Source organism: Pseudophaeobacter sp. C1-32P7 (assembly GCF_041008775.1).
Classification (GTDB): domain Bacteria; phylum Pseudomonadota; class Alphaproteobacteria; order Rhodobacterales; family Rhodobacteraceae; genus Phycobacter; species Phycobacter gallaeciensis_A.
Genome location: NZ_JAXGFR010000009.1, coordinates 1 through 193,552, shown reverse-complemented (window position 1 = coordinate 193,552; position 193,552 = coordinate 1). Strand labels below are relative to the sequence as shown.

The 193,552-nt window shown below is 61.5% G+C and carries 195 protein-coding genes, 2 tRNA genes, 1 other RNA gene and 1 riboswitch; of the genes, 109 read left to right on the top strand and 89 right to left on the bottom strand.

Annotated features, from left to right (window positions below; translation table 11 throughout):
* The first annotated feature begins 160 nt into the window (after nt 1–160).
* The 5 genes from SM763_RS14800 to SM763_RS14780 all read left to right on the top strand — a co-directional run bounded on the left by SM763_RS14800 (nt 161) and on the right by SM763_RS14780 (nt 6,269).
* On the top strand, nt 161–1,108 hold the full coding sequence (locus tag SM763_RS14800) for a LysR family transcriptional regulator (protein ID WP_368998991.1): 948 nt from the start codon (nt 161–163) through the stop codon (nt 1,106–1,108).
* A 273-nt stretch (nt 1,109–1,381) separates the two neighbouring features.
* The gene (locus tag SM763_RS14795; RefSeq protein ID WP_368998990.1) at nt 1,382–2,029 is read left to right on the top strand and encodes a DsbA family oxidoreductase; all 648 of its coding nucleotides are present in this window, start codon (nt 1,382–1,384) and stop codon (nt 2,027–2,029) included.
* Nucleotides 2,030–2,117: 88 nt separating this feature from the next.
* Nucleotides 2,118–3,011, top strand: a complete 894-nt coding sequence (locus SM763_RS14790) for a LysR family transcriptional regulator (RefSeq protein WP_065271385.1) — start codon at nt 2,118–2,120, stop codon at nt 3,009–3,011.
* Nucleotides 3,012–3,499: 488 nt separating this feature from the next.
* On the top strand, nt 3,500–5,236 hold the full coding sequence (locus SM763_RS14785) for an ATP-binding protein (RefSeq protein WP_274837256.1): 1,737 nt from the start codon (nt 3,500–3,502) through the stop codon (nt 5,234–5,236).
* 427 nt (nt 5,237–5,663) lie between these two features.
* Nucleotides 5,664–6,269 (top strand): acyl-homoserine-lactone synthase, encoded by a 606-nt coding sequence (locus tag SM763_RS14780; RefSeq protein WP_065271384.1) that lies wholly within the window; start codon nt 5,664–5,666, stop codon nt 6,267–6,269.
* A gap of 143 nt (nt 6,270–6,412) precedes the next feature.
* On the opposite strand, the gene SM763_RS14775 is transcribed toward SM763_RS14780, so the two are convergent.
* The 4 genes from SM763_RS14775 to SM763_RS14760 form a co-directional block, all read right to left on the bottom strand.
* Nucleotides 6,413–8,053, bottom strand: a complete 1,641-nt coding sequence (locus tag SM763_RS14775; protein WP_368998989.1) for a BCCT family transporter — start codon at nt 8,051–8,053, stop codon at nt 6,413–6,415.
* Between the two features lie 52 nt (nt 8,054–8,105).
* Nucleotides 8,106–8,522, bottom strand: a complete 417-nt coding sequence (locus SM763_RS14770; protein WP_065271382.1) for a universal stress protein — start codon at nt 8,520–8,522, stop codon at nt 8,106–8,108.
* A 16-nt stretch (nt 8,523–8,538) separates the two neighbouring features.
* Nucleotides 8,539–8,793, bottom strand: coding sequence for a hypothetical protein (locus tag SM763_RS14765; protein WP_133245361.1), 255 nt, complete (start codon nt 8,791–8,793; stop codon nt 8,539–8,541).
* A gap of 209 nt (nt 8,794–9,002) precedes the next feature.
* On the bottom strand, nt 9,003–9,491 hold the full coding sequence (locus SM763_RS14760) for a peroxiredoxin (RefSeq protein WP_065271381.1): 489 nt from the start codon (nt 9,489–9,491) through the stop codon (nt 9,003–9,005).
* 98 nt (nt 9,492–9,589) lie between these two features.
* On the opposite strand from SM763_RS14760, the gene SM763_RS14755 reads away from it, so the two are divergent.
* The 3 genes from SM763_RS14755 to SM763_RS14745 all read left to right on the top strand — a co-directional run bounded on the left by SM763_RS14755 (nt 9,590) and on the right by SM763_RS14745 (nt 12,125).
* Nucleotides 9,590–10,801, top strand: a complete 1,212-nt coding sequence (locus SM763_RS14755) for an NAD(P)/FAD-dependent oxidoreductase (RefSeq protein ID WP_368998988.1) — start codon at nt 9,590–9,592, stop codon at nt 10,799–10,801.
* The gene (gene rsmD, locus SM763_RS14750) at nt 10,798–11,358 is read left to right on the top strand and encodes a 16S rRNA (guanine(966)-N(2))-methyltransferase RsmD (RefSeq protein WP_368998987.1); all 561 of its coding nucleotides are present in this window, start codon (nt 10,798–10,800) and stop codon (nt 11,356–11,358) included. The genes SM763_RS14755 and rsmD overlap by 4 nt, the downstream gene beginning before the upstream one ends.
* 101 nt (nt 11,359–11,459) lie before the next feature.
* Nucleotides 11,460–12,125, top strand: coding sequence for an HAD family hydrolase (locus SM763_RS14745; RefSeq protein WP_368998986.1), 666 nt, complete (start codon nt 11,460–11,462; stop codon nt 12,123–12,125).
* Here SM763_RS14745 and map read toward each other — a convergent pair whose 3' ends face one another.
* Nucleotides 12,126–12,935, bottom strand: a complete 810-nt coding sequence (gene map, locus SM763_RS14740) for a type I methionyl aminopeptidase (RefSeq protein ID WP_065271377.1) — start codon at nt 12,933–12,935, stop codon at nt 12,126–12,128. It abuts the gene before it with no gap.
* A gap of 213 nt (nt 12,936–13,148) precedes the next feature.
* On the opposite strand from map, the gene SM763_RS14735 reads away from it, so the two are divergent.
* Nucleotides 13,149–13,520: a VOC family protein gene (locus SM763_RS14735; RefSeq protein WP_274829791.1), complete on the top strand. Its 372-nt coding sequence runs from the start codon at nt 13,149–13,151 to the stop codon at nt 13,518–13,520.
* A gap of 20 nt (nt 13,521–13,540) precedes the next feature.
* On the opposite strand, the gene sfsA is transcribed toward SM763_RS14735, so the two are convergent.
* Nucleotides 13,541–14,245, bottom strand: a complete 705-nt coding sequence (gene sfsA, locus SM763_RS14730) for a DNA/RNA nuclease SfsA (protein WP_368998985.1) — start codon at nt 14,243–14,245, stop codon at nt 13,541–13,543.
* A 49-nt stretch (nt 14,246–14,294) separates the two neighbouring features.
* Here sfsA and SM763_RS14725 point away from each other — a divergent pair, with 49 nt between their 5' ends.
* From SM763_RS14725 to SM763_RS14700, 6 genes are all read left to right on the top strand, one after another.
* On the top strand, nt 14,295–15,017 hold the full coding sequence (locus tag SM763_RS14725; protein WP_065271374.1) for a competence/damage-inducible protein A: 723 nt from the start codon (nt 14,295–14,297) through the stop codon (nt 15,015–15,017).
* A complete protein-coding gene (locus SM763_RS14720; protein WP_274840164.1) occupies nt 15,014–15,730 on the top strand; it encodes a GNAT family N-acetyltransferase in 717 nt (238 codons plus the stop codon). The genes SM763_RS14725 and SM763_RS14720 overlap by 4 nt, the downstream gene beginning before the upstream one ends.
* Before the next feature lie 18 nt (nt 15,731–15,748).
* Nucleotides 15,749–16,321, top strand: coding sequence for a peroxidase-related enzyme (locus SM763_RS14715; protein ID WP_065271372.1), 573 nt, complete (start codon nt 15,749–15,751; stop codon nt 16,319–16,321).
* Nucleotides 16,322–16,404: 83 nt separating this feature from the next.
* Nucleotides 16,405–17,304: an OmpA family protein gene (locus SM763_RS14710; RefSeq protein WP_065273582.1), complete on the top strand. Its 900-nt coding sequence runs from the start codon at nt 16,405–16,407 to the stop codon at nt 17,302–17,304.
* 219 nt (nt 17,305–17,523) lie between these two features.
* Nucleotides 17,524–18,915, top strand: a complete 1,392-nt coding sequence (locus tag SM763_RS14705) for an MATE family efflux transporter (protein ID WP_368998984.1) — start codon at nt 17,524–17,526, stop codon at nt 18,913–18,915.
* The gene (locus SM763_RS14700) at nt 18,912–19,340 is read left to right on the top strand and encodes a glyoxalase superfamily protein (protein WP_368998983.1); all 429 of its coding nucleotides are present in this window, start codon (nt 18,912–18,914) and stop codon (nt 19,338–19,340) included. Before SM763_RS14705 ends, SM763_RS14700 begins: the two co-directional genes overlap by 4 nt.
* 83 nt (nt 19,341–19,423) lie before the next feature.
* Here the strand turns inward: SM763_RS14700 and SM763_RS14695 are convergent, their stop codons facing one another.
* Complete coding sequence (locus SM763_RS14695; protein WP_065271369.1) at nt 19,424–20,329, bottom strand: LysR family transcriptional regulator; 906 nt, start codon at nt 20,327–20,329, stop codon at nt 19,424–19,426.
* Between the two features lie 244 nt (nt 20,330–20,573).
* Between SM763_RS14695 and SM763_RS14690 the strand changes: the two genes are divergently transcribed.
* Together SM763_RS14690 and SM763_RS14685 are read left to right on the top strand one after the other, a co-directional pair.
* Nucleotides 20,574–20,897 (top strand): NIPSNAP family protein, encoded by a 324-nt coding sequence (locus tag SM763_RS14690; protein WP_368998982.1) that lies wholly within the window; start codon nt 20,574–20,576, stop codon nt 20,895–20,897.
* On the top strand, nt 20,894–21,238 hold the full coding sequence (locus SM763_RS14685; protein WP_368998981.1) for an antibiotic biosynthesis monooxygenase family protein: 345 nt from the start codon (nt 20,894–20,896) through the stop codon (nt 21,236–21,238). Before SM763_RS14690 ends, SM763_RS14685 begins: the two co-directional genes overlap by 4 nt.
* Before the next feature lie 251 nt (nt 21,239–21,489).
* Here SM763_RS14685 and SM763_RS14680 read toward each other — a convergent pair whose 3' ends face one another.
* Nucleotides 21,490–23,517: an FAD-dependent oxidoreductase gene (locus tag SM763_RS14680; protein WP_368998980.1), complete on the bottom strand. Its 2,028-nt coding sequence runs from the start codon at nt 23,515–23,517 to the stop codon at nt 21,490–21,492.
* Between the two features lie 133 nt (nt 23,518–23,650).
* Here SM763_RS14680 and SM763_RS14675 point away from each other — a divergent pair, with 133 nt between their 5' ends.
* Nucleotides 23,651–24,133 carry an RNA pyrophosphohydrolase gene (locus SM763_RS14675; RefSeq protein ID WP_368998979.1) on the top strand — a complete coding sequence of 161 codons (483 nt, stop codon included), beginning with the start codon at nt 23,651–23,653 and terminating at the stop codon, nt 24,131–24,133.
* Nucleotide 24,134: 1 nt separating this feature from the next.
* Nucleotides 24,135–24,656, top strand: coding sequence for a hypothetical protein (locus tag SM763_RS14670; RefSeq protein WP_368998978.1), 522 nt, complete (start codon nt 24,135–24,137; stop codon nt 24,654–24,656).
* Between the two features lie 9 nt (nt 24,657–24,665).
* Here the strand turns inward: SM763_RS14670 and SM763_RS14665 are convergent, their stop codons facing one another.
* Nucleotides 24,666–25,538: an EamA family transporter gene (locus tag SM763_RS14665; protein WP_368998977.1), complete on the bottom strand. Its 873-nt coding sequence runs from the start codon at nt 25,536–25,538 to the stop codon at nt 24,666–24,668.
* A gap of 83 nt (nt 25,539–25,621) precedes the next feature.
* Here SM763_RS14665 and SM763_RS14660 point away from each other — a divergent pair, with 83 nt between their 5' ends.
* Nucleotides 25,622–26,110, top strand: coding sequence for a MarR family winged helix-turn-helix transcriptional regulator (locus SM763_RS14660; RefSeq protein ID WP_368998996.1), 489 nt, complete (start codon nt 25,622–25,624; stop codon nt 26,108–26,110).
* Nucleotides 26,111–26,220: 110 nt separating this feature from the next.
* On the opposite strand, the gene SM763_RS14655 is transcribed toward SM763_RS14660, so the two are convergent.
* Nucleotides 26,221–27,210 (bottom strand): adenosine kinase, encoded by a 990-nt coding sequence (locus SM763_RS14655; RefSeq protein WP_368998976.1) that lies wholly within the window; start codon nt 27,208–27,210, stop codon nt 26,221–26,223.
* Nucleotides 27,207–27,851, bottom strand: a complete 645-nt coding sequence (nth, locus tag SM763_RS14650; RefSeq protein ID WP_368998975.1) for an endonuclease III — start codon at nt 27,849–27,851, stop codon at nt 27,207–27,209. The genes SM763_RS14655 and nth overlap by 4 nt, the downstream gene beginning before the upstream one ends.
* Before the next feature lie 187 nt (nt 27,852–28,038).
* Here nth and SM763_RS14645 point away from each other — a divergent pair, with 187 nt between their 5' ends.
* The 4 genes from SM763_RS14645 (at nt 28,039) to SM763_RS14630 (ending at nt 31,434) form a co-directional block, all read left to right on the top strand.
* Nucleotides 28,039–28,944 (top strand): methylated-DNA--[protein]-cysteine S-methyltransferase, encoded by a 906-nt coding sequence (locus tag SM763_RS14645; RefSeq protein WP_368998974.1) that lies wholly within the window; start codon nt 28,039–28,041, stop codon nt 28,942–28,944.
* Nucleotides 28,945–29,081: 137 nt separating this feature from the next.
* Nucleotides 29,082–29,747: a YiaD family glycine zipper/OmpA-like lipoprotein gene (locus SM763_RS14640; RefSeq protein WP_368998973.1), complete on the top strand. Its 666-nt coding sequence runs from the start codon at nt 29,082–29,084 to the stop codon at nt 29,745–29,747.
* A 200-nt stretch (nt 29,748–29,947) separates the two neighbouring features.
* Nucleotides 29,948–30,490: an NADPH-dependent FMN reductase gene (locus SM763_RS14635; protein WP_368998972.1), complete on the top strand. Its 543-nt coding sequence runs from the start codon at nt 29,948–29,950 to the stop codon at nt 30,488–30,490.
* A gap of 86 nt (nt 30,491–30,576) precedes the next feature.
* Nucleotides 30,577–31,434: an HTD2 family dehydratase gene (locus SM763_RS14630; protein WP_490363287.1), complete on the top strand. Its 858-nt coding sequence runs from the start codon at nt 30,577–30,579 to the stop codon at nt 31,432–31,434.
* A gap of 237 nt (nt 31,435–31,671) precedes the next feature.
* Here the strand turns inward: SM763_RS14630 and SM763_RS14625 are convergent, their stop codons facing one another.
* Nucleotides 31,672–32,736 (bottom strand): NAD(P)/FAD-dependent oxidoreductase, encoded by a 1,065-nt coding sequence (locus tag SM763_RS14625; protein ID WP_368998971.1) that lies wholly within the window; start codon nt 32,734–32,736, stop codon nt 31,672–31,674.
* Nucleotides 32,737–32,794: 58 nt separating this feature from the next.
* Between SM763_RS14625 and mnmC2 the strand changes: the two genes are divergently transcribed.
* Nucleotides 32,795–33,463, top strand: coding sequence for a tRNA (5-methylaminomethyl-2-thiouridine)(34)-methyltransferase MnmC2 (gene mnmC2 / locus SM763_RS14620; RefSeq protein ID WP_368998970.1), 669 nt, complete (start codon nt 32,795–32,797; stop codon nt 33,461–33,463).
* The gene (locus tag SM763_RS14615; RefSeq protein WP_368998969.1) at nt 33,460–34,347 is read left to right on the top strand and encodes a DMT family transporter; all 888 of its coding nucleotides are present in this window, start codon (nt 33,460–33,462) and stop codon (nt 34,345–34,347) included. Before mnmC2 ends, SM763_RS14615 begins: the two co-directional genes overlap by 4 nt.
* Here the strand turns inward: SM763_RS14615 and SM763_RS14610 are convergent.
* A complete protein-coding gene (locus SM763_RS14610) occupies nt 34,321–36,279 on the bottom strand; it encodes a lytic transglycosylase domain-containing protein (protein WP_368998968.1) in 1,959 nt (652 codons plus the stop codon). The genes SM763_RS14615 and SM763_RS14610 overlap by 27 nt on opposite strands.
* Nucleotides 36,280–36,419: 140 nt before the next feature.
* Here SM763_RS14610 and dapA point away from each other — a divergent pair, with 140 nt between their 5' ends.
* Nucleotides 36,420–37,292 carry a 4-hydroxy-tetrahydrodipicolinate synthase gene (gene dapA, locus SM763_RS14605; protein WP_368998967.1) on the top strand — a complete coding sequence of 291 codons (873 nt, stop codon included), beginning with the start codon at nt 36,420–36,422 and terminating at the stop codon, nt 37,290–37,292.
* A gap of 74 nt (nt 37,293–37,366) precedes the next feature.
* Here the strand turns inward: dapA and SM763_RS14600 are convergent, their stop codons facing one another.
* From SM763_RS14600 to SM763_RS14585, 4 genes are all read right to left on the bottom strand, one after another.
* Complete coding sequence (locus SM763_RS14600) at nt 37,367–38,254, bottom strand: dimethyl sulfoxide reductase anchor subunit family protein (protein ID WP_368998966.1); 888 nt, start codon at nt 38,252–38,254, stop codon at nt 37,367–37,369.
* The gene (locus SM763_RS14595) at nt 38,254–39,018 is read right to left on the bottom strand and encodes a 4Fe-4S dicluster domain-containing protein (RefSeq protein ID WP_368998965.1); all 765 of its coding nucleotides are present in this window, start codon (nt 39,016–39,018) and stop codon (nt 38,254–38,256) included. The genes SM763_RS14600 and SM763_RS14595 overlap by 1 nt, the downstream gene beginning before the upstream one ends.
* Nucleotides 39,015–41,849, bottom strand: coding sequence for a molybdopterin oxidoreductase family protein (locus SM763_RS14590; protein WP_368998964.1), 2,835 nt, complete (start codon nt 41,847–41,849; stop codon nt 39,015–39,017). The genes SM763_RS14595 and SM763_RS14590 overlap by 4 nt, the downstream gene beginning before the upstream one ends.
* A gap of 118 nt (nt 41,850–41,967) precedes the next feature.
* The gene (locus tag SM763_RS14585; protein ID WP_368998963.1) at nt 41,968–43,101 is read right to left on the bottom strand and encodes a citrate/2-methylcitrate synthase; all 1,134 of its coding nucleotides are present in this window, start codon (nt 43,099–43,101) and stop codon (nt 41,968–41,970) included.
* A 33-nt stretch (nt 43,102–43,134) separates the two neighbouring features.
* On the opposite strand from SM763_RS14585, the gene SM763_RS14580 reads away from it, so the two are divergent.
* Nucleotides 43,135–43,986 (top strand): phosphate acyltransferase, encoded by an 852-nt coding sequence (locus SM763_RS14580; protein WP_368998962.1) that lies wholly within the window; start codon nt 43,135–43,137, stop codon nt 43,984–43,986.
* 19 nt (nt 43,987–44,005) lie between these two features.
* Here SM763_RS14580 and SM763_RS14575 read toward each other — a convergent pair whose 3' ends face one another.
* The 4 genes from SM763_RS14575 to pdxR all read right to left on the bottom strand — a co-directional run bounded on the left by SM763_RS14575 (nt 44,006) and on the right by pdxR (nt 49,343).
* Complete coding sequence (locus SM763_RS14575; RefSeq protein WP_368998961.1) at nt 44,006–45,157, bottom strand: acetate/propionate family kinase; 1,152 nt, start codon at nt 45,155–45,157, stop codon at nt 44,006–44,008.
* Nucleotides 45,157–45,912 carry a TSUP family transporter gene (locus SM763_RS14570; protein ID WP_368998960.1) on the bottom strand — a complete coding sequence of 252 codons (756 nt, stop codon included), beginning with the start codon at nt 45,910–45,912 and terminating at the stop codon, nt 45,157–45,159. The genes SM763_RS14575 and SM763_RS14570 overlap by 1 nt, the downstream gene beginning before the upstream one ends.
* Before the next feature lie 5 nt (nt 45,913–45,917).
* The gene (gene xsc / locus SM763_RS14565; protein ID WP_368998959.1) at nt 45,918–47,696 is read right to left on the bottom strand and encodes a sulfoacetaldehyde acetyltransferase; all 1,779 of its coding nucleotides are present in this window, start codon (nt 47,694–47,696) and stop codon (nt 45,918–45,920) included.
* A gap of 186 nt (nt 47,697–47,882) precedes the next feature.
* Nucleotides 47,883–49,343, bottom strand: coding sequence for a MocR-like pyridoxine biosynthesis transcription factor PdxR (gene pdxR, locus SM763_RS14560; protein WP_347509367.1), 1,461 nt, complete (start codon nt 49,341–49,343; stop codon nt 47,883–47,885).
* Between the two features lie 124 nt (nt 49,344–49,467).
* On the opposite strand from pdxR, the gene SM763_RS14555 reads away from it, so the two are divergent.
* Entirely contained in the window at nt 49,468–49,779 is a 312-nt protein-coding gene (locus SM763_RS14555) for an ArsR/SmtB family transcription factor (RefSeq protein WP_274832649.1), read from the top strand.
* A complete protein-coding gene (locus SM763_RS14550; RefSeq protein WP_274840174.1) occupies nt 49,772–50,803 on the top strand; it encodes a permease in 1,032 nt (343 codons plus the stop codon). Before SM763_RS14555 ends, SM763_RS14550 begins: the two co-directional genes overlap by 8 nt.
* Before the next feature lie 224 nt (nt 50,804–51,027).
* On the opposite strand, the gene SM763_RS14545 is transcribed toward SM763_RS14550, so the two are convergent.
* Together SM763_RS14545 and SM763_RS14540 are read right to left on the bottom strand one after the other, a co-directional pair.
* A complete protein-coding gene (locus SM763_RS14545; RefSeq protein WP_368998958.1) occupies nt 51,028–51,621 on the bottom strand; it encodes a GNAT family N-acetyltransferase in 594 nt (197 codons plus the stop codon).
* 100 nt (nt 51,622–51,721) lie between these two features.
* Nucleotides 51,722–53,119, bottom strand: a complete 1,398-nt coding sequence (locus SM763_RS14540) for an aminotransferase family protein (RefSeq protein WP_368998957.1) — start codon at nt 53,117–53,119, stop codon at nt 51,722–51,724.
* A gap of 428 nt (nt 53,120–53,547) precedes the next feature.
* On the opposite strand from SM763_RS14540, the gene SM763_RS14535 reads away from it, so the two are divergent.
* The 3 genes from SM763_RS14535 (at nt 53,548) to SM763_RS14525 (ending at nt 56,078) form a co-directional block, all read left to right on the top strand.
* Nucleotides 53,548–54,324 carry a beta-keto acid cleavage family enzyme gene (locus SM763_RS14535; RefSeq protein WP_368998956.1) on the top strand — a complete coding sequence of 259 codons (777 nt, stop codon included), beginning with the start codon at nt 53,548–53,550 and terminating at the stop codon, nt 54,322–54,324.
* Nucleotides 54,325–54,326: 2 nt separating this feature from the next.
* Nucleotides 54,327–55,655 (top strand): aspartate aminotransferase family protein, encoded by a 1,329-nt coding sequence (locus SM763_RS14530; protein WP_368998955.1) that lies wholly within the window; start codon nt 54,327–54,329, stop codon nt 55,653–55,655.
* 78 nt (nt 55,656–55,733) lie between these two features.
* Nucleotides 55,734–56,078: a hypothetical protein gene (locus SM763_RS14525; RefSeq protein WP_368998954.1), complete on the top strand. Its 345-nt coding sequence runs from the start codon at nt 55,734–55,736 to the stop codon at nt 56,076–56,078.
* An 89-nt stretch (nt 56,079–56,167) separates the two neighbouring features.
* Here the strand turns inward: SM763_RS14525 and SM763_RS14520 are convergent.
* Nucleotides 56,168–56,243: transfer RNA gene (locus SM763_RS14520), tRNA-Ala, on the bottom strand.
* A 195-nt stretch (nt 56,244–56,438) separates the two neighbouring features.
* Nucleotides 56,439–56,765, bottom strand: coding sequence for a TIGR02300 family protein (locus SM763_RS14515; protein WP_065271339.1), 327 nt, complete (start codon nt 56,763–56,765; stop codon nt 56,439–56,441).
* 99 nt (nt 56,766–56,864) lie between these two features.
* On the opposite strand from SM763_RS14515, the gene SM763_RS14510 reads away from it, so the two are divergent.
* The gene (locus SM763_RS14510) at nt 56,865–57,551 is read left to right on the top strand and encodes a M48 family metallopeptidase (protein WP_368998953.1); all 687 of its coding nucleotides are present in this window, start codon (nt 56,865–56,867) and stop codon (nt 57,549–57,551) included.
* A gap of 71 nt (nt 57,552–57,622) precedes the next feature.
* Complete coding sequence (locus tag SM763_RS14505) at nt 57,623–58,276, top strand: GntR family transcriptional regulator (protein ID WP_274829754.1); 654 nt, start codon at nt 57,623–57,625, stop codon at nt 58,274–58,276.
* Between the two features lie 134 nt (nt 58,277–58,410).
* On the opposite strand, the gene SM763_RS14500 is transcribed toward SM763_RS14505, so the two are convergent.
* Nucleotides 58,411–59,373 (bottom strand): acetyl-CoA carboxylase carboxyltransferase subunit alpha, encoded by a 963-nt coding sequence (locus SM763_RS14500; RefSeq protein WP_274829753.1) that lies wholly within the window; start codon nt 59,371–59,373, stop codon nt 58,411–58,413.
* Nucleotides 59,374–59,499: 126 nt separating this feature from the next.
* Complete coding sequence (locus SM763_RS14495) at nt 59,500–60,096, bottom strand: LysE family translocator (protein WP_065271335.1); 597 nt, start codon at nt 60,094–60,096, stop codon at nt 59,500–59,502.
* A 72-nt stretch (nt 60,097–60,168) separates the two neighbouring features.
* Between SM763_RS14495 and SM763_RS14490 the strand changes: the two genes are divergently transcribed.
* Entirely contained in the window at nt 60,169–60,621 is a 453-nt protein-coding gene (locus SM763_RS14490) for an Lrp/AsnC family transcriptional regulator (protein WP_065271334.1), read from the top strand.
* Here SM763_RS14490 and SM763_RS14485 read toward each other — a convergent pair.
* The 3 genes from SM763_RS14485 to SM763_RS14475 all read right to left on the bottom strand — a co-directional run bounded on the left by SM763_RS14485 (nt 60,618) and on the right by SM763_RS14475 (nt 62,851).
* Nucleotides 60,618–61,223 carry a hypothetical protein gene (locus SM763_RS14485; protein ID WP_368998952.1) on the bottom strand — a complete coding sequence of 202 codons (606 nt, stop codon included), beginning with the start codon at nt 61,221–61,223 and terminating at the stop codon, nt 60,618–60,620. The genes SM763_RS14490 and SM763_RS14485 overlap by 4 nt on opposite strands.
* 79 nt (nt 61,224–61,302) lie before the next feature.
* Nucleotides 61,303–61,722 (bottom strand): Spy/CpxP family protein refolding chaperone, encoded by a 420-nt coding sequence (locus SM763_RS14480; RefSeq protein ID WP_274832660.1) that lies wholly within the window; start codon nt 61,720–61,722, stop codon nt 61,303–61,305.
* 169 nt (nt 61,723–61,891) lie between these two features.
* Nucleotides 61,892–62,851, bottom strand: coding sequence for an L-malyl-CoA/beta-methylmalyl-CoA lyase (locus SM763_RS14475; protein WP_274866786.1), 960 nt, complete (start codon nt 62,849–62,851; stop codon nt 61,892–61,894).
* A 305-nt stretch (nt 62,852–63,156) separates the two neighbouring features.
* On the opposite strand from SM763_RS14475, the gene dgcN reads away from it, so the two are divergent.
* The 3 genes from dgcN to SM763_RS14460 all read left to right on the top strand — a co-directional run bounded on the left by dgcN (nt 63,157) and on the right by SM763_RS14460 (nt 66,112).
* Nucleotides 63,157–64,158: an N-acetyltransferase DgcN gene (dgcN, locus tag SM763_RS14470; protein WP_368998951.1), complete on the top strand. Its 1,002-nt coding sequence runs from the start codon at nt 63,157–63,159 to the stop codon at nt 64,156–64,158.
* A 114-nt stretch (nt 64,159–64,272) separates the two neighbouring features.
* On the top strand, nt 64,273–65,238 hold the full coding sequence (dgcA, locus tag SM763_RS14465; RefSeq protein ID WP_065271329.1) for an N-acetyl-D-Glu racemase DgcA: 966 nt from the start codon (nt 64,273–64,275) through the stop codon (nt 65,236–65,238).
* Between the two features lie 10 nt (nt 65,239–65,248).
* Nucleotides 65,249–66,112 carry a D-amino-acid transaminase gene (locus tag SM763_RS14460; RefSeq protein WP_065271328.1) on the top strand — a complete coding sequence of 288 codons (864 nt, stop codon included), beginning with the start codon at nt 65,249–65,251 and terminating at the stop codon, nt 66,110–66,112.
* A 381-nt stretch (nt 66,113–66,493) separates the two neighbouring features.
* On the opposite strand, the gene SM763_RS14455 is transcribed toward SM763_RS14460, so the two are convergent.
* The 3 genes from SM763_RS14455 to SM763_RS14445 form a co-directional block, all read right to left on the bottom strand.
* A complete protein-coding gene (locus tag SM763_RS14455) occupies nt 66,494–67,291 on the bottom strand; it encodes a DODA-type extradiol aromatic ring-opening family dioxygenase (RefSeq protein WP_274837290.1) in 798 nt (265 codons plus the stop codon).
* Between the two features lie 120 nt (nt 67,292–67,411).
* Entirely contained in the window at nt 67,412–67,726 is a 315-nt protein-coding gene (locus tag SM763_RS14450) for a DUF1244 domain-containing protein (RefSeq protein WP_065271326.1), read from the bottom strand.
* Between the two features lie 65 nt (nt 67,727–67,791).
* Complete coding sequence (locus tag SM763_RS14445; RefSeq protein ID WP_368998950.1) at nt 67,792–68,529, bottom strand: N-formylglutamate amidohydrolase; 738 nt, start codon at nt 68,527–68,529, stop codon at nt 67,792–67,794.
* 131 nt (nt 68,530–68,660) lie between these two features.
* Here SM763_RS14445 and pyk point away from each other — a divergent pair, with 131 nt between their 5' ends.
* The 7 genes from pyk (at nt 68,661) to pheT (ending at nt 75,488) form a co-directional block, all read left to right on the top strand.
* Entirely contained in the window at nt 68,661–70,106 is a 1,446-nt protein-coding gene (gene pyk / locus SM763_RS14440) for a pyruvate kinase (protein ID WP_368998949.1), read from the top strand.
* A gap of 45 nt (nt 70,107–70,151) precedes the next feature.
* Nucleotides 70,152–70,373 carry a hypothetical protein gene (locus tag SM763_RS14435; RefSeq protein WP_368998948.1) on the top strand — a complete coding sequence of 74 codons (222 nt, stop codon included), beginning with the start codon at nt 70,152–70,154 and terminating at the stop codon, nt 70,371–70,373.
* Nucleotides 70,374–70,489: 116 nt separating this feature from the next.
* Complete coding sequence (gene rpmI, locus SM763_RS14430) at nt 70,490–70,690, top strand: 50S ribosomal protein L35 (protein WP_009178285.1); 201 nt, start codon at nt 70,490–70,492, stop codon at nt 70,688–70,690.
* Nucleotides 70,691–70,705: 15 nt separating this feature from the next.
* Nucleotides 70,706–71,071: a 50S ribosomal protein L20 gene (gene rplT, locus SM763_RS14425; RefSeq protein ID WP_065271322.1), complete on the top strand. Its 366-nt coding sequence runs from the start codon at nt 70,706–70,708 to the stop codon at nt 71,069–71,071.
* A gap of 244 nt (nt 71,072–71,315) precedes the next feature.
* Nucleotides 71,316–71,582, top strand: coding sequence for a 50S ribosomal protein L20 (locus tag SM763_RS14420; RefSeq protein ID WP_368998947.1), 267 nt, complete (start codon nt 71,316–71,318; stop codon nt 71,580–71,582).
* Nucleotides 71,583–71,871: 289 nt separating this feature from the next.
* The gene (gene pheS, locus SM763_RS14415; protein ID WP_368998946.1) at nt 71,872–72,945 is read left to right on the top strand and encodes a phenylalanine--tRNA ligase subunit alpha; all 1,074 of its coding nucleotides are present in this window, start codon (nt 71,872–71,874) and stop codon (nt 72,943–72,945) included.
* A gap of 146 nt (nt 72,946–73,091) precedes the next feature.
* Nucleotides 73,092–75,488 (top strand): phenylalanine--tRNA ligase subunit beta, encoded by a 2,397-nt coding sequence (gene pheT, locus SM763_RS14410; RefSeq protein WP_368998945.1) that lies wholly within the window; start codon nt 73,092–73,094, stop codon nt 75,486–75,488.
* 53 nt (nt 75,489–75,541) lie between these two features.
* On the opposite strand, the gene SM763_RS14405 is transcribed toward pheT, so the two are convergent.
* Nucleotides 75,542–76,432 carry a LysR family transcriptional regulator gene (locus tag SM763_RS14405; RefSeq protein WP_368998944.1) on the bottom strand — a complete coding sequence of 297 codons (891 nt, stop codon included), beginning with the start codon at nt 76,430–76,432 and terminating at the stop codon, nt 75,542–75,544.
* 85 nt (nt 76,433–76,517) lie between these two features.
* Between SM763_RS14405 and SM763_RS14400 the strand changes: the two genes are divergently transcribed.
* The 3 genes from SM763_RS14400 to SM763_RS14390 all read left to right on the top strand — a co-directional run bounded on the left by SM763_RS14400 (nt 76,518) and on the right by SM763_RS14390 (nt 78,205).
* Nucleotides 76,518–77,156: a class I SAM-dependent methyltransferase gene (locus SM763_RS14400; RefSeq protein WP_368998943.1), complete on the top strand. Its 639-nt coding sequence runs from the start codon at nt 76,518–76,520 to the stop codon at nt 77,154–77,156.
* A 72-nt stretch (nt 77,157–77,228) separates the two neighbouring features.
* Entirely contained in the window at nt 77,229–77,678 is a 450-nt protein-coding gene (locus SM763_RS14395; RefSeq protein WP_368998942.1) for a YtoQ family protein, read from the top strand.
* Complete coding sequence (locus tag SM763_RS14390; protein ID WP_368998941.1) at nt 77,675–78,205, top strand: GNAT family N-acetyltransferase; 531 nt, start codon at nt 77,675–77,677, stop codon at nt 78,203–78,205. Before SM763_RS14395 ends, SM763_RS14390 begins: the two co-directional genes overlap by 4 nt.
* A 114-nt stretch (nt 78,206–78,319) precedes the next feature.
* Here the strand turns inward: SM763_RS14390 and SM763_RS14385 are convergent, their stop codons facing one another.
* Both SM763_RS14385 and ald read right to left on the bottom strand, forming a co-directional pair.
* Nucleotides 78,320–79,129, bottom strand: coding sequence for a mechanosensitive ion channel family protein (locus tag SM763_RS14385; protein ID WP_368998940.1), 810 nt, complete (start codon nt 79,127–79,129; stop codon nt 78,320–78,322).
* 271 nt (nt 79,130–79,400) lie between these two features.
* Nucleotides 79,401–80,519, bottom strand: a complete 1,119-nt coding sequence (gene ald / locus SM763_RS14380; protein WP_065271315.1) for an alanine dehydrogenase — start codon at nt 80,517–80,519, stop codon at nt 79,401–79,403.
* 134 nt (nt 80,520–80,653) lie between these two features.
* Here ald and SM763_RS14375 point away from each other — a divergent pair, with 134 nt between their 5' ends.
* From SM763_RS14375 to ppk2, 3 genes are all read left to right on the top strand, one after another.
* Complete coding sequence (locus SM763_RS14375) at nt 80,654–81,112, top strand: Lrp/AsnC family transcriptional regulator (protein ID WP_065271314.1); 459 nt, start codon at nt 80,654–80,656, stop codon at nt 81,110–81,112.
* Between the two features lie 251 nt (nt 81,113–81,363).
* Nucleotides 81,364–82,953, top strand: coding sequence for a GMC family oxidoreductase (locus SM763_RS14370; protein WP_368998939.1), 1,590 nt, complete (start codon nt 81,364–81,366; stop codon nt 82,951–82,953).
* A gap of 226 nt (nt 82,954–83,179) precedes the next feature.
* Nucleotides 83,180–84,097, top strand: a complete 918-nt coding sequence (gene ppk2, locus SM763_RS14365) for a polyphosphate kinase 2 (protein ID WP_065271313.1) — start codon at nt 83,180–83,182, stop codon at nt 84,095–84,097.
* A gap of 135 nt (nt 84,098–84,232) precedes the next feature.
* On the opposite strand, the gene SM763_RS14360 is transcribed toward ppk2, so the two are convergent.
* Complete coding sequence (locus SM763_RS14360; RefSeq protein WP_274866778.1) at nt 84,233–84,748, bottom strand: MarR family winged helix-turn-helix transcriptional regulator; 516 nt, start codon at nt 84,746–84,748, stop codon at nt 84,233–84,235.
* 86 nt (nt 84,749–84,834) lie between these two features.
* Here SM763_RS14360 and SM763_RS14355 point away from each other — a divergent pair, with 86 nt between their 5' ends.
* Nucleotides 84,835–86,010: a cytochrome P450 gene (locus SM763_RS14355; RefSeq protein WP_368998938.1), complete on the top strand. Its 1,176-nt coding sequence runs from the start codon at nt 84,835–84,837 to the stop codon at nt 86,008–86,010.
* A gap of 369 nt (nt 86,011–86,379) precedes the next feature.
* On the opposite strand, the gene rpsU is transcribed toward SM763_RS14355, so the two are convergent.
* On the bottom strand, nt 86,380–86,586 hold the full coding sequence (rpsU, locus tag SM763_RS14350; RefSeq protein WP_005614280.1) for a 30S ribosomal protein S21: 207 nt from the start codon (nt 86,584–86,586) through the stop codon (nt 86,380–86,382).
* 154 nt (nt 86,587–86,740) lie between these two features.
* On the opposite strand from rpsU, the gene SM763_RS14345 reads away from it, so the two are divergent.
* Entirely contained in the window at nt 86,741–87,451 is a 711-nt protein-coding gene (locus SM763_RS14345) for a COQ9 family protein (RefSeq protein ID WP_368998937.1), read from the top strand.
* A gap of 143 nt (nt 87,452–87,594) precedes the next feature.
* On the top strand, nt 87,595–88,575 hold the full coding sequence (locus SM763_RS14340) for an NAD(P)H-quinone oxidoreductase (RefSeq protein ID WP_368998994.1): 981 nt from the start codon (nt 87,595–87,597) through the stop codon (nt 88,573–88,575).
* A gap of 63 nt (nt 88,576–88,638) precedes the next feature.
* On the opposite strand, the gene SM763_RS14335 is transcribed toward SM763_RS14340, so the two are convergent.
* Nucleotides 88,639–89,496, bottom strand: a complete 858-nt coding sequence (locus SM763_RS14335; RefSeq protein WP_368998936.1) for a DUF2189 domain-containing protein — start codon at nt 89,494–89,496, stop codon at nt 88,639–88,641.
* A gap of 247 nt (nt 89,497–89,743) precedes the next feature.
* Nucleotides 89,744–90,403 (bottom strand): ribonuclease T2 family protein, encoded by a 660-nt coding sequence (locus tag SM763_RS14330; protein WP_368998935.1) that lies wholly within the window; start codon nt 90,401–90,403, stop codon nt 89,744–89,746.
* Nucleotides 90,404–90,556: 153 nt separating this feature from the next.
* On the opposite strand from SM763_RS14330, the gene SM763_RS14325 reads away from it, so the two are divergent.
* Nucleotides 90,557–91,330: a DUF1013 domain-containing protein gene (locus SM763_RS14325; RefSeq protein WP_274829733.1), complete on the top strand. Its 774-nt coding sequence runs from the start codon at nt 90,557–90,559 to the stop codon at nt 91,328–91,330.
* Between the two features lie 84 nt (nt 91,331–91,414).
* Here the strand turns inward: SM763_RS14325 and SM763_RS14320 are convergent, their stop codons facing one another.
* Nucleotides 91,415–93,193, bottom strand: a complete 1,779-nt coding sequence (locus SM763_RS14320) for a carboxyl transferase domain-containing protein (protein WP_368998934.1) — start codon at nt 93,191–93,193, stop codon at nt 91,415–91,417.
* A 196-nt stretch (nt 93,194–93,389) separates the two neighbouring features.
* Here SM763_RS14320 and ltaE point away from each other — a divergent pair, with 196 nt between their 5' ends.
* Nucleotides 93,390–94,442: a low-specificity L-threonine aldolase gene (ltaE, locus tag SM763_RS14315; protein ID WP_368998933.1), complete on the top strand. Its 1,053-nt coding sequence runs from the start codon at nt 93,390–93,392 to the stop codon at nt 94,440–94,442.
* Here the strand turns inward: ltaE and SM763_RS14310 are convergent.
* The 5 genes from SM763_RS14310 to SM763_RS14290 form a co-directional block, all read right to left on the bottom strand.
* Nucleotides 94,439–94,861, bottom strand: a complete 423-nt coding sequence (locus SM763_RS14310) for a hypothetical protein (protein ID WP_368998932.1) — start codon at nt 94,859–94,861, stop codon at nt 94,439–94,441. The two genes, ltaE and SM763_RS14310, sit on opposite strands and share 4 nt — an antisense overlap.
* 22 nt (nt 94,862–94,883) lie before the next feature.
* Complete coding sequence (gene recR / locus SM763_RS14305; RefSeq protein WP_065271302.1) at nt 94,884–95,483, bottom strand: recombination mediator RecR; 600 nt, start codon at nt 95,481–95,483, stop codon at nt 94,884–94,886.
* Nucleotides 95,484–95,674: 191 nt separating this feature from the next.
* Nucleotides 95,675–96,019, bottom strand: a complete 345-nt coding sequence (locus SM763_RS14300) for a YbaB/EbfC family nucleoid-associated protein (RefSeq protein ID WP_065271301.1) — start codon at nt 96,017–96,019, stop codon at nt 95,675–95,677.
* Nucleotides 96,020–96,029: 10 nt separating this feature from the next.
* A complete protein-coding gene (locus tag SM763_RS14295; RefSeq protein WP_237028434.1) occupies nt 96,030–96,383 on the bottom strand; it encodes a hypothetical protein in 354 nt (117 codons plus the stop codon).
* 20 nt (nt 96,384–96,403) lie between these two features.
* Entirely contained in the window at nt 96,404–98,251 is a 1,848-nt protein-coding gene (locus SM763_RS14290) for a DNA polymerase III subunit gamma/tau (protein WP_065271299.1), read from the bottom strand.
* Between the two features lie 137 nt (nt 98,252–98,388).
* Between SM763_RS14290 and SM763_RS14285 the strand changes: the two genes are divergently transcribed.
* Nucleotides 98,389–98,910: a protein-tyrosine phosphatase family protein gene (locus SM763_RS14285; protein ID WP_065271298.1), complete on the top strand. Its 522-nt coding sequence runs from the start codon at nt 98,389–98,391 to the stop codon at nt 98,908–98,910.
* Between the two features lie 113 nt (nt 98,911–99,023).
* On the opposite strand, the gene SM763_RS14280 is transcribed toward SM763_RS14285, so the two are convergent.
* From SM763_RS14280 to nudC, 3 genes are all read right to left on the bottom strand, one after another.
* Entirely contained in the window at nt 99,024–99,398 is a 375-nt protein-coding gene (locus SM763_RS14280) for a hypothetical protein (RefSeq protein WP_065271297.1), read from the bottom strand.
* A gap of 119 nt (nt 99,399–99,517) precedes the next feature.
* Nucleotides 99,518–99,752, bottom strand: a riboswitch (cobalamin riboswitch).
* A gap of 108 nt (nt 99,753–99,860) precedes the next feature.
* Nucleotides 99,861–100,328, bottom strand: a complete 468-nt coding sequence (locus SM763_RS14275) for an SRPBCC family protein (RefSeq protein ID WP_274834876.1) — start codon at nt 100,326–100,328, stop codon at nt 99,861–99,863.
* Nucleotides 100,329–100,390: 62 nt separating this feature from the next.
* Complete coding sequence (gene nudC, locus SM763_RS14270; RefSeq protein WP_274834875.1) at nt 100,391–101,377, bottom strand: NAD(+) diphosphatase; 987 nt, start codon at nt 101,375–101,377, stop codon at nt 100,391–100,393.
* Nucleotides 101,378–101,714: 337 nt separating this feature from the next.
* Between nudC and SM763_RS14265 the strand changes: the two genes are divergently transcribed.
* Together SM763_RS14265 and ffs are read left to right on the top strand one after the other, a co-directional pair.
* Nucleotides 101,715–103,571, top strand: coding sequence for a 5'-nucleotidase C-terminal domain-containing protein (locus SM763_RS14265; protein WP_274834873.1), 1,857 nt, complete (start codon nt 101,715–101,717; stop codon nt 103,569–103,571).
* 65 nt (nt 103,572–103,636) lie between these two features.
* Nucleotides 103,637–103,735, top strand: an RNA gene (gene ffs / locus SM763_RS14260) — signal recognition particle sRNA small type.
* 66 nt (nt 103,736–103,801) lie between these two features.
* Here ffs and SM763_RS14255 read toward each other — a convergent pair.
* A complete protein-coding gene (locus tag SM763_RS14255; protein WP_065271293.1) occupies nt 103,802–104,635 on the bottom strand; it encodes a prephenate dehydratase in 834 nt (277 codons plus the stop codon).
* A gap of 119 nt (nt 104,636–104,754) precedes the next feature.
* Here SM763_RS14255 and SM763_RS14250 point away from each other — a divergent pair, with 119 nt between their 5' ends.
* From SM763_RS14250 to SM763_RS14230, 5 genes are all read left to right on the top strand, one after another.
* A complete protein-coding gene (locus SM763_RS14250) occupies nt 104,755–105,261 on the top strand; it encodes a c-type cytochrome (RefSeq protein WP_065271292.1) in 507 nt (168 codons plus the stop codon).
* 239 nt (nt 105,262–105,500) lie between these two features.
* Nucleotides 105,501–107,423 (top strand): extracellular solute-binding protein, encoded by a 1,923-nt coding sequence (locus SM763_RS14245; protein WP_490363285.1) that lies wholly within the window; start codon nt 105,501–105,503, stop codon nt 107,421–107,423.
* 9 nt (nt 107,424–107,432) lie between these two features.
* Entirely contained in the window at nt 107,433–108,521 is a 1,089-nt protein-coding gene (locus SM763_RS14240; RefSeq protein ID WP_065271290.1) for a microcin C ABC transporter permease YejB, read from the top strand.
* 3 nt (nt 108,522–108,524) lie between these two features.
* Nucleotides 108,525–109,631 carry an ABC transporter permease gene (locus SM763_RS14235; RefSeq protein WP_368998930.1) on the top strand — a complete coding sequence of 369 codons (1,107 nt, stop codon included), beginning with the start codon at nt 108,525–108,527 and terminating at the stop codon, nt 109,629–109,631.
* The gene (locus tag SM763_RS14230; RefSeq protein WP_368998929.1) at nt 109,628–111,208 is read left to right on the top strand and encodes an ABC transporter ATP-binding protein; all 1,581 of its coding nucleotides are present in this window, start codon (nt 109,628–109,630) and stop codon (nt 111,206–111,208) included. Before SM763_RS14235 ends, SM763_RS14230 begins: the two co-directional genes overlap by 4 nt.
* A 66-nt stretch (nt 111,209–111,274) precedes the next feature.
* On the opposite strand, the gene hemN is transcribed toward SM763_RS14230, so the two are convergent.
* On the bottom strand, nt 111,275–112,630 hold the full coding sequence (hemN, locus tag SM763_RS14225) for an oxygen-independent coproporphyrinogen III oxidase (RefSeq protein WP_368998928.1): 1,356 nt from the start codon (nt 112,628–112,630) through the stop codon (nt 111,275–111,277).
* Between the two features lie 61 nt (nt 112,631–112,691).
* Here hemN and fnrL point away from each other — a divergent pair, with 61 nt between their 5' ends.
* On the top strand, nt 112,692–113,432 hold the full coding sequence (gene fnrL / locus SM763_RS14220) for a transcriptional regulator FnrL (protein WP_065271286.1): 741 nt from the start codon (nt 112,692–112,694) through the stop codon (nt 113,430–113,432).
* 79 nt (nt 113,433–113,511) lie between these two features.
* On the opposite strand, the gene SM763_RS14215 is transcribed toward fnrL, so the two are convergent.
* Nucleotides 113,512–114,405: a LysR family transcriptional regulator gene (locus tag SM763_RS14215; protein ID WP_065271285.1), complete on the bottom strand. Its 894-nt coding sequence runs from the start codon at nt 114,403–114,405 to the stop codon at nt 113,512–113,514.
* 113 nt (nt 114,406–114,518) lie between these two features.
* Here SM763_RS14215 and glyA point away from each other — a divergent pair, with 113 nt between their 5' ends.
* Nucleotides 114,519–115,856, top strand: a complete 1,338-nt coding sequence (glyA, locus tag SM763_RS14210) for a serine hydroxymethyltransferase (RefSeq protein ID WP_368998927.1) — start codon at nt 114,519–114,521, stop codon at nt 115,854–115,856.
* Between the two features lie 48 nt (nt 115,857–115,904).
* Nucleotides 115,905–116,162, top strand: a complete 258-nt coding sequence (locus SM763_RS14205; RefSeq protein ID WP_274832689.1) for a GlsB/YeaQ/YmgE family stress response membrane protein — start codon at nt 115,905–115,907, stop codon at nt 116,160–116,162.
* A 96-nt stretch (nt 116,163–116,258) separates the two neighbouring features.
* On the opposite strand, the gene SM763_RS14200 is transcribed toward SM763_RS14205, so the two are convergent.
* A complete protein-coding gene (locus SM763_RS14200; RefSeq protein WP_368998926.1) occupies nt 116,259–117,098 on the bottom strand; it encodes a universal stress protein in 840 nt (279 codons plus the stop codon).
* A 204-nt stretch (nt 117,099–117,302) separates the two neighbouring features.
* Here SM763_RS14200 and ccoN point away from each other — a divergent pair, with 204 nt between their 5' ends.
* Genes ccoN through ccoP form a run of 4 tightly spaced genes read left to right on the top strand, consistent with a single transcriptional unit; the run spans nt 117,303 to nt 120,732 of the window.
* Nucleotides 117,303–118,913 (top strand): cytochrome-c oxidase, cbb3-type subunit I, encoded by a 1,611-nt coding sequence (ccoN, locus tag SM763_RS14195; RefSeq protein WP_065271283.1) that lies wholly within the window; start codon nt 117,303–117,305, stop codon nt 118,911–118,913.
* A 13-nt stretch (nt 118,914–118,926) separates the two neighbouring features.
* Nucleotides 118,927–119,655 carry a cytochrome-c oxidase, cbb3-type subunit II gene (gene ccoO, locus SM763_RS14190; RefSeq protein WP_065271282.1) on the top strand — a complete coding sequence of 243 codons (729 nt, stop codon included), beginning with the start codon at nt 118,927–118,929 and terminating at the stop codon, nt 119,653–119,655.
* 13 nt (nt 119,656–119,668) lie between these two features.
* Nucleotides 119,669–119,866, top strand: coding sequence for a CcoQ/FixQ family Cbb3-type cytochrome c oxidase assembly chaperone (locus tag SM763_RS14185; protein WP_065271281.1), 198 nt, complete (start codon nt 119,669–119,671; stop codon nt 119,864–119,866).
* Nucleotides 119,863–120,732: a cytochrome-c oxidase, cbb3-type subunit III gene (gene ccoP, locus SM763_RS14180; RefSeq protein ID WP_065271280.1), complete on the top strand. Its 870-nt coding sequence runs from the start codon at nt 119,863–119,865 to the stop codon at nt 120,730–120,732. The genes SM763_RS14185 and ccoP overlap by 4 nt, the downstream gene beginning before the upstream one ends.
* Before the next feature lie 98 nt (nt 120,733–120,830).
* On the opposite strand, the gene SM763_RS14175 is transcribed toward ccoP, so the two are convergent.
* Nucleotides 120,831–121,748, bottom strand: a complete 918-nt coding sequence (locus SM763_RS14175; RefSeq protein WP_065271279.1) for a DMT family transporter — start codon at nt 121,746–121,748, stop codon at nt 120,831–120,833.
* Nucleotides 121,749–122,368: 620 nt separating this feature from the next.
* Between SM763_RS14175 and SM763_RS14170 the strand changes: the two genes are divergently transcribed.
* From SM763_RS14170 to ccoS, 5 genes are all read left to right on the top strand, one after another.
* Nucleotides 122,369–123,277 (top strand): LysR family transcriptional regulator, encoded by a 909-nt coding sequence (locus SM763_RS14170; RefSeq protein ID WP_065271277.1) that lies wholly within the window; start codon nt 122,369–122,371, stop codon nt 123,275–123,277.
* A 332-nt stretch (nt 123,278–123,609) separates the two neighbouring features.
* Nucleotides 123,610–125,040, top strand: a complete 1,431-nt coding sequence (gene ccoG, locus SM763_RS14165) for a cytochrome c oxidase accessory protein CcoG (protein WP_274832692.1) — start codon at nt 123,610–123,612, stop codon at nt 125,038–125,040.
* A 3-nt stretch (nt 125,041–125,043) separates the two neighbouring features.
* Nucleotides 125,044–125,517, top strand: coding sequence for a FixH family protein (locus SM763_RS14160; protein ID WP_274834865.1), 474 nt, complete (start codon nt 125,044–125,046; stop codon nt 125,515–125,517).
* A 5-nt stretch (nt 125,518–125,522) separates the two neighbouring features.
* Entirely contained in the window at nt 125,523–127,703 is a 2,181-nt protein-coding gene (locus SM763_RS14155; protein WP_368998925.1) for a heavy metal translocating P-type ATPase, read from the top strand.
* Between the two features lie 18 nt (nt 127,704–127,721).
* Complete coding sequence (gene ccoS / locus SM763_RS14150) at nt 127,722–127,880, top strand: cbb3-type cytochrome oxidase assembly protein CcoS (RefSeq protein WP_065271273.1); 159 nt, start codon at nt 127,722–127,724, stop codon at nt 127,878–127,880.
* 104 nt (nt 127,881–127,984) lie between these two features.
* Here the strand turns inward: ccoS and SM763_RS14145 are convergent, their stop codons facing one another.
* Both SM763_RS14145 and SM763_RS14140 read right to left on the bottom strand, forming a co-directional pair.
* A complete protein-coding gene (locus SM763_RS14145) occupies nt 127,985–129,535 on the bottom strand; it encodes a serine hydrolase (RefSeq protein WP_368998924.1) in 1,551 nt (516 codons plus the stop codon).
* A gap of 306 nt (nt 129,536–129,841) precedes the next feature.
* Nucleotides 129,842–130,555 carry an HAD family hydrolase gene (locus SM763_RS14140; protein WP_368998993.1) on the bottom strand — a complete coding sequence of 238 codons (714 nt, stop codon included), beginning with the start codon at nt 130,553–130,555 and terminating at the stop codon, nt 129,842–129,844.
* A gap of 86 nt (nt 130,556–130,641) precedes the next feature.
* On the opposite strand from SM763_RS14140, the gene clpS reads away from it, so the two are divergent.
* From clpS to SM763_RS14115, 5 genes are all read left to right on the top strand, one after another.
* On the top strand, nt 130,642–130,983 hold the full coding sequence (gene clpS / locus SM763_RS14135; protein ID WP_065271271.1) for an ATP-dependent Clp protease adapter ClpS: 342 nt from the start codon (nt 130,642–130,644) through the stop codon (nt 130,981–130,983).
* A 12-nt stretch (nt 130,984–130,995) separates the two neighbouring features.
* The gene (locus SM763_RS14130; RefSeq protein WP_368998923.1) at nt 130,996–131,991 is read left to right on the top strand and encodes a class I SAM-dependent methyltransferase; all 996 of its coding nucleotides are present in this window, start codon (nt 130,996–130,998) and stop codon (nt 131,989–131,991) included.
* Between the two features lie 101 nt (nt 131,992–132,092).
* A complete protein-coding gene (locus SM763_RS14125; protein ID WP_368998922.1) occupies nt 132,093–132,896 on the top strand; it encodes an SDR family NAD(P)-dependent oxidoreductase in 804 nt (267 codons plus the stop codon).
* Between the two features lie 66 nt (nt 132,897–132,962).
* Nucleotides 132,963–133,856: an oxygen-dependent coproporphyrinogen oxidase gene (gene hemF / locus SM763_RS14120; protein ID WP_274829711.1), complete on the top strand. Its 894-nt coding sequence runs from the start codon at nt 132,963–132,965 to the stop codon at nt 133,854–133,856.
* A 115-nt stretch (nt 133,857–133,971) separates the two neighbouring features.
* Nucleotides 133,972–134,784 (top strand): glycoside hydrolase family 25 protein, encoded by an 813-nt coding sequence (locus SM763_RS14115; protein WP_368998921.1) that lies wholly within the window; start codon nt 133,972–133,974, stop codon nt 134,782–134,784.
* Between the two features lie 9 nt (nt 134,785–134,793).
* On the opposite strand, the gene SM763_RS14110 is transcribed toward SM763_RS14115, so the two are convergent.
* Nucleotides 134,794–135,738, bottom strand: coding sequence for a fatty acid desaturase family protein (locus SM763_RS14110; RefSeq protein ID WP_368998920.1), 945 nt, complete (start codon nt 135,736–135,738; stop codon nt 134,794–134,796).
* Nucleotides 135,739–135,823: 85 nt separating this feature from the next.
* Nucleotides 135,824–136,783 carry a hydroxymethylbilane synthase gene (hemC, locus tag SM763_RS14105; RefSeq protein ID WP_368998919.1) on the bottom strand — a complete coding sequence of 320 codons (960 nt, stop codon included), beginning with the start codon at nt 136,781–136,783 and terminating at the stop codon, nt 135,824–135,826.
* 111 nt (nt 136,784–136,894) lie between these two features.
* Between hemC and hemE the strand changes: the two genes are divergently transcribed.
* On the top strand, nt 136,895–137,929 hold the full coding sequence (hemE, locus tag SM763_RS14100) for a uroporphyrinogen decarboxylase (protein ID WP_368998918.1): 1,035 nt from the start codon (nt 136,895–136,897) through the stop codon (nt 137,927–137,929).
* Nucleotides 137,930–137,970: 41 nt separating this feature from the next.
* Nucleotides 137,971–138,135, top strand: a complete 165-nt coding sequence (locus tag SM763_RS14095; protein ID WP_165832675.1) for a hypothetical protein — start codon at nt 137,971–137,973, stop codon at nt 138,133–138,135.
* A gap of 19 nt (nt 138,136–138,154) precedes the next feature.
* Here the strand turns inward: SM763_RS14095 and SM763_RS14090 are convergent, their stop codons facing one another.
* The 6 genes from SM763_RS14090 to SM763_RS14065 all read right to left on the bottom strand — a co-directional run bounded on the left by SM763_RS14090 (nt 138,155) and on the right by SM763_RS14065 (nt 143,376).
* Complete coding sequence (locus SM763_RS14090) at nt 138,155–139,312, bottom strand: acyl-CoA dehydrogenase family protein (protein WP_368998917.1); 1,158 nt, start codon at nt 139,310–139,312, stop codon at nt 138,155–138,157.
* Between the two features lie 4 nt (nt 139,313–139,316).
* Nucleotides 139,317–140,408, bottom strand: coding sequence for a CaiB/BaiF CoA transferase family protein (locus tag SM763_RS14085; protein ID WP_368998916.1), 1,092 nt, complete (start codon nt 140,406–140,408; stop codon nt 139,317–139,319).
* A 74-nt stretch (nt 140,409–140,482) separates the two neighbouring features.
* On the bottom strand, nt 140,483–141,310 hold the full coding sequence (locus SM763_RS14080; protein WP_368998915.1) for an SDR family NAD(P)-dependent oxidoreductase: 828 nt from the start codon (nt 141,308–141,310) through the stop codon (nt 140,483–140,485).
* 20 nt (nt 141,311–141,330) lie between these two features.
* Nucleotides 141,331–141,741 carry a MaoC family dehydratase gene (locus SM763_RS14075; RefSeq protein ID WP_368998914.1) on the bottom strand — a complete coding sequence of 137 codons (411 nt, stop codon included), beginning with the start codon at nt 141,739–141,741 and terminating at the stop codon, nt 141,331–141,333.
* A complete protein-coding gene (locus SM763_RS14070; RefSeq protein WP_065271260.1) occupies nt 141,738–142,184 on the bottom strand; it encodes a MaoC family dehydratase N-terminal domain-containing protein in 447 nt (148 codons plus the stop codon). Before SM763_RS14070 ends, SM763_RS14075 begins: the two co-directional genes overlap by 4 nt.
* A 7-nt stretch (nt 142,185–142,191) precedes the next feature.
* Complete coding sequence (locus tag SM763_RS14065) at nt 142,192–143,376, bottom strand: lipid-transfer protein (RefSeq protein WP_368998913.1); 1,185 nt, start codon at nt 143,374–143,376, stop codon at nt 142,192–142,194.
* Nucleotides 143,377–143,528: 152 nt separating this feature from the next.
* Between SM763_RS14065 and SM763_RS14060 the strand changes: the two genes are divergently transcribed.
* Nucleotides 143,529–144,161 carry a TetR/AcrR family transcriptional regulator gene (locus SM763_RS14060; RefSeq protein WP_065271258.1) on the top strand — a complete coding sequence of 211 codons (633 nt, stop codon included), beginning with the start codon at nt 143,529–143,531 and terminating at the stop codon, nt 144,159–144,161.
* 6 nt (nt 144,162–144,167) lie between these two features.
* On the opposite strand, the gene SM763_RS14055 is transcribed toward SM763_RS14060, so the two are convergent.
* A complete protein-coding gene (locus tag SM763_RS14055) occupies nt 144,168–145,028 on the bottom strand; it encodes a helix-turn-helix domain-containing protein (RefSeq protein ID WP_368998912.1) in 861 nt (286 codons plus the stop codon).
* Between the two features lie 93 nt (nt 145,029–145,121).
* On the opposite strand from SM763_RS14055, the gene pobA reads away from it, so the two are divergent.
* The gene (pobA, locus tag SM763_RS14050; RefSeq protein WP_368998911.1) at nt 145,122–146,303 is read left to right on the top strand and encodes a 4-hydroxybenzoate 3-monooxygenase; all 1,182 of its coding nucleotides are present in this window, start codon (nt 145,122–145,124) and stop codon (nt 146,301–146,303) included.
* 56 nt (nt 146,304–146,359) lie between these two features.
* Entirely contained in the window at nt 146,360–147,235 is an 876-nt protein-coding gene (locus SM763_RS14045) for a crotonase/enoyl-CoA hydratase family protein (RefSeq protein WP_368998910.1), read from the top strand.
* Between the two features lie 109 nt (nt 147,236–147,344).
* Here the strand turns inward: SM763_RS14045 and SM763_RS14040 are convergent, their stop codons facing one another.
* Both SM763_RS14040 and SM763_RS14035 read right to left on the bottom strand, forming a co-directional pair.
* Entirely contained in the window at nt 147,345–148,019 is a 675-nt protein-coding gene (locus SM763_RS14040) for an NAD(P)-dependent oxidoreductase (protein WP_368998909.1), read from the bottom strand.
* 109 nt (nt 148,020–148,128) lie between these two features.
* Nucleotides 148,129–148,590 carry a winged helix-turn-helix transcriptional regulator gene (locus SM763_RS14035; protein WP_274829699.1) on the bottom strand — a complete coding sequence of 154 codons (462 nt, stop codon included), beginning with the start codon at nt 148,588–148,590 and terminating at the stop codon, nt 148,129–148,131.
* A gap of 144 nt (nt 148,591–148,734) precedes the next feature.
* On the opposite strand from SM763_RS14035, the gene SM763_RS14030 reads away from it, so the two are divergent.
* From SM763_RS14030 to SM763_RS13970, 13 genes are all read left to right on the top strand, one after another.
* Nucleotides 148,735–149,661, top strand: coding sequence for an alpha/beta hydrolase (locus tag SM763_RS14030; RefSeq protein WP_368998908.1), 927 nt, complete (start codon nt 148,735–148,737; stop codon nt 149,659–149,661).
* A 116-nt stretch (nt 149,662–149,777) separates the two neighbouring features.
* On the top strand, nt 149,778–150,308 hold the full coding sequence (locus tag SM763_RS14025) for an SRPBCC family protein (protein WP_065271252.1): 531 nt from the start codon (nt 149,778–149,780) through the stop codon (nt 150,306–150,308).
* 139 nt (nt 150,309–150,447) lie between these two features.
* Complete coding sequence (locus SM763_RS14020) at nt 150,448–151,377, top strand: ABC transporter ATP-binding protein (protein ID WP_368998907.1); 930 nt, start codon at nt 150,448–150,450, stop codon at nt 151,375–151,377.
* Nucleotides 151,374–152,135 carry an ABC transporter permease gene (locus SM763_RS14015; protein WP_274832710.1) on the top strand — a complete coding sequence of 254 codons (762 nt, stop codon included), beginning with the start codon at nt 151,374–151,376 and terminating at the stop codon, nt 152,133–152,135. The genes SM763_RS14020 and SM763_RS14015 overlap by 4 nt, the downstream gene beginning before the upstream one ends.
* Before the next feature lie 162 nt (nt 152,136–152,297).
* Nucleotides 152,298–153,095, top strand: coding sequence for a S49 family peptidase (locus tag SM763_RS14010; RefSeq protein WP_065271249.1), 798 nt, complete (start codon nt 152,298–152,300; stop codon nt 153,093–153,095).
* Between the two features lie 171 nt (nt 153,096–153,266).
* Nucleotides 153,267–154,226: a calcium/sodium antiporter gene (locus tag SM763_RS14005; protein ID WP_368998906.1), complete on the top strand. Its 960-nt coding sequence runs from the start codon at nt 153,267–153,269 to the stop codon at nt 154,224–154,226.
* Entirely contained in the window at nt 154,198–155,037 is an 840-nt protein-coding gene (locus SM763_RS14000) for an SDR family oxidoreductase (RefSeq protein ID WP_368998905.1), read from the top strand. The genes SM763_RS14005 and SM763_RS14000 overlap by 29 nt, the downstream gene beginning before the upstream one ends.
* Nucleotides 155,038–155,340: 303 nt before the next feature.
* The gene (gene uvrC, locus SM763_RS13995; protein ID WP_368998904.1) at nt 155,341–157,221 is read left to right on the top strand and encodes an excinuclease ABC subunit UvrC; all 1,881 of its coding nucleotides are present in this window, start codon (nt 155,341–155,343) and stop codon (nt 157,219–157,221) included.
* A 69-nt stretch (nt 157,222–157,290) separates the two neighbouring features.
* On the top strand, nt 157,291–157,902 hold the full coding sequence (locus SM763_RS13990) for a DUF922 domain-containing protein (RefSeq protein ID WP_368998903.1): 612 nt from the start codon (nt 157,291–157,293) through the stop codon (nt 157,900–157,902).
* A 127-nt stretch (nt 157,903–158,029) separates the two neighbouring features.
* A complete protein-coding gene (gene pgsA, locus SM763_RS13985) occupies nt 158,030–158,701 on the top strand; it encodes a CDP-diacylglycerol--glycerol-3-phosphate 3-phosphatidyltransferase (RefSeq protein WP_065271245.1) in 672 nt (223 codons plus the stop codon).
* Nucleotides 158,701–158,946 (top strand): molybdopterin converting factor subunit 1, encoded by a 246-nt coding sequence (gene moaD, locus SM763_RS13980; protein WP_274829691.1) that lies wholly within the window; start codon nt 158,701–158,703, stop codon nt 158,944–158,946. Before pgsA ends, moaD begins: the two co-directional genes overlap by 1 nt.
* Before the next feature lie 3 nt (nt 158,947–158,949).
* Entirely contained in the window at nt 158,950–159,396 is a 447-nt protein-coding gene (locus SM763_RS13975) for a molybdenum cofactor biosynthesis protein MoaE (RefSeq protein WP_065271243.1), read from the top strand.
* A gap of 192 nt (nt 159,397–159,588) precedes the next feature.
* Complete coding sequence (locus SM763_RS13970) at nt 159,589–161,511, top strand: FAD-binding monooxygenase (RefSeq protein WP_368998902.1); 1,923 nt, start codon at nt 159,589–159,591, stop codon at nt 161,509–161,511.
* 39 nt (nt 161,512–161,550) lie between these two features.
* Here the strand turns inward: SM763_RS13970 and SM763_RS13965 are convergent, their stop codons facing one another.
* The 6 genes from SM763_RS13965 to SM763_RS13940 form a co-directional block, all read right to left on the bottom strand.
* Nucleotides 161,551–162,525, bottom strand: a complete 975-nt coding sequence (locus SM763_RS13965; protein WP_368998901.1) for an ABC transporter ATP-binding protein — start codon at nt 162,523–162,525, stop codon at nt 161,551–161,553.
* Nucleotides 162,522–163,502 (bottom strand): ABC transporter ATP-binding protein, encoded by a 981-nt coding sequence (locus SM763_RS13960; protein WP_368998900.1) that lies wholly within the window; start codon nt 163,500–163,502, stop codon nt 162,522–162,524. Before SM763_RS13960 ends, SM763_RS13965 begins: the two co-directional genes overlap by 4 nt.
* Nucleotides 163,499–164,389, bottom strand: coding sequence for an ABC transporter permease (locus SM763_RS13955; protein ID WP_368998899.1), 891 nt, complete (start codon nt 164,387–164,389; stop codon nt 163,499–163,501). The genes SM763_RS13960 and SM763_RS13955 overlap by 4 nt, the downstream gene beginning before the upstream one ends.
* Nucleotides 164,389–165,366 carry an ABC transporter permease gene (locus SM763_RS13950; protein WP_065271238.1) on the bottom strand — a complete coding sequence of 326 codons (978 nt, stop codon included), beginning with the start codon at nt 165,364–165,366 and terminating at the stop codon, nt 164,389–164,391. The genes SM763_RS13955 and SM763_RS13950 overlap by 1 nt, the downstream gene beginning before the upstream one ends.
* Nucleotides 165,367–165,450: 84 nt before the next feature.
* Nucleotides 165,451–167,007 carry an ABC transporter substrate-binding protein gene (locus SM763_RS13945; protein ID WP_274866731.1) on the bottom strand — a complete coding sequence of 519 codons (1,557 nt, stop codon included), beginning with the start codon at nt 167,005–167,007 and terminating at the stop codon, nt 165,451–165,453.
* Between the two features lie 97 nt (nt 167,008–167,104).
* Entirely contained in the window at nt 167,105–168,064 is a 960-nt protein-coding gene (locus SM763_RS13940; RefSeq protein ID WP_274866730.1) for a LysR family transcriptional regulator, read from the bottom strand.
* A gap of 97 nt (nt 168,065–168,161) precedes the next feature.
* Here SM763_RS13940 and SM763_RS13935 point away from each other — a divergent pair, with 97 nt between their 5' ends.
* The 4 genes from SM763_RS13935 to SM763_RS13920 all read left to right on the top strand — a co-directional run bounded on the left by SM763_RS13935 (nt 168,162) and on the right by SM763_RS13920 (nt 174,065).
* A complete protein-coding gene (locus SM763_RS13935) occupies nt 168,162–169,790 on the top strand; it encodes an amidohydrolase (protein WP_368998898.1) in 1,629 nt (542 codons plus the stop codon).
* Nucleotides 169,791–169,796: 6 nt separating this feature from the next.
* On the top strand, nt 169,797–170,714 hold the full coding sequence (locus SM763_RS13930; protein WP_368998897.1) for a CobW family GTP-binding protein: 918 nt from the start codon (nt 169,797–169,799) through the stop codon (nt 170,712–170,714).
* Between the two features lie 102 nt (nt 170,715–170,816).
* Nucleotides 170,817–171,482 (top strand): phosphoribosyltransferase, encoded by a 666-nt coding sequence (locus SM763_RS13925; RefSeq protein ID WP_368998896.1) that lies wholly within the window; start codon nt 170,817–170,819, stop codon nt 171,480–171,482.
* A 147-nt stretch (nt 171,483–171,629) separates the two neighbouring features.
* On the top strand, nt 171,630–174,065 hold the full coding sequence (locus SM763_RS13920) for a Lon protease family protein (protein ID WP_368998895.1): 2,436 nt from the start codon (nt 171,630–171,632) through the stop codon (nt 174,063–174,065).
* Between the two features lie 27 nt (nt 174,066–174,092).
* Here the strand turns inward: SM763_RS13920 and SM763_RS13915 are convergent, their stop codons facing one another.
* Nucleotides 174,093–174,530 (bottom strand): hypothetical protein, encoded by a 438-nt coding sequence (locus SM763_RS13915; protein WP_368998894.1) that lies wholly within the window; start codon nt 174,528–174,530, stop codon nt 174,093–174,095.
* Between the two features lie 281 nt (nt 174,531–174,811).
* Here SM763_RS13915 and SM763_RS13910 point away from each other — a divergent pair, with 281 nt between their 5' ends.
* Complete coding sequence (locus SM763_RS13910) at nt 174,812–176,479, top strand: FAD-binding dehydrogenase (RefSeq protein ID WP_368998893.1); 1,668 nt, start codon at nt 174,812–174,814, stop codon at nt 176,477–176,479.
* Between the two features lie 9 nt (nt 176,480–176,488).
* Here SM763_RS13910 and SM763_RS13905 read toward each other — a convergent pair whose 3' ends face one another.
* The 11 genes from SM763_RS13905 to SM763_RS13855 all read right to left on the bottom strand — a co-directional run bounded on the left by SM763_RS13905 (nt 176,489) and on the right by SM763_RS13855 (nt 187,120).
* Nucleotides 176,489–177,139, bottom strand: a complete 651-nt coding sequence (locus tag SM763_RS13905) for a TetR/AcrR family transcriptional regulator (protein ID WP_368998892.1) — start codon at nt 177,137–177,139, stop codon at nt 176,489–176,491.
* 1 nt (nt 177,140) lies between these two features.
* Nucleotides 177,141–178,163 carry a 2-dehydropantoate 2-reductase gene (locus SM763_RS13900; RefSeq protein WP_368998992.1) on the bottom strand — a complete coding sequence of 341 codons (1,023 nt, stop codon included), beginning with the start codon at nt 178,161–178,163 and terminating at the stop codon, nt 177,141–177,143.
* 270 nt (nt 178,164–178,433) lie between these two features.
* Nucleotides 178,434–179,096: a GntR family transcriptional regulator gene (locus SM763_RS13895; RefSeq protein WP_065271228.1), complete on the bottom strand. Its 663-nt coding sequence runs from the start codon at nt 179,094–179,096 to the stop codon at nt 178,434–178,436.
* Nucleotides 179,097–179,252: 156 nt separating this feature from the next.
* The gene (locus SM763_RS13890; protein WP_368998891.1) at nt 179,253–180,416 is read right to left on the bottom strand and encodes a M56 family metallopeptidase; all 1,164 of its coding nucleotides are present in this window, start codon (nt 180,414–180,416) and stop codon (nt 179,253–179,255) included.
* On the bottom strand, nt 180,406–180,801 hold the full coding sequence (locus tag SM763_RS13885; RefSeq protein ID WP_274829675.1) for a BlaI/MecI/CopY family transcriptional regulator: 396 nt from the start codon (nt 180,799–180,801) through the stop codon (nt 180,406–180,408). The genes SM763_RS13890 and SM763_RS13885 overlap by 11 nt, the downstream gene beginning before the upstream one ends.
* A gap of 290 nt (nt 180,802–181,091) precedes the next feature.
* Nucleotides 181,092–181,370 carry a DUF2160 domain-containing protein gene (locus SM763_RS13880; protein WP_368998890.1) on the bottom strand — a complete coding sequence of 93 codons (279 nt, stop codon included), beginning with the start codon at nt 181,368–181,370 and terminating at the stop codon, nt 181,092–181,094.
* Between the two features lies 1 nt (nt 181,371).
* The gene (locus tag SM763_RS13875; RefSeq protein ID WP_065271225.1) at nt 181,372–182,169 is read right to left on the bottom strand and encodes a carbohydrate ABC transporter permease; all 798 of its coding nucleotides are present in this window, start codon (nt 182,167–182,169) and stop codon (nt 181,372–181,374) included.
* A gap of 12 nt (nt 182,170–182,181) precedes the next feature.
* Nucleotides 182,182–183,045 (bottom strand): carbohydrate ABC transporter permease, encoded by an 864-nt coding sequence (locus tag SM763_RS13870; protein WP_065271224.1) that lies wholly within the window; start codon nt 183,043–183,045, stop codon nt 182,182–182,184.
* 6 nt (nt 183,046–183,051) lie between these two features.
* Nucleotides 183,052–184,125, bottom strand: coding sequence for an ABC transporter ATP-binding protein (locus tag SM763_RS13865; RefSeq protein ID WP_368998889.1), 1,074 nt, complete (start codon nt 184,123–184,125; stop codon nt 183,052–183,054).
* A gap of 9 nt (nt 184,126–184,134) precedes the next feature.
* Nucleotides 184,135–185,211, bottom strand: a complete 1,077-nt coding sequence (locus tag SM763_RS13860; RefSeq protein ID WP_274829673.1) for an ABC transporter ATP-binding protein — start codon at nt 185,209–185,211, stop codon at nt 184,135–184,137.
* Nucleotides 185,212–185,386: 175 nt separating this feature from the next.
* The gene (locus tag SM763_RS13855) at nt 185,387–187,120 is read right to left on the bottom strand and encodes an ABC transporter substrate-binding protein (RefSeq protein ID WP_347510308.1); all 1,734 of its coding nucleotides are present in this window, start codon (nt 187,118–187,120) and stop codon (nt 185,387–185,389) included.
* A gap of 300 nt (nt 187,121–187,420) precedes the next feature.
* Here SM763_RS13855 and SM763_RS13850 point away from each other — a divergent pair, with 300 nt between their 5' ends.
* From SM763_RS13850 to SM763_RS13835, 4 genes are all read left to right on the top strand, one after another.
* On the top strand, nt 187,421–188,563 hold the full coding sequence (locus tag SM763_RS13850) for a THUMP domain-containing class I SAM-dependent RNA methyltransferase (protein ID WP_368998888.1): 1,143 nt from the start codon (nt 187,421–187,423) through the stop codon (nt 188,561–188,563).
* A 110-nt stretch (nt 188,564–188,673) separates the two neighbouring features.
* On the top strand, nt 188,674–189,066 hold the full coding sequence (locus SM763_RS13845; protein ID WP_368998887.1) for a carboxymuconolactone decarboxylase family protein: 393 nt from the start codon (nt 188,674–188,676) through the stop codon (nt 189,064–189,066).
* A 71-nt stretch (nt 189,067–189,137) separates the two neighbouring features.
* On the top strand, nt 189,138–190,379 hold the full coding sequence (locus SM763_RS13840) for a lytic murein transglycosylase (protein ID WP_368998886.1): 1,242 nt from the start codon (nt 189,138–189,140) through the stop codon (nt 190,377–190,379).
* 297 nt (nt 190,380–190,676) lie between these two features.
* Nucleotides 190,677–190,753, top strand: a tRNA-Met gene (locus SM763_RS13835).
* 212 nt (nt 190,754–190,965) lie between these two features.
* Here the strand turns inward: SM763_RS13835 and SM763_RS13830 are convergent.
* Genes SM763_RS13830 through SM763_RS13815 form a run of 4 tightly spaced genes read right to left on the bottom strand, consistent with a single transcriptional unit; the run spans nt 190,966 to nt 193,282 of the window.
* Complete coding sequence (locus tag SM763_RS13830) at nt 190,966–191,739, bottom strand: SH3 domain-containing protein (RefSeq protein WP_368998885.1); 774 nt, start codon at nt 191,737–191,739, stop codon at nt 190,966–190,968.
* A gap of 16 nt (nt 191,740–191,755) precedes the next feature.
* Nucleotides 191,756–192,127, bottom strand: coding sequence for a curli-like amyloid fiber formation chaperone CsgH (gene csgH, locus SM763_RS13825; protein ID WP_274832729.1), 372 nt, complete (start codon nt 192,125–192,127; stop codon nt 191,756–191,758).
* 12 nt (nt 192,128–192,139) lie between these two features.
* Nucleotides 192,140–192,748 (bottom strand): hypothetical protein, encoded by a 609-nt coding sequence (locus SM763_RS13820; protein WP_368998884.1) that lies wholly within the window; start codon nt 192,746–192,748, stop codon nt 192,140–192,142.
* 57 nt (nt 192,749–192,805) lie between these two features.
* Nucleotides 192,806–193,282: a hypothetical protein gene (locus SM763_RS13815; RefSeq protein WP_368998883.1), complete on the bottom strand. Its 477-nt coding sequence runs from the start codon at nt 193,280–193,282 to the stop codon at nt 192,806–192,808.
* Nucleotides 193,283–193,552: the final 270 nt, after the last annotated feature.

The window sequence follows — 193,552 nt, the reverse complement described above, 5'->3', positions numbered from 1 at the left end:
AGTTCGCATCGCCGTGCTGAACGGCTACACCGCGCTCGGCATACCCGTCACTGTGGCCGTAGGATAGGTCCGTCCGGGGAAAGGGGAACCACGCTCAGACCCCGATTTGTGCAACAGCGCCGCTTATAGATATAACGTTTTTGTATATGGGGCGCGGATCGTGGATCTGAGACAGCTGCGATACTTTCTGGCTATCGTCGAAGAGGGTTCTTTTACTCGGGCAGCGCAGCGGGTGAATGTGGCGCAACCTGCCTTGTCCCTGCATGTGCGCAATATGGAAGAAGCCCTTGGAACGCCGTTGTTGCTGCGCGCGCCACAGGGGGTTACCGCAACAGAGGCAGGAGAACTACTTGCCCGTCGCGCCCGAACGCTTCTGATGGATCTGGAGCGCACCGAAGAAGATCTGCGCAGTCTGGGCCGGGAGCCAACAGGAACGGTACGTCTGGGGCTGCCGGGGACCATCAGCGGTATTCTGTCGGTGCCGCTGATCGCGCGGTGCCGCGCGCGCTATCCGAAGATTAAGATCGTCATCGCCGAAGCGATGAGCGGCTTTGTCCGCGAATGGCTGCTGGATGGCGGTGTCGATCTGGCGGTTCTGTATGCTGAATTGCGGGAAGCCGGGGTGCGGTCAGAACCGCTGCTGGATGAAGAGCTGGTGATGCTGGCCTCGCCCGAGCAGGCAGGGGCAGGGCCGACCCCGCTTGACCACCTTGCGGATATTCCGCTGATCCTGCCTAGCGGCGCGCATGGGCTGCGCGCCATGCTGGAGGAAAAGCTGCGCGCGAAAGGTATCTCGGTCGCGCCCGATATCGAAGTCGACAGTTACAGCAATATCAAACGGTTGGTTGAGCAGGGCTATGGGTGTTCGGTGTTGCCGTTCCACGCGGTGGCACAGGAGGCCTCCGCCGGGCGCTTGTCGGTTAGCCCGTTCGACGCACCGGGGCTGTGGCGCCGAACTTACCTAGCCCACACTACCGCGCGGCCGCTGACCCGCGCGGCATCGGCTGTCAGTGAAATCCTGACAACCGTTTCCGCAGAATTGATTGCTGATGGAACCTGGGCCGGGGCGCAACCAATTGCGACAAAGGCTGCGGATACCAATTCCTGACCGGGCAAGACCTTTTGGCAACTGGGGTGCGCTTCCTGCCTGATGGGGAGACCTGTGGGCATTCTTGAAGCTGATGAGAGATTGTCTTTCGAATTTCCCGGTTAATCTTCCGGCGGGATCTGCGGATTGTCTTGCCTTCCCTTTGAAACCGTCAGCGAGGCCCGCGATGTTCGCTTCTCCCCCTGCCATTTTACTCCTCCAATCGAACGGCAACCGCGCGCTGTCGCAGATTCGTCCGGGCGCCGCTGATTGGCACATCGGGGGGATGTTCAAATGAGTAGACCGATCAAGATCGAATTCTTCCACGACACGGTGTGCGCCTGGTGTTTCAATCTTTCATCCCGCCTGCGCACGGTAGCACAGGAAATCAAACTCGATATTCGTCACCGGACCTTCGTGCTGCAGGCCAGCCGCCAGGAAATGGCACAGCGTTGGGGCAGCCCTGAGGCGGCGCGGAGTACCATTCTGGATCATTGGCGCCATTGCCGTGCGGCCAGCGATCAGCCGGAACACATCAATATTAACGCGATGCGGGCGGCCCGTTTCGATTATCCCCATGGCATGAACGCGGCGCTCGCGTGCAAGGCGGCGGAAACTTTTGGTGGTCAGGCACTGCACTGGGAGATGTTCGACCGGATCCAGCTGGCTCATCTGAGCGAAGCCCGCAATATCGCCGACCCGAAGGTGCTGGTGGATCTGGCGCAGGAACTGGGTTTGACCCCGGATCAGTTCAAGTGCCGCATGGAGGATCCGGCGGTGGCCCGGCAGGTCGACGCTGATCGGCATTTTGCCCGGGTGAACGGCGTGCAGGCCGTACCGACCCTGATCATCGCTGCAACGGGCACGCGGTTGCTGACTGGTTCTGTCGATGAGTTGCGGTCGCATCTGCGCGTTGTCGCGCGGCAAGTGGAACATCTCTGAGCAGGCTACGCCTGGAGCGGTACGCGGGCAAAGCGCTTTGCAGAGCTAGCCCATCGTGTTTTATTTCTGGGAAGCAACGGAGAGAGCCATGGACAAGTTTGGTGTCATGCGGGCCTTCTGCCGCATTGTCGACCGTGGCAGCATGGCGCGCGCGGCTGAGGATCTGGGCGTGTCGTCCAGCTTGCTCAGCCGCGATCTGAAGCTGCTAGAAGAAAGCCTCGGCTGCAGGCTGATCACGCGCACCACCCGCAGCATGTCCCTGACCGAACACGGTCGGCTATATTACGAGCAGGCCGACCGCATCCTGCAGGCCGTTGATCTGGCCGAGCAGCAGGTGCGGTCTGGGGCGCAGGTGATGCGGGGCGAGTTGCGGATCAATGCGCCGCATTCCTTTGGCACGACGGTTCTGGCTGATTTGTTGCCCCGGTTCGCCAGTCGCTATCCTGACGTGCAGCTGTCGCTTGTGTTTGACGACAACGTGCTGGATCTGGTTCAGGGCGGCTTTGATGTGGCGATCCGCATCCGTGCAAGTCTGCCGGATTCGGGGTTGATCGCGCGCAAAATTATGCCCGTGCATCAGGGTGTTTTCGCCAGCCCCGAATATCTTGCAGATTGCGGCCAGCCTGAGGCTCCGGAGGATCTGAAAAGACACAGAACACTGTCCTATAGCCTTGCTGAAACTCCGCTGACTTGGGAATTTAATGGGCCGCAAAGACGGGTTACGGTGCCGATTTCGCCCCAGCTGCGCCTTGGCAGCAGCATTGTCCTGCGTGACATGATCAAGGCCGACATGGGGATTGGCAGCTTGCCGAATTTCCTGTCAGCCCCGCTTGAGGCGACGGGCCGGATTGTCCGGGTTCTGCCAGACTGGCACCTGCCAGAACGCACGGTCTACACGCTTGCCGCGTCACGCCTAAGCGCGGATGCTAAGGTGATGGCGTTCAACGATTTCCTGGCTGCGGAATTGGCGGGTCGGCCCTGACAGCCAGCAGGGGTGCAGTTGCAGCGTTACCGGTCGGCGACCGGTCCAAACCCCTGATTTCCGAATTGACCGTCAAACTTCTCATCGTACCCAACGACAGGAGCGCCGCGTGACAGATAGCGGGGCTAAAGAGGGACTTGTGGCCCATAGAGTGACCTCTCGGCACTCGTTTCAAGTCCGATGCTCAAGACCCAGCACCCTACATCCGAAGCGAGACGTTCCGGTCACAATTTTCCCGGAAAAGGATGCGAGGGAGGCTTTGGAACATCGCTTGGCGTCGGGGTGCGCAGCCTGAGATTGCATCGATTGGCTGCAAATAGGCGATAATTCGCCGTATGCGCGAGTTATTTTGAACATTGGTCATCATTTGGCCGTAATCTCAACGTAGAGTTTTTCAGTTGCCCGTGGTCCGATGGGCGATTGAAGACCTTCGGCGTCCGTTAGCCATCACAAGGAACGAGGGAACGGGCAATGGAAGGAGGATGCGTATGTTTGCTTTGCCGCCAGACGTCAAAAGCGCCATAGCTACCCAGAACGATCTCGTCCGCGCGGATCTGCCATCCCGTTTCGCGTCGATTACGCTTGTCTCGCTCCTGTCCCTTTTCTTCGTGCCAATCCCAGTGGTGGCCACCATATATCTGGTCTATGGGCTGATCGAGATCATCGGGGTCTACGTCTACAAGAGGCTGAGTAAAGAGGTCACAATCGGTTCGGTCCTTCTGTTTGCCGGATCTGCCTTTGCTGGCGTCTGGGTCTTCAATGCGATCCCGCTGCTTCTGTTTCTTCAGTCAGAACCCTTTCCCAAGCTGATGGGCTCAATGCTGTTGATCATCGCGCTCAATCACAGTGTGGTGGCGCGCTCTGCCTGGATGTTCTTTGGCATTCTGACGGCGGTGCCAATCCTCTGCGTGTTTGGCTATATGATTGGTAGCTTCCTCTATAATTTCGCAAGCCCGGTGGAGATTGTGATCGCGACCATCGTGGTGGTTCTGGGGTCGGCCTATATGCTGCATGCCATGTGGGTGCAGCACCGGCTGACCGGCCGCCTGCGCGAGGCCTTGCGCGAAGCAGAGGCCGGAAGCCGTGCCAAGAGCCGGTTCCTTGCGGCGATGAGCCATGAGATCCGCACCCCTCTCAATGCCATTTGCGCCATGTCCGAACTGATCGAGGATGAACGCACCGACCGGCAGACGCTGCGTGAACGCACCCATCTGCTGCGTAAGTCTGCCCAGGCGCTGACCGGTATTCTGGACGATGTTCTGGATCATGCGAAAATCGAATCCGGACAGTTCGAGCTGAACCTGACAAATGCGGAGCCAAGATCCGAAATCTCCAGCGCGGTGGAAATGTTCCGGGCGCCCGCCGATGAAAAGGGGCTGCAACTGATCGTCGATATCGAAGACAACGTGCCTGCCTATGCGGAATTCGACGCGCTGCGTGTCCGCCAGATTATCGGAAACTTGGTGTCCAATGCGGTCAAATACACCGAGACGGGTCAGGTGTTGGTCGGGGCGCGCGGCGAACAGGTCGATGGTCAGACGGTTCTCACCGTTGAGGTGTCGGATACCGGACGCGGCATGACGCCGGATCAGACCGCACAACTGTTCACGGAGTTCTACCGGGCAGAGGACAAGAACGCCCTCAGCGTGCCGGGCACGGGTCTTGGTCTGTCGATTGCACGGCGTTTTGCACATATGATGGAGGGTGAAATCACAGTCAGGAGCAGCCCCGGCCGCGGAAGCTGTTTCACCTTTACATGCCCGGTCAGGGTTCTTGAGAATTCGGAGATCGAGGCCCTTTCGCCGCAAACTCCGGCTGAAGACCGAAGCGATCTTGGTGTTCGCTCGATCTTGCTGGTGGATGATACCGCGTCGAACCGGGTGGTGGTGCGTGCCTTCTTGAAAAACAGCGATGTTGAGATTGTCGAGGCAGGGAATGGTGTCGAAGCTCTGGCCTGTCTTGAGAAACGATCGGTGGATCTTGTGCTGCTCGACATGAAGATGCCGGTGATGGACGGGCGCGAAACCCTGGCGGAGCTGGCACGCCGTGGGGGTAGGATCGGCAATACGCCGGTGATCATGCTGACGGCCAACGCTGCGCCAGAGGACCAGGAATTGTTCCTCAAGCTAGGGGCGGCTGGATATCTGGCAAAACCGGTCAAGAAGTCCGTGCTGCTATCTGAAATCCGAAGGGTTGCAACCGAACGCTTCATACGCGCCGCCTGATGGCGCCCCGCCGACCATGGCGCGCCGGGCGTTGGTCAGAGGCTCGATCCTGAACGATGTCATGGGGAATGATCTGGTTCCGGTACTGAGCGTGCCTGCTGCCTGATCGTTCCGCCACGGTATACAGGCCTGCTGGTAAAGTCTGCCCGCGTCCGACGGCGCTTTCATATTCTCTGAAATACATCTGTCCGGTCGGACCTGTGCCGGTTTGTTACCTCGGCTTCGGCGGAACTGCGCCCATCCTTGAGCGGCCTTTAGAGAAAAGGCGCGTATAACGCGCACTTGCCTAAAAGTTGTGCGTGATGAGAGGGGTAACCCTCATCACGGTTAATTTAAAATTTACGATTTCTTGTGAAAGTTGATTCAAATTTGCTGAAAGTTTTCAGCACCACATTGAGATTATGGAAAAAGGCGGCGGGACAGCCCGATGCAGTCGACAGAAATATCGTTCGACAACTTAGGAGAGACCGGTGCTTTGTTCACCGAGCTCCTGCGCGCGCGTTATCATCATTTTATCGAGGCGCGCGGCTGGGACCTGCCCAACGTGCGCGGGCTTGAGTTTGATCAGTATGATACCCCGGAGAGCATCTATTGCGCGATTCATGATGGCATGACGATCCATGGCGGTTTCCGGGTGACGCCCACCACCGCAAAATGCGGCAGCGCCAGCTATATGCTGCGCGATGCGCAACTGGGCCTGTTGCCGGATCTTCCTGCGGACATTCTGGATGCGCCCGCGCCACAGGACCCGAAGATCTGGGAGGTCAGTAGGGTCTTCGTCGATGATACGCTCAGCAGCCGCGAACGCATGCGTGTGCGCGGACAGTTGGGGGTGAGCTTTGCCCGGCTGGCCAAGGACTGGAACATTGATGCGTTCCTTTGCCTGACCTCTGTTTCGGCTGCTTTGCTGACGCGTCAGGCGGGGATCAACATCACCCCGGCCGGATTGCGCTTCGAAATCGAAGGGGAAACCTGTCAGGCTTACCATCTTAAGGTCGACGCCAAGAGGCTGCGTCGCAGCCGAGCGGCGTGATTCACAGCGGCAGGACTATGCGTCAGGGGCAGGACACTCTGCGCTGACTGTCTGATGACAGGCCCGCAGGGCAAACGAGACGGCAACGCAAAAGGGAGCCCTGATACGGGCTCCCTTTCCTTTCTTTCACATGTGGGCGTTGTCTACGCCCGGGTTTCAGCGATCAGACCGCGCCAGATCGCCCAGCACATCAGAAGCAGCACCACGGTAAATGGCAGGCCTGTCGAGATGACCATCGCCTGCAGCGAAGCCAGTCCGCCGCCGATGAGAAGCGCAATCGCCACGGCGCCCTCGAAGACGCACCAGAACACACGCTGCGGGACCGGCGCATCGACCTTGCCGCCTGCGGTGATGGTATCGATCACCAGCGAACCGGAGTCCGAAGAGGTGACAAAGAATACGACCACCAGGATGATCCCAAGGAAGCTTGTGATCGAGGCCAGCGGCAGTTCGGCCAGCATCTTGAACAGTTTCAGCTCAAGCGGCGCTTCGGTCACTGTGGTGACGCCATCCTGAATGACCTGCTGGATGGCTGTGCCGCCAAAGACGCTCATCCACAGAACGCAGACCATCGAGGGGATCAGCAGTACGCAAATGATGAACTCACGCACGGTGCGGCCACGGCTGACGCGGGCGATGAACATGCCGACAAAGGGCGACCAGCTGATCCACCAGGCCCAGTAGAAGGCGGTCCAGCCTTGGCTGAAGTTGGTGTCTTCGCGGCCAATGGGGTTGGACAATGCGGGCAGATACTGGATGTAGGCAGCAAGGCTGTCCACGAAGCCGGTCAGGATCGCGATCGTGGGTCCGGCGATCAACACGAACAGCAACAGCAGGGCCGCAAGCCCCATGTTGATTTCGGACAGCACTTTCACCCCGCCGTCGAGGCCGCGGATCACGGAGATCAGTGCGATTGCTGTGATGCCAGTGATCAAAACAACCTCGGTCGTCGATCCCACGGGGATGTCGAACAGCTCATTCAGACCGGCATTCGCCTGTGTCGCGCCAAAACCAAGCGAGGTTGCAAGGCCAAACAGGGTGGCGAAAACCGCCAGCACGTCGATGGTGTGCCCCGGCCAGCCCCAGACACGTTCGCCCAGGATCGGGTAGAAAGCCGAGCGAATGGTGAGCGGCAACCCCTTGTTGTAGGAAAACAGCGCCAGTGCCAGAGCGACAACCGCGTAGATCGCCCAGGGGTGCAGTCCCCAGTGGAAGATCGTTGCTGCCATACCCAGGCGGACCGAAGCCGCCTGATCCCCGGCGGCTGCCCCCAGCGGTGCCCAATCGGTCCGCGCGCCATCCTCACCAGTGGCAATGCCACCCATTGAGGTCGAATAATGGCTCATCGGTTCGGAAACGCCATAGAACATCAGGCCGATGCCCATGCCGGCGGCGAACAGCATCGCGAACCAGCCGATATAGCTGTAATCCGGTGTCGCATCCGCACCGCCAAGCCGCACCTTGCCCAGAGGCAGCACGATCAGCAGCAGGCAGAATAGGACAAAAATGTTGGCAGCGCCCAGGAAGAACCAGTCAAAGGTGCTGGTCAGATAGGGGCGCAAGCTGCCGAAGATATCGGCGGATTGCTCTGGCAGGGCCAGCGCGTAGAAAACGAAGGCTACGATGGAAAGCCCGGAAATCAGGAAAACCGGGTTGTGAACATCGAGCCCGAACGGTCCAACTGTCGTTTCGATATTGTCCTGACCAATCGTGTAGTCGGTATCGATGATTTCGGCTGTCCCTTCGGGCTCGGGTATGCCCTGGTTGGTCGTTTCGTCGGCCATTTTGGAGGCCTCCCTTTATCAGATCTTACAAATGCTGTTCGCGGCTCTGTGGTCAGCCGCGCACGACAAACACCGAACATTTCGCATGCTCGGCAATTTTTCCGCCATTCGAGGGCCAGATATAGTCGAGCACATTGGGCAGATGGCTGGCCATCACTACCAGGTCTGCACCCGTGTCCTTGGTGGCTTTCAGCAGCGCATCGTCGACATCCGTGGTCGGATCGTGGCTGACCACCGGCACTGCCGATGCGGTGAACCCGTGCTCTGCCGCTTGTGCCTTGGCGAATTCATCGAGCTTGACGGCATATTCGGCCGGATTATGCGCAGTGGCGCTGGGCGTAGAGGCGGTCACCCCAACAAACACGACTTCTGCCCCGTAATGCTTTGCGAGATCTGACGTGCACTTTAGGGCCTTTTCAAGATGCCCTTGATGCGCCAAGTCCACCGGCGCCATGATTTTCTTGAACACTCGGTTGTCCTTTCTCTCAGTTTGAAAATTTCGGCGGCTCATGTGTCGCAGCCGACCCCGGCGGGGTTGAAAAACCGCCCATCACATATCGATCACTGGGGTGAAAGTGATTTTTGATCTGTCTCCTCCTTGAGGAGCGTAACATCAAATCTGAGCCGCAGACAAACGAGGCGTTGAACTTTTGGTAGGGAATGCGGACCTGACGCTTTGGAATTTGCGGACGTTTAACAAAAATATATTCTTGAAAAACAATGTTTTGTTCGAAGGTCACGGGCTGCTTCAGGGCAAGCCGGGCCGGTGAAACGATTTCCAGAGGCGCGCCATCAGGCGCCGCGATCTGACAAATGCAGCCCGTTCCAGTGGTCGAAATGAACGGGCTGCATTAGTTTTCTGCGGATGGGTTGGTCCGAAATTCGGGGTGGCGAAGAGCGCCATCCCCATCCTGATCTGGCGCATCCGTGCCGCGGAGAGACCGCCGCCTCAGCCCATCGCGTCGAGCAGGCCCTCACCGGCAGAGAGTTCGCACTGGCCGGGGTTTTCCTCGCGGTTGAGGATCGTCACCTTGCCATCCTCGACCAGCATCGCATAGCGCAGCGAGCGGCCGATCAGCCCGGCGGGCGGCGCATCAAAGCGCATGCCGATGGCATCGGTAAATTCGCTTTGGGCGTCGGCCAGCATGGTGATACCTGCTTTGTCCGCGCCGGTTGCTTCGCCCCAGGCCTTCATCACGAAGGGATCGTTCGCCGATATGCAGATGATCTCATCCACGCCCTTGGCATCGAACTGATCCTTGGTGCGGATAAAGCTGGGCACATGGGCGGAATGGCAGGTCGGGGTAAAGGCGCCCGGAACGGCAAAGATGGCAACCTTGCGGCCCTTGACCCTCTCGGCCATCTGCACCGGCTCGGGCCCTTCGGCCCCCATTTGCACCAGGGTGGCGTCCGGCAGGGTGTCTCCGACTGAAATCATCGCGCGTTCCTCTTCTGTCGTGATTGCGTTATCTATGGTCCCCCATATAGGGTCCGGTCAGACCGTGACCAGAACATGCGCAGGAGGCAAGAGGGGACATGAGCCACATCGTGGTAATCGGAGCAGGGCAGGCGGGATCGTCTCTTGTGGCCAAATTGCGCAAAGATGGATTTGACGGTGACATCACCCTGATCGGAGCCGAAACTGCGCTGCCTTACCAGCGGCCACCCCTGTCCAAGGCCTACCTGCTGGGTGAGATGGAGAAAGAGCGCCTGTTCCTGCGTCCCGAGAGTTTTTACGCCGACAATGACATCACCCTGAAACTGGGCGCCGCCGTCACAGGGATTGATCCGGCGGCAAAGACGGTCAGCCTTGGGGATGAGGTGATCTTCTATGATCAGCTGGCCCTGACCACCGGTTCCGATCCGCGTCGCCTTCCGGCTGCCATCGGCGGCGATCTTGATGGGGTATTCGTTGTCCGTGGCTTGTCCGATGTGGACGCCATGGCGCCGCATGTGACGACAGGCAAGCGGGTGCTGATCGTGGGTGGTGGCTATATCGGGCTGGAGGCCGCAGCCGTCTGCGCCAAGCGTGGCTTGTCGGTGACCCTGGTCGAGATGGCAGATCGCATCCTGCAACGGGTGGCAGCGCCCGAGACCTCCGATTATTTCCGCGCCCTGCACAAGGGGCACGGTGTCGACATCCGCGAAGGCACGGGGCTGGAGCGGCTGGAAGGCGAAGACGGAAAGGTCGCGCGGGCGGTTCTGGGCGATGGTAGCACGCTGGACGTGGGTTTCGTGGTGGTTGGTGTCGGTATCGCCCCGGCGACCACCCTGGCCGAGCAGGCCGGGCTGACGATTGAAAACGGCATCCGGGTCGATGCGCAGGGGCGGACCTCGGACCCTTCGATCTGGGCGGCGGGCGATTGCGCCTCGTTCCCTTACAAAGGGGAACGTATCCGGCTGGAAAGCGTGCCCAATGCCATCGACCAGTCCGAAATCGTGGCGCAGAACATGCTGGGCGCAGGCAAGGATTACGTGGCACAGCCTTGGTTCTGGTCCGACCAATATGATGTGAAATTGCAGATCGCGGGCCTCAACAGCGGCTATGACAACGTGGTCACCCGTCAGGGCGAGGGGAAAAGCGTGTCCTTCTGGTATTACAAGGGCGATCAACTGGTGGCGGTCGACGCGATGAACGATCCGCGCGCCTATATGGTCGGCAAACGGCTGATCGATGCGGGCAAGACGGCTGACAAATCCGTGGTCGCCGATCCTGAAGCAGACTTGAAACCGCTGCTGCGGGCATGAGGATCATCGCAGGTGAGTTTCGCGGCCGCGCGCTGGCGGCCGTGGGCAAGGGCGATGCGGGGGCGCATCTGCGCCCGACGACCGACCGGGTGCGCGAAAGCCTGTTCAACGTGCTGATGCACACCGGTGCCATCGACGGCGCCCGGGTGCTGGATCTCTTTGCCGGAACTGGCGCGCTGGGGCTTGAGGCGCTGTCGCGCGGCGCGGCTTTGGTCACATTTGTCGATGACGGACGCGTGGCGCAGGGGCTGATCCGCAAGAATGTCGGTATTTGCCGGGCCGAGGATCGCACGGCCCTGATCCGCCGCAGCGCGTTGAAGGTGGGGCAAAACCCCGATGCCCCCTATGACGTGATCTTCCTCGATCCGCCCTATGGCAAAGATCTGGGTCAAAAGGCGCTTGCCGTAGCCGATGCTGGCGGCTGGATCGCGCCTGGCGCCCTGATCGTGTGGGAGGAAAATGCTCCGATGACGCCGCCCGAGGGGTATGAGGCGCAGGACAGCCGCAAATACGGCGATACCCATATCTCCCTGATGTGGCGAAGTGTTTCAGGTTGAAATGGGGTGGGCAGGAAATGGCCTGCGTTAGATTTGCTATGTGACGGTTCAGGCAGTAGCGCTTAGCGGTATTTGTTCAGGTTGCATTGAAGGAGCCTCAGATGCCCAAGACATTTCCCACGCCGCAATTGGTGATCTTTGACTGCGACGGGGTGCTGGTGGACAGCGAAACCGTGTCCAATCAGGCCATGGTGGACAATTTGGCGCGCCACGGCCTGTCGCTGACCCTGCCAGAGGCCATGGGGCATTTTGTCGGCGGCACCATGATGGGGGTGATGGACAAGGCGCGAAAGCTTGGCGCGGATCTGCCACAGGACTGGGTCGAGGAAATCTACGCCGAAACCTATTCGCGGCTGCGTGCAGGCGTTGGGCTTGTGCCGGGGATCCTGGATCTATTGGCGCGGCTCGATCAGCATAGCATTCCCACTTGCGTTGCCTCCAACGGCAGCGAAGAGAAGATGCGCATCACGCTCGGACAGAACGGGCTGTGGGAGCGGTTCCATCCGCAAGCGATGTTCTCGGCCCATGCGCTGGGCGTTGCGAAACCGGAACCAGGATTGTTTCTGGCCGCGGCCAGCCATTTCGGGGTAGAGGCGCGCTCCTGTCTGGTGATCGAGGACAGTGCGACCGGTGCGCAGGCCGCATCCCGGGCCGGGATGCGCTGCCTTGGCTTTGCGCCGCACGGGCAGGGCGCAAAGCTGGCCGGTCAGGGGGCAGAGGTGTTTACCGGCATGCAGGAGGTGCCAGCCCTGATTGGGCTAACCTGATCAGCCGTAGGTCGGGTGGAACTTGCCCGCAGGCGACAGGGTGAAGATATCGAACCCATCCGCGGTAACCCCGATCGAATGTTCGAACTGTGCTGACAGCGATTTGTCGCGGGTGACGGCGGTCCATTCATCGGCGAGGATCTTGGTCTCGGCGCGGCCCAGGTTCACCATGGGTTCGATGGTGAAGAACATGCCTTCCTCTAGAACCGGACCGGTGCCGGGACGGCCATAGTGCAGCACGTTCGGCGGCGCGTGAAACACCTGTCCCAGACCGTGACCGCAGAAATCGCGCACCACGCTCATGCGCTGGGCTTCTACATAGGCCTGAATGGTGTGACCGATATCGCCAAAGGTGTTTCCGGGTTTCACCGCTTCGATCCCCTTCATCAGGGCGTCATGGGTGACCTGGATCAGCCGCTCGGCCTTGCGGGACAGCTTGCCTGCCACATACATGCGGCTGGTGTCGCCAAACCAGCCATCGACGATCACCGTCACATCGATGTTGAGGATATCGCCGTCCTTGAGCTTCTTGTCACCGGGAATGCCGTGGCAGACCACGTGGTTCACCGAAATGCAGCTGGCGTGCTGGTAGCCCTTGTAGCCGATGGTGGCGGATTTCGCGCCTGCATCCTCGACCATCTGGGTGATGATGCGGTCAATTTCGCCAGTGGTCTGGCCGGGAAAGACATGGGGGGCAATATCATCCAGAATGCGTGCGGCCAGAGCGCCTGCCGTGTGCATGCCCGCAAAATCGGCGGGTTCGTGAATGCGGATGCCGTCCTTGGTGGTGCGGCCGTCTTTCGATCTCATCGGGCGGAGCTCCCTCGGGTGTTGTTGTCTTGCTATGTAAGCGGTCTTGGCCAAAAGGGCCAGAGGGGGCGGTGCAGTGACGACAAGGCCGCTGCATCCCCTGCATATCAGGCAGGCAGGGGCGGACCTGCAGGTGCCGGTTTCGTGATTTGAATACGCTACAGCTTTCCCCGAGCGTGCGACCGAATCTGAAATCAACGACAGGAAAACATAATGATCGGCTATGTCACGATTGGTGTCTCGGATATGGAGAACGCCAAAAATTTCTACACCGAACTCTTTGCGGCTGAAGAAGCCAAGGTTCTTATGGACGCAGGCCGCATCGCCTTTATCGGCAAGGACCGCGCGGCGCCGATGCTGGCCGTTTGCACGCCCCACAACGGCGAAGTCTGCACCAGCGGCAACGGCGGCATGCTGGCTTTCCCGGCCGGGAATAAGGACAATGTTCAGGTGATGTATGACAAGGCCATCAGCCTGGGCGCTACTGACGAAGGCGAACCGGGCCAGCGTGTGCCGGACTTCTTCTACGGCGCCTATGTGCGGGACCCCGACGGCAACAAGCTCTGCTTTTACGTCATGGGCTGAGGTTAGCCCGTCCCAAGAACTCAGGAGCGCAGCCTTTTGGCTGCCTCCACCCGGACGCCATCGGGCGAAATCCGCGTGGTGCAGACCAGCCGTTCGACACCAGCGGCCTGAGCCGCATCAAAGGCTGCGGCGTAGGCCGGGTCAATATCCGCAGCCAATTGGAAGTGGTCGCAATCGGTGCGCTGCACGAGGTAGAGCATCACCGCCCGGTGCCCTTCGGCCACCATATTGGCCAGCTCCCCCAGATGTTTGGTGCCACGCGCGGTAACGCTGTCGGGAAATTCCGCCAGACCTGACTGACGCGATAGCGTCACGCTTTTCACCTCGACATAGCAATCGGGCAGACCTGGCTGGCTCAGTAGGAAATCGATGCGGCTCTTCTCGCCGTATTTCACCTCGGCCCGCACGGTTTCATAGGCGGCAAGCTCGGCAATCTCGCGGGCCTCCAGCGCGGCTTTCAATGCGCGGTTCGGAACCGATGTGTCGACGCCGGTGAAATGGCCGTTTTCGTGATCGACCAGGCGCCAGCCGTATTTCAGTTTCTTCTTCGGATCGTCGTTCGGCTCCAGCCAGATTTTCATCCCAGGTTCAGCCAACCCCATCATCGATCCGGGGTTGGCGCAATGGGCAGTGATCTCGCGTCCATCCTCCAGCCGACAGTCGGCAAGGAAACGTTTGTAGCGGCGGATCAGCCGGGCGGGGATCAGAGGGGTTCCAAAGCGCATGTTCTTGGGCCTATACCTGCCTTAACACCGGATCAAGAGGAGAGGCGCCATGGGCAATCCAACCGCTGCAATGCTGGTTATCGGGGACGAAATCCTGTCGGGGCGCACGCGCGATTCGAACATGCATTTTCTGGCCGGAGAGTTGACCAAACACGGCATCGACCTGCGCGAAGTTCGCATGATCAGCGATGACGAGGTGGCGATTATCGCAGGTGTCACCGCGCTGTCAGAAACCCATGACCATGTCTTCACCAGTGGCGGTATCGGGCCAACCCATGATGACATCACCGCCGATTGCATCGCCAAGGCATTTGGCGCGCATCTGGATGTCCGGGATGACGCCCGCGCGATCCTGCAGGCCCATTACGACAAATCGGGAACCGAGCTGAACGAAGCACGCCTGCGCATGGCCCGCATCCCGGATGGCGCTGCGCTGATCGACAATCCGGTGTCGGCGGCGCCGGGCTTTACGCTCAAGAACGTGCATGTGATGGCCGGGGTCCCGTCTGTGTTCGAGGCGATGGTGGCCAGCGTCCTGCCCACCCTGACCGGTGGCAGCCCGCTGTTGTCACAGACCCTGCGCGTGATGCGCGGCGAGGGCGAGATCGCAGGCAATCTTTCGGCGCTTGCAGCGGATTTCTCTGATCTGTCGATCGGCTGCTACCCGTTTCAGAAGGACGGGGCTTTTGGGGCCAATGTGGTTGTGCGCGGCGCCGATGGCGCCCGCGTCGACGTGGCGGTCACGCGCCTTGCACGGGAGCTGGACCTGTGAGCACCGATCCCCTGTATTACGCTGTGGTTGATGGTACCTGGCCAGCGGCCTCAAAACGCGATCTTGGCCCAATCACCCTGCGCGAAGGGCAGGGTGGCGGCAGCCGGGTATCGGCGGCCACCACCAATGGTCCGGTCAACAAGGATCAGATTGCCGCTGCCGAAGAGGCCATGCGCGCCATGGGGCAGGAGCCCCTGTTCATGATCCGCGATGGCGATGATGTGCTGGATGCGCAGTTGGCGGCGCTGGAGTATGAGATCAAGGATCCGGTCAATATCTGGACCTGCCCACCGGCAAAGCTGACCGATGTGCCGATCCCGCGGGTCACCACCTTCTGCGTTTGGGAGCCGCTGGAAATCCAGCGCGAGATCTGGATCGCGGGTGGCATCGGGCCGGGGCGTATGGCGGTGATGGAGCGCGCACCGGGGCCGAAGACGGCACTGCTTGGGCGGTTCAACGACAAACCCGCCGGGGCGGGGTTCGTGGCTATCCACGATGAGGTTGCCATGGTGCACGCGCTGGAAATCCTGCCGCATCAGCGGCGCAAGGGGATGGGCGCATGGATGGTGCGGCAGGCGGCCTTTTGGGCGGCTGAACAGGGCGCGCGCGAGTTAGCGCTGGTCTGTACCAAGGCGAACGCCGGGGCAAATGGTCTTTATGCCTCACTTGGAATGACCTGCAGCGGGCAGTACCACTACAGGCACAAACCTTGAGGGAGGAGAAAGAAGACCATGACCGATCAGCAAAACCCAACAGCGCTTGACCTGCCGCAGGTGGATCCGCTGCCGCCTGCGACGCAGAAGTATTTCGATATCTGTCAGGACAAACTGGGCATGGTGCCCAATGTGCTGCGGGCGCATGCCTTTGACATCGAAAAGCTGAACACATTCACCGCGCTTTATAACGATCTGATGCTGGGCGACAGCAACCTGAGCAAGCTGGAGCGGGAGATGATCGCGGTGGTGGTGTCTTCCTACAACCGCTGTTTCTACTGCCTTGCGGCACATGGCGCGGCGGTGCGTCAGCTGTCGGGTGATCCCAAGCTGGGCGAGATGCTGGTGATGAACTACCGGGTCGCGCCGCTGGATGCGCGCCAGCGGGCGATGCTTGATTTTGCCCTGCAACTGACCCGCGCCAGCGCCGAGGTCGAAGAGGCCGACCGGCAGGCCCTGCGTGATGTTGGTTTCAGCGATCGTGACATCTGGGACATTGCCAATGTGGCAGCCTTCTTCAACATGACAAACCGGGTGGCCAGCGGCACCGCTATGGTCCCGAACGACGATTACCACGCCCAGTACCGGTGATTGGGCGGTTTTTCATATCATTGGCGGCGGCCCTGTTTGTCGGGGCCGCGCTTTTTGTCTCGGCACCTTTGGCCCAGGCTGAAATGTCCTTACCGGTCGGCGCCCAGGCGCTGGCGCTGCGGGAAACCCCACTGGGCACCTATGCCTTGCCAACCGGCCCTGTGGGCGCCGATGGGGTGCCGTCCCGCGCGATCGAAGGGCGGATTTTGCGCCGCACCTATCGGATCCGGGGCGAGGCGACCGTTTTGCAGGTTCTGGCGCCATTGCGGGAGCAGTTGCTGGAGACAGGATACGAGCTGCTCTTTCAATGCGAGGCGCGCCAGTGCGGCGGCTTTGATTTCCGATTCGGCATTGAGGTGGTTCCAGCCCCGGATATGGCCGTCAGCATTGGCGATTATCACTTCCTGTCCGCCGTGAAGGGGGAGAGCGCCGTGACTCTGCTGGCCTCGCGCAGTGGCACCTCGGCCTATCTTCAGATCATCGAGGTCTCACCGCCCGAAGCCGCGGCGCTGGAACTGGCCCCATCCATTCCAGCAGAGCAGGCCGAGACGGCAGAAGCTGTCGGAGCAGGCACCGAAAGCCTGCCAGATGCCGACCCTACCGATCTGGCGCAGGCATTGCTGGAGCAGGGCCGGGCGATCCTGCCGGGGCTTGATTTCGGGACCGGAGATGTGGCGCTGGGCCAGGGAAATTATGAAAGCCTGAAAGCACTTGCCGAATTCCTAGCCGAATTTCCCGACTATTCCGTGGTTGTGGTTGGTCACACCGATACGGTTGGCGGGCTGCAGGACAATACCGACCTGTCGCGGCGCCGGGCCGAGGCCGTGAAGACCCATCTTGTGGAGAAGTCCGGGGTGGATGAAACCCGGATTGAGGTGGCCGGTGTCGGCTATCTGGTGCCGGTCGCATCGAACCTCACGGCCGAAGGGCGGGAGGCAAACCGCCGGGTCGAGGCGGTGTTGCTGCCACGGCCAAAACCCTGAGGCAGGGCCATCACTGGCCACCGGAAAAGGGCTTGACCGGCGCAAAAGCCTGCTCTACCCCAAGGGCAGGCCGCAGACGCCCGCCCCCCGCAGACGTGTACTCGTCGAGGTGAAGTTCTGTTTATTGCTATTGTTTCTGTCACCTTCTCCGCGTCTCGCGCGGGTGGTAACGCGGGTCCCATCCATTGAGCGAGATCGACGCATGAGGGCTTCAGAGCGATGCAAGATCCGACTCCCAATACATTTCTGACCGGGCGATTGCCGGTCATTTTCGCGAAAACCGCGATACCCATCATATTCGTCATGAGCATGAACGGCCTTCTGACGGTCGCTGATGCCCTGTTTCTGGGGCATTTCGTCGGCCCGCAGGCGCTGGCGGCGGTCACCGTGGTGTTTCCGTTTTACATGCTGATCGTGGCCTGCGCCACGCTGGTCTCTGCCGGCATGTCGAGCCTTCTGGCCCGCCACCTTGGCGGCTCCCGCTTTGATGAGGCCGAGAGTATCTATGTCGCTGCGCATTGGCTGGCCCTAGTCGTGGGGGGCATACTGATCCTGCTTTACCTCGGCTTTGGTGGGCAGCTGATCTGGCTGGTCACCGGCGGCGACAGCGCGCTTGCCGAATTGTCGGCCAGCTATCTTGCCATCCTGATCTTTGCCACGCCGTTGACCTTTGTGCTGGCGGTCAACTCCGATGCCCTGCGCAACGAAGGCCACGTGGGCATGATGGCGGCGATGAGCCTGCTGGTGTCGATTGGCAATATCGGCTTCAACTACCTGATGATCGCGGTGCTGGATCTTGGCGTTGCCGGTTCGGCCTACGGCACGGTCGAGGCGCAGCTTTTGGCGCTGGGCGTGATCCTTGCCTATCGTCACAGCCGGGGCACCCTGCTGCATCCGGTCATGGTGCTGCGCAACGTGATCCTACAGGGCAGCGGGCGCATTCTGGCGCTGGGCGCCCCGCAAAGCCTTGGCTTTATTGGTATTGCGCTTGGCTCCTCGGCAATCCTGACGGCGCTGCAGATGGTCGGTAGCCCGGACTACGAGGTTACGGTCACAGCCTATGGGATCGTGACGCGGGTCGTCACCTTTGCCTTCCTGCCGCTCTTGGGGGTGTCGCAAGCGATGCAGACGATCACCGGCAACAACTTTGGCGCGGCGCTGTGGCAGCGCAGTGATAACAGTCTGCAGATCGCTGTTCTGGTGGCACTGGGGTTCTGCCTGTCTGTGCAGGCGGTGTTCAGCCTGTTTGCGCCGCAGATCGCAGCGGCCTTTGTGACCGACCCTGCCGTGGTGGCAAAGGTGGCCGTTATCATGCCGGTAATGCTGGCCTTGTTTGTCCTGTCGGGGCCTCTGATGATGCTGGCGGCCCATTTCCAGGCCATCGGAGACGCGCGCCGCGCCGCTGTGCTGAGCCTGTCAAAGCCATTCGCATTCGCCATTCCGCTGACCTTTGCCTTGCCGCTGTGGTTTGGTGAAATGGCGATATGGTGGGCGGGGCCAGCGGCTGAGGTTCTGCTGCTGCTGTTGGCGGTCTGGGTCCTGTGGGCTCGGGCGCGCCGCACCCGGCTCAGCTGGGGCGTATTTACGACAACCGAGGAGGCGCGGTCATGAGCGCAACACTTCCGACACTGGTTGAGGCCAAAGCACAGGCCAAACGTCTGCGCACGGGGCTGGAGGCCGAAGGGCGCGAGATCAGCCACAGTCAGAGCCTTGAGCTGGTGGCACGTCAGCATGGGGTTCGCGACTGGAATACCTTTCACGCCGCGATGGGCAACCGGCCGCCAGAGGGATTTACCCCCGGCGGGCGGATTGAGGGGACCTATCTGTCGCAGCCCTTTGCGGCGACGGTGCTGGCCGTTGAGATGCTGCGGCCCGGTTGGTTCCGGCTAGAACTGGATCTCGACGAGGCAGTCGACGTGGTCACATTCGACAGTTTCTCGAACTTCCGTAAACGGATCCGGGGCACCGTTGGTCCCTCCGGCACCTCGCGGGAGCGGACCTCGGACGGGACGCCGCATTTGGTGATCGAGATCTGAGATCTTGCTCCCAAGACAAAAAAGCCCCCCGCAGTGTGCGGGGGGCAGTTTCACGAGGGAGGGTCGTGTGTTTCAGGGGCCAGTCACCACTTCACCGGGTCGCGGTCGGCAAAGGCATGGACAAGGAAATCAATGAAGGCGCGCACCTTGGGCTGGGTGAATTTCCCAGGCGGGTAGACGGCATAGATGCCCAGAGTCTCGACCGGCAGGTTGGGCATCACGTCTTCGATCAACCCCTCTGACATGGCTTCCGAGTAGAGGTAGCTAGGCAGGTAGGCGATGCCGAGGCCGGAGATGGCCGCGTTCAGAAGCGATTGCCCGTCGTTCACCGACAGCCAGCCGGTGGTGCGAACCTGACGTTTCTCGCCAGAGGGGGCGGTGATCTTCCAGACATTGCCACTCGACTGGTTGGAATAATGCAGCAGCTTGTGGGTGTTCAGATCGTCGATCTTTTGCGGCCGCCCGTATTGCTCCAGATAGGCGGGCGAGGCGATCATACGTTTGGTGGTTTCGGTCAGCTTGCGGGCTCTGAGCGAGCTGTCTTCCAGCTCGCCGATCCGTAGCGCCATATCAAAACCTTCCGAGATCAGTTCGACATAGCGGTTGTTCAGCACCATGTTGACGGTGATCTCGGGGAAATCGCGCAGGAATTCGGACAGGACCGGCGACAGGTGATTGACGCCGAAATCGGTGGCAACCGAGATCCGCAGCAGGCCCGAGGGCGCGGATTGCATCGAGGTCACCAGCGCATCGGCTTCGCCAGCATCATTCAGGACGCGCCGCGCCCGGTCGTAATAGGCCAGCCCGATTTCGGTGGGCGACACCCGCCGGGTTGTGCGGTTCAGAAGACGTGCGCCAAGCCGGGCTTCGAGGCTGGAAACGTGTTTGGATACAGCGGATTTGGAGATCCCCATCTTGCGCGCCGCATCGGTGAACCCGCCTTGGTCCACAACGTTTGCGAAGGCCTCCATTTCGGTCAGTCGATCCATCGTTGCCCGTCCTCGTCCTGTTGTCTGACATCATGGTTTGCCGGGCAATTCGGGCAAGAACGGGGCAAGCTTGGGATAATTGCGGGGTTTTTACTGCATCGTTTACGCTTGCGAAACGAATTCCCAAGGTGTGGGGGAGGCCGGGGCTGGACAAAAGGCGATGCTTCGCTCTGCACCGAAGCCTTTGCCGGGCAAGGGGCGGTAATTCCCCGTCACCCAATCACGATCTCAAGAGGAGTTTCCAATGCTGACCTGCGTCATCCGCTATCACATCGACCCCACCCAGCACGATAATTTTGCGCAATACGCCCGCAACTGGGGGCAGGCGATCCCGCGCTGTGGCGCTGACCTGATCGGCTATTTCGCGCCGCACGAAGGGTCGTCGACGCTGGCCTACGGGATCTATAACGTGGACAGTCTTGCCGCCTATGAAGAGTACCGGGCCCGTCTGGCCGAGGATCCTCTGGGGCGGGAGAACTACGCATTTGCCCAGCGGGAGAAATTCCTTGTCCGCGAGGACAGGACGTGGCTCAAACGGGTTTCTGAACCACATGGAGACAGCGCATGATCGCGGTTATTTTCGAAGTCACACCGGCGCCAGGCAAGAAGGAACCTTATCTGCAGGTCGCAGCCCGGATGCGGGAGCTGTTGGAGGATATGGAGGGGTTCATCTCGGTCGAACGGTTTCAGAGCCTGACGAACCCCGAAAAGCTGCTGTCGCTGTCCTTCTGGGAGGATGAAGAGGCGGTGGCGCGCTGGCGCGCACTGTCTGAACATCGGGGCGCACAGAAACAGGGACGCGACAATCTCTTTGCCGGGTATCGCCTGCGCGTGGCCGGGGTGATCCGGGACTATGGTATGGAAGAGCGGGATCAGGCGCCTGAAGACAGCCTCGAGGTACACGGCTGAACAGGCCGTAGAATGCGCCTGTAGGGCAGGATTTCCGATCCGCTTGAGGCTTGGAGAGGTGAGCCATCATAGCGACAAAAAAGCGCGTTTCTCCCGCTCGTCGTCTGATCTTTTCAAAAAGACCAGCTCCCGTTGGGCGTGGCACCGCGCATCGCGCGGTGCCACGCCCAAGGCCGCCAAGTGGGGCGGTGCAATCGGGCTGCCAGCGGATGCGGGAGCGCGCCGCTGCTGATCGTGACCTGCCGGACCCGTCATAGGGTGGCGGCGAGGCGGGTGCCTTGGTTGATCGCCCGTTTGGCATCGAGTTCCGCTGCGACATCGGCGCCACCGATCACATGGGCGGTGATGTCTTTCGCCGCCAGCGCATCGGCCAGCGTGCGTTCCGAAAGCTGACCCGCGCAAAGCACGATGGTGTCGGCCGGGATCACGGTCGGGTTTTCCCGTGCCTCGCCAAAGCTGACGTGCAGGCCCGCATCGTCGATCCGCTCATAGTTCACGCCGCCGACGAATTCGACCTCCTTCATCTTCAGCGCAGCGCGGTGGATCCAGCCGGTGGTCTTGCCGAGCCTTTTGCCGTGACGCTCCGCTTTGCGCTGCAGCAGGGTGACGTGGCGTGCCGGTGCCTCGGGCTGCGGCCCTTCGGGGGCGAGGCCGGAGCGGTGCTCGGCGGGGTCGGTGACGCCCCATTCCTTCATCCAGAGCGGCAGGTCTTCGGTCGGGCTTGCGCCTTCGTGCAGCAGGTATTCGGAGACGTCAAAACCGATGCCGCCCGCGCCGATCACCGCGACGCGCTCGCCCACCGGGGCCTTGCCCCGCAGCACATCGATATAGCTCAGCACGTTGTCGCGGTCCTGCCCGGGTATACCCGGATCGCGCGGGATGACGCCGGTTGCGATCACCACCTCGTCAAACTCGGTCAGATCCTCGGCTTGGGCCTCGCGGCCCAGTTCCAGCGTGATGTCCGCATCGGCCACCATGCTGCGGTACCAGTCTACCAGCCCCCAGAATTCTTCCTTACCGGGCACCTGCTTGGCCATGTTGAGCTGGCCGCCGATTTCATCCGCCTTGTCAAACAGCGTCACCTTGTGTCCGCGCTCAGCAGCGGTGAGGGCGGTAGAGAGACCCGCAGGACCAGCGCCCACGATGGCGACAGTTTTGGGCGTAGCGGCCTTTTCGATCACCAGTTCGGTCTCGTGGCAGGCCTGCGGGTTCACCAGGCAGGACGTGAGCTTGCCCCCGAACGTGTGATCCAGACAGGCCTGATTGCAGGCGATGCAGGGCGCGATATGGCTGGCTTGCCCGGCTTCGGCCTTGGACACGAAATGCGCATCCGCAAGCAGCGGGCGGGCCATCGACACCATGTCGGCGCAGCCGGTTTCCAAAACATCCTCGGCGACCTCGGGCGTGTTGATCCGGTTCGAGGTGACGACGGGGATGGAAACCTTGCCCATCAGTTTCTTGGTGACCCAGGCAAAGGCCGCGCGCGGCACCGATGTGGCGATGGTGGGAATGCGGGCCTCGTGCCAGCCGATGCCAGTGTTGATGATCGTAGCGCCCGCCTGCTCAATCTCCTGCGCCAGCTGAACCACTTCATCATGAGTGGAGCCATCGGGCACCAGATCGATCATCGACAGGCGGTAGATGATGATGAACTCGCTGCCGACGGCCGCGCGGGTGCGGCGCACCACCTCGATCGGCAGGCGCATGCGGTTTTCATAGGATCCGCCCCAGCGGTCGGTGCGCTTGTTGGTATGGGTGACCAGGAACTGGTTCAGGAAATACCCTTCGGAGCCCATGATCTCGACCCCGTCATAGCCTGCTTCTTTTGCCAGCCGGGCCGCGTTCACGATGTCCGCGATCTGTTTTTCGATCCCGTCTTCGTCCAGTTCGTTGGGCGGGAAGGGGGAGATCGGCGATTTGATGGCGCTGGGCGCAACGCATTTCGGACCATAGGCATAGCGGCCTGCGTGCAGGATCTGCATGGCGATCTTGCCGCCTGCTTCGTGCACGCGATCCGTGACAATGCTGTGGTTCTTCACGTCCTCTTCGGTGGTCATCATCGCGGCCCCGGGCAGGACCGAGCCTTCGAGGTTCGGACCAATGCCACCGGTCACCATCAGGGCGACGCCGCCCCTTGCGCGTTCGGCGTAGAATTCCGCCACCCGGTTCCAGTCGCGGGTCTCCTCAAGGCCCGTATGCATGGACCCCATCAGCACGCGGTTTTTCAGCGTGGTAAAGCCAAGATCCAGCGGCGCCAGAAGGTTTGGGTACGCAGTCATGACACTCTCCCTATCGTTTGCCGGGCAGGATCGCGCCACGGCGGGCGTTTGTCACCTGTCAACGCGGCGTCACCCCCTTGCGTGCCCCGGCGGCAGCAGGTCTAATCGCCGGGAACAGACCCAGGGAATGCCTATGACACCGGAAGACATCTCCAAGCTGCCCTATCGCCGCAACGTCGGCGTAATGATGATAAACACCGACGGGGCGGTCTTTGTCGGACAGCGCGCAGACCGCTACAAGGATGCCTGGCAGATGCCGCAGGGCGGGATCGACGAGGGTGAGGACCCGCGCACCGCGGCCCTGCGGGAACTGGAGGAAGAAACCGGCGTTCTGCCCTCTCTGGTCGAGATCATCGCCGAATCGGAAGGCTGGTTGCCCTATGATCTGCCACATGACGTGGTGCCCAGCTTCTGGGGTGGGCGTTATCGCGGGCAAGAGCAGAAATGGTACCTGATGCGGTTTCTGGGCAGCGACGATCAGGTCAGAATCGACACCGAACATCCGGAATTTTCCGCCTGGTGCTGGCAGCCGGTAGAGCATCTGGTGGAGAAGATCGTCCCCTTCAAGCGCGAGGTCTATGCGCGGGTGGTCGAGGAATTCGAAAGGTACTTATAGAATGGTACGACTTCCCAAGTTGGTTTGCCGGGCGGCGTCGTTGTTTGTATCCTGTGTGGCGCTCGGCGCTGCCACCTCTGCTTCCGCGCTCAGCTGTGTGCCCTGGGGCGTTCCGGACGCCTATCTTGCGGCGGCGAATTCCAACCGCTCCTACGCAATCCTGCAGGGGCGCCTGTCTTTTGATGAACGTCGCCTGCCACGACCGCCTGCCGGAAACCCCAATGCGGCCCCGCCGGTGACGCAGTTTAGGGGCAGTTTCAACGGGGAGCTTCTGGGGGCGCGGGATTTCGACCAGGCCGTGCGCGCGGATGTGGTGATCGAGGTGCAATGCATGGGACCATGGTGCGGTAGCGCGAAATCCGGTGTCGAGTACCTGATCTTTGCCGAGCAGCGCGGCAGGGATCTGATCGTCCGTTTCGATCCCTGCGGCAGTTTTACCTTTGGCGGCAATAGCCACGCCTTTCGCAAACAGGTGCTGGACTGTCACCGCGGCAAGGCCTGTGTGCCTTTGGCGCCGCAGTAGCAGACGGGGTTACTCCGCAGGCGCGGGGCGCGGGCGTGCCGGTTTGGTTGCAGCCTGACCCAGCCAGACGCTGAACAGGGCGAAGATGGCGCCGGTCAGCTGGTAGATGCTGAGGGTTTCCTGCATCCAGAGCCAGCCCAGGATGACAGCCGTCAGCGGGCTGAGTACCCCCAGAAGCGATACGGCTGAGGGTTCGATGCGCGACAAGCCCCGGAACCACAGAATATAGGTCAGCGCGCCGCCGATCAGGCTCATATAGGCAAGGCCCAGGATGTTCTCTGCGGTGAAGACCGGCATCTCGGGCACTGCCCAAAGCGTGACGGGCATCAGCAGGATACCCCCTGCAGTCAGCTGCCAGGCGGTAAAGGTCAGTGGCGGCACCGGCGGCTGCCATTTGCGGGTCAGCACAACCCCGGCCGCCATAGACAGGGCGCCAGCAAGGCCTGCCAGAACTCCGATCATGTCCAGCTGTGCCGCGGGCGTCAGCACCAGCAGGGCAACCCCTGCGATGCTGAGCGCCGCGGCCAGGAGCGACGCAGGCCTGATGGGCGATTGCAGAACCAGCGCCGACAGGAAGACCACGACCAGCGGCTGTATCGCGCCCAGGGTCGCAGCCACCCCGCCAGGCAGGCGGTAGGCGGAGAGAAACAGGAAGCTCCAGAACAGAGAGAAATTCAGCGCGCCAAGCACCATGAGCTTTGGCACCCAGTTGAGCGGTGGCAGCCTGCGCACGAAGAGGAGCAGCAACAGCCCCGCCGGCAAGGCGCGCAGTAGCGCCACGACAAAGGGCGAATGACCGGGCAATAGGTTGGTCGTCACGATATAGCTGCTGCCCCAAATGGCAGGGGCCAGCGCGGTCAGAAAGAGGTCGCGGGACAGCATGGGGTCTTCTCCAAAATTATCTCGACATCGAAGTAACAATATTTAATCTTGACGTCAAGATGTCTCTCCGCAAAACAGGAAAGATGGATCATGTGGATTTTGTCACCCAGCAATGGGAACGGGAGCGGCCGGACCTTGATGTGTCCGCCATGGGAATAATCGGCCGGGTGGGGCGCCTTTATCTTGCCTATCAGGCAGAGATGCAGAGGACGTTTCAACGTTTTGGTCTCAACGCCGCCAAATTCGACGTGCTGGCGACGCTGCGCAGGGCGGGCGCGCCACATGAATTGTCTCCGGGGGATCTCTTGAAGGCGACGATGGTGGCTTCGGGCACGATGACCAACCGGATTGACCGGCTGGAGGCAGACGGGCTGGTGCGCCGCAAGGTGAACCCGGCGGACAGCCGCAGTTTCCTGATTGCCTTAACCGAAAAGGGCGGTGCGCTGATCGACGAGGCCCTGGAGGCGCATGTGGCCACCCAGTCGGGGCTGCTTAAAGGTCTGAAGGCAGAGGAACTGGACCAGTTCAAAGACTTGCTGTCCAAGGCATTGATCTCGGCCGGAAGCGATTGAGGCCCTGCGCGGGCTAATGCCCTTGCGTCCTACGCCCGACGAAAGGGAGTGCCCCTTGGGGCATCTTCGATGGGCGGGAGTTTTCCCGCCCACGGATTTGGCTCTGTGACTTAGAGCAGCCCTTCGGCCTGCAGCACCGCGCGCATGTCCTTTTCGGGACGCGGGCCGATATGGCTGATCACCTCGGCGGCGCAGACGTTGCCGATCTTGGCGCAGGTCTCCAGATCGCGGCCCGTTGCCAGACCGAAGAGGAACCCGGCCGCGAACTGATCGCCAGCACCGGTAGCATCGACGGGCACGACCTTGGTGACCGGAACATCGATGCGGGTCTCGCCCGCAATCACCGAAACCCCGTCGCCGGAGCGGGTGCAGACCACCAGCGGACAGATTGCGGCGGTCTTGGCCAGGGCCTCCTCCAGATCTTCGGTTTCAAACAGCGAGCGGATTTCGGCTTCGTTGCCGATCACGAATTCCAGTTCATTCTCGATAAGCGACAGGAAGTCGGCGCGGTGGCGTTCGACGCAAAACGGATCGGAAATCGCGATACCGGGCTTGCCGCCACCCTTGCGGCAATCGCGCGCAGCTTCCATGAAGGCGGTCTTGCCCTTGTCCTTGTCGAAGAGATAACCCTCAAGGAACATGATCTGGGTCTGCCCGGCCACCTCGTTCGGCACATCTGCAGAGCTGAGCTCGGAGGAAATGCCAAGATAGGTGTTCATCGACCGCTCCCCGTCCGGGGAGACGAAGATCATCGAGCGCGACGTCGGCAGCTCGCCCCCCGGGACCGGCGGGTTGACGAAATCGACGCCATCTTCGTTCATCGCGTCGGCGTAGAACCGGCCCAGAGCATCGTCATGCACGCGCCCGATAAAGGCCGCATCGATGCCAAGCGCACCTGCACCGGCAATGGTATTGGCGACCGAGCCACCGGGGGTTTGCACGCGGCCTTCCATCGCACCGTAAAGCACTTCGCCGCGATCCCGTTCGATCAGCTGCATGATGCCTTTCTCGATCCCCATGTGATCGAGAAAGCTGTCATCGCATTGGCTGATCACATCGACGACGGCATTGCCGATGCCGACAATCTGGTAGGTCTTCATAGATTCTTGTCCTCGTATTGGCACAGGTCGCGGATGAGGCAGGTGCCGCACATCGGCTTGCGTGCCTTGCAGTGATAGCGGCCGTGCAGGATCAGCCAGTGATGGGCATGCTGCTGGAAATCGACCGGAATATTGTCTTCGATGGCGCGTTCGACCGCGTCCACATCCTTGCCCGGGCAGATGCCCGAGCGGTTGCCAACCCGGAAAATATGCGTATCCACCGCTTGTGCCGGGTAATGCCACCACATGTTCAGAACCACATTGGCGGTCTTACGGCCGACACCGGGCAGGGATTGCAATGCGGCGCGGGAATTGGGCACCTCGCCGCCGTAGTCGTCGACCAGAATGCGGGCCATCTTGATGACGTTCTTGGCCTTGTTGCGGTAAAGGCCGATCGTCTTGATATGTTCAATCAGCCCCTCTTCGCCGAGGTCGAGCATCTTTTGCGGCGTATCGGCGATCTTGAACAGCTCATGCGTTGCCTTGTTGACGCCTGCATCCGTCGCCTGCGCCGACAGGGCGACGGCCACCACCAGCGTATAGGCGTTGACGTGATCCAATTCGCCCTTGGGTTCCGGCTCGGCGGCCTGAAAACGCGAAAAGATTTCGCGCAGTGTATGATAGTCGAGTTGCTTGGCCATGCTGCTCCTTTTGCCGGTCTGCGGCGAAGGGCGCAAATGAAAAAACACCAACGGTTTCACCGTGCCGCAGGCGCTGTTGTGCTTGCAACAGATCGCTCTGACACCCGCAATGCGCAAATTCCGGGTCGCCGGTCGCCGGTGTCCGCTCTACTGTGTGACCGGACCCTTTGCAGGAGAACAGGGAAAGATGCGCGAAGCGGGTGAACAGAGCTATCACTATGGCGTCATAGGCCGGGCCATTGAGCTGATCGATGCAGGCGGAGAGGGCCTGGGTCTTGCAGAGCTGGCCGCCCACATGAACATGAGCCCGGCGCATTTCCAGCGGGTGTTTTCGGCCTGGGTTGGTGTGTCGCCCAAACGCTATCAGCAGTATCTGCGGCTGGGCCACGCCAAGAGCCTGCTGCAAGAGCGGTTTTCAACCCTTGAAACGGCCCACGCGGTGGGGCTGTCCGGATCCGGTCGGCTGCACGATCTGTTTCTGCGCTGGGAGGCGATGAGCCCCGGCGAATACGCCCGCAAAGGCGCGGGGCTGACAATCCGTTGGGGTTGGTTCGACAGTCCATTCGGTTTGGCGCTTGTCATGGGCACCGAGAAGGGGATCTGTGGTCTCGCTTTTGCGGCCGAAACCGGGGCTGAGCCGACCCTGGCCGATATGCGCGCGCGCTGGCCAAATGCCGATTATGTCGAAGACCCGATGATGCTGCGCCCCTTGGCCGAGGCGATCTTTGCCCAAAAAGGCGAGGCTGCGCTGCACATGATGGGCGCGCCGCTGCAGATCAAGGTCTGGGAGGCGCTACTGCGGATCCCGTCGGGCCATGTCACCACATACTCCGAACTCGCCCGTGCCATTGATAACCCACGCGCGGTGCGGGCCGTGGGGACGGCTGTGGGCAAGAACCCTATGAGCTGGCTCATTCCCTGCCACCGGGTCCTGCGCAAGGGCGGCGATATCGGTGGCTATCACTGGGGAGTGCCGGTCAAACGCGCGATGCTGGCTTTTGAGGCCGCGCGTGATGACAGCGCGTCGGAGAAGGAAGCGGACTTTCCGGCTGTGGCAGGCGAAGCCGAAGGAACTGGGCGGCAAACCGCCTAGGTTTTGCACTCTGCGCTTGAGCAGCAGCGCCGCAGCGATGATATATCAAATAAAATCAGCGATGCGTGAGACCTAGCCGGGCAAGGACGAGCCAAGCCCGGACAGAGGCGCGCGAAACAGGCAAGAAGGTTGGCAAAATGACGATTTTGAAATTCTCGACGGTTGCGGCAGTGACGGTTGCGCTGGGCCTTGGCGCCTGCACCGATCCGGCACTGCTGAACAGCGATGGAACGCCCAGCAAGGAAAAGCAGGGCCTGATTGCAGGCGGTATTCTGGGTGCGGGTATCGGAGCCCTGTCGAATTCCAGCAACAAGACGGGCGCCGTTCTGGGCGGCGCTGCGGTCGGGGCGATTGCGGGCGGGCTGATCGGCAGCCAACTGGACAAGCAGGAAGCCGAGTTGCGTCAGTCGATTTCCAATGACGGCATCTCGATCGTGAACACCGGCGACCGGCTGGTGGTGTCGCTGCCTAACGATCTGACCTTTGCCACCGACAGTTCCGCAATCAGCCCGTCGGTTCGTTCTGACCTGTTGAAAGTGGCGGACAGTCTGGTGCGCTATCCCAACAGTACCGTGCAGGTCATCGGCCATACCGACAGTGACGGGGATGCGGCCTATAATCAGGGCCTGTCCGAGCGTCGCGCCAATGCCGTGGCCGATCAGATCCAGGCTGGCGGTGTGCCCTATAACCGGATCCGCACCATCGGGCGCGGCGAAGAGCAGCCCGTGGCCAGCAATCTGACCGAAGCTGGCAAGGCGCAGAACCGGCGGGTGGAAATCGTCGTCATCCCCACCGGCGGCTGAACCTAGCAGGCCGGGTGATCTGCGCCAAGACGCGCGCAGGCTGTGCATTTCCGCGCCCCCGGGCGCGGGCTTTGCCAGTTGATGCACAACACTTGCGCGGTCATTCGGGTATGAGGCATCCCGGTCTTTGCTTAAGCTATTGGTAAGTCAGGCCCATGACAGGGCCTTGCATGTCAATGTGTTAGTCGAGGAATGTTCTGATGTCCGATCCGCTACTTCTCACTCTCTCCGGATCCCTACGTGGGGCTGCAACCAATCGCATGCTGCTGAAAGAGGTGGTGCGTCTGTTCGGTGCCTGCTCCCACGTGGAGGGCGACCTGAACCTGCCGCTGTACGATGGCGATGACGAAGATCGCGATGGTGTGCCTGCCGGGGTGCAGCTCTTGGCTGATCAGATCGCTGCGGCGGATGCGGTGTTGATCTCGACCCCGGAGTATAACAAAGGCCCCTCTGGGGTTCTGAAGAACGCGCTGGATTGGGTCAGCCGTACCAAGGGCAAGCCCTGGGCGGGTAAACCCGTGGCAGTCATGTCGGCGGCGGGTGGCCGCTCGGGTGGTGAGCGGGCGCAGATGGTGCTGCGCGGTTTCATGGTGCCGTTTCAGCCGCGCCTTGTGTCCGGGCCCGAGGTGCATCTGGCCAATTCCTCCAAGGAGTTCGACGAAAGCGGCCAGCTGACAAGCGAGATCTATCGGGGCTCGCTGGAGGCGCTGATGCAGAACCTGCGCAGCGAAATCGAGCGCTGATCAAACCGTAAAGGGCAGGGGCGCGTCAGCGTCCCTCCCGGTCTTCGGCGGCTTGTCCTTTCCGAAGACGTGGCTAAGGTCACGGGATGAGCGAATTCAGTCCCAAAAATCCCGCCACCCGTACCGAACCTGGCCCCGATACCAGCTCTGAGGTCCGGCAAACCGATGTCATGGACCCGGCCCGCGCCGCAGCCTTTCAGGTGGCGCTGGGGCAGCAAGCGGAAGTCACCGAGGGCAGCGTTCTGCCGCCGTTCTTTCACCAACTGTATTTCTGGACCCCGCAGCCGCCCGAGGCACTGGGCCGCGATGGTCATCCGCGGGTCGGCGGCACAGGGGGGCTGATCCCGGATCTGGGTCTGCCCCGGCGCATGTGGGCTGGCGGGCAGCTGCAGTTCGACGCGCCCCTGCGGGCGGGCGGTCCGGCAGAAAAACGCTCAGTTCTGGAAAAGGCCGAACATAAAAACGGGCGCAGCGGGCCGTTGGCATTCGTGACCCTGCGCCATGAGATCTGGCAGGAGGGACAACTGTGCCTCACCGAATGGCAGGATCTTGTCTATCGCGAGGATCCGGACCCACAGGCGCCAAAACCGGTGCCGCCCGAGGCGCGGACGGATGAGCGTGATGCGCGGGAGGCGGCGTTTTCATCGACGCTGCTGTTCCGCTATTCGGCGCTGACCTTCAACGGGCACCGGATCCACTATGATCTCGACTATGCGCGCGATGTCGAAGGCTATGACGGTCTGGTGGTGCATGGTCCGCTTTTGGCGCAACACCTGATGTTGCTGGCCGAGGAGGTGGGGGGTGCCTTGCGCCGCTTTGCCTTCCGCGCGTCCTCGCCATTGATGAATTTTGAAACGGCTACGTTTTGCCGCAATGGCGCGGATCTGTGGGTCAGAGGCCCGGATGGACGACAATGCATGAGCGCCACGGCAGAGTTCGCATGAGGCGGAGGCTCCCGCCTGCCGGGCCATATTCTGCGAATAGGGCGCTGCCAGTTGGGCCCGGCGCCGCTGCGCGGCGTGAAAAGATCTGCTGAGAAGCGTTTTGAGGGGCAGATCTGCCCTCAAAAGCGCCTGTTCCAGTTTGGGATGTTCCGCCCCGCCTCAAGGGCAAGGCGCGCGATGCGCGCAGGCTGCGCCTCCCTTGACCCGGAGCGAAACGGTGGGGCAGAGGCGGCGGTGTCAGAGGTTGTCTTCGACGCGGAAGCCTGCAGGGATGGCATCGATCTGGTCCAGCAGCAGATCGGCCATGACCTCGGCGACCTTGGGGGCCATGCCGAAGCCGATCTTGAAGCCTCCGTTGGAGATGAAATGCCCGCTGCGGCCCGGCCAGGGGCCAAGCATTGGTGCCCGGGATCTTGCGCGCGGGCGCACCCCGGCCCAGCGTTCGATGACCTCGGCGCCTTGGAGAATGGGAACGGCGGCGCGTGCGCGTGCAAGGATGTCGTCGAGCTGAGCGTCCGTCTCTGTGCCGTTTTCGAACTCCCGCTCGCTGGTGGAGCCGATGGCCACTGTGCCATCCGCATGCGGGATGATGTGCAGGCTGTCGGCGTAAAGCTGGGGAACCTCTCCGGCATCATGGCGCAGCAGGGCGGCCTGTCCTTTGACACCGTTGCCGATGGTTTTGCCCACGGTTTTGCCGAGCGTTTGGTTCAGGTTCAGTAGCCCTGCATGGCCGGTGGCGTGAACAACCTGACCCTGATCGGTACCGTCTGCGCCTACAGCCACACCCTGTGCCTTCAACGCTGCGACGAGAGCACCACAGGCTCGGCGCGGATGCATGCGGGCGCTGAGCGTGTCGTGAATCACAAGGCCGGTGGCACTGGGTGGGGCCCACCCTCCAAACTCCTCTGTCGCGCAAATGCGCCATTCGGCCTGTTGCCCGGCATCGGTGCGCCAAAGCTGGGCAGCGGTGCTTTCGCGCTGGCGGGCCAAATCCAGCACTCGATCGTCATTGATGGGCTGCAGACGGCCGGTGCGGCCATAGCCGGGGGAGACGCCGCCCGCATGTTCCACATCGCGCCAGAAATCTTGTGCCATCAAAAGACTTTCGAACTGGAACTGTTTCTTGGCATTCCAGTTTTCCGGCACATGCGGGGCGAGGGCACCGACAAGGCCACCGCTGGAACCGGCGCCGGGGCCGAAGGGGTCGATCACCTGCACCCTTGCGCCGCGCCGGGCGCAGATCCAGGCGATCGAAAGACCAAAAATGCCCGCGCCGCGCACCGTGATATCTGCCATTGCCATTCGCCCGCCCTTTCGCCAGTGTCGCGCCGTTCCGTGACATCACTTAGGGGAAAATAGCATGGCAGACCAGCAGGCCCGGCTCAGTTGGCGTGATGGCATCATTCCGGTGTCCGATCAGTTCGATGATCCCTATTTTTCGATTCACGACGGGCTGGCGGAGACGGGCCACGTGTTCCTGGCCGGGAATGATCTGCCTGCGCGGTTCCGCCCCGGTTTCCATATTGCCGAGCTGGGGTTCGGGACCGGTCTGAACCTGCTCGCCGCCTGGAAGCTGTGGGAGGACAGCGGGCAGGACGGCGCATTGCAGTTTACAAGTTTCGAGGCCTTTCCAATGGTGCCTGGCGATATGGCCCGGGCGCTGGAGGCCTTTCCTGCGGTCGCGCCCTGGGCCGAAAGGTTCTTCGCGGTCTGGACGGGGCAGGGCAGCTGCGATCTGGGCACGCTTCGGTTCGAGATGATCACCGGCGACGCGCGCCTGTCGCTGCCAGAGTGGACGGGGCGTGCTGATGCCTGGTTTCTGGACGGGTTTTCCCCGGCCAAGAACCCGGAACTGTGGGGTGAGGATTTGATGGCCGAGGTGGCCTGGCACACCGCCGCGGGCGGCAGCGCCGCGACCTATACGGCGGCGGGCTTCGTGCGCCGGGGCCTGGAGGCGGCGGGCTTTGCTGTCACACGTATACCTGGCTATGGACGCAAACGACATATGACAAAGGCGGAGCTGGCATGAGCAGCGTAGAAGTCCACGAGGCAGGCAATAACACGCGGCTGGGCGTGATGCTGATGATTGGCGCCACCATCGTGTTTGCGCTTCAGGACGGGATCTCGCGACATCTGGCGGGGGAATACAACGTCTACATGGTGGTGATGATCCGCTATTGGTTCCTGTCTCTGTTTGTCGTCTCCATCGCTTTGCGGCAGCCGGGCGGTCTGAAAAAGGTGGCGCGGACCCGGCAGATCTGGCTACAGATCTTTCGCGGCTTTGTCTGCGCGGCGGAAATCTGTGTCATGGTTCTGGCCTTTACCCTCTTGGGGCTGGTGGAAAGCCACGCGGTCTTTGTGTCCTACCCCTTGATGATCGCGGCCCTGTCCGGGCCGATCCTGGGGGAGAAGGTCGGGATCTGGCGGTGGAGCGCCATTCTTATCGGTTTCCTTGGGGTGTTGATCATTCTGGAGCCGGGGATCGGCGTGTTCCAACCGTCTGCACTGGTACCGCTGCTGGCTGCACTGATGTTCGCTCTTTATGGGCTTCTGACGCGCTATGCCGCGCGCAAGGACAATTCGGCCACCAGTTTCTTTTACGTGGGCGTTGTCGGCGTTGTCTTCATGACGCCGATCGGCCTGTGGAACTGGGAGGCAATGAGCGCGCCGGACTGGGGTTGGATGGGGCTATTGTGCCTGACCGGCGCTCTGGGGCACTATCTGCTGATCCGTTGCTATGAGGCGGCAGAGGCAAGCGCGGTGCAGCCCTTTGCCTATCTGCAACTGCCCTGGGCGGCGATGCTGGGGCTTGTGATCTTTTCTGAAACCATCCGGTTTAACGTGGCGCTGGGCGCCGGGATCGTGGTGGCGGCGGGGCTGTTCACCCTATGGCGCGAACGCCGCCAGCGTTGATCCGGTCAACTCCCGCGAAAACGGCACCGGCAGCGGTGTCTGCCCCAGCCGTGCACGATAGACCGGCAGGCTTTCGGTGACGCGCATCACGTAGTTGCGGGTCTCGTTGAAGGGGATGTGCTCGATCCAGTCGATGATGTTCGGGGTGCCGTCGCGGGGGTCGCCATAGCGTTCCATCCAGGCCGCAGGGCGATGCGGGCCTGCGTTATAGCCAGCTGCCATCATCACCACGTTGCCACCGAACTCTTCGGCGAGACGGGCAAGATACTGCGCGCCAAGGGTTGCGTTATAGTCCCATTCAGCGGTCAGGCGGGCGGTCTCGTGCTCGGACAGGATGCCCAGTTCATTCGCCACCAGTTTTGCTGTGGCGGGCATCACCTGCATCAGCCCGCGTGCGCCTGCGTGGCTGATCACGCCGGGGTCGAATTCGCTTTCGCGCCGGGCGATGGCCAGGGTCATCTCGGGCGCCATCGGCAGGTCCTTTTTCGCCACCGGGTGCAGCGGGTAATAGGCGCCTTTCAGCTCGATCCCGGATTGTGCCGCGCGTTTGCCGATCATCACTGCCAGGTGTGGCCGGTCCATTTCCACCGCCATCTGACCCAGCTGAAAGGCCTGCTCGGACGGCAGGCTTTCGGTCAGATGGGTGAGGAACCGTTCGGCCAGCACATCCTCTCCGGCGCGCAGCAGCAGCAGACCCGCTTCGGTGACCGAGGAATTGAGGTAGGGGGCACTGCGCCAGTCCGGCAGCGCAGGCGGATTGGCAAGATCCGGATCGAAAGGTCGACCAAGCGCGTCGGCGGCGAGGATCCCATAAAAGGAGGTTTGATAGGCGGCAGCCCGGGAATAGGCATCATGCGCCTTGTTCACTTCTCCCATCTCGGCATAGGCACGGCCCAACCAGTAGCCGCCGCGCCCGACCGAGATCGGGGTTTCGACCGAGGCGAGGAAGCGCTCGAAATGCTTTGCGGCCAGACCGGGATCGTTCAGCTTGCGCAGGGCAATATAGCCAGCCAGCCATTCGCAGTCAGAATAGCCATAGCCTGCTTCGGGCGTGGAAAAATGATGGGCGGCCAGCTGGTAGGCGCGTTCGTGGTTGCCGTCCCGCATGTCCTGCCGGGCCAGATCGCGGCGGCGGCGCAGCCATTTTTCCGGCGCTCCCAGTTTGTCGGCGCTGGTGCTGCGATCCATTAGCATCTGGATGGCGTCCTCGCGGCGTCCTTTTTTGTCGCGCCAGTCGAACCGGTCGTAGGCCAGACCGGCATCATCCTGCAAATCCGCTGGGATCGCCGCGATCTTGGCATCGACGCCCGGGGTGCGCTGCTGCAGGGCCAGACGGGCCTCGGCCAGCTTGCGCGGACCGTCCGGCACCAGGTCCAGCATGCGCGGCGCACTGACATGGTGGCGGTCCCACAAGAGCCGGTTCAGCCGCGCCGCATGATGCGGTTGCAGCAGGGTGCTGAAATCGGCGAGATAGGCGTCCTGTACCTCGGACGTCATCGGCATGGTGCGCCAGGCCATGACGATTTCGGCCTCACCATCGCCCCGGCGCCCCGCCGCGATCAGCGCGCGGCCAAGGCTCAGCGCGCCTTCGGCTGTCTGGGGGCGGTTGCCAGAGTAGAATGACAGAATGGTCTCGCGGTCGGCCGTGGCCAGTGCCGCTTCGCTTTTTTCCCGCAGATAGGGCAGGCCGGGCCAGTCGGGGCGGCGTGCCAAAAAGGCCATGACATCGCGCGCCGAGCCTTCGCCCGCGCGCAGACGGTGCCATTCGATCACGTCGCGGGCGACGGTGGCTTCGGGGCCTGCCATCTCTCCGGCGGCGTCCCATTGCTGCCCCCGGATCAGCTCCAGAGCGTCAGCAAGCCTGTCTGCCCGGGCTATCTGCGGAGTAAGCAGGGGCAGGAGCAGCAGAATGAAGGCCAGAATGCGTGTCATGTCTTGCATTTTCTCGTGAACCGGGGATAGAGGCTGTGACGATAATCCGTGACGCGCCGGTATCAACTCAAAACCCGGTCAAGTCCACTATTCCGGCGGCGCTTTGCCTGCCGACCATTCGCAACTAAGGGAGCGTGCCCATGTTCAAAGGCTCTATGCCAGCCCTCGTCACCCCGTTTCGCAACGGCGAGCTGGATCTGGATACGCTCAAACACTTGGTAGAATGGCATATCGAGCAGGGCTCGACCGGTATTGTGCCCGTTGGCACCACTGGCGAAAGCCCGACGCTGAGCCATGAAGAGCACGAGACCGTGATCGCCGAGGTGGTCAAGGCGACTGCAGGCCGGGTGCCAGTCATCGCGGGCGCTGGCTCCAACAACACCGTCGAAGCGATTCGTTTTGTCGAGTTTGCGGCGCGTATCGGTGCTGATGCGGCGCTGGTGGTGACGCCCTATTACAATAAGCCGACCCAGCGCGGTATGGTGGCGCATTTTGAGGCCCTGCACGACTGCGCCGATATTCCGATCGTGATCTACAACATTCCGGGCCGCTCGGTCGTCGACATGACACCGGCGACCATGGGTGAGCTGGCCAAGCTGCCCCGTATCGTTGGCGTCAAGGATGCCACCGGCGATCTGGCCCGGGTCAGCCAGCAGCGCGGTTCGTGTGGTCCCGACTTCATCCAGCTGTCGGGTGAGGATGCAACCGCGCTTGGCTTCAATGCCCATGGCGGCGTTGGCTGCATCTCGGTCACCGCAAACGTGGCGCCGAAACTCTGCGCTGAGTTCCAGGCCGCGACCCTTGCAGGCGACTACAAGACCGCGCTGGACTATCAGGACCGCCTGATGCCCCTGCACGAGGCGGTCTTTATCGAGCCGGGCCTTGTGGGCGCGAAATACGGCCTGTCCAAGCTGGGCCTGTGCAGCGAAGAGGTCCGCTGCCCGCTGACCACGCTGGAGGACAGCACCAAGGCAGCGATCGACGCGGCCATGAAGCACGCAGGTCTGATCTAAGGCCAACCGGTTTTCCGATTTAAAAAGGCGGCTCCTTTCGGGGCCGCCTTTTTCGTTGTTCAAATCAGATGCGTTCAGCGTTTGCCGTAGTAGAGGCCGACGACATGTTCAGCCTGGGCAAAGAACAGCCAGCGCAGGCAGGCAATCCCTGCGATATGCAGCAGCACCGCGACGCCTGCCATCAGGTGTTTCATCATCACGCTGTCAAACGGCATCACCATCAGGGCAATCGGCAGCGCGAACCCCAGGCCAAAGCCGATGATGCGCAGCTTCAGCGCGTGTTTGCGGCCCACCACATAGACGAATTCCCGAAGTAGGTAATTGCTGCCCGTATGGGGCGGCTCGAATGCGCGCACGCTGCCGTGAGTGCCCAGCCCCGTGGCGGTGGCGATGTCGGTGCCGGAGTGCGCCAGCGCCTTGTCCGTCTTGGCCCAATAGATCAACTGGATTGCCCCGGCGAGCGCCAGAAGCCAGGGCGCAAGGCTCTCACGACCGGCCAGTAGAGCGCCACCCGCGACTGCGAAGCTGAGAAAGACCAGCGGCGTCAGCGGGCTGTGCCAGCGCGGGATTGTCTTTAGTTGCGTATAGATCATCGCGGTGGTGAAAACGGTGCCGATGCTGAGCGCAGCGCCCAGAAGGCCGAGGAGGCGCCAATCAGCGTCCCAGAAAACAGCCCAAGCCGCATACAGCCCCATGACCAGCAGCGCGGCGACGGCAGTGCAGCCTTCGCGGCTGAGCCAGCTTGTGCGCCACTGGCTGAAGGCTTTCCAGGCGCGTTCGGGATGACCAAGGTGAAAGGTTGAGGCCAGAAGCCCGCCCACGGCCAGCGCATAGGCGATGAGGTAGAAGACAAGGGCGACCCAGCCGGTGACAGAAGGCATGCCAAGGCCAAGAAAGGCCAGCAGGCCAAAGCCGAGGCCGGACAGGGTGGTGAAGATGATGACGGAAGGGGCCGGATGCATCAGCGATCTCCTCCGGGCAGTTTATCAAGCGCCTTGTCGAGCCAGCCAAGGAAACCGCTGGGTTCCTCTGCGATGGGGGCCAGAAGCGGCGCCAGAATGTCGATCTGGTCCTCGATGCGGTCCTTGGGGCGGGGCGGCAAGTATTTGTTCACAGGTTTGGTGCCCATTTCCGGCATCAGATCCATGCCGCCGCGCTCCGCAACCAGTTGAGAAACCTCGCTGTCCGGATCGCCAAGATCCCCGAAATGCCGTGCGCCCGCCGGGCAGGTGCGCACGCAGGACGGCACGCGATCCTCTTCGGGCAGGTTGTCGTTATAGATGCGGTCCACGCAAAGGGTGCATTTCTTCATCACCCCCTCGGCCAGATCCAATTCGCGCGCACCGTAAGGGCAGGACCAGGCGCAAAGCCCGCAGCCGATACAGTCGCTTTCATTGACCAGAACAATGCCATCCTCGACCCGCTTGTAGCTGGCGCCGGTGGGGCAGACGGTGACGCAGGGTGCATCTTCGCAATGCAGGCAGGATTTCGGGAAATGCACCAGCTGGGCATGTCCTTGCTCCGGCTGCACCTCATAGGAATGCACCCGGTTGAGGAAGGTACCCGAGGGATCGGCGCCATAGGGGTCCTGATCCGACAGCGGCGCGCCGTAGTTTTCGGTGTTCCAGCCTTTGCAGGAGATCACGCAGGCATGGCAGCCGACGCAGGTATCAAGGTCGATCACCAGCCCCATCTTGCGATTTGTCTGTGTGGGAAGCTCGGTCATTTGCCTACCTTCCATGTCAGTGTGTCCGGACCGGTGCCCACCGGAGATGCAATCGGATCAAGCGCGGGCTGGCTTTCTGCGATGCCATCCGGTGGGGCGACCTTTTCGATCTTCACCTTAAGGTCGAACCAGGCCGCCTGTCCGGTGATCGGGTCCGAGTTTGCCCAGCGAAGTCCATCGCCCTTTGGGGGTAAAAGCTCGTGGATCAGGTGATTGAGCAGGAAGCCCTTTGTCGCTTCCGGTGCGTTTTTATCGAGCGCCCAGGCGCCCTTACGCTTGCCGATGGCGTTCCAGGTCCACACCGTGTTTTCATTCAGCGCAGCCATCTCCATCACCGGCACGGTGATCTCTCCGTGCGGAGAGGTGACCCGCGCCCAGTCCCCATCCGACAGGCCGTTCTCACGCATCAGTTTCGTCGGCACGTAAAGGGGATTACGCCCATGGAGCTGCCGCAGCCAAGCGTTCTGGCTGCCCCAGGAATGATACATCGCCATCGGGCGCTGGGTGAGGGCGTTGACGGTGAACCCTTCGTTGCCCTGCTGGTCTGTTTCGTACCAGATCGGCAGCGGATCCATGGTGGCCTTGATCCGCTTGCGTAGATGGTCGGGGGGCTGGCGCTCCCCATATCCTTCGGCGGCCAGCTGGAATTTCCGCATCGGCTCCACATACAGCTGGAACAGATAGGGTTCGGGCTTGTCATAGATCCCCATGCCCACGGCCCAGTCCTGATAGGCGCAGTTCCAGGGTTTGTAGTAGAGCGCCGCATCGGGGATATGGCTGACGTGAAATCCGCCATTCTCGATATAGCGGTCGAGTTGTTCAGGGTTCACCGCGCCGCGCCCGGACTGTTCGCCATCGCCGCGCCATCCCGCCAGCGGGCCGATGCCGGGCTTACGCTCGTGGTTGACGATATAATCGGCGTAATCCTGATATTTCGCGCTGCCGTCCTGATTGGTGAAACCGGGCAGTTTCATCCGGTTCGCCAGCTGCACCAGCGCGGTCTGGAACCCGCGCACATCCCGGTCGGGTTCGACCACGGGCCAGCGGATGGCATCGGCAGCGGCATCCGCCTCGCAGATCGGGCGGTCGAGCAGCGAGATACAATCGTGCCGCTCCAGATAGGTGGTGTCGGGCAGGATCAGGTCGGCATAGGCCACCATTTCGGATGAATAGGCGTCCGAGTAGATGATGCGCGGAATGACATACTCGCCGTCCTCGTCCGTGTCGGTCAGCATCTCGATCACCCCGCGGGTGTTCATCGAGGAGTTCCACGACATATTCGCCATATACATGAACAGTGTGTCGATCTTGTATGGATCGCCTGCATGGGCGTTGGAGATCACCATATGCATGAGGCCATGGGCGCTCATCGGGTTTTCCCAGGTGAAAGCCTTGTCGATGCGGGCCGGGCTGCCGTCTTTGCAGAGGGCCAAGTCATCGGGGCCATGCACAAACCCCAGATGCGGGCCATCCAGCGCGCAGTCGGGTTTCACGCCGCAGTGCGGTTTGGGATGCGCGGTCGCGGGCTTGGGGTAGGGCGGTTTGAAGCGGAAACCACCGGGTACCTCGACCGTGCCCAGAAGGATCTGCAGGACGTGCAGCGCACGGCAGGTCTGGAACCCGTTGGCATGGGCCGAGACCCCGCGCATGGAGTGGAAGGATACCGGGCGCCCCACCATCGTCTTGTGCGTCTCGCCGCGGAAATCGGTCCACTCCTGATCAAGCTCGAACGTCTCGTCAAAGGCGACGCGGGCGATTTCGGCGGCAATGGCGCGAATGCGGCTGGCGGGGATGCCGCATTGCTCGGCCACGGTTTCAGGGGCGTAGTCATCAGACAGATACCGTTCAGCCATCAGGTGGAACACTTGCCGGTGGGTGACACCGGCATGGCGGTAGGTGGCATGCAGGTCCGGGCGCACGCCGGGCTGGTCAAAGGGGGTCAGCTTGCCGGTATTGCGGTCGATCACCAGCTCCTTGCCAGTCTCATCGCGCAGGAACAGGCCCTGTTCAGGTCCGTCGCTGGCGTTTACCAGCACCGGCGCATTGGTGTAGCGGCTGAGGTAATCTAGATCGATCTTACCGGCCTTCAGCAGCACGTGCACCATGGAGAGGATGAACAGCCCGTCGGTGCCCGGCGTGATGCCGACCCAGTCATCCGCCACCGCGTTATAGCCGGTGCGGATCGGGTTGACTCCGATCACCCGCGCGCCGCGCGCCTTGATCCGGCCAATGCCCATCTTGATCGGGTTGCTATCATGATCCTCGGCCACGCCGAACAGCATGAACAGCTTGGTGTGATCCCAGTCGGGCTGACCGAATTCCCAGAAGGCACCGCCCATTGTGTAGATGCCAGCCGTCGCCATATTGACCGAGCAAAAGCCGCCGTGCGCGGCATAGTTAGGAGTGCCGAAATTCTGCGCCCAGAAACTGGTGAAGCTCTGCGACTGATCGCGGCCGGTGAAAAACGCCAGCTTCTCTGGTGCATTCTTGCGCAGCGGTTGCATCCAGGAGGCCGCCAGATCCAGCGCCTCGTCCCAGGTGATTTCCTCGAACTGTCCTGACCCGCGCGGGCCGACCCGCTTCAGCGGCGCACGCAGCCGCGAGGGCGCGTTGTGCTGCATGATGCCAGCGCTGCCCTTGGCGCAAAGGACACCCTTGTTCACCGGGTGGTCGCGGTTGCCCTCGATATAGGCCACCTGTTTCTTGCCATCGCTGCCTGTCTTCATGTGCACGTTGATGCCGCAGCGGCAGGCGCACATGTAGCAGGTGGTCTGGCGGATCTCCTCGGAAACCGGGGGCGAGGTGTCGATCTGAGGCTGGTTGAAACCCATGGGTCATCCCTGTTCGTCGCGTCGGGGCAGGCTAGGTCGGATCAGTCTGCCGCGCGAGAGTTTTCTGTTTTTCCCGGCTTTTTCGGGAATCTGTTCTTTGAAATCGTATTGGTGGGGATCAGCGATCTGCGATCGGCACATAACCGCGTGGTTCCGGCCCGTTGTACAGCGTCAGCGGTCGGATCAGGATATTGCCGCGCTGTTGCTCGATGCATTGGATCACCCAGCCGGGCATGCGCCCGATGGCAAAGATCGGCACGTATAGGTCCATCGGGATGCCGTGCAGCTGGTAGATCACGCCGGAATAGAAGTCGACATTCACATTGAGCCCGTGGCGCGCATAGGGAGACATGGCCTCGACCACCGCCTGTAGGATTTCGTACCACTCGGGGGCGCCCATTTCCTCGCCCAGCTTGCGCAGGCCTTCGCGCATGTGGCGAGCGCGGGGATCTTCCTTGCGGTAGACCCGGTGGCCAAAGCCGGTGACGGCTTCTTTCGCCGCGCGCTTGGCCTTCACGTAGGCGGCGGCCTTGTCCGGGGTGCCGATCTCGTGGACCATTTTCATCACGTCCTCGGCGGCGCCGCCGTGGGCTGGACCCGCGAGGGTCGACAGCGCCGTGACGATGGCGCCATGAAGATTAGCCTCGGTCCCGACTGTGACGCGGGCAGCAAAGCTGGAGGCGTTGGAGCCGTGTTCGGCGTGCAGAATGAAATCCACATCCGCCAGGCGCGCGGCATCCGCGCTGGGTTTCTCTCCCTTCAGCATCCACAGCCAGTTGGCCGCATGGCCAAGGGTCATGTCGGGCGCCACCGGATCGCGGCCGTTGCGGATTGCTTCATGCGCGGCGATGATCATCGGCACCTGGCTGGTCAGACGCACGCCATTGGCGAGGAAGGCTTCCTCGCCGACCTGCTGGCTGGCAGGCTCTAACGCTGCAAGGGCCGACACACAGGTGCGCAGCACATCCATCGGGTGGCCGTCCTTGCAGCCGCGGATGATGGCGTGGATCTCATCCGGCAGCACCCGCGCCGCTTTCAGATCGGCATCGAAATCCGCCAGTTGCCCTGCGGTTGGCAGCTCGCCGTAGATCAGCAGGTAACAGACCTCTTCAAAGGTGGAATGGGTAGCCAGATCGTGGATGGAATAGCCGCGATAGCTCAACTCGCCCTTGGCCCCATCAATATCTGAAACGCCGGAGCGTTCAAAGTAGACGCCCTTCAGGCCGCGGTTGATCTTGACGTTTTCGCTCATTGCTGGCTCCTTCGTGGGGTAAGGGAGAATGATATGACTGTTCTGGAAAATGCATTTGAGGCGGCAAAGGCACGGCGGGCACGTGTGGTTTTCCCGGAGATGGAAGACGCGCGGGTGGCAGAGGCCACGCAGCGCCTGCGGGCCGAAGGCCTGTGCGAACCCTTGCCACTGGCGGAGCCGTCCGAGGCCCATGTGGAGGCGCTGGTCGCCGCGCGCGGCTTGAAAGAGGTGATCGCAAAACGCATGGTTTCCAAACCCTTGTACCGCGCTGCCGCGATGGTTGCGCTGGGCGAGGCAGATGCGATGGTCGCAGGCGCCGATGTTCCCACCCGCCGGGTGATCGAGGCCGCCAGCATCGGCATCGGGCTGGCCGACGGGGTGTCCTTGCCCTCGTCGTTCTTCCTGATGGTGTTCCCGGATGGGCGCGAACTGGTCTTTGCTGACTGCGCGGTGAATGTAGCACCCGATGCGGCGCAACTTGCCGATATCGCACGCGCTTCGGCGGCCTCCGCCAAGGCCCTGCTGGGCACGGCGCGGGTGGCGATGCTGTCCTTTTCCACCGGCACATCGGGTGACGGCGACAGCGTGGCGCGGGTGCGCGAAGCAGCCGAGCTTGCAGGCTTTGCTGGGCCGGTGCAGGCGGATGCGGCGCTGAACGGTGCCATCGCCGCCAAGAAGGGGATCGAGGCTCTGGATGCCAACGTGCTAATCTTCCCGTCCTTGGATGCGGGCAATATCGGGTACAAGCTGTGCCAGGAACTGGCAGGTGCGCAGGCGCTGGGGCCGTTCCTGCAGGGCTTTGCCCGCCCGGTCTGCGATCTTAGCCGGGGCGCCAGCGTTGACGACATCGTCGCGGCAACGGTGCTGACTGCCGCGCAGGTCTGAGGGATATGCCGGGCGCGGTTCATGCCGCCTCCGGCAGCAGGGCAAGGGCGTCCATTGCGATCTGCCGCTCTTCATCCGCCGGGATCACCCAGATTTTCACCGCCGAAGACTGGCAATGCAGCGCCATCTGACGGGCCTCATTGGCATCGGGGTCCATACGCACACCAATCCATTCAAGGCCCCGCAGAACTCGCGCGCGGATGGCGGTGGCGTTCTCTCCGATGCCGCCGGTGAATGCGATGGCGTCGAGCCCTTCGAGCGCGGCAATCAGGCTGCCCGCATGACGAAGGGTCCAGTAGCAGAAGTGATCGATGGCAAAGGCGCTGTCGGCGCTGGGGTCTAGCATCAGCTTGCGCATGTCGGATTTGCCACCCGATAGGCCCAGAAGCCCGCTTTCGTGATTGAGGATCGCCTTGGTGCGTTCCAGCCCGTTGTCTTCCACGAGGCGCAGAACTGCGTTGGCATCGATGCCGCCCGACCGGGTACCCATGGTCAGCCCGTCCAGCGGTGAATAGCCCATGGTGGTGGCGATGGATTGCCCGCCCCGGATAGCACAAAGCGAGGCGCCATTGCCCAGATGAAAGGCCAGCAGCCGGGCGGGTAGTTTATCACCAGAGAGGTCCGGCAGGCGCCGCACCAGTGCCGCGTAGGACAGCCCATGGAAGCCATAGCGGCGGATGCCCTTCGTTTCGATCATCCGCGGGATGGCATAGCGTGTCGCCACATCGGGATTGGTGGCGTGGAACGAGGTGTCGAAACTGGCGAACTGCGGCAGGTCCGGGGCGAGTTCCCCCATTGTGTCGATGGCGGCCAGGCTGTGCGGATTATGCAGCGGCGCCAGCGGCGTGCAATCAGCGATCTCGGCGCGGACCTCGGGCGTGATGCGAGTGGGGGCGGTCAGATTGCGCCCGCCATGCACCACCCGGTGACCCACCGCCGTCAGGCTACCTGCCGTGATCCCGCGATCCGCCAGCGCGTTCAGGATGGCCGAAAGCGCGGCCTTATGGTCGATAAAGGGGATTTCGGTCTCGGCGCCGTCCACGATCAGCCGCGAGGCACCGCCGATCCCGTCGGCAAGACCCTGCACGTGCTCTTCGAACGCGCTGTCGAAGACAGCGAATTTGATGGAAGAAGATCCGGCATTGAGGATCAGAACCCGTGCATCGGCCATCAGAGCACCCGCACGATGTTCAGCACCGAAAGCACGGTCAGCAACAGCACGATACCACGGCGGAAATTCTTCTGGTCGGCGCTGGCAAAGCGCTGGCTGCCGGTCCAGATCCCGGCCCCAAGGATGGGAAAGGCAAGCAGCACACCGAAAAGCGTGTCGACCCCGGTCAGCCCGTTTGCCGCCATCACCGGCAGGGCCATCATGTCGATGCCGGTCAGGAACACGATCATGGTGGCGCGGAATATGGCAGGGGGGATCGGCTGAGCGGTCAGAAACGCGGCAGCGGGCAGGCCGCCGACACCGGCGCTGTTGGCAATGCCGGCCACAAGACCGACGCCGAGGTTGCCTTTGCCCCCGATGGGGCGGCGCAGCTGCCAGCCGCTGAGCAGGATGAGGCTTAGCATCAGCACAAGTGCCGATATGGCAAGCCGGGCCTGATCTTCGCCCAGGCGGGACATGATTGCGATGGCGGGAACCGTGGCAATGGCGGCCCCGCCCAGCAGCAACAGTGCCCGCTGCCAGTCGATATGAGGCCGGATGCCGCGCGCCTGAAAGGCGGTCATCGTGATTTCACAAGCAAAGACCACCGGGATCAGCGGCAGTGGGTTGGTCACCAGCGCTGCCAGAATGATAAAGATCGCGGAGAATCCAAATCCCGAATAGCCACGGATAAAGGCCGCCACAAACAATGCGGCGGCCAGATAGGCGCCCTGACCTCCATTCAGATCAAATGGCAGATCAAAGGGCAGCATCATTGCGTTCAGCCGACCTGCTGCGGACGCATGTCGTCGGCAGAGATCCCGGCGACCTCGACCGGGTTCTTCATGGCGTCGCGGCGGAAGGGTTCACCCAGTTCCTGGTTGATCATCGCCTCGATGAGGGTAGTGATGCCGTTCTTCTGGTCCTCGACCGCCTGTGCCAACGCAGCGGTCAGCTCTTCCATGGTACGGGCGACGACGCCTTTCAGGCCGCAGGCATTGGCGATCCCGGCATAAGAGACCTGCTGATCCAGCTCGGTGCCGACAAAGTTGTCATCGAACCACAGGGTCGAGTTCCGTTTCTCTGCGCCCCACTGGTAGTTGCGGAATACCACCTGAGTGACAGCGGGCCATTCATCGCGGCCGATCGCGGTCAGCTCGTTCACGGCGATGCCAAAGGCACCGTCGCCGGAGAAGCCGACAACCGGCACGTCCGGGCAGCCGATCTTGGCGCCGACCACGGCAGGCAGACCGTATCCGCAGGGACCGAACAGTCCCGGCGCCAGATATTTGCGGCCCTCGTCAAAGGACGGATATGCGTTGCCGATGGCGCAGTTGTTACCGATGTCGGAAGAGATGATCGCCTCGCGGGGCAGCGCCGATTGGATCGCGCGCCAGGCCATGCGGGGGCTCATCCAATCCGGTTTGTCGGCGCGGGCGCGTTCATTCCAGGTGGTACCGGGATCGTCATCCTCGTGATCCATCGAGCTGAGCTGCTGCGCCCAGCGGGACTTGGCTTCGGCGATCCGCGCCTTGCGATCCGCGCGGCCTTCGTCGCCTGCGCTGTCGCTCAACTGGTTCAGGATCGTCGTTGCCACCTTGGCAGCATCGCCAACGATGCCGACCGTGACCGGTTTGGTCAGGCCGATGCGGTCCGGGTTGATGTCGACCTGAATGATCTTGGCTTCGGTGGGCCAATATTCCATCCCATAGCCGGGCAGGGTCGAGAAGGGGTTGAGCCGGGTGCCAAGGCAGAGCACCACATCGGCTTCCTTGATCAGTTCCATACCGGCCTTTGAGCCGTTGTAGCCAAGCGGACCTGCGAACAGCGGATGCGATCCGGGGAAGGCGTCATTGTGCTGGTAGCCGACGCAGACGGGGGCATCGAGACGTTCGGCCAGCGCCTTGGAGGCGGCGATGCCACCCTTGGACAGCACCACACCGGCACCGTTCAGGATCACAGGGTTCTTGGCGTTCGACAGCAGCTCAGCCGCCTGCGCTAGCGCGGTTTCGCCCCCGGTGGGGCGTTCGAATTCGACGATGGCGGGCAGAGCAACGTCGATGACCTGGGTCCACATATCGCGCGGGATGTTCAGTTGCGCCGGGGCCGAGGCGCGTTTGGCCTGCATGATGACCCGGTTCAGAACTTCGGCCACGCGGGAAGGATCGCGCACCTCTTCCTGATAGGCGACCATGTCCTCGAACAGTTTCATCTGCTCGACTTCCTGGAAACCGCCTTGACCGATGGTCTTGTTCGCTGCCTGCGGGGTGACCAGCAGCAGCGGGGTGTGGTTCCAGTAGGCGGTTTTGACGGCGGTGACAAAGTTGGTGATGCCAGGGCCGTTCTGGGCGATCATCATCGACATCTTGCCGGTGGCGCGGGTGTAGCCATCGGCCATCATGCCGGCGCTGCCTTCATGCGCGCAGTCCCAGAAGGTGATGCCTGCCTTGGGAAACAGGTCCGAAATCGGCATCATCGCCGAGCCGATAATCCCGAAAGCATGTTCAATCCCATGCATTTGCAGGGTTTTGACAAAGGCTTCCTCGGTGGTCATTTTCATGGTGTGTTCTCCTGATGAGACGCTGACAGGGCCGGGCCGGCGCCGGGCGTTACATCCGGTTTAGGCTGTCGGAAGGGGGGGGGTTAGGGCCAGATACCTGTCCGGATTAGGGCCAGATATGGCGCGGCCTGATGGGGGTGTATCGCGGTTGCAGAAAACGCATGCGCGCCTGTGGCCGCGGCAACCTCAGGACGGTTTCAGCGCCTCGGACAGCAGCGCCAGCCCCGGTTCGATACGGCTTGCCGGGATCGAGGAATAGCCCAGCCGGTAATAGTTCTGCTTGCGGTGTTGGGGCGCAAAGAAGGGCGCGCCGGGTTCGATGATGACGCTCTTTTCCCTCAGGCGTTCTGCTGCTGCGGCGGTATCGACGCCCTCCGGCGCGCGCATCCAGAGAGATGAGCCACCGTAGACGCCAACACCCGAGATCGACAGCCCATGCGCGGCGATGGCCTCTTCGATGACCAGGCGGCGGTTGTGCAGTTCCTTGGCGGTGCGACGGATCTGGGAATCGTAGTGACCGAGGGAGAGGAAATAGGCGACAGTGCGCTGAATGTGCCCAGGCGGGTGGCGCAGCACGCTGGCGCGCAGGGCGCGGGCCTGACGGATGAAGCTTTCGGAGCCTACCAGATAGCCCAGTCGCAGCCCCGGAAACAACGATTTGGAAAAGCTGCCGGCATAGACCACGCGCCCGTCGGTATCGAGGGATTTGAGCGCCGGGGAGGGGGCGCCGAGGAAGGACATCTCGAACTCGTAGTCGTCCTCGACAATCACCGCGTCGATCTCGCGGGCGCGCTCCAGCAGTTGCTTGCGCCGGGCCATGGGCATTGTGGCGGTGGTCGGGCTTTGGTGGCTCGGGGTGCAGAAGATCACGTCGGTGTCTTCCGCGATCTGCTCCGGCGGTAGGCCGTCGGCATCCACCGGAATGCAATCCATCTGGCAGCGCACATGGGTGAGCTGATCGCGCAGGGTGTAATAGGTCGGATCCTCGATCGCCGCTTTGCGCCCCCGGTTCAGCAAAAGCTGGATCACCAGCCACAGGGCATTCTGCGCCCCGAGGGTGATCAGGATCTGCTCGGGGCGGGCGGTGACACCACGGCGTGGCAGGGTGTGGCGGGCGATATATTCGATCAGCAGGGGATCATCCTGATCGAAATAGTCGTTGGTCAGCGCGGCAAAGTCTTTCTGCCCCAGCGCCCGCAGCGCGCAAAGCCGCCAGTTGGCATGATCAAACAGCGAGGCATCGGCCTGACCATAGATGAAAGGATAGCGGTAGTTGCGCCAGTCCCGCGGTTTGCGGGGCGTATCGCCACCGGTAAAGGTGCGGGCAATGGCCTGCGACCAGTCTACCGCGTCATCAGAGCGTTGCGGCGGCGTGTAACTGGGCGGCACCGGCGCGTTTTCCGAGACGTAATACCCAGACCGCCCGCGCGACGTCAGATAGTCATTGGCCAGAAGTTCCGTATAGGCCAGCGTCACGGTGATGCGGCTGATGCCAAGGTGGCTGGCCAGTTTGCGCGAGGATGGCAGCTTCTCTCCGACCCGGAAACGGCCCGACAGAACGCCTTCGGCGATCATCTCCTGGATCTGCGCCTGAAGCGTGCCCTGCGCATCCGGGTTGAGAAAGAATGTGTCGACGGAAATGGCCATTCCGGGACAGTAGGCTGGCCTTAGGGGGAGCGCAATCTGGACTTACCGTCCCAGATGATTTTTTGAGCTTGATTTTGAGCGTTGAATCGAAATAACTAGTTTTATGGTTTTAATGGGGCATGTCATGCAGTGGGAAGAAGCAGCAGGTGGTTTTGCGGCCATGGGGTCAGAGGCGCGTCTGAAGGTTCTGCGCTGTCTGGTTCGGGCAGGGCGCGATGGATTGCGGGTGCAGGACATTCAGACCCGCACGGGCATCGCGCCCTCGACGCTGGCGCATCATTTGAAATTTCTTTCGGGCGCCGGTGTCGTGGTGCAGGAGAAGGTGGGACGCGCGACGATTAGCCGGGCCGATTTCGACCGGCTGCGGGCGCTGGCGGACTTCATTCTCTGTGAATGCTGCTCGGATCAAATGCAGGAGGCTGCAAACGATGGCTGATCTCACTCAAAATCTTGGGGCCTCGCAGGCGCTGATGCGCTGGCTCAAAACGCCCTGGGCCGTGATCGTGGCGCTGCTGGTTTCTGTTGCGGTGCTGGATATGGGAAATTTCCAGACCATTGTGATCTTTGCGCTGAATGCGCTGGCCCATACCGGTCGTTACATCCTGTTTGCGGTGCTGCTGCTGGCGTATCTGAAGGCAACCGGCGCCGAAGCTCTGGTGGCGCGGGCCTTTGAGGGGCGCGAGGTGCGGATGATCTTTCTTGCGGCGGTGTTTGGCGGACTGGCGCCCTTCTGTTCCTGCGAGGTCATTCCCTTTATCGCCGGGCTGCTGGCTTTGGGCGCGCCGTTGTCGGCTGTCATGGCCTTCTGGCTGTCCTCGCCGCTGATCGATCCGCCGACGTTGCTGATCACTGCTGGGGCGCTGGGCTGGCCCTTTGCCATCGGCAAGGCGGTTGCTGCCGTGGCGCTGGGGTTGTTCGGGGGCTTTGCCATCAAGGCGCTGATGGGCCATGGTGTCTTTGCAAACCCGCTAAAACAGGTGCAGAAAACCAGCTGTTGCGGCTGCGGTGCGCCAAAGGCCGATGCAAAGCCGGTCTGGGCCTTCTGGTCCGAACCTGAGCGTCGGCAACGGTTCCGCAGCGAATTTGTCGCCAACGGTCTGTTCCTGCTGAAGTGGCTGGCGCTGGCCTATGTCCTGGAGGCGCTGCTTGTGTCCTATGTCCCGGCGGATGTCATTGCGGGTCTGGTCGGCGGTGAAGGCGTGGTGCCGATTGCCGTGGCCGCGCTGGTGGGCATGCCGGCCTACCTCAACTCCTACGTAGCGCCGCCGCTGCTGGCGGGGCTGATGGAGCAGGGGATGAGCGCTGGGGCGGCCATGGCCTTTATGATTGCCGGTGCGGTGAGTTCGATCCCGGCCATGGCTGCGGTCTGGTCGCTGGTGAAACCGCAGGTCTTTGCCGCCTATCTGGGGCTGGGTGTCAGTGGTGCAATCCTGTCCGGCATTCTGTTTCAGATGCTGTGAGAGCGCGCGGGCGGGGCGCTCCCGCCCGGATCGTGGCAATCGAAGATTGCCCCTCTCCCGTTGGGCCAGGCGCCGCGCTGACGCGCGGCGCTCTTTCTTGCTGAGATGGCCCTTACGGGGCAGACCTGCCCCGTAAGGGCCGTTTTCGAGTGTCTTAAGATTTGCGCGTCAAGGACAAGCCGTCTGACGGCGGGGCCTTGCGGCCTCCTTGACCCGCGGGGGGATCACCTTTGGGTCATGAATTCCAGGTTTGCGCGGACCGCGGGCCAATCGGCGGCGGTTATGGAGTAGACAGCGGAATCACGCAGGCTGCCGTCGGGCATGATCATGTGCGCCCGCAGGATACCGTCGAGCTGGGCGCCGAGCCGTTCGATTGCGGCGCGGCTTTGCCGGTTGAGGCGGTGGGTGCGGAATTCCACCGCGATGGCATCGCGGTCTTCGAATGCGTGGCGCAGCATCATGAGCTTGCAGGCGGTGTTGATCCCGGTGCGCTGTACCGATTTGCGGTACCAGGTGGAGCCGATTTCGACGCGGCGGTTGCCGTGGTCGATATTCATATAGGTAGTCATGCCCACGGCGCGGCCCTGTGGGTCGAGGATGGCGAAAGGCACCATGGATCCTGCCTCCTGAAGCGTGAGGCGGCGGTCAATCTCTGCCGGGACCCGGTCCGGCGCAGGAACGGCGGTATACCAGAGCCGGTGCAGGGTGCCATCGTCCGCAGCCTCTGCCAGATCCGGGGCGTGATCCTGTGTGAGCGGTGCCAGTGTCACCTTGTCCGAGGTCAGGGTGGATGCTGTCATCCAGAGAGGGCCGGGCATGGCGGGGTTCCTTGTGCTGTGTCGCCCCGCCAGAAAAAGCGAAAGGCGGCCCGGTGCAAAGAGCCGCCTTTCAAAAATCTAAGTAGTCCAATTGTCTTAATCAGCCAAAGACCTTGGTCAGGGCCACGTCCACCGCATCGGTGATGGCGTCGATATCCTCGGCCGTTGCGATCAGTGCCGGGCTGAAGCAGAGGGTGTTGTTCTTGCCGGGGATCGAACGGTTGGTGACGCCGATGATAACGCCCTGGGCGCCGACCTCGGCCACGACGGCCTGTGCCTGTTTCTCGTCCACCGGTTCCTTGCTTTCGCGGTCGGTGACCAGTTCGGTGCCGAGGAACAGACCCTTACCGCGCACATCGCCGATCACGGGGTGTTTTTCCTGCAGCGCCTTGAGGTTGTTCATCATCCGCTCGCCCATGGCGGTGCAGTTGTCGAGCAGGCCCTCGTCTTCGATGATCTGCATGTTGGCCAGGGCGGCAGCGGGACCAGCGGTGCAGCCGCCGAAGGTGGAGATATCGCGGAAATAGTTCATCGGATCGTCCGCGTCGTCCTTGAACATCTCGAAGATTTCTTCGGTGGTGACCATGCAGGCAATCGCGGCATAGCCCGAGGCAACGCCCTTGGCCATGGTGACGAAATCGGGCTGGATGCCGTAATGCTGGTATCCGAACCAGGTGCCGGTGCGGCCGATGCCGCAAACCACCTCGTCGATGTGCAGCAGGATGTCATATTTCTTGCAGATCTCCTGCACCCGCGGCCAATAGCCTTCGGGGGCCTCGATCACGCCGCCACCAGCAGTGACGGGTTCCAGGCAGAGGGCGCCGATGGTGTCGGGGCCTTCGCGCAGGATCACCTCTTCGATCAGGTTGGCGGCCGCGATGCCGAATTCCTCGCCCGAGAGATGCTCAAGACCCAGCTCGTGCTTGCGGTATTCCATGCAGTGGGGCACGCGCACGAAACCGGGGGCGAAGGGGCCGTATTGGGCGTTGCGCTCATCCTGGCCGCCCGCCGACATCGCCGCCAGGGTGGAGCCGTGGTAATCGCGGTCGCGGTAAAGGATCTTGTGCTTCTTGCCGCCGTATTTCTTGTGCGCGATCTGGCGCACCATCTTGAAGGCTTTCTCGTTCGCCTCGGAGCCGGAGTTGTTGTAGTAGACGCGGCTCATGCCGGGCATCTTCTCGATCAGCTTTTCGGCAAAGAGCGAACCGGGGATGGAACCTGCGGACTGCGCGAAATAGCAAAGCTTCATCAGCTGGTCATAGACCGCTTTGCAGATTTCCTCGCGGCCATAGCCGACGTTCACCGTCCAGACCCCACCGGAGACCGCGTCCAGCCATTCCTTGCCGTTCTGGTCCCAGACCCGCATGCCTTTGCCTTCGACGATGATCCGGGGATCGCTGGTCTCAAAAGGTTTGTGCTGGATCAGGTGGTGCCAGACATGCGCCTTGTCGGCGTCGATCACCCGGCTGAGGTCGTTTTCGTTGAACGTGCCGTCCATGACATGTCCTTCCCTAAATAGTGGTGTTCTGGTCCGGCGCGCAAAACACCCAGCCGGACTTTTCTGAGTTTGACGAAACGCCAAATCTGCCGCTTGCACTAGGTCCAGATGGTGATGAGCTTTGTGGCCAGTGCAGTGGGTTTCCTGCGCCGCCCGCATCAGGCCCCTGTTTTCAAGGGCAGAACTTACGTTCTTTGCCTTGGGTGCGCCGTTATGCTCCAGCGGTTTTCCGCATGTGGCCCGGCAGGTTGCCCGAAAATCGGGCGTGGCAGTGTTCCGGGGCGGGTGATCCTGGGATAAACGCGGGTTTTTCCAGTATATCGCGATCCGGTGCAGATCAAAAGAACGTGTGTTCTTTCGTGTGCTAATTGAGAGCGCGCATTTTTCCCATCATGGTCGGGCGCAGCATTGGCCAGCGGAGAATGGGCGTGACGGAGTTCACAGTGATGGTTGCCCCGAGTGGGGCACGGCGTGGCAAGCGGGATCATTTGAACCTGCCGGTGACACCTGAGGAAATCACGCAGACGGCCGCGGACTGTTATGTGGCCGGGGCAGGGGCGCTGCACCTGCATGTGCGGGATGAGGAGGGCCAGCATTCGCTGGACGCCGGGCGCTATCGCACGGTGATGGAAGCGGTGCAGGAGGCGGCGCCCGGCATGAAGGTGCAGATCACCACCGAAAGCGCGGGTCTCTTCTCTCCCAAGGACCAGTTACATTGCCTGATGCAGCTGCGCCCGGCGGCGGCCTCGGTCTCGGTCCGGGAAATGGCGCGGGATCTGGCAGTAGCCGCGCGGGCCTATGCATTTAGTGCTGAGGTCGGAACGCGGGTTCAGCACATCCTGTATGGGGCGTCCTGTATCGCGCAGCTGAAGGAATGGTACGGCGATGGCACGGTGCCGCCCTCGATGCGCGATGCGATCTTTGTCCTCGGAAGCTACGCACCGCCGGTGCTGGGGCAGCCGGAGGATATGGCCGGGTTTCTGTCGGCGGCAGCGGATCTGAGACTCAACTGGACCGCCTGCGCCTTTGGCCGCAACGAACGGGCCTGCCTGCTGGCGGCGATTGCTGCCGGAGGGGATGCGCGAATCGGATTTGAGAATAATATTGAAACGCCGGAGGGCGAGATGCTGCAGGACAATGCAGCCTCGGTAGCGGCGCTGGTCAGGGCCGCACAGGATGCCGGTCACAGCCTCAAGGAGGGCTGAAAATGTCTCATGTATTTCCCCGTCATACCAAGGCGAACCTGCCCACTGCCGTGGGGGGCGATGGCTGTTACCTCATTGATTCAACAGGAAAGCGGTATTTCGACGGATCGGGTGGCGCGGCGGTGTCCTGCCTTGGCCATTCCGATGCGGCGGTCATCGCGGCGGTGCAGCAGCAGGTGGGACAGCTGGCTTTTGCCCATACCGGGTTCATGACCTCGGAACCGGCCGAGGCGCTCGCCGATCTGCTGATAGCCAATGCGCCGGGCGATCTGGACCGGGTCTATTTTGTCTCTGGCGGATCCGAGGCGACCGAGGCGGCGATCAAGCTGGCACGCCAGTATTTCCTGGAAAACGGGGAGCCGGAGCGGCGGCACCTGATTGCCCGGCGGCAAAGCTATCACGGCAACACGCTTGGCGCCTTGGCGGCGGGGGGCAATGCCTGGCGGCGGCAGCAATTCGATCCGCTTCTGATCGGCGTGTCCCATATCGCGCCTTGTTATGAATATGTGGACCGGGCCGAGGGCGAGAGCAGTTTTGACTATGGCCAGCGCGCCGCGAACGAACTGGAGGCGGAGATCCTGCGTCTTGGCCCCGAAACCGTGATGGCCTTCATGGCCGAACCAGTAGTGGGCGCCACATCCGGGGCGGTACCTGCGGTCGAAGGCTATTTCAAACGCATCCGCGAGATCTGCGACAAATATGGCGTGCTGCTGATCCTGGATGAGGTCATGTGCGGCATGGGGCGCACCGGTCATCTGTTTGCCTGTGACGCCGACGGTGTCGCGCCCGACATCCTGTGTATCGCAAAGGGGTTGGGCGCCGGTTATCAGCCGATCGGGGCGATGCTGTGCTCCCGCCAGATCTACGAGTCCATTGAAGGCGGCAGCGGCTTTTTCCAACACGGGCATACTTATATCGGCCATCCGGTGGCCACAGCCGCCGGGCTGGCGGTGGTGAGCCAGATGCTGGAGCGGGATCTGGTGACTCGCTGCGCGGCAATGGGCGATCGCCTGCAATCTGCCCTGCAGGAGCGGTTCGGCCAGCATCCCAATGTCGGCGACATTCGCGGGCGTGGTCTGTTCCGGGGCATCGAGCTGGTCCGTGACCGCGACAGCAAGACGCCCTTTGACCCGTCACTTGGGCTGGCGGGGAAGATCAAGAAGGCCGCTTTTGAAGCCGGGCTGATCTGCTATCCGATGTCGGGCACCCGCGATGGCCGCAACGGCGATCACATCCTTCTGGCGCCGCCCTTTATCATTTCGGGGGATCAGATCACCGAGGTGGTCGACAAGCTGGACGTGGCGATAACACAGTCCCTGCCTCAAGGCTGACAGGGGTCATTGTCTTGAAACGGACGATGGCCCTAGACTTGTCTCGTGCCCATTAACTAGCAGGGGAGGGCCATCGTCATGATCATCGCCATCGTCAGAATTCCGCTGGAAGGACCGAAACGGGATGCGGATCTGGTTGTCCGCCAATCCGTTGAAGCGACAAAGATTTTCCACGACGTCAAGGGTTTGAGGCGTAAGTATTTCCTCAACAGCGACGCAGGTGGTGGTGGAATTTACGAGTTCGATACCCGTGCGGATGCCGAAGCCTGGTTCAATGAAGGATGGGCGGACTGGATGGAGGGGCGCTTTGGTGTGCGCCCGACGCTGGAGATCTACGACAATCCTGTCGTGCTCGACAATGAGCAGGATGAGGTGCGGGTGAACGGTGACCGGATTGAACCGCCTTGGATTGACGCAGGCTGAGCATCCCTGATTTGCCCATAGGTCGAAAGCGGGAGGCTCGCAAAATACACGTCCAGAAGGCTGAACAGTTTATAATGTCTTGGGGTGAATGGTGGAGCCTAGGGGAGTCGAACCCCTGACCTCTTGCATGCCATGCAAGCGCTCTCCCAACTGAGCTAAGGCCCCATTCACATCCGGCTTGGCTGTTGCTTCATCCGGTGTGAGTGGTCGTTTAAGGGACGATGGAGCAGGCTGCAAGTGCAAAATGCACCATCATTCAGAGTTTTTTTGTGGCCCATCCGGGCCCGGGTGAAGCGGGGCCGAAACCGCCCCGGTCAATCCGCCATTTGGCGGCATCCGGGCCCATACGCGGGCCTTGGATCAGGACTCGTCGTCCTCGGATGCGACGTCGGCGATCTCGTCGAGCGAGACGTTGTCGTCATCGTCATCATCGTCCAGAACGTCATCGCCCAGATCCAGATCGACGTCTTCGTCATCTTCCAGAACTGCGTCGTCCCCGTCCATATTCTCTTTGGCCTTCATCGACGCAGCGTCTTCCGAGTCGGCTTCGATCATGCGGCTCTTGCCGGTGTCGAGGGCAACGACCTCGCCCGTGTAGGGGCTGACGATCGGGTCCTTGTTCAGGTCATAAAAGCGTTTTCCGGTGGTCGGGCAAACGCGCTTTACACCCCATTCTTCCTTGGGCATGTGGATCCCCTTGATTTACTGGTGAGTCGTATCGACGATTCAGGTGCCTTGCCATATGAGGATGGTACTGTCAAAGCCTTTGCCTGCAAGGGAGAGCCGATGAGCGCCCATCATCTGCCGGGGGACCCTCCGGTGCCACTGCTTCTGCGTCGCTCCGCGCGTGCGCGTCGGATCAGCCTGCGGATTTCGGCGCTCGATGGCCGGGTCACGCTGACATTGCCGAAATCCCTGCCTGAACGCGCCGCCCTGGAATTTGCTGCCGAGAAAGAAGACTGGATCCGCGGGCATCTGGCGCGCCATCCCGGGCAGGTTGCGGTGACATTTGGAACGGTGCTGCCGGTGGCCGGGCGCGACTTGCGGGTCGTGCGGGGGCAGGCGCGGGGCGTGCGGGTGGCCGGGGATGAAATCGCGGTCTCTGGCGACAGGCCGGCCCGGTCGCTGGAACGCTACCTTCGGGAATTGGCCCGAGATCGGCTGGCCGCGGCGTCGGATGCCTATTCGGCCCAGCTGGGTCGTCCGTTTCACAAGCTGGTTCTGCGCGACACGCGTTCGCGCTGGGGGTCCTGTTCCTCGGCCGGGGCGCTGATGTATTCTTGGCGTCTGATCCTCGCGCCACCGGATGTTCTGCGGTATGTCGCAGCGCATGAGGTGGCGCATTTGCAGGAAATGAACCATTCGGCAGATTTCTGGGCCGTGGTTCAGGACCTTTTCGGTGATCATGAGGCGCCGCGCAGATGGCTGAGGGAGAATGGCAGCCAGTTGCACCGCTACCGGTTCACGGACTGAAAGTGCGGGCTCGTCAGGGCTGCGCGTGCGTGGCGCATTGACCTTGGTTTCATTTGTGATCACAACAGGCCATGACCTTGTCCACCCGCTCCACATCCGACGGGCTGTCGTCAGCCCATGATCGCGTCTACCGGGCGCTGCGCACGCGTATCATGCACGGAGAGATCGCGCCGGGCGAGGCGCTGACCCTGCGCGGGATTGGACGTGAGTTCGATGTTTCCATGACCCCGGCCCGGGAATCGGTGCGCCGTCTGGTGGCCGAGGGGGCCCTGTTCCTGTCCTCCTCGGGGCGGGTGTCGACACCCGAACTGAGCAACGAACGGATCGAGGAGCTTGCAGCGCTGCGGTCGCTGCTGGAGGTGGAATTGTCGAGCCGGGCGCTGCCGCGGGCTCATATGGCGCTGATCGACAGGCTGCAGGCGATCAATGTCACGGTGGCCGAAATGGTGTCGAAACGCGATGCGGTGGGATACATCCGCGCCAACCTGGAATTTCACCGCACGCTGTACCTGCGGGCGCAGGCGCCTGCGATGCTGGCGATGGCGGAAACGGTCTGGTTGCAGCTGGGGCCGACCATGCGGGCGCTTTATGGCCGTCTTCGCCGGACCGAACCGCCGCATAATCACAAGCTGATCATCGCGGCATTGAAGGCTGGGGATGAGCCGGGATTGCGGCTGGCGGTGCGGTCGGATGTGACCCAGGGTCTGCGCCTGCTGGCGGGCTAGGGCGCCGGAAAATCAATCCAGGTGTGATTGTGAATGGTGGGGAGGGGCGCTCCCGCCCGGCCTTGGTGTTTCTGCGAAACTCCGCGGCCCGTTCGGCCGGGCACCGCTGGCAGCGGCGCCGCGGTCAGGTCACATCAGGCCGCGAGGCCCTTGGAGCCGATATCGAGGAATTTCTGGCGGCGGTCCTTGATCAGGGCAGCGCCGTCCTTGTCCTTCAGCTCATCCAGCATCGCTGAGATTGCTGCGCCGACCGAGGCAATGGTGCCGGAGGCATCCCGATGGGCACCGCCCAGCGGTTCGGCGATGATCCGGTCGATGACGGCCAGTTCCAGAAGGTTCTGCGCGGTCAGGCGCAGCGCCTCGGCGGCTTCGCGCATCTTCTCGGCATCCTTCCACAGGATCGAGGCGCAGCCTTCGGGGCTGATCACCGAATAAACCGCATGTTCCAGCATGGCGACCCGGTTGGCGGTGGCAAAGGCGACGGCGCCGCCGGATCCACCTTCACCGATGATGACCGACACAACCGGCACGCCGATCTGCAGGCTCATTTCGGTGGAGCGGGCGATGGCTTCGGACTGGCCGCGTTCCTCGGCGCCTTTGCCGGGGTAGGCGCCGGTGGTGTCCACCAGGGTGATTACCGGCAGGCCGAACCGCCCGGCCATCTCCATCAGGCGCACGGCCTTGCGGTAGCCTTCGGGGCGGGCCATGCCAAAGTTATGCGCGATGCGGGTCTTGGTATCGGCGCCCTTTTCGTGGCCGATCACCATCACCGGCTGATCGTTGAAACGAGCAAGACCGCCCATGACCGCCAGATCATCGGCAAAGTTCCGGTCGCCGGCCAGCGGCGTGTATTCGGTGAAAAGCGCATCGATATAGTCGCGGCAATGCGGACGCTCGGGATGGCGCGCGACCTGGCATTTGCGCCAGGGCGTCAGGTCCTTGTAGAGATCCTTCAGCAGCTGTTCGGCCTTGGCATCCAGCGCGGCGGCCTCATCGGCCACGTCCATCTCTTCGTTGGTGCGGGCCAGGGCGCGCAGTTCTTCTGCTTTGCCTTCGATCTCGGCCAGCGGTTTTTCAAATTCCAGATACTGGGTCATGTCGCCTCACTGAGCGCCTTACGGTGCGCGGTTTGTGCGATATATGGCCTTGTCGGGCGCCGGATGCAACTCGCCACACGCATCTGTCTTGTCCCCGGTGGCTCGCGGCGGCGCAGGCCGGTGGCGTTACGCGGGCCAGATCACCGGGTAAAGCGATGCGACCAGCAGCGCCGCCATGGCCCAGTTGAACAGCATCAGACGGCGTGGATTGGTCAGCACCCGCGCCATTTGCTGCCCCAGCAGGGTCCAGGAGCTGACCGAGGGGAGGTTGACCGCCCCAAACAGCGCCGCCACCAGAAGGATCGCCCAAAGGGTCTGATCCGGGGCGTAAACGCTGATCGCGGTCAGGGCCATCGCCCAGGCCTTTGGGTTGACCCATTGAAAGGCGGCGGCCTGCAGGAAGGTCATCGGGTTGCCCTTGCCTTCGCCGGTTTCTGCAGGTCCTGCGTTGGCGATCTTCCAAGCCAGATACAGAAGATAGGCCACAGAGGCGACCTTCAGCACGGTATAGCTGACAGGGAAGGCTTCGAAGATCCCAACCAGACCGGCGCCGACCAGAACGACCATGAAGACGAACCCCAACGCCACCCCCAGCATATGCGGGATGGTGCGGCGAAAGCCGAAATTGGCGCCAGAGGCCATCAGCATCAGGTTGTTCGGTCCCGGCGTGATCGACGAGACAAAGGCGAAGAGCGCAAGCGCGAGGAGAAGATCGTATGTCATGGCGAGAATTTGACGCGTCAATGCCCGAATGAAATTGCGTTTTGCTGCACCGGGTGCAAAAAGTTGCAATTAATGGCTAAAAATGATCGCATAAATCAGCAGATATTGCAGGAACTGTCCCGCGACGGGCGGATCAGCAACCTGGAGCTGGCTGAGCGTGTGGGCCTGTCGCCCTCGGCTTGTTTGCGCCGGGTGCAGGATCTGGAGCGCGCCGGAGTCATCACCGGCTACAAGGCCGTGCTGAACCGCGAGGCGATGGGGGTGGGCTTTGTCACCTATATCGGTGTCGGCCTGGGCGAACACACGAAGGAGGCGCAAGAGGCGTTTGAGCGCGCCATGCAGGCTGCGCCCGAAGTGGTGGAATGCCACAATATCACCGGCACCATCGAATATCTGTTGCGGGTCGAATGCGCGGATCTGCCCAGCTACAAACGGTTTCACACCGATATTCTGGGCACCTCGCCCTATGTCACGGGGATCACAACCTATGTGGTCATGGGATCGCCCAAGGATATGCGCGCCTAACCCTGTCCCAGAAGGGCCGCCATGGCGGTCTCGGGCGAGGTCAGCACCGGCACATCGCTGTCGATCAGTGGGGCGGCCCCCGCCATCGACGCCTGTGCCAGAACCACGCAAGAGGTGCCAGATGTGAGCGCAAGGCTTGTGCCCACCCAAGCGGCGACTTGTTTGTGGAACTCCTCGGTGTCCCCATTGGTGAAATGGTGCCAGAGGCCGGGCAGGGGCAGGGCGCGGATGTCGGGCGCGCGGCCCTGTTCCGTGAAGGCGCGTTCCAGCAGGGCGGTGGAGGGAAGGCGGGTGCTGTCCAGACAATAGACCAGCATCACCGGGCCACCGGCGCCCGCGGCCTGTTGCATCATCGGCCAGTCAATTCGCGTGGCGCCTGCTTCTTCAGCCACTGCGCCGATGGTGGTGCAGGTGCACAAGGAGGGCCCCTCTGTCGCGCGGATCGCTTCGGCAATTTCCTGACGGAGAGCGGCATCGACGCCGGTCTGGGCCCGTTCAAGCCAGTCGGTGCGCACCACATGCGTCAGATCGGCCTCGGGTGCCAGGGCATCGAATGTCGCCACATGCACGTCGGCTGTGTGGAATAAGGTCAGATCTGTCATGTCGGCCCCGCGTTTCTGTCAATTAGTCGCGGAATAGGGCGCCAAAGGCAACGGGGCCGACCCAAAGAATGATCTGGGATTATTGTTTCTGCGCCATGGCCACGAGCTGCGCGAACTGCTCCGGGGTCAGAACCGTGCGCCAGTGGTCCGCGCAGTTGGAGCGCATGGTCACCAGCTTGACCTCATACTCCCCGACCTTGGCTGCAAGGCTGGCGCGCTCCTCTGCCGGGGCACCGTCCAGAATGGCGGTGCGCAGGGCGGCGCGGGCTGCGATTGCCTCGGCTTCCAGAGCCTTGCGTTTGGGCGGGCTGGTCGCCAGCCAGTTCTGCAGATCAGCGCGTTGCTCTGCCGTCAGGCCAAGCGCGGAGGCATTCTGTTTGATCAGCGGCGTCAGGCGCACGATGGGCGCGGAGAGCTCGCTCCGGTTCTTGCCCTGCTGGGCGGGGAGGGCGGTCGCAGTTGCCAGAACAAGTGCTGCGGAAAGAAGGGCTTTTTTCATGTCGTCACCAGTGGTTGCCGATTCTGTCGGTTTCGTTCTGCGGCAACATTCCAGCACTAGAGGGTTCTTGAGTTGATATGCATCAAGAAAATTGAATGTGTTTGGCGAATACGGAATAAAAATGGGGCGCCCGGATTCCGGACGCCCCATGGTCAGCTGCGTTCAAAGGTCAGCCTTTTGCGATCAGCTCTGACTGTGCGACGATCACTTCGGCCTGTTTAATCGAAGCGATGTCGACCAGGCGGCCCTTGTATACTGTGGCGCCTTCGCCGTTGGCCTTGGCCTGTTCCATGGCGGCCAGGATCTCTCGCGCTTCGGCGACGGCTTCTTCCGAGGGGGTGAAGACCTCGTTTGCCAGGGCGATCTGTTTCGGATGGATGGCCCATTTGCCGACCATGCCCAGCGTGGCCGAGCGTTTGGCCTGTGCGATATAGCCGTCGTCATCCGAGAAATCACCGAAGGGACCATCGACCGGCAGTACACCATGGGTCCGGCAAGCGGCGACGATGGCGGTCTGGGCCCAGTGCCACGGATCGGAATAGTGCCGCGTGTCGCCATGCAGCATGTAGTAGTTTTCCTGAGTGCCACCGATGCCGGTGGTCTGCATGCCCATGGAGGCGGCAAAGTCGGCGGCGCCAAGGCTCATCGCCTGCAGGCGCGGAGAGGAGGCGGCGATCTCTTCCACATGTGCGATGCCCGCAGCGGATTCGATGATCACCTCAAAGGAAATCGGTTTGGTACGGCCCTTGGCGCGCTCGATGGCGGTGACCAGCGCATCGACGGCATAGACGTCTGCGGCGCAGCCGACCTTGGGGATCATGATCTGGTCCAGACGGTCGTCGGCCTGTTCCAGCAGATCGACCACGTCGCGGTACCAATAGGGGGTGTCCAGACCGTTGATGCGGACCGACATGTATTTGTTGCCCCAGTCCACGGTGTTCAGCGCCTCGATGACATTGGCGCGGGCAATGTCCTTGTCGGTGGGGGCGACGGAATCTTCCAGATCCAGATTGATCACATCCGCAGCCGAGGCGGCCATCTTGGCAAAGAGTTTGGTGTTGGAGCCGGGGCCGAACAACTGGCAGCGGTTGGGACGGGCCGGGGCGGCGGGCTGGATGCGGAAGCTCATGAGGGCGCTCCTTGCTGGGAAAGGAAATTACGATTTGACTGGTCATTGTGGTATGAAATTGCGCAACCCCATGCAAGAGGGACTTTGCAGGCGCAGCATCAACTATGCTGCAATCGCAATGAATTCCCGTGTTGCCGCATAATAGTGAGCGAGTAATGCGCCATTGTCGGAACTTTCTTCGATGAAAATGTATTTTTGTAGAAGAAACTTCGATCATGTCTTTCCTGCAAATGCAAAAATGGGACCGCTTCGCAAGGCGGCTCGATTATCGTTCGCGGTGAATCACGTTTAACGGAGGCCCCGAGATGATCGAGACACCCTATCTGCTGTTCCTGGGCGATGCGCCCGATATGCTTGCGGCAAAGGTTGCCATCGGCATCCGCGACTGGCGCCCGGACCACGCGGTCGGGCAGATCTCTCTGCCGGGCTGCGGCGCCGATCTGGGACTGACCGAAATGTCGCTCGAAGAGGCCAAGGCCGCCGGTGCAAAGACGCTGGTGATTGGTGTCGCCAACCGCGGCGGGATCATCTCTCCCGCCTGGAAGGAAGTGCTGATCAAGGCGCTTGAAATGGGTTATGACATCGCGTCCGGCCTGCACAACCTGCTGCGCGACGAAGGCGATCTGGTCGCTGCTGCCCAAACTCACGGCGGCACACTGCATGACGTGCGTGTGCCTTCGGTCGGCTACCCGATTGCAAATGGCGTGAAGCGCAAAGGCAAGCGCTGTCTTGCCGTTGGCACCGACTGCTCGGTGGGCAAGATGTACACTGCGTTGGCGATGGACGCCGAGATGCAAAAACGCGGTATGAAATCCACCTTCCGCGCCACCGGCCAGACCGGCATTCTGATCACTGGCCATGGTGTGCCGCTGGACGCTGTTATTGCCGACTTCATGGCGGGTTCCATCGAATATCTGACCCCGGACAACGATGAAGACCACTGGGACATGATTGAAGGGCAGGGCTCCCTGTTCCACATTTCCTATTCCGGTGTGACCATGGCGCTGGTGCATGGCGGTCAGCCCGATGCGCTGATCCTGTGCCACGAGCCGACCCGTGAACATATGCGCGGTCTGCCGGGCTATTCCCTGCCCAGCCTCGAAGAGCTGCGCGATACCGCGCTGCCGCTGGCGCGCAAGGGCAACCCGAATTGTCAGGTTGTCGGTATTTCGGTGAACACTCAGCACCTGAACGAGCAAGAGGCGGTTGCCTACCTTGAGGAAGTGGAAAAGCGCATGGGGCTCCCCGCGGTGGATCCTTACCGCCATGGCGCCGACCGCTTGGTAGACGCGCTCGCCGCAATCTGATTGTTATAAGGGGGCGTCTGGCAGCAGGCGCCCTTTTTATGTGAATTCAGGCGTCTGTGGAGTGCGGCCCTACCCATTCCCAGAAGCCGAACAAAGACCCCGAAAGGATCGAACATGAAAGTCACCGTGACGCCGGATGTATTCAAACTGGCGCGGGCCTTTACCATCTCCCGCGGCTCGCGGACTGAGGCGAAGGTGCTGACCGTCAGGATCGAAAAAGACGGGGCTGTGGGGTGGGGCGAATGTGTGCCTTATGCCCGCTATGATGAAACGCTGGACAGCGTGACCGCCGAAATTACCGGCCTGCCCGACAGCTTTACCCGCGAAGAGCTGCAGGACCTGCTGCCTGCCGGTGCGGCTCGCAACGCGGTGGATTGCGCGCTTTGGGATCTTGAGGCGAAACTGGCGGGCAAACGGGTCTGGGAACTGGCCGGTCTGCCGAAACCCGGCCCCGAAATTACCGCCTATACTCTGTCGCTCGACACGCCCGAGGTGATGCAGGAGCAGGCCGCCGAGAATGCTCATCGCCCGCTTTTGAAGATCAAGCTGGGCACCGCCGATGACATGCCGCGACTGGAAGCCGTGCGCGCCGGGGCACCGGACTCGGATATCATTATCGACGCCAACGAAGGCTGGAGCGCCGAGGTCTATGCCGAGCTTGCGCCGCATTTGGTGCGTCTGGGCGTGTCGCTGGTCGAACAGCCCTTGCCTGCCGGTGAAGATGACGCGCTCATTGGCATGGAGCGTCCGGTGCCGGTGTGCGCGGACGAAAGCTGCCATGACCGCGCCAGCCTGCCGAAACTCAAAGGCAAATACGATGTTGTCAACATCAAGCTGGACAAGACCGGCGGCTTGACCGAGGCGCTGAAACTGCGCGAAGCGGCGCTGGCCGAAGGTTACCGCGTGATGGTCGGCTGCATGATGGGCTCGTCGCTGGCGATGGCGCCTGCGGTGCTGCTGGCGCAGGGGGCGATGGTGACGGACCTTGACGGGCCGCTGCTTCTGTCCGAAGACCGCGAAACGACAATGGAATACGATGCTGCCGGTGTGCATCCGCCCAAGGCAGAACTCTGGGGCTGAGGAGATGACAATGACCCGTACTGTTTATGTGAATGGCGAATACCTGCCGGAAGACGAAGCGAAGGTCTCGATCTTCGATCGCGGCTTCCTGATGGCTGATGCGGTATACGAGGTGACCTCGGTTCTGGGCGGCAAGCTGATTGATTTCGAAGGCCACGCGGTGCGCCTGAAACGCTCGCTGGATGAGCTGGACATGCAGGAACCCTGCACCAAGGACGAACTGCTGGAGATCCACCGCAAGCTGGTGGAGCTGAACGGCATCGACGAAGGGCTGGTTTATCTTCAGGTCACCCGCGGGTCCGATGGTGACCGCGATTTCGTTTTCCCCGATCCCGAGACCACCAAACCGTCGATTGTGCTGTTCACCCAGAACAAGCCGGGTCTGGCCGATAGCCCCGCCGCCAAGAAAGGCGCAAAGATCATCTCGATCGAGGACATCCGCTGGGGCCGCCGCGATATCAAGACGGTGCAGCTGCTGTACCCCTCGATGGGCAAGATGATGGCCAAGAAGGCCGGAGCCGATGACGCCTGGATGGTCGAAGACGGCTACGTGACCGAGGGCACTTCGAACAACGCCTATTTCGTCAAGGATGGTGTGATCGTCACCCGCCCGCTCTCCAATGACATCCTGCACGGCATCACCCGCAAGGCCGTGTTGCGCATGGCAGAAGAAGCGCAGCTGAAAATCGAAGAGCGTCTCTTTACCATCGACGAGGCGAAAGAGGCGGACGAGGCCTTTACCACCTCTGCCAGCGCATTCGTGATGCCGGTCGTGGAGATTGACGGCACTGCGCTGGGCGATGGCACACCCGGCCCCATCGCCAAACGCCTGCGCGAGATCTATCTGGATGAATCGGTGAAGGCCGCGATCTGATCGCTGCGCGTATCCGTATCAACAATTAAGGCCGCTCCTGACGGGGCGGCCTTTTGTTGTTTCAGTGGCAGTGCACTCTGCCTGTGCTGGTCTGCATATGGCAGCATTTGCCCGGTGGAGAGCTTTTGCGGCAGCCTCCACCATGCTGGACCAAAGTATCGGCCTGCAGGCCCGCATGCGAGAATGAGGCCCCAAAACTGATGGTCGGTATAGCAGTGGCGAGCGCAATATGTGCGGCCAGAGACAAGGCTTTCATTGAATAAGTCTTCCTTCGATTGCATCAACGTAAACGTCTCGCAACTCTATCGTGATATACCTGTCGAAATACAACCATAAGATGCCTTTGTCCGAGCGGTTGTGAGGCTGCCCGCAACAGAGGCGTTACCCAAAGCGGAAGCTAGAGGCCGTGACGCCGCCAAAGATGTCCTTCTGGTGGTAGACCTGAGTTGCCGGTTCTTTCTCGGCCGCGCCAAGGGCTGTGAAGAGCGGCACAAGGTGATCCTCCTGCGCGTGGCAGGCGCGGGCATAGGGGGCCTGTTCCCAGTTGAGCAGTGCCTCGGTCCGCGCGGCGGCTGGCAGTTGCAGCGCCGCATTCAGCCATGTGTCGAACTCTTCCGAGGGCACCTTGGCCCGGGGGCCGAATTCCCGCAGATTGTGGTAGCTGAGACCGGAGCCAACGATCAGCACGTCCTCGTCACGCAGGGGGGCAAGCGCGCGGCCAAGGGCGAAATGCTCTTCTGGACTGTAACCATGGCGCATGGAGACCTGAAATAGCGGAACATCGGCCTCCGGGTACATCAGGGCCATGGGCACGAAGGTGCCATGGTCGTATCCCTGTTCCGCGTCCATCGAGACCGGCAATCCCGCCGCTGCGATCAGATCCGCAGTGTGCTGGGCCAGCTCTGGCGCGCCGGGCGCCGGGTATTGGATTTCGTAGGTCTCTGGCGGGAAGTTGTAATAGTCATAGACCATCGGCGGTTTTGCAGCACTCATCACTGCAAATGTGTCCTTTTCCCAGTGGCCGGAAATCATCAGAACCGCCGAGGGACGGCGCCCGATTTCCTGCGGCATACGGGCAAGCGCATCTGCCAGCGGTGCCAGCGCCTCCCGCATGTTCGGGATCCAGGGCCACGGTCCGCCGCCGTGGGAAATGAAATAGCTTGGCATCCTTGAACGCATCCGAACCTCCATCACACATACTGTTGGTTCAGATGTTAAGGGATCCGGGCCGCCGGGGTTATACCCAGTGGCGAACACCCCCTGTGCGCCGATGGCGACAGGGGGGCAATCCGCCAGGGATCAGGCCTTGTCTGTGACGTTTTCCTTGAAGGCGACTTCGAACTCGGCCTGTTTTTCCGGGCTGGCTTCGGTCTGGTACTTGGACTTCCACTCATCCATGGTCATGCCATAGTATATTTCGCGGGCTTCATTCTTGTCCATTTCGATGCCGCGTTCGTTTGCTGCTTCCTGATACCAGCGGCTGAGGCAGTTGCGGCAGAACCCGGCCATGTTCATCAGGTCGATGTTCTGCACATCGGTGCGGTCTTCCATCAGATGCTTTTGCAGGCGGCGGAATGCGGCGGCCTGAAGTTCGATCTCGGTTTGCTGGTCCATGGGGATCCTCCCGGTTGTCTTGCGTTCCGTAATATGTGGGTGCCACTGTCCAGAGGCAAGCGCTGCTACAGGCCCGAGTTCGCAAGGGCGCGGGGCAGGAGCTTGGCGAGTCGTTCGGCCCACTGCCGCTGTCTTGCCGCATCAGCGATCAGATCGTTGCGCAGTTCGATCAGCGTGTTGGGGCGACCATGGGCTGTGCCGTGGGTGTCGATGGCATCGCCGGGCAGGTAGCCGGTGTACGGTTCGTTGATCCCGACACAAAGGTCAGGCTCGGCCCGCAATGTGTCGATCAGCTCCGGGGAAAACCGCTCTCCCTCGGGGAAGAGCACGCCGATTTGCCAGGGACGTGGGGGACGTCCGCGCAATTGCCGGGTGAAGGAATGCATCGAGACGATGACCGTGTCCGGGCGCGCGGCAAGGCGGCTCACTTCTGCGTGATAGGGGCGGTAGCAGGCCTCAAGCCGCGCCGCGCGCTCTGCCGCATCGGCGTGACGGTTGGCGGGAATGATGGTCCCGTCATAAAGCTTCATCAGCAGAGTTGGATCATCTTCGCCCCGGTTGGGGTCGATCACCAGACGGGAGAAATTGGAGGCCACAACCGGCGCGTCCAGCAGCTCACCCAGATGGCGGGCGACGGCATAGGCCCCCACATCATAAGCGATATGACGCTCCATATCCTCATGCGGCAGGCCAAGGTCACCGCCGTTGACGAAGGGAGGTACGCGGTTGGTGGCATGGTCGCAGGTGATCAGCCAGCGGGCAGGGCGGTCGGCCCCGTGAACAAAGAAGGGAGTATATGTCATGCGCCTGTCATCGATTGTTGACGATACCTTTAGGGGAGTTGCGGCAAAATGGAAATTGCGCGATAAGCACCGCAAGATATGTTTGCGGTAACACCGCCTATTGCTGAGCTGACACCGGAAGGACCCACCCCATGAAACGTTCCCGCAGTGTGAAGATTGTTGCCACCCTGGGACCGGCGTCCGAAACCTATGAAACGATCCGCGCTCTGCACGAGGCCGGCGCCGACGTGTTCCGCCTGAACATGTCGCACGGGACCCATGCAGAGATCACCCAAAAGCACGAGATCATCCGCAAGGTGGAAAAGGATCTGGACAGCTCGATCGGTATTCTGGCCGACCTTCAGGGTCCCAAGTTGCGCGTGGGCGTCTTTGCAAATGGTTCCGAGGAACTGGAAGAGGGCGCGTCTTTCCGGCTGGATCTGGATCCCACCGATGGTGATGCCACGCGGGTCTGCCTGCCGCATCCCGAGATTTTTCAGGCGCTGGAGCCCGGCGCGCATCTGCTGGTGAATGATGGCAAGATCCGCCTCCGGGTGGAGCGCTGCGGCGCCGATTTTGCCGATTGCAGCGTCGTGACCGGCGGCACCATCTCCAACCGCAAGGGCGTGAACGTGCCCGATGTGGTGCTGCCACTGGCGGCTCTGTCGGACAAGGACCGTGATGATCTGGAGTTTGCCTGCACCCTGGGTGTGGACTGGATCGCACTGTCCTTCGTGCAGAGGGCCAAGGATGTGTTTGAGGCCAAAGGCCTGGTCGATGGCCGCGCTGCGGTGCTGTCCAAGATCGAGAAACCTTCGGCTGTGGAGCAGTTCGAGGAAATCCTCGATGCCTCGGACGGGATCATGGTGGCGCGCGGCGATCTGGGCGTCGAACTGCCGGTGTCTGCCGTGCCGCCGATCCAGAAACGGCTGGTGCGCAAATGCCGCGCGGCGGCCAAACCGGTGATCGTCGCCACCCAGATGCTGGAAAGCATGATCGAAAGCCCGATGCCCACGCGCGCCGAAGTCTCGGACGTGGCGACCGCGATCTATGAGGGCACCGATGCCATCATGCTGAGCGCTGAATCTGCTGCCGGGCAGTATCCGGTCGAAGCGGTGCAAACCATGGACAACGTCGCCGCCGAGGTGGAGACCGACCCCACCTATGCGCAGATCATCGCCTCTTCACGCTCCTCCAAGGGCAACACGATTGCGGATGCCATCGTTGCTGCCGCCCGCGAAATTGCCGAGAAGACGGATATCAAGGCGATCTGCTGCTTCACACAGAGCGGCACAACTGCGCTGCTGACCGCGCGGGAACGTCCCGGTGTTCCGATCATCGCGCTCACGCCGCTGGAAGGCACCGCCCGGCGTCTGGCGCTCAGCTGGGGCTGCCACTGCGTGGTGACCAGCGGACAGGACCGGTTCAAGGGGGCGGTGGTCAACGCCGCCCGCGCCGCCCGCGCCGGAGGGTTCGCCTCCGAGACAGATCAGATCGTCGTGACCGCAGGTGTGCCCTTCAACGTGCCCGGCACCACCAATATCCTGCGGGTTGCCCCCTGCGATGAACGTTTGATTTACAGCACCGACCCGGAATAAGCTTTCCTCCAGCCCGGCGTCGGGCTGCGGCTGGAGGAATGTTGCGTGAACAGTGACCTGTTTCTGGTGCTTGGCCTTCTGCTTGGGTGGCTGTCGATTCCGTCCTTGTTGTCCGCCTATAGCGATAGGCGGCGGCCACAGGTCTCTGTCTTCCTGCTGCTGGGCAGCGCGGGTCTGATCACCTACGCATTCCTCACGCACCCGGGCGGTTACCGTCTGAAAGACGTGCCGGATGCGTTTTTCAACGTGATTGGCCAGGTTTTTTAGAAGAAACCGCTTGCCCTTGTGATCCCGTTTTCGTACATGGCGGCCCTGTTCACGTGGCCGGCCGGAGTGGCATGCCGAGTCGCGTATCTACCGAACTCGCATTGAAGGAGACGGAAATGCCCAAAATGAAGACGAAATCGAGCGCCAAAAAGCGCTTCAAGGTGACCGCCACCGGTAAGGTGATGGCAGGTCAGGCCGGCAAGCGCCACGGCATGATCAAACGTCACAAGAAATTCATCCGTGATGCCCGCGGCACCACGACCCTGTCCGCCCCCGACGCCAAGATCGTCAAGGGCTTCATGCCCTACGACCGCTAAGAGGAGATTTGACACATGTCCCGCGTTAAAGGTGGTACCACAACTCACGCCCGTCACAAGAAGGTCATCAAGGCAGCCAAAGGTTACTACGGCCGCCGCAAGAATACCTTCAAGGTCGCCCGTCAGGCCGTCGACAAGGCAAACCAGTACGCAACCCGTGACCGGAAGGCGCGCAAGCGTAACTTCCGCGCCCTGTGGATCCAGCGTATCAACGCTGCCGTCCGCAGCCACGACGAGTCGCTGACATACTCGCGCTTCATCAACGGCCTGAACCTGGCCGGTATCGAAGTTGACCGTAAGGTCCTGGCCGACTTGGCCGTGCACGAGCCCGAAGCCTTCGGTGCGATCGTCAAGCAGGCACAGTCCGCACTGGCAGCCTAAGTCTGGTGACAGACGTACAGTTTCGAAAGGCCGCCCCAACCGGGGCGGCCTTTTTTCATACTTGTCCCTGATTTTTCGGGCGGCGAAATTGCCACACTTTTAGCGCGAAACCCGTTTTTCAGCTCAATTCAGTGGATAGCGCGGGCACGCGTTTTTATTACCGCGGAATTCGATTGTTTCCGAACTCGTTTGCTGCGGCTTCCGAGTTTGATTCAGAACTTTGCATATATAAAGGCAGTTTATCATGAAGGCAAAATTCTTGTGGGTGCTGGCAGGGGTGTTTGTCTCGGCGTGTATGAACGATGGCGGTGGGAGCTCTGTTGTCAGCAGGCCAACGCAGGTTGAGGGCAACAAAGTCACAAAGGCCCTCATCGAAACCTGTTGGAAGCAGGCCGGTATCAAAGGTGACCTGTATAAATTCATGTCTCCTGAAGAGGCTGTGGGCGTTCAGCCCGGTGGTCTGTTCTCAGAGAGCCAACACGCAGCATTCCAGAGCTGCCTGAAGGCATAGAAAGCGGTTGTGTATGGATCGTGGTGGAACGAGAGTTGACGCCGCGATCAATTCGACCATGTGGCGACGTTTCAATCTGATCAGTCAGTTGTGCGTGCCTTCAGTTGAAGGTAGCGGTGGTTAATTCGAGTGTTGCAGCCGAACGTCGGGGGGCAGAACTTCCGCGGGCAGTGAACAGCAGATGGCTGCATCGTCTTTCTTGCCGCTACCCGGCCCCCTCTGTATTGCGCCCCCTTGCTTTCAGCCGCTGCTGTGGTAGCACGAGCCAAGCAAATTTCAGGGGACCGTCATGGACGTTCTTAAGGCAAAATATCTGGGGCAGATCGCCGATGCCCACGACGAGGACGCGCTGGAGGCGATCCGCCTCGCCGCCGTCGGGAAAAAGGGCGAGGTGGCCCTTAAGATGCGGGAATTGGGCAAGATGACGCCCGAGGAGCGCCAGACCGTGGGTCCGGCGCTGAACGCACTCAAGGATGAAATCAACTCTGCCCTGGCCGCCAAGAAGGCCGCGCTGGCCGATGCGGCGCTGGATGAGCGTCTGCGCACGGAATGGCTGGACGTCACGCTGCCCACGCGCCCGCAGCGCCGCGGCAGCCTGCACCCGATCAGCCAGGCCAGCGAAGAGCTGACCGCGATCTTTGCCGAACTTGGCTTCTCGGTTGCCGAAGGCTCGCGTGTTGAAACCGACTGGTACAACTTCGATGCGCTGAACATTCCTGGCCATCACCCGGCCCGCGCCGAGATGGATACTTTCTACATGCACCGGGCCGAAGGCGACGACCGCCCGCCGCACGTGCTGCGCACCCACACCTCGCCGGTACAGATCCAGTCGATGGAGAAGATGGGCGCCCCGCTGCGCGTCATCTGCCCGGGCGGTGTCTACCGCGCCGACTACGATCAGACCCACACGCCGATGTTCCACCAAGTCGAAGGCCTGGCGCTGGACAAAGACATCTCGATGGCGAACCTCAAGTGGGTGCTGGAGGAGTTCGTCAAATCCTTCTTCGAGGTGGACGATGTTGAGCTGCGCTTCCGCGCCTCCCACTTCCCCTTCACCGAGCCTTCGGCCGAGGTGGATATCCGCTGCTCCTGGGACAACGGTCAGCTGAAGATCGGCGAAGGCGACGACTGGATGGAGATCCTTGGTTCCGGCATGGTCCACCCCAAGGTGATCGCCGCCGGTGGCATTGACCCCGAGGTCTACCAGGGCTTTGCCTTTGGCATCGGTATCGACCGTCTGGCGATGCTGAAATACGGCATCCCCGATCTGCGTGCCTTCTTTGACAGCGATCTGCGCTGGCTGCGCCATTATGGCTTCAGCTGCCTGGACGTTCCAACACTGCATGGCGGGTTGAGCCGATAACGCTTGAACCGCAGGGCCCTAGCCCTGCGACGCGCCCGACCCGCCCCATGGGCGGGCGCGTTCCGCACCCACCCCGGGCCGGGCGCGCTGCCAGAAATGGAGCGCCGGGCCGCCAGTCAACCGATTTGCCAAAAGGGCGCTGAGATATGAAATTCACTCTCTCCTGGCTGAAAGACCACCTTGATACCGATGCCTCCGTTGCGGAGATCACCGAGGCCCTGACCGACCTGGGACTGGAAGTCGAAGAGGTCTCGAACCCCGCCGACCGGCTCAAGGATTTTACCCTGGGCTATGTGAAACACGCGGAGAAGCATCCTGATGCGGATAAGCTGCGTGTCTGCAAGGTGGACACCGACGAAGGTGAGATGCAGATCATCTGCGGCGCGCCCAATGCGCGGGAAGGCATCACCGTGGTGGTCTGCAAACCGGGCATGTATGTGCCGGGTCTGGATATCACCATCGGCGTTGGTAAGATCCGTGGCGTCGAATCCTTCGGCATGATGGCCTCCGAGCGGGAGCTGGAACTGTCCGATGAACACGACGGCATCATCGAGCTGCCTTCGGGCGCGGTCGGCGACCGCTTCATTGACTGGCTGGCAGAGAACGATCCGGCCAAGGTTGATCCGGTGATCGAGATCGCCATCACTCCGAACCGCCCCGATGCGCTGGGTATCTTTGGCATTGCCCGCGATCTGGCGGCGCGCGGGATCGGCACGCTGAAAACCCACGACTACGAGGCGGTCCCGGGTGACTTCGAAAGCCCGGTCAAGGTGACCATCGACGAAGACACGCTGGATGGTTGCCCGCTGTTCACTGGCCGGGTAATCAAGGGCGTCAAGAACGGCCCCAGCCCGCAGTGGCTGCAGGACCGGCTGACAGCCATCGGACTGCGCCCGATTTCGGCGCTGGTGGATATCACCAACTTCTTCACCTTCGATCAGAACCGTCCGCTGCACGTCTTTGACGTGGCCAAGGTGCAGGGCGATCTGCGGGTGCATCGCGCCAAGGGCGGCGAGACGCTGCTGGCGCTGGATGAAAAGGAATACACCCTTGGCGCAGGCCAGATGGTGATTTCCGATGAAAATGGCCCCGAAAGCATCGCCGGTATCATGGGCGGTGAGGACACAGGTTGCACCGAAGAAACCGTGGATGTCTTCCTCGAAAGTGCCTTCTGGGATCACGTGCAGATCGCGACCACTGGCCGCGCGCTCAAGATCAATTCGGACGCGCGCTATCGCTTCGAGCGTGGCGTTGACCCGGAATTCACCCTCGAAGGGCTGCATCGTGCCACCCAGATGATCCTGGATCTTTGCGGTGGCGAGCCGTCCGAAGTGGTGATCGCGGGCGATGTGCCGGATCATTCGCGGGCCTATAAACTGGACCCGGAGCGGGTGCAGTCGCTGGTCGGTATGGACATCCCCGAAAGCGATCAGCGTCAGACCCTGACCCGCCTTGGCTTCCGGCTGGAGGGCAACCTGGCCCATGTGCCAAGCTGGCGCCCCGACGTGCAGGGTGAGGCCGATCTGGTGGAAGAGGTCGCGCGTATCGCTTCGCTGACCAAGCTGCAGGGCAAGCCGCTGGCGCGCCTGACGCCGGGTATCCCGAAGCCGGTGATGACGCCGCAGCAGCGCCGACAGCAGATGGCACGCCGCACGGCGGCCAGCCTCGGTTACAATGAAATCGTCAGCTACACCTTCATCGACAAGGCCTCTGCGACGCTGTTTGGCGGCGGCAGCGATGCCACCATGCTGGCCAATCCGATTTCCTCGGAAATGTCCCATATGCGGCCGGATCTGCTGGCCGGTCTGTTGCAGGCCGCTGCACGCAATCAGGCGCGGGGCTTCATGGATCTAGCCCTGTTCGAGGCGGGTCCTGTGTTCCACGGCGGCGAGCCGGGCGAGCAGCGCGAACAGATCTCGGGTCTCTTGGTCGGCCGCACTGGCCCCAAGGATGTGCATGGCGCGGCGCGCCCGGTCGATACCTTTGATGCAAAGGCCGACGTCGAGGCGGTTCTGGCCGCTATCGGCGCGCCGGCCAAGGTGCAAGTGCTGCGGGGCGGCGACGCCTGGTGGCATCCGGGCCGTCACGGAAAGATCTGCCTTGGCCCGAAAAAGGTACTCGGCGTCTTTGGTGAGTTGCACCCCAAGGCGCTGAGCGAAATGGGCGTCAAAGGGCCTGCCGTGGCCTTTACCATCTGGCCGGACGAGGTGCCGCTGCCGCGTAAATCCGGTGCCACCCGCGCGGCGCTGGACATCAGCGACCTGCAGGCGGTCGAGCGTGACTTTGCCTTTGTGGTGGATGAGGGCGTCGAGGCGCTGACGCTGGTCAATGCCGCTGCCGGTGCCGACAAGGCGCTGATCGAGGACGTGCGCGTCTTTGATGAATTCATCGGTGGCAGCCTGGGCGAGGGAAAAAAATCCCTGGCCATCACCGTGCGCCTGCAGCCGACTGACAAGACGCTGAAGGAAAAAGACATCGAAGCGGTGAGCGAGAAGATCATCGCCAAGGTGAGCAAGGCCACCGGAGGCATTCTGCGGGGCTGATCTGCTGAGCGGAATGGTTGGAATTTCAGGCCGTGCCCGATCCGGGCGCGGCCTTATTTTTGAAAAAAGTGCTCTGCCAGCAGATCGAACACCAGGCGGATCTTGCGGCTGGTGTGCAGCTCCCTGTGGGTGGTCAGCCAGACGGGGAACCGGATCGGCTCCATCTGCGGCAGGAGCCGCTCGACCTCGGGTGTTTGCCGGGCGATGCGATCTGACATGGGGGCGATGCCGAACCCCCGTTTGACCAGTTCCCACGCGACCAGCCCGCTTTGCGATTCATATCGAAAATTGCGCTTTGTCAGGGGAAACCCCAAGGGCGTGAGATGACCGACCATCCCTTCTGCATCGCCGAAGCTGATGAAGTCATGGCTGCTCAGATCTCGGACGTCTTCGGGCCGCCCGGCCTTTGCCAGATATTGCGGCGCGGCATAAAAACGGGCGGTTTCCTCGTGGATAAGACGGGCGATCAGCTCGGGCTGCTCGGGGCGCACGTGGCGGATGGCGATATCCGCCTCGCGGCGCATCAGATCTCGGATGTCGTTGGAGGCGATGATGTCGATGTGCAGATCCGGCGCCAACTGGCGCAACCGCCGCAGCACATCCGGCAGCAGGTAAGCAGAATAAACATCGCTGGCGGTAATCCGGACGGTGCCGGTGATGGATTCTGATTGTCCCAGCGCCGCAAGGGCGATCCGGTCCGCTGCCAGACCCATGGGGCGGGTATGTTCCAGCAGTTCGACCCCGGCTTGCGTCAGCTGCAGAGATTTGCCGATCCGCTCGAACAGCATCAAGCCAAGACTTTCCTCCAGCGCAGCCACCTGACGGCTCAACGTGGGTTGTGTCAGGTTCAGACGCCGAGCCGCAGCAGAGAGAGAGCCCGTCTCGGCGGTGGCGAGAAAGGCGCGGATGTGGTTCCAGTCGAAGGCGTTTGGGGTGCTGGTCATACATTACCGTATATCGTGCCTGCATATTTCGGCAATTCCTGCATGTATGGCTTTCTCGTAGTTTCCTCGCAAAGGAGACAAAACCATGCAGACATCACTTCAGTTCTGGGACGGAATTGCCGAAAAATATGCCCGCAGTCAGATCCGGGATCCGGCCGCTTATGACTATACGTTGGAACGCACTCAGGCTTATCTGAAACCGGGCGACCGGGTTCTGGAACTGGGCTGCGGCACCGGAACCACCGCGCTGCGCCTCAGGAAGGCGGTCGCCTGTTATACTGCCACCGATCTGGCGCCTTCCATGATCGCCATCGCGCAGCGCAAGAAGGATGAGGCAGGCGTCACCAATCTGCGGTTCGTCGTCTCTGACATCGCAAATGCGCCCGAGGGACCCTTTGACGCGGTGATGGCATTCAACCTGTTCCACCTGATAGGCGATCTGGATGGCGCCTTGGCGCATATCTACCGGACCATTCGCCCTGGTGGCACCTTCATCTCGAAAACGCCCTGCTTGGCCGATAGCAAAAGCGCGCTGCAGCGCCTGATGATGCGGGTTGCGATTCCGGTGATGCGGCTTGTCGGCAAGGCGCCGCCCTCGGTGGTGCATTTCCTGTCGGTCGCCGATTGGCAGGCCCGGCTGGAGGCTGCGGGTTTCGAGATCGTCGAGACCGGAAACTACCCGGCCGATCCGCCCAACCGGTTTCTGGTTGCGCGCCGCAAGTGATCTGTCGGGGGCAGGGCTGGTCCGTTCGGGCGATCCGGTCTAAGCATGGCGGAACAGCGAATGGAGGGTGCGATGACTTTGAACGTATATCTTTCGGGTGAAATCCACACGGACTGGCGCGAGCAGATCGTGACTGGCGCGGCGGATCTGGACGTGGCTTTCAACAGCCCGGTCACTGACCACGGGGCCAGCGATGATTGCGGTGTGGCCATTTTGGGCGCCGAAGAGAACAAATACTGGCACGATCACAAAGGGGCCATGGTCAACGCGATCCGTACCCGCAAGGGGATCGAGGATGCCGATGTGGTCGTCGTGCGCTTTGGCGACAAGTACAAGCAGTGGAACGCCGCCTTTGACGCAGGCTATGCGGCGGCGCTGGGCAAATCGATCATCGTGCTGAGCCAGCCGGAGCATCAGCACGCGCTGAAAGAAGTGCACGCCGCCGCGCTGGCGGTGGCTGAAGAGCCGCGGCGGGTGGTGGAAATCCTGACCTATGTGCTGACGGGCAAGCTGCCCGGGTGAGCGAGGTCATCCTTGAAACCGACCGGCTAATCTTGCGTCCGCACCGGATTGAGGATTTCCCCGATGTGTCCGCGCTTTGGGGTGATCCCGAGGTGGTGAAATACATCGGCGGCGTTCCTTCTGACCCAGAAGCCTCGTGGGCGCGGCTCTTGCGGAACATGGGGCACTGGCAGGCGATGGGCTTTGGCTATTGGGCGGTCACGGATCGCACCGATGGCCGGTTCCTGGGAGAGGTCGGATTTTCCGATTTCAAACGCGACATTGTTCCGCCGCTGAACGGTGTGCCCGAGGCAGGCTGGGTGCTGGCGCCCCACGCCCATGGGCGGGGCATCGCGACCGAGGCGGTGCGTTCTATCCACGACTGGGCGGATCGCTGCATGGGCTGGGCCGAAACGGTCTGCCTGTTCGATCCGGAACATCTGGTATCGCAAAACGTGGCGCGAAAACTGGGGTATGAGGTCCGCGAAAATGCGGCTTTGTATCAGGGCAAATCCACCGTCGTGATGGCCCGGGAGGCCAGCAGCTGATCTGCTCCTGAGATTGGGCGCGCAGGGGGGCGTAGAAACAACAACGCCCCGCCAAAGGCGGGGCGCGGGGCCCAACGGGCAGAGGGGCGCAAGACCCGATAACGGGCGGGAGGCTTACCCCTCCTTTTTCTGGATCTCCACACTGTGCGGGTAGGGGATCGAAATGCCTTCGGCGTCAAAAGCTTCCTTCACCGCCTGTGTCATGGCGAATTTCAGTTCCCAGTAATCCGACGCTTTGCACCACAGGCGGGCGGTCAGATCGACCGAGCTGTCACCAAGGTTGGTCACGCGAACCCAGGGTTCGGGATCTGTCATGACCCGTGCATCGGCGGCAGCCTGTCGTAGAATGATCGCCTTGGCCTTGTCGGCGCTGTCGCCATAATCGATGCCAAAGACCAGGTCCACCCGGCGGGTGTCATGGGCCGAGAAGTTGGTGATGATCGATCCCCAGGCCTGACCATTGGGGATGATGATCTGCACGTTGTCCGCGGTGGCCAGTTCGGTCACAAAAAGGTTCAGATCCTTGACCGTCCCGGCGGTGCCGCCGATATCGACGTATTGACCCAGCTTGTAAGGGCGGAACAGGATCAGCATGAAACCGGCTGCCAGATCGCTCAGCGTGCCTTGTAGGGCCAGACCGATGGCCAGCGTAGCAGCGCCCAGCATGGCGACAAGACTGGTGGCCTCGATGCCGAAGATCCCGAGAACCGCAACCAGCACCACAGCCAGCAGCGCCCAACGGATCATGCTGGCGGCAAAATTGCCTAGCGTCGGATCGATCTGAGGGGTCTTGTTGATGCGGCGGCGCACCATGTTGCTGATCATTCCCGCTGCCACCCAGCCAAGGATAAGAACAACAAGCGCCTTGGCAGCGCTCAGTGCCAGCGGCCAGAGGGCTCCGGCCTGTTCAATCATCTCTTCCATACCAATAGGTCCTCTTTCAATCCTGTCATCCGGCGCGGACCTGCTTTGGTCGACGTCGGATTCTCCGACTCAGCCTTATTGTTACTATCAAGATTGTTTGAATTGACAGGGAATTTCTTGGCCGCGTTTGCATTTAGCGACCTTGCGCCGGGCCGCCCGGCTGGTGGTGGCAGATTTCCGGAAGACAAAAATCCCCGCCAGTGCGCAGGCGCTGGCGGGGAGGGTATGGCAGGGTAATCCGTAATGATCAGTCAGGTTCGCGGACCGGAACTCAGGATTTGATCGCCAGTGCTGGGGAAACGACATCGATCCCCAGCGCCTTGCCGACGGCATAGTAGGTCAGCTGCCCCGCATGGACGTTCAGCCCGTTCAGAAGATGCGGATCATCGGCGCAGGCCTGTTTCCAGCCTTTGTCCGCCAATGCCAGCAGGAAGGGGAGGGTTGCATTGCCCAGAGCCTGGGTCGAGGTGCGGGCAACGGCGCCTGGCATGTTCGCTACGCAGTAATGCATCACGCCATCGACCTCGTAGATCGGGTCGGCGTGGGTGGTGGCTTTCGAGGTTTCGAAACAGCCCCCCTGATCGATCGCGACATCGACCAGGACAGCCCCCGGCTTCATCTCGCTGAGTTGCGCGCGGGAGACCAGTTTCGGTGCCGCTGCGCCGGGCACCAGCACTGCGCCAACAACCAGATCGGCCTCGCGGACGAGTTCGGCGGTGGCGGCAGCGGTGGAATAGCGGGTGCGGAAGTCTCGGCCAAATACATCATCGAGGTATTTCAGGCGATGCAGGGAGCGGTCCAGAACGGTGACATCGCCGCCCATGCCCGAGGCGATGCGGGCCGCATGGGTGCCGACCACACCGCCGCCGATCACCACCACCTTTGCCGGAGGGACGCCGGGTACGCCGCCCATCAGGACGCCGCGGCCGCCATTTGCTTTTTGCAGGGTCCATGCACCGACCTGCGGTGCCAGCCGCCCGGCCACTTCGGACATCGGCGCCAGCAGCGGCAGGCCACCAAAGCTGTCGGTGACGGTTTCATAAGCAATCGCGGTGCAGCCTGAGGCAAGGAGGTCGCGGGTCTGTTCGGGATCGGGGGCCAGGTGCAGGTAGGTGAACAGCAACTGCCCTTCGCGCAGCATCTTGCGCTCACCGGCTTGCGGTTCCTTGACCTTGACGATCATGTCTGCGGTAGCAAAAATCTCTTCGGCCGTCTCCAGCAGCGTCGCACCGGCGGCGGCATAGTCGGCATCGGTGTATCCGGCACCGGCCCCGGCGCCGGTCTGGATGAAAACGTCATGGCCATGTGCGATGGCTTCGTGGGCCGCGTCGGGGGTCATGCCGACGCGAAATTCCTGCGGTTTGATTTCAGTCGGGCATCCGATTTTCATGTAGCTTCCTCCCTGCTATACTTGAACTCTAGGTCCGCATCTGGGAAATGTGCTGCTTTTTGGGGCGAAATAAAAAGATGCGTGTCGAAGATTATTCGAATAGATGCGGGATATGAGCAAGGTACTACGTAATTATGTCTCTTGATTCGACGGATCGTCGTATTCTGGAGGTCCTGCAACGGCAGGGCCGCATTTCCAACGCGGATCTGAGCGAGCGGGTAAACCTCTCTGCGTCTGCTTGCCACCGCCGGGTGCAGCGTTTGGAGGCTGAAGGCTATATCAAGGATTACGTCGCCCTGCTGGACGCGCGCAAGCTGAGCGTTCCGACAACCGTCTTCGTGGAGATCACCCTGCAGGGGCAGGCGGACGAGCTGTTGGATGCTTTTGAACGTGCGGTGGCGCGGATCCCGGATGTGCTGGAGTGCCACCTGATGGCAGGATCGGCGGATTATATCCTGAAGGTCGTGGCCGAAAATACCGATGATTTTGCCCGCATCCATCGCCAGCATCTGACCCGGCTTCCGGGGGTGGCGCAGATGCAATCGAGTTTCGCGCTGCGCACGGTGTTCAAGACAACGGCGCTGCCCGTCTGAGCTTTCTCTTCGTCGCGCTCCCGCCCGTCGGCGGCTTTTTGAAAAAGACCTCCTCCCGTTGGGCGTGGCAGCCAAGGGGTGCGGACGCAGTCGAGGCCCCCGCGGGCGCGGGAGGGCCTCTTGCTTGGCTGGTTTGGCCGGACAGTTGGGTGCTGTGAATGCAGATCGGCGCGTAGAGGGCTTATTTGTCTTACATTTCGCTCCTGCTTCTGGTTCAACAGGAGGACGAGGGAAAGACGGGGGAGCAGATCATGCAGTTCGACTACATCATCGTGGGCGCCGGGAGTGCCGGCTGTGTTCTGGCCAAGCGGCTGAGCGAGGCGGGCAAGCAGGTGCTGCTGCTGGAGGCGGGCGGCCGTGACAATTATCACTGGGTGCATATCCCGATGGGATATCTCTACTGCATCAACAACCCGCGCACCGACTGGATGTATCGCACAGAGGCCGACCCGGGGCTGAATGGTCGGGCGCTGATCTATCCGCGCGGCAAGGTGCTGGGAGGCTGCTCGTCCATCAACGGCATGTTGTATCTGCGTGGGCAGGCAGCGGATTATGATGGTTGGCGCCAGCGCGGCCTCGCGGGCTGGTGCTGGGACGATGTGCTACCCTATTTCAAGAAATCCGAAGATTACGTCGAAGGCCCATCCGAGATGCATGGCGCGGGCGGCGAATGGCGGGTCGAGAACCAGCGCCTGCATTGGGATGTGCTGGATGACTGGATGGAGGCCGCTGCGGCCTGGGGCCTGCCCAAGGTCACGGATTTCAACACCGGCAACAACGAAGGCGTCGGCTATTTCCGGGTCAATCAGCGTGCGGGCTGGCGGATGAATACCGCCAAGGCATTCCTGCGCACCGCGACAGGGCAGGGGCTGAAGGTGGAAACCCAGGCCCATACCCGCCGGATCTTGATCGAGAAGGGCCGCGCGACGGGCGTCGAGTATCAAAAGGGCGGCGAGGTGCATGTGGCCCATGCCGCCGCCGAGGTGATCTTGTCGGCAGGGGCGATCAACAGCCCACAGATCCTGCAGTTGTCCGGGCTGGGGCCGGGCGCCTTGCTGCAGCAGCACGGGATCGAGGTTCTGCGGGACATGCCGCAGGTCGGCGCAAATCTGCAGGATCATTTGCAGCTGCGCTGCGCCTGGCGGCTGGAGGGGGCGCATACGCTCAACACGCTGGCGAATTCCGTGATCGGCAAGGCCAAAATCGGTCTGGAATACGCGCTGAAACGCTCTGGTCCGATGTCGATGGCGCCAAGCCAGCTGGGCGCATTCTCCCGCTCACGCCCGGATCTGGAAACGCCCGATCTGGAGTATCACGTGCAGCCGCTGACGCTGGAGGCGTTCGGCAAGCCTCTGCATAATTTCCCGGGGCTGACTGCCAGCGTCTGCAACCTGCGCCCCGAAAGCCGGGGCCGGGTCGAGATCGCCTCGGCCGATCCGATGGCCGCGCCGAGTATCCAGCCGAACTACCTGTCTACAGAAGGCGACCGTCAGGTGGCCGTGGCGGCGATCCGGCAGGCGCGGGCGATCATGGGGCAGGCCAAGATGCAGGCCTACAGCCCCGAGGAGATCAAGCCGGGGATCGCATCTGATAGCGAGGCCGATCTGATGCAGGCGGCCGGGGATATCGGCACGACGATCTTCCACCCCACCTGCACCGTGCATATGGGCAGCGACGAGCGCGCGCCGCTGGACCCCGAATTGCGCTTGCGCGGGGTATCGGGGCTGCGGGTGGTGGATGCCAGCGTGATGCCCACGATCACCAGCGGCAACACCAATGCGCCGACAATCATGATCGCGGAAAAGGCATCTGACATGATCCTTGCAGCTGCGCGCGGCTGAATTTGGCAGAAAGCCGGAAGCCGGTGCTTTTGCGCTTGCACCCGGTCGGGATTTTCGTTTGCCTTTGACCCGGGCGAATTAACGCCCTTTGTGACAGTTCCGGTCAGGCCGGACCGGAACTGCCTATTTCAGGCCATTCGGGCAGCGGGTGCTGCTGTGACATCAAACAATCACATCCGTGCGTTAGAGCGGCCGAAACAGACGAGTAACAACAAGGAGCCGCGCCGTGACCAGCGATACAACCCCTGATTCATTTGACTGGCTGGATGCCGAGCTTCAGGACACGCTGGACGAGGATTTCGAGATTGAATTTGCCGAGCCCATGCTGTCGATGGAGCTGCGCAAGATCTACCGCTCGCAGCATCCCGAAATGCTGGATCGCAAGGTCTACTTCAGAAATTTGTTGCGGCTGCAGGCGGAATTGATCCGGCTTCAGGATTGGGTGCAGCACAGCGGCGCCAAGGTGTGCATCCTGTTCGAAGGGCGCGACAGCGCTGGCAAGGGCGGTGTGATCAAGCGGATCACCCAGCGTCTGAACCCCCGTGTTGCCCGCGTCGTGGCCCTGCCCGCACCGTCGCGCCGAGAGCAGAGCCAGTGGTATTTCCAGCGCTACGTGCCGCATCTGCCGGCTGCGGGGGAAATCGTGCTGTTTGACCGGTCCTGGTACAACCGCGCCGGGGTTGAACGGGTGATGGGCTTTGCCAGTGAGGATCAGGTAGAGCAATTCTTTCAGGACGTTCCGGAATTTGAACGCATGCTGGTGCGGTCGGGGATCATCCTGCTGAAATACTGGTTCTCGATTACGGATGAGGAACAGCAGCTGCGGTTCATGATGCGGATCCATGATCCGATGAAGCAGTGGAAGCTGTCGCCGATGGATCTGGAAAGCCGTATCCGCTGGGAGCAATACACCAAGGCCAAGGAGGATATGTTCGAGCGCACCAATATCCCCGAAGCGCCCTGGTATATCGTTGAAGGCAACGACAAGAAGCGCGAGCGTCTGAACTGTATCGAGCACCTGCTGACCAAAGTGCCCTATGAAGAGGTGCCGCAGGAGAAGGTGTCCTTGCCGGACCGGGAATATAATCCCGACTATGAACGCAGGGTTCTGCCGGACGAGCTGTACGTGCCAAAGATCTACTAAGCGACCTCTGTGCAAAGAGGGATGGGGGTGGCCCTCCCGCCGGTTCCAGCACAGCCTGCGGACTGTGCTGCCGCCGTTGGGCCCGGCGCGGCGTGCGTTTGTCTAAGGCTGCCTGCCTCAAGGCCGTTGTGATCTTTATTCGGGCGTGTCCGCCTGATCTGCCATATTGTCGAGAAACCGTTGCAGATACCCGGTGAAGGCGGTGAGCTCCTCGGGGGAGAAACCTTTGAGCAGGTCGCGCTGCCGCTCCAGCGCGCGCGGCAACATCTGGGCGTGCAGGGCATGCCCCGCCTCGGTCAGGAACCAGGATTTGCGCCGCTCATCTCCGCCCCGTACCTCGGCCCGGACGAGACCGGTCTTTTCCATGCGCTGCAGTGCGCGGCTGACGGCGGCCTTGTCGATACCGGTGAGGTTCGCAGCCTGACCGACGGAACAGCCCGGATCGCGCGTCAGCATGACCAGCATGCGCCAGTCCATGACACCGATGCCGAATTCCTTTTGGTAGGCGCGCGCAGCGTTCCGGGTCAGCCGGTTGCCTGCGAATGTCACCGTGACCACCGGGTTGCGGCTGTAGTCCAGTGTCGGGGCGGCGGGGCTGTCCTCACTGCCATCCGGCAGGATCAGGAACAGATCGTCGGGTAAATCGCTCATCCAGGCAGCTTAGGTCAGGCGAGTTGACAAGACAACAGTTGCCGCGCAGTCTTCCCTGAAGCTGACAATCGGGGGGAGGGGCTGCGATGGAAAGGCCAGTTTATAACATCGATCCGCAGGCGTTTTGGCAGGATCCCTACCCGGATCTGGCCCGTATGCGAGCCGAGGCGCCGGTGGCCTATGTGCCACAACTGGATGCGGTTCTGATCACCCGCCGTGACGATATTTTCCGGGAGGAAAAGCGGATCGAGGTGTTTTCCTCGGACCAGCCTGAGGGGCTGATGACCCAACTGATGGGGCAGAACATGATGCGCAAGGACGGCGCCGCCCATATGGGAGAGCGCAAGGCGATCTTTCCGGCGGTCTCTCCCAAGACGGTGAAACAGCATTGGCTGGCGCAGTTCCGTTCCGCGACGGCGCGGATACTTGACGACCTGGCGCCCCGGGGGGCCTGCGATCTGGTGCGTGACTTCGCCATGCCAGTCTCGGCAGAGGCGCTGAAGGCAGTCACCGGCCTGACGGGCATGCGCGCCGAAGAGATGGACGCGGTGAGCCAGGGCATGATCGATGGCTGTGCCAATTATGCAGGTGATCCGGAGGTTGAGGCGCGCTGCAATGACAGCACCCGGCTGATCGACCAGCACATTACCGAGATGTGGCAGAGTGCTTCTGGCGCGGATGACTATTCCCTGTTGCGGGTTCAGCAGGCTGCGGGCCTGCCGGAGGATCAGATCAGGGCCAATATCAAGCTGGCGATCTCGGGCGGGCAGAACGAGCCACGCGATGCGATCGCCGGGACCGTCTGGGCCTTGCTGCGCCATCCGGAGCAACTGGAAGAGGTGCGCGAAGGCCGTGCCACCTGGTTGCAGGCCTTTGAGGAATATGCCCGCTGGATGTCGCCCATCGGCATGTCGCCGCGCCGGGTGGCGCAGCCTTATGTCCTGCACGAGGTGGCGCTGAAGCCTGAGGACCGTGTGTTTCTGATGTTCGGTTCTGGGAACCGGGACGAGCAGGTGTTTGCGCGCCCCGATGCCTTTGACATCCATCAGGATATCAGCGCGGCCATTTCATTTGGCGCCGGTCCACATTTCTGCGCCGGGGCCTGGATATCAAGGGCGCTGATCGCCGAAGCGGCGCTACCGATGCTGTTTGAGCGGCTGCCGGATCTATCCCTTGCGGAGGAGGCACGGTTCGGCGGATGGGCCTTCCGCGGTCCGCTTGAAATGCCGGTGACCTGGGCCAAAGGGGACAGGAGCCGGTAAGTGCGGAGAGCGTCGGGAGGCATGCGCAGATCAGACCAATAAGGGGCTCAAGAGGAAGTCACCCGGAGGGGCAGGCGCCTTGGTGCAGGGAGCAAGGCTATCGCCAGGTTTGGGGGGGAGCGATGTGCCTCCTCCGGGAAATGCCGACCGTTCCAACTTCGGCAACAGGGCCGTCCGCCTTGGGAAACGTGAGGTTTCGGTGCCCTGCTACTATTGATGGCAAAGATGGGCGCTGAATACACGTATAAGTTTAACTATTTAGCCGCAGAACCGATATTCCGCCGTAAAATATGTATCTTAGAAACGACAAACCCCCGGGGCGGGCCACGGGGGTCGTCAAAAGCGTCCAGAAAAAACCGGAGGAAGATCTTAGAGGAGACCTTCGCGCTGTGCTTTCTTACGTGCCAGTTTACGGGCACGACGAATCGCTTCAGCTTTCTCGCGCGCTTTTTTCTCGGAGGGCTTCTCGAAATGTTGCTTGAGCTTCATTTCGCGGAACACGCCTTCGCGCTGCAGCTTTTTCTTCAGGGCACGGAGCGCCTGATCGACATTGTTGTCACGAACACTAACCTGCATGTGGTTTTCACCACCTTTCTAAGTTGGGTTGCAAGGATTTGCAGGAGGTGGCCGTATAGCAAAGCCGGTCTAACTTGTCTAGTACTGAGCAAAAGGGCAGATCGCGCAGCGACGCAGGCCCTTAAAGGCGCATTTGTTGACGAGGAGATGCATCATGACTGAGCAAACAGCCACAGAGCAACCAGCCGCCGACACCGGATCGATCGACGCGCTTCTGGATGCGGCGCTCATTCATGTCGCCTTTGACGGCTGGACCGAAGCCACCTTTGCTGCTGCAGTCGAGGATTGCGGCATGGACCCGGTTCTGGCACGCGCCCTGTGTCCGCGCGGGGCGGTGGATCTGGCGCTGGCATATCACCGGCGCGGCGATGATCAGATGCTGGAACGGTTGAAGACAGCGGATCTGACGGGGCTGCGGTTTCGGGACAAGATCGCCACCGCCGTCCGGTTCCGCCTTGAAGCCTCCGACGACAAGGAAGCGGTGCGCCGGGGCGTGACGCTGTTCTCGCTGCCGGTCTATGCCGCGGACGGGGCCAAGGCGATCTGGGGCACGGTGGATGCGATCTGGACCGCGCTGGGCGATACCTCCGAAGACATCAACTGGTACAGCAAACGGGCCACGTTGTCCGGGGTTTACTCCTCGACAGTTTTGTTCTGGCTGGGGGACGACAGCCCGGGCCATCAGGCCACATGGGACTTTCTGGATCGGCGCATCGACAACGTGATGCAGTTCGAAAAGCTGAAGGCCGATGTGCAGAAGAACCCTTTGCTGAAGCCCCTTCTGGCCGGCCCGTCCTGGCTGGCGGATCAGATCCGGCGCCCGTCGACACCCACGGATCTGCCAGGCCGTAGGACTGGCCGCTGATCAAACGCCACGTCCATTCGCCGTTTCAGAACATCCGGGCGCAATGCAAACCACCTGCCGGGGTTTGTGCCCCGCACCCAAGGTGATATTCAAAGCGTTAAAACGCACCACGCAAGGGAAAGGATCTTTGCATGACGGAGACATTGCCGGAAACGATGCGCGCGATTGAAATCTCGCAACCCGGAGGCCCCGAGGTTCTGACGCTGACAGACCGGCCCGTTCCGCAGCCGGGCCATGGCCAGCTGCTGCTGAAGGTCGCCTATGCGGGCGTCAACCGGCCGGACGCGTTGCAGCGTGCGGGGGCCTATGATCCGCCTGCCGGTGCCAGCGATCTGCCGGGGCTGGAAGCGTCGGGCGAGGTGGTCGCCTATGCGGGCGTCACCGAATACGCCGTGGGGGACAAGGTCTGTGGCTTGCTGCCCGGCGGCGGCTATGCCGAATACGTGGTCACACCGGCCGCCCATTGTCTGCCCATTCCCAAGGGCATGTCGCTGAAACGCGCGGCCTGCCTGCCGGAAACCTGTTTCACGGTCTGGTCAAACGTCTTTACCCGGGGAGGGCTAAAGGCGGGCGAACGTTTTCTGGTGCACGGCGGCTCATCCGGGATCGGAACGACAGCGATTCAGCTGGCCTCGGCCTTGGGCGCGCGGGTGTTCACCACTGCCGGGTCCGATGCCAAATGTCAGGCCTGTCTCGATCTGGGGGCCGAGCGTGCGATCAACTACCGCGACGAGGATTTTGTGAAAGTCCTTCGCGCTGAGGGCGGCGCCGATCTCATCCTCGACATGGTGGGCGGCGACTATATTCCCCGCAATATCCGGGCGCTGGCCGATGATGGCCGTCTGGTACATATCGCCTTTCTTTCAGGCCCCAAGGCCGAGCTGAACTTTGCCCAGATCATGGCGCGCCGCCTGACGGTGACGGGATCGACCCTGCGCCCGCAAAGCGATCTGGCCAAGGCCCGCATTGCGCAGGATCTGGCCGAGGCGGTCTGGCCGCTGGTCGAGGCAGGCAAGATGGCGCCGGTGATGGACAGCGAATTTGCGCTGGAGGAGGCAGCAGCCGCACACGCGCGGATGGAAAGTTCCGGCCATATTGGCAAGATCGTTCTGAAGGTGGGCTAAGGCCGCTTGCCTGCACGCAAGAAGGGCCGACAGTTGCGTCGGCCCTTTTCTGTGTGCTTCGCTCTATTTCACCGCGCGCCGGTACAGGTGCCAGGTGGCGTGCCCCAGCACCGGCACCACGATGATCAGCCCGGCCAGAAATGGGATCGCCGCGATCAACAGCGCGCAGCCGACGATCACGCCCCAGGTAATGCAGATCACCGGATTCTTGCGCAGCACCTTGATTGAGGTGGCCACCGCCACCGGCAGGCCCACGTGGCGGTCCAGCAGCAGCGGGAAAGAGACCAGGCTCATCGCCAGCGCGGCAAAGGCAAAGACGGCCCCTAACGCGCCGCCTGCAATCGCCATGATCCAGCCCTCGCGGGTGGTGACTACGGCGGTGGCGAAGCCGAGGATCGAGGCCGGCGGCTCTGGTCCCAGGGTGCGGATATAGATCATGTCCGCCGCGACCAGCCAGATGATGAACAGTGCTGCCAGATAAAAGCCCAGCACCAGAATGGCGCCGAAGGCAGGCGAGCGGATAACACCAAAGGCATCCATCCAGCGCGGCTTAAACCCGGCTTCGCGGCGCGAGGACATTTCATACAGCCCAACCGCGGCAATGGGCCCGAGGATTGCAAACCCCATGATCATTGGCACGATCAGCGGCAGCAGATTCATCGACAGGCTCATCACGATCAATGCGATGCCAATCACCGGGTAGAACAGCACCAGGAACATCGCATCGCTGCGGCAGGCGGCAAAATCTTCAAGGCCTGCGGCCAGTGAATGGATGAGGTCGTCCATCGAAAGCCTGCGCGCCTGAGGCAGCTCCGTGACGTCGCTGCTGCCCATTTCTCCCACCGTCTTGCCGAAATGCTGTCCGGTGGTTTCTGCCCCCTGCAAGAGCCAACTGAGCGGATTACCGATTGTCTTTGCCATGCGCTTGTTCCTCCTCTTCCTCCTCGCGGATTTAAATGGAAGTGCCGTTTAGGCAGGGCCGTGCGCGGCACGTGGAACAATACTAGCACAAAATCGGCCAAAATGCGCTGCACAAGCCAATCAATGTCGCGTGAGGGAAAGCTGCCCAGTGGCGCCTGCCTCCTCTTTTCGCGGTCAAGCCGCCTGTCGGGCAGTGGGGCAGGGGGAGTTTGAGGAGATGGAGGAGGGAGCCAGGCCTCCATAAGGTTCAGCGCACCGGGGCGAATAGTGCATCCTTCAGAGTGCAGTCGCGGATCACGTCCGGGCCGCAGGGCACCGGATCAAGGGTGCGCGACAGGCAGATGCGGGCCTCTTGGATGTGACCATCGCGGCAGGTGATGGTCAGGCTGTCCCGGCTCAGCTGTGGATTTTCCTTCAGAAAGGCTTCCTCGACCAGCGATGCGGGCAGTTTCACCAGTTTGTCCAGCTTGCGGAAGATGGCCGGACGGGTGATCTGTCCATAAGCCTCGCGCGAGAGGGAAAAATACTGCGCAGGGGACAGGCCGGAGCAGCTGCCGTGTTTCTTCCATTGATGCCAAGCCAGGCCCGGAGACCCCATGATATCGGCCATCTCGGCGGTCTGGCGGTGGCTTGGCGGGGCCTCGGCGGTGTTGCAGAAATCCGGCCAGCCCCGGTGATACTGCGGCCACAGCCCATGCAGGGTCCAGCCGTGATCATGGCGGCTATCGCATTGATCCGATCCCCTGGCATCGCCTTCGATGGCACACCAGTTCGGTGACCAGCTGAGGCTGAGGACGTAGTAATCGAATTCGCCCGCGACCTCCCGCGACCGGTCGCTGTCGGCGTAACCGGGCAGCGACGCCAGCCCGGAAATCACGGTTGCAATTGCCAGCAAGAACCTGCGCATCGCCTCTTTCCTTATGAAAACAAGGCGACTATATAGGACTGAAGTTCCCCGACAACGGAAACCCGCCCCAGACCTCGGGGCAGCCTAATTCAGGCGACGGGAAAGATGTACGTAGATGTTCGTGGGGCAAACGTGTTTTAAGGAGATAAGCGCATGGCAAAACCGTTGATGACCAAAGCGACCGCCGTGTGGCTGGTGGACAATACCACGATCAGCTTCAAGCAGATCGCCGATTTCGTTGGCATGCACGAGCTGGAGATCCAGGGCATTGCCGACGGTGACGTCGCCGCCGGCGTCAAAGGCTTTGATCCGGTTGCAAACAACCAGCTGACGCAGGATGAGATCGACAAGGCCGAGGCCAATCCGCTGCACAAGCTGAAGCTCAAGTTCAACCCGGCCGCTGCTGGCGAGGAAAAACGCCGCGGACCGCGCTACACGCCGCTGTCCAAGCGTCAGGACCGTCCGAACTCGATCCTGTGGCTGGTGAAGTTCCACCCGGAACTCTCCGATGGTCAGATCGCCAAACTGGTGGGCACCACCAAGCCGACGATCCAGTCGATCCGCGAGCGGACCCACTGGAACATTGCCAACATGCAGCCGATCGACCCGGTTGCGCTGGGCCTTTGCAAACAGTCCGAACTGGACTCTGCCGTGCAAAAAGCCGCCGCAAAACGGGCTGCCGAAGGCGGCGTGATGAGCGACGACGAACGCCGCAAGCTGGTGTCGACCGAGCAATCGCTGGAGATGGATGCCGAGCCGAAGATCCCCTCGGCCATCGAAGGGCTGGAAACCTTCACTCTGGGTGGTGGCTCTGCCGAAAGCACCCCGTCCGAAGAGCCGCTGCCCGATGCGGACAGCTTCTTCAACCTGCCCTCGGGCGGTGATGAGGACGACGAGGACGAAGACGGGACCGATCCCCGCTTCTGAAGCGTTCAGACATCAGGGCCGACACGGTCCAAAGAATAGGAAAGCCACGCCCGGATCCGGGCGTGGTTTTTCTTTGTGGCGGCTCTACCAGGCGTCGGCGTAGCGGGGGCCGGGGGTCGCGGGGCCTGCGCTTTCCAGTGCACGGTGCAGCGCGGCGCGGGTCTCTGCCGGGTCGATGACAGCGTCGAATTCCAGCAGGCTGGCGGCATTCAGCGCTTTTCCGCGCTCATAAAGGGCAGCGACGAGGCGCTGATATTCCGCTTCCCGCTCTGCCGGGTCTTCGATGGCGGCCAGATGATCGCGGTGGCCTAGCCTGACCGCGCCTTCCAGCCCCATGGCGCCGACCTCTCCGGTGGGCCAGGCACAGCAGAAATGCGGTCGATCCAGCCCGCCGCCTGCCATCGCCATCGCGCCCAGACCATAGGCCTTGCGCAGGATCAGCGTCACCAGCAGCTGGCTGAAATGGGCTCCGGCCAGAAACAGCCGCGAGATATGCGCCACCTGTCCGGTTTTCTCTACCTCGGGGCCGACCATGAAGCCGGGCGTGTCGCATAGGGTGACGACGGGCAGGCCCCAGGCATCACACAGCTGCAGAAAACGCGCGCCCTTGTCACCGGCCTCGGCATCGATGGCGCCGCCAAGGTGCAGCGGGTTGTTCGCCAGCAGCCCCACCGCGCGACCTCTGATCCGGGCAAAGCCGGTGATCATGCCCGCGCCAAACCCGCGGCGCAGCTCCTGAAACGTGTCACTGTCGGCCAGCCCGTCGATGGCTGAGCGCATGTCATAGGCGCGGGTGCGGTCCACGGGCACGACATTGCGCAGGTCCGGGGTTTCCTCCGGGTCATCGGCGGGTGGTGTCTGTGCGGTCTCAAGGCTTAGCAGCCGTTTCGCGGCCTCTACGGCCTCGGCTTCGTCTTCGGTCAGAATATCGATCAGCCCAGTGTCTACCTGCACGTCGCTGGGGCCGATCTCCTTCGGCGCGACAACACCCAGCCCGCCGCCTTCTATCATCGCCGGGCCACCCATTCCGATCCAGCTATTGCGGGTGGCGATCCGGAGGTCGCAGACCCCGTAAAGCGCCGCGTTTCCGGCGAAACAATAGCCCGACACGATGCCGATCTTTGGCCCCTTGTAGGCGGCGAAATGGCGGAAGGAGGTGACATTCAGCCAGGCCGCCATGATCAGGGCGGTGTCGCCGTCGTTGGGTCTCCCGCCGCCGCCTTCGGCAAAGAGGACGATGGGCAGCCGGTCGCGGCTGGCGACCTCGATCAGGCGGTCCATCTTGCGGTGGTGGTTGAAACCCTGTGTGCCTGCCAGAACCATGTAATCCACCGCCATGGCAGCCACCGTACGCCCAGAAACCGTGCCGATTCCGCAGATGATACCGTCGCCCTGCGTGCGCGCCTGCAGATCGGGCAGCGCCCGCTTGCCGCGTTGGGCCGCCACAGCAAGGGCGCCATATTCGGTGAAACTGCCCGCATCGAACAGATCGTTGATGTTCTCCCTTGCGGTGCGGCCTCCCAGCGCGTGACGTTTGGCGACGGCCTCGGGACGGGCGGCATCGTCCAGCAGCGCCATGCGGGCCGCATATTCCTCCAGATCAGGACGGGCGGTATCGTCGGTTGCAACCTCCTCAACGGACACGCTGCCGGGTTCCAACGTGATCAGCGTTTCACCGCCCTGCAGCTCTTGTCCGGCGGTCACATGAACGGCAGTGACAATCCCGCTCTGCTCGGCGCGGATTTCATGGCGCATTTTCATCAGTTCGGTGGCCAGCAACACCGTGCCTGCGGCCACTTCCAGACCCGGTGCGACATGGACTTCGGCGACGATTGCGGCGCTTTCGGCCTTTATGAGTGTCACCAGTACCCCTCCCTGATCGCTGATGTTGTTCTCAGTCAAGCGTTCGCCGGGGGCAGCTGTCAATTTGACCGTGGGGTCACTTTTCCTGATCAGGGCTGAGGCGGGACACAGAAGGTTGTTATCTACCCGCGACTTGGGGGTTTTCGTGCCGACCTCTTGCGGCTAGCGTTGCGCAAAATCGACTGGAGAGATCATCATGAGCCAATATGCAGGAATGACGCAGACCGAAACCGGTGCAGGGGTGCTGTGCGATCTGCGCAGCGACACGGTCACCCGCCCCGACGCCGCGATGCGTCAGGCGATGGCGGCGGCCGAGGTGGGAGATGATGTCTATGGCGAGGATCCGCAGGTAAACCAGTTGGAGGCCACCCTGGCCGAGCGTCTGGGCAAGGAAGCGGGCCTGTTCCTGCCCACCGGCACCCAGAGCAACCTGACCGCGCTCCTGTCCCATTGCGGCCGCGGAGAGGAAATCATCACCGGCCGCGACTACCACGTATTCAAATACGAGGCGGCCGGCGCTTCGGTGCTGGGCGGCAGCGCGCTCTACCCGCTGGAGGTGCAGCCCGGCGGTGGACTTGATCCCGCAGCGATCGCGGCAGCGGTCAAACCGGATGATTCCCATATGCCGATCAGCCGCCTGCTGTCCTTGGAGAACACCCACAACGGACAGGCCATTTCGCTGGAGGACATGCGCGCGATGACCGATGCGGGCCGGGCTGCGGGCCTGTCGCTGCATCTGGACGGGGCGCGTTTTTTCAACGCCATCACCGAGCTGGGCTGCTCTGCACCGCATCTGGCGGTTCTGTTCGATACCGTGTCGATCTGCCTGTCCAAGGGTTTGGGCACGCCTGCGGGATCGGTTCTGGTCGGTCCGTCCGATCTGATTGCCCGCGCCCGGCGTTGGCGCAAGATGCTGGGCGGCGGCATGCGCCAGTCCGGGGTGTTGGCCGCAGCAGGCCTGATGGCATTGGAGCAGAACGTCGACCGTCTGGCCGAGGATCATGCCCGGGCCGCTACGCTGGCAGATGCCTTGCGCGCTCTGGGTGCCGGAGAGGTCACGCAAGCCACGAACATGGTATTCTTCACCTCAGCAGAGGTGCAGAACGCAGCCCTGCAGGCGCATCTGGCCAAGGCGGGCGTGGTGATCGGGGCAGGGGACAGCGGCCCGATCCGGCTGGTGCTGCACAAGGATGTCACCGATGAGGGCCTCAACGGCGCGATTGCCGCGTTCCAGGCCTTCTTCAGCTAAGGCGTTTCGCGACGGGTTATCCGTTGCACAAACGGGATCAGGGCAAATGCGATTTGCCCTGCCAACCCGATCGCCCCGGCAGCGGTGGCCCAATGGCCGAAGTAGCTTCTGGGGGCCGCGCCCATCAGGCTGGTGGCGAGTACATATTCCGCAACCATCAGTAGCCCGAAGGCCCAGATTCCCATCCACAGGCGCGCGGCGACAGGATGCAGATCCTTGCGGTTCCGGGGCAGATACCCGGCGATGAGCCAGCTGAGCGTCAGCATGACGGGCAGTTCAAGGCAGACCGCCCAGAGTTCATCCATCAGGGGCAGCAGCACAAAGATCCGCAGGCTGCCCAGAACAAATCCGCAGAAGAACACGGCCGCAAAATAAAATGTGGCGGCTCTCAGAACCAGGCGGTGCAGGGCGGTTGGCATGGCTGTCCTTCCCCTTTTGCCGTCAGAGTTCCTTACGGGCCTTCAGCGCGGCGCTGATGGTACCGTCGTCGAGGTAATCCAGCTCGCCGCCGATGGGTACACCCTGCGCGAGCGAGGTAAGTTTCACCTGGCCGCTCAGCTGGTCGGCGATGTAATGGGCCGTGGTCTGCCCGTCGATGGTGGCATTCAGCGCCAAGATCACCTCGCTCACTGCCTCGCTGCCGACCCGGTCGACCAATCGGGGAATGCGCAGGTCTTCGGGACCGATGGCATCCAGCGCCGAGAGGGTGCCGCCAAGCACGTGATAGCGTCCCTTGAAAACGCCTGCGCGCTCCATCGCCCAGAGATCCGAGACGCTTTCGACGACGCAGATCTCGCCATTGGCGCGGGCCTCACTGTCGCAGATCTCGCAGATGTCCTCGGTCCCCACGTTGCCGCAGTTGAGGCATTCGCGGGCGGTGGTGGCGACGCGGGTCATCATGTCCGACAGCGGTGTCAGCAAAAGCGCGCGTTTGCGGATCAGGTGCAACACCGCCCGCCGGGCCGAACGCGGCCCCATGCCGGGCAGTTTTGCCATCAGATCGATGAGGGTTTCGATGTCGCTGGTAGAGCGGTCTTGCATGGAGGCGGCCTTTGGAGTGTCAGCCCATATAGACGCATCACGGCGGGCAATGGCAAGGGGAGAGGCGACGGATGTTCAGGGTTTGTCTGGGCAGCGCCTGCGCGCCAGATTGGGCAAAGGGCGTATGCCCGTGAGACATGAAAAAGGCGGCCAAGGCCGCCTTTTCGGAACTTTTCAGTTGCGCCTCCGGATCAGAAAGGCAGCTTGATATCCTTGGGAAGGCCCATGCTTTCCGTGAGGTTGGTCATCTCTTCCTGCGCTTTTTCGGCTGCCTTGGACTGTGCGTCCTTGATGGCGGCCAGGATCAGGTCCTCGACCATTTCCTTGTCATCGCCATTGAAGATGGACGGGTCGATATCCAGCGCCTTGAGGTCGCCCTTGGCCGAGGCGGTGGCCTTGACCAGGCCCGCGCCTGCTTCGCCGGTGACCATGACGTTGTGCAGGTCTTCCTGCATCTGCGCCATCTTGGTTTGCAGTTCCTGTGCCGATTTCATCATCTTGGCCATATCGCCAAGACCGCCGAGGCCTTTGAGCATGGTGTTTCTCCTAAGTGCGGGGGCGCAGGGCGCCGTAAGTCATCCCCGAACATATCGCAATTGCAAGCGCGATGAACAAGTGGGGGGAGGCAGTGCAGTCTTCGATTATGCCCAAGGCACTCTTATCATCAAAGAAAAGCTCATGATTATCCACGGCAATCGCGAACGCCAGCATGCCCCAAAGAACGCCTGCGATTGCAAAGGAGGCGCGCTTTCTGCTGTACAGCGCGAATCCGGCAAGAGCGAAGAGGGCCAATACAGCAGGCGTGGCCGACATCCGCCAAAGCACATCCCACGCGCTGTCGGAAAGATCGCCGGTGGCAAGGCAGGTTTTGGCGAAGGCGGTTGTTGGCAGGGTGAACAAGAGGACCGTCAGGCCAGTCGCTACCCGTCTTCGAACGGATCCCATTCGTCTTCTACCTCGGGCAGGGCTTCGGCCTCGACCTCGGCGGCCATTTCCTCGGCGGTACGGATGCGGGTGATCCGGGCCTTGGGGAAACTGTCGATCACCGCCTGTACCAGTGGGTGTTCGCTGGCCTTGGTGCGCAGCGCGTTTTCGGCGGCATCGCGGATTTCGGCGATCGTCGGGGCCTCGCCGTCGGGTGCGATGGTGACGACCCAGCGGCTGCCGGTCCAGTTTTGCAAGGCGGTGCCAAGGCGCGCAGCAAGGTCTCGGGGCGCATTCGCATGCGGTGTGAATTCGATCCGGCCCGGCTGGTAAGCGACGAGGCGCACGCCTGTTTCCACCTCGACCAGCAGTTTCACATCACGGTTGGTGCGGATCAGTTCCACCACATGCTCGAAGGTCGGGTAGCGGGCGAGGGCCTTTTCTGCGGCCGGTGCCAGCGCAGTGGCTTGTCCCTGCCTTTGGCTGTGCGACATGGTCATGCCGCCGGACGGTCCACCGCCCGGTGCGCCTTGCGGCGGAGCAGAGGTGATAGTCGATGTCCCGCCCGCGGCAGGCGCGCCCATGCTTTGCATGGGCATTCCGCCACCACCGCCGGGCGGCGGGGGCGGCATATCCTGCAGCTTGCGGATCAACTCCTCGGGACTGGGCAGATCGGCCACGTGCGTCAGGCGGATCACCGCCATCTCGGCAGCCATCATGGCGTTGGGGGCGGCGGCGACCTCTTCCAGCGCCTTGAGCAGCATCTGCCACATGCGGGTCAACACCCGCATCGGCAGCGCTTCGGCCATCTGTTGACCGCGGGCGCGCTCATCCGGGCTGATGGTCGGATCCTCTGCCGCGTCTGGCGTAATCTTTACCACCGACACCCAATGGGTGATTTCGGCCAGATCGCGCAGAACAGCCAGCGGATCGGCGCCTTCGGCATATTGCGAGGAGAGCTCGCTGAGCGCCGCAGCCGCATCGCCGCGCAGGATCATATCCATCAGATCCAGCACCCGGCCCCGGTCGGCAAGGCCCAGCATGGCGCGGACCTGATCGGCGGTGGTCTCGCCCGCGCCGTGGGAAATCGCCTGATCCAGCAGCGAGGTTGCATCGCGGGCCGAACCTTCGGCGGCGCGGGTGATGAGAGCGAGCGCATCCTCGGCAATCTGGGCGTTTTCGGCAGTTGCGATCTTGCGCAGGAGGGCGATCATGACCTCGGGCTCAATCCGGCGCAGATCGAACCGCTGGCAGCGCGACAGGACCGTCACCGGAACCTTGCGGATCTCGGTGGTGGCAAAGATGAACTTCACATGGGCGGGGGGTTCCTCCAGCGTTTTCAGCAGCGCGTTGAACGCGCTGGTCGACAGCATGTGAACCTCGTCGATGATGTAGATCTTATAGCGGGCTGAGGCCGCGCGGTATTGCACCGAATCGATGATTTCGCGGATGTCGCCGACGCCGGTGCGGCTGGCGGCGTCCATCTCCATCACGTCCACGTGGCGGCCTTCCATGATCGCGAGGCAATGCTCGCACTGACCGCAGGGTTCGGTGGTGGGGCCGCCGGTGCCATCGGTGCCGATACAGTTCATCCCCTTGGCTATGATCCGGGCGGTGGTGGTCTTACCCGTGCCGCGAATACCGGTCATGATGAAAGCCTGGGCGATCCGGTTCGCGGCAAAGGCGTTTTTCAGCGTACGCACCATGGCGTCCTGGCCAACCAGATCCGCAAAGGTTTCGGGCCGGTACTTGCGGGCGAGGACCTGATACTGGCCAGACGGCTGCTCCGCGTGCTGAACCTCAGCGGTTTGGGTTTCAGGATCGGATGTTGGGGTGTCGCTCATGCTGTCTCGTGCCGGATTCGGAATGGGATTGGGACCGCCTCATAGGGTAGGGAAGCCCGCGGGCTTCGTCCACCGCTGTTGACCGTCCGGCAGGGCAGGTGGCAGAGTTTTTCCCTGTATGTGGTGGAGAGTGTGTGATGACTGGGATGAGTTCAGATGGGGCAGGCCTGCAGGCCGGGCAGCCCTTTACGATCTACGCGGTGTCCGCCGCCAATGGCATTCTTGCTATCTGCCCGCTGCCCGGTGCCGGGGGCGACTACAAGGGGGATCTTGAGCTGATCCACGACTGGCAGCCCGGTCTGGTCATTTCCATGACCACCGAAGCCGAGCATGTCTCTGTCGGGGCCGCGACGCTGGGGGTTGATCTACAGAGCATGGGAAGCCGCTGGGTGCATCTGCCGGTGGCGGATTTTGGTGTGCCCGGCCCGGAGGTGAACGAAGCCTGGCCCGGGGTCAGCGCCTCGGCGCGCCAGGCGCTGAACGGTGGCGGCCGCGTTCTGGTGCATTGCCGGGGCGGCTGCGGGCGCTCCGGCATGGTGGTGCTGCGCCTGTTGATCGAATGCGGTGTTGCGCCAGAGGCGGCGCTGAACCGGCTGCGCATGTCTCGCCCCTGCGCGGTCGAGACCGAGGCACAGATGGCCTGGGCCCGCAGCCGCTGAGACCAAGGCGGCCCGCCGGAGCGGGCCCGGCTGTCATCCCGCTTCCTTCTTCACAGGGCGCGGCATTCACCGAATAAAACCGACGCCCCTCCTGTTGTTTGCTGGGTCTGCCGCTACGCCGCGCTGAGCGGGATGGCTTCTCCAAAGGAGCAGGGGCGATGTGGCAGGTGATCTGCGGGCTGCGCTTTTGCATCGCTGGACAGCAGCGCGTCGGCAAAACGGTCCAGACCGCTGCGCTCTGCTGCGGTGTCCACTTCGCAGAACACCCGGATCCTGTCGTGCGAGGCAAAAAAGCGCGCCGGGCAATGGCGGGTGCAGCCATCGAGCAGGCTGTCGCCGGTGATTTCAAAATCCTCTTCGGTCATATCCCGCGCGGTATCGAGCGCCCCGCACAGGGCCACCAGCATCCGTTCCAGTGCCGGGCAGCTTGCCCCGGTGTGTTGACAGGTTGTTGCCGCAAGTTCATGCGTTTTTGTCGTCCAGATCATCGCGCCCTCCGCGCTAAGGCAGGGGCATAAAGAGGGGGAGAGACATGTGGCCGGATGCTTGTCGGCCAGAACGGGCCGCGCTGCAGGAGCCATCTCACCCGCTCCGGACACCCCGCCCGGTTTCGAGTTGTGCGATGGCAGGTCTCCTGACTTGCGGGTCTGGGCTTCTCCGGTCCTTCCCGGCCGCAGGCTGTCGCCTTGCGCCCAGTGGATCTTCCGGGGTCGCTCTCCGCCTACAGTTGCGGGGGCAGTCGTGGAATTGTTCTGGCCGAGAGAGGCCGGATCGCACCACGTTCCCTTTTCATCCCGGACTCGCAAAGGCGGATCGCGGAAACCATCTGTGAAATGGGTAGCGGGTCGAAGGGCGAGTCGTCAATTCGCTTGTGTGAAAGTCGGAGAAATCCGCGCCAACGCCAGCAAGCCAGGTAAGCTAGCTGATTTGTGCAGGCGGATGCGGTGCCCTCAGGCCGTGCGGTTCAACCGTTCTTCGGTCAGCCGGGCGAAATCTGCCGCGCGCGCTTTGAATTTCTTATTGAGCGAGCCGCGCGCCAGTTTGAAGGATTGCAGCAGCAACCGCCCCGACAGGGTCTTGGCCGTCAGGTTGAGCGCAATTGTTACACGGGTGCGCCGCGGCGACAGCGCCATCAGTTCGATCTCGGTTTCGCCGCTCAGCCCGCTGCTGTCGCCGGACAGCAGAATGCGGGTGACGGGATCATAGGATTTGAGAGCAATGCGCAGCTCGCGCGCCTTGCCGCGAAAGTTGAATTTGGTATCCCAAGCGAGGCCGTTTTCAGGCGTGCTGATATCGCCGATCCGTTGCACGTCGATGCCGCGCCGGATGGCCGAGCGTTCAAAGCTTTCAAAGTCCGACAGGGCTTCAAACACGTCGGCGATCGGTGAATCGATATCTTCTTTACTCGTGAAATCCATGACTCTGACGCCTGCTTGCCTGTTTTGATTGATCAATTCTCAGCGTGGCCGCGATATTCCCTTTAATCCAGCGTATCCGCAAGCCAGTTCTGCAACAGAAAATGTGCAATTGCTCCTTTTCGGGCAGGCTTCAGGATCGGGTGCTCTCCGGCAAAGGCGGTCATCATGTCCTGCTTGCTGACCCAGATCGCGTCCTCGATTTCATCTGGGTCGATGGTCAGCTCGCGATCCAGCGCGATCCCGTGGCAGCCGAACATCAGCGACATGGGAAAGGGCCAGGGCTGGCTGGACAGGTACTCCACCTCTCCGACCTTCACGCCGGATTCTTCCAGAACTTCACGCCGCACGGCGGCCTCCAGCGTTTCGCCGGGTTCAACGAAACCGGCCAGCAGGGAGTACATACCTTCTGGCCAGCCGGGTGAGCGGCCCATCAGGACCTCGTCCCCATGGGTAATCAGCATGATCACAACCGGGTCGGTGCGGGGGAAATGGCTCGCCTTGCAGCTGGGGCAATTTCTTTGCCAGCCAGCCTGAACCATATCACTGGGGTGGCCACAGCGGGCACAGAACCCATGCGAGCCATGCCAGGAAAACAGCGCCTTGGCGGTGGCGGCCAGCTCGGCCTCCAGCGGGGTCAGCCGGGTCATCACCCTGCGCAGCTCGGCGAAAGCATAACCGGAGGGCAGGTCCGGGTGCTGTTGCTCCGTTACATCGGCAAAACTGGCCAGCGCCATCTCGTCCAGCGCATCGGGCTGCCAACTGCTGATGTCGCAGGCGAAGGCCGGGCTTTGATCCGGCAGGAGGCCGAGAAACAGAGCGGCGTCGCGGCACCCTGCGGCCATCGGATGCGTGGTGGAGATCCAGGCAAGCGCGTCCGGTCCGCGCTCTGGATCTGACCGCTGGCACAGGGGTTTGCCGCGCCACATCATCAGCACCTGTGCGTCCTTTGCCCCCCAGGCAGCGTCTAGCGCTTCGGCATCCGCACGCAGATGCGCGCTGCGGTCCAGGCCACCCTTGCCGCCAAATGTCACCTCTTCGGCCCGTTTCATATCGTTGTCCTTCTTTTGGCAGGGGATCCGGCGTTAAGGCCCGATTTCCTGCATTGATGGCGGCAAAACCGCGCAATGACCAGCCTGTTCGGGTAGCGCGGTCGATGCATTTTTATGGTTGTGAGCGGATGTTTAACGCCGGGTCACCGGTCTGCCGCTGGATATTGGCGTTAGACCGGTCAAATTTTCGGCATCAGCGCCACAATCGTTAACATCCTCAAAAATGGTGACTTTGCAAATCAAGGAAACGCTGTTTCAAAGGGTTAACGCGTTCGTGTCAGAACGTGAGAAAAAAACGAAGATCGGAAGACGCCGTGCAGGCTGCGGGTAGAGCAATATGACAGGACCGGATCAATCCTTGCCATTGGGGAAGGGGGTGCTGCGCTTGTTGGCAACCACCGATCTGCACAGCAATCTGCTCAGCTACGACTATTATGCCGACCGGCCGGACCCCAGCATCGGCCTGTCCCGCGTCGCGTCCCTGATCGCAGAGGCGCGGCAAGAGGTCCGGGAGGCTGGGGGCACGGTGCTGCTCTTGGACAATGGTGATGGGCTGCAAGGGGCGCCGATTGGTGAAATTTCCTCTGACGACCCGATCGTGCCGCATCCGCTGATGCAGGCCTTCAACGTGTTGCAATACGATGCCATCGGGCTTGGAAATCACGACTTCAACTTCGGTCTGGAGACGCTTGAGCAGGTGCTGGAGCAGGCACCTTGTCCGGTGATTTGCTCGAATATGACAGCCGTGGAGGAGGGACGGAAGCTACCTTTCGCCCGCTCCACCATTCTGGAGCGGGAGGTGCCTGCCTGCGCTGGTGCACCGCCGCTGCGGATCGGGATCCTGTCGGTGCTGCCGCCGCAGACGGTAACATGGGATGCGCATCTTCTCGAAGGTCAGGTCGTGGTTGCGGACATGGTGCAGGCGGCTGCCGCCGCTGCCAGCGCGCTGCGGCGGGAAGGATGCGATATCGTGATCGCATTGGCGCATACCGGTGTCGGAGGGTTGGAGCGGGTGCCGGGCATGGAGAATGCCTTGCTTCCCATCGCGGCCACGGCGGGAATCGATGCGGTGATTGGCGGGCACACCCACAAGACCCTTCCAGATCCCGAGCACAGTTTCACCAAGCCGGTGGTCATGCCGGGTGCGCATGGATCACACCTGGGGCAGATCGATCTGCAGGTGTCGCACGGCCCGGAGGGGTGGCGGCTGGAAAATTGGGACGCCCGCCTCAAACCCATCTGCAGCAGGGCAGAGAATGGCGATCTGATGTCTCTGGTCGAGGAGGACGCTGAACTGACCCGTGCGCTTGGCCCCGCGCATGATTCAACGCGCGAACGGATGCGTCAGCCAGTTGGCTTCAGTGACGTGCCTTTGCACTCCTTCTTTACTTTCTTTGGGCCCGATCTTGGGCTGGAACTTGCAGCAGCAGCGCAGGCGGCAGCGGTCAGGCCGCTGCTGGAAGGCACTGAGGTTGGTAAACTGCCGCTCTTGTCCGCGGCGGCGCCAGGCAAATTCGGTGGCCGTTCCGGGCCGGGGCATTATACCGACATCGGGCGTGGCGATCTGTGTATGCGCAACGTCGCTGATCTTCACATCTTCCCGAATGAGCTGAGGCTGGTGGTTGCGACCGGCGCGCAGGTGCTGGACTGGCTGGAAATGTCCGCGGGTGTGTTCAAACAAGTCCGCCCAGGCAGTACCGAACAGGAACTGGTTGATCCCAGCCGTGCCGGGCATAATTTTGACGTTCTTTTTGGCCTGCAATACGAAATAGATCTCTCGGCACCGCCGCGGTTTTCCTCCTCTGGCGTGCGGATCAACCCGGCGGCAGGGCGCATTCGACGTCTGCGCGTGCATGGGCGGCCCGTGGCCCCTGCGCAGCGTTTTGCCGTCGTTGTCAACAGTTACAGGGTCAGCGGTGGTGGTAATTTCCAGATGGTCAAAGACGCCGAGAGCATCCCGCTGCCGCCGGTGCGAATCCGGGATGTGATCCGGGACTACGTTGCGGGTCGCCTGCCTGAGGATCCACTGGCGCAGGAAGAGTATCCGTGGCGGTTTGCCGAGCTCAACAACGCCGAGGCTGCCGCCTATACCAGCCCGGAGGCGGTGCAGTATCTGGATGAATTGCCGGAGGGGCAGGTGCGCAACTGCGGCATGACACCAAAAGGCTTTCTGAAACTGATGCTTGCCCTCTGAACTGCGGAGCGGTGGATCGGGGAGGCCCCCTTGTCATTGCTGCGGCAGCCGCCTATATCGGGATTCGAGAGGTTGGCGCGGGCAAGCGCCTCGCCAACCTGGTCAGGTCCGGAAGGAAGCAGCCACAACGAGCCCCGCTTGGGTCGATGTCCAACCTCTCACCTTTCCCCAAAATACAGGTCCAGCCCGCCGAAAGGCGTGGGCTGTCTTAATGCCCGCAGAATTACAGGTTAGTAGCGGCCATTGTCAGCGGGATAGACGCCCAGGATCTCGACGTTGGTGGTAAAATAGGCCAGCTCGTCCATTGCCAGCTGCACGTTCTCATCCTCGGGATGGCCTTCGATATCGGCATAGAACTGTGTCGCCGTGAAGGAGCCGTCGACCATATAGCTTTCCAGCTTGGTCATGTTGATTCCATTGGTGGCAAAGCCACCCATCGCCTTGTAGAGCGCGGCGGGGATGTTGCGCACCTGGAACACGAAACTTGTGATCATGCCATGGGCACCGCGACGGCTGTAATCTGGCTCGCGCGACATGATCAGGAACCGCGTGGTGTTGTCGCCGTTGTCTTCGATATGGCGGGCCAGCACATCCAAACCGTAGATCTCTCCGGCCAGCTCGCTGGCGAGGGCGGCAACGTGTTTGTCGCCAGCCTCCGCCACATCGCGGGCGGCCCGTGCGTTGTCGGGGCTGACCCGGCCGGTGATGTCATGTTTACGCAGGAACTGTCCGCATTGCGGTAGAAGAACCAGATGCGATTTCGCCTCGCGGATATCTTCCAGCCGGGCACCGGGCACGCCCAGAAGATTGATATGCACCCGCACAAATGCCTCGTCGACAATATGCAAGCCGCTGTGCGGCAGCAGACGGTGAATATCGGCCACCCGACCATAGGTCGAATTCTCCACCGGCAGCATGGCGAGGTCCGCCTGACCGCTTGTCACTGCTGCGATCGTGTCCTCGAAATTGCGGCAGGGAAGCACTTCCATGTCGTGCCGCGCGTTGCGGCAGGCTTCGTGGCTGTAAGAGCCAAGCTCCCCCTGAATGGCGATTTTTCCGGTCATGAGTGCGACTTTCCTGCAAAACTTGGACAATCGGGCGTTTCGTCGCGCTGTCTACACCTTGCCACTTGAGAGGGGAAGCCTTAGACACCCTCCCAGACAGCTGAAATGGACTCGCGATCATGTTTGACACGATGACCCTTACCAAAGCGACTGCAGGCTTCTGCGGCGCGTTCCTCGTGTTCCTCCTGGGCAAATGGGCCGCAGAGGAACTGTATCATGTGGAGGCCCATGGCGAGGCTTCTTACGTGATTGAAGTGGCAGAGGCAGGTGGTGCAGAAGAAGAAGTGGAAGAAGTCAGCTTTGAAGAGCTGATGGCCTCCGCTGACGTTGGCAAAGGCGCCAAAGTCTTCAAGAAATGCTCCGCGTGCCACAAGCTTGAGGCTGGCGCCAATGCGACCGGTCCTTATCTCTACGGTGTGGTTGACCGTCCCAAGGCAAGCGCCGAAGGATTTGGTTACTCCGGTGCCCTGTCCGGTATGGAAGGCGCATGGACCGCTGAGAACCTCAATGAATTCCTGATCAAACCGTCCGACTACGCACCGGGCACCACGATGAGCTTCTCTGGCCTGAAAAAGGTCAAGGACCGCGTGAACCTGATCGCTTATCTGGACAGCCTCGACGACTAAACCGTCGCTCCGGCTGGTACAGAACCGGATTCGAGTTTTGAAAGGCCGCTGATCCTCAGCGGCCTTTCGCTTTTTGTGGGGCCTGTCGGAGAATATGTGCCGCAAAAGGATGGGAAATTGCCCTGGCCCAACCCGAAAGTGACCGCATCACAACTTGAATGTTGCGCCTGCCTGCCATTAGCTTGAAATACGGTAGAAATCCGGATCGCTTGAACACCGGACAGCGGAGGTTAAGGCAGATGAGATCACAACAGATGACAGCCCGAACGCGAGCCATGAACGCGGGGCTTCCGGCGCCGCTTGGGTTTGTGATGCTGAGCGTTTTGATGCTGGGCGCGATGGTGCTGGTACTTGCAGGACAGGCCCGCGCCGAAGAGACGATCATCAAAAGCCATGGGTTCGCGGAATTCGGTGAGCTGAAATACCCCGAAGGATTCGCGCATTTCGACTATGTGAACCCGGATGCACCCAAGGGCGGGGAGCTGTCCTTTTCCGCAGTCGGCACCTTCGACAGCATGAACCCCTTTACCCGCAAGGGGCGCGGCGGGGCGCTGTCGTCCTATCATCTGGAAAGCTTGCTGATCGAATCCTATGACGAGCCGGGCTCCTATTACGGGCTGATCGCGGAAAGTCTGGAGTATCCCGAAAGCCAGGATTGGGTGATCTTCAACCTGCGCCCCGAGGCGCGGTTTTCGGATGGAACGCCTGTGACTGCCGATGACGTGGTCTTTTCCCACAACATCCTGCTGGATCAGGGACTGCAATCCTACGCCGAAGCGGTGCGTAAACGCATCCCCAAGGCCGAGGCGCTTGGCCCGCACCGGGTCAAATTCTACTTCTCGCCCGATTTCCCGCGCCGCGCGATGATTTCGCAGGTCGCAGGCACGCCCGTCTTCTCCAAGGCCTGGTTCGAAGCCGATCCCGAAAACCGCCGTCTTGATGAGCCGCGTCTGGATCCGGGAATCGGGTCGGGGCCATATGTTCTCGACAGCTTCGACATCAATCAGCGTATCGTCTACAGCCGCAATCCGGATTACTGGGGCGCCAATCTCAATGTGAATGTCGGCCGCCACAACTACGACAGTATCCGGATCGAGTATTTCGGCGATGCCATCGCGGCGATGGAAGGGTTCAAGGCCGGTGTCTACACCCTGCGCCCCGAGAACAGTTCCAAAAGCTGGGCGACCGCCTATGAGTTTGACGCGGTTGCGCGCGGCGATGTCATCAAGGACGAAATCCCCGACGGTAACGTACCTGCTGCCAATGGTTTTGTAATGAACCTGCTGCGTCCCGTGTTCCAGGACATCCGCGTGCGCGAAGCGGTGCAACTGGCCTTCAACTTCGAATGGACCAACGAAAGCTTGCAATACGGGTTGTTCCGGCACCGCTCCTCCTTCTGGCAGGACAGTGCGCTAGAGGCCAAGGGCCTGCCAGAAGGGCGCGAAAAAGAAGTGCTCGAGGCGCTGGGCGACCAGATCGACCCCACCATCCTGACCACTGAACCAGTGATGGCACACGCTTCGAAACCGGGACGTCCATCGGACCGCCGCAATCTGCGCCGGGCGATGAAACTGCTGGATGAGGCAGGCTGGGCCGTTGGCGATGACGGGGTGCGCCGCAATGCGGCGGGCGAGGTCATGCAGATCGAATTCCTGCTGGATAGCCCGACGCTGGAACGCATCGTACAGCCCTATGTCGCGAACCTCATCACCATGGGGATCGATGCCAAGCTGAACCGGGTGGATTTCGCGCAATACACCAGCCGTCGCCGGGAAAAGGATTTCGATATGGTGAGCTTTGCCTATCCGAAGTCGCTGGAACCTTCGACGGGTCTTTATCAGCAATTCGGATCGGAGGCGCACCAATATTCGGTGTTCAATCCCGCAGGGCTGGCCGATCCGGCAGTGGACGCGCTGATCGACAATATCGTCAAGGCCACCACCGAGGAGGAACTCCACGCCAGCGCCCGCGCGCTGGACCGGGTGCTGCGGGCTAAGCGGTTTATGGTTCCCACGTGGTATCTGGACGTGAACTGGATCGCCTACTGGAGCATGTATGAATACCCCGAAAACCTGCCGCCCTATGCGCCGGGCACGATGGATCTGTGGTGGGTGAACGCCGAAAAGGAGGCCGCTCTCAAGGCCTCTGGCGCGTTGCGGTAGGCCCGTCCCATGGCAGCCTATATTCTGCGGCGTTTCCTGCTGGTGATCCCGACCCTGTTCGGGATCATGGTGATCAACTTTGCCCTGGTGCAATTTGTGCCGGGCGGGCCGGTGGAACAGATCATTGCCCAGATGCAGGGCAGTGGTGATGTGTTCGAAGGCTTTGCCGGTGGTGGCGGCGATGCGGGGGCCACGGAAACCCTTGGATCGAATGACAACTATGCGGGTCGTCAGGGCCTGCCGCCGGAGCTGATCGAAGAGTTGAACGCGCAATTCGGTCTAGACAAGCCGCCATTGGAGCGGTTCATCCAGATGATCGGCAACTATCTTCGGTTCGATTTCGGCGAAAGTTATTTCCGCAAGATCGATGTCACCGAACTGGTGATGGAGAAAATGCCGGTGTCGATTTCGCTGGGCCTGTGGTCGACCTTGATCGCCTATATGATCTCGATCCCGATGGGCATCCGCAAGGCGCTGAGCGACGGGTCGCGTTTCGATACTTGGACCAGTGGCATGATTATCGCGGCCTATGCGATCCCCTCGTTCCTGTTCGCGATCCTATTGCTGGTGCTCTTTGCCGGTGGCTCTTATTGGCAGATCTTTCCGCTGCGGGGGCTGACCTCGGACAACTGGGAGGAGCTAAGCCTGCTGGCCAAGATTGGGGATTACTTCTGGCACATCGCGCTGCCGGTCATCGCCTCCACCATCGGGGCTTTTGCGACGCTGACGCTGCTGACCAAGAACTCCTTCCTGGATGAGATCAAGAAACAATACGTGATGACAGCCCGGGCCAAGGGGCTGAGCGAACGACGGGTTCTGTATGGCCATGTGTTCCGCAATGCCATGCTGATCGTGATCGCGGGCTTCCCGGCGGTGTTCATCGGCGTCTTCTTCTCGGGCAGCCTGATCATCGAAACGATCTTCTCGCTCGACGGGCTGGGGCGTCTCGGGTTTGAGGCCGCCGTGGCGCGTGATTATCCGGTGATCTTCGGCACGCTGTTCATCTTTGGCCTGATGAGTCTCGTCGTGGGGATCGTGTCCGACATCATGTATGTGCTGGTCGACCCACGCATCGACTTTGAAAAGAGAGAGGGCTGAGCCATGGCATTGTCCCCACTCAACCAGCGCCGCTGGAACAATTTCCGCCGCAACAAGCGGGCTTTCTGGTCGTTCTGGATCTTTTCGGTGCTGTTCGTGCTGTCGTTGTTTGCCGAGTTCATCGCCAACGACAAACCGATTCTGGTCAGTTATCGCGGCGACTTGCACATGCCGATTTTCAAGTTCTATCCCGAAACCGCCTTTGGCGGCGATTTCAGGACCGAGGCGGTCTACAAGGACCCCGAGGTGGAATGCCTGATCCGTTCGGGCGGCAATCTGGACTGTTTCGATGACCCTGAGGGGATCATGGAGCAAATCGCAGCTGGTACCTTTGCAGGGGAAGATTTCCACGAAGGCTGGACCATCTGGCCGCCGATTCCCTACAGCTTTAACACCACGGTGGACCGGCCCGGTGCAGCGCCGCTGCCGCCGAACGGGCAGAACCTCTTAGGCACCGATGATACCAAGCGGGACGTGCTGGCGCGGGTCATCCACGGCTTCCGCCTGTCCATCGTCTTTACCCTGATCGTGACAGGTGCGGCAACCGTTCTCGGCATCGCGGCAGGCGCCGTGCAGGGCTATTTTGGCGGCTGGCTGGATCTTCTGTTCCAGCGGTTCATCGAAATCTGGAGCTCGACCCCGACGCTTTATGTGATCATCATCATGTTCGCGATCCTGGGGCGCAGTTTCTGGCTGCTGGTCTTCCTTATGATCCTGTTCGGCTGGACCGCGCTGGTCGGGGTGGTGCGCGCCGAATTCCTGCGGGCGCGCAATCTGGAGTACGTGCGCGCGGCCAAGGCGCTGGGTGTTGGCAACATGACCATCATGTTCCGCCACATGCTGCCGAATGCCATGGTGGCGACCCTGACGATGATGCCCTTCATCGTGACCGGCACTATCTCTTCGCTGGCAGGGCTCGATTTCCTCGGCTTTGGCCTGCCGTCCTCGGCGCCTTCGCTGGGGGAGTTGACCCTGCAGGCGAAACAGAACCTTGAAGCGCCCTGGCTGGCCTTCACCGCCTTCTTCACCTTCGCCATCATGCTGTCGCTTCTTGTCTTTATCTTTGAAGGCATCCGCGACGCCTTCGACCCAAGAAAGACCTTCTCATGACTGCGATACTGGAGGTGAAAGGCCTGCGTGTCTCTTTCCGCCAAGACGGCAAGGAGACCGAAGCGGTCAAAGGCGTGTCCTTTGAGGTGGGGCGCGGCGAAACGGTGGCGCTGGTGGGGGAATCCGGCTCTGGCAAATCCGTGTCGGCTCTGTCGACGGTGTCGCTTCTGGGGGACAGTGCCACGGTGAAGGGATCGGTGCTGTACAATGGCGAAGAGATGGTCGGCGCCGACGAAAAGCACCTGATGAAACTGCGTGGCAACGACATCAGCTTTATCTTTCAGGAGCCGATGACCTCGCTCAACCCGCTGCACACCATTGAAAAGCAACTGTCGGAATCGCTGGCCCTGCATCAGGGGCTGGTGGGGCAGGCGGCGCGGGACCGCATTCTGGAACTGCTGATCAAGGTCGGCATCCGCGATCCGGAAACTCGTCTTGGCGCCTATCCGCACGAGCTGTCCGGTGGGCAGCGGCAGCGGGTGATGATCGCCATGGCGCTGGCCAACAAGCCCGAGATCCTGATCGCGGATGAGCCGACCACTGCGCTGGATGTCACCATTCAGGCCCAGATTCTCGAACTTCTGGCCGAGCTGAAGGAAAGCGAAGGCATGGGGTTGTTGTTCATCACCCATGATCTGGCCATCGTGCGGCGCATTGCCGACCGGGTTTGCGTGATGAAAGACGGCGAGATCGTCGAAAGCGGTCCTGCCGAGGACATTTTTGCGAACCCGCAGCATCCCTATACGCAGAAATTGCTGGCGGCCGAGCCCTCCGGGCAACCTGCCGCCGTGCCCGAAGGCGCCGAGGAATTGGTCCGAACCTCGGATCTCAAGGTCTGGTTCCCGATCCAGAAGGGGCTGTTGAAGCGCACCGTTGGGCATGTGAAGGCGGTCAATCCGACCTCCATTTCCGTCCAGGCAGGGGAAACCCTTGGCATTGTCGGGGAAAGCGGCTCTGGCAAGACGACCCTGGCGTTGGCCATCATGCGGCTGATTGCGTCGGAGGGTGAGGTGCGATTCCGCGGTGATGACCTGCGACAATGGTCAACGCGGGATCTGCGGCGCCTGCGCAAGGACATGCAGATCGTGTTTCAGGATCCCTTCGGCTCTCTCAGCCCGCGGATGACCTGCGCACAGATCATTTCCGAAGGTCTGGCAATCCATAAGGTCGATCAGCATCGCGACACCCGCGAGTTGGTGGCTGAGGTGATGGTGGAGGTGGGCCTAGACCCGGCGGCGATGGACCGCTACCCGCACGAGTTTTCGGGCGGACAGCGGCAACGCATCGCCATTGCCCGTGCCATGGTGCTGCGGCCGCGGCTGGTGGTTCTGGATGAGCCGACATCGGCGCTGGACATGACGGTTCAGGTGCAGATCGTCGATCTGCTGCGCGATCTGCAGACGCGCTATGGGTTGGCCTATCTGTTCATTTCCCACGATCTGAACGTCGTGCGCGCCATGTCGCACAAAATGATTGTGATGAAGCAGGGCGACGTGGTGGAGGCTGGGCAGGCAGACGCGCTGTTTGACACCCCCCAAGAGGAATACACGCGCCAGCTTCTTGCGGCGACGCGATGAATGGCTGACCGGCTAGCGGCAGGCCGCGGGGCCTTTTGAGGTCCCGTCGCGATATCAAACGGGATATCAGATCGCGGAGCTGTGCCCGGCCTGGTTCACCTCATAGGCGTCCAGACTACGTGCGATCATCCGGGTCAGGGGGCGGGCGCGCTCCGGGATCGACAGCCCTTCCTGCGACAGTTCCACCATGTTCGGAAAGGCGCGGGCTGTTTGCTCCAGCACATCCCGGAGCCATTGCGCCGAAATCTGAAACTTGCCCAGGATATCTTCGGCGCTGATCCTGAAATCGCACATCAGCGATTCGATCATGCGACCCCGCAACTTGTCTTCTCCCTGAAAGACATGTCCGCGCGCGGTTGCAAACTGACCTGTCGCTATCGCCCTTGCGTGGTCCGCGGTGCCGGGGGCGTTCTGGGCGTAGCCCTGCGGGAAGCGCGAGATTGCCGAGGCGCCGATGCCGATCAGAACGTCGGCGGGATCCTCGGTATAGCCCTGGAAATTCCGTTTGAGCCGCCCCGAGGTCTGAGCCTTGACCAGACTGTCGTCCGGCCGGGCAAAATGGTCGATGCCAATCTCGTGGTAGCCGTCCCACAGGAAAAGGCGCCGGGCGGTATCAAAAAGATCCAGCCGATTTTCGGGCGTCGGCAGGGTATCCGTAGGAATCATGGTCTGGCGCCGCGCCATCCAGGGCACATGCGCATATCCAAACAGGGCGATCCGATCCGGTGAGAGGGACAACAGTTTCTGCGCGCTGTCGGTGATCCGCTCCGGCGTCTGATGTGGCAGCCCGAACAGGATGTCAGCATTGATACTGTGGATTCCCCGCGCGCGCAGCATTTCGAAGGTTTCATGCGTCAACTCATAACTTTGCAGCCGCCCGATTGCGTTCTGGATGGTGGTATCGAAATCCTGCACTCCGATCGAGGCCCGGTTCATGCCTGCCTCGGCCAGGGCATCCAGCCGCGCCGCGTCGCATTCGTTTGGATCAATCTCGACCGAAAACTTGGTGCCAAGGGCCCATGGCGCTAGATCGGCCTGCGCGGCGGCCAGTTCACGAATCATATCGGCTGATAGCAGCGTCGGTGTGCCACCGCCCCAATGCAGCCGGGACAGGCTGACACCTTCGGGGAGGTGCGATTTCAGCAGCGCGATTTCGGCCTTGAGCGTGTCGAGATAGGCTCTGACCGGGGCGTCTGACTGGGTGCCCTGTGTGCGGCAGGCGCAGAACCAGCACAGCCTGCGGCAGAAAGGCACATGCACATAAAGCGAGATCTGACTGCCAGGCGCGATATCCCTTAGCCAGCCTGAGAAAACACTGGCATTTACGCCGCCTGCAAAGTGCGGCGCCGTGGGGTAGCTGGTATAGCGCGGCACTTTAGCATCGAATAATCCGAGGCTTGCCAATTGTGATTTCTGTTTCATCGGACTATCGTAAATCGTGTACGAGTAACTAGACTTTGACCCAGATCAAGCGGGACACGCCATGACAGCCCCCACGATTTCATCTTTCAACTGTGGTGATTGCCCGATCAGGCATCGCGCGGTCTGTGCGCGCTGCGATTCGGATGAATTGGAAGAGTTGGATGCCATCAAATACTATCGGACCTATGAGGCGGGGCGCCCGATTATCTGGTCCGGCGACTCGATGAATTTTGTCGGTTCGGTGGTTTCCGGCATCGCGACCCTGACCCAGACAATGGAAGATGGTCGTACCCAGATGGTCGGTCTTCTCCTGCCCAGCGATTTTGTCGGACGCCCCGGGCGCGATGGCGCGGCCTATAACGTGGTCGCCACAACCGAAGTGGTGATGTGCTGTTTCCGCAAGAAACCCTTTGAAGAACTGATGGCGCGTACGCCACATATCGCGCACCGCCTGCTTGAAATGACGCTGGATGAACTGGACGCCGCGCGGGAATGGATGCTGGTACTGGGCCGCAAGACTGCCCGGGAAAAGATCGCCAGCCTGCTATCGATCATTGCCCGCCGGGATGCGTCTCTGACTCCCGCAGGAGCGAAGGATCGGATGGTGTTTGATCTGCCGCTCACGCGGGAGGCAATGGCAGACTACCTTGGCCTGACCCTTGAAACCGTCAGCCGCCAGATGTCGGCGCTGAAAAAGGACGGCGTGATCGAGCTCGAAGGCAAGCGGCACGTGACCGTGCCCGACATGGGGCGCCTGCTGGAAGAAGCGGGCGACGATAGTGACGGTGGTTTCCTCGGCTGAGATCCACGCTGTGCGCAATCAACGCGTGCATATTGGACAGGGGCGAAACAGGTGCAGATCTGTCCGCCCCTTTTTCGTGTCAGCTTTGCAAGATCTCTTCTCCAGCGCTGCTTTTCAGCCACTCCGCCACCTGATTGACTGCAGCTGCCGAGCCCCGGCCGGGCAGGCGCCACAGGCGCAGGGCATCCGGCAGTGTAACCTTGGTGGCAAAGGGCGCAACCAGCCGTCCTGATTGCAGCAAAGGCGCCAAAAGGGCGGCGTGGCCGATCAGCACCCCGGCACCGTTCAGGGTTTCCTCTACCGCGAGGGCATAGAGCGAATAGACCGGTCCCCGTGGCGTCACCTTCTCACTGAGATCCACTGCAGCCAGCCAATGCATCCAGTCCCGGTCCCATGTGGTGTCAGTCAGGCAGGGCACATTTCGCAGATCCTCTGGCCGCGAAAGCTGTGCGGCCAGATTGGGGGCACAGACTGGAAATATGACATCTCGTTCCACTGGCTGCCCCTGCGACGGGTCGAAGAACAGGCACAGATCATAAGGCGTGCGTTTCAGGTTGGGCGGTGTTTCCAGCGCGGTGACCGAAATGGCAACCTCGGGCATGGCCTGCCGCAGGGCGGGCAAACGTGGGGACAACCAGAACTGCGCGACCGAGGGTAGGGTTGCGATATGCACTACCGCCGGGGCTGCTTCATCCCGCAGGGTTTGCACCGCCCTGGCCAGCTGATCAAAGGCGGCGGTAAATTCGGGCAGGGCACGCGCGCCCGGCGCGGTCAGCTCCACTGCCTTGGCCCGGCGATGAAACAGCGGCGCCCCAAGCGCATCTTCCAGCGTCTTGATATGCGCCGATACCGCCCCTGGCGTGACGCCAAGCTCCTGCGCTGCGGCGGCAAAACTACCGAGCCGGGCAGCAGCCTCGAAGGCGCGCAAGGCGGTCAGGGGCAGGGATCTGGGACGGGGCGGAGAGACGCTCATGAAAAAAGGCCTAGTTTTTCTAACCCTAATTTTTCACAAAACTGGTTTGCGCACAAGGGGGCACGGCGGCTTCACTGAGGCAACGCAATAGATCCGCAACAGGGATGATCCACATGACTGATCCGGCAAAACAACGCCTTGCACAGCGCCCTTGGGTGCCAGCGGCCTGCGAGGCTCATGTGCAGGAGATTGCACAGCAGACTGCCGCTGCAACGACCGAGAGGCTGTCGGGGCGGATCGATGCGCTGATCCGACGCAATGCGGAAATCCACGATGAAGAGTGTTTCAACCTCAACCCAGCCACCAACGTGATGAACCCGGCTGCCGAGGCGGTGTTGTCATCCGGGCTCGGCAGTCGGCCGTCGCTGGGCTATCCTGGCGACAAATATGAAATGGGGCTGGAGGCCATTGAGGAGATCGAGGTGATCGCCGCCGAATTGGCCGCCGAGGTGTTTCAGGCGGCCTATGCCGAGGTTCGGGTCGGCTCCGGCGCGCTCGCCAATCTCTATGGTTTCATGGCTCTGACGCAGCCGGGGGACAGTATCATCGCGCCGCCCGCCACCGTGGGTGGACATGTGACGCACCATGAGGCGGGCTGTGCTGGGCTTTACGGGTTGAAAACACATCCGGCGCCAGTGCACGCGGATGGCTACACCGTGGATCTGGATGGCTTGCGCCGTATGGCGCATGAGGTGCAGCCAAGCCTGATCACCATCGGCGGCAGTCTGAACCTCTTTCCGCACCCGGTGGCAGAGGTCCGCGCCATCGCAGATGAGGTCGGCGCAAAGGTGCTGTTCGACGCGGCGCATCAATGCGGCATCATCGCGGGCGGCGCCTGGGCCAATCCACTACAGGAGGGCGCCCATCTGATGACGATGAGCACCTACAAGAGCCTTGGCGGGCCGGCCGGGGGGCTGATTGTCAGTAATGACGCGGCGGTTGCCGAGCGGCTTGATGCCATCGCCTTTCCGGGGATGACGGCCAATTTTGACGCGGCCAAGACGGCGGCGCTTGCGGTCAGCCTGCTGGACTGGGTCGATTATGGCGCCGCCTATGCCAAGGCGATGATCGACTTGGCGCAGGCGCTGGCGGATGAATTGGAAAAGCTTGGATTGCCGGTGTTCAAGGGCGCAGGAAAGGCAACCCAATCGCATCAGTTCGCGGTTGAGGCCGCTGGATTCGGTGGTGGGCAGGCAGCATCCAAAACCCTGCGGAAAGCCGGGTTCCTGGCCTGTGGGATCGGCCTGCCAATTGCCGAGGTGCCGGGTGACATGAACGGTCTGCGCATCGGAACACCCGAATTGGTGCGCCGGGGTGTCACGCCTGCGGATGCGCCGAAACTGGCGGCGCTGATCGCGCAGGGGTTGATCGGGAACGATCCCGCAGCCGTGGCACCGCGCACCCGCGCGATGCGGGCACGGTTCCAGGGCATGCATTACGTGCGGGCGTGACCTCGCAGGGCTTCGCAGCTAAGCTGCCTGGAACAGGGGAGAAATCATATGCACTTCGAAAGTCTGATCGGAATGCTGATCATCGGCGCCTTGGCAGGGTGGCTGTCGGGCAAGATCATGCAGGGACGCGGGTTTGGCGTCATTGGCAATATCATCGTGGGGATTGTCGGCGCCTTTCTGGCGGGGGCAATCTTCCCAGCTCTTGGTTTTGCCGTTGGCGGCGGGGTGCTGGCCTCGGTGATCCACGCCACCATCGGCGCGGTGATTCTATTGTTTGTCATAGGGTTGATCCGAAAAGCACGCTGAGTCAGCCCGGCGACAGAACGCAAAAAAGGCGCCCTTGATCGGGCGCCTTTTGTTTGCGTCGTTTCTTTGCCAGCCACGCGTGGCCAGTCGGTGAAATCAGTGGGCCATAAAGACTGGAACGGTCGCTTTTTCCAGCATGTTGCGGGTCGCGCCGCCCAGAATCGCCTCGCGGAAACGGGAGTGGCCATAGGCGCCCATCACGATCATATCCGCACCGGTATCGTTGGCATGACGGTTCAGGATGTCCGAGACCCGTGGCATCGTCTTGCTGAGTACGTCGATTTCGCATTTCACGCCATGGCGCGAGAGCATCTGCGCCAGCATCCCGCCGGGATCGGACCGTTCCGGGCTGTGCTGCGGCGGGTCGATGACGACGATGCGGGCCACCTCGGCGCCTTCGAGGAAGGGCAGCGCCTTGCGGATCGCGGTCATAGCCTCGATGCTTTCGTTCCAAGCCAGCAGCACGGTTTTCGGCTGGGTGATCGGCTCGGCGTCATCCGGCACCACCAAAACCGGAGTGCGGCCTTCAAACAGGGCCGCTTCGACCACGGGCTCTGCCTCTACGCCGATGCCTTCGCCGTAGGGTTTGCCGAGTACTACCAGATCCGAGAATCGCGCATGATGCGCCACGTGGCGGCCCAGATCGGCCACCGGCGCGATGGCGATATCGGTCGAAAAGGGCGTGCCACTGCGCTCCATGACCTCTGCGGCGTGGGTTTGGACCTCTGCTGCTTCTTCCTGTGCCCGTACCATGGCTTCCTGGATGATCATGGCATTGGCACCGGCGTAGTAGTACCCCGTTTGGGTCCGGTCCACGCCAAGGCACAGAACCTCGGTATGGCCGGAAAAATGCTCTGCCAGAGCGGCGGCCTGAGCCAGCGGAGCTGCGGCGGTGTTCTGGTCAGTCAGAACGGATAAGAAGGTTTTGTAGGTCATTGTCATCCCTTGGTGGAAATAGCGCAAAATCCCCAGAAGGGACCGCGTTTCAATGGCTGTGCCATAAATGATGTGTCACACTTGTTTGGCAATTGTCTTGATGCAGATCAATGCATGGAAACGGCGCGTTCTGCATCACAAACTCGGTCTAAAAAGGTCCCGCGTGGCGGAAGAATCGCGCGGTACATGTTAAAGGGACGCAAGATGTCTAATTATCTCAAGCTGATAGCGCTTGGTCTGGTCACGCTCTTTGCGATGATCGGGATCAACTATGCGCGCGATCTGGCTTACCAGGTGCACGCGATCATCGTGATGCTCGTGGCTGGTGGGCTTTTCCTCTACACACTTCGCAAGACGGATGAGCCGGTACCGGCCACCGGCAATCTGGAGCACGAATATTTCGATAGCGTCGTGCGCTACGGGGTCATTGCCACCGCCTTTTGGGGCGTTGTTGGTTTTCTGGCGGGCACGTTTATTGCCTTCCAGCTGGCCTTTCCGGTTCTGAACTTCGACTGGGCGCAGGGCTTTGCCAACTTTGGCCGTCTGCGTCCGCTGCACACCTCGGCGGTGATCTTCGCCTTCGGGGGCAACGCGCTTCTGGCAACCTCTTTCTACGTCGTTCAGCGCACCTCCGCGGCGCGGCTTTGGGGCGGCAACTTGGCGTGGTTCGTGTTCTGGGGCTATCAGCTGTTCATCGTTCTGGCCGCCACCGGCTATGTTCTGGGCGGGACCCAGTCCAAGGAATACGCCGAGCCGGAATGGTATGTTGACCTGTGGCTGACCATCGTATGGGTCGCCTATCTTGCTGTCTTCCTTGGTACGCTGATCAAGCGGAAAGAGCCGCATATCTACGTCGCCAACTGGTTCTACCTGGCCTTTATCGTGACCGTCGCGATGCTGCACGTGGTCAACAACCTGACCATCCCGGTCTCCATCTGGGGGTCCAAATCGGTCATCGTCTGGCCCGGCGTGCAGGATGCCATGGTGCAGTGGTGGTATGGCCACAACGCGGTGGGCTTCTTCCTGACCGCTGGCTTCCTCGGCATGATGTACTACTTCATCCCGAAACAGGCCGAACGCCCCGTGTTCAGCTACAAACTGTCGATCATCCACTTCTGGGCGCTGATCTTCATCTACATCTGGGCTGGTCCGCACCACCTGCACTACACCGCGCTGCCTGACTGGGCCTCGACCCTTGGCATGGTGTTCTCGATCGTGCTGTGGATGCCGTCCTGGGGTGGTATGATCAACGGTCTGATGACGCTGTCGGGTGCATGGGACAAGCTGCGCACCGACCCCGTCATCCGCATGATGGTGATCTCGGTCGGCTTCTACGGCATGTCCACCTTCGAAGGTCCGATGATGTCGATCCGCGCCGTGAACTCGCTGTCGCACTACACCGACTGGACCATCGGTCATGTACACTCCGGTGCTCTTGGCTGGAATGGCATGATCACCTTCGGTGCCCTCTACTTCCTGGTGCCGGTTCTGTGGAAACGTGAGCGTCTCTACTCGCTGCAGATGGTGTCCTGGCACTTCTGGCTCGCCACCATCGGTATCGTTCTCTATGCCGCCTCCATGTGGGTGACCGGCATCATGGAAGGCCTGATGTGGCGCGAAGTGGATGCGAATGGCTTCCTGGTGAACTCCTTTGCCGACACCGTGGCTGCAAAGCTTCCGATGTATGTGGTGCGCGGTCTGGGCGGGGTCATGTACCTCACCGGTGCGATCATCATGTGCTACAACCTCATCATGACCGTCCGTCGGGCGCCGGCTAAAGAAGCCAGCCTGTCGGTCTCGGTCCCGGCTGAATAAGGAGGGCCGGACAATGGCAATTCTCGACAAACATAAAATCCTCGAGACCAACGCGACCCTCCTTCTGGTGTGCAGCTTCCTGGTTGTGACCATCGGTGGTCTGGTGCAGATCGCACCGCTGTTCTGGCTGGAAAACACCATCGAAGAGGTGGAGGGCATGCGTCCCTACACCCCGCTGGAGATGGCTGGTCGCGAAGTCTACATCCGTGAAGGCTGCTATGTGTGCCACAGCCAGATGATCCGCCCCATGCGGGACGAGGTCGAACGCTATGGTCACTACTCGCTGGCGGCGGAATCGATGTACGATCACCCGTTCCAGTGGGGGTCCAAGCGGACCGGGCCGGATCTGGCCCGCGTCGGTGGCCGCTACTCGGATGAGTGGCACGTGGATCACCTGCGCAATCCGCAGTCGGTGGTGCCGGAATCGGTGATGCCCAAATATGGCTTCCTTGAGCGGACCATGCTGGACGGCAAATACATCGGTGACATCATGGCCACCAATGCGATCCTGGGCGTGCCCTACACCGACGAGATGGTCGAAGCCGCGCAAGCCGACTTCATGGCGCAAGCGGATCCCGACAGCGATTACGACGGTCTGATGGAGCGCTATGGCGAAGACATCAATGTGCGTAACTTTGATGGCCAGCCGGGTGTTTCCGAAGCGGACGCTCTGATCGCCTATCTGCAGATGCTGGGGACTCTGGTCGACTTCTCGACCTTCACCCCGGATGCAAGCCGCTAAGCGGGAGGGACAGATGGAAGAATACACACTCCTGCGGCAGTTCGCAGACAGCTGGATGCTGTTGATGCTGTTCGCTTTCTTCATCGGGGTCGTTGTCTGGGTGTTCCGCCCAGGCAGCAACCGGGTCTACCGCGACACGGCAGATATCCCCTTCCGGCATGACGACAAACCCGCCCCAGCAAAGGGTAAAGCCAAGGAGGCGCGGACATGAGTAAGAAACCACAAAAGTTCGATAGCGATCCGAAGACAACCGGCCATCAATGGGACGGGATCGAAGAGTTCGACAATCCGATGCCGCGCTGGTGGCTCTACACCTTCTACCTCTGCATCATCTGGGGCATTGGTTACACCATCGCCTATCCGGCATGGCCGATGATCAACTCGGCCACGGCCGGGGTGCTGGGCTGGTCGACCCGTGCAGATGTGGCCAGTGAAATCGCGGCCGTGGAAGAGGCAAACGCCCCGACCAATGCCAAGCTGGTCGAAACCGACCTGACCGAGATTTCGGCAGACCCGGATCTGAATGCCTATGCTGTGTCGGCTGGCTCCGCCGTGTTCAAGACCTGGTGTGCCCAGTGTCACGGATCTGGCGCTGCAGGTGCCAAGGGTTATCCCAACCTGCTGGACGACGACTGGCTTTGGGGTGGTTCGGTGGAAGACATCCACGCGACCGTGGCCCACGGCATCCGCAATGAGGACAGCGACGATGCGCGCTACTCCGCGATGCCTGCCTTTGGCCGGGATGAGCTGCTCGAAGCCGAAGAGATCGATCAGGTCGTGAACTACGTTATGTCCCTGTCGGGCGAAGCGCAGGATGCCTCCAAAGTCGAAGCAGGCGCTGTTGTTTTTGAAGACAACTGTTCGTCCTGCCACATGGAAGACGGCACCGGTGATCGCGCTCAGGGCGCTCCGAACCTGGCCGATGCGATCTGGCTCTATGGCGGCGATTACGACACGCTGACGGAGACCGTGACCAATGCGCGTTACGGTGTGATGCCGGCCTGGAACCTCCGCCTCAGCGAGGCCGAGATCCGCGCGGTTACCGCCTATGTGCACCAGCTGGGTGGCGGCGAATAAGACCGGGTTCCGCAGCAAATATCGGAACACGTAAAAGGGCTGCCCAACGGGTGGCCCTTTTCATTTTACCCTTGCCCGGGCTGCTTGGTTCTGCCGGTTCAGGGGCCTGCCCTGTGGGGGGCGACCGTGCGCCTAGTCTGGCTGCTCAGCATGATCGCCGCAAGGATCAGGGCGCACGCGATGGCCTGCGCCAGAGAGATCCGCTCTCCAAAGGCGATGACACCTACCGCGAACATGGTTGGCAGTTCGATGCTGCCAATGACAGCTGTGCGCGCGGCGCCGATCATCGGGCTGCAGACGGAATAGACCAACTGCGGCACCAGCGCCGTGCCGAGGCTGATCCCCAGCAACAAAAGCCAGCCTTCGCCGCTGTTGGGGACCATTGCGGCCGCATCCGTCGTCATCACCAGCGGTAAGAGGCCCAGAACGGATCCTAACGAGACCGCCGCGATCCGGGCCAAAGGCGGAAGAACGGTCAGCCGGTAGACTAACACGGTGATGCCAAATCCAAACCCCAAGGGGGCCGCCAGAGAAATCGCCAAGGCGGGCAGCGCGGCAGCAGGGACCGCACCCGGGCCGCTGGCGATTGTCGCGGCAACCACGATCAGACCGGCGGCCCAGACGGCGCGCAGGGGCGGTCTGTCACGAAACAGCACCCAGGCGATCAGCAGCGTGAACACCGGGTAGGTCATGTAAAGAACCCCGACCACGGAGACCGGCGCGCTGCGCAGGGCGCTGACATATCCAATCCAGCCAAGCCCCATCAGTGCCCCGGCCGCCATCCCCCACAGGATTGCGCGGGCTTTGTCCCGGTGCAGGAACAGCAGCGGCGAGAGGACCACTGCCGCCAGGGTGAAACGGTAAAAGGCGATGATGTGGGGCGGCATGCCCTGTTCGGTCAGGCTGCGGGCAAAGAACGGCAGCGCGCCGAAGCAGAGCGAAGCAAACAGCACGCCCGCGCTGGCCAGAACAAGCGATGGCGCGGCAGGAAGCGGGCTGGAAGAGCGATCTGACATCCAAAGCCGATAGCACCGGTTTGGAATTCCGGCAAGAATTCCACGGCGACCTGCGGCGGGCCCAGTCAGAGCTGCGCAGCCGGGCGGCAGTTTCTGTCCAATTTGGCGCCTTTAGTTTGCGTGACTTGATCCGTGTCAAATCGCGTTGGGCTGTCGCGTGCTTATATCGTTTCAAAGAGAAACAGGCCCTGCAGGGCGATAGGCATCAGGGTGATGCTTTCCTGCCGGGTCCTTCGCATCCCGCCGGTACCGACGTGCTGGTTAGGCGGGTACAGGCGTCGGCTTTTCGATCTGTTCGCGCGTTTCCTGAAAAGCCGACGCTTTTTCTTCCTAGATTTTCTGCGGGTCGATGCAGCGGGTGCGTCGCGCTGGTTGACTGCCGCGCCGTGTAAGCCAGGCTTTGATCCGGCCAAGGCGGCTCCGTGGCTGGGGCAGCGGTTTGGCGGGTGGCATATCCCGCAGGGGGGCGCAGTCGAGGCGGGTCGCGGTGAATACGGTGCGTGCGTAGATGTCGGTCAGCATTTCGATGCCTCCTGAGTTTGAACATGTCCGGTACTGTTGCGCCAAAACGCGTTTCATGCGACTCAGGAAAAAAGTCACTATGTAAGTCAGGATTACATATGGAGTGGTTTAGCCTGCCGCCTCTGGCTGCGCTCAGAGCCTTTTCTGCCTTTGCCGAAACGTCGAATGTGGTGAAGGCAGGGGCGGCGCTGAATGTCAGCCACGCTGCCATTAGCCAACAGCTCAGGGCGCTGGAACGCCATATGGGCGTGGCGCTTCTGGACCGCAGTGGCCGGGCGCTGCGGCTGACGCGCGAGGGGGAGCATCTGGCGCGCGGACTGCAACTGGGGTTCAGTGCGATTCAGACAGCGGTTCAGGACCTGACCGTTTCTGGCGCGCAGCGGCCGTTACATGTCAGTTGCACGCCGATGTTTGCCGCCCAGTGGCTTATGCCGCGCCTTGCAGAGTTCCGCGCCCTGCATCCGGAGGTGGATATGGTTCTGGACCCAAGTGGCGAATTGGTCGAACTGACGCCGGGCGGGATCGACATTGCGCTGCGTTATGGTTCTGGCGATTGGTCCGGGTTGGCGGCTGAGATGTTGCTACAATCGCCGATGTCCGTGGTTGCGGCGCCGGATCTACTTGATGGGCGCAGCGTGTCTTCGCCGCAGGACCTACTCGATTTTCCCTGGCTTGAGGAATTGGGAACCACGGAGGCGGCCAAATGGCTTGTCTCCCGTGGTGTCGTCGACGCCCTACGTGGCCCCCGGGTCCGGCTGCCTGGAAATCTGCTGATGGAGGCGGTGCGCGGCGGTCAGGGCGCGGCGGTCAGCGTGCGCGCCTTTGTCGAAGAGGACATTAGGGCAGGGCGGCTGGTGGACCTGTTCACAGAGGACGACACGCGCGGTTATCACATCGTGACTCGGCCCGGCGTGTTGCGGTCGCAGGCCCGCAAATTCATCGCCTGGCTCAGGAAGCACCGGCAGGTTCCGAATGCTGTGGCGGAGGATGACACCGGCGATAACTGACGGGCGGGACAACACAATTTTGTGAAGCTGCGCCCGTGAGCCCGCCGATCCCGGTTGCGCGCCTATGATCCCTTGGTCACAGAGACGTTTGCAGATGCGGAGACGTGCAAAAAGGTCGCGTTGCGCATCCATATAAGGTCGCTGACAACCGTTTCAGACGTATGTCGTCAACCTATCACGGTAGTTGGTGGCCGGTTTTTTTGACGTGATCAAAGGGTGGCAGGACGCTGGCAAAGATATTTGTCCGATATCCTTTTTGATCCACGTCAAAGCTGTGCTGCGCCGCATCTGTGAGAACGCAAGACAAAGAGCAAATTCAGTGGAGTGAGTCCGTGAGCGATTCCGATCCCGCCCCAAGCCTTTATGCCGCCAGGGAGCCGATTTTCCCAAGGCGCGTATCGGGCATGTTCCGCAATCTCAAATGGTATCTGATGGCCGTGATGCTGGGCATCTACTACATCACGCCGTGGATCCGTTGGGACCGGGGGCCGTCGTTGCCCGATCAGGCGGTGCTGCTGGATCTTGCCAATCGCCGCTTCTATTTCTTCTGGATCGAAATCTGGCCGCATGAATTCTATTTCGTGGCCGGTCTTCTGATCATGGCGGGGCTGGGCCTCTTCCTGTTCACCTCGGCGCTGGGCCGGGTCTGGTGTGGCTATGCCTGCCCGCAAACTGTCTGGACCGACCTGTTCATTCTTGTGGAACGCTGGATCGAGGGTGACAGGAACGCCCGCCTGCGTCTGCACCGTCAGAAAAAGATGGATTTCCGCAAGGCGCGGCTGCGTGTCACCAAATGGGTGGCCTGGTTCCTGATCGGTCTGGCAACCGGCGGTGCCTGGATCTTCTATTTCTCCGATGCCCCGACACTGCTGCACGATCTGGTGACGCTGCAGGCGCACCCCATCGCCTATACCACCATGTTGGTGCTGACCCTGACCACCTTCTTCTTTGGTGGCTTTGCGCGCGAACAGATCTGCATCTACGCCTGCCCCTGGCCGCGTATTCAGGCGGCGATGATGGATGAGGACACGCTGACCGTCGGCTATCGTGAGTGGCGGGGGGAGCCGCGCGGCAAGCATCGCAAATCTGCCGAGTCGCAGGAAATGGGCGATTGCATCGACTGCATGGCCTGCGTCAACGTCTGTCCGATGGGGATCGACATCCGGGATGGCCAGCAACTGGAGTGCATCACCTGCGCCCTGTGCATCGACGCCTGTGACGATGTCATGGCCAAGATCGGCAAGCCGCGGGGCCTCATCGACTATATGGCGCTGTCGGACGAGGCAAACGAACGCGCTGGTCAGCCACCGCGCAGCGTCTGGAAACATATCCTGCGCCCACGCACGATCATGTATACCTCGCTCTGGGCTGTTGTTGGCTTTGCGCTGGTGTTTGCTCTGTTCATCCGCCCGGATATCGATCTGACCGTCGCACCGGTCCGCAACCCGACCTTCGTTACCCTGTCGGATGGCTCCGTCCGCAACACCTATGATGTGCGCCTGCGCAACAAGCATGGGGAGCCGCGCCAGTTCGAGCTGTCGATCAAGGGTGAGCCGGAAATGCGGATCCAACTGGAAGGCACGCCCTATGCCTCGGTTCAGGTGCCTGCCGACACCGCCTTCCTGCAAAGGGTTTATATTGTTACCCCTAAGGGAGCGCCTGCGTCCGGAGCCGAGTCGACCCCGGTCCGGATCTGGGTCGAAGACCTCAACAGCGGCGAGCGTGCCTACAAGGATACGACCTTCAACGGGAAAGGAAACTGAACCATGTCGGCAGACAAACCCCAGCGCGAGTTCACTGGTCGCCATGCGCTGATGGTGTTCGGCGGCGCTTTCACGGTCATCATCGGCGTCAATATTGCGCTGGCGGTCAATGCTGTGAAAACCTTTCCTGGTCTGGAGGTGAAGAACTCCTACACCGCCAGCCAGGAGTTCGATGCCCGTCGCACCGCCCAAGAGGCTCTGGGCTGGTCGGTCTATGCCTCGGCTCAGGACGGTCAGGTAAAGCTTGAGATCACCGACCGGGATGGCAACCCGGTCGAAGTGGCCAAGCTGACGGCCACTTTGGGCCGGGCAACCCACGTTAAGGACGACCAGAACCCTGATTTCCAGTTCAACGGCCAGGCCTACGTCGCGCCTGCCAAACTGGGCGCTGGGAACTGGAATATCCGGATGGTGGCGCGGGCCCAGAACGGCACGGAGTTCACTCAGCGGGTCATCCTGCACGTGGCAAAAGGGTAACGCAGATGACGGCTCCGATGCGTCCTCAGATGGCAGTGTGCCCGGGCTGCGTTGCGGCGCCGTCTGGAGCTGTGGAACAGGCTCCGACAGACGCACGGCTGGCCTTGTCCCTGCCGTCAATCCACTGTCAGGGCTGCATTTCCGCGGTCGAGCGCGGGCTGAACGCCCATCCGGGCGTAAAATCGGCGCGGGTCAACCTGACCCTGAAACGGGCTCTGATCGAAGCGGAGCCAGATGTACACGCCGCCGATCTGATCCCGGTGCTCGAAAATCTGGGGTATGAGGCGCATGAGCTGGATGTGACCGCCCTTGCGGCAACCCAGAACGATACCGCAGGCCGGGATTTGCTGATGCGGCTGGCGGTTGCGGGCTTTGCCTCGATGAACGTCATGCTGCTGTCGATCTCTGTCTGGTCCGGAGCTTCGGACGCGACGCGGGACATGTTCCACTGGATTTCGGCGGCGATCACCTTTCCGGCGATCATTTTCTCGGCGCAGCCTTTCTTCAAGAACGCCTGGAGCGCACTGAAGGTCGGGCGCCTCAATATGGATGTGCCCATTGTTCTCGCTCTGGTTCTGGCATTGGTGACCTCGCTTTGGGAAACCTCGCTGTCGGGGGAACATGCCTATTTCGATGCAGCGCTGACGCTGACCTTTTTCCTGTTGGCAGGCCGTTATCTGGACTATCGCACCCGTGCTGTGGCGCGGTCAGCAGCGCAGGAGCTTGCGGCGCTTGAGGTGCCTCGCGCGATCCGGCTGCTGGACGGTCAGGAATATGAGGTCCCTGTCGCCGATCTGGCCATCGGCGATCTGATCTTGGTGCGTCCCGGCGGGCGTATGCCGGTGGACGGGGAAGTGACCGATGGGCATTCGGAACTGGACCGGTCCCTGCTGACAGGGGAAACGCTGCCAGTCTTTGCCGGTCCCGGCACCGGGGTTTCGGCGGGCGAGGTGAACTTGACCGGGCCACTGACCATTCGCGCAACGGCGGTGGGGGAGGATACCTCTCTGCATCGCATGGCCGATCTGGTGGCGATCGCCGAGTCGGGCCGCTCACGTTATACATCGCTGGCCGACAAGGCCGCCAAACTCTACGCGCCCGGGGTGCACATCCTGTCGGCGCTCGCCTTTGTGGGCTGGTATCTTTACACCTTTGATGTGCGCACGGCGCTGAACATCGCTGCGGCGGTTCTGATCATCACCTGTCCCTGTGCGCTGGGCCTTGCGGTGCCTGCGGTGACCACCGCAGCCTCGGGACGGCTGTTCAAGAAGGGCATGCTGATCAAGCATTCCACTGCGTTGGAACGGCTTGCAGGCGTGGATACCGTTGTCTTTGACAAGACCGGGACCCTGACGGCTGGCACACCCCAGTTGGTCAATCTGGACGAGATGGTGAAATCCGATTTGGAAATCGCGCTGGCACTGGCCGCGCCCTCGGCGCATCCGCTGTCGGTGGCGCTGGCACGTGCCGCGCGGGAGGCCGGGATTACTCCGGCGGAGGTTTTTGAGCTGAAAGAGGTGCCGGGCTACGGCACTGAAGGCATTTTCCAAGGCCGCCGCGTGCGGTTGGGCCGGGCGGCTTGGGTTGGCGCCGCGCAGGGCAGTCAGACGGCTGCCTGGCTTGATACCGGCGATGGCAATCCGCGCGGTTTCCTGTTCACTGATGCGCTGCGTCCCGGCGCGGCCGAAGCGGTGCGTGCGCTGCAGGAGGCGGGTAAGGACGTGTTGCTGATTTCGGGCGATACCACCGGCGCGGTGGAGGCGCTGGCGAAGCGGCTTGGCATCGAAAAATGGGTGGCCGAGGCGCTGCCGGAGGATAAGGCTGGGCGCATCCGCATGCTTGCAGGGCAGGGGCGCAAGGTGCTGATGGTCGGGGACGGTCTGAACGACACTGCGGCCCTCGCGGCAGCGCATGTATCGATCTCGCCAGCCTCGGCGCTGGATGCGGCGCGGGTGGCCTCGGATATCGTGCTTTTGGGGCAAGATCTCGAACCCATCGCCGATGCCTGCACCGTGGCGCAAAAGGCGATCCGCCGGATCCGCGAGAATTTCCGCCTTGCCACCCTTTACAACGTGATCGCGGTGCCTTTGGCTGTGGCAGGGCTGGCAACGCCGCTGATCGCGGCGCTGGCGATGTCCAGCTCTTCGATCACCGTATCGCTGAACGCGCTGCGCCTGAAATCCTGAGCTGAGAAAGTCCGCAAGATGAGCGTCCTGTCCTATTTGATCCCAATTTCGCTGATCCTGGGCGGCGCGGCGCTTGTTGCCTTTATCTACACCGTGCGGTCGAACCAGTATGACGATCCCGAAGGCGATGCTCGGCGCATCCTGAGCGATGAATGGGATGATCACCCGAAACCCTGACCCTTGGCGCTGTGCAGGATCACACAAAAGAAAAGGCCCCGTCGTCCGGGGCCTTTGTCGTTTCTGGTGGTCTGGTGCCTTGCCCCTTGCATGGGGCAAGGGGGTTAGGAGGCAGGTCCCAATGTATCGCAGGTCACGTTGCGGGCCTGTAGGCGCCGACAAGCCAGTTCCGCGCTTTCCTTGCTCATGCCAAGGAAGTTGGCTTCAAACCCCAATCTGGATTTGGACACCTTGCGCAGCGAGCCATTGAGCGTTTCCATTTCCGACAGGGCCGTGCGCAGAAGGACCTTTTCCGCTTCATACCGGTTGGTGTAGCGGCCCACGTTGATACCCCAATAGCGCCCCCCGGAGGTCGAAAGACGGGTGACAACAACCGGTTCCGGCTCGGCGGCGGTCTCTGCCTTTGCCAATCTGGCCGGGCGGGCGACGGGGCGCAGGCCCTTGAAGAAGGTCTTTACAGCCGTGCCAACGGTCGGTTTCTCGGCAGAGGCGGGAACCACTTTGGCTTCGGTGATTGCGGCTTCGACGCTGGCCTGCAGGATCTCGGGGTCGAGCTTGGGCGTCGATGCCACGGTATCCGCAGCGGTTTCTTCTGTGGCCTGGCTGGCTTCGGCGACCAGCACCGGCGCTGTATCTTCGGCAGGTTCGGTTGCGGGGCGCAGGCGCGGACGCAGGCTGGTTTGGACCCGGCCGCTGACGCGGATGGTCTTGCCTGCGGCACCATCAGCCACCTGGATGTTCTGGTTGCCCACATAGGCGGGCATCGCCGGTTTGCGCAGTTTCGCGTGCGCCGGGGCACGGCGGAAGCCGAGGTCCAAAAGCTCTGCGACCTTGGCGTTGCGCGAGGTCGAGGATTTACCGCCGAACACGGTAGCGATCACTCGCTCGTTGCCGCGCTTGGCCGAAGCCACGAGGTTGAAACCGGCGGCGCGGGTATAGCCCGTCTTGATCCCGTCAGCGCCCTTGTAGGCCGCCAGAAGGCGGCGGTTTGTGTTGGGCACGACGCGCACGCCGGCGTCGGTGGAGGTGCGCGAAAACAGGTTATAATACTCGGGGTAGTCATAAAGCATGTGACGTCCCAGGGTGGTCATGTCCCGGGCGGTGGACATATGGCCGCTTTCGGTCAGACCGTGGGCGTTCTTGAAGGTCGTGCGGGACATGCCAAGCGCCTTTGCGGTGCGGGTCATGCGGCGGGCAAAGGCGGCTTCGGATCCGGCCAGAGTTTCGCCGATGGCGGTTGCGGCGTCATTGGCTGATTTCACTGCGGCGGCACGGATCAGATATCGAAATGCGATGCGCTGCCCCGAGCGAAGTCCGAGCTTGGAGGGCGGCTCGGAGGCAGCGTTGCTGCTGATGCGAACCTTGGTATCCAGCGAGATTTCACCGTTCCGGACTGCTTCAAACGCGATGTAGAGCGTCATCATCTTGGTAAGCGAAGCCGGGTGCAGGCGTGTGTCGGCGTTGCGCGAGTGCAGCACCTCGCCGGTCCGGGCATCCACGACCATTGCCGCATAGGGGGCGGCGGTTGCCTGGGTAGGCGGAAGGCCCACCAACGCGACTGTTAGAACAACACCCAAGGCCCAAGCCATCTGCCGGACGAATGCCCGCAGGGCGTGGGTCAGCGGAATACACCTGACCTGCACGATATCTGCCATTTTCTGCCTCTCGCCGCCGGTTTTCCGGCTGACTGTTCTACTTCTTTAACAAAACGGTAGCATGTGATGGCGCTGGAATAAACCATTTCCGTGACCGGTTCTGCGGCTGCGGCAGGTACATATACCGACATGTTGTAGCGGCTTTGACTGTGTTGCCTAGATGTGCGTTTGGTTAAAAAAGTGTTGAGCAAAAAGGTCGAAAATTGAGCGTCTCGCCCGCTTTGCAGCGCTGAAAAATCAGTCTAGGCGATGCGTTTCGGCAACAGATTTTTGGCGCGTCGAGCTGTGCGGCTTGCGGGTTGAGTTCTATCCGATTTCCCGGATCAGATCCTGAATGCAGCCAAGGTCCGAAATCTCGTGATACCGGGGGTGCCCCTCGGGTGCCTCGGCGTGCTCAACCTCCCAGATCAGCCCGTGCGGCACATAGGTGCCCCAGCCTCCGGCCTTGATCATCGGTACCACGTCCGAGCGCATGGAGTTTCCCACCATCATTGCCTGCGCCGCGCCGGTCCCGTGCCGCTCGAAGATATCGTGGTAGATAGGGGCGGTTTTTTCCGAAACGATCTCGACCCCATCGAACAGATCGCCCAGCCCCGATTGTGCCAGCTTGCGCTCCTGATCCAGAAGGTCACCTTTTGTAATCAATATGATACGGTAGTCACCAGCCAGTTTCTCCACGGCCTCACGGGCATGGGGCAGCAGGTCGATCGGATAGGACAGCATCATCTGTCCGGCGACGATCAGCTCTTTGATGACGCTGGCCGGGACCTGTGATTCGGTGACATCTATGGCGGTTTCGATCATCGACAGGGTGAAGCCCTTCACGCCGTAGCCATAGCGTCCGAGGTTGCGCTTTTCCGCCTCCAGCAGCCGCGCGGCTAGCGCATCGGGACCCATGTCCTGCGGCGTATGATCCTGCAACAACTCGGCAAAACGCTCTTGCGTGACACGAAAAAAACGCTCGTTGTGCCAGAGGGTGTCATCGGCATCAAAACCGATTGTCGTCAAATTGCGTGTCACTGAGGCCATACACTCTCTTTTCCTGCGCGGTCAAAACGCTATATATGCGATGAAACCAATCCAAGCACGACCGGAATAGAGACGCTATGCTGCTTCAGCCAGTGATGATGACGGACAACTCGGACGACGACAGCGATCTTGGTGTCCTGACCAAGACCCGGCCGAAAACCCAGCGACCGCCGCGCTACAAGGTTCTGCTGCTCAACGATGACTACACCCCGATGGAATTCGTGGTCATGGTGCTGGAACGGTTCTTTGGCATGACACACGCGCAGGCGTTTGAAATCATGCTGACCGTGCACAAAAAAGGTCTGGCCGTGGTTGGTGTCTTCAGCCACGAGATCGCCGAGACAAAGGTCGCGCAGGTGATGGATTTTGCCCGTCGCCATCAGCATCCGCTGCAATGCACCATGGAAAAAGAAGACTAAAGAGGTTCCGCTATGTCCGTTCGCCTGTCGCTCGCTCTTGAGACGGGCGGCTTTGCGGTGCCTGCAGAGGGCCGTATCGCCGTTTTCCACCCGCGCGCGGAGCACGATCTGTCGTGCCTGCCAAAGGATCAGCTGGTGCTGATCCAGCCGATGCGCGGTGAATACGATGCCTTTGCCGCGCAAGGGTACGATTGTCGCCCCGAATTGCCGGATGACATGCGGTTTGCCGCTGCCGTGGTGTTCCTGTCCCGCGCCAAGGCGCAGTCGCGGATGTCGGTGGCGCAGGCTTCGGCCCTGACCGACGGGCCGGTGCTGGTAGATGGGGCCAAGACGGACGGCATCGATTCCATCCTGAAGGAACTGCGCAAACGCATGTCCCCGTCCGAACCGGTGTCCAAGGCGCATGGCAAGGTCTTCTGGTTCGATGGCGGCAGCGATGCGCTGTCCGACTGGTTGCCGCCCGCAGACGGCGTTGAGGTTGAGGGCTTCGTGACCGTGCCGGGGGTATTTTCCGCCGATGGTATCGATCCGGCCTCGAAACTGCTGGTCGACGCCCTGCCTGCAAAACTTGGCCGCGCCGTTGCCGATCTCGGCGCAGGCTGGGGCTATCTGTCCCGCCAGATGCTGAGCCATCCCGAAATCGAAGAGCTGCATCTGGTCGAAGCCAATCACGACGCGCTGTCCTGCGCGCGGCGCAACGTTGCCGATGACCGGGCGCAGTTCCACTGGGCCGATGTGCGCAATTGGAAGGCGCCGGGGCAGATGAACGCAGTGGTGATGAACCCGCCGTTTCACAGCGGCCGCAGCGCTGAGCCGGAGCTGGGGAAGGCCTTCATTTCCCGCGCTGTCGAGATGCTGACCGCTTCGGGGCATCTGTGGATGGTTGCCAACCGGCATCTGCCCTATGAGATCACCCTGTCAGAGCGGTTTGCCGCGGTCGAGGAAGCCGCAGGCGACAACCGGTTCAAGGTCTTGCACGCCAGCCGCCCCAAGCGGCAGCGGCGTTAGGGCGGTAAGGTCACCCCGTATTGCAGGTTTTCAAACCGAATGGTCCGGTCTAGGCTCCGGCTCAGTTTTCACTACGCGACGCAACATTCTGGAGTGCCCGAATGTCCTTTTCGATTTCCGGCAAAACTGCCATCGTGACCGGCGCCTCAAGCGGGATTGGTCTGGCCATTGGCAAGCAGTTCGCGGATGCCGGTGCCAACGTCATGTTTGCCGATACCAACGAGGCGGCCCTGATCGCCGAACTGGGAGAGCAGGCCGACGAAAGCAACATCCGCTACTTCGCCGGTGATCTGCGCGAAAGGCTGACCATCGCCAATCTGTTGTCGGCGACCATCGATGCCTTCGAAGACGTGGATATCCTCGTCAACGGCGCCCGTCAGGTGGTCCCGAGTGACCCGCTGGACCCGAAGGACGAGTCGCTGGAACTGCTGCTGACCGAGAACCTGTTGCCGACCCTGCGTCTGTCGCAGCAGGCGGCGCGGCGGATGATCAAGCAGGGCGAGGGGCGGGAGCCGGGCGCTGCGCGCGGCGCCATCATCAACCTGTCGTCGATCGCGGCGCGGCGCACCCACCCCGATCTGATGGCCTATTCCGTTGCTTCTGCGGCGCTGGATCAGCTGACCCGCTCGCTCTCTGTCTCTTTTGCGCCGCACGGGGTCCGGGTGAATTCCATCGCCTTTGGCTCGGTGATGAGCGCGTCGCTCAGGGGCACGCTCAAGGATAACCGCGCCTATCGTCAGGACATCGAAGACCACACCCCGCTGGGCCGCATCGCCGCACCGACTGAGCTGACCGAAACGGCGCAGTTCCTGGCCTCGGACGCGGCCAGTTTCATGACGGGTCAGATCGTGACGGTCGATGGTGGTCGCACGCTGCTGGATTCCGTTGCCGCTCCTGTTCACTGATGAATGCCGGGGCCTGCCTGCGCTCACGCAGCGCGGCGTCCCACAAGTACCGAAAGACGCTCTGAAATGACTGCAGAAATGAAAGACGAAAAAGCCCGCGCCGCCGCCTGGTTCCGCACCCTGCGCGATGAGATCGTCGCGGCCTTCGAGGCGCTTGAGGCGAGCCATGACACTGGCCCCTTCTCCGATCAGGCGCCGGGCCGGTTCGAGGTGAGCGAGACAAAGCGCACCGCGGATGACGGATCGGACGCGGGCGGCGGGCTGATGAGCGTGATGCGGGGCGGCCGTGTCTTTGAAAAGGTCGGCGTCAATATCTCGGAGGTCTACGGCACGCTCGGCGAGCGGGCGCAGAACGCCATGGCGGCGCGCAAGGGCATTCCGGGCATGAAGGACGATCCGCGGTTCTGGGCCTCGGGCATTTCGCTGGTTGCGCATATGCAGAACCCGCATGTGCCTGCGGTTCACATGAACACCCGTATGTTCTGGACACCGCATGCCTGGTGGTTTGGCGGGGGCTCGGATCTCAACCCTTGCATCGAATATGCCGAGGATACCGCGCATTTTCATGCGCAGCAGAAACAGCATCTCGACCCGCATGGCACGGATCTCTATCCGCGTCTGAAGGAATGGGCGGATGAGTATTTCTACATCCCGCACCGCCATCGGGCGCGCGGGGTGGGCGGCATCTTCATGGATGATCGTTGCACCGGTGACTGGGAGGCGGATTTCGCTCTGACCCAGGACATTGGCCGCGCCTTCCTGCCAGCCTATCTGCCGCTGGTGGAAAAACGCCGGGTTCAGCCCTTTGATGACAAGGACAAGGAGGCGCAGCTGGTGCATCGTGGCCTCTATGCCGAGTATAATCTGGTCTATGACCGGGGGACCAAATTTGGTCTGGAAACCGGGCATGATGCTAATGCGGTTCTGATGAGCCTGCCGCCGCTGGCCAAATGGGTCTGAGCGGCGCAGCAAACTGGCTCCGGGCATATCGGTTTCTGCGAAAAAATCCGAGGATGTAGTCCGCGCGGGCCAGAGGCGGGGCAAAAGACTGTGTTTGTTTGTGTGCGGAGGGATGATGCGGTTCTTTTTGATGTCGGCCCTTTGCCTTATGGCACTGGCTGCTTGCGGCACCCGGCCCGAGCCGGAGCGCCCGGCGCCGACCCAGCTTCCGTCCGATGCACAGCTGGCCCGGCTGGTGACCTATCCCCGGTTTGAGGACAGCGATCCGCATTCATGGGAGGGACGCACGCCCTACTCCTACGCCATTCACGGAATTGATGTGTCGCGCTGGCAGGGCGACATCGACTGGGACGCGGCCAAGGCGGCAGGCGTTTCCTTTGCCTATCTCAAGGCGACCGAGGGTGGCGATCTGCTGGATCCGAAGTTCCGCGACAACTGGCGCGGCGCCGCACGGGCGGGGCTGCCGCGGGGCGCCTATCACTATTTCTACTTCTGTCGCCCGGCGCGGGAGCAGGCGCGGTGGTTCATCCGCAACGTGCCGCGTGATGCCAAGGCGTTGCCCCATGTTCTGGATATGGAGTGGAACCACCACTCAAAGACCTGCAGGCATCGCCCCGATGGTGCGCATATCCGCTCTGAGGCGCGCAAGTTTCTGGATATTCTGGAGGCTCACTATGGCCGCCGCCCGGTGATCTACACCACGGTGGATTTCTTTGCTGAAACCGGTATCGGTCGCCTGCGGGGCACGGAGTTCTGGTTGCGCTCTGTCGCCGGGCATCCGCGCCAGACCTATCCCAGCGCCTTCTGGCGGCTCTGGCAATACACCGGCACCGGGCGGGTGCCGGGGATCGATGGCGACGTGGACCTCAATGTGTTCCACGACAGTCCCGAAAGCTGGTTGCGCTGGTCCGGCCAGCTGGAACAGTAGAGCGCAGGATCAGGCTCGCCGCCAGCCTGCCTCGGCCAAGGCCTGACCATACCCTTTCGCGATGCGCATCTGCTCCCCCAGCCCCTTTTTCAGCAACAGGGTGTGCATGCGTCTGAGCTGCCAGCAGGGAACGTGCATTACCATGTGATGCTCCAGATGGTAGTTCACCCAATAGGGCGCCACCAGAAGCCGGGCGAGCGGGCCTGCGCGGGTGGTGCGCACGTTCTGCAGCGGGTTTTCGGATTGCTCGGTGGCGCCATGCTCGGCGATGTTGCGCACCCGCAGCACGAACTGGAACCAAGTGAGATAGGGCAGCAGCCAGAAGGCAAGCCCCCACCACCAGTCGCCAATCAGACTGATGAGCAGGGCAATGCCGAAAAATACCGGCAGTGCCCCCCAAAGGCGCGGTGCCTTGAAGCTTTGGGCGAAATCGGAACTCGCCGCCTTGATCGCGTCGTCATCTCCGGCCAGCTGCAGGGACATGGCGATCTGGCCCAGAAGCTGTTTGATGCCGGTCTGCCCGGTTAGATCGCGGGTGAACTTGCGCCGCAGCGAGGCGCGGGAGGTGGGGAATTTCGACGACAGGACCAGATCGGGGTCCTTGTCCGTCTGGGTGAACCGGTGATGGGTCAGATGGTAATGCCGATAGGCGCCCAGATCCGCCAGAATGGGGCGACCGCAGAGCCAGTCCCCGGCAAGCTCATTCCAGCGGCGGGTCTTGAATAGCGCGTTATGGGCGGCCTCGTGCATCAGGATCGCCAGCCCCAGCTGGCGCGAGCCGATCACCATCACGGCGAGCACAAAGGTCAGAACATTGGGCCAGAGCGCGAAGAGCGCGATCACCAGGGCAATCGTGCCCCAGCAGTGCAGTAGCAACCACAGTCCCATAGGATCCGATCGTTCCGCCAAAGGGCGAATTTCGTCAGAGCTGAGATATGTTTTTCCCGGTGTCATGCGTGTAGTCCTCCCAAGCCTCAGGCTTCCAGCAGAAGCGCAAACAGGTCAAGAAAACCGTGGCGTCAGGTCCGGGACAGGGCGGTCAGCCGCGCCAGTCGAAGAAACCTTCCCCGGCCTGCTTCAGCAGTTTTGCCGCCATGTCACGGCCCAGCTCCGGTCCGTCCTCGATCGCGCAGGTCTGCGCGTCCTGAAGGGCTTCGGAGCCATCGGGGCGCAGCACTTCGCCGCGCAGGCGCAGGGTGGTGCCGTCAAGCTCCGCAAGACCCGCGATGGGCGTTTCGCAAGACCCGTCCAGAGCCGCCAGAAAGGCGCGTTCGGCCGCAAGACGCTGTGCGGTCTCTGTATCATGGATGGCCGCAAGCATATCGCCCGAGCGGCTGTCATCTGCGCGCCGTTCGATGCCAATGGCGCCCTGCGCCACGGCGGGCAGCATGTCGTCCGTGTCGATGCCGGTTGCGGGCACGTTCTCCATCGCCAGACGATTCAGCCCGGCCATCGCCAGGAAGGTGCATTCGGCCACGCCGTCGTCGAGTTTCTTCAGGCGGGTCTGCACGTTGCCGCGGAACTCCACCACTTTCAGATCGGGGCGGCGGTTCAGCAATTGCGCGCGGCGGCGCAGCGAGGAGGTGCCCACGACAGAGCCCGGCGCCAGTTCGGTGATCGAGGACAGGCTCGGGGAGATGAAAGCATCGCGCACGTCTTCGCGCGGCAGGTAGCAATCCAGCACCAGACCCACAGGCTGCGCCACTGGCATGTCCTTCATCGAATGCACCGCGATGTCGATGGCGCCGGTCAGCATCGCTTCTTCGATTTCCTTGGTGAACAGGCCCTTGTTGCCGATCTCCTTCAGCGGGCGGTCCGCTGCGATCAGCGCCTGATTGTCACCGGTGGTTTTGATGACGACGATCTCGAAGGCCTCCTGCGGCAGCTCGAACGCGGCGGCCAGACGGTCGCGCGTCTCATGGGCTTGAGCCAGGGCCAGCGGCGAGCCACGGGTGCCGATCTTCAGGGGCGAAGCGGGGGAGGGCAGGTTCTGTGTCATGTCAGAACCTTTATTCGCGACATTATGCCGTGACAAGCATCGGCCTCACCACCCTTGACAATTTGCCGCTCAGCCTAGACCTCAGTATCCAAGAGAGAAGCGAGGGATCCCATGGCCGAACAGAAGAAACTGCTGCGCGCATTGGCAGGCGAAAAACAGCATGTGCCGCCGATCTGGATGATGCGTCAGGCGGGCCGCTATCTGCCGGAATACCGTGCGACGCGGGCTCAGGCCGGGGATTTCCTGTCGCTGTGCTATAACTCGGAACTGGCTGCCGAGGTCACCCTGCAACCGATCCGCCGCTATGGGTTCGATGCGGCGATCCTGTTTGCCGATATCCTGTTGGTGCCGCAGGCGCTGGGCGCGGATCTGTGGTTCGTCACCGGCGAAGGGCCGCGCCTGTCGACCATCACCACCGATGCGGATTTTGCCAAGCTTGGCCCGGTCAGCGACATCCACGAGACGCTGAACCCGATCTACGAGACCCTGCGCATTTTGAAGGGGGAACTGCCCAGCGAGACGGCTCTGATCGGTTTTGCTGGCGCGCCCTGGACCGTGGCGACCTACATGATCGCCGGACGCGGCACCCCGGATCAGGGGCCTGCCCATGCGTTGAAGGCGGAAAACCGTCCGCTGTTCGAGGCGCTTCTGACCCGCATTACCGAGGCGACCATCGATTACCTGTCAAAGCAGATCGAGGCGGGTGCCGAAGTGGTGAAGATCTTCGACAGCTGGGCCGGATCGCTGAAAGGTGAGGATTTCCAGAAGTACGCACTGGAGCCCTGCCGCCAGATCACCACGGCGCTGAAAGAGCGTCACCCCGGCATCCCGGTCATCGGTTTCCCGCGTGAGGCGGGCGATAAGTATATCGGTTTTGCCAAGGCAACAGGTGTCGATTGCGTAGCGGTGGATAATTCGGTGACCCCGGAATGGGTCGCTGAACATGTGCAGATTGACGGCTGCGTGCAGGGTAACCTGGCTTCGCGTCACATGGTGACCGGTGGTCAGGATCTGATCAATGACACCCGCCGCATCGTCAACGCCCTGCGCGGCGGCCCGCATATCTTCAACCTTGGCCATGGGATCACCCCGGACGCCGACCCGGACAATGTGCAGCTGATGATCGATACGGTCCGCGAAGCCTGATCGTGCGTCGCGTTCAGCCAATCAATATGTGAGCGAGAGTAATGGATTACAGCAAGCAAGGCGGCCAGAAACCGGGCCGCAACGAACCCCGCCACAGCGAACATAACGCCAAGGGCACCGACAAGAACCCCTACAGCAAGCGCGAAACCAAGGCAGAGTTGCTGGCCCGCATGAAGAAGGCCGCAGCCGCCCAGAAGGACGGCTGAGCCGCGCCGTTCGGCCTTTTTATTCGGTCAGGGTGCGGGCAATCAACTCTTTCATGATCTCGTTCGACCCGCCGTAGATCTTTTGCACGCGGGCATCGGCGTACATATTGGCGATGGGATATTCCAGCATGTAGCCATAGCCGCCGTGCAGTTGCAGGCATTCGTCGACGACATCGCATTGCATCTGCGTCACCCACCATTTCGCCATTGAGGCGGTGGCGGCGTCCAGCTCTCCGCGCAGGTGCTTGGCGACGCAGTCATCCAGGAACACGCGGGCGATATGGGCGATGGTCTTGGCCTCGGCCAGCTTGAATCGGGTGTTCTGCATCTCGATCAGCGCCTGACCAAAGGCACGCCGCTCTGAGGTATAGGCGATGGTGTCTTCCAGTGCCTTCTCGATCACGGCGGCGGCGCCAAGGGCGATCACCAGCCGTTCCTGAGGCAGGGCCTTCATCAGCTGATAGAATCCCTGTCCCTCGACGCCGCCCAAAAGGTTCTCGGGCGGCACGCGCACATCGTCAAAGAACAATTCGGAGGTGTCCTGGCTCTTGAGGCCCAGCTTTTCGAGGTTGCGACCCCGCGCAAACCCTTCGGCGCCCTCGGTTTCCACCACCAGAAGCGAGATCCCCTTGGCGCCCTGCGTGGTATCGGTCTTGCAGACCACGATGATCAGATCCGCCTGCTGACCATTGGTGATGAAGGTTTTGGAGCCGTTCAGCACATAGTCGTTGCCGTCGCGCAGGGCGTTCGCCTTGATGTTCTGCAGGTCCGACCCGGTGCCGGGTTCGGTCATGGCGATGGCGCAGACCATTTCGCCGCTGGCCATCTTTGGCAGCCAGCGCTGTTTCTGATCCTCGGTGCCATAATCGAGTATATAGCCCGCGCAGATCTGGCTATGGACGGAATTGCCAAAGCCGGAAAACCCGGCGGCGCGGAACTGTTCGGTGGTGATTACCGCCTCGTGCCGGAAATCGCCGCCCATGCCGCCGTATTCCTCGGGGACGCTGGCGCAGAGGAGGCCGAATTCCCCCGCCTTGTTCCAGAACTCCCGGTCGATATGGCCTTGTTTCTGCCAGCGTTCTTCATGCGGGGTCATTTCGGCGGTGAAGAAGCTGCGGCAGCTGTCCTGCAGCATTGCCAGTTCATCCGTCATCCAGGGAGAGACATGCGCTGTCATGGGATCAGTCCTTCTTTCGGCCCAGTTCGGTCAGAATTTCGGGCGCGTGCTGCCCCCGTGCGGGGCTTTCGGGCGCTGTCCAGTCGCCCGCATCAGAGAACCGTGGGGCGGGGGCGGCCTGAAGCGCGCCATGTGCCTCGACCCAGGTGCCGCGGGCGTTCATAGGATGGGTCAGCGCCTCGCCGGGGCTGAGAACAGGCGCGACGCAGGCATCGGTGCCCTCAAAAATACCTGCCCAGTGATCGCGGGGCTGGCTGGCAAAGATACCGGCCAGACGCCCGGTCAGCGCGGGCCAGAGTGATTTGTCAAACTGACGCTGAAAATCGGTATCCTCCGCAAGATCCATCAATGACAGGAACTGGGCATAGAATTTCGGCTCAAGACATTGCACCGACATGAAGCCACCATCGGCGCAGGCGTAGGTGCGGCTCCAGTGCGGGCCATCAAGCAGGTTCTGCCCGCGTGTATCGCCAAAGTTCCCGGCCTGACGGATGCTCATCAGGAGGTTCATCATATGGGCCGAGCCGTCATAGATCGCCGCATCGACGACGCAGCCTTCGCCGCTGGTGCGGGCGCGCAGGATACCGGCGAGCATACCCGCCACCAGATACATGGCGCCGCCGCCGATATCGCCGACCAGCGTGGCGGGCGTCAGCGGCGCATCGCCGGGGTTCGACCCGTACCACAGCGCGCCAGACAGAGAGATGTAGTTGAGGTCATGCCCTGCCGCATGGGAAAGGGCGCTGTCCTGGCCCCAGCCGGTCATGCGGCCAAAGACAAGGGCCGGGTTCACCGCATGGCAGGCCTCGGGGCCGATGCCGAGCTTTTCCATCACGCCAGGGCGGAAACCTTCGATTAGACCATCGGCGGTTTCCACCAGCGCCATGAAGGTCTCGATGTCTTCGGAATCCTTCAGGTCCAGCTCGATCGAGCGCTTGCCACGATCCAGAACCGAGCGTTCCGGCATGCCGGGAGTGACGCCGCCGCCCTTGCGATGGATACAGATCACATCGGCGCCCATATCGGCGAGCGTCATCGCGGCAAAGGGGCCGGGGCCGAGGCCTTCGACCTCAATGATGCGGGTACCTTCCAGCATTTATGTCGTCTCCCGTAGTAACTCCCGCCCCGGTGTGGGGCGGGCCTGTGCGCTGTTTCAGAGTGTGGCGTGGGTCAGGTGCCGGACAGGCCGCCGCCCACGATCAGGGTCTGGCCCGAGACATAGTTGCTTTCGGGGATGCAAAAGAGGTAGACGCCGCCGGCGGCCTCTTCGGGCGTGCCCGCACGGCCCACGGGGATCATCATCTCCATGCCCTGCACCAGTTTCTTGGGGATGCCGATGCCGATCTTGTTGCCCTCGACCTCGATCGATTTCTTTTCGTCCGTGGCTTCGGTCAGGCGGGTGGAGATCATACCAAAGGCCACTGCGTTGACGTTCACCTTGAAGCGGCCCCATTCCTTGGCCATCGTCTTGGTCAGGCCGATGACGCCGGATTTTGCAGCGGAATAGTTCGCCTGTCCCGGATTGCCGCCAGTTCCGGAGATCGACGAGATATTCACCACCTTGCGGAAAACCTCGCGTCCTTCGGCGGCCTCATCCGCAGCCGCTTGGGTGATAAAGGGCGACGCTGCGCGCAGGATCTGGAAGGGCGCCTTCAGGTGTACATCGATCATGGCGTCGAACTGTTCATCACTCATCTTGCCGATGAAGCTGTCCCAGGTGTAGCCGGCGTTGTTGACGATGATGTCGATGCCGCCGAACTTGTCGATCCCGGCCTGGATAAAATCATCGGCAAAGCCTGCCGCCGTGACGGAACCGGGAATGGCCAGCGCCTTGCGGCCCATCGCTTCGATTTCGGCAACGACGGCGTTTGCGGGTTCCGCGTCCAGATCGTTCAGCACCACATTGGCGCCGTCCTCGGCCAGTTTCAGCGCGATGGAACGGCCGATACCGCGTCCGGCGCCAGTGACATAGGCGGTCTTGCCTGCAAGTTTGCTCATCTCTTCAGTGTCCTTTGTCGTTATGGCAGCTCAATCAGGGCGGTCCCGGCCAGTTTGACCTCGCCGTTCTGATCGGCAGCCTCAATCTCAAGCGCCACCAGATTGCCGTCGCGTTTTTCCACCACCTTGCCGGTGCAGGTAATCACCGCGTGAACCTGGGTGATCGATACAAACCGGGTGGTGAATTCGCGCAAGGCCGATTGCGGTACCCAACCCGTCAACAGGCGGCCCAGATAGGCCATATTCAGCATGCCGTGGGCAAAGACGTCCGGCATGCCTGCGCGTTTCGCGAAATCGATGTCGATGTGGATCGGGTTGTGATCGCCCGAGGCGCCGGCGAACAGCGCCAGCGTGGTGCGGGTGATCTCCTTGGTGGTGAGGGGCGGCAGCGCGTCGCCCACCTTGATCTCGGCATAGGTTGGCATGGTCATTGCGGGTGCCTCACGATCACGGTGCGGGTCATGCTGCCTGCGTCTTCGCCGAGCTGGTTGGTGGCCGAGGTTTTCAGATGCACGAACTCCATGGCGCCGCCTTTCTTGGCGTAGATGTCAGTGACCTTGCTCACCAGGGTAATGGTATCCCCGGCGCACATCGGCGCGCCATAGGTAAAGGCCTGCTCACCATGAAGGACCTTTGCGATGTCGATCTTCAAGAGCGTGATGAAATAGAACGGATCTTCGCGGTCCAGATCCAGCGAGAACAGGTAGGTGGGCGGTGCCAGCAGCCCACGATAGCCCGCCGCCTTCGCGGCCTCCTCATCCAGATAGACGCGGTCGCTCTGGCCGGTTGCGCGGGCAAAATCCCGCAACCGGCCTTTCTCCACCGTGACCGCATAGGGATCGGTCACGTGGCCGATGTAAGAGGTGTCGATCATCGCCGCCTCACTGCGCCTGATACATGGTGACGACGCAGGCGCCGCCAAGGCCGAGGTTGTGCTGCAGCGCCGTGCGGGCGCCTTCGACCTGCGTGCTGCCTGCGGTGCCGCGCAGCTGGCGGGTCAGCTCGTAACATTGCGCAAGGCCGGTCGCGCCAAGGGGATGTCCCTTGGACAAAAGCCCGCCGGAGGGATTGGTCACATATTTGCCGCCATAGGTGTTGTCGCCATCGGCGATGAACTTGGATGCGCCGCCTTCCGGGCAGAGGCCAAGACCTTCGTAGGTGATCATCTCGTTATGGGCGAAACAGTCGTGCAGTTCGATCACGTCGACGTCTTCGATGCCGATGCCGGTTTGCTCCTGCACCTGTTTCGAGGCGGCTGCCGTCATGTCGTAGCCGACGACCTTCATCATGTCGTGGGCGTCAAAGGTGCTGGCGTAATCGGTGGTCATCGCCTGGCCCGCGATGCGCACGTTGGTGTTCAGCCCGTGTTTCTTGGCATAGGCCTCGCTGACCACGACCGCCGCCGCCGCGCCGCAGGTGGGCGGGCAGGCCATGAGGCGGGTCATCACGCCTTCCCAGATGGTGGGGCTTTCTAGCACATCCTCGGGCGACAGCTCATTTCGGAACAGGGCCAGCGGGTTGTTCACCGCATGGCGGCTCGCCTTGGCGCGGATGCGCGCGAGGTCCAGCATGGTGGAGCCGTATTTCTCCATGTGCGACTTGCCCGCACCGCCGAAATAGCGCAGCGCCAGCGGGATCTCGGGCTGGCCGACCAGATCGTCGGTTTCCGCGTCAAAGGCATCAAACGGGCTGGGCCGGTCATCCCAGTGCGAGGTCAGTGCGCCGGGTTTCATATGCTCAAAGCCAAGCGCCAGCGCCACATCGACAACACCCGATTCCACCGCCTGACGCGCCATGAACAGGGCGGTCGATCCGGTCGAGCAGTTGTTGTTGACGTTCATCACCGGAATGCCGGTCATGCCCACCTTGTAAAGCGCCGCCTGACCGCAGGTGCTGTCACCATAGACATAGCCCGCATAGGCCTGCTGCACGGCATCATAGGGCAGGCCCGCGTCCTTCAGCGCATCGCGCACGGCGGTAGCGCCCATTTTGGTATAGGGTTCATTCTGGCCGGGTTTGGCGAATTTGGTCATACCCACCCCGGCAACCATCACATGTGCAGACATTGGCTCTCTCCCTTGCGCGAGTCGGAATTACACTTCCGGGTTACTTTCGGTTCGGGCTGGGCAAACTGTCAAGAAGAGTGTAACTGATGAGTGTAATTACCGGGCGTCAATAGGTCAGACCTTGTATGGGGCAAGCCGGGGGAAGAACGGCGATGGGCAATAAAACCTGGACGAAAACGGCAGACAGCCGGAGTGCGCAGCGCGAGATCAAACGCCGCGCAGTGCTGATGGCCGGTGCGCGCCTGTTCAACGATCAGGGATACGAGCAGACCTCGCTTGAGGACATCGCCGCCGCGCTCAACATTACCAAGCGCACGATCTACTATTATGTGCAAAGCAAGGAGGACATCCTGTTCGGTTGCCACCAGCTGAGCCTGGAATTCCTGGGCGAGGTGATGGAGATCAGCCGCGATGACAGCCTGCCAGTGGCTGAGCGGATTTCGCGGCTGATCCGCGGCTATTGCGAGTGGGTGTCCACCGATCTTGGCGCCAGCCTGGCCATGGTGCGGGCGCACAGCCTGTCGCCCGAGCGGCGCGAGGCCCTGCACGAGGGTAAAGCTCGGGTGGATTTTCAGCTGCGGATGCTGATTGAGAAGGGGATTCGCGAAGGCGTCATCCGTCATTGCGATCCGCGTCTTGTGGCGGCCGGGGTATTTGGCGCGCTGAACTGGATCCCTTTCTGGAACCGCACTGACCGGCCGGTTCCCCACGAGGAAATTGCCGAACAGTATCTTGCAATGATCCTGAATGGTTTGCTGCCAGGCGCCGGGGGCAGCAAGCGCTGATCGGTGTCAGGCGCTGTCGCCCAATTGTTTGCGAAAGGCGCGCGGCGGCATGCCGGTGCCCTTGGTGAAGACGCGGCTGAAATGGGCGGGATCGCTGAACCCAAGATCATAGGCGATCTGCGCCGCGCTGAGCGACGTATAAAGCAGCATCCGCCGGGCTTCGCGCAGCATGCGCTCATTCACCAGATGCGATGCGGACTGGCCCGTGACCTGATGCACGATCCGGTTTAGATGGGTCGGGGAGACGGCGAGATCGCGGGCATACTCCGCCAGCGGGCGGCGGCTGCGGAAATGTTGCTCCACGAGGGTTTCAAAGCGGGAAAAGATCGGGTTGCCACCATTCTGACGGTCGCCGCCCTCAGCAGTGTGAATATGGCGGGCGACAAGGGCGGTCAGAGTTCCGGCGAGCGAACGCAGCAGTTGCGCGCGGGCAAAATTCTGGCCGTGGTATTCCTGATACAGCGTTTCGGCCATGCCGCGCAGGTCCGGTGGCAGCGGCAAAACGCAGGCATGATCCAGCGGGCCACGCACGCCTTCGCCGCTGCGGATGCAATGATCAACAAGGTCTGAGGGCAGGGTGACAACCCAGCCGCTGGTCTCTGGCTCGAACGTGTAACCGTGAACAACCCCGCGAGGTATATTGACGAAACAGGGGGCGGGCAGGGTATGTGCTTCCCCGTCCAGATCTACCACGCCGCCGCCACTGGTCATGAACAGAACCTGATGCAGCCGGGCGTGCCGGTGCGGTGACAGCTGCCAATCATGCTGCTCGGAGCGGGAGCGGATCGTCTCCACATGCAGCACGTCCGCCAGTTCATCGGTTTCCCCGAACAGGTTGTAGCTGCGGATCTGAAGAGCGCTGGTCATGTGCGAAATGTACAAGAACTTGCGCGCATGGTCCATTCGCAAATCCCGGACCCCGCGTCATATTGCCCGTCACCATGAAACGGAGACGCGCTTATGACCGTGCAGAAAACCCAAGTTGCAATCATCGGAGGCGGTCCTTCGGGCCTGCTGTTGTCGCAGCTGTTGCACCGCAAGGGGATCGATAGCATCGTACTGGAACGGCAATCCCGCGACTATGTGTTGGGCCGGATCCGGGCGGGCGTGCTGGAGCATGGTTTCGTCAATCTGATGCGCGAGGCAGGCTGCGGAGAGCGCATGGATGCCGAAGGCGAGGTGCACGAAGGTTTCTATATCGCCCACCAGGGGCGCAGCGATCGTATCGATTTGGAAAAATACGCAGATGGCGCCACGGTCATGGTCTATGGCCAGACCGAGGTAACGCGCGATCTATACGCCGCCCGCGATGCCATGGATGGGGCCGTCATTCACGAGGCCGCCAATGTGCAGCCGCATGATCTGAAGTCCGAAAGCCCCTATGTTACCTACGATAAAGACGGATCTGAGCACCGAATTGACTGCGATTTCATCGTCGGCGCCGACGGGTTCCACGGGGTCAGCCGCAAATCTATTCCCGGCGATGTGCTGAAGGAATACGAAAAGGTCTATCCCTTTGGCTGGCTGGGCATTCTGTCGGAAACCAAGCCCGTCTCGCCCGAGCTGATCTATGCTCGTCACGAGCGCGGCTTTGCGCTTTGCTCGATGCGCAGCCAGGTGCTGAGCCGCTATTACATTCAGGTGCCACTGACGGATAAGCCCGAGGACTGGTCGGATGATGCTTTCTGGGCAGAGCTGAAGAGCCGCCTGCCTGAGGATGTGGCCGCTGGACTGGAAACTGGTCCGTCGATCGAGAAATCCATCGCGCCCCTGCGCAGTTTCGTGGCCGAGCCGATGCGCTATGGCAATCTGTTCCTGGCCGGGGATGCGGCGCATATCGTGCCGCCCACCGGGGCCAAGGGGCTGAACTCGGCTGCGTCGGATATCTACTATCTCTACCATGGCTTTATGGATCACTACCTCAATGGCGACAGCGCCGGGCTGGATGGCTACTCCGAAAAGGCACTGGCCCGGGTCTGGAAGGCAGAGCGGTTCAGCTGGTGGATGACCAACCTGTTGCATCTCTTCCCAGATGCGCAGGAAGTGGATCAGCGCCTGCAATGTACCGACCTTGATTACCTGTTCTCTTCGGAGGCGGCGCAGGCTTCGCTCGCCGAAAATTATGTGGGTCTGCCCTACTGACGTCGCGTTCGCACGGCTAGGTCTTAGCCTCCGGGCGTGCTTTCCTCCCTCGGGAAATGAGGGAGGAAAAAATGACGACCGTTGCATATGAAAAAGACGGCCGGATCGCGCGCATCACGCTGAACCGGCCGGAGACCATGAACGCCATCGACGACCAGATGCCGCGGGATCTTGCGGCGGCCGTCGCGCGGGCAGATGCGGATCCGGGCGTGCACGTCATGGTGCTGTCCGGCGCGGGGGATGCCTTTTGCGCTGGCTATGATCTGACCTTTTATGCTGAGGGCAACGGGTCGGGCGAGGCCACCCAGCCGATGCCATGGGACCCCATCAAGGACTACCGGTTCATGTGGGAAAACACCCAGCATTTCATGTCGATGTGGCGTGCGGTGAAGCCTGTGGTCTGCAAGGTGCACGGTTTTGCGGTCGCGGGCGGATCGGACATCGCGCTCTGTGCGGATATGACGATCATGGCCGAGGATGCGCAGATCGGATACATGCCCGCCCGCGTCTGGGGCTGCCCGACCACGGCAATGTGGGTCTATCGCCTTGGCGCTGAGCGAGCCAAGCGGATGCTGTTCACCGGTGACAAGATTTCGGGGCGCGAGGCAGCGGATATGGGGCTGGTGCTCAAGGCGGTGCCAGCAGAGCAGCTGGACGATGCGGTAGAGGAAATGGCGGCCCGCATGGCCACGGTTCCGATCAACCAACTGGCCATGCAGAAAATGGTGATCAACCAGGCGATCGAGCAGACCGGTTTGATGCAGACCCAACGGCTGGCGACGGTATTCGACGGCATCACCCGCCATTCTCCGGAAGGCATCGCTTTCAAGGAACGTTCCGAGGAAAAGGGCTGGAAACAGGCGGTCCGGGAGCGTGATGAGGGCACATACGACTGGACGCGGCAGGAGGAAATCCCCAAGGGCAACAGGTAGCGGAAAGGCTCCCGCTGACAGGGCGTTCATCGCAGATGATTTGCTGCCGCTCGGCTGAGCGCCGTGCCCGGGGGCACGGCGTGACTGCGCAAGAGAGTGCGGTTTGGCGTCAGCCGGGCTGCATGGCTGGTGCGGGAGCCGTCCAGGCCGCGGTCAGTCGGCGGCGAGCGACCTGAGGCGCTTCGGCAAGATCCAGCATCGCCACCGCGAAATCCGCATAGGTGATCTGCGACTGGCCTTCTGCGTCGGTGACCAGCGTATCGGTGCCAAATTCATAGTGGCCGGTCCGTGGCCCCGGCAACAGCATCGCAGGCGGGCGCAGGCAGGTCCAGGTGACTGCGGTGTCCTGTTCCAGAAGGGCATCCTGATCGGCGCAGGCCTGCGCGATGGGGCGCACCGCGTCCGGCAGGAAATCGGGGGCGCTCAGAACCGTGTGGCCGCTGCCATCTGCCAGTTTCAGCAGCGCCGCGCCGCCAGTGATCAGCGCGGGGATCCCCGCTGATGCAGCGACGTTCAGCGCGGCGCGGGTGAGGGGAACCAGGTCTCCCTCGTGCCCTGCAGCGGGGCGCAGGGCGCTGATCACCAGGTCATGTCCGGCTGCGGCATCCGCTGCCGCGTCGGGTTTGCCGAGAAGGTCGAGCGACAGGGCGTCTACGCCGGAGGGTAGGGGGCCGAGCCGACTGGTGTCCCGCGCTACGGCTGTGATGTGGTGGCCGCGGCTCACGGCTTCGCGCAGGGTGGCGCTTCCGACATCGCCGGTGGCGCCGAAAAGAATGATTTTCATGAGTGAACTCCTTTTGTCTCGTCGTCGAGATATAATGTAAAAATCTTGACGTAAAGATAAGTGTCGTCCAAAGCAGTCTGCTCTTTTTGCACAGGTGCTGTTCAGAGTATCAGTCGCTGGGCTTGGCCGGGTCGCGGTAGCGCATCAGAACCGTCCGGTGGTTCAACTCCTGTCCGGTGTGTCGGTCGGTCACCACCGGATCGATCTCCTCGCCGCCGTCCCGCAGGATAAAGGAGAGGGGAGAGGGGGCCTCGCTGGGAAGATTGCTGCGCGCCCAGTCCTGCAAGGCGAGCATCACCGGGGCAAAGGCCTTGCCCGATTCGGTTAGTCGGTATTCGTGACGCAGGGGGCGTTCCTGATAGGGGCGGCGCTCCAGCAGGCCCATCGCCTCAAGCCGTTTCAGCCGTTCGGCGAGCAGATGCCGGGTGATCCCGAGGCTTTTCTGGAAGTCGTCGAACCGGCGCACACCCAGGAAACATTCCCGCAAAATCAAAAGGGTCCAGCGATCACCCACCACCCCCATCGCCCGCGCCACCGGGCAGGCGGCCTCTTTCATGTCATGCCATTTCATGAGGCAGTTCTAGCATGGATTGACAAGGTTCTCAAATGGAACCGATAATGGGTTCCAAATAGGAATTAACTATTGTGGCAACCATGCAGACCCCGCGAAATCCCGGGCTGCAGCCGCCGCGCCCCGACATCAGGAGGACCAGCCATGGTCAGTGTCACATCGAATGCAACGCTCAAACGCCGCCCACCGCCCGCACTGGCGATGCTCCAGCGGGCATCGGGCATGTTGGAGGCTATTTCTCCGGCGGCGGCCTCTTTCGTGCTGGCGACGCTGTTTACCCGGCCAAGACGGCAAAAGTTGCCGAAACGGGAACGGGACTGGCTGCTGGCAGCGGCTGCGCGGCCCCTGCGGCTGCAATCGGGTATCGAAATCCCGCTTTATGAATGGCGCGCGACGCCACGTGGCCATGGTGTCCTGGATGAGGCGCCTCTGCCGACCATCCTGTTGGTACATGGCATGTCGGGCCGGGCCGGGCAGCTCGGCGGTTTCGCGGCGCCACTGGTCAAGGCCGGGTTCCGGGTCGTGGCCTTTGACGCGCCGGGCCACGGGGCGGCTCCCGGGCGCCGCAGTTCGCTGCCGGAAATGCTGTGGGTGACCGAGGATGTCGCGGCGCATCTGGGGCCGTTGGCCGGGATTATCGCCCACTCCAATGGCGCGGCAGCCACGGTGGCCGCACTGTCGCGGGGTCTCCGGGTGCGACGGGTTGCGCTGTTGGCGCCGCCGACGGATCTGGCGGCCTATCTGGGCAAGGTCGCTCGGCTTCTGGGGTTTGGGTCCAAGGTGGCGAAAGGCGCGCAGACCCGGCTGGAAAAACGTTATGGTCTTCCATTCGATGCGCTGCGCGGCACTGATCTTGCCCGTGGGTTGGCGCAACCGGCCCTGATCGTGCATGACAATGCGGACCGTGTGGTTCCGGCCTCGGAAGGGCGTGCCTTGGCGGACAGCTGGCCGGGGGCGCGGTTGCATGTGACCGCGGGGCTGGGACATGGCAAGATCCTGCGGGATGACAGTGTGATCGCCCGGGTTGTCGACCATCTGACACCTGAGGTCGCGTCGGTCGAAGAGGAGTGATCAGGAGGTGCCCTTTGCTCCCGCGTGACGCTTCCGTCTTGGCAGACGGCAGGGTGGCGGCTAGGTCTGTAAGGGATAAGAGACTGCCGACACCCGGCCATAACGGAGGACCCGCCATGCAGATGAGTGATCAGAAGGAAATTGCCGCCCCGCCGACCGAGGTCTACGCCGCGCTGCTGAACCCCGAGGTGCTGAAAGCCTGCGTGCCTGGCGCCACCGAGGTAACGGGCTCCCCGGAGGAAGGCTTCGAGGCTTCGGTTACCCAGAAGGTCGGGCCGGTCAAGGCGACCTTCAAGGGGCAGGTGACCCTTTCGGATCTGGTTCCGGGCGAAAAGCTGACCATCGCCGGTGAAGGCAAGGGCGGCGCGGCCGGATTTGCCAAGGGCGGCGCAAAGGTGAGCCTGGAACCCTCTGATGGCGGCACCATGCTGAGCTATGAGGTCGAAGCCAAGGTCGGAGGCAAGTTGGCGCAACTGGGCAGCCGGATCATCGACGGCTTTGCCAAGAAGATGGCCGATCAGTTCTTCGTCAACCTGCAGACCCATCTGGCGCCTGAAGCGGAAAACGCTGGGGAAGACGGCGCCGAGGATGGCGGCGAAGAGGGTGAAGGCAAAAAAGGCTGGTTCAAAAAAATGACGGGTGGCTAAGGGGCGGCTGATCGGCGCCCGACCGTAGCAGCCGTAGCCTTTCTCTCCGCGCTGGCGCACATGCAACTGCGCGCCTGACCACTGGTGGCTGGATCAGTGGCTGGATAGCCTGCGCTCAACGAAAATATGGGGAGAGGCCATGTCAGCGATCCTGTCTATACGCGATCTGCGCAAGACCTACGAAGGTGGGTTCGAGGCGCTGAAAGGGGCCTCTCTGGAGATTGAAGAGGGCGAAATCCTTGCCTTGCTCGGGCCGAATGGCGCGGGCAAGACAACCTTGATTTCAACCGTCTGCGGTATCACCACGCCCACATCAGGCAGCGTCACCGTCGCCGGGCATGATATTCTGCAGGAGTTCCGCGCGGCGCGGCGGCTGATCGGGCTGGTGCCGCAGGAAATCAATCTGGAACCGTTTGAAACGGTCTGGAATGCGGTGCGGTTTTCACGCGGCCTGTTCGGCAAGCCCAAGAATGACGCGCTGCTTGAGGAGATCCTGAAGAAACTGTCCCTCTGGGACAAGCGCAAGAGCCAGATCAAGGAATTGTCCGGCGGCATGAAACGCCGGGTGCTGATCGCCAAGGCGCTAAGCCACGAGCCGCGCGTGCTGTTCCTGGATGAGCCCACCGCCGGTGTCGATGTGGAACTGCGCAAGGACATGTGGGAGGTGGTGCGCGAGCTGAAGGCCGATGGCGTCACCATTATCCTGACCACCCATTACATCGAAGAGGCCGAAGCCATTGCCGACCGGATCGGGGTGATCACCAAGGGGCAGATCCTGCTGGTGCAGGAGAAGGCTGATCTGATGGCGCAGATGGGCCGCAAGCAGCTGGAAGTGCAGCTGACATCGCCGATCGCCGAAGTGCCCGAGGCGTTGGCAGCGCATGGGCTGGAACTGGGCGCGGACGGGCGGTCACTCATCTACAGCTACGACACAAGGGGTGAGCGGACCGGCATCACCGCGCTGCTCAACGATGTGGCTGCGGCCGGGCTGGTCCTGTCGGATGTGGTGACACGCCAATCCAGCCTTGAAGATATATTTGTCGGTCTTGTCGCGGGAGAAGAGTCATGAACTGGACGGCGGTTGCATCAATATATCGCTTTGAAATGGCGCGCTTCTTTCGCACGCTGATGCAAAGCTTCCTGTCGCCGGTCCTGTCGACCTCGCTTTATTTCGTGGTTTTTGGCGCCGCCATCGGCAGCCGCATCGACGAGGTCGAGGGCATCGCCTATGGCGCCTTCATTGTGCCGGGGCTGATCATGCTGAGCGTGATCACGCAGAGCATTTCGAATGCCTCCTTTGGGATCTATTTCCCCAAATTCATCGGCACGGTTTACGAGCTGTTGTCGGCGCCGATCAATTTTCTTGAGATTGTCCTCGGCTATGTCGGGGCGGCCGCGACCAAGGCGCTGTTCATTGGGGTGGTGATCCTGTGCACGGCCTCGCTGTTCGTGGATCTGTCCATCGCGCACCCTTTTGCCATGGTGCTGTTCCTGCTGCTGACGTGCCTCAGCTTTGCGCTGTTGGGCTTCATCATCGGGATCTGGGCGAAAAACTTTGAACAGCTGCAACTTGTGCCGTTGCTGATCGTGACTCCGCTGGTGTTTCTTGGCGGGTCTTTCTACTCGATCTCGATGTTGCCGCCGCTCTGGCAGAAAATCACCATGTTCAATCCGGTGGTCTATCTGATCTCGGGCTTCCGCTGGTCCTTCTTTGGCACCGCAGATGTTCCGGTCGGGACCAGCCTCTTGGCCATCGGTGGGTTTACCTGCCTGTGCCTTGCGGTGATCTGGTGGATTTTCAAAACCGGCTGGCGCATCCGGTCCTGATCGCTGGGCGATACAGCGAAGGCAGGCGGGCCGCAACATTCGGACGTTTGCCCGGGGTGGTGCGTTGCAAAATTGCCTGCGCACAGGTGCTTTTTCCCTTTGCGGTCGTTTCCCTGCCCCGGGGACCTTGTTTCGGGGCGGGGGGCATTCTACATCGGCGCCATGATCCTGCGCATACCCTTTGTCAAAAAGCCGCCTCTTGTTTCTGTGGTCCGCCTGTCCGGCGCGATCGGAATGCCGGGACGCGGCAGTCTGAGCGATGCGGCGTTGGCCCCTGTGCTGGAGCGCGCCTTTAGCAAGGGCAAGCCCGCCGCCGTGGCGCTGGAGATCAATTCTCCGGGCGGCTCACCGGTGCAAAGTTCGCTGATCGGCGCGCGCATCCGGCGCCTGGCCGAGGAAAAAGAGATCCCCGTGATCGCCTTTGTCGAGGATGTGGCGGCCTCTGGCGGTTATTGGCTGGCGGCCGCGGCGGATGAAATCTGGGCAGATGACAGTTCCGTCGTCGGTTCGATCGGCGTGATTTCCGCGGGCTTTGGTGCCCATGTACTGCTGGCCCGTCAGGGGGTGGAGCGCCGGGTCTACACGGCAGGCGAAAGCAAATCGATGCTGGATCCGTTCCGTCCTGAAAACCCCGAAGACGTGGCGCGCCTGAAAAGACTTCTGAACGATATTCACACCAATTTCATCCATCACGTGACCAGCCGTCGCGGCGATGCGCTGAGCAAGGATGAACCGCTGTTCACCGGTGAGGTCTGGCTGGCCCGGCGGGCAACCGAACTGGGCCTGATTGACGGGATCGCGCATCTGCTGCCGAAACTGAAGCAGCGCTACGGCGACAAGGTGCGGATCCGCCGTTATGGCATGAAGCGCCCGTTCCTGAGCCGGTTCGGCATGCAGATGGCACAGGATGCCCTGGGTGGCCTTGAGGAACGCGCGGAATTCGCGCGGTTTGGCCTCTGACGTGCTGCTCAAAATCGTTTCCATTTTCCTGGTTGTTATGGCGGTTATGGCCATGTTCGGAAAGCTCCGGCTGCCCGGGCACAAGCAGCTGAAATCTGCGCGTTGCCCGTCCTGCGGACGCTTTAGGATTGGCAAAGGGCCCTGCGCCTGCGGAAAAGGAGGACCACGGCGATGATGCCTTGGTTGTATTGTGGATTGGGCCTGGTGATCCTGCTGCTGGCCGGGGACGCATTGGTGCGCGGGGCGGTTAACCTGTCGCTGCGCCTTGGCGTTCCGGCCCTGATCGTCAGTCTAACCATCGTGGCCTTTGGTACCTCGGCGCCCGAACTTCTGATTGCCATCAGCGCGGTTATGGAAGGTGCCGACGGCATTGCGATGGGCAACGTCGTAGGATCCAATACAGCCAATATCCTTCTGGTTCTGGGCGTGCCTGCGATCCTGATGCGGCTGGATACCAGCAAATGCGCGACGCAGAAAAACTATGTTTACATGCTCATCGCCTCGGTGCTGTTCATCGCGTTGGCTTTCGTCGGGGTGTTCACCCTGTGGTCGGGGCTGATCCTGCTGGCGGCGCTGGCGATTGTACTGGGCGGCGCATTCCGCGAGGCACGGGCACACCGGCGCAACCGGAATGGGAAAGCGGAGGCAGCGGATGATCTGGAAGAGATCGAGGAAGCCGACCCCGACATGCCGTTCTGGCGTATCGGCGTCTACCTTGTCCTCGGGCTGGTCGGCCTGCCACTGGGCGCGGATTTGCTTGTAGACAATGCCACGATCATCGCGCGGATGTATGGCATCAGCGAAACCGTCATTGGTCTGACGTTGGTGGCGATAGGAACCTCCCTGCCGGAACTCGCCACCACGGTCATGGCGGCGTTGCGGCGGCAGGCGGATGTCGCGCTGGGCAATGTCATCGGCTCCAACATGTTCAACCTGCTGGCCATCATCGGTGTTGCGACCTTTGTCGGGCCGATCTCGGTCGATCCCGAATTCCTGCGCTTTGACCTTTGGGTGATGCTGGCGGCCTCGCTGCTGATCTTTCCTTTTGTCTTTTTCAAGATGGACATCACGCGCCGGTGGGGTGGTCTCTTGACCGGGCTTTATGTGCTCTATCTGTGGGTTCTGCTCTGACCACAGAAGCAGGCAGGCAATCAGGGAGGCATCCATGCGGGCTTTGGTGACAGGAGCGGGCAAACGTCTGGGGCAGGCGATGGCCCTGAAACTGGCCCGGCAGGGGTTCGACGTTGCCGTCCATTACGCGACCTCTGAGGCTGAGGCGAAAGCCACTGCCGATGCGATACGAGGTCTGGGGCGGCGCGCTGAACTGGTGCAGGCGGATCTTCTGTGTGAGGCTGAAGCCGTAGAACTACTGCCTGCGGCGGCCAAGGCATTGGGCGGCCCGATCACCTGCCTTGTGAACAACGCCTCCATCTTCGAGCATGACAGTTTTGAAACCGCGACGCGGGAAAGCTGGGACCGACATTTCGGCAGCAACCTGCGTGCTCCCTTCGTGCTGATGCAGGCGATGGCCGCACAAGAGGTCGAGCAGCCGTTTGATGAGAGCAATGAGCCGCAGGCCTGGGGGCTGGTGGTCAACATGATCGATCAGCGGGTACGGCGACTGACGCCTGAGTTCAGCAGCTACACGTTGGCCAAATCCGCCCTCTGGACGCTGACGCAGACGGCGGCGCAGGGGCTGGCGCCCCGGATCCGGGTCAACGCTATCGGGCCGGGGCCAACCCTACAGGGACCGCGCCAGAGCCCGCAGCAGTTCAACGATCAGCGGGCCAGAACCGTTCTGCAGCGGGGCGCCAATCTGGGCGATATCACGGCCGCACTAGGCTATCTTCTGGAGGCGCCAGCGGTTACCGGACAGCTGATCTGTGTCGATGGCGGGCAGCATCTGGCCTGGGAAACGCCGGACGTGGTCGGGCTGGAATAACCCCTGCCGGACCGGTCTTTGCGAAAAGTTTTGCACCACCAGCGCGATGATCACAAACCCGTTACAAAAGTGTCTTTGTTTTCAAAACCTTGTCAGGCGTTGGAAAATTTTAAAAACGAAATCAAGGTCTTATATATCCGCCTAAATTTTAGGCATTCTTCCAAAACCGGTCGAAAACAAGGGAAATCGCTGGATAGCCCGAAGATATCTTCACACTTATCCACAGGAGTGGTGGATTTGTCCGCTCTTGAAACAGGCTGGGAAACATTGCAGCGACATGCGTAGAATCATATGTGTCAGGACATGATTGATCAGACATCAGATGCATCGCCCGCGGAACCGCCGCGCAGCGGTTATGCCGTCATTCAGGGCTATGTGAAAACGCTGGATTCCTCGCCCGGCGTTTATCGCATGCTCGATGCCGACAGCCGGGTTCTTTATGTGGGCAAGGCGCGCAATCTGAAGGCGCGGGTGTCGAATTATACCCGGCCGGGCAATAGTCCGCGGATCGAACGGATGATCGCGCTTACCACCTCGATGATGTTCCTGACCACGCGGACGGAAACCGAGGCGCTGCTGCTGGAGCAGAATCTGATCAAGCAGCTGAAGCCGAAGTACAACGTGCTGCTGCGCGATGACAAAAGCTTTCCCAATATCCTGGTGTCCAAAGATCACGCCTATCCGCAGATCAAGAAGCATCGGGGCGCCCGCAAGGAAAAGGGGAGCTATTTCGGACCCTTTGCCAGCGCAGGCGCGGTGAACCGAACGCTGAACCAGCTGCAAAAGGCGTTCCTGCTGCGCAACTGCTCGGACGCAATGTTCGAGAGCCGCACGCGCCCCTGTCTGCAATATCAGATCAAGCGCTGCTCGGCCCCCTGTACCGGGGAAATCAGCGCCGAAGAGTACGCCGCCAGCGTCCGTGATGCCGAGCGGTTCCTGTCCGGGCGCTCCACCAAGATCCAGGAGGAACTGGCAGAACAGATGATGGCGGCCTCCGAAGCGATGGAGTTCGAGCGCGCGGCCGCCCTGCGCGACCGGATCAAGGCGCTGACACAGGTGCAAACGGCGCAAGGCATCAATCCGCGCGGTGTCGCCGAGGCGGATGTCATCGGTCTGCACATGGAGGGGGGGCAGGCCTGCGTTCAGGTCTTCTTCATCCGGGCGAACCAGAACTGGGGCAATCAGGATTTCTATCCCCGCGTCGATGCCGACAACAGCCCCGCCGAGGTGATGGAGGCCTTCCTTGGCCAGTTCTACAGCAACAAGGAGCCGCCGCGGCAGTTGATCCTGTCTGATGATATCGAGAATGGCGATCTGATGGAGCAGGCGCTGAGCGAGAAGGCTGGGCGCCGGGTCGAGGTGATGGTCCCGCAACGCGGTGAAAAGACTGAACTGGTGGCTGGTGCCGTGCGCAATGCCCGCGAGAGCCTGGCCCGCCGCATGGCTGAAAGCGCGACGCAGGCCAAGCTGCTGAAGGGGCTGGCGGAGGCCTTTGGCCTAGACGGTCCGCCAAATCGGATTGAGGTTTACGACAACTCGCATATCCAAGGCTCCCATGCGGTCGGTGGCATGATCGTCGCGGGCCCCGAGGGGCTGATGAAGAATGCCTACCGCAAGTTCAACATCAAGGGCGACGACCTGACACCTGGCGATGACTTCGGCATGATGAAGGAGGTGCTGAACCGCCGGTTCTCCCGCTTGCTGAAAGAGGATCCCGACCGGGAAAAGGGGCTGTGGCCGGATCTGCTGCTGATCGACGGCGGTGCCGGGCAGGTGTCGGCCGTGGCGGAGATCATGGCAGAACACGGCGTGCAGGATATTCCCATGGTCGGCGTCGCCAAAGGGGTGGATCGCGACCACGGGAAGGAAGAGTTCCACCGGCTGGGTGAGAATGCCTTTGCCCTGCAACGCAACGATCCGGTGCTTTATTTCATCCAGCGTCTACGGGACGAGGCGCACAGATTTGCCATCGGCACCCATCGGGCCAAACGGGCCAAGGCGATGGGGGCGACACCGCTGGATGAGGTAGCCGGTGTCGGCGCCAGCCGGAAACGTGCACTGCTGGCCCACTTCGGCAGCGCCAAGGCGGTGAGCCGCGCCAATCTGGCTGACCTCAAGGCGGTGGATGGCATTTCCGAGGCGCTGGCAGAACGGATCTACGACCACTTCCACGCGCAAGGCTAGGCGTCTGATTTTGGGGTAGGGGGGAAACATGCTATTCTGGGCGCGCGTCCCTAGCCGCCCGGAGGAGCCATGGCTGTTTCCCTGACCGTAAAGCCCGTCGCCTACGACACTTATTCTGTGTCCGGAAAGACGCTGCCGGACATTGCTAAAAGCATCAAGAGCAAGGGGCCCAAGGACCCGAACGACAACAAGAAGGTTACCTTTCTGACCACCACGGAGCTGGAGTGCCTGACCGCCAAGGGCAAATACGTGGCGGATGGCAAGGCAAAGATCGACAAGAAGACCGGCTGGTTCGAGGTCACGACCAAGGTTTCAACGCTGAAGTTGACCCTGCACACCACGGTGCGTTGCCCGAAACGCTCGGTCAGCGGGTTGTCCCCCCGAGCACTGATCGAATGGTATCGCTTTTACGCCTGTTGCCTCGCGCATGAGGGGGAACATCTGATCAAGGCCAAGAAGGAATGCGAGAAAATCGCCAAGGAGTTGGACAAGCTCAAAGGCACCGGGCTGGCCGAAACCGAGGCGGAAGCCCTCAAGCTTGCTCAGGAAGACCTGATGCGGGTCATCAACATCCACATCTTTGACGACCGCAATCGCCTGAACGAGGTGCACCGGAAGTTCGATCATTCTAGTCACCACGGTGAAAAGAAGGGCGCACTTTTGGATACCTCGGTTGGGTGATCGGACCACATTCCCGACGCAGCGGATCTGCAGCGACACAATTGGTCGCGGCCGGTCTTTGCCGGACCACGTCAAAATTTGATTAAGCCTGCTTTCCACTTGTGAAACAGCCGGATAATGTGCGTCCATGACGTGGACCTTGCCCAATATCCTGACCATCGTGCGGCTGCTGGCTGCACCCGGTCTTGCCATCATGTTTCTCTACTTCAGCCGTCCGCTGGCGGATTGGTTTGCGCTGTTGCTGTTTGTCGGCGCAGCGGTGACCGATTGGTTCGACGGCTATCTGGCTCGTGCCTGGAAGCAGGAGACCAAGATCGGCGCGATGCTGGATCCGATTGCGGACAAGGCGATGGTGGTGATCGCGCTGATGATCCTTGTCGGCTATGCAGCCGAGCATTGGGCTCCCTGGCTGGTGCTGCCCGCGACGGTCATCCTGTTTCGTGAGGTTTTCGTCTCTGGCCTGCGGGAATACCTGGGGGATACGGCTGGCACGCTGAAGGTCACCAAACTGGCCAAGTGGAAGACGACGGCCCAGATGACGGCCATCGCCACCCTGTTTTGCCAAGGGGTGTTCGAGCACTATCTGGTGATGTCCTCCTTCGGGATGGATGATGAGCTTCTGGGGCAGATCCTTGCAGGAGAGGTCGAAGATGTAACCGGCCTCAGATGGAAATTCGAAGGCATGGTCTGGACCGGCCGCATCGGGCTGTGGCTACTGTGGATTGCAGCGGCGCTGACCCTGATCACCGGGGCCGACTATCTGAAAAAGGCCCTGCCATTTCTGAAGGAGACGCGCTGATGGATATCTTGTATTTTGCCTGGGTGCGCGAACGGATCGGCCTGCCGCGCGAGCGCGTTGAAACCACGGCGGCAACCGTGTCGGATCTGGTCGAGGAATTGCGCGCACGGGAGCCGCGCTATGCGGCGGCCTTTGCCGATATCTCGGCCCTGCGGGTGGCGCTGGATCAGGAGCTTTCCGATTTTGATGCCCCGCTTGAGGGTGTTCGGGAAGTGGCCTTTTTCCCGCCGATGACGGGGGGCTAGGCGATGCGCGTTCTGGTGCAGGAAGCGTCTTTTGATCTTGGGTCGGTCACCGAAGCTTTTGCCGATGCAGTGGCCGGGGCCGGGGCTGTGGTGACATTCACTGGCGTCGTGCGCGATGCAGACACCGGCGACATGGCCGCGATGGAGATTGAGCATTATCCCGGCATGACGCAGAAGGCGCTGGAAAAAATCGCCTCCGAGGCGATGACGCGCTGGGATTTAGCGGATGCATTGGTGATCCATCGCTATGGTCGGCTGGAACCCGGAGAGCGTATCATGATGGTCGCAACCGCCGCTCGCCACCGCAAGGACGCCTTTGAAGCGGCCGAGTTCCTGATGGATTACCTGAAGTCCCGCGCCCCATTTTGGAAAAAAGAGGTCCTGCGCGATGGCGAGGCCGAATGGGTCGCCGCCAAGGACGCCGATGAAGACGCGCTGAAGCGCTGGTAATCCGTCACTTCAAGGACATTGAAAGCCTGCATCCGGCCTGCTGGGGGACCCCGGCGGGGCGCTTTCTGCTGTGTACACTTGGGATTTCGACAGGTTTTACGAATTAAAGTAAGTATACATATAATAATTGACACACAACCCCTCTGAAATGTAAGTGGACTTATTAAATGCCGAGATCGTGGAGGAAAGCGCATGCAATATCACCTGAACGGATTTCGCCCGGGCGACCCCGCGGTGCACACGGACCTTACCCAAAACGGGGGGGATACGGCGCCACTGCCTGACACGCTGGACGTTTTGATTGTCGGTACCGGCCCCACGGGGCTGGTGCTTGCCAGCCAGCTGGCTGCGTTTTCGGACATCCGCACCGGGATCGTTGAACAACGCGCCGACCCCATCGAGGTGGGGCAGGCGGATGGGATTGCCTGCCGCTCGATGGAGATGTTCGAGGCGTTTGGCTTCAGCGAGAAGGTTCTGAAGGAATCCTACTGGGTCAATGAAACCTCGTTCTGGCGCCCGGATGCAGAAAACCCCGGCTGCATCACCCGCAGTGGCCGCATTCAGGATACCGAGGATGGCTTGTCGGAATTCCCCCATGTGATCCTCAATCAGGCGCGGGTGCATGATTTCTTTCTGGAGACCATGGCCAATGCGCCCACGGCGATGGCGCCCTGGTATAACCAGCGCATCAAGGATCTGACGGTGACCGGGGACGCGGAGTTCCCGGTGACAGTGACATTGGAAAGCACCGCGCCCGGCCAAGAGGGCGAAACCCATGAACTGCGTGCAAAATACGTGGTGGGCTGTGATGGTGCCCGCAGCCGCGTGCGCGAGGCGATCGGGCGCAAGCTGACTGGCGATTCTGCCAATCAGGCCTGGGGTGTGATGGATGTTCTTGCCGTCACCGACTTTCCCGATATCCGCATGAAGGCTACCGTGCATTCGGCGGAAGAGGGCAACCTTCTGGTGATCCCGCGCGAGGGCGGCTACATGGTCCGGCTCTATATCGAGTTGGACAAGCTGAAAGAGGATGAGCGGGTCGCCAGCCGCAATATCACTCTGGACAAACTGGTCGCGGCGGCGCAGCGGATCCTGCATCCCTATACGCTAGAGGTGAAGGAAACCGCATGGTGGTCGGTCTATGAGATCGGTCAGCGGTTGTGCGACAAGTTCGACGACGTTCCGGCCGAAAACATCGACAGTCAGCTTCCGCGCGTCTTCATCGCCGGGGATGCCTGCCACACGCACAGTCCCAAGGCGGGGCAGGGCATGAACGTCTCCATGCGCGACGGGTTCAATCTGGGCTGGAAGCTGGCCGCTGTCCTGCGCAAGCAGGCGGTGCCCGAAATACTGCACAGCTACTCTGCCGAACGGCAGGGGGTAGCAAAGATGCTGATTGACTTCGACCGCGAATTCGCACGCATGTTCAGCGCCAAGCCCAAGACCGGCGATGCTGAGGGCGGCGTCGACCCCGAGGAGTTCCAGAAATATTTCATGCAGCACGGGCGGTTCACTGCCGGCACGGCCATCCAATACGCGCCCTCGGTTCTGACCGGAGCGGACTCCCATCAGGCACTGGCCAGCGGTTTTCCTCTGGGCATGCGGTTCCATTCGGCGCCGGTGATCCGGCTGGCGGATGCGCGTCCCCTGCAGCTGGGCCATGTGGTGCGGGCTGATGGGCGCTGGCGTCTCTTCGCCTTTGCCGCGGCCGATGACCGGGGCCAGGAAGGCGGCGCTTTGCATGCGCTGTGTCAGTATCTGGAAGGCAATGCCGCCTCACCCTTGCGGCGCTACACAGCAGAGGGAGCAGATATCGATTCCGTTCTGGATGCGCGCGCCGTGCTGCAGCAGGAGCACCGCAGCCTGACGCCGGGTGACATGCCGTCACTGTTGCGGCCTTTGAAGGGACGCTACGGGTTGCGCGATTACGAGAAGGTCTTTTGCCCGGATCTGAAATCGGGGCAGGATATCTTTGACATGCGCGGTATTGATCGGAGCCAGGGCTGCATGGTGCTGGTGCGTCCGGATCAGCACGTGGCCCAGGTTTTGCCACTGGATGCCCATGAGGCGCTCAGCCAGTTCTTTGATGGCTTCATGATCCCGGCTGCAGGATAGGAAAGAGCATTCCGCAGCCCCGCAATGGGGCTGCGGGCCTTATGGGGATGCGAAATGGCAGGCGACCTGGCTGGCCCCATTGGGTTTCAGGATAGGTTGCTCCTGTCGGCACAGATCCTGCGCCAGGGGGCAGCGGTCCACAAAGGCGCAGCCTTTTGGCGGGTTGATCGGGCTGGGCGGATCGCCGGAGAGTTTCAGCGGTCGCACATAGCCTTTGGACTTGCGCCGCGCCAGAGAGGGCGCCGCTGCCAGCAGGGCCTGCGTGTAGGGATGTTTCGGACTGTCGAACAACTCCTCCCGGCTGGCCTGTTCGACGATCTGGCCTAGATACATCACAGCCACATCATCGCAGAGGTGCCGGACCACGCCCAGATCGTGGCTGATGAACAGGTAGGACAGACCAAGTTCCCGTTTCAGTCGCGCCAGCAGGTTCAGAATTTGCGCCTGAATGGCCACGTCGAGGGCACTGACAGGTTCGTCACAGACCAGCAGCCGGGGATTGGTGGTCAGCGCGCGCGCGATGGAAATCCGCTGCCGCTGCCCGCCCGAGAACTGGTGCGGGAAGAGGTTCAGCTGGTCGGGACGCAGGCCCACCAGTTCGAACAACTCCTTGACCCGGGCCAGACGGCTGTCGGCATCGCCGATATTCATCAGCTCCATCGGCTCGCGCACGATATCCACCACCCGTGCCCGCGGGTTGAGCGAGGAATAGGGATCCTGAAATATCAGCTGAATATCACGCCTACGAGCGCGCATCGCCTCGTCATCCAGTTGCAGCAGGTCTTCACCGTCGAACAGGATCTCGCCCCCAGCCGCAGGCACCAGCCGAATCGTCGACATGGCCGCCGTGGTCTTGCCCGAGCCGCTTTCACCGACAATGCCAAGGGCGCGGCCCCGCTCCAGCGTGAAGGACACGCCCCGGACTGCCTCCAGAAAGGGTTGCGGCGCAAAGAGCGAAGGTTTCGGCAGGGCAAAGCGGACCTTCAGATCCCGTACATCCAGAAGCGTTGTCATATCCGGTTCTCCTCGACCGCGTGGCAGGCCGCGGGATGGTGGCCATGGGTGGCCAGAAGCGGCTTTTCACGGGTGCAGCGATCGGTGCAATGGGCGCAGCGATCAGCAAAAGCGCAGCCCGCCCCCAGCAAATGCAGCGGCGGCACCACGCCGGGGATTTCCGCCAAGGTCTCCGGCATATCGCCTTTGCCAAGGGCCGGGATGCAGGAGATCAGCCCTCGCGCATAGGGGTGTTGCGGATAGTCCAGCACATCGTCGGCGCTGGCTTCCTCGATGACCCGTCCGGCGTACATGACCGCCACCCGGTCCGCCATTTCACTGATTGCGCCCATGTCGTGGGTGATCAGGATGATGGCCGAGCCGAAATCGCGCTGGATTTCGTTCAGCAGGTCAAAGATCTGCGCCTGCACCGTCACATCCAGCGCGGTTGTCGGCTCATCTGCGATCAGTACCTTTGGGCGGCAGCTGACGGCCATGGCGATCATCACCCGCTGGCGCATGCCGCCGGACAGCTGGTGCGGATAGTCCCGCGCCCGTGCATCCGGCGATGGGATGCCGACCCGGTCCAGCAGCGCCACCGCATCCCGCAGGGCCTGGTCGCGGCTGACGTTCTGGTGCAGCATGATGGCCTCGGCGATCTGATCACCGACGGTGAACACCGGGTTGAGCGAGGTCATCGGCTCCTGAAAGATCATCGCCATTTCCGAGCCGCGTAAGCCTCGCATCCGGGTTTCGGAGGCACGGGTCAGATCCTCGCCATTGAGGCGGATCGCGCCCCCGGCGATGCGACCGGGCGGGGTCGGGATCAGCCCCATGACCGACAGGGCGGTGATGGATTTTCCGCAGCCGCTTTCGCCCACCACGCCCAGGGTTTCCCCGGCGCTGACATGCATCGAAATGCTGTCCAGCGCGGTGACTTCGCCATAGCGGGTGTTGAAGGTGACGCGCAGGTCTTCGATTTCCAGAAGGTGGTTCATCGTTCCCTCAGCTTTGGATTGAAGGCATCGTTGAGCCCGTCTCCGATCAGGCTGACGGCAAAGACGGTAAAGAAGATCGCAAGCCCAGGGAAAGTGACCGGCCACCAGGCGTCCAGAATGTATTCACGGTTGGCACCGATCATCAGGCCCCAGCTCATGACATTTGGATCGCCAAGACCGAGAAAGCTGAGCCCGGCTTCGAACAGGATCGCGACACCAACCGTCAGCGTTGCCGATACGATCAGCGGCGGCAGGGCATTGGGCAGGATCACGGTCCAGATGATGCGTTTGTCCCGGGCGCCGATGGCGCGGGCGGCGGTGACGTATTCAAGGTTCTTGATCTTCAGGAATTCGGCCCGTGTCAGCCGCGCGGTCTGCGGCCAGCTAACCACCCCGATGGCAAAGGCGATGGTGAACAGGGTGGGGGACAGCAGCGTCACCAGCACCATGGCAAACAATAGGGCGGGCAGCACCTGAAAGAACTCGGTCACCCGCATCAGAAGGTTGTCCACCCAGCCGCCATAGTACCCGGCGAGGGCGCCCATCGCGATACCGATCACCATGGTGATCGCAGCCGCAACCGCCCCAACCGCTAGGGTCGGCCCGCCCCCGGTCAGCATGCCCGCGATAATGTCCCGACCCAGATAGTCGGTGCCAAGGGGAAACTCAGGCGTCACCCCGGGCGGTTCATGCGGGGCCCAGACGATGTCGAATGGATCGCCGCTGTAAAAGAGGGTGCCGTATAGCGTCGCGCCGATGATCAGGGTCAGCAGAACCACCCCGAACAAGGCCGGAATGTTGCGGCGGAACATCCGCCAGGCTTCCAGTGCCGGGCTTTGGGCCTGATGCTCGGCCGCAGACGTGTCGGTTGCGGTGTTGTCGGACATCAGCTTTTCCCCCTCAGTCGCGGATCGGCCAGCCGGTAGCTCATGTCCGTCAGGATATTGGCGATCACCACCATGGCGCTGGCAAAGAACAGGACCCCCATGATGGTTGGGTAATCGCGGCGCAGGATGGAATCAAAGGCGAGCCGCCCCATGCCGGGCCAGTTGAACACGGTCTCCACCAGCAGCGCGCCCGAGATCAGGTTGCCGAATTGCAGGCCGGCCACCGTCAGGATCGGCAGGGCCGCGTTGCGCAGCGCATGTTTGAACAGGATCGAGCGCTGCGAGGCGCCCTTGGCCTTGGCGGTGCGAATGTAATCGGATCCCAGCACCTCAAGCATCGAGGCACGCGATAGCCGGGCGTATTGCGCCAGATAGATGATGGCGAGCGTAAAGGCCGGAAGGGCAAGGTGATGCAGCACGTCCAGCGCCTGCACAAAGATCCCCGCATCGCGCAGCTTGACCGATTGCATGCCTTCGACAGGGAAGATCGGCAAAACGCTGGCAAAGAGGATGATCAGCATGATGCCGGTCCAGAACACCGGTACCGCATATCCGATGGTGGCAAAGACCGAGACGAAGGCGCTCATCACGCCATTGGGCTTGCGGGCAGCAATTACGCCGAGGAAAACCCCGATGATGATCGACAGGACCTGAGCCGTGACCACCAACAGGATGGTCGGCAGGATGCGCTGGGCGATCAGGGTGGCAACAGGCTGATTGAAGAAGAAACTTTCGCCAAGGTCGCCTGTCACCACGTTGCCGACATAAATGCCCAGCTGCGTGATCAGCGGCTTGTTCAGTCCGTATTCTTCGCGGATGCTTTCCAGCATCTCTTCGGTGGCGCCGCCCATTTCCCCGGCAATCACCACTGCCGGATCACCCGGCGCCAGGCGGATCAGCAGGAAATTCAGAACCACCACACCCAGCATCAGGACCAGCCCGTAGCCAATCCGGCGTATCAAAAACGAAGCATTCATTACATGTCCCCGGCAGAAAGAAAGGGGGCGGGCGCCAGTATTCTGTTTGTCGGCGCCCGCCGGATCAGCCGTTCAGGCCCGGGCTCACTCGCCCCAGGAGACCATGTCCATCGGGTGCATGGTGCCCCAAATGCCAGTGGGAACGTTCATCAGTTTCTTGTCGTAGGCCGTGTGATAGGGCAGCGCGTTGATCCAGTAGACCGGCAGGTCCTTTGCGACGATCTGCTGGAACTCGGCATAAAGCTCTTTACGCTTGGTCGGATCGCTTTCGATGGCGGCGGCGTTCAGCAGTTCATCGACCTTTGCGTTGGCGTATTGCTGGGTGTTGGACCAGATCACGCCCTGGCGGATGTTGTCGCTGAGATAGGTACGATGCACCCCGATTACCGGGTCGCCCCAGTTGAACACGATATCCATCGTCAGTTCAAAGTCATGGCCGCCAACCCGGCCGGCCCAGGTCGGGAAATCCGGCGCGGCGCGCACGGTGACGGCAATACCGATCTTCTTCAGCTGCGATTTCATGTATTCGGCAATCGACTGCTGTTGTTCCTTGGGGCCGGGGATGAAATCAATGGTCAGTTCCATCCCGTCAGCAAACCCGGCTTCGGCCATCAGGGCCTTTGCCTTGTCCAGATCGGCATCATAGGCGGGGATGCTCTCGTCAAAGAAGGGCGAGCTTTCGATGATCGGACCCCGTTGCGGCGTGGAAACGCCTCTGTGCAACGCCTTGGTGATGAAGTCGCGATCCACCGCATAGGCAATCGCCTGACGCACCCGCACGTCGCTCAGCTTGGGCGAGGCGGTGTTGAAGGCTAGCCAGTTGAGCGGACCAACCGCAGCATAGCCTTCGGCGGTGACACCCAGATGGTCGGCTTTTTCAAGGCGGCGGATTTCCTGGCTGCCGGCCATGAAGGGGTACATATCCGCTTCGCCGTTTTCCATCGCGATCAGCAGCGCCGAGGGATCCTTGATGATGCGGACGATGATCTCATCTAGCTTGGGGCGCCCGTCCAGGAAGAAATTCGGGTTCTTCTTCAGAACGATGGCCTCGCCTGCCTTGAATTCTTCCAGCATGAAGGGGCCGGAGCCGACAGGTTTGGAATTCATCGGGTGGGATTTGATGTCCTGCCCATCGTCGAACACGTGCTTGGGCAGGACCGGAGCCAGCGCGGGCGACAGCGCCAGCAGCAGCGCCGGGTGCGGATTGCTGAGGTTGATCACAACCGTATGCGCATCCGGCGTGTCGATGCTTTCGACCGGTGCGAACATGGATTTGAAAGGGTGGTTTTCCTTTGTGGTCAGGATGGAATAGGCCACATCTTCCGAGGTGATCGGCTCTCCGTCGTGAAAGGTGGCATTGTCGACCAGGTTCAGCGTGACGGTCAGGCCGTCCTCGGAGGTTTCCCAACTTTTCGCCAGATAGGGCTGCGGCTCCCAGTTTTCGTCATAACGGATGGGCGAGGCAAAAATCTGCGTCGACGGCACGGCGGTTGCGATGCCCGATTGCACCGCGCCGTTCAGGTGTCGCGGCACCTGACTGGAGGCGATGACCAGCGTGCCACCGTCGGCAAATGCGGGCAGGGCGGTAGAGGATAGTGCGGCAAATGCGGCCGCGCCCAAGAGGCGTGACATGAGTTTCATCTGGATCTCCCTGATCGTTTTTTTGCTGTTTCAATCAGGCTAGTCTCGCTCACTCGTCTCAGAAAACAGTCTTTTGCAGGGGTGAAAGTCTCATTTTTTAGCGGAAGATGTGGGCAGAGGAGGGTGTTTCCTGCGGGTTGGAAAACAGTAAATCATCAAAATCCCCGCGCTCCGCCACCTCGCGGCAGGAGGCCAGAACCGATTTCACGATGGCAGATTTTTGTGACGCAGGCGTGTAAGCCACTCCATATTGTGGTGATTCCAGATCGCCCTTGATCGGGCGGGCGACATAGCCGCTTTGTCCGACGCGGTCGTTAGGGCCGCAGATATTCATCAGCGCATAGCCAAAGTTCGCTGCAACAAGCCCCCGCAGGACAGACGAGCTTTTGGTGGTATGCGCAATATTCGGGCGCAAGCCCCGGGCTTCGAAAAGGCTGCAAAAATAGGCACGTGTCCCCGGTAGGTCCAGAAGGATCATCGGCAATTCCGCCAGATCCTGAAGATCGACCTCCGGCTTTTGGGCCAAGGGTGACTCGTCGGGGATCAGTGCAATCGGTGTGGCCCGGAACATCGGAATGAAAGGCTGCGCCTCTGGCGTGGTGCGCCGGTAGGTCAGCGCCACATCAATGGCCCCCGAACTCAGCAGATCGGCAATCGACTGCATGTCGCCCTCTTTCAGCTCGATGCTGATTGACGGGTAGTCTTCGGAAATCCGCTTCAGGATCGGCGGCAGCACATAAGGTGCGGTCGGGGCATAACAACCCATTCGCAGGGTCCCTGCCAGATCACCGGTCAGGGACATCAGATCCGATTCAAAAATCCTGGATTGTTCAAGAAACTCCTGAACCCGCTCGCCTACAGCCAGCCCGCTGCTGGTTGGGACGATCCCGCGCGCGGGCAGCCGCCGCAAGAGTTCAGTGCCTGTCGTTTGCTCGATCATGTCGATGGCTGCGGTGATCGAGGATTGCGAAATATTCATCTCGACAGCAGCCCGTGCGATGGAGCCGGTCCGCAGCGCCGCATCGAAGTAGCGAAGTTGTTTCAGCGTGAAACGCATATCAATTCCTGCATTTTTTGCGGGTTACCTCGACAGTAATTACATTTTTCCAATGTTCAAAGCTTGGATATCCCAAAGGGGAACCCAAAGGTGCTCCATGTCAAAAATCACTGTTTTCAAAGCAAAAAAAATCATCACTCAGGATCCGAACACGCCGGTGGCGACCCATGTCGCGGTGCAGGACGGTAAAATTCTGGCTGTTGGCGATGCCGATTGCGCGCAGCAATGGGGCGCTGTCGCACGCGATGACAGCCTCAGTCATGCGGTCCTGATGCCCGGTTTTGTCGAAGGTCATGCCCATATGATGGCGGGGGCGATGTGGAACTATGCCTATGCCGGATATCACGACCGGATCGACCCCGACGGGCGTATGTGGTCGGGCATGACGGATATTGGGGAGGTGATTTCCGGCCTCACGGAGTACGCCGGATCGCTGGAAGAGGACGCACCACTGATCGGCTGGGGGTTCGATCCGATTTTCCTGCCCACTGAGCGGCTGAACCGGCACCATCTGGATGAGATCAGCACCACCCGCCCGATTGCCATCATCTATTCCAATTTCCACCTGATGTGCGTGAACTCCAAGGCGCTGGAGCTGGCGGGATACAGCCGGGAAACAAATGCCGAAGGGGTGCTGAAGGGCCCCGATGGCAGCCCGACCGGCGAGCTGCAGGAAATGGCAGCAATGTTCCCGGTAATGCGTCGGCTTGGCATCGATTTCCGCAGCCTGGCCCAGCAGGCGCCATCGATCCGGACCTATGGTGAGGTCGCCAAACGCGCGGGCGTCACCACCATCGCAGATCTCTTCTCTACCATGGAAGACAGCGATCTGGATGTCATGCTGGAGGTGACGGGCGCACCGGATTTCCCGGTCCGCATCGTGCCTGCGCAGGGTGCAATGGGGGCAACGCCCGAACTGATCGCCGCCCGGGCCAAAGATCTGGGCACCCGCTCCACCGACAAGCTGCGCCTCGGGGCGGTCAAGCTTATGACCGATGGTTCGATCCAGGGCTGGACCGCGCGGGTGAAATGGCCCGGCTACGTGGGCGGACAGCCTAATGGCATCTGGAACACTGTACCCGATCAGATCTATGCCCTGTGCGAAGTGATGCAGCGTGAAGGCGTGCAGATGCATATTCACGTCAACGGCGACGAAGCTTCTGAGGTCGCCATTGATGCCATCGAGGCAGCTCTGCGCCGGGCGCCGGGGCAGGGGCATCGCCACGTGCTTCAACATTGCCAGATGATGGGGCGGGATCAGTTCGAACGCTGCGCGGAACTGGGGATCTGCACCAATATTTTTGCCAATCATATCTGGTACTTCGGGGATCAGCACGCGGAGGCAACCATTGGCGAGGATCGCGCCCTGCGGATGGATGCTTGCCGGGCCGCGCTGGACGCAGGTGTGCACATGACGATCCATTCCGATGCGCCTGTAACGCCGCTGGCGCCGCTGTTCACCGCATGGTGCGCCGTCAATCGCCAGACCATGAGGGGTCGGACCCTGGGCGCGGCGCAACAGATCACGGTGGAAGAGGCGCTTCATGCGATCACCCTGGGCGCGGCCTATACGCTGCGGCTTGATGATGAGATCGGTAGTATCGAGACTGGTAAGAAAGCCGATTTCGCAGTGCTGGGGGAGGACCCGACCGCGGTGGACCCGATGGCGCTGAAGGACGTGCCGGTTCTGGGCACAGTGTCGGGCGGTCAGGTGCATCTGCTGTGACCCGCCATGATTGACAGCCGCCTGCCAATGACCGTGATCGGGGGGTACCTCGGAGCGGGCAAGACCACGCTGATCAACCGCCTTCTGTCGGCGCCGCATGGCCAGCGTCTGATGGTTCTGGTCAATGATTTCGGCGCCATCAATATCGATGCCGAACTGCTGCACAGCGCCGATGAGGACACGCTGACCCTGACCAATGGCTGTGTCTGCTGCACCATGGGGGCGGACCTTTTCATGGCTATTGCTGATGTGCTGGACCGCAATCCTCGCCCGGACCACCTGATCGTCGAGGCCAGCGGCATTGCTGATCCGCAAAAGATTGCCAATGCCGCCGTGGCAGAGCCAGAGATGCGTTTTGGCGGCATCGTGACCGTGGTCGATGCGGGCAGCTATCAGAGCCTTTTCAGCGATACATTGATCGGCCCGCAGATACGCGATCAGGTGGCCTGCGCTGATCTGGTGCTGGTCAGCAAGACCGAAGAAATTCCGCCGGCGGTGGCCCTTGGGCTGGCCGCCGACAGCCGGTCGGCCCCGGTTCTGCTGAGCGATGCAGACCATGTGGCCGAACTGCTGCTGTTGCAGCCGGACCCCGCCAGCAAGCCGCAGCGGGGGGCCAGGGCACATCCGGATTACATGCATTGGCATCACAGCGCGGATATCGTTCTCAGCCGGGAGGAACTCGCCCGGATCGTTGAGACCCGCCCACCCGGCTTGTTCCGGATCAAGGGGTTCGTGCGTGGCAGGCCGGGGCGGGGCTGGCTTATTCAGGTGGTTGGGCAGGACGTTAGCATTACCCCGGCTGACGTGCCCGGTGACACGCATCTGGTCGGGATCGGCCTGTCTGCAGAGGTTACGGTGCAGGACTGTGAGGTATGGTGGCGGGGGGCAGAGCAGCTCTCTGCGGCACCTGCCAAGGCGGATTGAGGTCGATCAAGGACAGCGCAGCCCGCAGCTAGTATTCCTGTATCCACATTCGGTTCATAGCCAGCGAATGCGGATACAGGCATGCGACAGGAGGCGGCTGCAATGACGCTTTTCAAAGATCGAACAGATGCGGGGCAGGCCCTTGCGGCCGAACTGTCTGGCAAAGGGTATCAAGACCCGGTGATCCTTGCGCTGCCGCGCGGGGGCGTTCCTGTCGCAGCCGAAGTTGCGCGCGCGCTGAATGCCCCGATGGATCTGATCATGGTCCGCAAGATCGGCGCCCCGGAACAGCCCGAACTCGCTGTGGCGGCGGTGGTGAATGGCTCTGACCCAAAGATCGTCACCAACCCGGAAATCGCCAGATCCTTTGGACTTGCCGCGGCGGATATCAAACGGATGTCCCGGCCCCGGCTGGAGGAAATTAGGCGCCGCCGGGAGGTCTATCTGAAAGGACGCAAGCAGGTGCCGCTCAGGGGGCGGACGGCGATTGTCGTGGATGATGGCATCGCCACCGGCGCGACGGTCCGGGCCTCGCTGCGGGCTGTGCGTGCGCGCAAACCGGCGCGTTTGGTGCTGGCGGTTCCGGTGGCCCCGCGGGATGTCGCTGAGGCGTTGCGTGACGAGGTGGACGAGTTGATCTGTCTGAAAATGCCCTTTCCTTTCGGCTCAATTGGGCGCTTTTACAGCGATTTTTCGCAGACCTCGGATGAAGAGGTCGTCCGCCTTCTGGATGCGGCGGCAAAGGCAGCCTCCGCAGAAACGTCCTGAGACGGGTTCAAGGCAATACGCCCGGTGGGTACTTCAAGGATCGTATCTATCTGCGTTTTCACCTACGGCTTGTGCTTGGGCACTGGCGGGGGGATCGCAAGTATGCCACCTTTCCCACAATCATGCTGAACCAAATCAGGAGCCTGCATGTCTGATACGGCACTGTCGCCCGATGAGCTGAGACGGGTCTGCGATCCGGCCGAGTTCGAGTTTGCAACCACCGCCGATCTTGAGCCGCTTGAAGGGCCGCTGGGGCAGGGCCGGGGAATGGAGGCGATCCGCCTGTCGGCGCAGATGAAACACCGCCGGTTCAATCTTTATGTGCAAGGCCCACGGGGCAGTGGCCGTAAATCCGCCGTGCTGCGCGTGTTGGAGGAAGAGGCCGCCAGCCGCCCCATTCCAAAGGACTGGGTCTATGTGCAAAACTTTGAGGACGCCGATCAGCCCAACGCCATTTGTCTGCCGCGTGGGCAGGGCGTGCGGCTGCGCAACGCGATGGCCCGGTTGCTTGAGGAGTTGGCCAATCATATCCCGGCGCTGCTGGTGTCCGAAGACTACCAGAACAAGCGGATGGCGCTGGAGCAGGATTACAATGCGCGGCGCGAAGAGGCCTTTGATGCGCTGCGTCAGAAGGCCGAAGCCAGGAATGTCGCGATCCTGAGTACGCCGATGGGGTTTTCCCTGGCCGCAAAACGCGACGATGAGATCGTCAAACCGGAGGTGATCGAAAAGCTGCCCGAAGAAGAGCGGATACAGATCCGCGACGCGGTTGCGGAAATTCAGAGCGAGCTGGAGGATTTCCTTCTGGACCAGCCCGAGCTGGAGCGGGAACAGCGCGATGCGTTGACCCGGCTCAATGCGGAAATGGCGCGGATCGCAGTGGATGCCGCCGTCGACAGGGCCTGTCGCGGTTTTGTCGAGATTGACGAGCTAGGTCCGTATTTCACGGCCCTGCGGGATGATCTGGTGGCCCATGCGGATCTGTTCTTGTCACTGGATCTGGGGCGTTCCAAGGCGCCGTTTCCCGCCGGGCTGGCTGCCCTGCGCGAGGATCCGCAGTTTCACCGGTATCATGTCAATGTTGTGGTGACCCATGAGGGAGATGCGGACCGGGCGCCGGTAGTTGAGGAAAGCCTGCCGACGCTGGCCAATCTGACAGGGCAGATCGACTACATGGCGATGCAGGGTGTGCTGGTCACCGATTTTACCCAGATCAAACCGGGGGCATTGCATCGGGCAAACGGGGGCTTTCTGGTGCTGGACGCCCGCCGGGTGCTGGCGGAACCTCTGGCCTGGGATGCGCTGAAGCGCTGTTTGGAAACAGAGGCGGTGCATGTGATCACCCCGGGTGAACGGCTGGGGCTGATTTCGACCACCACGATGAAACCCGAACCGATCCCGCTGGATGTGCGGGTTGTGCTGGTTGGGGATCGTATGCTGCACATGCTGCTGGCGGAATACGATCCGGATTTTGACAAGTTTTTCCGCGTCACCGCTGATTTCGGGCCTGACATGGTGCGCGATGCGGACAGTATTGCGCTGTTTGCCCGCCGGGTTGCGGCGCTGGTGGAGGAAGAGGCGCTGCGCCCGGTGACCGCTGATGGTGTGGCGGCGCTGATCGATGCCGCCTCGCGCGCCTCGGCGGATCAGGAAAAGCTGAGCCTTCGGATCGAGACCTTGTGGGATATCCTGCGTGAAGGCAATCACTACGCCCGCCAGGAGGGCGCTGAGGCCATTTCGGCAAAACATGTGAATGGCGCCATCACTGCTGCCGAAGAACGCCGTCGTCTGATCCGCGACCGGATGCGCGAGATGATCGCGCGGGAGCAGATCCTGATTTCCACCCGGGGCAGTGAGATCGGTCAGATCAACGGGCTGACCGTTTCGGCGCTGGGCGAAGAAAGCTTTGGCGCGCCGGTGCGGATCACCGCCCGCGTTCGCGTAGGGTCCGGACGTGTTGTTGATATTGAGCGCGAGGCCAAGCTGGGCGGTCCGATCCATTCCAAGGCGGTGCTGATCCTCTCTGGCTATCTGGCGGCGCGCTATGTACCGGACGCACCCCTGTCGCTTTGGGCCAGCCTCGTTTTCGAGCAAAGTTATGGCGGCGTCGAAGGCGACAGCGCGTCGTTGGCAGAGCTCTGCGCCCTGATGTCGGCCCTTGCCGAGGTGCCAATCTCACAGTCCTTTGCGGTGACCGGATCGGTGAACCAGATGGGCGATGTCCAACCCATTGGCGGCGTGAATGAGAAGATCGAAGGGTTTTTCGAGGTCTGCCGTACCGAGGGGCTGACAGGCCGTCAGGGGGTTCTGATCCCGCGCAGCAATGTGGAGAACCTCATGTTGAAACCCGAGGTGGTGGAGGCAGTGCGCGCCGGGCAGTTCCAGATCCACGCGGTCAGCCATGTGGATGAGGCCATCGAACAGCTGACCGGCCTGCCTGCCGGGCTGCGTGATCTGCACGGGGCCTTTGAAGACGGGTCGGTCAATGCCAATATCGAGGTCAAACTGCTGGATTTCGCACAGACGCGCGCTGCCATGGGTGGATCATACGAGGCGCCGAACTCTCCGGATCCAGAGGACTGATCCCGGAAGGTCAGGACGCGCTACGCGTCATTTCCATTGCATTTCGGCCCCGGTCAGGGAAATCAGCAACGTATCCTGCGGCATCTGGCCAAGGCCTTCGAACATCTTGATATAATTGAGGTTCGAGTGAATTTCGGCGATCTTGTCGTCCTTAATCCGGAACATCATCTGGCCGTCAAAATCAAAAGGCGGGCGTGTGGGGTGTTTCGTGACAGCTACCGTGAAACAGGTAATTACCCAGTCGCCTAGCTCTTCGAAGACGGAAAAGGACACCTCTGGTGTGCATTCAAGGCGCGCTTTCAGGGCCGAGACGATATCGATGGACCTGAAATCCTTGTCTGCCAGATTGGACACCGAGCCACTCGCCTTTGCACCGGTTGAAAACATCTCGTCCTGTATTTGGTCGTTGTTCCGGTACCAGATTTCCTCGAACCAAAACCGCACCAACTCTGCCTTGCTTCCCACCAGTTATTCACCTGTTTAGAGTTCCCGTTTGGCGGGATTTTATGCCGTGTTTACGACCGCCGTCGAGAGCATGAATACGTCGGTCGCGACCTGTGTCAAAAAGGCCAAAATCGGGCGGGTTGGCTGCCCTGTGGTTATTCTGGGCAGGCGCGGATTGAGCTGCTAGCCTGATCGAGGTCTCGGGTTTCAATCGCAAATGCGGGGCACAGCGGGGCAGGGATCGGGGAATCCGGGTGCAATTGAGGAGTTGCGCAGCCTGCCGCGCGTCGGGAGGGGAAACGATGAAACACGCTGAGCAACAGGCAGATGTCATTATCGTCGGGGCGGGGCTGGCCGGACTGGTGGCCGCCGCCGAACTGGCGGACCGGGGCAAGACGGTCATGATCGTCGATCAGGAACCCGAAGGTTTTCTTGGCGGGCAGGCCTTCTGGTCGCTGGGCGGGCTGATGCTGATCGACAGCCCCGAACAGCGCCGCATGGGGATCCGTGACAGTCGCGAATTGGCCTATTCTGACTGGATGGGCAGCGCCGGTTTCGATCGTGACGAAGACCTCTGGCCGCGCAAATGGGCCGAAAGCTATATCGATTTTGCGGCCGGTGAGATGCGGCCCTGGCTGCATGACATGGGCATGCGCTGGTTTCCCATCGTCGGCTGGGCCGAGCGGGGCGGCTCCTTTGCTTCGGGGCATGGCAATTCGGTGCCACGGTTCCATCTGACCTGGGGCGTGGGTCCCGGCACGCAGGAGCCGTTCGAGCGCCGGGTCAGGGAGCATGAAAAGGCGGGGCGCATCAGCCTGAAGTTCCGCCATCGCTGCTCGCATCTGCTGATGCAGAACGGCGCCTGCACGGGCATCAGCGGCGAGGTTCTTGCCGAAGACACCAGCGCCCGCGGGCAGAAGACCAACCGCGAGGTCATTGACGATTTTGAATTGCGCGCAGCCAGCGTGGTGGTGGCCTCGGGCGGGATCGGTGGCAACCTGGATCTGGTGCGCAAGGCCTGGCCGACGGACCGGCTGGGGGCCGCGCCAATACACATGATCGCAGGCGTTCCCGCCCATGTGGACGGCCGTATGGTCGCGATCACCCAGCAGGCCGGTGGCCATGTGATCAACGCCGACCGCATGTGGCATTACACCGAAGGCGTGAAGAACTGGGATCCGATCTGGCCGAACCATGGCATCCGGATCCTGCCGGGACCGTCCTCAATGTGGTTCGATGCGACCGGCAACCGTTTCGCGCCGCCTGCCGTGCCGGGCTTCGACAGTCTTGGCACGCTGAAGGCCATTCTGGCCACGGGCTATGATTATTCCTGGTTCATCACCACGCAGAAAATCATCAAGAAGGAATTTGCGTTATCCGGATCAGAGCAGAACCCGGACCTTGCCTCCAAAAGCTGGAAACAGGTCCTAAAACAGCGACTTTTGAATAAGAAGGCGACCGCCAACGTGGAAGCCTTCAAGGAGCACGGAGAGGATTTTGTCGTTGCTGACCGGCTGGAGGATCTGATCGCTAAGATGAATGCACTGCAAGGGAACAGCCTGCTGGATGCCGAAAAAATACGGGCCGAAATCACTGCCCGGGACGCGCAGATCGACAACCCGTTCTCAAAAGACGCCCAGATGATGGCGATCCACGCGGCCCGCAATTATCGCGGCGACAGGCTGATGCGCACGGCAAAGCCGCACCGGATCCTGGATCCCGACAACGGTCCGCTGATCGGGGTCCGGCTCAACATAATCACTCGCAAGACGCTGGGCGGTCTTCAGACCGATCTGAATGGGCAACTAGTCGATGCCAATGGCAAGACCATTCCCGGCCTTTTCGCCGCGGGGGAGGTCGCCGGGTTCGGCGGCGGTGGCTATCATGGCTATAACGCGCTCGAGGGCACGTTTCTGGGCGGCTGTATTTTTTCGGGCCGCCAAGTGGGACGGGCGGACAGCATTGCCTGATGACCGGGATCAGTCCTCTAGGTAATTCGCCAGATAGGAATCCAGCAGGGTGAGAAACTCCTGCGCGTAGATATCCGCGTTTTCTGGGTTGGACTGAGCCGCGATCATATCCTCCATGGCGACGGCGATCTGCAGTACCGTCTGGGCCACCACCTTTGGATCGCCCCCATGAAACCCGTCTTGACCGCGTTTCCAGCGCATTTCCATCAGTTCGGTGGTGTATTCACGTTCCCGGTCTCGGGCAGCGACTGCTGGGCGGGCCGAGACGAAATACATCAGCAGCAAACGGTAGTAAGGATTGTTCCGTACGTAGTCTCTCTGGGTAAGGATGATGTGATGCAACCTGTCGCGCCAGCCCGGTCTTGTTTCGGTGTTTTCCAGCGTCTCCAGAACCTTGTCCCGCAGTTCCTGCGCGCTTTTCAGGTAGAGCTCGCGCAAAACCTGATTCACATCGGAGAAATAGCGGTAAATGGAGCTGACCGGGATCCCGGCATGAGTGGCAATCTGTGTGGTCGTGATCGTTTGCACCGGATGATCTGACAAGAGATCGGCCGTAGCGGACAGAATGATGTGGATGCGCTGGACAGCGCGGGCCTGTTTCGGCGTGTTCCGTGTTTTCAGGGGGCCAAAGACCATGGGTGTTTGTGCGGACGGGGTCATCTTACAGTCTCAGCAGTTGGGCCAGGGCGGCTGCCGAATGGCCTTGCTGTGGCGTCGGCGCGGCCTCATGGGCTTTGATCAGATTGAACAGGTCAGTGTTGATGGGCGCCGGGCAGTCGGCAGCTGCGGCCAAGCGCAGGATTTCGCCGGTGATCGCATCGATTTCGGTGGGCCTGCCCGCGGCCAGATCGACGGCCATGGAGGTCATCGACGCCGGATCGAGTTTCTGAAGCCGCAGCAATGTCCTATTGAACAGCGCGTCGGGCAAACGCAGCAACCATTGCACCAGCCGCGGGGAGAGGGGACCGACGGTCTGCCAGGTAACCCCTGCTTCGTCATAGACCCGGAGCGCTTCGCGCAGCGTGGCCGCGTATATCCGGCGGTACCCCGATTGGCAGAGCATGGCATGAAGTGGCAGGCCGCTGAGGGCATTGATCGGATTGATCAGGTTCAACAGCAGCTTGCCGTATTGAATGGGCTTCAGCGCATCCTGCAGCTCTGCCGGGGCGCCGATGGCTGCGATGATCTCGGCAAGGGCAGCGCTGACTGGCGTGCGTTCCAACTTCAGCTGCCCGGCGCTGGACCGATGCAGGTGGTTGCCGGATGCCCAGACTACATTGAAGGGCACCATACCGGCGATGACCGGATGAGCGGGAAGGGCGGCACGCAGCTGCTCCACCGCGGACACTCCGTTCAGCAGGCAGAGGATCGGCGTTCCTTCGGCGGTATAGGCGCGGATCTCTTCGATCGCCCGCTCCAGCCCGATGGATTTGAGCGTCAGCACGATAAGATCGGCCTCTGACAAGGCCTCGGGGCTGTCGTGCAGGTCCAGAAGCGACAGGTCAGTGTCCGCCGCCGTGCCGCCGGTCAGTCGCAGCGGTCCGGCACCGATCTGCGCCCAAGTGGCGGCCCGTCCGATCAGGCCTATACGCCCGCCCGCCGCCTGCACGGCCGCTGCCCAATGCGCACCGAGGAAACACCCGATCGCTCCGGCGCCCAGAAAGACAACTCTGCGGGGTGTCACGTTCAATCGAGCGTTCTCCAGACCGAGGCCAGGTCAGACAGTGGAAGAATGAGTGAATAGCGCGCTCTGCCCCCTGACGCGCCGTGCGGCAGTTCTACAATCATTCACCGTTCCGCGGAAATATTTTCCCGTTTTGCGGTAAAATATCGGTTCATAGGCTGATGTGATGCTGCACAAACGCCCTACTTGCCGAGGTTCAGAGCAATTTCAGGGCACTGCGGAGGCCATGACTGTCGGTAAACTTTGGACAGTTCATTGGTGTGCTGGGCGTCAGCGCAGGTTGGCGATGTTTTCCACCAGCGAAGTGCAGGCATCTGCGATATGCGCCCGGGTCAGTTCCGCAGCGAGGGCAGCATCGCCGGTACTGCAGGCCTCAAGAATGGCAAGGTGTTCTTCATGGGCGCGCTGCATGCCGTTGGATAGCACCAGCTGCGCGCGCAAATATCTGTCGACCCGGTCCATGGCATTGTCGATCACATCGAGATGATATTGCAGGCCGCTAGCCGCGTAGAGCTGCGAATGGAAATCCCGGTTCAGCTGGCCCCAGGTCAGGGGATCGTCCGATGCGGAAAACGCTTCCAGACACTGGCGGGCCTGCTCCAGGACCTCTGGCGTCATCTGCGGGACCGCGCGGCGGATCACTTCAGGTTCGATCAGCGCCCGCAGATCAAAAATCTCCTGTGCCTCTTCCGGGGAAAGGCCAGACACAACCGCGCCCTTGTACCGCTGGGTCTTGACCAGTCCCTGTTCCTCAAGCCGCGAGATTGCCTCGCGGACGGGGATCCGGCTGGTGTTGAACAGCCCGGCGATTTCATCCTGCCGCAGCGGTTCGCCCTCTTTCAGGTCACCTTCGATGATGGCCTTGCGCAGGGCTTCGAAAACGATCGACGAGGCCGAGGCGGTTTTCGAGATATCGACGGGGTTCAGCTTCATTCGGTTTGGCTCCTCCTGAAGCCTTGATAGGATCTTTTGCGGGTTCTGCAAAGGTTTGGCCGAAATTATCCGCTGCAGACCCAAGACAGGTCGCGCGCGGAAATCGCTTGCAGAGGCAAGCAGGGAGGAAAGGCGGTGGAGGGACGTGCCTGCCTTTTATGGGCGGTCCGTGCCAAAACCAGCGGTTGTGAAGCTGCCAGTCAGGGCGGCGGAGGCGGTCTGCGGAGTGGTGGCCGCGCGGCTAGCCATGCGCTCAAGGTTCACGATGGTCGAGAGCATGATCCGATCATGGCTCCAGTCGGCGGGGCGTTGCAGCAACAGGGCGGTTGTCATCACCGCGGCGACCATCAGGCCCGAGATGATGGCCCAGCCCAGCGGGTTGGCGTCTGCGCTCTGATCGGCAGTCACGGCGAGCAGGCGGCGTTCCAGCGCTGATGCGCCACGACCTGTTTCGCGGCGATCGACCAGGGCCACCGCAGGGCTGCGGCGGGCAAACAGTACCGGGTCCTTGGCCGCATGGGCGCAGGCGCGGATCAGGCATTCGCAATAGGCACGCAGATCGAAATGAGGCCGTGCCATCATCGCCTGATCGCAGGCAAATTCACGCAGCAGCCGCACTTCGCGGCGCCACAGGTAGAAGGCGGGATTCCAGAACAGCAGCGGTCGCAGCGCATCGAGGAGAAATTCGCATTCGATGTCGCGCTGCCGGAAGTGCTGCAATTCATGCGCGACGGTCAGGCGCAGATCCTGCGGATCCTCCAGCAGGGCGGTCGGCAGAACCACGTAGCGCGTAAAAAGACTGCGGGTGGAATAGGCGACGCGGGCCTCATCAGACAACAGCACCCGCACGCTGCCGATGCGTTTCCAGGTAAAGGCCTGCCGCAGGCTGCTCCGCAGGCGCAGGACCGACACCGCCAATTGCGCCGTGCAGAAGGCCGCGCCAGCTGCCAGAGCGGCCAGCGTCGCCTGTGCCCAGAGAGGTCGATCGCTGGTCAGGGTGCGAACCAGATCCTCGCGCAGGCCCAGAAGATCCTCGAACCGGGTTGCGCTCATCCCGACATGACCCTGCAGATATTGCGCAACCAGAAGGTCCGACAGGTTGGGTGGATGGGCAAAGACCAGGCTGGTCAGGGCCAATACCAGCAGCGGAGACAGTGCGAGCAGCAGCGTCACCGTGTTCAGCAGCTGCAATTGCGGACGGTAGGTTGAGCCGAAAGCACTGCGGGACAGCAGTTTTCGCGCGACCAGCCAGAGCGCCGCGCCCGCAAACAGCAGCAGGTTCAGATCAAGATAGGCATTCAGTAGAGCATCAGGTTGCATTGTCCCCCAGCCTTTCCTCCAGAAGCGCTCTCATCTCTTCGAGCATTTCGTCGGTCACGTCCTCATCATCGACAAGCCGGGCAACAAGGGCGGCCGGGGCTCCGTTGAAGAGTTTGCTCGAAAGGTTTTTCAGAGATGTTTTCTGGTACTCTGCCTTGGGAACAGCGGGGCGGTAGACCAGCGACCGGTCAGCCCGTTCACTGGTAAGAAAACCCTTCTGCTCCATGATTTTCAGGACCGTTGCGACCGAGGTATAGGCGCGTTCCTGCACTTTGTTCAGCTCGGCCAGAATATCGCGCACGGTGCCGCCGCCGGTTTCCCAGACCACGGTCATGAACTCCAGTTCCACTTCGGTGAGGAGCGATTTGTCCTGTTTCTTTCGCATGCGCGCAGTTGCCTGATCCATTTTGGTCTTCCGCTTATGCTAGGGGAAAGGGGGAGGGGTTGAAAACTATTTTTTTAGCAGAGGCCAGGCGCGCAGATTTCTGGTTGCCAGGGCTCGTAGGGCAGAGACCTCTTTGCACCAGCAAAAAAAGGCCCGATTCGCTTAGAAGGCCTTGAGGGGCAGATCTGCCTCTCAAGGCCGTTTTCAAGGGTATTGAAGGCGTGCGCGTCAAGGACAAGCCGCCTTTGGCGGGGCCTTCGGCCTCCTTGACCCGCCGGGTGGGGCTGCCCTCACACCTTCCAGAAGCAGAAGACACCCCAGGCGATGGACAGGCCGAGCGGGATCCAGAGGGGCATGCCGATCAGACCGAGCCAGGCAAGAAAGATATAGGCGGTGCCCAGAAGGCTGATGAACAGCCGGTCGCCGCGAGTGGTTTCGAGCCCCAGGACCCCCTTGCGCAGGTCGCCGCCGGGGTGGCGGATCTCCAGTGCGATGAGAATGCCGATTGCAGAAAAGATACCGATAAAGACCAGCGCTGTCGGCCAGGTCCAGGCCATCCAGGATAGCATGTCAAACCCTCCCCATCGCAAAACCCTTTGCGATGTAGTTGCGGACGAACCAAATCACGATGGCGCCCGGAATGATTGTCAATGTGCCCGCAGCCGCCAGAAGGCCCAGCTCATAGCCGGCGCTGGAGGCGGTTTTGGTCATGGTGGCGGCGATGGGTTTGGCCGCCACGGCTGTCAGGGTTTTGGCCAGCAGCAGCTCCACCCAGGAGAACATGAAGCAGAAGAAGGCAGCAACGCCGACCCCGGCCTTGATCGATGGGATGAAGATCACGGCAAAGAACCGCGGGAAGGAATAGCCATCCACATAGGCGGTCTCGTCGAGTTCCTTAGGAATGCCGCCCATGAAACCTTCGAGGATCCAGACTGCGAGCGGGATGTTGAACAGGCAGTGCGCCAGCGCCACCGCCAGATGGGTGTCGAACAGCCCGACGGCCGAATATAGCTGGAAAAAGGGCAGGGCAAAGACCGCCGCAGGGGCCATCCGGTTGGTGAGCAGCCAGAAGAACAGCTGCTTGTCACCCAGAAAGCGGTAGCGGCTGAAGGCATAGGCGGCCGGCAGGGCCACCGCGACTGAAATCACCGTGTTGATCGTCACGTAGAGGATCGAGTTGATATAACCCCAGTACCAGGTCGGATCGGTGAAGATGACCTTGTAATTCTCCAGCGTGAAGGTCTGCGGAAAGAGCGAGAATCCCGCGAGGATTTCATTGGTTGTCTTGAAGCTCATCGCCACCAGCCAGTAGATCGGCAGCATGAGGAACAGGATATAGACGATGGGGACGATGGAACGTTTCTGCATCTGATCCCTCCCTTAATTCTGATCGTCTTTGGTCATCAGGGTGTAAAACAGCCAGCTGACCAGAAGCGTGATTGCAAAGTAGATGAGCGACATCGCGGCGGCAGGGCCGAGGTCGAACTGACCCAGCGCGATTTTCACCAGATCGATCGACAGGAGCGTGGTGGAGTTGCCGGGGCCACCGCCGGTCAGAACGAAAGGCTCGGTGTAGATGTTGAAGCTGTCCATGAACCTGAGCAGGATCGCGATGGTCAGGACGGTTTTCATCTTGGGCAGCTGGATGAACCGGAACACCGCCCAGTTAGAGGCACCGTCGATCTTGGCTGCCTGATAATAGGCATCGGGGATTGAGACGAGACCCGCATAGGACAGAAGCACCACCAGCGAGGTCCAGTGCCAGACGTCCATGGTGACGATGGTCACCCAGGCCGCGACCGGATCCTGCGTCATGTCGTAGTTGATGCCGAGCGTGTGGTTCAGGAAATAGCCCAGAAGGCCGATATCGGGGAGGGTGAAGATGTTCCACATCGCGCCCACCACGTTCCAGGGGATCAGCATCGGCAGCGCCATCAGCACGAGGCAGACCGGCACCCAGAACCCTTTGCGTGGCATCGACAGCGCAATCGCGATGCCCAAGGGCACCTCGATGATCAGGATCAGGAAGGTGAAGAGGAACTGACGCCCCAGCGCCGCGTGGAACCGGTCGGAGCGCAGGATCTGTTCGAACCAGTCGAGCCCCTGCCAGAAAAAGACGTTGTCGCCGAAGGTCTCCTGCACCGAGTAGTTGACGACGGTCATCATTGGGATGAGCGCGTTGAAGGCCACCAGCAACAGGACCGGCAGCACAAAGAACCATGCTTTTTGGTTTTCGGTTTTCATTTGCTGTTACTCCGGGTCTGTGGCGAGCCAGCCGTCCACGTAAAGGCGGGTCTGGTCTTGGCGGAAGGCGAGGTGGGTTTCATCGCCTTTGTGCGGGGCGGCGCCTTCCTCGATCACGGCGTTGACCTTGTGGCCAAGGCAGTTGCATTCGACCACCGTGTGGCGGCCGATGTCGGACACCTTGGTGACGGTGGCGGGCAGGCCGCTGTCTGAGAGCGAGACGAACTCCGGGCGGATGCCGATCTCGGTCTTGCCATTAGGGGTGCCGCGCACGGGGCCTTCGAGGGCGACTGGCTGGCCTTCGATCTTTGCCTCTCCGTCAAAGGTGCAGGGCAGGATGTTCATGCCCGGCGAGCCGATGAAATGGCCGACAAACGTATGCGCGGGGCGTTCGAACAGCTCAACCGGCGTGCCGATCTGCACCACTTCGCCAAGCTGCATCACCACCACCTGATCGGCAAAGGTCAGTGCCTCGGTCTGGTCGTGGGTGACGTAGATCATCGTCGCCTTCACGCGCTGGTGCAGCTCTTTCAGCTTGGAGCGCAGCTTCCACTTCAGGTGCGGATCGATCACGGTGAGCGGTTCATCGAACATCACCACGTTCACGTCCTCGCGCACCAGGCCACGGCCCATCGAGATCTTCTGCTTGTTGTCAGGTGACAACCCTGCGGCCTTCTGATTCAGCATCTCGGTGACTTCCAGCATCTCGGCAATCGCCACGACGCGTTCGCGTACGATGGCCTCGTCCCGGCCACGATTGCGCAGCGGGAAGGCGAGGTTGTCGTAAACGGTCATCGTGTCGTAGATCACCGGGAACTGGAACACCTGCGCGATATTGCGCTGGTCGGGGGGCAGTTTGGTGACGTCCTGGCCATCAAACAGGATCTGACCTTCGGAAGGCACCAGAAGCCCTGATATGATGTTCAGCAGGGTGGATTTGCCACAACCCGAGGGACCAAGCAGCGCATAGGCGCCGCCGTCGGACCAGTCGAGATCAATTTCCTTCAGGGCGTAGTCGGACGCGGAGGTCGGCGCCGGAAGGTAGCTGTGGCGTAGTTTTGAAAGGGTAATTTTTGCCATAGTCTTGCCTCACGCCACGCGGGAGCCATCGGGTGCAAAGAAATAGCACGCGGATGGATCCATATAGAAATCATGCATTTCACCGACCTGGTAGGGGTGAACCCCGGCCGAAAGGGAGACCCAGCTGCCCTGAGTGCTGCCAAGGCCCAGATCGAAATGGGCGCTGCTTTCGGAGCCCGAAAGCTCGGTCACCTGCACGCGTCCGGCGATGCGGACCGTGGCCTGCGTGGTGGCGACGGGCAGCACGTGATAGGGGCGGATCGCGACGGTATAGGTGCCATCCGCCAGATCTGCGGCGGCGCCCTCCAGAACCCAGGTCACATCCGGGGTCAGCCGGGCCATGTTGCCCTGTTTGGTGATTTCGGCGGTGTTGATCGGCGGATCCGAGAACACCCGGGCCGCGGCCACGTTTTGCGGGTCGCGGTAGATCTCTGCGGTGGGGCCGAACTGGGTAACGCGGCCATCGCGCATCAGCGCGGTCTTACCGCCCAGTAGCAACGCCTCTTCGGGTTCCGAGGTGGCATAGACTACAACGGCACCACGTCCAGCGAAAAGCTCTGGTAGCTGGTCGCGCAGTTCTTCGCGCAGTTTGTAATCGAGGTTCGCCAGCGGTTCGTCCAGGAACACCGCCTGGCTTTCCTTGGCAATCGCGCGGGCAAGGGCGCAGCGTTGCTGCTGTCCGCCAGAGAGCTCATGCGGGCGCCGGTGCAGCATCGGGCGCAACTGCAGGATATCCGCGGCGTCTTCTACCCGACCTTCGATTTCGGATTTTGCCATGCCTGCGACCTTCAAGGGGGAGGCGATGTTTTCAAAAACCGTCATGTGCGGGTAGTTGATAAAGAATTGGTGCACCAGGCTGATGTTGCGTTTCTGGGTGTTGAGGCGGGTCACGTCCCGGCCTTCCATCCACACGCTGCCGCTGGCAATCGGGTCCAGCCCGGCCATCAGTTTGATCAATGAGGTCTTGCCCGAGCCGGTGGCGCCCAGAAGGACGTTGAAGTGACCGCTCTCCAGTATCAGAGACGTGTCTTTTATGTGCTCAATCGCGCCGACGCGCTTGACCACGTTTTTAAGTTCAAGAGCCATCTTGGTTGGTCTTTCCGGAGAATGGGCCCGCTTGCGCTGCGCCGCTGCGGGCGTCGGCGAGAGAGCCAAAGCGCGATCCGCGCTTCCGTGGGGTTTGCAAATGCCCCGAAGCAGGACATGGGCCGCTTCGGGGTGGGTCGGCCGGGCGGAGAGCCGCCCGGCGGGGAGGGAGCCCTTAGTTCTTGGCCCAGCGGGCAACCAGCTCGTCATAGTTGACGGTCTGGCCCTGAGGCTTCTCGTTCTCCAGCTTCGGCTTGGCGCCGCCATTGGCGTACCACCATTCCGCGTCCTTCTCTTCGTTCAGGCGCGGACCACAGCCGCCGTAGATGTTGGCCTGCTCGTCAGCGCGCTGCATCCGGCTCATGGTGATGTCCATTTCCTGAGCAAGACGATCCATCGCTTCCTGCGGCGTGAAGGCGCCGGAGTTTACGTCACCGATCTGCTGCCACCAGATCTGGGCCAGCTTGGGATAGTCCGGAACGTTCACACCGGTCGGCGACCATGCCACGCGGTCGGGCGAACGATAGAATTCCACCAGACCACCGAGTTTCTCGGCACGTTCAGAGAAGCTCTGGTGGTTGACCGAGCTGTCGCGGATGAAGGTGAGACCCACGTGGGATTTCTTCACGTCCACGGTTTTCGACACCACGAACTGAGCGTAGAGCCATGCAGCCTGCGCGCGGTCCAGCGGAGTGGAGTTGAGGAAGGTCCAGGAACCCACGTCTTGATAGCCGACCTTCTGGCCTTCTTCCCAGTAGGGGCCATGCGGAGAGGGTGCCATGCGCCACAGCGGGGTGCCGCTGTCGTCGACGGTGTTGTTGCCTTCGGACTTCGGCTTCACCATGTCTGCGGTGAAGGCGGTGTACCAGAAGATCTGCTGTGCCACGTTGCCTTGGGCCAGGGCGGGCAGGGACTGGTAGAAGTCATAAGACGCCGCACCCGGAGGCGCGTATTTGCGCAGCCATTCGTCCCATTTGCGGATCGCATAGACCGCAGCCGGGCCGTTCGCGGCACCACCGCGGGTGACGCTGGCGCCAACCGGGTTACAGGTGCCCGCTTCCATGCGGATGCCCCATTCGTCGATCGGCACACCGTTCGGCTCACCTTTGGAGCCTGCGCCCGCCATCGACAGCCAGGCGTCGGTCATCCGCCAGCCAAGGTCAGGCGCGCGTTTGCCGTAGTCCATGTGGCCGTAGATATCGACGCCATCGATGTTCTTCACATCTTCCGAGAAGAATTCGGCGATGTCTTCATAAGCGGACCAGTTAACCGGAACGCCCAGATCGTAGCCGTATTTCTCTTTGAAGGCCGCTTGCAGGTCTTCACGGTCGAACCAGTCTTTGCGGAACCAGTAGAGGTTCGCGAACTGTTGGTCGGGCAGCTGGTACAGATCGCCATCGGGACCGGTGGTGAACTGGGTGCCCATGAAGTCGTCGAGGTCGAGACCGGGGTTGGTCACAGCCTTGAAATCGCCTTCCATCATGTCGCTGAGGTTATAAGCAAGCTGCAGACGCGAGTGGGTGCCGATCAGGTCGGAATCGTTGACGTAGGCGTCATAGAGGTTCCGCTTGGTCTGCATTTGGGTCTGAACCGCCTGAACGACTTCGCCCTCACCAAGGATCTGGTGGTTCACCTTGATGCCGGTGATTTCTTCAAAGGCTTTTGTCAGAACTTCCGATTCATAGCTGTGCGTGGGGATACCCTCGGACAGCACGTTGATTTCCATGCCCTTGTAAGGCTCTGCCGCCTGAATAAACCACTGCATCTCGGACAGTTGTTCTTCCTTGGACAGGGCCGATGGCTGGAATTCTTCATCAATCCATTTCTTGGCAGCTGCCTCGTCGGCATATGCTGCTTGGCCCGCAACCACGGCGCAAACCGCTGCTGCGGACAAAAGATACTTCCGCATCTTTCTCCTCCCTAAAGTCAGTAAGGCCAGATGTGCGTTGCTCGCACCTGACTGCTACAGGAGTTTCATAGGGTGCGGCGGATTGTCAAACTAAAAAATTAGTAATGATGTAAGTCTCTGACAATGTTGTGATTAAAGTTGATCTGAGGATATCTGTTTGCAATGCGGGCGCAGCGAAAACCCGCTGCCGCACCGCAGCATCAACCGGATTGGTGGTTCGTGTTGTGGGGATGGCGAGGGCGCTGGGAGAATCGCGTTTTCCCGTCGCGGTGTTCTGAGTTTCCGGCTAAGGAAGGTGCCATGACAGATGAATCCACATTCGAGATCTTTCTGACCGCGGCGCCGGGGCTTGAACAGGCCCTCCTGGCCGAGGCGCGCGAGCTGCAATTTTCCGATCCCCGGGCTGTACCCGGCGGTGTCACGGTGCAGGGCGGCTGGCCCGAGGTCTGGCGCGCCAACCTGTACCTGCGCGGCGCGGCGCGCGTGCTGGCGCGGATCGGTGCTTTCCGGGCCTTCCACCTTGCGCAACTGGACAAACGCGCCCGGAAATTTCCGTGGGCGGATGTACTGCGCGCGGATGTTCCGATCCGCGTCGAGGTGGCGACCAACAAGAAGTCAAAAATCTACCACGCAGGCGCTGCCGCCCAGCGGATCGAACGGGCCCTGTCCGAAGAACTGGGCGCCACGATCATTCCGCCCAATGCCAGTGATGAGATGAGCGGCGCAGGCGTGACGCTGAAATGCCGGATTGAGGACAACCTGTGCCAGTTCAGCGTCGATACTTCGGGCGAGGGGCTTCACAAGCGTGGCCACAAATCGGCCGTGGGCAAGGCGCCGATGCGGGAAAATCTGGCGGCGCTGTTTCTGCGCGAATGCGGGTTCGACGGAAGCCAGGCAGTAGTGGACCCGATGTGCGGCTCCGGCACCTTCGTGATCGAGGCCGCCGAGATCGCCATGGGGCTGGCGCCCGGGCGCAGCCGCAGCTTTGCCTTTGAGCAACTTGCGACATTTGATGCGGATGCTTTTGCCGCGATGAAAGCCGCAGTCGTTTCGCAGGAGACCCCGGTGCGGTTCTACGGATCCGACCGGAATGCGGGCGCGGTGGAGATGGCCACTGCCAATGCCGCCCGTGCGGGTGTTGCAGGCTGCACGTCCTTTTCGCAGGCTGCGGTAAGCGATCTGATGCCGCCCGAGGGGGCGCCAGGGCTGGTGATCGTGAACCCGCCTTATGGGGCGCGGATCGGCAACAAGAAACTGCTCTTCGCACTCTACGGCGCGCTGGGGCAGGTCCTGAAAGAGCGTTTTTCCGGCTGGCAGGTGGGTATCGTGACCAGCGAAACCGGTCTGGCAAAGGCGACCCAACTGCCCTTTTTGCCCTTCGGGGCACCGGTCGCACATGGCGGGTTGAAGATCCGTCTGTTCCGGACTGCTCCGCTGCCCTGATCCATCGTTCTGATGTGACAATGCTGGCCATACTGCTGAGATCAGTGGCATCTTGGCTGCGCCGGGCTATCTGAACCCGGCGCCAAATCCTGCATTCACGGAGCCGCAGCATGAGCACATTTGACGAAGATCTGTTTCTCAAGGGGCTTGAGCAGCGCCGCGCCACCCTTGGGCCGGAATATGTAGATGCCAATCTAGCTGCTGCGGATGATTTCAGCCGCCCCTTTCAGGAGGCGATGACCGCCTGGTGCTGGGGGTTCGGCTGGGGCGATGATGTCATCGATGCCAAGACCCGGTCGATGATGAACCTTTCCATGATCGGCGCGCTGGGCAAGATGCAGGAGTGGGAAACTCACTGCAAAGGGGCGCTGAACAATGGTGTCACACAGGATGAACTACGGGCGATTATTCATGTGATCGGGATTTATTGCGGTGTGCCGCAGGCGCTGGAGTGCTTCCGGGTGGCCCGGCGGGTTCTGGCCGAGGCTAACGCGGAGAGCTGAGGCTCAGCCCTTGTCATGGGGCCCGTGATCGGGTGGGATCAGTAGGATGTTTGTTTCCCGGAAGGTCCCTCATGGTTTTGCGAGCTCTGGTTGTTATTTTTCTGCTGCTGGGCGGCCTCGGCTCAGCCTTGGCCCAGGACCACGCCGCCATTGAGCGCCAGTTCCAGACCTGGTTGCGGCAGGAGGTCTGGCCGCAGGCTCGGCAGGCGGGTGTCTCGCGTCGCACGTTCAAGGCCGCTTTTGACGGCGTGACACTGAACTGGAAGCTGCCCGATCTGGTGCCCCCTGGCGCCCCGGCCAAGACGCCGAAAACGCAGCGGCAGGCCGAGTTCGGCAAACCTGGGAAATACTTCGGGCGTGGCACGGTTGATGGCGCCACGGCGACCGGGCGCCAGATGGCCCGGCGCCACAAGGCAAGTCTGACAAGGGTCGAACAGGAGACCGGCGTGCCCGGGCGGATCATCCTCGCGATCTGGGGGCGGGAAAGCGCCTATGGGCGGGCGGCCATTCCGCATGACGCCTTTCAGGTCCTCGCCACCAAGGGGTTCATGAGCACGCGCGCGGACTATTTCTCGGCCGAGTTGATCGCGGCGCTGCAGATCGCGGAGGCAGGTCACGTGTCCGCCCATGCAATGAAGAGCAGCTGGGCTGGCGCCCTTGGCCAGCCGCAGTTCATGCCCACGAACTTTCTGCAACATGCCGTAGACGGCGACGGCGACGGCCGCGCGGATATCTGGGGGTCAGAGGCCGACACCATCGCCTCAATCGGGATCTATCTGAAGCGGCATGGCTGGCAAACTGGGCGCGACTGGGGGTTTGAGGTTTCGGTTCCGGGCAGCGTCTCTTGCACGCTGGAAGGCCCGGATCAGGGCCGCCTTATTTCTGATTGGGAGGCCATGGGGATCACCCGAGTCTCCGGGCGTCCCTTTCCTGAACATGAACGCGGTCAGCAGGGGTATCTGTTGATGCCTGCCGGGCGATACGGACCCGCCTTCGTGGTGACGCCAAATTTCTACGTCCTGAAAGATTACAACATGAGCGATCTATACGCCCTGTTCGTGGGGCATGTGGGGGACCGCATCCAGTTCGGTGTCGGTGACTTTCACGCCCGCTGGGGCAGTGTCGGGGGGCTGCTGCGGTCGGATGTGGCTGCCATGCAGCGTATGCTCATAGGGCAGGGGCATGATGTTGGCGGCGCCGATGGGCTGGCCGGTTACAAGACACGCCGCTCAATCGGGCGCTGGCAGGAGGCCACGGGGCAGCCCCCGACTTGTTTCCCCGATCCTGCGATGAAGGCGGCGCTTGCGCGGTGACTGCGCCGTTGCTCGGCGCAGCATGTGATTCTGAGAAACGCGGCGATAGCGCGGGTTTCGCTTCGCAGCGGGTGAGGTAGGAGAGGAGGCGTCCAGTCAGCCTAACGCTCGGGTGCCAAGGCTGCGATGTGTTTCACAGTGCCTGTCTTTGTGGTAATTTTGTTTGATGGTTTAAGGTGCTGTAAATATTGTAAAATTTTAAAACGGTGCATTTTTTTGTGCAGAAAATCCTGCACAGCCGATTTTCCTGCTTGACCCCACCGGCCCCATTCCGTAAATCGCCTCCACACAGCGAGTGGCGGAGTAGCTCAGCTGGTTAGAGCAGCGGAATCATAATCCGCGTGTCGGGGGTTCAAGTCCCTCCTCCGCTACCAAAAACTTCTGCAACGCAAACCACGTTTGCCGCCGTTAGAAGAAAAAACACCCGAAAGCGACATATAGTGCCTGACGCCCGGATTTGATGTTCTGGACGCGTTGTGTTTTGATACCTGCAGTTTGGCGCCTCTGGCGGCGTGCGGAGCAGTGCTGCGAGGCTGCAGAGGGGCGACCGCATCCTTCTGAGAACACGGTCGCTTGTCTTTAGCTATTATTCTGCTTCACAGCCGTTGACGAAGGTCGCGACAGGCCATTTCTCCTGGCGCAGTGCGGTCTTGCTGACCCAGCCGCTGGCTTCTCCGAAGCGGGCTCGGCACCAGATACCGTCCGAGGCTACAGTGCAGTAATTCACCTTGAGGCATGCGCCCTGCGGCAGTGTACCCACGATCCGCGCATCCCGTCTGGGCTGATCGCGGACATTCAGGTTGACCAGAAGGCCCAGAGAGGCAACGACACCCCCATCTTCGCTCATGACAGGGGCTGCCAGATCGGAACGTTCTGCGCAGTCGCTTGTGTAGCCAAGGTAAATGCAACGGTGTTGGCGCACAGCCTGGCTGAAGGCGGCCTGATAGGCGTCGCCGTTCGGTCGTTCTACAATCAGGCTGACAAAAGAATCGGACAGATCGCCTGTGACACGGGATTGGTTGCCGCCCAACCGAGCAACAACAACATCCTGCTGAGCATAGAGGACAAGCTGGTTCTGCTCGATGTCCCAGGCTGAAACGCTGTTCAACGGCACAACGCAGTTTTGGCTATTGGCGACGGGGCGCAACTGAGACTCCTCAACTACCCCGTGGAGTTCCACCTTGTTTTCCAGGCTGAGCGAACACGGTGTGGAACTGGTCGAGAATGCGGTGTCGAAGACCACCCAGTTCCCGGAAAAAGCTTCAAGCAGCTGTTCTTTAGTTTGAGCAGACGACGGGGGCGCAATCAGCGTTACAAGCGCGGCAAGCGCACCCAGAGAAAGCGATTTGAGCATTACCATTCCTGTTCCTTGGAAATTATGGTCCGAATGTGGACACCGCGGTGGCGATTTCGGCTCCGTCTTGCGTTACGGATAACTCGACCGAGAGCTTGCCGCCGGGCTGTATCGAAAGGGTCGTCTTGCCTATGACATGACGTTCCCCACGGTGTATTCCGATTGCACGGCTTTGTGTCAGGTTGGAGGTTCCGCCAGAGTCGGATTTGACGATTGTCAGAGCAGCCTGCACCTCACCCTCGTCCAGTCCGATCACGCGACCTTCGATTTCCACACCTTGAGCGGTGGGAATGATCGAAATCTCAGCTGCAGCGGATTGCGCTGTGGCGGTGGATGTTCCCGCGGACATCAAAACGGTGCAGGCAAGTCCAAGGGTCGAAAGCAGTCGACGCATGGCGCAGCCAGCCTAGCGCGTCTGCGTGATCAGAACAGTTCCGCCGTTTGAAATGACGGTTGGCCCCGCTCCATTCACCGCTGACAGTCCATTACCAACCTGCGTGTAGGTGACATTTGTCGAATCACCCGCTACAGACAGGCTGAAACTGTTCTGATTGCCGGTCTGAACCAAGGTGCCGGAATTGTTGGAGCCGGACACATTGACATTGCCATCGTTGCCATTGCCGGTCTGCAGAAGGCCCGCGGAGTTATTGATGCCGGTCACGGAGATCTCACCGGTATTCCTGGAGCCGGTTTGGGACAACACGATGGAGGCCAATTCGCCGCCAAAGATGGTCGCGGAATTGCCAAATGGTGATCCGGTTAAGGCATTGTTTTGACTGAAGTAAACAGTTGCGCCTTCGCCTTCTAGAATGATCTCGCCGCTGTTGTAGGTGCCATACTGGCTGGCAGGTGACAGCCCGTCTGGAGCACCGGCGACGAGCGAATTCGTTGCGTCACTTTGGTCAATAAATAGCTCGTTGCCCGCGCTCGTGCCGTCGCCCTGCTCAAGATAAACAACGTTTCCACTGCCAGCAGCAGCCATGGAGGTCAGTGAAAGCGCCACGACGACCGTCATAGGGGTAATATCAAGTAAACGTATCAAAGCAAAAACTCCCCAAAAGTTAACAATACGTTACCATGATGATTGGGAGATCGCTACACTATTTCCGTTTCCATGCTGATGAAACACGGCCACATTTGCATGTCCGGTTTGCATGACGAGCGCTGTGTTGCCGGTGCCGGTTATCTGACCAAAGGCCCGGTTATTGGAACCATTCTGCGCAATGGCGAAAAGGTTGTCTGATCCGAGGACAGACAGGTCGATTTGATTGCCGAAGCCTGTTTGCGACAATACGCCCGGCTGAATAGTTGCGGCGGCAAATGCGGGAAGCGCGGGCCAGCTTTGTCCAAATCCGCCGTTGTCATTTCCTGAGATGATCAGGGTTATCGTATTTTCTGGCTCGATGAGGACCTCCAGGGTATTGGCCGGTTCTGTACTGAGTGAAACGACATTGTCCTGAGCTGCTGCCGTTTCGGTGCTGAGGCCCAGCGAGAAAGCTGTCAGGCAAATGAAGTGCGCAACCAGAGGTAGTTTGAACGGTGTCTTCATTGCATATCCTCCTGTGACGGCGAGGCCTTCGGTCAGCGACCTGGGGCAGGCACAGGAAAGGATAGAATAAGGGCGAGTTTGAGGCGGGCTATAGGCGCTTGAAGGAGACTTTTGGGATGTTTTTATCTTAAATTTAAACAAATTATTACGTAAGCGCCGTCTCAACCCCACATTGCTGCTAATGGCTTCGGCTGCGATGTGATCTCCATCTCATGATGGGGAGTGCGTTTCGCAATGTGCGCTACAAATTCGTTTCTCAAATCTCTGGGC

Excerpts from the sequence above, each read along its gene's own strand:
- SM763_RS14795 (WP_368998990.1), top strand. The coding sequence starts at position 1,382 with ATGAGTAGACCGATCAAGATCGAATTCTTCCACGACACGGTGTGCGCC.
- SM763_RS14790 (WP_065271385.1), top strand. The coding sequence starts at position 2,118 with ATGGACAAGTTTGGTGTCATGCGGGCCTTCTGCCGCATTGTCGACCGT.
- SM763_RS14785 (WP_274837256.1), top strand. The coding sequence starts at position 3,500 with ATGTTTGCTTTGCCGCCAGACGTCAAAAGCGCCATAGCTACCCAGAAC.
- SM763_RS14780 (WP_065271384.1), top strand. The coding sequence starts at position 5,664 with ATGCAGTCGACAGAAATATCGTTCGACAACTTAGGAGAGACCGGTGCT.
- SM763_RS14775 (WP_368998989.1), bottom strand. The coding sequence starts at position 8,053 with ATGGCCGACGAAACGACCAACCAGGGCATACCCGAGCCCGAAGGGACA.
- SM763_RS14760 (WP_065271381.1), bottom strand. The coding sequence starts at position 9,491 with ATGATTTCAGTCGGAGACACCCTGCCGGACGCCACCCTGGTGCAAATG.
- SM763_RS14755 (WP_368998988.1), top strand. The coding sequence starts at position 9,590 with ATGAGCCACATCGTGGTAATCGGAGCAGGGCAGGCGGGATCGTCTCTT.
- rsmD (WP_368998987.1), top strand. The coding sequence starts at position 10,798 with ATGAGGATCATCGCAGGTGAGTTTCGCGGCCGCGCGCTGGCGGCCGTG.
- SM763_RS14745 (WP_368998986.1), top strand. The coding sequence starts at position 11,460 with ATGCCCAAGACATTTCCCACGCCGCAATTGGTGATCTTTGACTGCGAC.
- map (WP_065271377.1), bottom strand. The coding sequence starts at position 12,935 with ATGAGATCGAAAGACGGCCGCACCACCAAGGACGGCATCCGCATTCAC.
- SM763_RS14735 (WP_274829791.1), top strand. The coding sequence starts at position 13,149 with ATGATCGGCTATGTCACGATTGGTGTCTCGGATATGGAGAACGCCAAA.
- sfsA (WP_368998985.1), bottom strand. The coding sequence starts at position 14,245 with ATGCGCTTTGGAACCCCTCTGATCCCCGCCCGGCTGATCCGCCGCTAC.
- SM763_RS14725 (WP_065271374.1), top strand. The coding sequence starts at position 14,295 with ATGGGCAATCCAACCGCTGCAATGCTGGTTATCGGGGACGAAATCCTG.
- SM763_RS14715 (WP_065271372.1), top strand. The coding sequence starts at position 15,749 with ATGACCGATCAGCAAAACCCAACAGCGCTTGACCTGCCGCAGGTGGAT.
- SM763_RS14710 (WP_065273582.1), top strand. The coding sequence starts at position 16,405 with ATGTCCTTACCGGTCGGCGCCCAGGCGCTGGCGCTGCGGGAAACCCCA.
- SM763_RS14705 (WP_368998984.1), top strand. The coding sequence starts at position 17,524 with ATGCAAGATCCGACTCCCAATACATTTCTGACCGGGCGATTGCCGGTC.
- SM763_RS14700 (WP_368998983.1), top strand. The coding sequence starts at position 18,912 with ATGAGCGCAACACTTCCGACACTGGTTGAGGCCAAAGCACAGGCCAAA.
- SM763_RS14695 (WP_065271369.1), bottom strand. The coding sequence starts at position 20,329 with ATGGATCGACTGACCGAAATGGAGGCCTTCGCAAACGTTGTGGACCAA.
- SM763_RS14690 (WP_368998982.1), top strand. The coding sequence starts at position 20,574 with ATGCTGACCTGCGTCATCCGCTATCACATCGACCCCACCCAGCACGAT.
- SM763_RS14685 (WP_368998981.1), top strand. The coding sequence starts at position 20,894 with ATGATCGCGGTTATTTTCGAAGTCACACCGGCGCCAGGCAAGAAGGAA.
- SM763_RS14680 (WP_368998980.1), bottom strand. The coding sequence starts at position 23,517 with ATGACTGCGTACCCAAACCTTCTGGCGCCGCTGGATCTTGGCTTTACC.
- SM763_RS14675 (WP_368998979.1), top strand. The coding sequence starts at position 23,651 with ATGACACCGGAAGACATCTCCAAGCTGCCCTATCGCCGCAACGTCGGC.
- SM763_RS14670 (WP_368998978.1), top strand. The coding sequence starts at position 24,135 with ATGGTACGACTTCCCAAGTTGGTTTGCCGGGCGGCGTCGTTGTTTGTA.
- SM763_RS14665 (WP_368998977.1), bottom strand. The coding sequence starts at position 25,538 with ATGCTGTCCCGCGACCTCTTTCTGACCGCGCTGGCCCCTGCCATTTGG.
- SM763_RS14660 (WP_368998996.1), top strand. The coding sequence starts at position 25,622 with ATGGATCATGTGGATTTTGTCACCCAGCAATGGGAACGGGAGCGGCCG.
- SM763_RS14655 (WP_368998976.1), bottom strand. The coding sequence starts at position 27,210 with ATGAAGACCTACCAGATTGTCGGCATCGGCAATGCCGTCGTCGATGTG.
- nth (WP_368998975.1), bottom strand. The coding sequence starts at position 27,851 with ATGGCCAAGCAACTCGACTATCATACACTGCGCGAAATCTTTTCGCGT.
- SM763_RS14645 (WP_368998974.1), top strand. The coding sequence starts at position 28,039 with ATGCGCGAAGCGGGTGAACAGAGCTATCACTATGGCGTCATAGGCCGG.
- SM763_RS14640 (WP_368998973.1), top strand. The coding sequence starts at position 29,082 with ATGACGATTTTGAAATTCTCGACGGTTGCGGCAGTGACGGTTGCGCTG.
- SM763_RS14635 (WP_368998972.1), top strand. The coding sequence starts at position 29,948 with ATGTCCGATCCGCTACTTCTCACTCTCTCCGGATCCCTACGTGGGGCT.
- SM763_RS14630 (WP_490363287.1), top strand. The coding sequence starts at position 30,577 with ATGAGCGAATTCAGTCCCAAAAATCCCGCCACCCGTACCGAACCTGGC.
- SM763_RS14625 (WP_368998971.1), bottom strand. The coding sequence starts at position 32,736 with ATGGCAATGGCAGATATCACGGTGCGCGGCGCGGGCATTTTTGGTCTT.
- mnmC2 (WP_368998970.1), top strand. The coding sequence starts at position 32,795 with ATGGCAGACCAGCAGGCCCGGCTCAGTTGGCGTGATGGCATCATTCCG.
- SM763_RS14615 (WP_368998969.1), top strand. The coding sequence starts at position 33,460 with ATGAGCAGCGTAGAAGTCCACGAGGCAGGCAATAACACGCGGCTGGGC.
- SM763_RS14610 (WP_368998968.1), bottom strand. The coding sequence starts at position 36,279 with ATGACACGCATTCTGGCCTTCATTCTGCTGCTCCTGCCCCTGCTTACT.
- dapA (WP_368998967.1), top strand. The coding sequence starts at position 36,420 with ATGTTCAAAGGCTCTATGCCAGCCCTCGTCACCCCGTTTCGCAACGGC.
- SM763_RS14600 (WP_368998966.1), bottom strand. The coding sequence starts at position 38,254 with ATGCATCCGGCCCCTTCCGTCATCATCTTCACCACCCTGTCCGGCCTC.
- SM763_RS14595 (WP_368998965.1), bottom strand. The coding sequence starts at position 39,018 with ATGACCGAGCTTCCCACACAGACAAATCGCAAGATGGGGCTGGTGATC.
- SM763_RS14590 (WP_368998964.1), bottom strand. The coding sequence starts at position 41,849 with ATGGGTTTCAACCAGCCTCAGATCGACACCTCGCCCCCGGTTTCCGAG.
- SM763_RS14585 (WP_368998963.1), bottom strand. The coding sequence starts at position 43,101 with ATGAGCGAAAACGTCAAGATCAACCGCGGCCTGAAGGGCGTCTACTTT.
- SM763_RS14580 (WP_368998962.1), top strand. The coding sequence starts at position 43,135 with ATGACTGTTCTGGAAAATGCATTTGAGGCGGCAAAGGCACGGCGGGCA.
- SM763_RS14575 (WP_368998961.1), bottom strand. The coding sequence starts at position 45,157 with ATGGCCGATGCACGGGTTCTGATCCTCAATGCCGGATCTTCTTCCATC.
- SM763_RS14570 (WP_368998960.1), bottom strand. The coding sequence starts at position 45,912 with ATGATGCTGCCCTTTGATCTGCCATTTGATCTGAATGGAGGTCAGGGC.
- xsc (WP_368998959.1), bottom strand. The coding sequence starts at position 47,696 with ATGAAAATGACCACCGAGGAAGCCTTTGTCAAAACCCTGCAAATGCAT.
- pdxR (WP_347509367.1), bottom strand. The coding sequence starts at position 49,343 with ATGGCCATTTCCGTCGACACATTCTTTCTCAACCCGGATGCGCAGGGC.
- SM763_RS14555 (WP_274832649.1), top strand. The coding sequence starts at position 49,468 with ATGCAGTGGGAAGAAGCAGCAGGTGGTTTTGCGGCCATGGGGTCAGAG.
- SM763_RS14550 (WP_274840174.1), top strand. The coding sequence starts at position 49,772 with ATGGCTGATCTCACTCAAAATCTTGGGGCCTCGCAGGCGCTGATGCGC.
- SM763_RS14545 (WP_368998958.1), bottom strand. The coding sequence starts at position 51,621 with ATGCCCGGCCCTCTCTGGATGACAGCATCCACCCTGACCTCGGACAAG.
- SM763_RS14540 (WP_368998957.1), bottom strand. The coding sequence starts at position 53,119 with ATGGACGGCACGTTCAACGAAAACGACCTCAGCCGGGTGATCGACGCC.
- SM763_RS14530 (WP_368998955.1), top strand. The coding sequence starts at position 54,327 with ATGTCTCATGTATTTCCCCGTCATACCAAGGCGAACCTGCCCACTGCC.
- SM763_RS14525 (WP_368998954.1), top strand. The coding sequence starts at position 55,734 with ATGATCATCGCCATCGTCAGAATTCCGCTGGAAGGACCGAAACGGGAT.
- SM763_RS14515 (WP_065271339.1), bottom strand. The coding sequence starts at position 56,765 with ATGCCCAAGGAAGAATGGGGTGTAAAGCGCGTTTGCCCGACCACCGGA.
- SM763_RS14510 (WP_368998953.1), top strand. The coding sequence starts at position 56,865 with ATGAGCGCCCATCATCTGCCGGGGGACCCTCCGGTGCCACTGCTTCTG.
- SM763_RS14505 (WP_274829754.1), top strand. The coding sequence starts at position 57,623 with ATGACCTTGTCCACCCGCTCCACATCCGACGGGCTGTCGTCAGCCCAT.
- SM763_RS14500 (WP_274829753.1), bottom strand. The coding sequence starts at position 59,373 with ATGACCCAGTATCTGGAATTTGAAAAACCGCTGGCCGAGATCGAAGGC.
- SM763_RS14495 (WP_065271335.1), bottom strand. The coding sequence starts at position 60,096 with ATGACATACGATCTTCTCCTCGCGCTTGCGCTCTTCGCCTTTGTCTCG.
- SM763_RS14490 (WP_065271334.1), top strand. The coding sequence starts at position 60,169 with ATGGCTAAAAATGATCGCATAAATCAGCAGATATTGCAGGAACTGTCC.
- SM763_RS14485 (WP_368998952.1), bottom strand. The coding sequence starts at position 61,223 with ATGACAGATCTGACCTTATTCCACACAGCCGACGTGCATGTGGCGACA.
- SM763_RS14480 (WP_274832660.1), bottom strand. The coding sequence starts at position 61,722 with ATGAAAAAAGCCCTTCTTTCCGCAGCACTTGTTCTGGCAACTGCGACC.
- SM763_RS14475 (WP_274866786.1), bottom strand. The coding sequence starts at position 62,851 with ATGAGCTTCCGCATCCAGCCCGCCGCCCCGGCCCGTCCCAACCGCTGC.
- dgcN (WP_368998951.1), top strand. The coding sequence starts at position 63,157 with ATGATCGAGACACCCTATCTGCTGTTCCTGGGCGATGCGCCCGATATG.
- dgcA (WP_065271329.1), top strand. The coding sequence starts at position 64,273 with ATGAAAGTCACCGTGACGCCGGATGTATTCAAACTGGCGCGGGCCTTT.
- SM763_RS14460 (WP_065271328.1), top strand. The coding sequence starts at position 65,249 with ATGACCCGTACTGTTTATGTGAATGGCGAATACCTGCCGGAAGACGAA.
- SM763_RS14455 (WP_274837290.1), bottom strand. The coding sequence starts at position 67,291 with ATGCGTTCAAGGATGCCAAGCTATTTCATTTCCCACGGCGGCGGACCG.
- SM763_RS14450 (WP_065271326.1), bottom strand. The coding sequence starts at position 67,726 with ATGGACCAGCAAACCGAGATCGAACTTCAGGCCGCCGCATTCCGCCGC.
- SM763_RS14445 (WP_368998950.1), bottom strand. The coding sequence starts at position 68,529 with ATGACATATACTCCCTTCTTTGTTCACGGGGCCGACCGCCCTGCCCGC.
- pyk (WP_368998949.1), top strand. The coding sequence starts at position 68,661 with ATGAAACGTTCCCGCAGTGTGAAGATTGTTGCCACCCTGGGACCGGCG.
- rpmI (WP_009178285.1), top strand. The coding sequence starts at position 70,490 with ATGCCCAAAATGAAGACGAAATCGAGCGCCAAAAAGCGCTTCAAGGTG.
- rplT (WP_065271322.1), top strand. The coding sequence starts at position 70,706 with ATGTCCCGCGTTAAAGGTGGTACCACAACTCACGCCCGTCACAAGAAG.
- SM763_RS14420 (WP_368998947.1), top strand. The coding sequence starts at position 71,316 with ATGAAGGCAAAATTCTTGTGGGTGCTGGCAGGGGTGTTTGTCTCGGCG.
- pheS (WP_368998946.1), top strand. The coding sequence starts at position 71,872 with ATGGACGTTCTTAAGGCAAAATATCTGGGGCAGATCGCCGATGCCCAC.
- pheT (WP_368998945.1), top strand. The coding sequence starts at position 73,092 with ATGAAATTCACTCTCTCCTGGCTGAAAGACCACCTTGATACCGATGCC.
- SM763_RS14405 (WP_368998944.1), bottom strand. The coding sequence starts at position 76,432 with ATGACCAGCACCCCAAACGCCTTCGACTGGAACCACATCCGCGCCTTT.
- SM763_RS14400 (WP_368998943.1), top strand. The coding sequence starts at position 76,518 with ATGCAGACATCACTTCAGTTCTGGGACGGAATTGCCGAAAAATATGCC.
- SM763_RS14395 (WP_368998942.1), top strand. The coding sequence starts at position 77,229 with ATGACTTTGAACGTATATCTTTCGGGTGAAATCCACACGGACTGGCGC.
- SM763_RS14385 (WP_368998940.1), bottom strand. The coding sequence starts at position 79,129 with ATGGAAGAGATGATTGAACAGGCCGGAGCCCTCTGGCCGCTGGCACTG.
- ald (WP_065271315.1), bottom strand. The coding sequence starts at position 80,519 with ATGAAAATCGGATGCCCGACTGAAATCAAACCGCAGGAATTTCGCGTC.
- SM763_RS14375 (WP_065271314.1), top strand. The coding sequence starts at position 80,654 with ATGTCTCTTGATTCGACGGATCGTCGTATTCTGGAGGTCCTGCAACGG.
- SM763_RS14370 (WP_368998939.1), top strand. The coding sequence starts at position 81,364 with ATGCAGTTCGACTACATCATCGTGGGCGCCGGGAGTGCCGGCTGTGTT.
- SM763_RS14360 (WP_274866778.1), bottom strand. The coding sequence starts at position 84,748 with ATGAGCGATTTACCCGACGATCTGTTCCTGATCCTGCCGGATGGCAGT.
- SM763_RS14355 (WP_368998938.1), top strand. The coding sequence starts at position 84,835 with ATGGAAAGGCCAGTTTATAACATCGATCCGCAGGCGTTTTGGCAGGAT.
- rpsU (WP_005614280.1), bottom strand. The coding sequence starts at position 86,586 with ATGCAGGTTAGTGTTCGTGACAACAATGTCGATCAGGCGCTCCGTGCC.
- SM763_RS14345 (WP_368998937.1), top strand. The coding sequence starts at position 86,741 with ATGACTGAGCAAACAGCCACAGAGCAACCAGCCGCCGACACCGGATCG.
- SM763_RS14335 (WP_368998936.1), bottom strand. The coding sequence starts at position 89,496 with ATGGCAAAGACAATCGGTAATCCGCTCAGTTGGCTCTTGCAGGGGGCA.
- SM763_RS14330 (WP_368998935.1), bottom strand. The coding sequence starts at position 90,403 with ATGCGCAGGTTCTTGCTGGCAATTGCAACCGTGATTTCCGGGCTGGCG.
- SM763_RS14325 (WP_274829733.1), top strand. The coding sequence starts at position 90,557 with ATGGCAAAACCGTTGATGACCAAAGCGACCGCCGTGTGGCTGGTGGAC.
- ltaE (WP_368998933.1), top strand. The coding sequence starts at position 93,390 with ATGAGCCAATATGCAGGAATGACGCAGACCGAAACCGGTGCAGGGGTG.
- SM763_RS14310 (WP_368998932.1), bottom strand. The coding sequence starts at position 94,861 with ATGCCAACCGCCCTGCACCGCCTGGTTCTGAGAGCCGCCACATTTTAT.
- recR (WP_065271302.1), bottom strand. The coding sequence starts at position 95,483 with ATGCAAGACCGCTCTACCAGCGACATCGAAACCCTCATCGATCTGATG.
- SM763_RS14300 (WP_065271301.1), bottom strand. The coding sequence starts at position 96,019 with ATGCTCAAAGGCCTCGGCGGTCTTGGCGATATGGCCAAGATGATGAAA.
- SM763_RS14290 (WP_065271299.1), bottom strand. The coding sequence starts at position 98,251 with ATGAGCGACACCCCAACATCCGATCCTGAAACCCAAACCGCTGAGGTT.
- SM763_RS14285 (WP_065271298.1), top strand. The coding sequence starts at position 98,389 with ATGACTGGGATGAGTTCAGATGGGGCAGGCCTGCAGGCCGGGCAGCCC.
- SM763_RS14280 (WP_065271297.1), bottom strand. The coding sequence starts at position 99,398 with ATGATCTGGACGACAAAAACGCATGAACTTGCGGCAACAACCTGTCAA.
- SM763_RS14275 (WP_274834876.1), bottom strand. The coding sequence starts at position 100,328 with ATGGATTTCACGAGTAAAGAAGATATCGATTCACCGATCGCCGACGTG.
- nudC (WP_274834875.1), bottom strand. The coding sequence starts at position 101,377 with ATGAAACGGGCCGAAGAGGTGACATTTGGCGGCAAGGGTGGCCTGGAC.
- SM763_RS14265 (WP_274834873.1), top strand. The coding sequence starts at position 101,715 with ATGACAGGACCGGATCAATCCTTGCCATTGGGGAAGGGGGTGCTGCGC.
- SM763_RS14255 (WP_065271293.1), bottom strand. The coding sequence starts at position 104,635 with ATGACCGGAAAAATCGCCATTCAGGGGGAGCTTGGCTCTTACAGCCAC.
- SM763_RS14250 (WP_065271292.1), top strand. The coding sequence starts at position 104,755 with ATGTTTGACACGATGACCCTTACCAAAGCGACTGCAGGCTTCTGCGGC.
- SM763_RS14245 (WP_490363285.1), top strand. The coding sequence starts at position 105,501 with ATGAGATCACAACAGATGACAGCCCGAACGCGAGCCATGAACGCGGGG.
- SM763_RS14240 (WP_065271290.1), top strand. The coding sequence starts at position 107,433 with ATGGCAGCCTATATTCTGCGGCGTTTCCTGCTGGTGATCCCGACCCTG.
- SM763_RS14235 (WP_368998930.1), top strand. The coding sequence starts at position 108,525 with ATGGCATTGTCCCCACTCAACCAGCGCCGCTGGAACAATTTCCGCCGC.
- SM763_RS14230 (WP_368998929.1), top strand. The coding sequence starts at position 109,628 with ATGACTGCGATACTGGAGGTGAAAGGCCTGCGTGTCTCTTTCCGCCAA.
- hemN (WP_368998928.1), bottom strand. The coding sequence starts at position 112,630 with ATGAAACAGAAATCACAATTGGCAAGCCTCGGATTATTCGATGCTAAA.
- fnrL (WP_065271286.1), top strand. The coding sequence starts at position 112,692 with ATGACAGCCCCCACGATTTCATCTTTCAACTGTGGTGATTGCCCGATC.
- SM763_RS14215 (WP_065271285.1), bottom strand. The coding sequence starts at position 114,405 with ATGAGCGTCTCTCCGCCCCGTCCCAGATCCCTGCCCCTGACCGCCTTG.
- glyA (WP_368998927.1), top strand. The coding sequence starts at position 114,519 with ATGACTGATCCGGCAAAACAACGCCTTGCACAGCGCCCTTGGGTGCCA.
- SM763_RS14205 (WP_274832689.1), top strand. The coding sequence starts at position 115,905 with ATGCACTTCGAAAGTCTGATCGGAATGCTGATCATCGGCGCCTTGGCA.
- SM763_RS14200 (WP_368998926.1), bottom strand. The coding sequence starts at position 117,098 with ATGACCTACAAAACCTTCTTATCCGTTCTGACTGACCAGAACACCGCC.
- ccoN (WP_065271283.1), top strand. The coding sequence starts at position 117,303 with ATGTCTAATTATCTCAAGCTGATAGCGCTTGGTCTGGTCACGCTCTTT.
- ccoO (WP_065271282.1), top strand. The coding sequence starts at position 118,927 with ATGGCAATTCTCGACAAACATAAAATCCTCGAGACCAACGCGACCCTC.
- SM763_RS14185 (WP_065271281.1), top strand. The coding sequence starts at position 119,669 with ATGGAAGAATACACACTCCTGCGGCAGTTCGCAGACAGCTGGATGCTG.
- ccoP (WP_065271280.1), top strand. The coding sequence starts at position 119,863 with ATGAGTAAGAAACCACAAAAGTTCGATAGCGATCCGAAGACAACCGGC.
- SM763_RS14175 (WP_065271279.1), bottom strand. The coding sequence starts at position 121,748 with ATGTCAGATCGCTCTTCCAGCCCGCTTCCTGCCGCGCCATCGCTTGTT.
- SM763_RS14170 (WP_065271277.1), top strand. The coding sequence starts at position 122,369 with ATGGAGTGGTTTAGCCTGCCGCCTCTGGCTGCGCTCAGAGCCTTTTCT.
- SM763_RS14160 (WP_274834865.1), top strand. The coding sequence starts at position 125,044 with ATGTCGGCAGACAAACCCCAGCGCGAGTTCACTGGTCGCCATGCGCTG.
- SM763_RS14155 (WP_368998925.1), top strand. The coding sequence starts at position 125,523 with ATGACGGCTCCGATGCGTCCTCAGATGGCAGTGTGCCCGGGCTGCGTT.
- ccoS (WP_065271273.1), top strand. The coding sequence starts at position 127,722 with ATGAGCGTCCTGTCCTATTTGATCCCAATTTCGCTGATCCTGGGCGGC.
- SM763_RS14145 (WP_368998924.1), bottom strand. The coding sequence starts at position 129,535 with ATGGCAGATATCGTGCAGGTCAGGTGTATTCCGCTGACCCACGCCCTG.
- clpS (WP_065271271.1), top strand. The coding sequence starts at position 130,642 with ATGCTGCTTCAGCCAGTGATGATGACGGACAACTCGGACGACGACAGC.
- SM763_RS14130 (WP_368998923.1), top strand. The coding sequence starts at position 130,996 with ATGTCCGTTCGCCTGTCGCTCGCTCTTGAGACGGGCGGCTTTGCGGTG.
- SM763_RS14125 (WP_368998922.1), top strand. The coding sequence starts at position 132,093 with ATGTCCTTTTCGATTTCCGGCAAAACTGCCATCGTGACCGGCGCCTCA.
- hemF (WP_274829711.1), top strand. The coding sequence starts at position 132,963 with ATGACTGCAGAAATGAAAGACGAAAAAGCCCGCGCCGCCGCCTGGTTC.
- SM763_RS14115 (WP_368998921.1), top strand. The coding sequence starts at position 133,972 with ATGCGGTTCTTTTTGATGTCGGCCCTTTGCCTTATGGCACTGGCTGCT.
- SM763_RS14110 (WP_368998920.1), bottom strand. The coding sequence starts at position 135,738 with ATGACACCGGGAAAAACATATCTCAGCTCTGACGAAATTCGCCCTTTG.
- hemC (WP_368998919.1), bottom strand. The coding sequence starts at position 136,783 with ATGACACAGAACCTGCCCTCCCCCGCTTCGCCCCTGAAGATCGGCACC.
- hemE (WP_368998918.1), top strand. The coding sequence starts at position 136,895 with ATGGCCGAACAGAAGAAACTGCTGCGCGCATTGGCAGGCGAAAAACAG.
- SM763_RS14095 (WP_165832675.1), top strand. The coding sequence starts at position 137,971 with ATGGATTACAGCAAGCAAGGCGGCCAGAAACCGGGCCGCAACGAACCC.
- SM763_RS14090 (WP_368998917.1), bottom strand. The coding sequence starts at position 139,312 with ATGACAGCGCATGTCTCTCCCTGGATGACGGATGAACTGGCAATGCTG.
- SM763_RS14085 (WP_368998916.1), bottom strand. The coding sequence starts at position 140,408 with ATGCTGGAAGGTACCCGCATCATTGAGGTCGAAGGCCTCGGCCCCGGC.
- SM763_RS14080 (WP_368998915.1), bottom strand. The coding sequence starts at position 141,310 with ATGAGCAAACTTGCAGGCAAGACCGCCTATGTCACTGGCGCCGGACGC.
- SM763_RS14075 (WP_368998914.1), bottom strand. The coding sequence starts at position 141,741 with ATGACCATGCCAACCTATGCCGAGATCAAGGTGGGCGACGCGCTGCCG.
- SM763_RS14070 (WP_065271260.1), bottom strand. The coding sequence starts at position 142,184 with ATGATCGACACCTCTTACATCGGCCACGTGACCGATCCCTATGCGGTC.
- SM763_RS14065 (WP_368998913.1), bottom strand. The coding sequence starts at position 143,376 with ATGTCTGCACATGTGATGGTTGCCGGGGTGGGTATGACCAAATTCGCC.
- SM763_RS14060 (WP_065271258.1), top strand. The coding sequence starts at position 143,529 with ATGGGCAATAAAACCTGGACGAAAACGGCAGACAGCCGGAGTGCGCAG.
- SM763_RS14055 (WP_368998912.1), bottom strand. The coding sequence starts at position 145,028 with ATGACCAGCGCTCTTCAGATCCGCAGCTACAACCTGTTCGGGGAAACC.
- pobA (WP_368998911.1), top strand. The coding sequence starts at position 145,122 with ATGACCGTGCAGAAAACCCAAGTTGCAATCATCGGAGGCGGTCCTTCG.
- SM763_RS14045 (WP_368998910.1), top strand. The coding sequence starts at position 146,360 with ATGAGGGAGGAAAAAATGACGACCGTTGCATATGAAAAAGACGGCCGG.
- SM763_RS14040 (WP_368998909.1), bottom strand. The coding sequence starts at position 148,019 with ATGAAAATCATTCTTTTCGGCGCCACCGGCGATGTCGGAAGCGCCACC.
- SM763_RS14035 (WP_274829699.1), bottom strand. The coding sequence starts at position 148,590 with ATGAAATGGCATGACATGAAAGAGGCCGCCTGCCCGGTGGCGCGGGCG.
- SM763_RS14030 (WP_368998908.1), top strand. The coding sequence starts at position 148,735 with ATGGTCAGTGTCACATCGAATGCAACGCTCAAACGCCGCCCACCGCCC.
- SM763_RS14025 (WP_065271252.1), top strand. The coding sequence starts at position 149,778 with ATGCAGATGAGTGATCAGAAGGAAATTGCCGCCCCGCCGACCGAGGTC.
- SM763_RS14020 (WP_368998907.1), top strand. The coding sequence starts at position 150,448 with ATGTCAGCGATCCTGTCTATACGCGATCTGCGCAAGACCTACGAAGGT.
- SM763_RS14015 (WP_274832710.1), top strand. The coding sequence starts at position 151,374 with ATGAACTGGACGGCGGTTGCATCAATATATCGCTTTGAAATGGCGCGC.
- SM763_RS14010 (WP_065271249.1), top strand. The coding sequence starts at position 152,298 with ATGATCCTGCGCATACCCTTTGTCAAAAAGCCGCCTCTTGTTTCTGTG.
- SM763_RS14005 (WP_368998906.1), top strand. The coding sequence starts at position 153,267 with ATGATGCCTTGGTTGTATTGTGGATTGGGCCTGGTGATCCTGCTGCTG.
- SM763_RS14000 (WP_368998905.1), top strand. The coding sequence starts at position 154,198 with ATGTGCTCTATCTGTGGGTTCTGCTCTGACCACAGAAGCAGGCAGGCA.
- uvrC (WP_368998904.1), top strand. The coding sequence starts at position 155,341 with ATGATTGATCAGACATCAGATGCATCGCCCGCGGAACCGCCGCGCAGC.
- SM763_RS13990 (WP_368998903.1), top strand. The coding sequence starts at position 157,291 with ATGGCTGTTTCCCTGACCGTAAAGCCCGTCGCCTACGACACTTATTCT.
- pgsA (WP_065271245.1), top strand. The coding sequence starts at position 158,030 with ATGACGTGGACCTTGCCCAATATCCTGACCATCGTGCGGCTGCTGGCT.
- moaD (WP_274829691.1), top strand. The coding sequence starts at position 158,701 with ATGGATATCTTGTATTTTGCCTGGGTGCGCGAACGGATCGGCCTGCCG.
- SM763_RS13975 (WP_065271243.1), top strand. The coding sequence starts at position 158,950 with ATGCGCGTTCTGGTGCAGGAAGCGTCTTTTGATCTTGGGTCGGTCACC.
- SM763_RS13970 (WP_368998902.1), top strand. The coding sequence starts at position 159,589 with ATGCAATATCACCTGAACGGATTTCGCCCGGGCGACCCCGCGGTGCAC.
- SM763_RS13965 (WP_368998901.1), bottom strand. The coding sequence starts at position 162,525 with ATGACAACGCTTCTGGATGTACGGGATCTGAAGGTCCGCTTTGCCCTG.
- SM763_RS13960 (WP_368998900.1), bottom strand. The coding sequence starts at position 163,502 with ATGAACCACCTTCTGGAAATCGAAGACCTGCGCGTCACCTTCAACACC.
- SM763_RS13955 (WP_368998899.1), bottom strand. The coding sequence starts at position 164,389 with ATGTCCGACAACACCGCAACCGACACGTCTGCGGCCGAGCATCAGGCC.
- SM763_RS13950 (WP_065271238.1), bottom strand. The coding sequence starts at position 165,366 with ATGAATGCTTCGTTTTTGATACGCCGGATTGGCTACGGGCTGGTCCTG.
- SM763_RS13945 (WP_274866731.1), bottom strand. The coding sequence starts at position 167,007 with ATGAAACTCATGTCACGCCTCTTGGGCGCGGCCGCATTTGCCGCACTA.
- SM763_RS13940 (WP_274866730.1), bottom strand. The coding sequence starts at position 168,064 with ATGCGTTTCACGCTGAAACAACTTCGCTACTTCGATGCGGCGCTGCGG.
- SM763_RS13935 (WP_368998898.1), top strand. The coding sequence starts at position 168,162 with ATGTCAAAAATCACTGTTTTCAAAGCAAAAAAAATCATCACTCAGGAT.
- SM763_RS13930 (WP_368998897.1), top strand. The coding sequence starts at position 169,797 with ATGATTGACAGCCGCCTGCCAATGACCGTGATCGGGGGGTACCTCGGA.
- SM763_RS13925 (WP_368998896.1), top strand. The coding sequence starts at position 170,817 with ATGACGCTTTTCAAAGATCGAACAGATGCGGGGCAGGCCCTTGCGGCC.
- SM763_RS13920 (WP_368998895.1), top strand. The coding sequence starts at position 171,630 with ATGTCTGATACGGCACTGTCGCCCGATGAGCTGAGACGGGTCTGCGAT.
- SM763_RS13910 (WP_368998893.1), top strand. The coding sequence starts at position 174,812 with ATGAAACACGCTGAGCAACAGGCAGATGTCATTATCGTCGGGGCGGGG.
- SM763_RS13905 (WP_368998892.1), bottom strand. The coding sequence starts at position 177,139 with ATGACCCCGTCCGCACAAACACCCATGGTCTTTGGCCCCCTGAAAACA.
- SM763_RS13895 (WP_065271228.1), bottom strand. The coding sequence starts at position 179,096 with ATGAAGCTGAACCCCGTCGATATCTCGAAAACCGCCTCGGCCTCGTCG.
- SM763_RS13890 (WP_368998891.1), bottom strand. The coding sequence starts at position 180,416 with ATGCAACCTGATGCTCTACTGAATGCCTATCTTGATCTGAACCTGCTG.
- SM763_RS13885 (WP_274829675.1), bottom strand. The coding sequence starts at position 180,801 with ATGCGAAAGAAACAGGACAAATCGCTCCTCACCGAAGTGGAACTGGAG.
- SM763_RS13880 (WP_368998890.1), bottom strand. The coding sequence starts at position 181,370 with ATGCTATCCTGGATGGCCTGGACCTGGCCGACAGCGCTGGTCTTTATC.
- SM763_RS13875 (WP_065271225.1), bottom strand. The coding sequence starts at position 182,169 with ATGCAGAAACGTTCCATCGTCCCCATCGTCTATATCCTGTTCCTCATG.
- SM763_RS13870 (WP_065271224.1), bottom strand. The coding sequence starts at position 183,045 with ATGAAAACCGAAAACCAAAAAGCATGGTTCTTTGTGCTGCCGGTCCTG.
- SM763_RS13865 (WP_368998889.1), bottom strand. The coding sequence starts at position 184,125 with ATGGCAAAAATTACCCTTTCAAAACTACGCCACAGCTACCTTCCGGCG.
- SM763_RS13860 (WP_274829673.1), bottom strand. The coding sequence starts at position 185,211 with ATGGCTCTTGAACTTAAAAACGTGGTCAAGCGCGTCGGCGCGATTGAG.
- SM763_RS13855 (WP_347510308.1), bottom strand. The coding sequence starts at position 187,120 with ATGCGGAAGTATCTTTTGTCCGCAGCAGCGGTTTGCGCCGTGGTTGCG.
- SM763_RS13850 (WP_368998888.1), top strand. The coding sequence starts at position 187,421 with ATGACAGATGAATCCACATTCGAGATCTTTCTGACCGCGGCGCCGGGG.
- SM763_RS13845 (WP_368998887.1), top strand. The coding sequence starts at position 188,674 with ATGAGCACATTTGACGAAGATCTGTTTCTCAAGGGGCTTGAGCAGCGC.
- SM763_RS13840 (WP_368998886.1), top strand. The coding sequence starts at position 189,138 with ATGGTTTTGCGAGCTCTGGTTGTTATTTTTCTGCTGCTGGGCGGCCTC.
- SM763_RS13830 (WP_368998885.1), bottom strand. The coding sequence starts at position 191,739 with ATGGTAATGCTCAAATCGCTTTCTCTGGGTGCGCTTGCCGCGCTTGTA.
- csgH (WP_274832729.1), bottom strand. The coding sequence starts at position 192,127 with ATGCGTCGACTGCTTTCGACCCTTGGACTTGCCTGCACCGTTTTGATG.
- SM763_RS13820 (WP_368998884.1), bottom strand. The coding sequence starts at position 192,748 with ATGACGGTCGTCGTGGCGCTTTCACTGACCTCCATGGCTGCTGCTGGC.
- SM763_RS13815 (WP_368998883.1), bottom strand. The coding sequence starts at position 193,282 with ATGAAGACACCGTTCAAACTACCTCTGGTTGCGCACTTCATTTGCCTG.